At 60.0% G+C, this 230686-nt stretch carries 207 protein-coding genes, 3 tRNA genes, 4 rRNA genes and 3 pseudogenes (2 of these 217 running past the window's edge); 118 read left to right on the forward strand and 99 right to left on the reverse strand.

Annotation, left to right across the window (positions count from 1 at the left end; all coding sequences use genetic code 11):
* A protein-coding gene (locus tag AB3G88_RS00275) for a SulP family inorganic anion transporter (RefSeq protein WP_099586184.1) crosses the window boundary here: on the forward strand, positions 1-1414 show its 3' portion. Its footprint begins 134 nt before the window's first position; 1414 of the gene's 1548 nt are visible here — the last part of the coding sequence; its start codon lies off the left edge, out of view; the stop codon is at positions 1412-1414.
* Between the two features lie 69 nt (positions 1415-1483).
* Here AB3G88_RS00275 and AB3G88_RS00280 read toward each other — a convergent pair whose 3' ends face one another.
* A complete protein-coding gene (locus AB3G88_RS00280) occupies positions 1484-2131 on the reverse strand; it encodes a hypothetical protein (protein WP_112192852.1) in 648 nt (215 codons plus the stop codon).
* A gap of 368 nt (positions 2132-2499) precedes the next feature.
* On the opposite strand from AB3G88_RS00280, the gene coxB reads away from it, so the two are divergent.
* The 4 genes from coxB to AB3G88_RS00300 all read left to right on the forward strand — a co-directional run bounded on the left by coxB (position 2500) and on the right by AB3G88_RS00300 (position 6912).
* Entirely contained in the window at positions 2500-3627 is a 1128-nt protein-coding gene (gene coxB / locus AB3G88_RS00285) for a cytochrome c oxidase subunit II (RefSeq protein ID WP_099586186.1), read from the forward strand.
* A 58-nt stretch (positions 3628-3685) separates the two neighbouring features.
* Complete coding sequence (gene ctaD / locus AB3G88_RS00290) at positions 3686-5275, forward strand: cytochrome c oxidase subunit I (protein ID WP_099586187.1); 1590 nt, start codon at positions 3686-3688, stop codon at positions 5273-5275.
* A gap of 162 nt (positions 5276-5437) precedes the next feature.
* Positions 5438-5989, forward strand: coding sequence for a cytochrome c oxidase assembly protein (locus AB3G88_RS00295; protein ID WP_099586188.1), 552 nt, complete (start codon positions 5438-5440; stop codon positions 5987-5989).
* 35 nt (positions 5990-6024) lie between these two features.
* Entirely contained in the window at positions 6025-6912 is an 888-nt protein-coding gene (locus tag AB3G88_RS00300) for a cytochrome c oxidase subunit 3 (RefSeq protein WP_480452706.1), read from the forward strand.
* A gap of 6 nt (positions 6913-6918) precedes the next feature.
* Here AB3G88_RS00300 and AB3G88_RS00305 read toward each other — a convergent pair whose 3' ends face one another.
* Positions 6919-7122, reverse strand: a complete 204-nt coding sequence (locus AB3G88_RS00305; protein WP_480452708.1) for a twin transmembrane helix small protein — start codon at positions 7120-7122, stop codon at positions 6919-6921.
* A gap of 37 nt (positions 7123-7159) precedes the next feature.
* Between AB3G88_RS00305 and AB3G88_RS00310 the strand changes: the two genes are divergently transcribed.
* The 5 genes from AB3G88_RS00310 to AB3G88_RS00330 are packed head-to-tail and all read left to right on the forward strand — an operon-like array spanning position 7160 to position 11083.
* Positions 7160-7924, forward strand: coding sequence for an SURF1 family protein (locus AB3G88_RS00310; protein WP_480452710.1), 765 nt, complete (start codon positions 7160-7162; stop codon positions 7922-7924).
* Positions 7890-8474: a PA_0111/PP_0108 family redox-active disulfide protein gene (locus AB3G88_RS00315; protein ID WP_158879302.1), complete on the forward strand. Its 585-nt coding sequence runs from the start codon at positions 7890-7892 to the stop codon at positions 8472-8474. Before AB3G88_RS00310 ends, AB3G88_RS00315 begins: the two co-directional genes overlap by 35 nt.
* 10 nt (positions 8475-8484) lie before the next feature.
* Positions 8485-9564: a COX15/CtaA family protein gene (locus AB3G88_RS00320; RefSeq protein ID WP_099586192.1), complete on the forward strand. Its 1080-nt coding sequence runs from the start codon at positions 8485-8487 to the stop codon at positions 9562-9564.
* Positions 9552-10451, forward strand: a complete 900-nt coding sequence (gene cyoE, locus AB3G88_RS00325; RefSeq protein WP_099586193.1) for a heme o synthase — start codon at positions 9552-9554, stop codon at positions 10449-10451. Before AB3G88_RS00320 ends, cyoE begins: the two co-directional genes overlap by 13 nt.
* Positions 10448-11083: an SCO family protein gene (locus AB3G88_RS00330; RefSeq protein WP_112192858.1), complete on the forward strand. Its 636-nt coding sequence runs from the start codon at positions 10448-10450 to the stop codon at positions 11081-11083. Before cyoE ends, AB3G88_RS00330 begins: the two co-directional genes overlap by 4 nt.
* 144 nt (positions 11084-11227) lie before the next feature.
* Here AB3G88_RS00330 and AB3G88_RS00335 read toward each other — a convergent pair whose 3' ends face one another.
* The 3 genes from AB3G88_RS00335 to AB3G88_RS00345 are packed head-to-tail and all read right to left on the reverse strand — an operon-like array spanning position 11228 to position 13731.
* Positions 11228-11998: a MetQ/NlpA family ABC transporter substrate-binding protein gene (locus AB3G88_RS00335; RefSeq protein ID WP_480452714.1), complete on the reverse strand. Its 771-nt coding sequence runs from the start codon at positions 11996-11998 to the stop codon at positions 11228-11230.
* A 51-nt stretch (positions 11999-12049) separates the two neighbouring features.
* Positions 12050-12724 (reverse strand): methionine ABC transporter permease, encoded by a 675-nt coding sequence (locus AB3G88_RS00340; protein ID WP_099586196.1) that lies wholly within the window; start codon positions 12722-12724, stop codon positions 12050-12052.
* Positions 12724-13731 carry a methionine ABC transporter ATP-binding protein gene (locus AB3G88_RS00345; protein ID WP_099586197.1) on the reverse strand — a complete coding sequence of 336 codons (1008 nt, stop codon included), beginning with the start codon at positions 13729-13731 and terminating at the stop codon, positions 12724-12726. The genes AB3G88_RS00340 and AB3G88_RS00345 overlap by 1 nt, the downstream gene beginning before the upstream one ends.
* A gap of 265 nt (positions 13732-13996) precedes the next feature.
* Between AB3G88_RS00345 and katE the strand changes: the two genes are divergently transcribed.
* On the forward strand, positions 13997-16138 hold the full coding sequence (gene katE / locus AB3G88_RS00350; RefSeq protein ID WP_158879304.1) for a catalase HPII: 2142 nt from the start codon (positions 13997-13999) through the stop codon (positions 16136-16138).
* Positions 16139-16203: 65 nt separating this feature from the next.
* Here katE and AB3G88_RS00355 read toward each other — a convergent pair whose 3' ends face one another.
* Genes AB3G88_RS00355 through zur form a run of 4 tightly spaced genes read right to left on the reverse strand, consistent with a single transcriptional unit; the run spans position 16204 to position 19009 of the window.
* Positions 16204-16923, reverse strand: coding sequence for a PA5502 family lipoprotein (locus AB3G88_RS00355; RefSeq protein WP_158879305.1), 720 nt, complete (start codon positions 16921-16923; stop codon positions 16204-16206).
* A gap of 37 nt (positions 16924-16960) precedes the next feature.
* On the reverse strand, positions 16961-17749 hold the full coding sequence (gene znuB / locus AB3G88_RS00360) for a zinc ABC transporter permease subunit ZnuB (protein WP_099586200.1): 789 nt from the start codon (positions 17747-17749) through the stop codon (positions 16961-16963).
* Entirely contained in the window at positions 17742-18527 is a 786-nt protein-coding gene (gene znuC, locus AB3G88_RS00365; protein WP_099586201.1) for a zinc ABC transporter ATP-binding protein ZnuC, read from the reverse strand. The genes znuB and znuC overlap by 8 nt, the downstream gene beginning before the upstream one ends.
* Positions 18527-19009 carry a zinc uptake transcriptional repressor Zur gene (gene zur / locus AB3G88_RS00370; protein ID WP_017528744.1) on the reverse strand — a complete coding sequence of 161 codons (483 nt, stop codon included), beginning with the start codon at positions 19007-19009 and terminating at the stop codon, positions 18527-18529. The genes znuC and zur overlap by 1 nt, the downstream gene beginning before the upstream one ends.
* 58 nt (positions 19010-19067) lie before the next feature.
* Between zur and AB3G88_RS00375 the strand changes: the two genes are divergently transcribed.
* Positions 19068-19997, forward strand: a complete 930-nt coding sequence (locus AB3G88_RS00375; RefSeq protein ID WP_191946623.1) for a metal ABC transporter solute-binding protein, Zn/Mn family — start codon at positions 19068-19070, stop codon at positions 19995-19997.
* Between the two features lie 48 nt (positions 19998-20045).
* Here AB3G88_RS00375 and AB3G88_RS00380 read toward each other — a convergent pair whose 3' ends face one another.
* Positions 20046-20999 (reverse strand): homoserine kinase, encoded by a 954-nt coding sequence (locus AB3G88_RS00380; protein ID WP_480452718.1) that lies wholly within the window; start codon positions 20997-20999, stop codon positions 20046-20048.
* Between the two features lie 56 nt (positions 21000-21055).
* Complete coding sequence (locus AB3G88_RS00385) at positions 21056-21346, reverse strand: DUF2782 domain-containing protein (protein WP_017528747.1); 291 nt, start codon at positions 21344-21346, stop codon at positions 21056-21058.
* A gap of 74 nt (positions 21347-21420) precedes the next feature.
* Between AB3G88_RS00385 and polA the strand changes: the two genes are divergently transcribed.
* Entirely contained in the window at positions 21421-24198 is a 2778-nt protein-coding gene (gene polA / locus AB3G88_RS00390; protein ID WP_099586205.1) for a DNA polymerase I, read from the forward strand.
* 282 nt (positions 24199-24480) lie between these two features.
* Here polA and yihA read toward each other — a convergent pair whose 3' ends face one another.
* Positions 24481-25122, reverse strand: coding sequence for a ribosome biogenesis GTP-binding protein YihA/YsxC (gene yihA / locus AB3G88_RS00395; RefSeq protein WP_042943980.1), 642 nt, complete (start codon positions 25120-25122; stop codon positions 24481-24483).
* A gap of 225 nt (positions 25123-25347) precedes the next feature.
* On the opposite strand from yihA, the pseudogene AB3G88_RS00400 reads away from it, so the two are divergent.
* From AB3G88_RS00400 to AB3G88_RS00425, 6 genes and pseudogenes are all read left to right on the forward strand, one after another.
* A pseudogene (locus AB3G88_RS00400) lies at positions 25348-25536 on the forward strand (c-type cytochrome).
* A gap of 33 nt (positions 25537-25569) precedes the next feature.
* A complete protein-coding gene (locus AB3G88_RS00405) occupies positions 25570-26196 on the forward strand; it encodes a c-type cytochrome (RefSeq protein WP_099586206.1) in 627 nt (208 codons plus the stop codon).
* 168 nt (positions 26197-26364) lie between these two features.
* Positions 26365-27000, forward strand: coding sequence for a thiol:disulfide interchange protein DsbA (dsbA, locus tag AB3G88_RS00410; RefSeq protein ID WP_480452722.1), 636 nt, complete (start codon positions 26365-26367; stop codon positions 26998-27000).
* A gap of 10 nt (positions 27001-27010) precedes the next feature.
* On the forward strand, positions 27011-27892 hold the full coding sequence (locus tag AB3G88_RS00415) for an endonuclease/exonuclease/phosphatase family protein (protein ID WP_099586208.1): 882 nt from the start codon (positions 27011-27013) through the stop codon (positions 27890-27892).
* Positions 27889-29928, forward strand: coding sequence for a GGDEF domain-containing protein (locus AB3G88_RS00420; protein WP_480452724.1), 2040 nt, complete (start codon positions 27889-27891; stop codon positions 29926-29928). The genes AB3G88_RS00415 and AB3G88_RS00420 overlap by 4 nt, the downstream gene beginning before the upstream one ends.
* Positions 29929-30016: 88 nt before the next feature.
* The gene (locus tag AB3G88_RS00425; protein WP_099586210.1) at positions 30017-30793 is read left to right on the forward strand and encodes an N-acetylmuramoyl-L-alanine amidase; all 777 of its coding nucleotides are present in this window, start codon (positions 30017-30019) and stop codon (positions 30791-30793) included.
* A gap of 3 nt (positions 30794-30796) precedes the next feature.
* Here the strand turns inward: AB3G88_RS00425 and AB3G88_RS00430 are convergent, their stop codons facing one another.
* Together AB3G88_RS00430 and algB are read right to left on the reverse strand one after the other, a co-directional pair.
* On the reverse strand, positions 30797-32584 hold the full coding sequence (locus AB3G88_RS00430; RefSeq protein WP_191946619.1) for an ATP-binding protein: 1788 nt from the start codon (positions 32582-32584) through the stop codon (positions 30797-30799).
* Between the two features lie 10 nt (positions 32585-32594).
* Positions 32595-33941 (reverse strand): sigma-54-dependent response regulator transcription factor AlgB, encoded by a 1347-nt coding sequence (gene algB, locus AB3G88_RS00435; RefSeq protein ID WP_099586212.1) that lies wholly within the window; start codon positions 33939-33941, stop codon positions 32595-32597.
* 377 nt (positions 33942-34318) lie between these two features.
* On the opposite strand from algB, the gene AB3G88_RS00440 reads away from it, so the two are divergent.
* The 5 genes from AB3G88_RS00440 to AB3G88_RS00460 all read left to right on the forward strand — a co-directional run bounded on the left by AB3G88_RS00440 (position 34319) and on the right by AB3G88_RS00460 (position 38718).
* Positions 34319-34615: a hypothetical protein gene (locus AB3G88_RS00440; protein ID WP_112196890.1), complete on the forward strand. Its 297-nt coding sequence runs from the start codon at positions 34319-34321 to the stop codon at positions 34613-34615.
* An 80-nt stretch (positions 34616-34695) separates the two neighbouring features.
* Positions 34696-34860: a DUF1328 domain-containing protein gene (locus tag AB3G88_RS00445; protein ID WP_003170804.1), complete on the forward strand. Its 165-nt coding sequence runs from the start codon at positions 34696-34698 to the stop codon at positions 34858-34860.
* Between the two features lie 2 nt (positions 34861-34862).
* Complete coding sequence (locus AB3G88_RS00450; protein WP_480452727.1) at positions 34863-35330, forward strand: inhibitor of vertebrate lysozyme family protein; 468 nt, start codon at positions 34863-34865, stop codon at positions 35328-35330.
* Between the two features lie 729 nt (positions 35331-36059).
* A complete protein-coding gene (gene gltP / locus AB3G88_RS00455; protein ID WP_099586214.1) occupies positions 36060-37391 on the forward strand; it encodes a glutamate/aspartate:proton symporter GltP in 1332 nt (443 codons plus the stop codon).
* A gap of 97 nt (positions 37392-37488) precedes the next feature.
* The gene (locus AB3G88_RS00460) at positions 37489-38718 is read left to right on the forward strand and encodes a spore maturation protein (protein WP_099586215.1); all 1230 of its coding nucleotides are present in this window, start codon (positions 37489-37491) and stop codon (positions 38716-38718) included.
* A gap of 93 nt (positions 38719-38811) precedes the next feature.
* On the opposite strand, the gene AB3G88_RS00465 is transcribed toward AB3G88_RS00460, so the two are convergent.
* The 19 genes from AB3G88_RS00465 to AB3G88_RS00555 form a co-directional block, all read right to left on the reverse strand.
* Positions 38812-39423: an ABC-type transport auxiliary lipoprotein family protein gene (locus AB3G88_RS00465; RefSeq protein WP_250925085.1), complete on the reverse strand. Its 612-nt coding sequence runs from the start codon at positions 39421-39423 to the stop codon at positions 38812-38814.
* Complete coding sequence (locus tag AB3G88_RS00470; protein ID WP_099586217.1) at positions 39420-40358, reverse strand: MlaD family protein; 939 nt, start codon at positions 40356-40358, stop codon at positions 39420-39422. Before AB3G88_RS00470 ends, AB3G88_RS00465 begins: the two co-directional genes overlap by 4 nt.
* Before the next feature lies 1 nt (position 40359).
* The gene (locus AB3G88_RS00475) at positions 40360-41163 is read right to left on the reverse strand and encodes an ABC transporter ATP-binding protein (RefSeq protein WP_099586218.1); all 804 of its coding nucleotides are present in this window, start codon (positions 41161-41163) and stop codon (positions 40360-40362) included.
* Positions 41160-42308: an ABC transporter permease gene (locus tag AB3G88_RS00480; RefSeq protein WP_480452730.1), complete on the reverse strand. Its 1149-nt coding sequence runs from the start codon at positions 42306-42308 to the stop codon at positions 41160-41162. Before AB3G88_RS00480 ends, AB3G88_RS00475 begins: the two co-directional genes overlap by 4 nt.
* A 55-nt stretch (positions 42309-42363) precedes the next feature.
* Positions 42364-43395: a DUF5924 family protein gene (locus AB3G88_RS00485; protein ID WP_099586220.1), complete on the reverse strand. Its 1032-nt coding sequence runs from the start codon at positions 43393-43395 to the stop codon at positions 42364-42366.
* Positions 43396-43467: 72 nt separating this feature from the next.
* Positions 43468-44850, reverse strand: a complete 1383-nt coding sequence (locus AB3G88_RS00490) for a M16 family metallopeptidase (protein ID WP_480452732.1) — start codon at positions 44848-44850, stop codon at positions 43468-43470.
* Positions 44851-44907: 57 nt separating this feature from the next.
* A complete protein-coding gene (locus tag AB3G88_RS00495; RefSeq protein ID WP_099586222.1) occupies positions 44908-46566 on the reverse strand; it encodes a Na/Pi cotransporter family protein in 1659 nt (552 codons plus the stop codon).
* Between the two features lie 212 nt (positions 46567-46778).
* Positions 46779-47546 (reverse strand): TerC family protein, encoded by a 768-nt coding sequence (locus AB3G88_RS00500; protein ID WP_099586223.1) that lies wholly within the window; start codon positions 47544-47546, stop codon positions 46779-46781.
* Positions 47547-47610: 64 nt separating this feature from the next.
* Positions 47611-48918 (reverse strand): CitMHS family transporter, encoded by a 1308-nt coding sequence (locus AB3G88_RS00505; protein ID WP_099586224.1) that lies wholly within the window; start codon positions 48916-48918, stop codon positions 47611-47613.
* A 378-nt stretch (positions 48919-49296) separates the two neighbouring features.
* The gene (locus tag AB3G88_RS00510; protein ID WP_480452735.1) at positions 49297-51258 is read right to left on the reverse strand and encodes a DUF7844 domain-containing protein; all 1962 of its coding nucleotides are present in this window, start codon (positions 51256-51258) and stop codon (positions 49297-49299) included.
* Positions 51255-51575 (reverse strand): DUF2388 domain-containing protein, encoded by a 321-nt coding sequence (locus AB3G88_RS00515; RefSeq protein WP_099586226.1) that lies wholly within the window; start codon positions 51573-51575, stop codon positions 51255-51257. Before AB3G88_RS00515 ends, AB3G88_RS00510 begins: the two co-directional genes overlap by 4 nt.
* A gap of 39 nt (positions 51576-51614) precedes the next feature.
* Entirely contained in the window at positions 51615-51923 is a 309-nt protein-coding gene (locus AB3G88_RS00520; protein WP_099586227.1) for a DUF2388 domain-containing protein, read from the reverse strand.
* Positions 51924-52029: 106 nt separating this feature from the next.
* Positions 52030-52350, reverse strand: a complete 321-nt coding sequence (locus AB3G88_RS00525; RefSeq protein ID WP_099586228.1) for a DUF2388 domain-containing protein — start codon at positions 52348-52350, stop codon at positions 52030-52032.
* Between the two features lie 266 nt (positions 52351-52616).
* Entirely contained in the window at positions 52617-52832 is a 216-nt protein-coding gene (locus AB3G88_RS00530; protein WP_032885015.1) for a DUF1127 domain-containing protein, read from the reverse strand.
* A 318-nt stretch (positions 52833-53150) separates the two neighbouring features.
* The gene (locus AB3G88_RS00535; protein WP_480452738.1) at positions 53151-54644 is read right to left on the reverse strand and encodes a succinyl-CoA:acetate CoA-transferase ScpC; all 1494 of its coding nucleotides are present in this window, start codon (positions 54642-54644) and stop codon (positions 53151-53153) included.
* Between the two features lie 178 nt (positions 54645-54822).
* Positions 54823-56259 (reverse strand): NAD(P)(+) transhydrogenase (Re/Si-specific) subunit beta, encoded by a 1437-nt coding sequence (locus tag AB3G88_RS00540; RefSeq protein WP_158879317.1) that lies wholly within the window; start codon positions 56257-56259, stop codon positions 54823-54825.
* Positions 56259-56582 (reverse strand): NAD(P) transhydrogenase subunit alpha part 2, encoded by a 324-nt coding sequence (locus AB3G88_RS00545; protein WP_480452741.1) that lies wholly within the window; start codon positions 56580-56582, stop codon positions 56259-56261. Before AB3G88_RS00545 ends, AB3G88_RS00540 begins: the two co-directional genes overlap by 1 nt.
* A 15-nt stretch (positions 56583-56597) precedes the next feature.
* Positions 56598-57719 (reverse strand): Re/Si-specific NAD(P)(+) transhydrogenase subunit alpha, encoded by a 1122-nt coding sequence (locus AB3G88_RS00550; RefSeq protein WP_158879318.1) that lies wholly within the window; start codon positions 57717-57719, stop codon positions 56598-56600.
* Positions 57720-58171: 452 nt separating this feature from the next.
* Positions 58172-59071 carry a LysR family transcriptional regulator gene (locus tag AB3G88_RS00555; protein ID WP_112192874.1) on the reverse strand — a complete coding sequence of 300 codons (900 nt, stop codon included), beginning with the start codon at positions 59069-59071 and terminating at the stop codon, positions 58172-58174.
* Positions 59072-59228: 157 nt separating this feature from the next.
* Between AB3G88_RS00555 and AB3G88_RS00560 the strand changes: the two genes are divergently transcribed.
* From AB3G88_RS00560 to rrf (AB3G88_RS00595), 8 genes are all read left to right on the forward strand, one after another.
* On the forward strand, positions 59229-60410 hold the full coding sequence (locus tag AB3G88_RS00560; protein ID WP_099586233.1) for an acyl-CoA dehydrogenase: 1182 nt from the start codon (positions 59229-59231) through the stop codon (positions 60408-60410).
* A gap of 12 nt (positions 60411-60422) precedes the next feature.
* Positions 60423-61643: a CaiB/BaiF CoA transferase family protein gene (locus AB3G88_RS00565; protein WP_480452745.1), complete on the forward strand. Its 1221-nt coding sequence runs from the start codon at positions 60423-60425 to the stop codon at positions 61641-61643.
* Between the two features lie 564 nt (positions 61644-62207).
* Positions 62208-63744: ribosomal RNA gene (locus AB3G88_RS00570) — 16S ribosomal RNA — on the forward strand.
* Positions 63745-63827: 83 nt separating this feature from the next.
* Positions 63828-63904: transfer RNA gene (locus AB3G88_RS00575), tRNA-Ile, on the forward strand.
* Between the two features lie 30 nt (positions 63905-63934).
* A tRNA-Ala gene (locus tag AB3G88_RS00580) sits at positions 63935-64010 on the forward strand.
* Between the two features lie 247 nt (positions 64011-64257).
* Positions 64258-67149 (forward strand): 23S ribosomal RNA (locus tag AB3G88_RS00585).
* A gap of 151 nt (positions 67150-67300) precedes the next feature.
* A 5S ribosomal RNA gene (gene rrf, locus AB3G88_RS00590) occupies positions 67301-67416 on the forward strand.
* 108 nt (positions 67417-67524) lie between these two features.
* Positions 67525-67640: ribosomal RNA gene (rrf, locus tag AB3G88_RS00595) — 5S ribosomal RNA — on the forward strand.
* Together the 16S, 23S and 5S rRNA genes with 2 tRNA genes alongside form the textbook arrangement of a ribosomal RNA operon.
* An 83-nt stretch (positions 67641-67723) precedes the next feature.
* Here the strand turns inward: rrf (AB3G88_RS00595) and AB3G88_RS00600 are convergent.
* The 3 genes from AB3G88_RS00600 to AB3G88_RS00610 all read right to left on the reverse strand — a co-directional run bounded on the left by AB3G88_RS00600 (position 67724) and on the right by AB3G88_RS00610 (position 71803).
* Entirely contained in the window at positions 67724-70219 is a 2496-nt protein-coding gene (locus AB3G88_RS00600) for a TonB-dependent siderophore receptor (RefSeq protein ID WP_480452747.1), read from the reverse strand.
* Between the two features lie 92 nt (positions 70220-70311).
* On the reverse strand, positions 70312-71295 hold the full coding sequence (locus AB3G88_RS00605) for a FecR domain-containing protein (RefSeq protein ID WP_158878578.1): 984 nt from the start codon (positions 71293-71295) through the stop codon (positions 70312-70314).
* A complete protein-coding gene (locus AB3G88_RS00610; protein WP_099584296.1) occupies positions 71279-71803 on the reverse strand; it encodes a sigma-70 family RNA polymerase sigma factor in 525 nt (174 codons plus the stop codon). Before AB3G88_RS00610 ends, AB3G88_RS00605 begins: the two co-directional genes overlap by 17 nt.
* Before the next feature lie 280 nt (positions 71804-72083).
* Between AB3G88_RS00610 and AB3G88_RS00615 the strand changes: the two genes are divergently transcribed.
* Positions 72084-73964 carry a methyl-accepting chemotaxis protein gene (locus AB3G88_RS00615; RefSeq protein WP_099584297.1) on the forward strand — a complete coding sequence of 627 codons (1881 nt, stop codon included), beginning with the start codon at positions 72084-72086 and terminating at the stop codon, positions 73962-73964.
* A gap of 37 nt (positions 73965-74001) precedes the next feature.
* On the opposite strand, the gene AB3G88_RS00620 is transcribed toward AB3G88_RS00615, so the two are convergent.
* The 5 genes from AB3G88_RS00620 to AB3G88_RS00640 form a co-directional block, all read right to left on the reverse strand.
* Complete coding sequence (locus tag AB3G88_RS00620; RefSeq protein ID WP_480452751.1) at positions 74002-74466, reverse strand: SRPBCC family protein; 465 nt, start codon at positions 74464-74466, stop codon at positions 74002-74004.
* A 19-nt stretch (positions 74467-74485) separates the two neighbouring features.
* Complete coding sequence (locus AB3G88_RS00625) at positions 74486-77863, reverse strand: amino acid adenylation domain-containing protein (protein WP_480452753.1); 3378 nt, start codon at positions 77861-77863, stop codon at positions 74486-74488.
* Positions 77860-78807 carry a diiron oxygenase gene (locus tag AB3G88_RS00630; protein WP_099584300.1) on the reverse strand — a complete coding sequence of 316 codons (948 nt, stop codon included), beginning with the start codon at positions 78805-78807 and terminating at the stop codon, positions 77860-77862. The genes AB3G88_RS00625 and AB3G88_RS00630 overlap by 4 nt, the downstream gene beginning before the upstream one ends.
* A complete protein-coding gene (locus tag AB3G88_RS00635; RefSeq protein ID WP_480452755.1) occupies positions 78804-79562 on the reverse strand; it encodes a DUF3050 domain-containing protein in 759 nt (252 codons plus the stop codon). Before AB3G88_RS00635 ends, AB3G88_RS00630 begins: the two co-directional genes overlap by 4 nt.
* Before the next feature lie 337 nt (positions 79563-79899).
* Positions 79900-80598 (reverse strand): GntR family transcriptional regulator, encoded by a 699-nt coding sequence (locus tag AB3G88_RS00640; protein ID WP_099584302.1) that lies wholly within the window; start codon positions 80596-80598, stop codon positions 79900-79902.
* A gap of 266 nt (positions 80599-80864) precedes the next feature.
* On the opposite strand from AB3G88_RS00640, the gene AB3G88_RS00645 reads away from it, so the two are divergent.
* From AB3G88_RS00645 to AB3G88_RS00690, 10 genes are all read left to right on the forward strand, one after another.
* Positions 80865-81758, forward strand: coding sequence for a TauD/TfdA dioxygenase family protein (locus tag AB3G88_RS00645; protein ID WP_191947098.1), 894 nt, complete (start codon positions 80865-80867; stop codon positions 81756-81758).
* 14 nt (positions 81759-81772) lie between these two features.
* Entirely contained in the window at positions 81773-82798 is a 1026-nt protein-coding gene (locus AB3G88_RS00650) for an ABC transporter substrate-binding protein (RefSeq protein WP_112192882.1), read from the forward strand.
* A 1-nt stretch (position 82799) separates the two neighbouring features.
* Positions 82800-83651 (forward strand): ABC transporter ATP-binding protein, encoded by an 852-nt coding sequence (locus tag AB3G88_RS00655; protein ID WP_099584305.1) that lies wholly within the window; start codon positions 82800-82802, stop codon positions 83649-83651.
* 11 nt (positions 83652-83662) lie between these two features.
* On the forward strand, positions 83663-84511 hold the full coding sequence (locus AB3G88_RS00660) for an ABC transporter permease (RefSeq protein ID WP_480452758.1): 849 nt from the start codon (positions 83663-83665) through the stop codon (positions 84509-84511).
* Between the two features lie 60 nt (positions 84512-84571).
* On the forward strand, positions 84572-85492 hold the full coding sequence (locus AB3G88_RS00665; protein ID WP_099584307.1) for a LysR family transcriptional regulator: 921 nt from the start codon (positions 84572-84574) through the stop codon (positions 85490-85492).
* Positions 85493-85643: 151 nt separating this feature from the next.
* Positions 85644-87179 (forward strand): MFS transporter, encoded by a 1536-nt coding sequence (locus AB3G88_RS00670; RefSeq protein ID WP_099584444.1) that lies wholly within the window; start codon positions 85644-85646, stop codon positions 87177-87179.
* 15 nt (positions 87180-87194) lie between these two features.
* Entirely contained in the window at positions 87195-88253 is a 1059-nt protein-coding gene (locus tag AB3G88_RS00675; RefSeq protein ID WP_099584308.1) for an HlyD family secretion protein, read from the forward strand.
* Entirely contained in the window at positions 88250-89704 is a 1455-nt protein-coding gene (locus tag AB3G88_RS00680; RefSeq protein WP_480452761.1) for an efflux transporter outer membrane subunit, read from the forward strand. The genes AB3G88_RS00675 and AB3G88_RS00680 overlap by 4 nt, the downstream gene beginning before the upstream one ends.
* 460 nt (positions 89705-90164) lie before the next feature.
* Positions 90165-91328 (forward strand): N-acetylmuramidase family protein, encoded by a 1164-nt coding sequence (locus AB3G88_RS00685; protein WP_480452763.1) that lies wholly within the window; start codon positions 90165-90167, stop codon positions 91326-91328.
* A complete protein-coding gene (locus tag AB3G88_RS00690; RefSeq protein ID WP_400526079.1) occupies positions 91309-91830 on the forward strand; it encodes a hypothetical protein in 522 nt (173 codons plus the stop codon). The genes AB3G88_RS00685 and AB3G88_RS00690 overlap by 20 nt, the downstream gene beginning before the upstream one ends.
* 16 nt (positions 91831-91846) lie before the next feature.
* Here the strand turns inward: AB3G88_RS00690 and AB3G88_RS00695 are convergent, their stop codons facing one another.
* The 3 genes from AB3G88_RS00695 to AB3G88_RS00705 form a co-directional block, all read right to left on the reverse strand.
* Positions 91847-92059, reverse strand: coding sequence for a hypothetical protein (locus AB3G88_RS00695; protein ID WP_191947093.1), 213 nt, complete (start codon positions 92057-92059; stop codon positions 91847-91849).
* An 80-nt stretch (positions 92060-92139) separates the two neighbouring features.
* A complete protein-coding gene (locus tag AB3G88_RS00700; RefSeq protein ID WP_158878566.1) occupies positions 92140-92844 on the reverse strand; it encodes a DUF3142 domain-containing protein in 705 nt (234 codons plus the stop codon).
* Positions 92841-95000, reverse strand: coding sequence for a PA5441 family protein (locus AB3G88_RS00705; protein ID WP_480452767.1), 2160 nt, complete (start codon positions 94998-95000; stop codon positions 92841-92843). The genes AB3G88_RS00700 and AB3G88_RS00705 overlap by 4 nt, the downstream gene beginning before the upstream one ends.
* Positions 95001-95173: 173 nt before the next feature.
* Between AB3G88_RS00705 and AB3G88_RS00710 the strand changes: the two genes are divergently transcribed.
* The 17 genes and pseudogenes from AB3G88_RS00710 (at position 95174) to AB3G88_RS00790 (ending at position 114053) form a co-directional block, all read left to right on the forward strand.
* The gene (locus tag AB3G88_RS00710; RefSeq protein ID WP_480452769.1) at positions 95174-96769 is read left to right on the forward strand and encodes a glycosyltransferase family 39 protein; all 1596 of its coding nucleotides are present in this window, start codon (positions 95174-95176) and stop codon (positions 96767-96769) included.
* Between the two features lie 35 nt (positions 96770-96804).
* Positions 96805-97050 (forward strand): DUF2789 domain-containing protein, encoded by a 246-nt coding sequence (locus AB3G88_RS00715; RefSeq protein ID WP_191947089.1) that lies wholly within the window; start codon positions 96805-96807, stop codon positions 97048-97050.
* Positions 97051-97194: 144 nt separating this feature from the next.
* Positions 97195-97536, forward strand: a pseudogene (locus tag AB3G88_RS00720) (Fic family protein); the annotation flags it as partial.
* A gap of 74 nt (positions 97537-97610) precedes the next feature.
* On the forward strand, positions 97611-98264 hold the full coding sequence (locus AB3G88_RS00725; RefSeq protein WP_480452772.1) for a hypothetical protein: 654 nt from the start codon (positions 97611-97613) through the stop codon (positions 98262-98264).
* Positions 98261-98677 carry a hypothetical protein gene (locus AB3G88_RS00730; protein WP_480452774.1) on the forward strand — a complete coding sequence of 139 codons (417 nt, stop codon included), beginning with the start codon at positions 98261-98263 and terminating at the stop codon, positions 98675-98677. The genes AB3G88_RS00725 and AB3G88_RS00730 overlap by 4 nt, the downstream gene beginning before the upstream one ends.
* A gap of 351 nt (positions 98678-99028) precedes the next feature.
* Entirely contained in the window at positions 99029-99439 is a 411-nt protein-coding gene (locus tag AB3G88_RS00735) for a MarR family winged helix-turn-helix transcriptional regulator (protein WP_112192894.1), read from the forward strand.
* Positions 99436-101514, forward strand: a complete 2079-nt coding sequence (locus AB3G88_RS00740; protein WP_480452777.1) for an FUSC family protein — start codon at positions 99436-99438, stop codon at positions 101512-101514. Before AB3G88_RS00735 ends, AB3G88_RS00740 begins: the two co-directional genes overlap by 4 nt.
* Positions 101511-101720: a DUF1656 domain-containing protein gene (locus AB3G88_RS00745; protein WP_003187469.1), complete on the forward strand. Its 210-nt coding sequence runs from the start codon at positions 101511-101513 to the stop codon at positions 101718-101720. Before AB3G88_RS00740 ends, AB3G88_RS00745 begins: the two co-directional genes overlap by 4 nt.
* Positions 101717-102607 carry an efflux RND transporter periplasmic adaptor subunit gene (locus AB3G88_RS00750; RefSeq protein WP_099584332.1) on the forward strand — a complete coding sequence of 297 codons (891 nt, stop codon included), beginning with the start codon at positions 101717-101719 and terminating at the stop codon, positions 102605-102607. Before AB3G88_RS00745 ends, AB3G88_RS00750 begins: the two co-directional genes overlap by 4 nt.
* Positions 102604-104046 (forward strand): efflux transporter outer membrane subunit, encoded by a 1443-nt coding sequence (locus AB3G88_RS00755; RefSeq protein WP_480452779.1) that lies wholly within the window; start codon positions 102604-102606, stop codon positions 104044-104046. The genes AB3G88_RS00750 and AB3G88_RS00755 overlap by 4 nt, the downstream gene beginning before the upstream one ends.
* An 81-nt stretch (positions 104047-104127) precedes the next feature.
* Complete coding sequence (locus AB3G88_RS00760; protein WP_112192895.1) at positions 104128-104760, forward strand: NADH:ubiquinone oxidoreductase subunit N; 633 nt, start codon at positions 104128-104130, stop codon at positions 104758-104760.
* Between the two features lie 146 nt (positions 104761-104906).
* Complete coding sequence (locus AB3G88_RS00765; protein ID WP_099584335.1) at positions 104907-106403, forward strand: YdgA family protein; 1497 nt, start codon at positions 104907-104909, stop codon at positions 106401-106403.
* 298 nt (positions 106404-106701) lie between these two features.
* Entirely contained in the window at positions 106702-109182 is a 2481-nt protein-coding gene (gene pgaA / locus AB3G88_RS00770) for a poly-beta-1,6 N-acetyl-D-glucosamine export porin PgaA (protein ID WP_480452782.1), read from the forward strand.
* Between the two features lie 12 nt (positions 109183-109194).
* Positions 109195-111192 carry a poly-beta-1,6-N-acetyl-D-glucosamine N-deacetylase PgaB gene (gene pgaB / locus AB3G88_RS00775; RefSeq protein WP_400526097.1) on the forward strand — a complete coding sequence of 666 codons (1998 nt, stop codon included), beginning with the start codon at positions 109195-109197 and terminating at the stop codon, positions 111190-111192.
* Positions 111193-111194: 2 nt separating this feature from the next.
* Positions 111195-112535, forward strand: a complete 1341-nt coding sequence (pgaC, locus tag AB3G88_RS00780) for a poly-beta-1,6-N-acetyl-D-glucosamine synthase (RefSeq protein WP_099584338.1) — start codon at positions 111195-111197, stop codon at positions 112533-112535.
* Between the two features lie 2 nt (positions 112536-112537).
* On the forward strand, positions 112538-113020 hold the full coding sequence (gene pgaD / locus AB3G88_RS00785; protein WP_099584339.1) for a poly-beta-1,6-N-acetyl-D-glucosamine biosynthesis protein PgaD: 483 nt from the start codon (positions 112538-112540) through the stop codon (positions 113018-113020).
* Between the two features lie 412 nt (positions 113021-113432).
* Complete coding sequence (locus tag AB3G88_RS00790; protein ID WP_480452785.1) at positions 113433-114053, forward strand: hypothetical protein; 621 nt, start codon at positions 113433-113435, stop codon at positions 114051-114053.
* A gap of 90 nt (positions 114054-114143) precedes the next feature.
* Here the strand turns inward: AB3G88_RS00790 and AB3G88_RS00795 are convergent, their stop codons facing one another.
* Together AB3G88_RS00795 and AB3G88_RS00800 are read right to left on the reverse strand one after the other, a co-directional pair.
* Entirely contained in the window at positions 114144-114731 is a 588-nt protein-coding gene (locus AB3G88_RS00795) for a hypothetical protein (RefSeq protein ID WP_480452787.1), read from the reverse strand.
* A gap of 16 nt (positions 114732-114747) precedes the next feature.
* Entirely contained in the window at positions 114748-115359 is a 612-nt protein-coding gene (locus tag AB3G88_RS00800) for a hypothetical protein (RefSeq protein ID WP_191947083.1), read from the reverse strand.
* 173 nt (positions 115360-115532) lie between these two features.
* Between AB3G88_RS00800 and AB3G88_RS00805 the strand changes: the two genes are divergently transcribed.
* The 13 genes from AB3G88_RS00805 to AB3G88_RS00865 all read left to right on the forward strand — a co-directional run bounded on the left by AB3G88_RS00805 (position 115533) and on the right by AB3G88_RS00865 (position 129034).
* On the forward strand, positions 115533-116114 hold the full coding sequence (locus AB3G88_RS00805) for a hypothetical protein (protein ID WP_480452790.1): 582 nt from the start codon (positions 115533-115535) through the stop codon (positions 116112-116114).
* Positions 116114-116833 (forward strand): CsgG/HfaB family protein, encoded by a 720-nt coding sequence (locus tag AB3G88_RS00810; protein WP_244653407.1) that lies wholly within the window; start codon positions 116114-116116, stop codon positions 116831-116833. Before AB3G88_RS00805 ends, AB3G88_RS00810 begins: the two co-directional genes overlap by 1 nt.
* 29 nt (positions 116834-116862) lie before the next feature.
* Positions 116863-117225, forward strand: a complete 363-nt coding sequence (locus tag AB3G88_RS00815; RefSeq protein WP_032884856.1) for a DUF4810 domain-containing protein — start codon at positions 116863-116865, stop codon at positions 117223-117225.
* Positions 117222-117872, forward strand: coding sequence for a DUF799 domain-containing protein (locus tag AB3G88_RS00820; protein WP_099584345.1), 651 nt, complete (start codon positions 117222-117224; stop codon positions 117870-117872). The genes AB3G88_RS00815 and AB3G88_RS00820 overlap by 4 nt, the downstream gene beginning before the upstream one ends.
* Before the next feature lie 144 nt (positions 117873-118016).
* A complete protein-coding gene (locus AB3G88_RS00825; RefSeq protein ID WP_480452792.1) occupies positions 118017-119639 on the forward strand; it encodes a vWA domain-containing protein in 1623 nt (540 codons plus the stop codon).
* A gap of 150 nt (positions 119640-119789) precedes the next feature.
* Positions 119790-120092 carry a transposase gene (locus AB3G88_RS00830; RefSeq protein WP_014717988.1) on the forward strand — a complete coding sequence of 101 codons (303 nt, stop codon included), beginning with the start codon at positions 119790-119792 and terminating at the stop codon, positions 120090-120092.
* Positions 120089-120925, forward strand: a complete 837-nt coding sequence (locus AB3G88_RS00835) for an IS3 family transposase (RefSeq protein ID WP_400530991.1) — start codon at positions 120089-120091, stop codon at positions 120923-120925. Before AB3G88_RS00830 ends, AB3G88_RS00835 begins: the two co-directional genes overlap by 4 nt.
* 91 nt (positions 120926-121016) lie before the next feature.
* A complete protein-coding gene (locus AB3G88_RS00840; RefSeq protein ID WP_099584347.1) occupies positions 121017-121589 on the forward strand; it encodes an RNA polymerase sigma factor in 573 nt (190 codons plus the stop codon).
* A complete protein-coding gene (locus tag AB3G88_RS00845; protein ID WP_480452794.1) occupies positions 121586-122191 on the forward strand; it encodes a hypothetical protein in 606 nt (201 codons plus the stop codon). The genes AB3G88_RS00840 and AB3G88_RS00845 overlap by 4 nt, the downstream gene beginning before the upstream one ends.
* Before the next feature lie 157 nt (positions 122192-122348).
* Positions 122349-123803 carry a DUF3375 domain-containing protein gene (locus tag AB3G88_RS00850; protein ID WP_158876541.1) on the forward strand — a complete coding sequence of 485 codons (1455 nt, stop codon included), beginning with the start codon at positions 122349-122351 and terminating at the stop codon, positions 123801-123803.
* Positions 123800-124468, forward strand: coding sequence for a DUF4194 domain-containing protein (locus AB3G88_RS00855; protein WP_158876543.1), 669 nt, complete (start codon positions 123800-123802; stop codon positions 124466-124468). The genes AB3G88_RS00850 and AB3G88_RS00855 overlap by 4 nt, the downstream gene beginning before the upstream one ends.
* On the forward strand, positions 124461-127817 hold the full coding sequence (locus tag AB3G88_RS00860; RefSeq protein WP_480452797.1) for an ATP-binding protein: 3357 nt from the start codon (positions 124461-124463) through the stop codon (positions 127815-127817). Before AB3G88_RS00855 ends, AB3G88_RS00860 begins: the two co-directional genes overlap by 8 nt.
* Before the next feature lie 2 nt (positions 127818-127819).
* Entirely contained in the window at positions 127820-129034 is a 1215-nt protein-coding gene (locus AB3G88_RS00865; RefSeq protein ID WP_400526117.1) for a DUF3322 domain-containing protein, read from the forward strand.
* Between the two features lie 394 nt (positions 129035-129428).
* On the opposite strand, the gene AB3G88_RS00870 is transcribed toward AB3G88_RS00865, so the two are convergent.
* Together AB3G88_RS00870 and AB3G88_RS00875 are read right to left on the reverse strand one after the other, a co-directional pair.
* Entirely contained in the window at positions 129429-130469 is a 1041-nt protein-coding gene (locus AB3G88_RS00870) for a virulence RhuM family protein (RefSeq protein ID WP_480452800.1), read from the reverse strand.
* Between the two features lie 80 nt (positions 130470-130549).
* Positions 130550-130626: transfer RNA gene (locus AB3G88_RS00875), tRNA-Arg, on the reverse strand.
* Positions 130627-130995: 369 nt separating this feature from the next.
* Here AB3G88_RS00875 and gabD point away from each other — a divergent pair.
* Both gabD and gabT read left to right on the forward strand, forming a co-directional pair.
* Positions 130996-132438, forward strand: coding sequence for an NADP-dependent succinate-semialdehyde dehydrogenase (gene gabD, locus AB3G88_RS00880; protein WP_095186318.1), 1443 nt, complete (start codon positions 130996-130998; stop codon positions 132436-132438).
* A 183-nt stretch (positions 132439-132621) separates the two neighbouring features.
* Positions 132622-133899, forward strand: coding sequence for a 4-aminobutyrate--2-oxoglutarate transaminase (gene gabT / locus AB3G88_RS00885; RefSeq protein ID WP_032884867.1), 1278 nt, complete (start codon positions 132622-132624; stop codon positions 133897-133899).
* 82 nt (positions 133900-133981) lie between these two features.
* On the opposite strand, the gene AB3G88_RS00890 is transcribed toward gabT, so the two are convergent.
* Complete coding sequence (locus AB3G88_RS00890) at positions 133982-134983, reverse strand: sensor domain-containing diguanylate cyclase (protein ID WP_099584355.1); 1002 nt, start codon at positions 134981-134983, stop codon at positions 133982-133984.
* Between the two features lie 188 nt (positions 134984-135171).
* Positions 135172-136356 (reverse strand): delta-9 fatty acid desaturase DesA, encoded by a 1185-nt coding sequence (gene desA, locus AB3G88_RS00895; RefSeq protein WP_099584356.1) that lies wholly within the window; start codon positions 136354-136356, stop codon positions 135172-135174.
* Between the two features lie 166 nt (positions 136357-136522).
* Here desA and dibA point away from each other — a divergent pair, with 166 nt between their 5' ends.
* The 6 genes from dibA to AB3G88_RS00925 all read left to right on the forward strand — a co-directional run bounded on the left by dibA (position 136523) and on the right by AB3G88_RS00925 (position 142740).
* Entirely contained in the window at positions 136523-138436 is a 1914-nt protein-coding gene (gene dibA / locus AB3G88_RS00900) for a phosphodiesterase DibA (protein WP_480452802.1), read from the forward strand.
* Between the two features lie 279 nt (positions 138437-138715).
* On the forward strand, positions 138716-138898 hold the full coding sequence (gene oscA / locus AB3G88_RS00905; protein ID WP_003170956.1) for a sulfur starvation response protein OscA: 183 nt from the start codon (positions 138716-138718) through the stop codon (positions 138896-138898).
* Positions 138899-138964: 66 nt separating this feature from the next.
* The gene (locus AB3G88_RS00910) at positions 138965-139975 is read left to right on the forward strand and encodes a sulfate ABC transporter substrate-binding protein (protein ID WP_027607869.1); all 1011 of its coding nucleotides are present in this window, start codon (positions 138965-138967) and stop codon (positions 139973-139975) included.
* A gap of 76 nt (positions 139976-140051) precedes the next feature.
* Entirely contained in the window at positions 140052-140870 is an 819-nt protein-coding gene (gene cysT, locus AB3G88_RS00915) for a sulfate ABC transporter permease subunit CysT (RefSeq protein ID WP_064450147.1), read from the forward strand.
* Between the two features lie 13 nt (positions 140871-140883).
* On the forward strand, positions 140884-141756 hold the full coding sequence (gene cysW, locus AB3G88_RS00920; protein ID WP_099584358.1) for a sulfate ABC transporter permease subunit CysW: 873 nt from the start codon (positions 140884-140886) through the stop codon (positions 141754-141756).
* A 3-nt stretch (positions 141757-141759) separates the two neighbouring features.
* Positions 141760-142740, forward strand: coding sequence for a sulfate/molybdate ABC transporter ATP-binding protein (locus AB3G88_RS00925; protein ID WP_480452805.1), 981 nt, complete (start codon positions 141760-141762; stop codon positions 142738-142740).
* Between the two features lie 65 nt (positions 142741-142805).
* On the opposite strand, the gene AB3G88_RS00930 is transcribed toward AB3G88_RS00925, so the two are convergent.
* Positions 142806-143333: an Mpo1 family 2-hydroxy fatty acid dioxygenase gene (locus AB3G88_RS00930; protein WP_480452807.1), complete on the reverse strand. Its 528-nt coding sequence runs from the start codon at positions 143331-143333 to the stop codon at positions 142806-142808.
* An 83-nt stretch (positions 143334-143416) separates the two neighbouring features.
* On the opposite strand from AB3G88_RS00930, the gene AB3G88_RS00935 reads away from it, so the two are divergent.
* Positions 143417-144103, forward strand: a complete 687-nt coding sequence (locus AB3G88_RS00935) for a Crp/Fnr family transcriptional regulator (RefSeq protein WP_099584361.1) — start codon at positions 143417-143419, stop codon at positions 144101-144103.
* On the opposite strand, the gene uraH is transcribed toward AB3G88_RS00935, so the two are convergent.
* A complete protein-coding gene (uraH, locus tag AB3G88_RS00940) occupies positions 144098-144508 on the reverse strand; it encodes a hydroxyisourate hydrolase (protein WP_099584362.1) in 411 nt (136 codons plus the stop codon). The genes AB3G88_RS00935 and uraH overlap by 6 nt on opposite strands.
* Positions 144509-144530: 22 nt before the next feature.
* Positions 144531-145004, reverse strand: a complete 474-nt coding sequence (locus AB3G88_RS00945) for a GlcG/HbpS family heme-binding protein (protein ID WP_112192919.1) — start codon at positions 145002-145004, stop codon at positions 144531-144533.
* 100 nt (positions 145005-145104) lie between these two features.
* Here AB3G88_RS00945 and AB3G88_RS00950 point away from each other — a divergent pair, with 100 nt between their 5' ends.
* A complete protein-coding gene (locus tag AB3G88_RS00950) occupies positions 145105-145470 on the forward strand; it encodes a response regulator transcription factor (protein WP_099584364.1) in 366 nt (121 codons plus the stop codon).
* A 128-nt stretch (positions 145471-145598) separates the two neighbouring features.
* Here AB3G88_RS00950 and AB3G88_RS00955 read toward each other — a convergent pair whose 3' ends face one another.
* Positions 145599-146603: an AraC family transcriptional regulator gene (locus AB3G88_RS00955; protein ID WP_112192921.1), complete on the reverse strand. Its 1005-nt coding sequence runs from the start codon at positions 146601-146603 to the stop codon at positions 145599-145601.
* Positions 146604-146703: 100 nt separating this feature from the next.
* On the opposite strand from AB3G88_RS00955, the gene AB3G88_RS00960 reads away from it, so the two are divergent.
* A complete protein-coding gene (locus AB3G88_RS00960; protein WP_480452810.1) occupies positions 146704-147798 on the forward strand; it encodes a fatty acid desaturase in 1095 nt (364 codons plus the stop codon).
* Here AB3G88_RS00960 and AB3G88_RS00965 read toward each other — a convergent pair.
* A complete protein-coding gene (locus AB3G88_RS00965; protein WP_158876565.1) occupies positions 147689-148624 on the reverse strand; it encodes a LysR family transcriptional regulator in 936 nt (311 codons plus the stop codon). The genes AB3G88_RS00960 and AB3G88_RS00965 overlap by 110 nt on opposite strands.
* A gap of 97 nt (positions 148625-148721) precedes the next feature.
* The gene (locus tag AB3G88_RS00970) at positions 148722-149891 is read right to left on the reverse strand and encodes a CynX/NimT family MFS transporter (protein WP_480452812.1); all 1170 of its coding nucleotides are present in this window, start codon (positions 149889-149891) and stop codon (positions 148722-148724) included.
* A gap of 102 nt (positions 149892-149993) precedes the next feature.
* Here AB3G88_RS00970 and AB3G88_RS00975 point away from each other — a divergent pair, with 102 nt between their 5' ends.
* On the forward strand, positions 149994-150845 hold the full coding sequence (locus AB3G88_RS00975) for a LysR family transcriptional regulator (RefSeq protein WP_480452814.1): 852 nt from the start codon (positions 149994-149996) through the stop codon (positions 150843-150845).
* Here AB3G88_RS00975 and AB3G88_RS00980 read toward each other — a convergent pair.
* Positions 150842-151906 carry a hypothetical protein gene (locus AB3G88_RS00980; RefSeq protein WP_480452816.1) on the reverse strand — a complete coding sequence of 355 codons (1065 nt, stop codon included), beginning with the start codon at positions 151904-151906 and terminating at the stop codon, positions 150842-150844. The genes AB3G88_RS00975 and AB3G88_RS00980 overlap by 4 nt on opposite strands.
* A 455-nt stretch (positions 151907-152361) precedes the next feature.
* On the opposite strand from AB3G88_RS00980, the gene AB3G88_RS00985 reads away from it, so the two are divergent.
* From AB3G88_RS00985 to AB3G88_RS01000, 4 genes are all read left to right on the forward strand, one after another.
* The gene (locus tag AB3G88_RS00985) at positions 152362-152766 is read left to right on the forward strand and encodes a CesT family type III secretion system chaperone (protein ID WP_480452818.1); all 405 of its coding nucleotides are present in this window, start codon (positions 152362-152364) and stop codon (positions 152764-152766) included.
* A 240-nt stretch (positions 152767-153006) separates the two neighbouring features.
* A complete protein-coding gene (locus tag AB3G88_RS00990; RefSeq protein ID WP_112192924.1) occupies positions 153007-153816 on the forward strand; it encodes an energy transducer TonB in 810 nt (269 codons plus the stop codon).
* A gap of 54 nt (positions 153817-153870) precedes the next feature.
* Positions 153871-154590, forward strand: a complete 720-nt coding sequence (locus AB3G88_RS00995) for a MotA/TolQ/ExbB proton channel family protein (RefSeq protein ID WP_099584371.1) — start codon at positions 153871-153873, stop codon at positions 154588-154590.
* A 1-nt stretch (position 154591) separates the two neighbouring features.
* Positions 154592-154993, forward strand: coding sequence for an ExbD/TolR family protein (locus AB3G88_RS01000; RefSeq protein WP_010565408.1), 402 nt, complete (start codon positions 154592-154594; stop codon positions 154991-154993).
* 84 nt (positions 154994-155077) lie between these two features.
* Here AB3G88_RS01000 and AB3G88_RS01005 read toward each other — a convergent pair whose 3' ends face one another.
* A complete protein-coding gene (locus AB3G88_RS01005; protein ID WP_480452821.1) occupies positions 155078-156025 on the reverse strand; it encodes a LysR substrate-binding domain-containing protein in 948 nt (315 codons plus the stop codon).
* Positions 156025-156873 (reverse strand): EamA family transporter, encoded by an 849-nt coding sequence (locus AB3G88_RS01010; RefSeq protein WP_191960492.1) that lies wholly within the window; start codon positions 156871-156873, stop codon positions 156025-156027. Before AB3G88_RS01010 ends, AB3G88_RS01005 begins: the two co-directional genes overlap by 1 nt.
* 404 nt (positions 156874-157277) lie before the next feature.
* On the opposite strand from AB3G88_RS01010, the gene AB3G88_RS01015 reads away from it, so the two are divergent.
* The 11 genes from AB3G88_RS01015 to AB3G88_RS01065 all read left to right on the forward strand — a co-directional run bounded on the left by AB3G88_RS01015 (position 157278) and on the right by AB3G88_RS01065 (position 168965).
* Positions 157278-157526, forward strand: coding sequence for a hypothetical protein (locus AB3G88_RS01015; protein ID WP_191947065.1), 249 nt, complete (start codon positions 157278-157280; stop codon positions 157524-157526).
* A gap of 244 nt (positions 157527-157770) precedes the next feature.
* On the forward strand, positions 157771-158352 hold the full coding sequence (locus AB3G88_RS01020) for an alpha/beta hydrolase (RefSeq protein WP_099584373.1): 582 nt from the start codon (positions 157771-157773) through the stop codon (positions 158350-158352).
* A 48-nt stretch (positions 158353-158400) separates the two neighbouring features.
* On the forward strand, positions 158401-159324 hold the full coding sequence (locus tag AB3G88_RS01025) for a sigma 54-interacting transcriptional regulator (RefSeq protein ID WP_480452825.1): 924 nt from the start codon (positions 158401-158403) through the stop codon (positions 159322-159324).
* Between the two features lie 126 nt (positions 159325-159450).
* Entirely contained in the window at positions 159451-160233 is a 783-nt protein-coding gene (locus AB3G88_RS01030; RefSeq protein ID WP_099584375.1) for a MetQ/NlpA family ABC transporter substrate-binding protein, read from the forward strand.
* A gap of 356 nt (positions 160234-160589) precedes the next feature.
* On the forward strand, positions 160590-161255 hold the full coding sequence (locus AB3G88_RS01035; protein ID WP_003187615.1) for an amino acid ABC transporter permease: 666 nt from the start codon (positions 160590-160592) through the stop codon (positions 161253-161255).
* Positions 161236-161895 carry an amino acid ABC transporter permease gene (locus AB3G88_RS01040; RefSeq protein WP_112192932.1) on the forward strand — a complete coding sequence of 220 codons (660 nt, stop codon included), beginning with the start codon at positions 161236-161238 and terminating at the stop codon, positions 161893-161895. The genes AB3G88_RS01035 and AB3G88_RS01040 overlap by 20 nt, the downstream gene beginning before the upstream one ends.
* A complete protein-coding gene (locus AB3G88_RS01045) occupies positions 161892-162668 on the forward strand; it encodes an amino acid ABC transporter ATP-binding protein (protein ID WP_112192933.1) in 777 nt (258 codons plus the stop codon). The genes AB3G88_RS01040 and AB3G88_RS01045 overlap by 4 nt, the downstream gene beginning before the upstream one ends.
* Positions 162665-163513 carry a transporter substrate-binding domain-containing protein gene (locus AB3G88_RS01050; RefSeq protein WP_480452828.1) on the forward strand — a complete coding sequence of 283 codons (849 nt, stop codon included), beginning with the start codon at positions 162665-162667 and terminating at the stop codon, positions 163511-163513. The genes AB3G88_RS01045 and AB3G88_RS01050 overlap by 4 nt, the downstream gene beginning before the upstream one ends.
* A gap of 240 nt (positions 163514-163753) precedes the next feature.
* The gene (locus AB3G88_RS01055; RefSeq protein ID WP_480452830.1) at positions 163754-164836 is read left to right on the forward strand and encodes an efflux RND transporter periplasmic adaptor subunit; all 1083 of its coding nucleotides are present in this window, start codon (positions 163754-163756) and stop codon (positions 164834-164836) included.
* A complete protein-coding gene (locus AB3G88_RS01060) occupies positions 164833-165903 on the forward strand; it encodes an efflux RND transporter periplasmic adaptor subunit (RefSeq protein WP_480452832.1) in 1071 nt (356 codons plus the stop codon). Before AB3G88_RS01055 ends, AB3G88_RS01060 begins: the two co-directional genes overlap by 4 nt.
* A complete protein-coding gene (locus AB3G88_RS01065; protein WP_480452834.1) occupies positions 165900-168965 on the forward strand; it encodes an efflux RND transporter permease subunit in 3066 nt (1021 codons plus the stop codon). Before AB3G88_RS01060 ends, AB3G88_RS01065 begins: the two co-directional genes overlap by 4 nt.
* 110 nt (positions 168966-169075) lie before the next feature.
* Here the strand turns inward: AB3G88_RS01065 and AB3G88_RS01070 are convergent, their stop codons facing one another.
* The 12 genes from AB3G88_RS01070 to AB3G88_RS01125 all read right to left on the reverse strand — a co-directional run bounded on the left by AB3G88_RS01070 (position 169076) and on the right by AB3G88_RS01125 (position 180967).
* Positions 169076-169702 (reverse strand): class I SAM-dependent methyltransferase, encoded by a 627-nt coding sequence (locus AB3G88_RS01070; RefSeq protein ID WP_480452836.1) that lies wholly within the window; start codon positions 169700-169702, stop codon positions 169076-169078.
* A gap of 39 nt (positions 169703-169741) precedes the next feature.
* Positions 169742-170386 carry a methionine ABC transporter permease gene (locus tag AB3G88_RS01075; protein WP_056858169.1) on the reverse strand — a complete coding sequence of 215 codons (645 nt, stop codon included), beginning with the start codon at positions 170384-170386 and terminating at the stop codon, positions 169742-169744.
* Positions 170376-171491, reverse strand: coding sequence for a methionine ABC transporter ATP-binding protein (locus AB3G88_RS01080; protein ID WP_480452839.1), 1116 nt, complete (start codon positions 171489-171491; stop codon positions 170376-170378). Before AB3G88_RS01080 ends, AB3G88_RS01075 begins: the two co-directional genes overlap by 11 nt.
* Positions 171488-172303, reverse strand: coding sequence for a MetQ/NlpA family ABC transporter substrate-binding protein (locus tag AB3G88_RS01085; protein WP_480452841.1), 816 nt, complete (start codon positions 172301-172303; stop codon positions 171488-171490). The genes AB3G88_RS01080 and AB3G88_RS01085 overlap by 4 nt, the downstream gene beginning before the upstream one ends.
* 84 nt (positions 172304-172387) lie before the next feature.
* Positions 172388-173740, reverse strand: coding sequence for an LLM class flavin-dependent oxidoreductase (locus tag AB3G88_RS01090; RefSeq protein WP_480452843.1), 1353 nt, complete (start codon positions 173738-173740; stop codon positions 172388-172390).
* A complete protein-coding gene (locus AB3G88_RS01095) occupies positions 173740-174933 on the reverse strand; it encodes an SfnB family sulfur acquisition oxidoreductase (protein ID WP_480452845.1) in 1194 nt (397 codons plus the stop codon). The genes AB3G88_RS01090 and AB3G88_RS01095 overlap by 1 nt, the downstream gene beginning before the upstream one ends.
* Before the next feature lie 26 nt (positions 174934-174959).
* A complete protein-coding gene (locus tag AB3G88_RS01100) occupies positions 174960-176201 on the reverse strand; it encodes an SfnB family sulfur acquisition oxidoreductase (RefSeq protein WP_191947055.1) in 1242 nt (413 codons plus the stop codon).
* Positions 176202-176388: 187 nt separating this feature from the next.
* Entirely contained in the window at positions 176389-177165 is a 777-nt protein-coding gene (locus AB3G88_RS01105) for a hypothetical protein (protein WP_480452848.1), read from the reverse strand.
* Positions 177166-177482: 317 nt separating this feature from the next.
* Positions 177483-178229 (reverse strand): L-cystine ABC transporter ATP-binding protein TcyN, encoded by a 747-nt coding sequence (gene tcyN / locus AB3G88_RS01110; RefSeq protein ID WP_099584389.1) that lies wholly within the window; start codon positions 178227-178229, stop codon positions 177483-177485.
* A gap of 3 nt (positions 178230-178232) precedes the next feature.
* A complete protein-coding gene (gene tcyL, locus AB3G88_RS01115; protein ID WP_099584390.1) occupies positions 178233-178898 on the reverse strand; it encodes a cystine ABC transporter permease in 666 nt (221 codons plus the stop codon).
* On the reverse strand, positions 178898-179692 hold the full coding sequence (gene tcyJ, locus AB3G88_RS01120; protein WP_099584391.1) for a cystine ABC transporter substrate-binding protein: 795 nt from the start codon (positions 179690-179692) through the stop codon (positions 178898-178900). The genes tcyL and tcyJ overlap by 1 nt, the downstream gene beginning before the upstream one ends.
* Positions 179693-179971: 279 nt before the next feature.
* Positions 179972-180967 carry a D-cysteine desulfhydrase gene (locus AB3G88_RS01125; RefSeq protein ID WP_158876604.1) on the reverse strand — a complete coding sequence of 332 codons (996 nt, stop codon included), beginning with the start codon at positions 180965-180967 and terminating at the stop codon, positions 179972-179974.
* 166 nt (positions 180968-181133) lie between these two features.
* Between AB3G88_RS01125 and epsC the strand changes: the two genes are divergently transcribed.
* The 3 genes from epsC (at position 181134) to mgrA (ending at position 185517) form a co-directional block, all read left to right on the forward strand.
* On the forward strand, positions 181134-182060 hold the full coding sequence (epsC, locus tag AB3G88_RS01130) for a serine O-acetyltransferase EpsC (protein WP_099584393.1): 927 nt from the start codon (positions 181134-181136) through the stop codon (positions 182058-182060).
* 322 nt (positions 182061-182382) lie between these two features.
* Positions 182383-184344 (forward strand): choline transporter BetT, encoded by a 1962-nt coding sequence (betT, locus tag AB3G88_RS01135; RefSeq protein WP_177411588.1) that lies wholly within the window; start codon positions 182383-182385, stop codon positions 184342-184344.
* Between the two features lie 135 nt (positions 184345-184479).
* Positions 184480-185517 carry an L-glyceraldehyde 3-phosphate reductase gene (gene mgrA, locus AB3G88_RS01140; RefSeq protein WP_010214105.1) on the forward strand — a complete coding sequence of 346 codons (1038 nt, stop codon included), beginning with the start codon at positions 184480-184482 and terminating at the stop codon, positions 185515-185517.
* A gap of 65 nt (positions 185518-185582) precedes the next feature.
* On the opposite strand, the gene tauD is transcribed toward mgrA, so the two are convergent.
* The 7 genes from tauD to AB3G88_RS01175 form a co-directional block, all read right to left on the reverse strand.
* Entirely contained in the window at positions 185583-186419 is an 837-nt protein-coding gene (gene tauD / locus AB3G88_RS01145) for a taurine dioxygenase (protein ID WP_099584396.1), read from the reverse strand.
* A 14-nt stretch (positions 186420-186433) separates the two neighbouring features.
* The gene (gene tauC / locus AB3G88_RS01150; protein WP_158876620.1) at positions 186434-187261 is read right to left on the reverse strand and encodes a taurine ABC transporter permease TauC; all 828 of its coding nucleotides are present in this window, start codon (positions 187259-187261) and stop codon (positions 186434-186436) included.
* The gene (tauB, locus tag AB3G88_RS01155; RefSeq protein ID WP_480452852.1) at positions 187258-188037 is read right to left on the reverse strand and encodes a taurine ABC transporter ATP-binding subunit; all 780 of its coding nucleotides are present in this window, start codon (positions 188035-188037) and stop codon (positions 187258-187260) included. Before tauB ends, tauC begins: the two co-directional genes overlap by 4 nt.
* Positions 188038-188055: 18 nt before the next feature.
* Positions 188056-189033: a taurine ABC transporter substrate-binding protein gene (gene tauA, locus AB3G88_RS01160; protein WP_480452854.1), complete on the reverse strand. Its 978-nt coding sequence runs from the start codon at positions 189031-189033 to the stop codon at positions 188056-188058.
* A gap of 250 nt (positions 189034-189283) precedes the next feature.
* Positions 189284-190867, reverse strand: a complete 1584-nt coding sequence (gene gshA / locus AB3G88_RS01165) for a glutamate--cysteine ligase (RefSeq protein WP_480452857.1) — start codon at positions 190865-190867, stop codon at positions 189284-189286.
* 215 nt (positions 190868-191082) lie between these two features.
* Positions 191083-191466 (reverse strand): PaaI family thioesterase, encoded by a 384-nt coding sequence (locus tag AB3G88_RS01170; RefSeq protein ID WP_099584401.1) that lies wholly within the window; start codon positions 191464-191466, stop codon positions 191083-191085.
* A complete protein-coding gene (locus tag AB3G88_RS01175) occupies positions 191466-193802 on the reverse strand; it encodes a Tex family protein (RefSeq protein ID WP_480452859.1) in 2337 nt (778 codons plus the stop codon). The genes AB3G88_RS01170 and AB3G88_RS01175 overlap by 1 nt, the downstream gene beginning before the upstream one ends.
* Positions 193803-194159: 357 nt before the next feature.
* On the opposite strand from AB3G88_RS01175, the gene ompR reads away from it, so the two are divergent.
* Both ompR and AB3G88_RS01185 read left to right on the forward strand, forming a co-directional pair.
* The gene (gene ompR, locus AB3G88_RS01180) at positions 194160-194900 is read left to right on the forward strand and encodes an osmolarity response regulator transcription factor OmpR (RefSeq protein WP_099584403.1); all 741 of its coding nucleotides are present in this window, start codon (positions 194160-194162) and stop codon (positions 194898-194900) included.
* A gap of 116 nt (positions 194901-195016) precedes the next feature.
* Positions 195017-196330, forward strand: a complete 1314-nt coding sequence (locus AB3G88_RS01185; protein WP_099584404.1) for an ATP-binding protein — start codon at positions 195017-195019, stop codon at positions 196328-196330.
* 128 nt (positions 196331-196458) lie between these two features.
* Here the strand turns inward: AB3G88_RS01185 and rimK are convergent, their stop codons facing one another.
* The 3 genes from rimK to rimA are packed head-to-tail and all read right to left on the reverse strand — an operon-like array spanning position 196459 to position 198636.
* Complete coding sequence (gene rimK, locus AB3G88_RS01190; RefSeq protein ID WP_003171022.1) at positions 196459-197364, reverse strand: 30S ribosomal protein S6--L-glutamate ligase; 906 nt, start codon at positions 197362-197364, stop codon at positions 196459-196461.
* Positions 197361-197843 carry a retropepsin-like aspartic endopeptidase RimB gene (gene rimB / locus AB3G88_RS01195; RefSeq protein WP_099584405.1) on the reverse strand — a complete coding sequence of 161 codons (483 nt, stop codon included), beginning with the start codon at positions 197841-197843 and terminating at the stop codon, positions 197361-197363. The genes rimK and rimB overlap by 4 nt, the downstream gene beginning before the upstream one ends.
* 13 nt (positions 197844-197856) lie before the next feature.
* Positions 197857-198636 (reverse strand): S6 modification regulatory phosphodiesterase RimA, encoded by a 780-nt coding sequence (rimA, locus tag AB3G88_RS01200; protein WP_480452862.1) that lies wholly within the window; start codon positions 198634-198636, stop codon positions 197857-197859.
* A 116-nt stretch (positions 198637-198752) separates the two neighbouring features.
* Here rimA and AB3G88_RS01205 point away from each other — a divergent pair, with 116 nt between their 5' ends.
* Entirely contained in the window at positions 198753-199160 is a 408-nt protein-coding gene (locus AB3G88_RS01205) for an RNA-binding S4 domain-containing protein (RefSeq protein WP_003236026.1), read from the forward strand.
* 70 nt (positions 199161-199230) lie between these two features.
* Here the strand turns inward: AB3G88_RS01205 and AB3G88_RS01210 are convergent.
* Positions 199231-199368, reverse strand: a pseudogene (locus AB3G88_RS01210) (phosphatase PAP2 family protein); the annotation flags it as partial.
* Between the two features lie 167 nt (positions 199369-199535).
* Here AB3G88_RS01210 and hslO point away from each other — a divergent pair.
* Positions 199536-200438, forward strand: coding sequence for an Hsp33 family molecular chaperone HslO (hslO, locus tag AB3G88_RS01215; protein ID WP_480452864.1), 903 nt, complete (start codon positions 199536-199538; stop codon positions 200436-200438).
* Between the two features lie 179 nt (positions 200439-200617).
* Positions 200618-202159 carry a phosphoenolpyruvate carboxykinase gene (locus tag AB3G88_RS01220; protein ID WP_032884949.1) on the forward strand — a complete coding sequence of 514 codons (1542 nt, stop codon included), beginning with the start codon at positions 200618-200620 and terminating at the stop codon, positions 202157-202159.
* 110 nt (positions 202160-202269) lie between these two features.
* Here AB3G88_RS01220 and AB3G88_RS01225 read toward each other — a convergent pair whose 3' ends face one another.
* The 4 genes from AB3G88_RS01225 to AB3G88_RS01240 form a co-directional block, all read right to left on the reverse strand.
* Positions 202270-202626: a DUF1493 family protein gene (locus AB3G88_RS01225; protein ID WP_078731107.1), complete on the reverse strand. Its 357-nt coding sequence runs from the start codon at positions 202624-202626 to the stop codon at positions 202270-202272.
* 286 nt (positions 202627-202912) lie between these two features.
* Positions 202913-203395, reverse strand: coding sequence for a hypothetical protein (locus tag AB3G88_RS01230; RefSeq protein ID WP_112192950.1), 483 nt, complete (start codon positions 203393-203395; stop codon positions 202913-202915).
* Between the two features lie 175 nt (positions 203396-203570).
* Entirely contained in the window at positions 203571-204176 is a 606-nt protein-coding gene (locus tag AB3G88_RS01235) for a putative adenosine monophosphate-protein transferase Fic (RefSeq protein ID WP_112192951.1), read from the reverse strand.
* On the reverse strand, positions 204176-204346 hold the full coding sequence (locus AB3G88_RS01240) for a YhfG family protein (RefSeq protein ID WP_003171034.1): 171 nt from the start codon (positions 204344-204346) through the stop codon (positions 204176-204178). Before AB3G88_RS01240 ends, AB3G88_RS01235 begins: the two co-directional genes overlap by 1 nt.
* 175 nt (positions 204347-204521) lie before the next feature.
* On the opposite strand from AB3G88_RS01240, the gene AB3G88_RS01245 reads away from it, so the two are divergent.
* The 3 genes from AB3G88_RS01245 to AB3G88_RS01255 all read left to right on the forward strand — a co-directional run bounded on the left by AB3G88_RS01245 (position 204522) and on the right by AB3G88_RS01255 (position 208320).
* Positions 204522-205697, forward strand: a complete 1176-nt coding sequence (locus AB3G88_RS01245) for a tetratricopeptide repeat protein (RefSeq protein WP_480452868.1) — start codon at positions 204522-204524, stop codon at positions 205695-205697.
* 224 nt (positions 205698-205921) lie between these two features.
* Positions 205922-207859 carry a RecQ family ATP-dependent DNA helicase gene (locus AB3G88_RS01250; RefSeq protein ID WP_480452870.1) on the forward strand — a complete coding sequence of 646 codons (1938 nt, stop codon included), beginning with the start codon at positions 205922-205924 and terminating at the stop codon, positions 207857-207859.
* A 23-nt stretch (positions 207860-207882) separates the two neighbouring features.
* A complete protein-coding gene (locus AB3G88_RS01255; protein ID WP_099584414.1) occupies positions 207883-208320 on the forward strand; it encodes an acyl-CoA thioesterase in 438 nt (145 codons plus the stop codon).
* Positions 208321-208463: 143 nt separating this feature from the next.
* Here the strand turns inward: AB3G88_RS01255 and AB3G88_RS01260 are convergent, their stop codons facing one another.
* The 4 genes from AB3G88_RS01260 to AB3G88_RS01275 form a co-directional block, all read right to left on the reverse strand.
* On the reverse strand, positions 208464-208943 hold the full coding sequence (locus AB3G88_RS01260; protein ID WP_099584415.1) for a glycine zipper domain-containing protein: 480 nt from the start codon (positions 208941-208943) through the stop codon (positions 208464-208466).
* Positions 208944-209149: 206 nt separating this feature from the next.
* A complete protein-coding gene (locus AB3G88_RS01265; RefSeq protein WP_480452873.1) occupies positions 209150-211498 on the reverse strand; it encodes an FdhF/YdeP family oxidoreductase in 2349 nt (782 codons plus the stop codon).
* Positions 211495-212334: a formate dehydrogenase accessory sulfurtransferase FdhD gene (gene fdhD, locus AB3G88_RS01270; protein ID WP_191960142.1), complete on the reverse strand. Its 840-nt coding sequence runs from the start codon at positions 212332-212334 to the stop codon at positions 211495-211497. The genes AB3G88_RS01265 and fdhD overlap by 4 nt, the downstream gene beginning before the upstream one ends.
* Positions 212335-212431: 97 nt before the next feature.
* Positions 212432-213319 carry a LysR family transcriptional regulator gene (locus AB3G88_RS01275; protein ID WP_191947041.1) on the reverse strand — a complete coding sequence of 296 codons (888 nt, stop codon included), beginning with the start codon at positions 213317-213319 and terminating at the stop codon, positions 212432-212434.
* Positions 213320-213452: 133 nt separating this feature from the next.
* Between AB3G88_RS01275 and lysM the strand changes: the two genes are divergently transcribed.
* The gene (gene lysM, locus AB3G88_RS01280) at positions 213453-213893 is read left to right on the forward strand and encodes a peptidoglycan-binding protein LysM (RefSeq protein WP_099584419.1); all 441 of its coding nucleotides are present in this window, start codon (positions 213453-213455) and stop codon (positions 213891-213893) included.
* 36 nt (positions 213894-213929) lie between these two features.
* Here lysM and yrfG read toward each other — a convergent pair whose 3' ends face one another.
* Positions 213930-214592, reverse strand: a complete 663-nt coding sequence (gene yrfG / locus AB3G88_RS01285; protein WP_480452876.1) for a GMP/IMP nucleotidase — start codon at positions 214590-214592, stop codon at positions 213930-213932.
* Between the two features lie 87 nt (positions 214593-214679).
* Here yrfG and nudE point away from each other — a divergent pair, with 87 nt between their 5' ends.
* Positions 214680-215246 carry an ADP compounds hydrolase NudE gene (gene nudE / locus AB3G88_RS01290; RefSeq protein WP_099584421.1) on the forward strand — a complete coding sequence of 189 codons (567 nt, stop codon included), beginning with the start codon at positions 214680-214682 and terminating at the stop codon, positions 215244-215246.
* On the forward strand, positions 215243-216079 hold the full coding sequence (gene cysQ / locus AB3G88_RS01295; RefSeq protein WP_480452879.1) for a 3'(2'),5'-bisphosphate nucleotidase CysQ: 837 nt from the start codon (positions 215243-215245) through the stop codon (positions 216077-216079). The genes nudE and cysQ overlap by 4 nt, the downstream gene beginning before the upstream one ends.
* A 64-nt stretch (positions 216080-216143) precedes the next feature.
* On the opposite strand, the gene AB3G88_RS01300 is transcribed toward cysQ, so the two are convergent.
* Genes AB3G88_RS01300 through rfbB form a run of 7 tightly spaced genes read right to left on the reverse strand, consistent with a single transcriptional unit; the run spans position 216144 to position 223206 of the window.
* A complete protein-coding gene (locus AB3G88_RS01300; protein WP_480452881.1) occupies positions 216144-216599 on the reverse strand; it encodes a YiiD C-terminal domain-containing protein in 456 nt (151 codons plus the stop codon).
* Between the two features lie 26 nt (positions 216600-216625).
* A complete protein-coding gene (locus AB3G88_RS01305; RefSeq protein WP_099584424.1) occupies positions 216626-218002 on the reverse strand; it encodes a sigma-54-dependent transcriptional regulator in 1377 nt (458 codons plus the stop codon).
* Complete coding sequence (locus AB3G88_RS01310) at positions 217999-219807, reverse strand: sensor histidine kinase (protein ID WP_480452884.1); 1809 nt, start codon at positions 219805-219807, stop codon at positions 217999-218001. The genes AB3G88_RS01305 and AB3G88_RS01310 overlap by 4 nt, the downstream gene beginning before the upstream one ends.
* 36 nt (positions 219808-219843) lie before the next feature.
* Positions 219844-220713 (reverse strand): dTDP-4-dehydrorhamnose reductase, encoded by an 870-nt coding sequence (rfbD, locus tag AB3G88_RS01315; RefSeq protein ID WP_480452886.1) that lies wholly within the window; start codon positions 220711-220713, stop codon positions 219844-219846.
* Positions 220710-221255 (reverse strand): dTDP-4-dehydrorhamnose 3,5-epimerase, encoded by a 546-nt coding sequence (gene rfbC, locus AB3G88_RS01320; protein WP_480452888.1) that lies wholly within the window; start codon positions 221253-221255, stop codon positions 220710-220712. The genes rfbD and rfbC overlap by 4 nt, the downstream gene beginning before the upstream one ends.
* Positions 221252-222127, reverse strand: coding sequence for a glucose-1-phosphate thymidylyltransferase RfbA (rfbA, locus tag AB3G88_RS01325; protein ID WP_099584428.1), 876 nt, complete (start codon positions 222125-222127; stop codon positions 221252-221254). The genes rfbC and rfbA overlap by 4 nt, the downstream gene beginning before the upstream one ends.
* Positions 222124-223206, reverse strand: coding sequence for a dTDP-glucose 4,6-dehydratase (gene rfbB, locus AB3G88_RS01330; protein ID WP_158876650.1), 1083 nt, complete (start codon positions 223204-223206; stop codon positions 222124-222126). The genes rfbA and rfbB overlap by 4 nt, the downstream gene beginning before the upstream one ends.
* Positions 223207-223353: 147 nt before the next feature.
* Between rfbB and AB3G88_RS01335 the strand changes: the two genes are divergently transcribed.
* The 3 genes from AB3G88_RS01335 to AB3G88_RS01345 all read left to right on the forward strand — a co-directional run bounded on the left by AB3G88_RS01335 (position 223354) and on the right by AB3G88_RS01345 (position 227936).
* Positions 223354-226254, forward strand: coding sequence for an aminotransferase (locus AB3G88_RS01335; protein WP_480452890.1), 2901 nt, complete (start codon positions 223354-223356; stop codon positions 226252-226254).
* A 125-nt stretch (positions 226255-226379) separates the two neighbouring features.
* The gene (gene aguA / locus AB3G88_RS01340) at positions 226380-227486 is read left to right on the forward strand and encodes an agmatine deiminase (RefSeq protein ID WP_480452892.1); all 1107 of its coding nucleotides are present in this window, start codon (positions 226380-226382) and stop codon (positions 227484-227486) included.
* 234 nt (positions 227487-227720) lie between these two features.
* Positions 227721-227936: a hypothetical protein gene (locus AB3G88_RS01345; RefSeq protein WP_099584432.1), complete on the forward strand. Its 216-nt coding sequence runs from the start codon at positions 227721-227723 to the stop codon at positions 227934-227936.
* A gap of 65 nt (positions 227937-228001) precedes the next feature.
* On the opposite strand, the gene AB3G88_RS01350 is transcribed toward AB3G88_RS01345, so the two are convergent.
* Positions 228002-230071, reverse strand: coding sequence for a TonB-dependent receptor (locus tag AB3G88_RS01350; protein ID WP_480452895.1), 2070 nt, complete (start codon positions 230069-230071; stop codon positions 228002-228004).
* A gap of 411 nt (positions 230072-230482) precedes the next feature.
* Here AB3G88_RS01350 and AB3G88_RS01355 point away from each other — a divergent pair, with 411 nt between their 5' ends.
* Positions 230483-230686, forward strand: the start of a protein-coding gene (locus AB3G88_RS01355; protein ID WP_099584434.1) for an OprD family porin. 1089 nt of this gene lie beyond the right edge of the window; the window shows 204 of its 1293 coding nt (coding positions 1-204); its start codon is at positions 230483-230485; its stop codon lies off the right edge, out of view.

Below are 230686 nucleotides of genomic sequence, written 5' to 3' on the forward strand. Positions count from 1 at the left end.
CGGGATTATCGGTGGCCTGGTGGTGGGTTGGCTGGCGGGTTCGCCGCTGCAGGTCAGTGGCCCGGCGGCGGGTCTGGCGGTGCTGGTGTTCGAATTGGTGCGCCAGCACGGCATGTTGATGCTGGGGCCGATCCTGCTGCTGGCGGGCTTCCTGCAATTGGTGGCCGGACGCTTGCGCCTGGGCTGCTGGTTCCGCGTGACGGCGCCCGCAGTGGTGTACGGCATGCTGGCGGGGATTGGCGTGTTGATTGTGCTGTCGCAGATTCATGTGATGCTTGACGGCGCGCCCAAGCCTTCTGGGCTGGACAACCTGGCGGGCTTCCCGGCTGCACTGTCCGAAGCCATCCCGACCCTTGGTGGCGGGCTCGGCTGGCAAGCGGGTTTGCTGGGCCTGTCGACGATGCTGGTGATGTACCTGTGGGACAAATTCCGCCCGCAACCGCTGCGGTTCGTGCCGGGTGCGTTGCTCGGCGTCGGCCTGGCCACGGTCACCAGCCTGGTGCTGGCGTTGCAGGTCAAACGCGTGGAAGTCCCGGAAAACCTGGCTGACGCCATTGATTGGCTGCGCCCCAGCGACCTGCTGAACCTGGCTGATCCTCAACTGCTGATTGCAGCCTTTGCCGTGGCATTTATCGCCAGCGCCGAAACCCTGCTCTCGGCGGCGGCTGTCGACCGCATGCACAACGGCCAACGTTCCGACTTCGACAAAGAGCTGTCCGCCCAAGGCGTCGGCAACATGCTCTGCGGGCTGGTCGGTGCCTTGCCGATGACCGGCGTGATCGTGCGCAGTTCGGCCAACGTCCAGGCGGGTGCAACCACCCGTCTGTCGGCAATGTTCCACGGCGTATGGTTGCTGGGTTTCGTGTTGCTGCTGTCGAGCGTGCTGCAAAGTATCCCGGTGGCGAGCCTGGCCGGGGTGCTGGTGTACACGGGGATCAAGCTGGTCGACGTCAAGGCGTTCAAGGCTTTGGGGCGCTACGGGCGGATGCCGATGTTCACCTATGCGGCCACGGCGCTGGCGATCATCTTTACCGACCTTCTGACGGGGGTGCTGGTGGGCTTTGGTCTCACGTTGGTCAAGTTGGCGTTCAAGGCGTCGCGGCTGAAAGTCAGCCTGATCGACTTGCCCCAGGAGGGCGAGATGGAGCTGCGTTTGATTGGTGCGGCGACCTTTCTGAAAGTGCCGGCGTTGACCCAGGTGCTGTCGACGGTGCCTGCGGGGACCACGGTGCATGTCCCGCTCAACAACCTCAGCTATATCGACCATTCCTGCCTGGAATTGCTGGAGGAATGGGGTCGGGCCAACGCGGCGAAGGGTTCGAAGCTGGTGATTGAGGCGCGTGGGTTGAAGCGACGGTTGGAAGGCAGGATTCGCACGACGACGGGGATCGGCTCGGCGCCTTCAATCGGCTGACGGAACCGGATCAACATGTGGGAGGGGGGCAAGCCCTCTCCCACATTTGTACTGTGTCGAATTCAAGGTTTAAGCCGGCTGATCCAACGCCAACTCCACCCCCAACTGCCGCGACAGGCACGGCCAGCGCTTCCAGGCGGCCTCGGTGTTCGGGCTTTTCAGTTGCTCGCGATACGCTTCGACCGACTCCAGCGCGAAGCTCTCGTCGTTAAGCATCTCATCCACCGCCAGGTGCACGGCTTGATCCAACTGGTTGGCGAAATCTTCACCGATCAATTGATGGGCAATCACGTTAGCCACGGTGGTATCCGCCGGGATCAACGGCTGACCGAAGTGCTTGATATACACATCGTTTACTTCTTCCACCAGCCGGTGGGCCAGGTAGGCCTCGTCCAGCAGCCCGTCCAGGCCTTCGTGGCCTGCCAGAATTGCGGGCGGTTGCAGGAAAAAATGCTCGGCAATCTTCAGTACCGGCTTGATCTGGCTTTCGATTCCGGCTTCGCGAGCCACGTCATTGGCAGCATCGAGCAACTCCGGCACGAGGTCGATGTAGGCAGTGACAAAGCGGGTCATGACCACGTTGCGATCACCTTCAGCCAGGGAAATGGCTGCATGCAGGTGCGGCAATTGTTTTTCCAGCTGCTGGGCAAGCTGGCCCGTAGTGGCTTCGTGTTGATGGGCACGGGAAATCTGCTCGCGCAATGCGGCGGTGTTCATGAAGGCTCCAATGAATCAGGCGTAGGAAAAGGGAGAAGTTAAGGTAGCTCGTTTATACGAGCGCCTAAGACGCATTTGTCATAATTATTTCATGGTTATGCACAGGCGTTATATCGAATTGCCATCGTTCGTCGGAAAATCGATTCCGCACCCGGTTTTATTGGCTCCGGCCGTGCCTTTTTGCCTCATTTGTCCCTACACATTGCGGGGTTGCAGTCCCTGTCTATACTCGGATTTGTACGCGATTAGCTGATGACGCCAGACTGCATAAGCAGGCAAGGCTAAGCGGTTGTAAGCAGTATGGAAGCCGCTCCCTTCGACGCAGGTGCAAACCGGCGGGATAACAAGAACGATAAGGGGAACCCGCAATGATGCGACATCCACACGTTTGGATGGGCCTCCTGTTGTGGTCGGTATTCGGCCAGGCGCACGCCGCCTGGACAACGAATATGGCGCCAGGGGCAACAGAAGTCAGTCACGCAGTGTTCGACCTGCACATGACCATTTTCTGGATCTGTGTGGTGATCGGCATCATCGTGTTTGGCGCCATGTTCTGGTCGATGATGGTCCACCGGCGTTCTACCGGTCAGGTCGCGGCCAAGTTCCACGAGAGCACCACCGTGGAAATCCTCTGGACCGTCGTGCCCTTGCTGATCCTGATTGCGATGGCCATTCCGGCGACCAAGACCCTGATCAACATCTACGACAGCAGTGAGTCGGATATCGATATCCAGATCACCGGCTACCAGTGGAAGTGGCATTACAAATACCTGGGCCAGGATGTGGAGTTCTTCAGCAACCTGGCCACGCCCGCCGAGCAGATCCACAACCAGGCCACCAAGGGCGAACACTACCTGCTGGAAGTCGACCAGCCGCTGGTGCTGCCGGTGGGCGCCAAAGTGCGCTTCCTGGTCACAGCCGCCGACGTGATCCACTCCTGGTGGGTGCCGGCGTTTGCGGTCAAGCGCGACGCCATTCCGGGTTTCGTCAACGAGGCTTGGACCCGTGTCGAGAAGCCCGGTATCTACCGTGGCCAGTGCGCCGAGCTATGCGGCAAGGACCATGGATTCATGCCCATCGTGGTCGAGGTCAAGTCCAAGGCCGACTACGACACCTGGCTGGGTGAGCGTAAGGCCGAGGCCGCCAAGCTCAAGGAGCTGACCTCCAAAGAATGGACCCTTGAAGAACTGGTGGCCCGTGGCGACAAGGTTTATCACACCACCTGCGTGGCCTGTCACCAGGCCGAAGGCCAGGGCCTGCCGCCGATGTTCCCGGCGCTCAAAGGTTCGAAAATCGCCACCGGGCCTGCTGCCGATCACCTGAGCATCGTCTATCACGGCAAGCCCGGCACTGCCATGGCGGCCTTCGGCAAGCAACTGTCGGAAGTGGATATCGCGGCCGTGGTGACCTACGAGCGCAACGCCTGGGGCAACAACAAAGGCGACATGGTCACGCCGAAAGACGTGCTGGCCATCAAACAGGCGGAAAGCAAATGACAGCCCTCATTGCGTTTGCCCCGACCCGCCCCGCCCATTCGTTTGCAGGAGAACGGCCATGAGCGCTGTGATCGATGACCATGGCCACGCCGGTGACCATGCCCACGGCCCCGCCAAGGGCTTGATGCGTTGGGTGCTGACCACCAACCACAAAGACATCGGCACGATGTACCTGTGGTTTGCGTTTGCGATGTTCCTGCTCGGCGGTTCGTTCGCCATGGTGATCCGGGCCGAGCTGTTCCAGCCTGGCCTGCAGATCGTCGAACCGGCATTTTTCAACCAGATGACCACCATGCATGGCCTGATCATGGTGTTTGGCGCGGTGATGCCGGCGTTTGTCGGCCTGGCCAACTGGATGATCCCGCTGATGATCGGCGCGCCCGACATGGCCCTGCCGCGCATGAACAACTTCAGTTTCTGGCTGTTGCCGGCGGCGTTCCTGCTGCTGGTTTCGACGCTGTTCACCCCCGGCGGCGGGCCGAACTTCGGCTGGACCTTCTACGCCCCGCTCTCCACCACCTACGCGCCGGAAAGCGTGACGTTCTTTATCTTTGCCATCCACCTGATGGGCATCAGTTCGATCATGGGCGCGATCAATGTGGTTGCCACCATCCTCAATCTGCGTGCGCCCGGCATGACCCTGATGAAAATGCCGCTGTTCGTGTGGACCTGGCTGATCACCGCGTTCCTGCTGATCGCCGTGATGCCGGTGCTGGCGGGCTGCGTGACCATGATGCTGATGGACATCCACTTCGGCACCAGCTTCTTCAGTGCCGCCGGTGGCGGTGACCCGGTGTTGTTCCAGCATGTGTTCTGGTTCTTCGGCCACCCCGAGGTATACATCATGATCCTGCCGGCCTTCGGCGCCGTCAGCTCGATCATTCCGACCTTCTCGCGCAAGCCGCTGTTCGGCTACACCTCGATGGTCTATGCCACGGCGAGCATCGCGTTCCTGTCGTTTATCGTGTGGGCGCACCACATGTTCGTGGTCGGCATCCCGCTGGTGGGCGAGTTGTTCTTCATGTACGCCACGCTGCTGATCGCTGTGCCGACCGGTGTGAAGGTGTTCAACTGGGTCAGCACCATGTGGCAAGGCTCGTTGACGTTCGAGACGCCGATGCTGTTTGCGGTGGCCTTCGTGATCCTGTTCACCATCGGCGGCTTCTCCGGGTTGATGCTGGCGATTGCCCCGGCGGACTTCCAGTACCACGACACCTACTTTGTGGTGGCGCACTTCCATTACGTACTGGTGCCCGGCGCGATCTTTGGCATCTTCGCATCGGCCTACTACTGGCTGCCGAAATGGACCGGCCACATGTACGACGAAACCCTGGGCAAGCTGCACTTCTGGCTGTCTTTCGTGGGCATGAACATGGCGTTCTTCCCGATGCACTTTGTGGGGCTGGCGGGCATGCCGCGTCGGGTGCCGGACTACAACCTGCAGTTCGCCGATTTCAACATGGTCTCGTCGATTGGCGCGTTTATGTTTGGTGCCACGCAGATCTTCTTTTTGTTCATCGTGATCAAGTGCATCCGTGGCGGCCCACCGGCGCCGGCCAAGCCGTGGGATGGGGCTGAAGGCCTGGAGTGGAGCGTGCCTTCGCCGGCGCCGTACCACACCTTCACCACGCCGCCGGAGGTCAAATGAACACCGTTCTGTGTCGCGAACTCGGTCAATGTGGGAGGGGCGGTGCGACGATTCGACTTGCCCCCGATGGCGGTGTATCGGCCTACAACTTCATTGGCTGTGAAATCGCAATCGGGAGCAAGCCTTCTCCCACCTTGACCGAGTTCGGCCTAGGTGATCGCCATGGCTGACTCCGTGCCCCTCAAGCGCCTCGTCACTCGGCTGCTGATCCTGGTGGTGGCGATGTTCGCCTTCGGCTTTGCCCTGGTGCCGATCTACGACGTGATGTGTAAGGCGTTCGGCATCAACGGCAAGACCGCCGGGCAGTACGAGGGTTCGCAAGTGGTGGACCCGACACGTCAGGTGCGCGTGCAGTTCTTATCCACCAACGCTATCGACATGGTCTGGGACTTCTACGCCAAGGCCGACGAGGTGGTGGTCAACCCCGGCGCCGTGACCGAGATGCTGTTCGTGGCCCACAACCCCACCGACAAGCCGATGACTGCTCAGGCCGTACCGAGCATTTCCCCGGCCGAAGCGGCGATGTATTTCCACAAGACTGAATGTTTTTGCTTCACCCAGCAGGTGTTGCAACCAGGCGAGCGTATCGAGATGCCGGTGCGCTTTATTGTCGATCGCGACATGCCCAAGGATGTGAAGCATTTGACCCTGGCGTACACGCTGTTTGATATCACTGCGCGCCAACCGCCCGTGGCTGCCCACACCGGCGGCTAGCTACTGTTTGCCCCCTCAATCGGGAGAGTGAATACATGTCGAATCATGATACGTACTACGTACCGGCGCAGAGCAAATGGCCGATAATTGCCACGTTTGGACTGCTGATCACGGTGTATGGCCTGGGTGTGTGGTTCAACGATCTCAAGGCGGCGCGCCCGGAATCCCACGGCCCGTGGATCTTTTTCGTCGGCGAACTGCTACTCGCCTACATGTTGTTCGGCTGGTTTGGTGCGGTGATCAAGGAAAGCCGCGCAGGTTTGTACAGCCCGCAGATGGACCGCTCGTTTCGCTGGGGCATGAGCTGGTTCATCTTTTCCGAAGTGATGTTCTTTATCGCGTTCTTCGGTGCGCTGTTTTATGTGCGGCACATGTCCGCGCCCTGGCTGGCCGGTGAAGGCTCGAAGGGCGTCGCGCATATGCTGTGGCCAAATTTCGAATTTGCCTGGCCGTTGCTGAACAATCCTGACCCAAAACTCTACCCCGCCCCTGAGGGCACCATCAGCCCGTGGGGGTTGCCGCTGGTCAACACCATCCTGCTGGTGAGTTCCAGCGTGACCATTACCATCGCTCACCACGCACTGCGCAAAGGCCATCGCGGCGCGCTGAAGATCTGGTTGGCGCTCACCGTGCTGCTGGGCCTGGCATTTCTCGGGTTCCAGGCCGAGGAGTACATCCATGCCTATAAAGAGCTGGGCCTGACGCTGGGCTCCGGTGTATATGGCGCGACGTTCTTTATGCTCACCGGTTTCCACGGCGCCCACGTGACCATCGGCACGATCATTTTGTTTGTGATGCTGATGCGCGTCCTGCGTGGGCACTTCAACGCCGAGCATCAGTTTGGTTTCGAGGCGGCCAGTTGGTATTGGCACTTTGTGGATGTGGTGTGGATCGGGCTGTTTTTCTTCGTTTACGTGCTGTGAGGCTTCTTACCACGGCGCGTGGGAAACCAACTGGCCGCTGAAAAATCCCCAGGTGATCAGCGCCAGGGTGATCACGGCCAGTACGACACGCACGGTCAAGGCAGTGACGAGGCGATTGGAGTTGCCCTCGTCCCTCACCAGAAAGAACAAGCCACTGAACAGGCTCACGACAGTTGCGATCAGCATCAGGGCAATGGCTGCTTTGAGCATGGTCGGGCTCCTGGACATTGAAGAAGAGCTGCGGGCAATGAAAACAAGTATAGCCAGCGCCATAAAACAGTTTCGTCCCGGTATTGCGCCGACAGTGGTGGTGTTGCTGCTGCTGCCGTTGATGGTGGGCTTGGGGTTCTGGCAGCTGACACGCGGGCATGAAAAGCAACGCTTGCTCGACAGTTACGCCGAGCGCCGCGTGGCGGCGCCGATGAGCAGCGCTCAACTCAACGACTCCACAGATCCGGCATTTCGCCGTGTGCATCTGCGCGGTCAATTCGACGCCGATCACAGCGTATTGCTCGACAACCGCATGCGCGATGGCAAGGCCGGTGTCGAGTTGCTGCAACCCTTCCACGACCAGGCCAGCGGCCTGTGGTTGTTGCTCAATCGCGGCTGGCTGCCCTGGCCGGATCGGCGCATCCCGCCCGCCTTCACCACACCAGAACAACCGCTGAATCTCGATGCCTGGGTGTATGTCGCTCCCGGCGAAGCCTTCCAGTTGCAGGCCGACCCGGCGGGCGCGCCATGGCCGCGATTGCTCACCGCCCTGCATCCCACGGCACTGTGGGCGGAGTTGGGTCGCAACGGTTTTGCCTATGAGCTGCGCGCTGACGTCGGCCCTGGTACCTATGAAACGACTTGGCCGGTGGTCGCCATGGGCCCTGAGAAACACCTGGCTTATGCCGTGCAGTGGTTCGCCATGGCCCTGGCGCTGCTGGTTCTTTACCTCTACCTCGGATCGCACAACAAGAAGGAGAATCCCCATGGGAGCGGCCACGAATCGACTCAACATGTCTGACCTGCCCGATCGGCGCAAAGGCCGCTGGCAACTGCTGCTGATCCTGCTGATGGTGATCGGCCCGATGGTGCTGGCCACCTTTATGTACAAGCTGCAGTTCTGGGTGCCGGACAGCCGCAGTTATCACGGCGAGATGATCGGCAATGGCCAGACCCGAGCCGACATTGGCGTGCAAGCGGATGAACAGCGCTGGCAACTGCTGGTCACCGCGCCCACGGCGTGTGCAGCCGATTGCCAGCAACTGGTGTACCTCGCCCGGCAATTGCAGATCGGCCTGGGGCGCGATGCCTCGCGCGCCAGTCATGCGTTGGCGAGTGCGCAGCCGGTGGGCGCCGACTACGAAACCAGGTTGAAAGCCGAATACCCTCAATTGCAGCGTTACGCGCTGGATGTTTCGACCTTTACCAAAAACGCTGCCGCGCCGGGCGATGCGCAGCTGTGGATCGTCGACCCCCACGGCAACCTGGTGCTGCGCTACGACGCCAGGGTCAAGGGCAAGGACCTGCTCAACGACCTGCGCCACCTGCTGAAACTGTCGAATATCGGATAAGGGCATCGTCATGGCCAAACCTGGATTTCGCCTCGCGTTGTTTGCCACCTTGCTGGCGCTGATCGTCGTGCTGCTCGGCGCCTACACGCGCCTGACCCACGCCGGCCTCGGATGCCCGGACTGGCCCGGTTGCTACGGCTTTATCAGCGTGCCGCAAAGCGAGGCCCAGTTGGCCCATGCCGAGTTGCATTTTCCCGACACGCCGGTGGAGGCCGACAAAGGCTGGGCCGAGATGACCCATCGCTACTTTGCTGGCACTTTGGGTCTGTTGATTGTGTTATTGGCGGCGCGCTCGTGGAGTCACCGGCGTGATCCTGGCCAGCCAGTCAAATTGCCGCTGTTTCTGCTGGCCGTGGTATTTGCCCAGGCAGCATTTGGCATGTGGACGGTGACGCTCAAGCTGTGGCCGCAAGTGGTGACGGGCCATCTGCTGGGCGGCTTTGCCACATTGAGCCTGCTGTTTTTGCTGACCTTGCGCCTGTCCGGCGTGCTGCCCGCGTTGATCGTGCCCAGGCGCCTGCAATATTGGGCGACGGCCGGGTTGGTGTTGGTGATCGGGCAGATTGCGCTCGGCGGCTGGGTCAGCTCCAACTACGCGGCCGTCGCCTGTGTCGACTTGCCCACCTGCCATGGCGAATGGTGGCCGGCGGCCGACTTTGCCAATGGCTTTCACCTGACCCAGCACATCGGTCCGAATTACCTGGGCGGCCAACTCGACAGCGAGGCGCGCACGGCCATTCACCTGACCCATCGTCTCGGCGCGGTGCTGGTAACCCTGGTTCTGCTGGGCCTGGCCTGGCAACTGCGTGCGGTGGGCATGACGCGGCTGGCGGGCTTGTTGTTGATCGCCCTCGCTGCGCAAATCTGCCTGGGCGTGAGCAATGTAGCGTTCGGCCTGCCGCTGGCGGTCGCGGTCGGGCATAACGCGGGCGGTGCTGGCTTGCTGCTGACGCTGGTGCTGGTCAATTACCACGCGCGAACCAGCCTGGTCAGGGTGCGCAATCAATCGCCGTTCGGCTGGCGATTTATCCCGCGCAAACACGTATCGGGGCTCATCACCCTTAAAGGAGAGATGCCATGGCGACCGTGATCGGCGCGCGTCACGATCAGGCGATCTGGCGTGATTACCTGGAGCTGACCAAGCCGAAAGTGGTGGTGCTGATGCTCATCACCTCGCTGGTAGGCATGTTCCTCGCGACCCGTGCCGGCGTGCCATGGACGGTGCTGATTTTTGGCAACCTGGGCATTGCCCTGTGTGCCGGCGGCGCGGCGGCGGTCAACCATGTGGTGGATCGGCGGATCGATGCGGTGATGGCGCGCACTCACAAGCGGCCGCTGGCACAAGGGCGGGTGTCGCCGATGGCGGCGCTGGCCTTTGCATTGTTTCTGGCTGTTGCAGGCTTGGGCCTGTTGCTGGCGTTCACCAATGCCCTGGCGGCATGGCTGACCTTGGCCTCGCTGCTCGGTTACGCCGTGATCTACACCGGGTTCCTCAAGCGTGCGACGCCGCAGAATATCGTCATCGGCGGGCTGGCCGGCGCTGCGCCGCCGCTGTTGGGGTGGGTCGCCGTCACGGGGCACATCAGCGCCGAGCCGCTGCTGCTGGTGCTGATCATCTTCGCCTGGACCCCGCCGCACTTCTGGGCCCTGGCCATCCATCGCAAGGAGGAATACGCCAAGGCCGACATCCCGATGCTGCCGGTGACCCACGGCGAGCATTACACCAAGGTGCATATCCTGCTCTACACCTTTGCCCTGCTGGCCGTGAGCCTGATGCCCTACGTGATCCATATGAGCGGACCGTTGTACCTGGCGTGCGCGCTGGTGTTGGGTGCACGCTTTCTGCAATGGGCCTGGGTGTTGTACCGTGGTGGTCGGCCGCACGCGGCGATCAACACCTTCAAGTACTCTATCTGGTACTTGCTGCTGCTGTTTATCGCCCTGCTCGTAGACCACTACTTATTGTTGAACCTATGACTCGAACTCAAAAAACCGTCTTCATCCTGGTGGCCATCGTCGCGTTGATCATGGGCCTGACCGTCAACAAAGTACTCAGCGGCAAAGGCCAGGGCGACCCCACCGCGCTGATCGACGCGGGCATCATCCTGCTGCCGCAAAGCCGGCAGTTGCCGCCTGTGAGCATGACCAATCAGGACGGCCAGCCGGTGGTCATCAACGAGTTGAAGGGTAAGTGGAGCCTGTTGTTCTTCGGCTACACCTTCTGCCCGGATATCTGCCCGACCACCCTCGCCCAGTTGCGCCAGATCAAGAGCGAACTGCCGAAGGAGGCTGTGGATAAGTTGCAAGTGATCCTGGTCAGCGTTGACCCGCATCGCGACACGCCGACTCAGCTCAAGCAGTACCTGGGCTATTTCGATCCGCAATTTGTGGGCCTGACCGGCGCGAATGTGGAGGATGTGCAGAAGGTGTCGAATGCGGTGAGCATTCCGTTTATTCCGGCCGATACCAGCAAGCCGAACTACACCGTCGATCACAGCGGCAACCTGGCGTTGATCGGCCCGGACGGGACGCAGCGTGGGTTTATCCGTGCGCCGTTGAACAACCAGAAGCTGGTGGCGCAGTTGCCGGGGTTGTTGCAGCGCAAGTGAAGACAACACAAAGCAAATGTGGGAGGGGGCTTGCCCCCGATAGCAGTGGGTCAGTCACTAGATACAGTGGCTGACACTCAGCAATCGGGGGCAAGCCCCCTCCCACATTTTTGATCTCCAGTGTTTTGGAGATTGAGGGTTGGATCAGAACGCCGGCTTGATCGCGCCTTTGTACTTCTCTTCGATGAATTGCTTCACTTCAGGCGTGTGCAGGGCGGCTACCAGTTTCTTCACCGCATCCGAATCCTTGTTGTCTTCGCGGGTGACCAGGATGTTCACGTAAGGCGAGTCGCTGCCTTCGATGACCAGTGCGTCCTTGGACGGGTCCAGCTTGGCTTCCAGGGCGTAGTTGGTGTTGATCAGCGCCAGGTCGACCTGGGTCAGCACGCGTGGCAGGGTGGCGGCTTCCAGTTCGCGGAACTTCAGGTTTTTCGGGTTTTCGGTGATGTCCTTGATGGTCGACAGGATGTTGGTCAAGTCCTTCAAGGTGATCAGGCCGTTCTTGGCCAGCAGCAACAGCGCACGGCCGCCGTTGGTGGCGTCGTTGGGGATCACCACGTTGGCGCCGTCAGGCAGGTCGGCCAATTTTTTGTACTTGCTGGAGTAAGCGCCCAGAGGCTCCAGGTGCACCGCGCCGACGCTCACCAAGTGAGTGCCCTTGGCTTTGTTGAATTCATCCAGATACGGCTGGTGCTGGAAGAAGTTCGCGTCCAGGCGCTTTTCGGCCACTTGTACGTTGGGCTGCACGTAGTCGGTGAAGACCTTGACCTGCAGGTCCACGCCTTCCTTGGCCAGGGCAGGTTTCACGAATTCGAGGATTTCCGCGTGCGGCACCGGCGATGCGGCGACCGTAATGGTTTCGGCGTGGGCGGAAAACGCGGCAACGGCGGCGAAAGCAACCAGTAGTTTTTTCATCCAACAAGCTCCTTGTTCGGGCATGTGCCGGCTTTTTACCGGCAATGGCCGTTATTTTCGAGAAAAGTGCACCACCAGCCGGTCGCCGACGGTTTGCAGAATTTGCACCAGGATCAACAGCATCACCACGGTGACCACCATTACGTCGGTCTGAAAACGCTGATAACCGAAACGGATCGCCAGGTCACCCAGGCCGCCGGCACCGACCACACCGGCCATTGCCGTGTAGGACACCAGCGTAATCGCTGTCACCGTAATCGCCGCGAAGATGCCAGGGCGTGCTTCGGGCAACAGGGCGTTGGTGATGATCTGACGGGTGGTGGCGCCCATGGACTGGGTGGCTTCGATAATGCCGCGATCAACTTCACGCAAGGCGGTTTCCACCAGTCGCGCAAAGAACGGCGTAGCGCCTACGACCAACGGCGGGATCGCCCCGGCCACACCCAGCGAGGTGCCGGTGATCAGTACGGTGAACGGGATCATCACGATCAGCAGGATGATGAATGGCAGCGAACGCAGGATATTCACGATCAGCGACAGCAGCGCGTACAGGCCCTTTTGCTCGAACAGCTGGCGCGGGCTGGTCAGGAACAGCAGCACGCCCAGCGGCAGGCCCAGCAGCACGGTGAAAAACAGCGAGCCGAACAGCATGATCATGGTGTCGCCGGTGGCGAGCCAGATTTCGGACCAGTCGATATTGGCGAAGAAACTCAGGAACATTTCCATTAGCGCAGCACCTCCATGTGGACGTCTGCGGCGGTGAAGCGGGCAAAGGCCGCTTCCATGTCACCGCCGGTGACCGCGAGGGTCAGTTGCCCATAGGGGATGTCTTTGATTCGGTCGATACGGCCGGCGAGGATGCTGTAGTCCACCCCCGTTTCGCGGGCGACGGTGCCCAGCAGCGGCGCGTAGGTCGCGTCGCCCTGGAACGTCAGACGCACGATGCGGCCCGGTACGTGGGCGAAGTCGTCACGCTGCTCGCCTTCGTCGACCTGCTCGGCTTCTTGTACAAAGCGCTTGGTGGTCGGGTGCTTGGGGTGCAGGAATACGTCCGCCACCGAGCCTTGCTCGACGATCACGCCGGCGTCCATCACGGCCACCTGGTCGCACACCCGGCGGATCACGTCCATTTCATGGGTGATCAGCACGATGGTCAGTTTCAACTCGCGGTTGATCTCGGCCAGCAGTTGCAGGACCGACGCTGTGGTTTGCGGGTCGAGGGCGCTGGTGGCTTCGTCGCACAGCAGGATCTTTGGCTTGGTCGCCAGGGCACGTGCGATGCCGACGCGCTGCTTCTGGCCGCCGGACAACTGCGCCGGGTATTTCCTGGCATGGTCCGACAGGCCAACGCGGGCGAGCAGTTCAGCCACGCGCAGGTCGATGTCCTTGCGCGACAGTTCGCCGGCCAGGGTCAGCGGCAGTGCCACGTTATCAGCGACAGTCTTGGACGCCAGGAGGTTGAAGTGCTGGAAGATCATCCCGACCTGCTGACGGAAACGGCGCAGGCCGTTGGCGTCCAGTGCGGTGACTTCTTCGCCGTCCACCGTGATCTGGCCGCCACTGGGCTCTTCCAGGCGGTTGATCAGGCGCAGCAATGTACTTTTGCCCGCACCCGAGTGGCCGATCAGGCCAAACACCTGGCCGTTCTCGACGCGCAGGCTGGTGGGGTGCAATGCGGGAATATCCTTACCGGCGACGCGGTAGGTTTTATGGACGTTTTGAAACTCGATCACGTAGCGAACCTTGTGGGGCGCATTGAAAAGGGATCAGCGGTTAGCCGGGCGCGCATTTTAGCCTGTCCATCCAGTGTTTCTTAGCATTTATTTCGCATTCAACCTGTGATTTGGCAATAACGCGATCAAAGGTCATAAAAAAGGAACGGCCCAAAACCCCGTCAGTCACTACTAAAGCAACTCGATTTCCCAGGTGCCGTGCCTGGGGTTTTGCTCAAACGAGCCGGGGACCGCTCTGGCCACTTTGAATAAGGAGTTTTGACTGATGAGTACCAACAAGCCAGCCACCCCGCCGAAGAGTGAACTTGCGGGCACCGACACCCTGGACCGTGGCAACACCAACGCCAAATTGCAAAGCCTGGAACAGTTCCGCTCAGACGCCACTGGCCAAGCCTTGCGCACCAACCAGGGCGTGAAGATTTCCGACAACCAGAACAGCTTGAAGGTCGGCGCGCGCGGGCCTTCGCTGCTGGAAGACTTCATCATGCGTGAAAAAATCACGCACTTTGACCATGAGCGTATCCCCGAGCGCATCGTGCATGCTCGCGGCACAGGCGCCCATGGCTATTTCCAATCCTACGAGAACCATTCGGCGCTGACCAAAGCTGGTTTCCTACGCGACCCAGGGCATAAAACCCCGGTATTCGTGCGCTTTTCCACCGTGCAAGGGCCGCGAGGTTCCGGCGATACGGTGCGTGACGTGCGCGGTTTTGCGGTGAAGTTCTTTACTGATGAAGGCAACTTCGACCTGGTGGGCAACAACATGCCCGTGTTCTTCATTCAGGACGCGATCAAGTTTCCGGACTTCGTGCACGCGGTCAAACCTGAGCCGCACAACGAGATTCCTACCGGCGGCTCGGCCCACGATACCTTTTGGGATTTCGTCTCGCTGCAGCCGGAGTCGGCGCACATGGTGATCTGGGCCATGTCCGACCGTGCGATTCCAAAAAGCCTACGGAGTATGCAGGGCTTCGGCGTACACACCTTTCGCTTTATCAATGCGAAGGGTGAGTCCAATTTCGTCAAGTTCCACTGGCGCCCTACGGTCGGCACCTGCTCCCTGGTGTGGGATGAGGCGCAAAAGCTGGCGGGTAAAGACACCGACTATCACCGTCGCGACCTGTGGGAGTCCATTGAAGGCGGCGACTATCCCGAGTGGGAGCTGGGTGTTCAGGTGATTCCGGAAGACAAGGAGCATGCCTTCGACTTTGACATCCTCGACCCCACCAAGCTGATTCCCGAAGAGCTGGTGCCGATTACGCCACTGGGCAAGATGGTGCTCAACCGCAACCCGGATAACTTCTTTGCCGAGGTCGAGCAGGTTGCGTTCTGTCCAGGCCATATCGTGCCGGGGATCGACTTTTCCAACGATCCGTTGCTGCAAGGTCGTCTGTTTTCCTACACCGATACGCAGATCAGCCGACTCGGTGGCCCGAACTTTCACGAACTGCCCATTAACCGGCCGGTGGCGCCGTTTCACAATGGCCAGCGCGATGCCATGCACCGCATCACGGTTGATAAGGGCCGTGCTGCCTACGAGCCGAATTCGATTGATGGCGGTTGGCCGAAAGAAACCCCGCCTGCGGCGCAGGACGGCGGCTTTGAGTCGTATCACGAGCGCATCGATGCCCATAAAGTGCGTGAGCGCAGCGAGTCGTTCGGTGATCACTTCTCCCAGGCGCGTCTGTTTTTCCACAGCATGAGCAAGCACGAGCAGGAGCACATCATCGCGGCCTACAGCTTTGAGCTGGGCAAGGTAGAGCGTGAGTTCATTCGTGCGCGGCAGGTTAACGAGATTCTGGCCAATATTGACTTGGAACTGGCTAAGCGCGTGGCGCAGAACCTGGGTTTGCCGGCGCCGAAAAAAGGCACTGTGCCGCAGCGCGAGTCGTCGTTGGCGCGCTCTCCTGCGTTGAGTCAGGCCAACTTGCTGTCGGGTGATATCAAGACGCGCAAAGTGGCGATCCTGGCTGCCAACGGGGTTGATGGTGCGGCGATTGATGCGTTGAAAAAGGCGCTGGAAGCTGAAGGCGCGCAGGCCAAGGTGCTGGGGCCGACGTCGGCACCGGTGACCACGGCGGATGGCAAGCAACTGCCGGTGGATGCTTCCATGGAAGGGTTGCCGTCGGTGGCCTTTGACGCGGTGTTCGTGCCGGGTGGTAAAGACTCGGTCAAGGCGTTGAGCGGGGATGGCGTGGCGTTGCACTACCTGCTGGAGGCGTACAAGCATTTGAAGGCGATTGCTGTTGCCAGTGATGTGAAGCCGTTGTTGGACCAGCTCAAGCTCGAAGCGGATGCCGGGCTGATCGTTGGCTCGGATGCGAAAGCGTTCAAGGCGTTTTTTGCCGCGATTGCCCAGCATCGAGTTTGGGATCGTGAGGCTAAGGCCAAGGCAATTCCGGCTTAAGTTTTTGGTTGGTTGTTAGATTGCTATCGGGGGCGGTGCGACGATTCGACTTGCCCCCGATGGCTTCACTCCGCCTTGCGCGGAATCAAAACCACCTGCGCCGGAATGTTCTTCAGAATCTGCCGGTGAATCTTCAGTTCATACGCCGAATCAATGTGCTTCACCCGTTTGGTCAGCAACGTGGCCAACCACGGGTAATCTTCGGTGCGCGGCGCCTGGATGCTCACGTCACACTGGTAATTCACCACGTCGGTGGCGATTGCGTCCAACTGATGGCGCAGCTCTTCGATATTGGTGAGGTTCAAGGCCACCGTGGTGCTGGGCGCTGCCGGGTCGATGACCTTGGCGGCGGGTTTGGCTTCGGCGGCTTTGAGGGCCTCTTCGGCTTTATCCAGTTCGACCTTGCGGGCGTGGGTGATAGCGCTGTTGACGCCGCCGGTCAGGGCCGGTGCCTTGGGCATCAGCGCGCGGGCGCGGCTCAGGGCGGTGGCGGCGGCATTGACGTCACCTTTTTGCAGCACGATCTGGCTGCGCTGCAGGTAGGCTTCGGCCAATTGGCGCTGGTAAGGCTCCAGCGTCGGGTCGTTGGGCGACTGGGCCTGTAGCGTGGCCAGTTGGTCTTCGGCAGTGGCAAGCTCGCTGCTGGCGAGGTTTTGCTCCAGCTGCGCGATGGCGGCAGCACGCGGGTCCGTGGCCTCGGGGGCGGCGGGCGGTGTGCTTTGACAGGCGCCCAGCAGCAGGGAAAATGCGGCAAGGAGCAGATAACGGGAGGTGAACAGCTTCATTCCTGCGACTCTCTATTTGCGCAAAAAGCGAGCAAGTCTACACCCCTCGACGGGGCAGGACAAAACTCAGCAGAAACAGGGCGGCCGCCGCGACCACAATCGACGGCCCAGCCGGCGTGTCCTTGAACCAGGACAGCGCCAGGCCCCCGCACACTGCCAGCATCCCCAGCAGGCTGGCGCCAATTGCCATCTGCTCGGGTGAGCGGGCGTGGCGTTGGGCGGCGGCGGCGGGAATGATCAGCAGCGACGTGATCAACAATACGCCGACAATCTTCATCGCGACAGCGATCACCACGGCGATCAACAGCATCAGGGCCATGCGCAACCCCGACACGGGCAGGCCTTCGACCCTGGCCAATTCTTCGTGCACCGTGATTGCCAGCAGCGGGCGCCACAGGGCAACCAGCAGCACCAGCACGGCTGCACTGCCGCCGAGGATCCAGGCAAGATCGGTGGGGCTGATGGCCAACAGATCGCCGAACAGATAGGCCATCAAGTCGATGCGCACTTCATGCATGAAGCTCAGTACTACCAGGCCCAAGGACAGTGTGCTCGGCGCCAGGATGCCCAGCAGGGTGTCCGAGGCCAGTGGCTGGCGCTGTTGCAGGGTCACCAGCAGTACCGCCAGCAGCAGGCAGCCTACAGTCACGGCGATGGTCGGGCTCACATCCAGCAAGAAGCCCATGGCCACGCCCAGCAACGCGGCGTGGGACAAGGTGTCGCCAAAGTACGCCATGCGCCGCCAGACCACGAACGAGCCCAGTGGGCCTGCCACCAGCGCCAGAGCCAATCCTGCCAGCAGGGCGTAAAGCAGAAAATCAGCCATGCTTGCAGCCATCTCCATGAACGTGGGTGTGGGGCGTCGCGCTATCGTCCACGACTGCGCCATGCAGATCATGGGCGTGGTCGTGATGGTGGTGGTAGATCGCCAGGCTCTGGGCGTTCTTGCCGAACAACTCGACAAACGCCGGGTCGCCGCTGACCTGTTCCGGGTGGCCGGAACAGCACACGTGGCGGTTGAGGCATACCACCTGGTCGGTGGTGCTCATCACCAGGTGCAAATCATGGGAGACCATCAGCACGCCGCAGCCATGGCGGTCGCGCAGGCGAGTGATGAGGCTGTACAGCTCGGCCTGGCCTGCGACGTCGACGCCCTGTACGGGTTCATCGAGTACCAGCAGTTCTGGCTCGCGCAACAGGGCGCGGGCCAGCAGCACGCGCTGCATTTCGCCACCGGAGATGCTTTGCACGGGGCTGTCGATCACCTGTTCGGCACCGACTTCCTTGAGTGCAGCTTGTGCGCGGACACGATCTACGCCGGGCACCAGGCGCAGGAAGCGCAGCACGGAGAGCGGCAAGGTTGGATCGACGTGCAGTTTCTGCGGCATGTAGCCGACGCGCAGCTTGGGCTTGCGCCACACGCTGCCGGTGTCGGGCTTGAGCAGGCCAAGCACGGCACGCACCAAGGTGGTCTTGCCGGCGCCATTCGGGCCGATCAGGGTAACGATCTGCCCCGGCTCTACGCTCAGTGCGATGTTATCCAGCACATTTTGCCCGGCGAACGTGACCCCAACCTGCTCCAAGCGGATTAACGCGTTGCTCATCAAGCCCCCTGGCAGCCCGAGCACAGGCCGACCACTTCGACCGTTTGCCCCTCGACCTTGAACCCGACGTCGGCGGAGCTTTTGATAATCGCGTCACTGATGCTTTTTTGTTCAAGCTCGATGGCGGCGTGGCACTCGCGGCAGATCAGGAACTGGCCCTGGTGCGCGTGTTCCGGGTGGTTGCAGCCAACAAAGGCATTGAGCGAGGCGATGCGGTGCACCAGGCCGTTTTCCAGCAGGAAATCCAGCGCGCGGTACACGGTGGGCGGCGCGGCGCGGCGGCCGTCCTGCTCGCTGAGCACGCCCAGGATGTCGTAGGCGCCCAGCGGCTTATGGCTCTGCCACACCAGTTCCAGCACCCGGCGACGCAAGGCGGTAAGGCGCAGGCCCTTCTGCGCACAGAGAGTGTCGGCTTCCGACAGCGCAGTGTGCACGCAGTGAGAGTGGTCGTGGGGACGGCTGGCAAGCGGTGTTTTAGGCATGAGCGGCGACAGACATTTGATAGAGACGTTATTATGTTACCCGTTCCTACGCCATTGAGTGGTCATCGTGTCCCGACTTTTTCCCGTTTTTGTCGTTTTTATCACCAGTTTGTTTATCACAGGCCCAGTTCAGGCCGAGGTCCGGGTACTCACCAGCATCAAGCCACTGCAACTGATTGCCACGGCTGTGCAGGACGGTGTGGCTGTTCCGGAGGTGCTGTTGCCGCCCGGTGCATCGCCGCATAACTTCGCGTTGCGCCCATCCGACGTACGGCGTGTGCAGTCGGTGGATCTGCTGTATTGGATCGGGCCGGATATGGAGAGTTTTCTGCCTCGCGTGCTGAAAGGTCGCACGGCGACCACGGTAGCGGTGCAAGATCTTCCGGGAATGAAATTGCGTCGTTTCGGCGAAGATAGCCATTCCCACGCCGACGATGCCGACGAACATGACCACGATCACCGCCCAGGCAGCTTGGATGCGCATTTGTGGTTGTCCACGGTGAATGCGCGGGTGATCGCGGCGCGCATGGCCGCGGACCTGAGCGCAGCCGACCCGCAGAATGCGGAGCGTTATCAAAGTAACGCGCGAGCCTTCGAGGGTCGATTGGACGCGTTGGATGCCCGACTGAAGAAGCGTATGGCGGGCATCGCTGGCAAGCCTTACTTCGTGTTCCATGAAGCCTTTGATTACTTCGAAGAAGCTTACGGCTTGAAGCACGCGGGTGTATTCAGCGTCGCGGCCGAAGTGCAGCCAGGCGCCCAGCATGTGGCGGCAATGCGCACGCGATTGCAGGAAGTGGGCAAGACGTGTGTGTTCAGCGAGCCGCCGTTGCGCCCGCGTTTGGCCGAGACGCTGGTGGCTGGGCTGCCGGTGAAGCTGGCGGAATTGGATGCGTTGGGCGGGTACACCCCGGCGACAGCTCAGGGTTATGAGCAGGTGCTGGATAAGCTGGGGAATGATTTGGCTGGGTGCCTGGAATCGCTGTAACCCACAGCGCAGATCAAATGTGGGAGGGGGCAAGCCCCTCCCACATTTTTAGAGCGCGAACGGCAGTTGGACAGTGACCTGTTGGCGTTGCGCCAGCCGATGCTCAAACTCCGCAGGGTCATGAATCAACACATCCTGTCCGGCAAACGACTCTGCGGCAATCAGGCGTGACAGCCAGAACCGCACGCATGCCACGCGCAGCATCGTCGGCCACAACTCGGCTTCCTTCGCGGTAAACGGCCGCAGTCCAGCGTAAGCGCCCAACAATGCACGAGCGCGTTGCCCGTCGATGACGCCATCGGCATCCGAACACCAGTCATTCAGGGCGATGGCCACGTCGTAGAGCATCGGGCCCGAGCAGGCGTTGTAGAAGTCGATCAGGCCCGTCAGGTGAGTGCCTTCGAACATCGCGTTATCACGGAATAAGTCGGCGTGGACGTTGGCGCGTGGCAGGGTGAGGATGTGCGCTTTGTGCGCCGCAATCTCATCCAATGCATCTTGCAGCAGGCGCTGCTGTGCGTCATTCAGGTGCGAAATCAACTGCGCGCCTTCGCTGAGCATCCAGTCCAGGCCGCGATCGGTCTTGCGCTCCAGCACCTTTTCGCCTTGGGTCGCCAGGTGCAGGTGGCCAAGCAACTCCCCCACCTGGGCGCAATGTTGCGCGTTGGCTTCCTTGATGTGCTTGCCGGCCAGGCGCGGTTGCAGCAGCGCCGGTTTGCCTTTGAGTTCGCGCAATGCCAGACCGTCGATGGTGCGCAGGGCGTAAGGCACGGGCAGGTCGGCGTCGTGGAGCACGTCGAGCAGCTCGATGAAGAACGGCATCTCGGCGACAGGGCCACGCTCAACCAGGGTCAGCACGAACTCGCCCTGTTCCAGGCTGATAAAGAAATTGGTGTTTTCGCTACCGGCAGCAATCCCCTGGAAATCAAGCAGGCGGCCGAGCCCGTAAGGGGCGAGAAAGGTTTCCAGCTCGGGCCGAGCCAGGGGGGTGAACACAGACATGGTTAAAACTGCCAGTACGGGCGCCGCAGTGGGCGGCGCCAATTGAAATTAAGAAATCATTTCCATTCGAAGATCTTCCATGACGGGATCAGCATATCCGGCTGGTCAGAACGGATGAAGTTCGCGTCGGTTCCGTCCGCGCGTACCAGGAAATACGGTGGAGCGCCTTTTGGCGTGACCTTGATCGCGTACAAAAAGCCGTTTTGGCGGTATTCCTGGATGGTCTTGTCGCCTTCCGTGCGAATGGTCACTTCCGGATCGCCCGAAGGCGCATCGTCTGCCGCCATGGCAGCCATCGGAGCGAGTGCAATCAAGCCAGTCAACAGCAGGCGATTGAATGTACGCATGATAACCTTGTCCCTTTGTTTTCATTGGTCCGGCTATTCTAGCGCCTGACCCGCCGAAAAGGTTGATCCTGCTCATGAGCCAAGCGCCCCTCGTCCTGGTGGACGGTTCTTCTTACCTGTACCGCGCCTTCCACGCGCTGCCACCGCTGACCACCTCCAAAGGCCTGCCGACCGGTGCGGTCAAGGGCGTGTTGAACATGCTCAAAAGCCTGCGCAAACAGTACCCGGACAGCCCGTTCGCCGTGGTATTCGACGCCAAGGGTGGGACTTTTCGCGATGACATGTACGCCGAATACAAGGCCAACCGCCCAAGCATGCCCGATGACATGCGCGTGCAGATCGAGCCCCTGCACCAGAGTGTGATCGCCCTGGGCTTTCCGTTGCTGTGCGTCGAAGGCGTCGAGGCCGATGACGTGATCGGCACCCTGGCCCGCAGCAGCGCGGCCGCTGACCGTCCGGTGGTGATCTCCACCGGCGACAAGGACATGGCGCAACTGGTCGACGGGCACATTACCTTGGTCAACACCATGACCGGTAGCGCCATGGACGTGGACGGCGTAAAGGAGAAATTTGGCGTCGCTCCGGAGCAGATCATCGACTATCTGGCATTGATGGGCGATTCATCCGACAACATTCCAGGCGTTCCTGGCATCGGTCCCAAGACCGCTTCCGGCTTGCTGGTGGGTGTGAATGGCGGCCTCAAAGAGCTTTATGAACAGTTGGATATTGTGCCGACCCTGCCGATCCGCGGCGCCAAGACGCTGCCTGCCAAGCTTGAAGAGCACCGGGAGATGGCGTTCCTTTCGTACCAGTTGGCGACGATCAAGATCGATGTGCCATTGGACGTAGGCCTGAGCGATTTGCACCTGATTGAACCGGACCGCGAGAAGCTGCTGGAGCTGTACACGCTGCTGGAGTTCAAGAGCTGGATTGATGAGATCCAGCGCGATGCCAAGCGAGTTGAGCTGAAGGCGGCGCCCGTTGTTGAGGCAGCCGTTGAGCTCGCGGCGCCGGTAGAAACGTCCTACACCACGATTCTCGACCAAGCCACGTTCGATCTGTGGCTGAAGAAGCTCAACGACGCGAAGTTGTTCGCGTTCGACACCGAAACCACCGGAATCGACGCCCAGCAGGCGCAGTTGGTTGGCGTTTCCTTCGCCGTGCAGCCTCATGAGGCGGCCTATATTCCGCTGACCCACTCCTACATCGGCGCGCCGGAACAGCTTGATCGTGACGCCGTACTGCTGGCGTTGAAGCCGTTACTGGAAGATCCGGCCAAGCTGAAGGTCGGCCAGCACGCCAAGTTCGACATGAACATCCTGGCCAACTGCGCCATCGGCGGCGACCCGGCAAATGGCATCACTGTGCGCGGCATCGCCTTCGACACAATGCTTGAATCCTACGTGTTGAACTCCACTGCGACGCGCCATGATATGGACAGTCTGGCCAAGAAGTACCTGGACCACGACACCGTCAGCTTCCAGGACATCGCCGGCAAAGGCGCCAAGCAGCTGACGTTCGACCAGATCGCGCTTGAGCAGGCCGGCCCCTATGCGGCCGAGGATGCGGATGTGACCTTGCGGTTGCACCAGGCGCTGCACGCGCAGTTGGCTGCTATCCCGAGCCTGGCCAGTGTGCTGACGGACATCGAAATCCCTCTGGTGCCGGTGCTGGCGCGTATCGAACGCCAGGGCGCCTTGGTGGATGCCCAGTTGCTTGGCGTTCAGAGCATCGAGTTGGGCAACAAGATGGTAGAGCTGGAGCGCCAGGCATTCGAGATCGCCGGTGAGGAGTTCAACCTGGGCTCGCCCAAGCAACTCGGGGCGATTCTCTATGAAAAGCTGGGCCTGCCGGTACTGAAGAAGACGGGCAAGGGGCAGGCGTCTACTGCCGAAGAAGTGCTGGCCAAGCTGGCCGAAGATGATTACCCGCTGCCCAAGGTATTGATGCAGTACCGCAGCATGAGCAAGCTGAAAAGCACCTACACCGACCGCCTGCCCGAGCAGATCAACCCGCGCACCGGGCGGGTTCACACCTCTTATCACCAGGCCGTGGCGGCGACCGGGCGCTTGTCTTCCAGTGACCCGAACCTGCAGAACATCCCTGTGCGTACCGCCGAAGGGCGGCGGATTCGTCAGGCATTCGTGGCGCCAAAGGGCTACAAACTGCTGGCGGCGGACTATTCGCAGATCGAGCTGCGGATCATGGCGCACTTGTCCAAGGACGAGGGTTTGATGAATGCGTTCCGCAACGATCTGGACGTGCACACCGCCACGGCAGCCGAGGTGTTTAAGGTTGAATTGACTGAGGTCACGTCCAATCAGCGTCGCAGCGCCAAGGCGATCAACTTCGGCCTGATCTACGGCATGGGCGCGCAAAAACTCGGCAAGGACATCGGCGTCGATACCAAGACGGCCAAGGCCTATATCGACGTGTACTTTGCCCGCTACCCTGGCGTTCGCGAGTACATGGAGCGCACCCGCGCCCAGGCTGCCGACCAGGGTTATGTAGAAACCTTCTTCGGTCGCCGGCTGTATCTGCCGGATATCAATTCCAATAAGCCTCAGGAGCGCGCAGCCGCAGAACGCACGGCGATCAACGCGCCGATGCAGGGCACCGCGGCGGACATCATCAAGAAAGCCATGGTGCTGGTGGACAACTGGCTGACCGACTCGGGCCTGGATGCCAAGGTGATCCTGCAGGTACACGACGAATTGGTGCTGGAGGTGCGAGAGGATCTGGTCGCGCAAGTCAGCGAGAAGATTCGCGAACACATGAGCGCGGCAGCACAGTTGGATGTGCCTTTGGTTGTCGACGTGGGCGTGGGCGATAATTGGGACGAAGCCCACTGATATCGGGCATTTGCCACCGCCGACGGTGGTGGCAGAGTGCTTTAGTTCAGAAGTCGCCGTGGGTTATTTCCAATAGTTTTTTGATCCTGTCGGAACTTAACCCGTGAACTGCTACTCAGAGTTACTGAATGGGTGGTGAAGCCCTTCAATGCTCCTATGTTGTGTTAAGTGTTGGCAGATATCTGGACCCCGCCCTAGCGGTCCAGTACTTGAACCCCGAACTTCCCCTCCCCATACGAAGTCCGGGGTTTTTTTTGCCCCCAAGAAAGTGAATCGCGAAAGTTACTCCGCGATTTCCGCGCCCTTGTCGGCCAATTCCATCCAGCCGGCCAGCACGGTGTAGGCGTCTTCCAGGCCCATGCGCTTAGGCGCCGAGAACAGCTGGATGGTGATCGCATCGCCCCAACCCTTGCGGATTTCTGACTGCACTTTGAGCAGCGTGTTCTTGGCGGCGCCGTAGGTCAGCTTGTCGGCCTTGGTCAGCAGGATATGCATCGGCATGCCGCTGGCGACGGCCCAGTCGAGCATTAGCAGGTCGAAATCGGTCATTGGATGACGGATGTCCATCATCAGAATCAATCCCTTCAAACTCTCCCGGCCACCCAGGTAAGCCTCAAGGTGACGCTGCCAGTGCAGCTTCAGCGGGATAGGTACTTTTGCATAACCGTAGCCGGGCAGGTCGACCAGACGCCGATCATCGTCTAGCTTGAAGAAATTGAGCAGTTGCGTGCGACCCGGAGTTTTAGAGGTGCGCGCGAGGCTGGCGTGGGTCAGGGTGTTCAGCGCGCTGGACTTACCGGCGTTGGAACGGCCGGCAAAGGCGACTTCAAAGCCCTCGTCATCGGGGCATTGGTCCACTTTGGCGGCGCTGAGCATGAAGGTGGACTGTTGGCACAGGCCGAGGATGGGATTCTTGAGTTGCATGAGATTTCCGATGTGGGCGGTGCCGAGAAAGGGTGCGGCAAGCGGTGTCGTTTCCGTTTCAGTAGCGCCAGTATATAATGCCGCAGATTTTGTGTGTGCTTTGTCCCAGCGAAGGATGAGGTACACGGGAGCGAAAGACCTTTATTGCGCATTAGAACGCAAAACGCTCTCAAACCCTGAAAAGGTCGATGTATGACCTGATGGTTGCTCGCTTTTGGTGCCCTGATGCCGCTTTAAGGCGCTCAGGCTACACAGGAACCGGAAGCGCTGTACAACCGAGTTTGCGTGGCTACGCTGATGCAACACGTGACCCAGGGTTTCAAGGCAATGCCGCCGCGTGGTTTGTGCATGGACTGCAGTACTGAGGATTACCAGGCCGTCATTGAGTTGGCGGTGAGTAAACCCGGTAGATAACTCTTAAACCCTTAGCCGTAGTTGGATTAGCTGATGAACAAACTGATCGTGAGTCTGCTGTTGACCATGGGCATCACTGGCGCTGCCGTCGCTGCAGAGGGCCCCCTTAAAGGTGATGCCGCTGCCGGTCAGGCGAAAGCCGCCGTATGTGGTGCTTGCCACGGGCCGGATGGCAACAGCCCGGCGCCGAACTTCCCCAAACTGGCGGGCCAGGGTGAACGCTACCTGACCAAACAACTGCACGACATCAAGGACGGCAAGCGAACGGTGCTGGAAATGACCGGCCTGCTGGCGAACTCCAGCGATCAGGACCTGGCAGACATTGCGGCGTATTTTGCCAAGCAGAAAGGCAGTGTGGGAGCTGCCGATCCTAAGTTGGTTGCCCGCGGCGAGAAGCTGTTCCGCGGTGGCAATCTGGATAAAGGTCTTCCTGCCTGCACCGGCTGCCACTCACCGAATGGCGCTGGTCTTGAGGCTGCGGCCTTTCCACACTTGAGTGGCCAGCACGCTCAATACATTGCCAAGCAACTGACGGATTTCCGCAAGGAAGAAGGCGGCCGGGCAAACGATGGCGACGCAATGATTATGCGCACCATCGCCCGCAAGCTGAGCGACGAAGACATCGCAGCCCTGTCCAGTTACATCCAGGGCCTGCACTAAGCGCCTTCAACGTTAACGCTCGATTAATCGCGCGATGCAAGCATAAAAAGGGTGGCCCAGGCCGCCCTTTTTTGTGGCCGGTGCCGTTACACTAACGAACTCATGCCCGCGTAGACCTGTCACATCTAAAGGTCGCGTGAGGCGACTTTATTTGTCCAGGAGTAAAGCATGCGTAATCTGATCCTCAGCGCCGCTCTCGTCACTGCCAGCCTCTTCGGCATAACCGCGCAAGCTGCCGACGTGCCGCTTGAAGCCGGTAAAACCTACGTTGAATTGACCAACCCAGTGCCTGTCTCGGTGCCGGGCAAGATCGAAGTGGTAGAGCTGTTCTGGTACGGCTGCCCGCATTGCTACGCGTTTGAGCCAACCATCAACCCATGGGTTGAGAAGCTGCCGAAAGACGTGAACTTCAAGCGCATCCCGGCCATGTTCGGCGGCCCATGGGATGCCCACGGCCAACTGTTCCTGACCCTCGAAGCCATGGGTGTGGAGCACAAGGTCCACAACGCGGTATTCGACGCCATTCAAAAACAAGGCAAGCGCCTGACCAAGCCAGACGAAATGGCTGACTTCGTTGCGACCCAAGGTGTCGACAAGGACAAGTTCCTGGCCACCTTCAATTCGTTCGCCATCCAAGGCCAGATCAAGCAGGCCAAGGAGCTGGCGCAGAAGTACGGCGTGCAAGGCGTACCGACCATGATCGTCAACGGTAAATACCGTTTCGACCTGGGCACCACTGGCGGTCCTGAAAATACCCTCAACGTTGCCGACCAGCTGATCGCCAAAGAGCGCGCAGCCAAGTAAGGGGCTTCCCATGCGCCGCTGGGGTACCACCGAACGTGTCGTTGGCCTGCATGACCCGCAGGTCAATGAACATCATCTGGAATCGACAGGCTTGCCGGCAGACAATCGTCTGCGCCTGCTCAGTTTCAATATCCAGGTGGGTAACAGTACCGAGAAGTACCGGCACTACCTCACCCGTGGCTGGCAGCACTTGCTGCCCCACAACGGGCGGGCCGGTAACCTGCAGAAGATCGGCGACCTGCTGAATGATTTCGACCTGGTCGCCCTGCAGGAAGCCGACGGCGGCAGCATACGCTCGGGCTACATCAATCAGGTGGAGCATCTGGCCCACCTTGGGGCTTTCCCCTACTGGTATCAGCAACTCAATCGCAACTTGGGGCGCCTGGCGCAGCACAGCAATGGTGTGCTCAGCCGCTTGAAACCAACTGCGATCGAAGACCATCCGTTGCCGGGCCCCAAGGGGCGTGGCGCGATCCTCGTGCGTTTTGGCGAAGGGCCTGAAGCCTTGGTGGTGGTGATGATGCACCTGGCACTTGGCGGGCGTACGCGCAACCTGCAGTTGGCTTACGTGCGTGAGTTGATTGGCAAATACAAGCACCAGGTATTGATGGGGGATATGAACACCCACGCCAACGACCTGCTGCAGAATTCCCCGTTGCGCGACCTCGGGCTGCTGGCGCCGCAAGTCGAGGCCACGTTTCCCAGTTGGCGCCCGCAGCGCTGTCTTGACCATATTCTGCTCAGCCCGAGCCTCACACTGGAACGTGTGCAGGTGCTGGCGCAGCCGATTTCCGATCACCTGCCGGTCGCAGTAGAGATTCGTCTGCCGGGTTCGCTCACGGCTGATGCGTTACCCGCATTGAGCCCAGGCACCAGCGGACCCCTTGCATGAGCGACGACGCCCAGCGCTGGAAAGAAAAATACCTGTTAAGCATCGAGCAACAAGAAAAGCTCGAACGGCGTTGGGCTGCCCGTCTCGACCTGCTGCGCCGTGGGCTGGTGCGCAGCACGCTGGCGGCGGAGGGTACCGACCGCGCCGTTGACCAATGCATGAAGGAAATGCGCGATGTGGTGCGCACCGACGACATGGACGCCGCCCTCGCCGCCTTGCTGCCGCGCCTGGAAAAGGCCGTGCTGGACTCGGAGCAGCGCCGCGAAACCCGTGTCGATCAGATCAGCACCGCGCTGACGTCGCTGGTCACGCAATTGCAAAAGCTGCCGTTGCCCCGTGAGGTGGCACGTCCGCTGAAGACCTTTGCCAAGCAGTTGGATAGCCGCGTCAGCCAGGCCCGTGAGATTCCTCTGTTGCTCAGCGAGTTGAGCGGCTTGCAAGGGCAGGCGCTGAATAACCTGGAGCCGGACGGTGAGACCACGCGTCCTGGGCCAGGTTTGTTGCAGCGTTTGTTTGGGGCCAAGGAGGCCACGAGCGAAGCGGTAGCCGGCGAGCCCGTTGCCAGCCCATCGCCGCCGCCCGTTGTATCCAAGCCCTGCGCTGAGCCTCAGGAGCCCGAAGAATCCGAGGAACTGACGCAAGCCTTGCGGGCCTTTGCACCTCCGGCTCAGGAACCGCTGGCAGCTCAGCCCGAGCCTGCCAAGGCCACCAGTGAAACCTTCGTGTATGAGGCGCCTGCGCAGCGGGCCGAAGAGGCTGCGCCTGTGGCCCAAGCGTCGGCTCCAGATGAGCCTGTGCCACAGGATCAAGAGCCCGCTACCGAAAGTGCTCTCGCCGCCTTTATAGAGACACCACCGGTTGCGGTCGAGACGCCAGAGGAGACCGTCATCGGCAGCCTCTCGCTCCCGCCTGTGCTGGAGGCCGAAGAGCCGGACCCCGACGAGCTGCAGTCGGACGGTCCCTATTCTCTACCGGACTCACCCGAGCCGTCCTACAGCTCCGTGGCCAAGCATATTGAAGACACCCTGCTCGGCCTGCTGGAAGAGCTGTCCCTGCCCGAACGCCATCAGCCACAAGCCGAAGCCATGCGCGAGCGCCTGGCCCACGGGTTGAACTGGTACGAACTGCTGCCGATCCTTGATGACCTGGCGGTGCTGATGCTGGCGATCACCGACAGCGGCCAGCACGAGTTCGAGGCCTACCTGAAACAGCTCAACGAGCGTCTCGAAGCCTTCCAGGGCCATCTGCAGGTGGCCAGCGACGGCCATGCTGACAGCCACTCCGCCGCCAGGGAGCTGGACACGCAGATTCGCGAGCAGGTCGACGGCCTGCAAAGCAGCGTGCAGGAAGCTGCGGATCTGGACAGCCTCAAGCACGTGCTGGAAAGCCATCTTGAGGGTTTGCTCGGCACCATGGACGAGCACCAGCAGCAGCGTGACCAGCGTGAGCAGGAAGTCACGGCGCGCTTGAAAGGGCTGGCCGAGCGGGTTGCCAATATGGAGCAGGAAGCCCAGGGCTATCGTGAGCACCTGGAGGTGCAGCGCCAGAAAGCCCTGATCGATCCGCTCACCGGCTTGCCCAACCGCGCCGCCTGGAGCGAACGCCTTGATCAGGAGGTCAATGCCTGGCACCAGCACGGCAATAGCCTGTCGCTGGCGATGCTGGACCTTGACCACTTCAAGCGTATCAACGATGGCTACGGCCACCTGGCCGGCGACAAGGTGTTGAAGATCATCGCCAATGTGCTGCGCAAGCGCCTGCGGCCCAACGACTTTATCGCGCGGTTTGGCGGTGAAGAGTTCGTGTTGCTGATGCCTGATTCATCCCTGTCGGACGCCTTGGGCGTGGGTGAAGTGCTGCGTGCCGCCATTGAGGCATGCCCCTTCCACTTCAAAGGCGAGCCGGTGACCATCACGGTATCCATGGGGGTGGCGCAGTTCCAGCCGGGTGAGCGCAGTGACCTGGCGCTCAAGCGTGCGGATGAGGCGCTGTATCGGGCCAAGGCGGCGGGGCGTAATCAGGTGCAGGCGGCGTAAAAGATGTTCCATTTTGTAATTTGACCGTCTGACCACGGACGGTACGTTACACTGTTGCATTATCGTCTTCAGCGTACCGCCTACCGCCATGAAATCCCTGTACTTCGCCTTTGTGTTTCTCCTGCTCGCCGGCTGCGCCAGCGGTCCCCGCCTGGACACCAGCCACCCTTCGGCGAACCACGACAACCGTGTGCAGTTCGTGGTCGTCCACTACACCTCAACCAATCTTGAGCGATCCCTGGCCTTGCTGACCCATGGCGAGGTCAGCGCGCATTACCTGATCGGCGACGACGCCTCCGCTACCATCTACAAGCTGGTGGACGAAAGCCAGCGCGCCTGGCACGCGGGAGAAAGCGAGTGGATGGGGCGTACGTGGCTCAATTCCAGCTCCATCGGGATCGAAATTGTAAACCCTGGCTACAAGGACACGCCCACAGGCCGCCTGTGGTACCCGTACTCCGAGGCCCAGGTGAAATCGCTGGTTGTGCTGCTCAAGGACATCAGCAAGCGCAATGGCATCGATCCCAAGAACATCATCGGTCACAGCGATATAGCACCGCTGCGCAAACTGGATCCGGGGCCGTTGTTCCCCTGGAAGCGCCTGGCAGATGAGGGTCTGGGTGTATGGCCGGATGCCCAGGCCGTTGCGCGTTTCCAGGTGCAATATGCTGCGCAACTGCCGAGCATTGCCTGGTTTCAGGAAGAGCTGGCGCTGCTGGGTTATCCGACGCCCCAGACCGGCGAACTGGATGTCGCAACGCGCCACGTGATCGCGGCGTTCCAGATGCGTTTCCGGCCTTCCCTGTTCGTCGGTGAGCCGGATGCCGAAAGTGCCGCTATCCTGCGTGTCCTCAACCGGCGCTGAGTTTTAAAGCGGCAACGCCATGTAGAACTGTGTGCCCTGCCCCGGCCGCGAATACACGCCCATGCGGCCGCCGTGCAATTGCACGATCTCTTTGCACAGCGCGAGCCCCAGGCCGGCGCCGCCCTTCTTGCGGCCCACCTGGACGAAGGGTTCGAAAATGCGCCCTTGCTGGCCATACGCGATGCCTTCGCCGTTGTCTTCGACACTGATGATGACCCGCTCGCCATGGCGCCGCGCCTGCAGATGAATCTGCCCGCCGTCGGCGGTGTGGCGCAAGGCATTGCCCAGCAGGTTGTCGAGCACGCGCTCCAGTTGCGCCTGGTCGGCATACAGCCGCGGCAGGCCGGATTGGACTTCTACCAGTAACTCGATCCGCTGCGCGTTGGCGGGCTCCACAAAGCGTGCACGAGCATGTTCGAGCAGATCGGTCACGTCGCACGGCCCCAGGGTAAGTTTCTGCAGGCCGTTCTGGTAACGCGAAAAGTTGAGCAAGTCGTTGATCAACTGCATCAGGCGCTGCATTTCTTCATTGACCGTATCCAGCAGGTCCGCTTCGCGGGACTCCGCCGGAAACTTCGCACGTTCGCGGAACAGGCCGAATGCCATGTGCATGCCGGTCACCGGCGTGCGCAGTTCATGGGAGGCGCGCAGGACGAATTCGCTGCGTACACGTTCGAAGGCGCGCTGTTCGGTGACGTCGTGCAGCACCATCACGGCGCCGAGAATATGCCCTTCGGTATGGCTGACCGGTGTGAGGCTGTAGGTCAGCAGGCGCAGCTCGCCCTCGACTTCCACTTCCAGATCGTCCGGCGCCCGCTCCAGGTTGCCGCCGCGCAGCACCAGTTGTAGCTGCTCATCCAGCTCCGGGCGCATCAGCGCTTCGCCAAGGCCTTGGCCGAGGCGTTCCTCGTCCCAGCCCAACTGGCGCTGCGCGACGGGGTTGAGGTGTTCCAAGCGGCCTTGGCGGTCAATCATCAGCAGGCCATCGTCGATGCTGTCGAGCACGGCTTGCAGGCGCTGCTGGCCGGCCAGCAGTTCGTCAACATTGGTCGCCTGATGCTGGCGCACCGCTTCGGCCATGAGACCGAAGCGGCGGGTCAGCAAGTTCATTTCTGCCGCTGAAGAGATCGGCAGCGTGACTTCGAAATCGCCTTGGCCGATCTTGTCCGCCGCTTTGGCCAGCGCTTCAATCGGTCCGCCAAACCGCCGGGCGATACCGTGAGCCGTGACAAATCCGATGATCAGCACCGCAAGCCCCACCAACCCCAGCAAACCCGCGACCAACAAGGCGCGCTCGCGGGATTTGTGCTCGCTGGCGCTGATGTTTTCCAGCGCTTGTTTATGTTCTGCAATCAGCCCGTTGCGCAGCACATTGAAGGTTTCGGTGAGTTTTTGCTTGCTGTCTGGCGGCGGCGACGCTTGCTGGGATTGGTCGAACGCTTCAAGCAAGTCCTGGTACTGGCGGCGCGCCTGGCTGAAACCGGTGCCACGGCCATCGCGCTGCTCGTGGGCGATGCCTTCGTCCAGTAAGTCGAAGTAACGCTTTTTGGAGGTTTGCAGCGCCTCGGGGTCGGGGCGTTGTTCCAGCATCATGATCAACTGGTCGCCCAGGCTCTGGCGCAGTTTCAGGCCCAGATCCAGGGTGACGAAGTTGCTGCGAATCAGCGATTCCTGGGTCTTGGCCATCTGCATCACGCTGACGAGGCCCAGGATCAGGCCCAGCAAGGCGACGGTGATCAGCGCCGAGATGCTCAGGAACAGCCGAGTGCGCAGCTTCATCGCTAGCTTCATAGGGTGCAGCTCACAGGTTGTACTGTTTGCGTTTGCGGTACAGGGTCGACGCGTCGATGCCGAGGGTACGTGCCGCCTGGTCCAGGGTGTCGCTGGTGGCCAGGACTGCGCCGATATGGGCTTTTTCCAGCTCGTCCAGGCTCAATGCGGCACCAATGCGCGGGGCGTTGTTGGTCGGTTGCTCCGCCATGCCGAGGTGGACGACCTCGACCTTTTCCTGCGGGCAGATGATGCTCGCGCGTTCCACCACGTTGCGCAGCTCACGGATGTTGCCGGGCCAGCGATAGTTGAGCAGCGCTTCACGCGCTTGATCACTGAAACCCCGCGCCGGGCGGGCGTATTCCTTGACGAAGCGCGCCAGGAAGCGGTCGGCCAGCGTCAGAATGTCTTCACTGCGCTCACGCAGCGGTGGCAGATGCAGGGTGATGACGTTGAGGCGGTACAGCAAGTCTTCACGGAAACGCCCGTCGCGCACCATGTCTTCCAGGTTCAGGTTGGTGGCGGCGAGGATGCGCACGTCGGCGCGACGCGTCACCGGGTCGCCCACGCGCTCGTATTCCTTGTCCTGAATGAAACGGAGCAACTTGGGTTGCAACGTGAGGGGAAAGTCGCCGATCTCATCAAGAAACAGCGTGCCGCCGTCGGCCTGGTTGACTCGGCCCAAGGTGCTCTCACTGGCGCCGGTGAAGGCGCCACGGCTATGACCGAACAGCTCGCTTTCCATCAGTTCGGCCGTCAGCGACGGGCAGTTGATGGTCACGCAGGATTTCTTTGCGCGCTTGCTCCAGCCGTGAATGGCGCGGGCCAGTTCACCTTTACCGGTGCCGGACTCGCCGAGGATAAGGATGTTGGCGTCGGTCCCGGCCACTTGGCGCGCAGTTTCGAGCACGACCATCATCGATGGGCTATGGGAGTCGAGGCCGTCCTTGGGCTGGCGCACCGCGCCTTCCAATGCCTCCAGGCGTGCGGACAGCTGGCGCACTTCCAACTGCTTAGCCGTAGCGAGGCGCAGTTGATCGGGGCTGCAAGGCTTGACCAGGTAATCAGCGGCGCCGGCCTGGATCGCGTCCACGGCGGTGTCGACAGCGGAATGCGCGGTGACAATCACCACGCGCATCCACGGCGCCTGGATGCGCATTTGGGCCAGCACGTCCAAGCCGTTGTCTTCGCCAAGGCGCAGGTCCAGGAAGCACAGGTCGAACACCTGGCGTTGCATCAGGGCATCGGCCTGGGCGGCGCTGTTGGCGGTGGCGACGGTGTAGCCTTCATCTTCCAGGCAATAACGGAAAGTGCGGAGGATCGCGGACTCGTCATCCACTAAAAGAATGCGGCCTTGAAGTTCCTTGGCTGATTCCATCTGTCCCGCGCTCCTTAACTATGAGTGATGGTGCTTAGTCCCGGAATAATCGGGCAAGTTGCATGGTTTATTCTGATTGATAAAAGGCATTGCCGTGCAGGTATCTGCATCTCTTCCTACAAAGCCCCGCCTAGTGGCGTTTTCATGCCGTCTTGCCACTTCGGCAACCTCACCGTCGCTTTCGATCCTTTGATCCGACTGCTGGTCATCGTGCATTTCGCACGGCCCTTCGGAGGGCATCGTGCAGGATGCTGCATCCGAGTCAAACGCTTATTGCATAACTTGCTGATTTTATTGATTTTTATTTTGATAAAAAGCTGGCATGCGCTCTGCAATACCTCTCCCAACGAATAATCAGAATGCGGGAGAACATCAGCATGACTCGCCAAACCCTCAGCCAAATGCGTGTATCGCCGCTGCGCTTGCAGCAAGGCATGTTTGCCAGCTTGGCCGTGATGGTCACGCTGATTGCCGGCCAGCAGATGCAGCATTGGCAGCAGAGTCAGCAACAAGCCCCGCAGTTCGAACGTCCGGTAACGACCCAGACCCATTTCAGTTCCATTGGCAGCCGTACCGTCGGTAGTGCTGCTGATGTAACCGCACCCCAATTGAGAGTGGCTGACCAGGATTCGACCCTGGGCGAGCTGCCAACCCAAGAGCGCTGGGTGTTCTAGGCAACAAATGCGGTCGTTTGTGTTGAACGTCCGTACGGCATCACCGCTGTTACCTCTATCGAAGCGTAAGGAGAATCACCATGTTGAGTTGGGCAATCACATTTCTGATCATCGCCATTGTGGCTGCAGTTCTGGGCTTCGGTGGTATCGCGGGCACCGCCACGGGGATCGCCAAGATCCTGTTCGTAGTTTTCCTGGTGATGTTCATCGCTTCGTTCTTCTTTGGTCGTCGCGGCCGAGGCTGAATATGACCACTCTGTGCTTTAAAGCCATGGCTGCCGCCCTGATCTTGGGCGGCAGCGGCCTGGCGATGGCCGCCAATGACGGCCAATCCCGGGCCAGCCAATTGCTGACCGCGGACCCGCAGTACCGCGAGACTTGGCAAGACGTGGTGAAAAAAGAAGAGCGCCTGCCGGAATGGGTGATGAATCTGTCGGGCACGGCCGAGCAGATGAATGCCGTGGAAGAGGGGGGTGACCAGTATTTGGTCGGGCCACTTTGTGAAACCGCAGAGACCTGCAAGAGCAAGCGCTTGATCGTCGCCTTCAGCCTCGACAAGGAAGATGCCTACGCCATGTTGGTTGAAGTCCCCGCCGGTCTGCCGGCAGACAAATCGCCAACGCGTCACGCCGACTACCGCTTTATCGGTAAGCCGGATGAAGGCATGCAGAAGCTGCTGATGGAGCAGTTGAAGAAGGATCCGAATTGGTACTAGGTGCCGTCTGACGGCGTTAGTCGTCAACGGGGCCAGCATCCATAGGAAGAAGCAAGCACGCTTCTTTCTGTTTGTGCCGCTCCCCAAGGGCGGTGCATGACCAAGGGGCCGGGTTGCTCTGATCAAATGAGATCGGCGTGACCTACGGGTACAGGGAGTACCTGCGCAAGGGCCGGGTCAGGCGAAAAGCTGCGACGCAGGTTCACAAGCTGAAGGCTTGCTGAACTTGCGGCGGGCTTATGACGCTCATCCATGCCTTTTATGCCACCCATAGCCGCTAATTTTCTTTTTGCTCGTTTCCAACCATTACTTGGTATGTCGAGACGACCATCTATCGAGAAAGTTTTGTTGGGTCTATAGGACAATTCTTACGCGATCCCACCGAATTCCCCGGCATTCCTGCCAATGCACCAAACACGTGCAGTATCTCTGCGCGAGCCTGAATTGGCCGGTTCACGGCATATCCACCTGACAAAATGTCGCATTTGAACTGACCGTTCGGACAGTTATTATGAAAAAAAGTCATGCCGATTCGGCATAGGGTAGGCGTTTACGGCATTAGACGTCGCTCCCTTGCGTCGGAATAGTTGCGCCTTTTTTCGCCTGCCAGTAAGCCATTTCGGCCACGCTGCGGTGACCTTTCATGGAGGCAGATGCACACACTTTTTCGCTTTCGAGCGGTCCAGCTGGCGCATTTGCCTTAAGTTCACTTGAAGTAAGGGTAATGACATGAAGAAGGCAAAGCTAAGCCTCGCCTGGCAGATCCTCATCGGGTTGGTGCTGGGGATTGCAATCGGTGCAGTGCTCAACCATTTCAGTGCTGAAAAGGCCTGGTGGATCAGCAACGTATTGCAGCCGGCGGGCGATATCTTTATCCGCCTGATCAAGATGATCGTGATCCCGATTGTGATTTCCTCGCTGATCGTCGGCATTGCCGGTGTCGGTGACGCGAAAAAGCTCGGCCGCATCGGCGTCAAAACCATCCTTTACTTCGAAGTTGTCACCACCATCGCCATTGTGGTCGGCCTGTTGCTGGCCAACCTGTTTCACCCGGGCGCGGGCATCGACATGAGCACCCTGGGTACGGTGGATATCTCCAAGTACCAGGCGACCGCCGCCGAAGTGCAGCATGAGCATGCGTTCATCGAAACCATCCTCAACCTGATCCCGTCGAACATCTTCGCCGCCGTCGCCCGTGGCGAAATGCTGCCGATCATCTTCTTCTCGGTGCTGTTCGGCCTGGGCCTGTCGAGTCTCAAACCGGAGCTGCGCGAGCCGCTGGTGACCATGTTCCAGGGCGTGTCCGAGAGCATGTTCAAAGTCACCCACATGATCATGAAGTACGCGCCAATCGGCGTATTCGCACTGATCGCGGTGACGGTGGCCAACTTCGGCTTCGCCTCCTTGCTGCCGCTGGCCAAGCTGGTGATCCTGGTTTACGTCGCCATCCTGTTCTTCGCTTTTGCAGTATTGGGCCTGATCGCCCGTCTGTTCGGCTTCTCGATCCTCAAGCTGATGCGCATCTTCAAGGATGAGCTGGTACTGGCCTACTCCACCGCCAGCTCTGAAACCGTGCTGCCGCGTGTGATCGAGAAGATGGAAGCCTACGGCGCGCCGAAAGCGATCTGCAGCTTCGTGGTGCCGACCGGTTACTCGTTCAACCTCGACGGTTCGACCCTGTACCAGAGCATCGCGGCAATCTTTATCGCCCAGCTGTACGGCATCGACCTGTCGATCGGCCAGCAACTGATGCTGGTGCTGACCCTGATGGTCACCTCCAAAGGCATCGCCGGCGTGCCGGGCGTGTCCTTTGTGGTACTGCTGGCCACCTTGGGCAGCGTCGGTATTCCGCTGGAAGGCCTGGCGTTCATCGCCGGTGTGGACCGCATCATGGACATGGCGCGTACCGCCCTCAACGTGATCGGTAACGCGCTGGCGGTATTGGTCATCTCCCGTTGGGAAGGCATGTACGACGACGCCAAGGGCGAGCGCTACTGGAACTCGCTGCCACACTGGCGCACCAAGCAAGCCCTGCCGACGGCCCAAGCCACTCGCGGCTGATCGTAGGACAGCTTGAAGACAAGCCCCGGTAAATCCGGGGTTTGTCGTTTCTGCCAGCCCCGCTATCATTCGCCCCATCTTTCGGGGGATTCAACTGATGCTCAATGGCCTGTGGCTTGGCTTTTTTGTCGTGGCAATGGTGTCAGCACTGGCGCAATGGCTGGTGGGCGGTAACGCCGGGATTTTTGCAGCGATGGTCGAAAGCATTTTCGCCATGGCCAAGCTGTCGGTGGAAGTGATGGTGCTGCTGTTCGGCACCCTGACGCTGTGGCTGGGCTTCTTGCGCATTGCCGAGAAGGCCGGGATTGTCGATTGGCTGGCCAAGGCCCTTGGCCCGCTGTTCCGCCGCCTGATGCCGGAAGTGCCCGCCGGCCACCCGGCCATCGGTTTGATCACCCTCAACTTCGCCGCCAACGGCCTGGGCCTGGACAATGCCGCGACGCCTATCGGCCTGAAGGCCATGAAGGCGTTGCAGGAACTCAACCCCATCCCCAGCACGGCGAGTAACGCGCAGATCCTCTTCCTGGTGCTCAACGCCTCGTCGCTGACGCTGCTGCCGGTGACCATCTTTATGTACCGCGCCCAGCAAGGCGCTGCCGACCCGACGCTGGTGTTCCTGCCGATCCTGTTGGCCACCAGCGCGTCCACCCTGGTGGGCCTGCTTTCGGTGGCGGTGATGCAGCGCCTGCGGCTGTGGGACCCGGTGGTGCTGGCTTACCTGATTCCGGGTGCGCTGGTGCTGGGTGGCTTTATGGCGTTACTGGCAACCCTGTCCGCCACCGCGCTGGCCGGTTTGTCGTCGATCCTCGGCAATCTCACATTGTTTGGCCTGATCATGCTGTTCCTGGTGATCGGTGCGCTGCGCAAGGTGAAGGTGTACGAAGCGTTTGTCGAAGGCGCCAAAGAAGGCTTCGACGTGGCCAGGAACCTGCTGCCTTACTTGGTCGCGATGCTCTGTGCCGTCGGCGTGCTGCGTGCTTCGGGAGCCCTGGAGTTCGGCCTGGAAGGCATTCGCCACGTGGTGGCATGGACCGGCATGGACACGCGCTTCGTCGATGCGTTGCCGACCGCAATGGTCAAGCCGTTCTCCGGCAGCGCCGCGCGGGCAATGCTGATCGAGACCATGCAAACCCAGGGCGTGGACAGCTTCCCGGCACTGGTCGCGGCGACGATCCAGGGCAGTACGGAAACCACCTTTTATGTGTTGGCGGTGTACTTCGGTTCGGTGGGCATTCAGCGGGCGCGGCATGCGGTGGGGTGTGCGTTGCTGGCGGAGTTTGCCGGTGTCGTGGCGGCGATTGCCGTGTGCTACTGGTTCTTTGGTTAAGGTTTAGAGTGCTATCGGGGGCAAGCCCCCTCCCACATGTTGATCTGTGAACACATTCAAAATGTGGGAGGGGGCTTGCCCCCGATGAGGCCCTCAGCGTTTCGCAACACCGCTGCCCTGCTGCACCACCCAGTCCACCACCTGCTTATTCAGCTGATCCCCCGCCAACCCAAACCCTGCCACCACCGCCGGTACTTTGATGTCAGTCACCGGCTGGCGCACTTCAAAGCGCCGGCTGGCAATGATCCGCTGATCACTCCCCCGCACCAAGCGTGCGTCGAGGCGGATCACCACCTCCACCGCGCTGCCCCGGTACTCGCTCTGAAACGCCTGCAATTGCCCGCCCAGCTCATAGTCGGCCTGCAGATTGGTGTCGTCGGTGCTCAACAGCGTCACCCGGCCATCGCGCTGGAAGCCGTCCAGCAGGCGATTACGCAACAGCACCGGCGCGGGGTCGCTCCAGCGCGAGTTGGCGTAGCTGCTGATCAGGTCGCCATTGGGCACCACGGCGATGCGTGGGCTGTCGAGGAACTCGCTGGTTTGTGGTTTGCTCAGCCGTAGCGACCAGCTCACCGGCGTGCCTTGGGTCGTCGCCTGGGCCGAGGCCAGGCGGTACACGTCCGACGGGTCGGCCTTGGGCAGGATCGAGCAGGCGCTCACCAGTGCCAGCGCCATAGGCGCGATCATTTGATAAGCACGCTTCATGGCGTGAACTCCTTGTTCTTGTCACTGCCCAGCAGGTAACCGCTGGGATTGGCTTCCAGGCGGCGGGAGATGGCGCGCAGCGAACCGAGGGTTTCGCGCAGTTCGCGCACGGCCGGCGCCAGTTCGTTGAGGCCCTGCATGCCGCTGTTCACCGAGTCCTTGTTATTGGTCAGCAAGGTATTGATGGTGGCGGTGCTTTGCTCCAGGGATTTCATCGCCTGCTCGGCACTGCCGAAGGCTTGCTTGCCTTGATCATTGAGCAAGCCATTGGCATTGCGCATCAGCACGGTGGTCTGCTCCAGCGCCGCGCTGGCCTGTTTGCTCACCTGCATCAGTTGTTGCATCACCACTTTGATGTCGCCGCGCTGGTCGGCAATGGCGCCGGTGGTTTGCTGCAGGTTGTCCAGGGTTTTGCTCAAACGCTCGACGTTCTCCGAGGAGAACATGTTGTTGGCGTTGTGCAGCAGCACGTTGATACCGGTCATCAAGTCATTGCTGTTATTGAGCAACCGCGCAATGGGCGATGGCGAGGCGATAATCTGCGGCAGGTTGCCGTCCTTGCCCTTGAGCACCGCACTTTGGGGCGTGCCGCCGCTGAGCTGGATGATCGACGTACCGGTGATGCCGGTCAGCGCGAGTTTGGCCTGGGTGTCCTCCTTGATCGGCGTCTGCCCGGCCAAGCGGATACGTGCGAGTACGCGGCGCGGGTCGTTGGGGTCCAGGCTCAAGCTGATCACGTCGCCCACCTTGATCCCGCTGTATTGCACCGAGCTGCCCTGGGACAGGCCGCTGACCGCTTCGTTGAAGATCACTTCGTAATCCTGGAAGGCGCTGTCGACGCTGGATTTGGCCAGCCACAGGCCAAACAGCATCGCGCCGACCACTACGATCACGCTGAACAGTCCGATCATCACATGATGGGCTCGGGTTTCCATGTCATACCTCGTTGAGCGGTTGAGCGGCATCCAATGCCGCGCGGCCCCGGGGGCCGTGGAAGTATTCGTGAATCCAGGCGTCGTCCGTTTCCGAGACGATATCGATGGCGTCCGCCACCAGCACTTTCTTCTGCGCCAGCACCGCCACACGGTCGGTGATGGTGTACAGCGTGTCCAGGTCATGGGTGACCAGGAACACGCTCAGGCCAAGCGCATCACGCAAGGTCAGGATCAGTTGGTCGAATTGCGCTGCGCCAATCGGGTCGAGGCCGGCGGTGGGTTCGTCGAGGAACAGGATGTCCGGGTCCAGCGCCAGGGCGCGGGCCAGTGCGGCGCGCTTGATCATGCCGCCAGACAGCGACGCGGGGTATTTGTCGGCCGCCGACAGCGGCAGCCCGGCCAGGGCCAGTTTGACCGCCGCCAGGTGCTCGGCGTCGCGGCGGCTGAGGCCGGCGTGCTCGATCAGCGGCAGCGCGACGTTCTCGGTCACGGTCAGCGAGGAAAACAGCGCGCCCTTCTGGAACAGCACGCCAAAGCGCCGCTCTACCAGCGAACGCTCATGCTCCGACAGGCTCGGCAGGTTCTTGCCGAACACCCGCACTTGGCCTTCGCTGGGCCGGCGCAGGCCGACGATGCTGCGCAACAGCACCGACTTGCCGCTGCCGGAGCCGCCAACCACGGCGAGGATTTCGCCCTTGTACAAGTCCAGGTCGAGATTCTCGTGCACGCTCTGGCTGCCGAACCGATTGCACAGCCCACGCACCTCGATCACCGCCTCAGCGGGTGCACGGTGTAAGCGACTCACCAGCCCATCTCCATGAAAAACAGCGCGGCGACCGCATCCAGCACGATCACCACAAAGATCGATTGCACCACGCTGGAGGTGGTGTGGGCGCCGACCGATTCGGCACTGCCGCTGACCTTGAACCCTTCAAGGCAGCCAATGGCCGCGATCAGGAAGGCGAAGATCGGCGCTTTCGCCATGCCCACCAGAAAATGCTGCACGCCGATGTCCGACTGCAGCAGCGAGAGGAACATCGCCAGCGAAATATCCAGCGCCACGGCACACACCACGCCGCCACCGACGATCCCCGAGAGCATCGCCAAAAAGGTCAGCATTGGCAGCGCCACCAGCAGCGCGAGTACGCGGGGCAATACCAGCAGCTCCATCGGGTCCAGGCCGAGAGTTCGGATCGCGTCGATTTCTTCGTTGGCCTTCATCGAGCCGATCTGCGCGGTGAAGGCACTGGCGGTGCGGCCGGCGATCAGGATCGCGGTGAGCAACACGCCGAATTCGCGCAGGAAGGAAAACGCCACCAGGTCCACGGTAAAAATCGTCGCGCCGAAGCTTTTGAGTACCGTGGCGCCTAGAAACGCCACCACGGCACCGACCAGAAAGGTCAGCAACGCCACAATGGGTGCGGCATCGAGGCCGACCTGTTCGAGATGGGCAACCATCGGCGTCAGGCGCCAGCGCTTGGGGCGCAAAACGCCGCGGGCCAAGGTTTCGAGGATCAGGCCAACGAAGCCCAACAGTTGCTTGCTGTCCTGCCAGACGGTATCCACCGCCCGACCGATGCGGGCCAGCACTTGGATACCGGCAGCCTCTTCCGGCGCTTTTTCCGGTACGCAAAAGTCATTGAGGGAGCGGTAGACGGTCTTGAGCAAGGCACGGTCGGCAGCGGACAGGCTGCAATCGGTCTGCTCGGCGGATTGCTCGATGCGGGTTGGGCCCAGTAACTCCACCAGCAGCGAGGCGCCGGCGGTATCTAGGGCGCCGAGACCATTGAGGTCGATGCGGGCACCGGCGTCGTATTGGCCGTCGAGTTTGTCCGACAGCTTCTTCAGGTTGGCGTAGTGGGCCAGGGTCCAGTCCCCCGTAATCCGCAGTAACGGAGGGGTGGTGGAGGTGTCGAGGTGGGCGGCGCCGGCCGTGGGACTACTGGTCATAAGCTCCAAGCTTGTATTGGCTATCCACAATTCCTACGTAATAGCACGATACCGCTTACTTCGGGTTGTCCGTTTGTGCTGCGTCAGTCACTTTGAAACGCAGCACGCCGATCACCTGCCCATCTTCGGTCAGTACCCGAACCTGCCAGCGTCCTACCGCATCGGGCGGGAAGTTCTGCTTGTGGGTCCAGGCGCGATAGCCTTCCTTGCGCCCGCCGTGGATGTCCAGGGCGATGCGGTCGACCTCTTTGCCGTTGAATTTCCACACATGGTAGATCCGCTCATTCAGCCCGCGTGGCGCGTTGATCGCGGTGTAGGCGTAGAGCCCGCTACTGCGCAGTTGGGCGGCGGTGACTTCCTTGAGGTCATCGCCTGGCGTGCGGTCTTGTAACTGGGTGCTGATGGCCACTTCGGTCATCCACAGGGTGGCCGGTGGTACCCAACTGCGTAGGAACCAACCTGCGCAACCAATCGCGGCCGTTACGCCCAGCAGCATCGCCCAACCCTTGAGGCTGCGCAGCGGCATGCTCACCGCCAGGCTTGGAATCGACAACGCCATGGCCACGCCGAGGGCAAGTTTGTAACTCTCGGCGGTGGTCAGGTGCAGGATGATCGGCAGCGCGGTGAGCAGTGCGGCAAACAGCGTCAGGGTGTGCAGCGCCAGGAACAGCGAGCGTTTGGGCGCCAGCCATTTGTAGTACAGCGGGTCGATGATCGACACCAGTGCCGCCGCGCCGAGCAGGCCGGTAAACACCGACTGGCCGCTGTTCCACGCCGTGGTGACGAAAAAGAACGGCAGCACGAAGAACAGACTTTCCTGATGGATCATCTGGGTGGCGTAGCGCAGCAGCGGTTCGGGAATTTCCCGCTTGAACACCTTGGTAAACAGCTGGGTGAAGCTGTTCTCCAACATCAGCCACAGCCAGCTCACCAGCATGATGACCGCGATCCAACTGGCCATGCCCTGTTGGCGGTCCACCAAAATGAAGCTGCACACACCCGAAATGAAGCCGCCGAGTGCAATCACCCCTGGGTAGCGCTTCATCAGTTCGAGGATGCGGGTGATTAAACGGGTCACGTTTTGCATTCGGCGGTTCGCAGTCTTTGTAGGAAAAAATCTCAGACAGAATAACGTCTTAGCCTGGTGTCCGGTGCCCGATTACGTGATCCGTTTGCGATAAACCCGCACGCCGATCAACACAATGGCGATCAGGCCGACCACGCCGGCGCCAATCCAGTTGAGCATGTCGTAGCTCAGCAGCGGTTTTTCGACGCGCCAGTAGCCTGGCTGCTTGAGCACTTGGCGCAGGGCCTGGTTGGCCTGATCCAGGTTGACGGCCTTGATGCGTTTGGCCGGATCGCTGAAGCGGCCCTTGTCGTAGTCCGCCGCGGCTGCCCAATAGTAGTCGGCCAAGGCGCTGTTGCCCTGCACTGCCCAGGCTTGCCGGGCGATGGCGGCTTGTTGCAGGCGGGCGAAGGTGGCCGGATCCAGACCGTCCTTGAGCAATTGCGCGGTGAGGTCGTGCAGCACCTGTTCGGCTTCGGGGAGGTTTTCCCGCTCAAGGTCGGCATTCAGGCTGAGGAAACCGACGCCGCCGAGCACTTCACGTTCGCTCCAGGGGCCGTAGGACAAACCGTGCTTGAGGCGCAGTTGGCGATACAGCGCCCAGTCGAGGTAGTCCTTGAGCAGGTCGTAGGTTTCATCGTGCTGGTCGTCCAGCGTCGGTTCGGGGAACAGCCAGTGCAGTTTGGCGCCGTTACCCACCCAGCCGTGGATCAGGTCGCGGTGGCCGAGGGCGGCGTGCTGGATGTCCGGCAGGGGCCGGTGCTCGGTGGGGTCCACCGGATCGAGTTCGCCGTAGGTGCGTTCCAGGTAGGCCGGCAGCAGTTTGTCGAGTTCGCCGACGACGATCAACGTCATGTTGTTGGGGGCGTACCAGTTTTTGCGCAGTGTCTGCAGTTGGTCGCGGGTCAAGTGCTCGACTTCGGCGCGCTCGGCGCATTTGAGGCCCAGCTCCACGGCCAGTTGATTGCTGGCGGTGTGGCCGAGGTCTTGACGATCCAGCAGGCGTTGCAGGTGCGAGTAATGGCCACCGTCTTCGCGTTCGACGACTTTTTTGGCCGCATCGATATTGGCGTCGGTCAGTTCAGTGCGGGTGATGATCGCCAGCAACAGGTCGAGCACCTTGCGCTGGTTGTGCGCGGGGGCTTCGATCACGAAGGTGGTGTCGGCATTGCTGGTGTAGGCGTTCCACTCGCCGCCCAGGGCCTGCATGCGCTCTTCGAGGTCGCCTTCGCCGCCGCCGTCGATGCCACTGAACAGCAAGTGTTCGAGCAAGTGCGGCAGTTCCTTTTCCTCACAGGCGAAGTCATCCAGGCCTACACCGACTACCAGCCGGATCGCCACGTGCCCACGTTCGGTACCCGGTTTGAGCAGCAATTGCAGGCCATTGGGCAAGGTGTAGCCCTCGACTTGCAGGCGATCAAAGGCAAAGGCGTGGGCAGAACCCATGAGCAGGCAGGCAAATAACAGGCGACGCATAACTGGCTTCCTGGCGAGTGAGGTCAGCTTTAACTGACTTCACGGGCCATCGTACGTTCAGGGCGAATGCGTGATGTCGGCAATATCTTCGGCCGAGAGCGCGCCAGTGTCGGACGTTTCCAACACTACATACGCACTGCTGCAAAACAACGAGTTGAGGCGTTTCATGTCGGCAATCAGCTCCAAGTGCAGGGAACTGGTCTCCAGGCTTTGTACGATTTTGCGTTGCAGGCGACTCACGTGGGCGTGGGCCAGGCGGCGTTCCTGGGCGCGAAAGCGGCGTTTCTCACGCAGCAATTGACGCGCGCTTTCCGGGTCGGCGCTGAGGAACACCGAAAGGCCCAGTCGCAGGTTGGCGATCAATTGGCTGTGCAGTCCGGTGAGTTCTTCCAGGCCGACTTCAGAAAACTGGCGGCGCTGGGAGGTTTTCTGCTGCTGGACTTTGCGCAGCATGCGTTCGATCAGGTCGCCGGCGAGCTTCAGGTTGATCGACAGCTCAATGATCTCGGCCCAGCGGCGGCTGTCCTGTTCGCTGAGGTCTTCGCGGGGCATTTGTGCCAGGTAGAGTTTGATCGCGCTGTAGAGCGCTTCGACGTCATCACTGAGACTGCGCATCTCCTGGGTGATGGCGGTTTGCTTGCCACGCAGTACTTCCAGCATAGAGGTGAGCATGTTGTCGATCAGGTCGCCCAGGCGCAGGGTTTCGCGTGCGGCATTGGCCAGTGCCAGGCTGGGCGTGGTGAGGGCCGTGAGGTCCAGATGACGGGGTTTGGCCTTGCCGTTGGAGTCTTCTCGTTCGGGCAGCAGCCACGCGCACAGACGCGCCATTGGGCCGATGGTCGGTAGCAGGATCAGGCAGCGGCTGACGTTGTAGAGCAGGTGGAAGGTGATGACCATGCCTTGGGTGCTGTAGTCCAAATCATCCATCCAGCGCACGAGGGGGTCGAGCACCGGAATGATCAACAGCAGGCCGATCAGCTTGTACAACAGGCTGCCGAGGGCCACCTGGCGCCCGGCGGCGTTTTGCATGCTGGTGCTGAGGAAGGCCAGCACGCCGCTGCCGATGTTGGCACCGATCACCAGGCCGATGGCCACGTGCAGGCCGATCACACCGGCACCGGCCAGGGTGGCCGTCAGTAGGACAGCAGCCAAGCTTGAGTAGGAAATCATCGCGAACAAGGCGCCGACCAGGGCGTCGAGCAGGATGTCGCCAGTCAGCGAAGCGAAGATCACTTTGACGCCCTGGGCATGGGTAATCGGCCCAGCGGCTTCGACGATCAGTTGCAGCGCGAGGATGATCAGCCCGAGGCCAATCCCCACCCGCCCCAACTGCCCTGCCCGCGTCTGTTTGCGTGACAGAAAGAAAATAACGCCGAGGAAAATCAGCAGCGGTGACAGCCAGGACAAGTCCAAGGTCAGTACCCGCGCCATCAGCGCGGTACCGACGTCGGCGCCGAGCATGGTCGCCAGGGCGGGCATCAGCCCCATCAGGCCCTGGCCGACAAATGAGGTCACCAGCATAGCGGTGGCGTTGCTGCTCTGGACCATGGCTGTCACCAGGATACCGGCGACAAACGCAAGCCAGCGCTTGGACATGTTATGCCCGATGACCTGACGCAAATTGGAGCCGTAGACCCGCAGGATGCCGGTACGGACGATGTGCGTGCCCCAGATAAGCAGGGTCACGGCGGAAAGCAGATTGAGCAAGGTCAGCATGCTCGGCCCCCCGTGTAGGTGTGCTCCAACAGGAGCGAAGGAAAATTGCCGCGTGCCGCTCTACGTCTTGTACTTAAGCTGTAGTTGGCGAATGGGCTCTGCGCCAGCATCGCATAGCTAAAGTGGGGATTGAAACAAAACTGTCATGAAGTCAGCTTTGTGCGGATGAAAAAAACGGGACGCAAGCGCCCCGTTTTTTCGACTGGCTCGGGTTATTGACCCGGGATGTCCTTGCGCAGTTTCACGGGATCCTGCTGTTTCTTCTTTTTCGCGATGGCGGTGCGCATCTTGATGTTCACCGCTTCTACTGCCAGCGAGAACGCCATGGCGAAGTAGACGTAGCCTTTTGGCACGTGCACATCGAAGGACTCGGCGATCAGCACGGTACCCACCACCAGCAGGAACGACAGCGCCAGCATTTTCAGCGACGGGTGCTTGTCGATGAATTCGCTGATGGTGCCAGCAGCCAGCATCATCACCAGGACGGCAACCACGATGGCGGCAACCATGACCGGTACATGGGAGACCATGCCGACAGCGGTGATCACCGAGTCCAGGGAGAACACGATGTCGATGATCGCGATCTGGATGATCGTGTAGATGAACTTGCCACCGGCGCCTTTCGGCTCGTCGTGGGATTCGTCTTCACCTTCCAGGGCGTGGTACATCTCTTGGGAGCTTTTCCACAGCAGGAACAGACCACCGAAGAACAGGATCAGATCGCGACCGGAAATGCCTTGGCCAAACACTACGAACAGGTCGGCGGTGAGTTGCATGACCCAGGTGATCGACAGCAGCAGCAGGATACGCGTGACCATGGCCAGCGCCAGGCCGAAGATCCGGGTGCGGGCCTGCATATGCTTGGGCATGCGGCTGACCAGGATCGAAATCATGATGATGTTATCGATGCCCAGGACGATCTCCAGGGCCGTCAGGGTGAAGAAGGCAATCCAGATTTCCGGATTGGTCAGCCATTCCATGTGTATTCCTTTGAGCGTGTGTTAGACCGCACCGGCGTAGGGCCGGCGCAGTTGGGTTGTACGATTATAGAGTGCTGAACAGCGGAAAAATCCCCATCAGCAATGCAGCGAACATTATGCACAGGCACACCAGCACTGCCCACTTCAGGGTGAAGCGCTGGTGATCGCCAAATTCGATACCGGCCAGGGCCACCAGCAAGTAGGTCGACGGTACCAATGGGCTGAGCAAGTGCACCGGTTGGCCAACGATGGAGGCGCGGGCCATCTCCACGGCGGTGATGCCGTAGTGGCTGGCGGCTTCCGCCAGCACCGGCAGCACGCCATAGTAGAACGCATCGTTGGACATGAAGAAGGTAAACGGCATGCTCACCAGCGCCGTGATCACCGCCAGGTACGGGCCCAAGGCGTCAGGGATGACTGCCAGCAGGCTCTTGGACATGGCATCGACCATGCCGGTACCCGACAGGATGCCGGTGAAGATACCCGCAGCGAAGATCAACCCTACCACCGCGAGTACGCTGCCAGCATGGGCGGCGACGCGGTCTTTCTGCTGTTGCAGGCATGGGTAGTTGACGATCATCGCGATACTGAACGCCACCATGAACAGCACCGGCAGCGGCAGCAGGCCGGCGATCAGTGTGCACATCAGGGCCAGGGTCAGGGCGCCGTTGAACCAGATCAGCTTCGGACGGCGCGCGTCGGGGAATTGCGACACGCTGATTTCGCTGTGGTCGATCTCGTCGCCCTGCAGGTGGAGTTCACCCAGGCGCGCACGCTCGCGCTTGCCGTACATGTAGGCGATCACCAGGATCGCGACGACGCCGGCGGCCATGGCTGGGATCATCGGTACGAAAATATCCGAAGGGTCCACGTGCAGCGCACTGGCGGCGCGGGCGGTCGGGCCACCCCAAGGGGTCATATTCATCACGCCACCGGCGAGAATGATCAAGCCGGCCATGATCCGCGGGCTCATGCCAATGCGCTGGTACAGCGGTAGCATGGCGGCCACGCAGATCATGTAGGTGGTGGCGCCGTCACCGTCCAGGGACACGACCAAGGCCAATACGGCGGTGCCGACCGAAACCTTCAGCGGGTCGCCTTTGACCATCTTGAGGATCTTGCGCACGGCCGGGTCGAACAGGCCGGAGTCGATCATCAAGGCGAAGTAGAGAATGGCGAACATCAGCATCACGCCGGTCGGCGCAAGCTTGGTGATGCCCGCAAGCATCATCGGGCCGATCTCTGGTGCAAAGCCACCAAACAGGGCGAACAGGATCGGCACAATGATCAAGGCGATCAGCGCGGACAGGCGCTTGGTCATGATCAGGAACATGAACGTGATGACCATGGCAAAGCCAAGGAAAGTCAGCATAGGAATACTCCAGGCGTAGCGCGGCTAGGGAATGGCGAACCGGGGTGGATTCAGCGCAGAACGAAAGGCACGAAGCGTACGGGGGGAGTTGGGGCGAACAGGCGGGTACGGGCGGACATCGGGAATCACCATTGTTGTTGTAAACAGCCGGTCTTTTGCCGGCAGTGAAAGCGATCCTAGACGTGAAAGCTTTCAGCCAGCTTTCGTTGGCCAAACAGTTATGGCGGGCGGACGCGCGGTCTTCAGACGTGCATAGGTCAAATGTGGGAGGGGGCTTGCCCCCGATGGCAGTGTGTCAGCCACTAGTTTCATTGGCTGATCCACCGCTATCGGGGGCAAGCCCCCTCCCACATTTGCCCCATGTTTGTCTCGGCTACTTCAGGGCAGCTCAAGGCCGCCGGCTGCCTTGTGCAGTTTGCGCAGGTGCTCACCTACCTGCTTGAGGTTGGCCTCGCACGCGGCGATCTCGGCGGCGCGGGAAGGCTCCAGCAGCGCCCTCACCTCTTTATCCAGCTCGCCGGTCAGCGACTGCAGTTGTTTCTGGCGTTCGGCGCTTTCCGATTCCAGACGCTTGGCTTCCGACGGTTGTGGCAGGCCGTAACCGCCGCTACCCAGCAATTCGGCTGGTCGGCTGAGGAAGCCACTGTTGGCGAGGATCTGTTGCAGTGTGGCGTTGGCTTTTTCCATGCCGCCGTTTTTCAGCTCGCGGGCCCCGAGGTAGCGTTGTTTGACCTCATCCTGGGCCAGCATCAATTGCTTGCGAAAGCTGGCTTGTTCCAGCAGCAGCAACGCGGCGCTGGTGCGCAGATCGGCTTGCTCGAACCATGGGCGGCGTTCGGCGGCACTCAACGATAGCCAGTCTTCAACCTGGGTTTGTTTGATCGGCAGGTGTTTGCGCAGCACGTCGAACATCGCCTGGTAACGCTCGCGGAACGAGTCGAAGTGATAGCCCAGGCGCAGCGCTTCGCGTTTGTTGTCCAGCACGCTGGTATCGGCCAGGCCCCGGGCTTGCAGCACTTCCAGCAGGCCGTTGGGGGTGATGTTGTCAAGGCCGGTCAATTGCGGGTTGGCGCTGCCGCTGCGTAACAGCTTCAGGCTTTCGACCGCGCAGTTATTGGACAGGAAGAAGTAACTGCCGTCGTAGCTCCAGTGCATTTCTGCGGCGTGTTCGACGGTGTCGTTGATCTCTTGGCGTGAGAGCTTCAATGGCACGGAGGCCAGCCCGCGCAGTTCGGTCTTGGTGTATTCGTCGATGACTTGGGCCAAGGGCAGCACGAACAGCCGTGACGGGTACTTGCCCACCAGCCCATCCCAGCTCGACAGTTGTACGTCGCCGACAAATGCGCGGTAGGACAAGACCAGATGCTGGTCAAGATCCAGCCGGCAATCCGGGCCACGGGGGCGGCCCGGAGCGCAGATCACCAGGCGCAACATGCTGTGGCCCCAGCGGCTGACCAGGTTCTGGTTGGCTTCGGCGAGCAGGTAGTCGATCTCGTAGACGCGCTCCGGGTCCACATGGCCCAGCGGTGTCTTGGCGAAGTCGTTACCGGCATTGAGGAACGGGTAGGCCTTGGCGCAGGCGTCCTGTTCAGGCGGCGCCCAGCCGAAGTGTTGCTGGTAATAGCGGAACAGTGCCGGGCGTCGGCAGGCGTAGCTTGGGTCGAGGAGGAAATACTCCATGTTGACCGCGACGAATTCCAGCGGGCTGGTGGTTTCGTAGATGTCCGGGCTGCGTACGATTTGGCGGTTGTGCTGCTCGCGCTCACCACGCCGACCGACGTACTGCGGCCAGCCGGCGAGGTCCAGCAGGCGCGGGTCATCGCTGAGGGTGAAGCGGCGCTCATTCTGGCCACGGCATTGATCGGGCAGGCCGATCAGGCCGGTGATGTTGTTCTGGCGGCTGCAACGCTGGATCAGTGCGCGCTCGTCCTTGGACCACAGGCGTGCACGGTCATAGATATGGGTCAGTTCATGCAGCACGGTGGCAAGCATTTCCCGGCGCACGGTGCCATGAGGACGATTGGTTTTCTGGGTGGCGGCGCTGCCATCGGTCAGGCTGGCGAGCAGGTTGCGGTTGAGGTCCAGCTCGGACACCAGCGAGGCCTGGCCATAGGCATTCTCGGGCATCTTGTCGGTCCAGCCCACATCGACGCGCCGGTCCAACTGCTCGATAAATCGCGGCGGCAGTGAGCGCATCGCTTCATCGAGCAATGCCTGGCTGGCCTGCTGTTCGGCTGGGCTCAAGCCATCTGTCTTGAGCCGCAGTTGCAGGCTGGCCTGGGCTGCGCTGGCACACAGCAGCACAGTCCCGGCCAGGAGCCAGGCAGTGAGGCGCCTCACAGAGCGAGGATGGCTTCGGCGAGGGTCTGGTCGCTGGCGTCGCGGGCTTCCGGCAGGCGGGTGCGCAGGGTGTCGAAGGCGGCTTCCAACTGGGCGCCACGGATTTCGCCGTGGGTGGCGACGAAGCTGGCGGCGTCATCGTGGGCTTCGCGCACGACTTTGGAGTCACGGATAGAGGTGGTGGTGTCCGAAGTGAAATCAATGGTGCGGCCGGAGGCGCGAACAATGATGTTACTTGTGGCCACCAGGGTTTGTGCCTGTGCAACGTCGGCCAACAACAGCAAGCCTAGGGTGGCGGCGATCAGCGGGCTACGCATGGAAGAACTCCGAATACAAAGATGGAAATACAAAGATGATTATTGGACGAGAATTGCCTGCGCCAGTTCAAGGTCGCTCGCATGAAGTTTTGGTTGGGTCCGGCGCAGGTAATCCAATGCCGATTCCAGCCGTGCCCCCCGCCATTGGCCGTCAGTGGCGATGAACGCGGCAGCGTCATCCTGGGCGGCCACTACTACTTTGCGGTCGAACGGTGCGGAGGTCACCTTGCTGGTGGCATACGCGCTCGCGACGGTGCTCTGGATGGTCAGGTCAAAGGCCGAAGCCACTGGCGACCAACCGGCGAAAAACACGACAGGGACAATTAACAGGCGGTATGAAAAAGCCATGGGACTCGACAACTGAAAGCGAGCGCCAAGGCTAGCGCAATGCCCGGGCGAGAGCCAGCGCCGAGGCATTCGGGAGCGGCTGGCGCTCCCCTGATTTTCGTTGCGATTAAATAGCCAGGATGGCCTGGGCCAGCTGTGCGTCAGTCGCGGTGTTCAGTTGTGGGGCTTGTTGGCGGATCTGTGCCAGGGCGCTTTCCAGCTTCACACCACGGATGGCGCCTTCGCTGGCAACAAAGCTGGCGGCGTCGTCACGGGCGGCGCGCACAACCTTGTTATCGCGCAGGGACGAAGTGGCATCGGAGGTGGCGTCGGACGTGGCCTTCAGTGCGCCGACGATGGAGTCGGTGGTCACGATGAAGCTGGTGGCATTGGCGTTGGCGGCCAGGACCAACAGGGCGGCGGCACTAAGCAGGCGAAGACGGGGCATGGGGTGACTCCTGTAGATGAATGTAAAGGTGGCTTTAAACTGGATATTAGGCCGGGGCTTGTCAGTTCGGGTAGGTTTTGTGTGAGTTGACTGACTGTACCTATTATAGGTGTTGCTTTGAAAACTGTACTGGTTCGACTGAATCCATCGCTGTAAATCCATACGACGAATACAACAAAGCCCGCCTCCGGTCTCCCGGGGCGGGCTTTGTCTTAACAAATCAGTGCTGGCAGTGGACCCGGTGGGTCAGGGCCAGCGAGCGCAAATTAGCGCCAGAACGGCTTGCTGAGCTCTTCGTAGCGTTGAGCTTCGCTGATACCGGCGTCAGCCAGCAGACGCGAATCCAGACGAGCCAGTTGGTGGCGGCTGGAGATACGGCGCTGCCACAACATCAGGTTGGCAAGAACGCGCAGAGGCATGGAAGCCTGGGTGTTTACAGCTTTCTCTTCGAAGAACAGTTCGGAACTGAGTGTACGTTCCATGATGACATCCTTCCGCTTATGGCGGGATTAGGTAGTGGTTTAACTGATGCCAATGATCCTCTTCCGGCGCAAGACTCTCTAGATACAGTTCACCTGTATTGTGAGGGGCCAGTTAACTGTTTATGGGTGCTGTACTGTACGGAAATGGGGCAACTGTACCTGTCTGCACTTAAGTGGTGCGAAATAGCCATCTGCGAGGGTTGATGTGGAATTTATCTGTTGAAAAAGACCGGTACAGCAGTACAGTTTTTGCAGGAACCGGCGGGGATGCCGCCGAGCTGATGAAACTGTGTTTGCATCAGCTCGGATCTGTATCAATCAAGCCTTGAGCATATACCCGGTTTCTTCCAGGTTGATGTGCCAACTCAGTGCTTCGCGCAGGATGTGGGGCGTGTGCCCGCCGATGGCACAGGCTTCGGTGAAGTAACTGTTCAGCGCATCGCGGTACGCCGGGTGTACACAGTTGTCGATGATCACGCGGGCGCGCTCCCGTGGCGCCAGGCCACGCAAGTCAGCCAGGCCGATTTCGGTCACAAGGATGTCGACATCATGCTCGGTATGGTCCACATGGCTGACCATCGGCACCACGCTGGAAATTGCGCCGCCCTTTGCAATTGATTTGGTAACGAAGATCGCCAGATGCGCGTTACGTGCAAAATCGCCTGAGCCGCCGATGCCGTTCATCATGCGGGTGCCGCAGACGTGGGTGGAGTTGACGTTGCCGTAGATGTCGAACTCCAGCGCAGTGTTGATCCCGATAATGCCCAGTCGACGCACCACTTCGGGGTGGTTGGAGATTTCCTGTGGGCGCAGCACCAGCTTGTCCTTGTAGTGCTCCAGGTTGCCGAACACGTCGGCATTGCGCCGCTCCGACAGCGTGATCGAGCTGCCCGAGGCAAAGCTCAGCTTGCCGGCGTCGATCAGGTCGAAGGTCGAGTCCTGCAGCACTTCGGAATACATGGTCAGGTCTTCGAACGGTGAATCAATCAAGCCGCACATCACCGCGTTCGCGATGTTCCCGATACCGGCCTGCAGCGGGCCGAGCTTGTTGGTCATGCGTCCGGCCTCCACTTCCTGCTTGAGGAAGTGGATCAAGTGATTGGCGATCCCTTGAGTGTCGCTGTCGGGAGGCGTAACCGTAGAAGCCGAGTCCGCTTGGTTGGTGATGACAATGGCGACAATCTTTTCCGGCGGGATGGGAATCGCGGTGCTGCCGATGCGGTCATCGACCTTCACCAGGGGGATCGGCGTGCGAGTCGGCCGGTAGGTCGGGATATAGATGTCGTGCAACCCTTCCAGGTTCGGGTTGTGCGCCAGGTTGATCTCGATGATCACCTGCTTGGCGAAAATCGCGAAGCTGGCCGAATTACCTACGGAGGTAGTGGGCACAATATGCCCTTGCTCGGTGATCGCCACGGCCTCGATCACAGCAATGTCCGGCAGCTTGAGCTGGTTGTTGCGCAGCTGCTCGACGGTTTCCGACAGATGTTGGTCGATAAACATGACTTCGCCAGCATTGATTGCCTTGCGCAGGGTGCTGTCGACCTGGAACGGCATGCGTCGCGACAGTACACCTGCTTCAGTCAGTTGTTTGTCCAGGTCATTACCCAGGCTGGCGCCGGTCATCAGGGTGATTTTCAGCGGCGACGTCTTGGCGCGCTCGGCCAGGGCGTGTGGGACGGCCTTGGCTTCACCGGCTCGGGTGAAGCCGCTCATGCCGACGGTCATGCCGTCCTCGATCAATGCGGCGGCGTCAGCCGCGCTCATGACCTTGTTCAACAACGAAGGCAAGCGGATACGATCACGGTACATGAATTGTTATCTCAGGCTACGGAAGCAAGGTGGGCAGTGTAGTGATTTCAAAAAGTTTCGGCCCGCTACCATGGTCGAATGCCGAGTAGTGATTTAGAGCCTTTGGTCGGGTTTCATGAGTAATAAAAAACCCCAGCCTATCGCAGGCCGGGGTTTCGAGTATTGCGCTGAAGCGGTGTTACTCGACGGCCTTGACCATATCTTCGATGACCTTCTTGGCATCACCAAAGACCATCATGGTCTTGTCCAGGTAGAACAGCTCGTTATCCAAACCGGCATATCCGCTGGCCATTGAGCGCTTGTTGACGATGATGGTCTTGGCCTTGAACGCTTCGAGGATCGGCATGCCGGCAATTGGCGAGTTCGGATCGTTCTTCGCGGCCGGGTTGACCACGTCGTTCGCGCCGAGCACCAGTACCACGTCGGCCTGACCGAATTCCGAGTTGATGTCTTCCATTTCGAACACCTGGTCGTAAGGCACTTCTGCCTCGGCCAGTAGGACGTTCATATGCCCCGGCATGCGGCCGGCCACCGGGTGGATCGCATACTTCACGGTGACGCCGCGATGGGTCAGCTTTTCGGTCAGTTCCTTAAGCGCGTGTTGCGCGCGTGCCACGGCCAGGCCGTAGCCTGGAACGATGATCACGGTGTCGGCGTTGGTCAGCAGGAAGGTGGCGTCGTCGGCCGAGCCGGACTTCACCGGCCGTGCTTCTTTGGAACCTGCCGCAGCACCGGCATCCGGCGCATTGCCGAAACCGCCGAGCAACACATTAAAGAAGGAACGGTTCATCGCCTTGCACATGATGTACGACAGGATCGCGCCGCTGGAGCCCACCAGCGAGCCGGCGATGATCAGCATCGAGTTGTTCAGCGAGAAGCCGATACCCGCCGCTGCCCAGCCGGAGTAGCTGTTGAGCATCGACACCACCACCGGCATGTCGGCGCCGCCGATCGGGATGATGATCAGCACGCCCAGCACAAAGGCCAGGGCCAGCATCAGCGCGAAGGCGGTGAGGTTGCCGGTGAACATAAACGCCAGGCCCAGGCCCAGTGTGAGCAGGCCGAGCACCAGGTTGATCTTGTGCTGGCCGCCGAACTGTACAGGTGCGCCCTGAAATAGGCGGAACTTGTACTTGCCCGACAGTTTGCCGAACGCGATCACCGAGCCGGAGAAGGTGATTGCACCAATGGCCGCACCGAGGAACAGCTCCAGGCGGTTGCCGGCGGGGATTGCGTCGCCCAGGTGTTTGACGATGCCCAACGATTGCGGCTCAACCACGGCGGCGATGGCGATAAAGACGGCGGCGAGGCCGATCATGCTGTGCATGAAGGCGACCAGTTCCGGCATCTTGGTCATCTCGACGCGCTTGGCCATGATCGAACCGGCAGTGCCGCCGACCAGCAGGCCGACAATCACGTAGCCGATACCTGCAGTGGCAAGCTCAGCGCCGAGCTTATAGATGAGGCCCACGGTAGTCAGCACCGCCAGCCCCATGCCAAGCATGCCGAACAGGTTGCCGCGCCGCGAGGTGGTGGGGTGCGACAGGCCTTTGAGGGCCTGGATGAAACAGATCGACGCGATCAGGTAGAGCGTCGTTACCAGATTCATGCTCATTACTTCTGCACCTCTTCTTTCACAGCTTTGGGTGCTTTCTTCTTGAACATCTCAAGCATCCTACGAGTCACCAGGAAACCGCCGAACACGTTAACGGCTGCGAGGGCCACGGCGAGCGTGCCCATAGTCTTGCCCAATGGCGTCACAGTGAGGGCGGCAGCCAGCATGGCGCCGACAATCACGATTGCCGAGATTGCATTGGTCACCGCCATCAACGGCGTGTGCAGCGCGGGGGTAACGTTCCAGACCACGTGGTAACCGACATAAATCGCCAGCGCAAAGATGATCAGGTTGTAGATACCGGGGGAGATAAGCTCTTCCATCGTCTGAATCCCTGCTTAGGCGTTTTTGCGGATGACTTGGCCGTCGCGGCACATCAGGCACGCGGCGACGATGTCGTCTTCGAGGTTGAGTTCAAACTGCCCTTCCTTGTTGAAGACCAGCTTCAGGAAGTCCAGCAGGTTGCGCGCGTACAAGGCTGACGCGTCGGCGGCGACAGCGCCGGCGAGGTTGGTCGGGCCGCAGATGATCACGCCGTTTTCCACCACGGTTTCATCCGCCACGGTCAGCGGGCAGTTGCCACCTTGGGCTGCAGCGAGGTCGATCACCACCGAGCCGGGTTTCATCTGTGCGACGGTTTCGGCGCTCAGCAATGTCGGCGCTTTACGGCCGGGAATCAGTGCGGTCGTGATGACGATATCGGCTTGCTTGGCGCGCTCGTGCACGGCCAGGGCCTGGCGTTGCATCCAGCTGGTCGGCATCGGGCGTGCGTAACCCCCGACACCGACGGCGCATTCGCGCTCTTCATCGGTTTCGTAGGGGACGTCGACGAACTTGGCGCCCAGGGATTCGATCTGCTCTTTCACGGCCGGGCGTACGTCAGACGCTTCGATCACTGCACCCAGACGTTTCGCCGTAGCGATGGCCTGCAGGCCAGCAACACCGGCGCCGAGAATCAGCACGCGAGCGGCTTTGACGGTACCTGCGGCGGTCATCAGCATCGGCATGAATCGCGGGTAGTGATGAGCGGCGAGCAGCACGGCCTTGTAACCGGCGATGTTGGCTTGCGAGGACAACACGTCGAGGCTCTGCGCGCGCGAAGTGCGTGGCGCGGCCTCCAGGGCAAAGGCGGTGATGCCCTGCCCGGCCAGCTTGGCAATGGTTTCGTTGCTGAACGGATTGAGCATGCCCACCAACACGGTGCCGCTTTTGATCAGCGTGAGTTCGCTGTCACTGGGCGCCACCACCTTGAGGATCAGCTCGGCGCCGAACGCATCGTTGGCACTGCCAATGGTTGCGCCTGCTGTTTCATAGGCGCTGTCGACGATGCTGGCTTTAAGACCGGCCCCGCTTTGTACAGTGACCTTATGGCCCTGGCCGATCAGCTTCTTGATGGTTTCCGGGGTGGCAGCCACCCGCGTTTCACCGGTCTGGGTTTCGAGAGGAACACCAATGTGCACGTCAAATCTCCTGCATGATCTTTTTGCTTTTGATCTTTTTGTAAAAAGGCCAGTGCACCGCGAGTGGCGCAACTGGGGCGGCCGATCAGCACGATCCCACTGAAATGACAGCGGGGCGCGGCATTTTGCAGGCGAACTTTACGGCCTTCAAGGGATTATGACGGGTGACGAAAAATTAACTACAAGTCACCCTGTGACTGATTGTCGCAATGCGCTGAAATAACCTCTTTAAATACAAGTATTTAAAGGGCTACAGCTGAATGATGGGTATTTTGCCATGATTGGTGTGAATAGTCGGGCATTGGCCTGTTGGAGTCGCTGTAAGCCGCGAAAATCATGGCCTTAAGCCCTATTTTTGATAGATAGGTACAGTCTGCGAAAATGCGACATATACGTATATCTGTAGGATCTAAAATTAACTGACTACAAAATCAGCATTGACGCTTTGGCCTTTAATTACTGGGACTGTAGCGCTGAGATTGGTCAATAAGCCAATCCCGGAACGCGTGCAGCGAGGCTGATTCGACTTTTCTGTCAGGAATCATCAGATAATAAGCCTTTGAGCTCCTTAGCACCTCAGGGCTTGCGATCACCAATTGACGCTCGTCCAGCTCTCGCTGGATAAGGAACGGAGGGATCAGTGCAATACCCATGTCGTGCATGGCTGCCTGGGACAGCATCGAGAATAGCTCGTAACGCGGGCCTGTCATGTCGCGAGGGACGTTCAGTTGCTGGGCGTTGAACCATTGGCGCCAGGCATAGGGGCGTGTGGTCTGCTGCAGCAACGGCAGTTCCGCGATCTGCTGCGGGGTGAACCGCTTGCGTTCCCCCAAAAGGCGCGGGCTGCAGACAGGGGCGGGATTTTCTCCCATCAGTCGGTGGGATTCGGTACCGGACCAATCAGCGTCACCGAAGTAGATCGCCGCGTCGAACTCGGTGTCGGCGAACAGAAAGGGGCGCGTGCGGTTGGTCAGGTTCACCGTCACCTCGGGGTGCTTGCGTTGAAAGTCCTTGAGTCGAGGGATCAGCCATTGCGTGCCGAACGTAGGCACTACGGCCAGTTCTATAGTGTTTGCGCCTTGCTGGCCCATGACTGATAGGGTGTCGCGCTCGACGGCATCCAGCTGAGTTGCCACTCTGCGGCTGTAGGACAGCCCGGCCTCCGTCAGCTTTACCCCGCGTCGTGAGCGCCGAAACAGTTCGACACTCAAAAATTCCTCAAGGCTGGCGATCTGCCGACAAATCGCGCCTTGGGTAATGGAGAGCTCGTGCGCGGCCTTGGTAAAGCTCTCGTGGCGGGCTGCCGCTTCAAAGCTGACGAGGGCGGTTGTGCTGGGGATTTTTCTGCGCATGTACCTTGTGCTCACATCTAAAGCGCGCCTGCGCCACTACTGAGTATTACGAAGTGACAAATTAGCACAAGCCTATGCAGAAACCTCGTTTGCTCTCCCTGCAAGCGCGGCCTAGGCTCCATCCACGACTTCTGAATTTCTGTGCGAGGACTTATTCATGGCTGGCAAGGCAAGCTTTAACTGGATCGACCCGCTGCTGCTGGATCAACAGCTCACTGAAGAGGAGCGCATGGTGCGTGACAGTGCCGAGCGCTTCGCCCAGGACAAGCTGGCGCCTCGTGTGCTGGAAGCCTTCCGCCATGAAAAGACCGATCCGGCGATTTTCCGTGAAATGGGTGAAACCGGTTTGCTGGGGGCGATGATCCCTGAGCAGTACGGCGGCAGTGGCTTGAACTACGTCAGCTACGGGTTGATTGCGCGTGAAGTTGAGCGTGTTGACTCTGGTTACCGCTCGATGATGAGTGTGCAGTCGTCACTGGTGATGGTGCCTATCAATGAGTTCGGTACCGAAGCGCAAAAGCAGAAGTACTTGCCGAAACTGGCCTCGGGAGAATGGATTGGCTGTTTTGGTTTGACCGAGCCTGACCACGGCTCTGACCCTGGTGCGATGATCACACGTGCTCGCAAGGTGGATGGTGGCTACAGCCTTACAGGCGCCAAGATGTGGATCACCAACAGCCCGATTGCGGACGTATTTGTAGTGTGGGGCAAGGACGACGCAGGCGATATCCGAGGTTTTGTCTTGGAGAAAGGCTGGAAAGGCCTGAGTGCGCCGGCCATTCACGGCAAGGTCGGCCTGCGCGCCTCCATTACCGGTGAAATCGTGATGGATAACGTCTTTGTGCCGGAAGAGAACATTTTCCCGGATGTGCGTGGCTTGAAAGGCCCTTTCACCTGCCTCAACTCGGCGCGCTATGGCATCTCCTGGGGCGCGTTGGGTGCTGCCGAGTCTTGCTGGCATACCGCTCGCCAGTACACGCTGGATCGTCAGCAGTTCGGTCGTCCATTGGCCGCAACTCAATTGATCCAAAAAAAGCTGGCGGATATGCAGACCGAAATCACCCTGGCACTGCAAGGTTGCTTACGCCTGGGGCGAATGAAGGATGAGGGGACGGCAGCGGTTGAGATTACGTCGATCATGAAGCGCAACTCGTGCGGCAAGTCTTTGGATATCGCGCGTATGGCGCGGGACATGTTAGGTGGCAATGGTATTTCCGACGAGTTCGGGGTGGCGCGTCATCTGGTGAACCTTGAAGTGGTTAACACCTATGAAGGTACCCATGACGTGCACGCCCTGATTCTGGGGCGCGCGCAGACCGGTCTTCAGGCGTTCTATTAATAGGAGAGCGGTATGGGCGCGCTGTCGCATCTGCGGGTACTGGATTTGTCGCGAGTCTTGGCGGGCCCTTGGTCCGGACAGATCCTTGCGGACCTGGGGGCCGAGGTGATTAAGGTCGAGCGTCCCGGTAACGGTGACGATACGCGCGCCTGGGGGCCGCCCTTTCTTAAGGATTCTCATGGCGAGAACACCGGTGAGGCAGCGTACTACCTGTCAGCCAATCGGAATAAAGAGTCGGTGACTATCGATTTTACGCGGCCGGAGGGGCAGCAACTGGTGCGGGATCTGGCGGCTAAGTCCGACATCCTGATCGAGAACTTCAAGGTCGGTGGGCTGGCGGCGTATGGGCTGGACTATGAGTCGCTCAAGGCGCTCAACCCGGAGTTGATCTATTGCTCGATCACTGGGTTTGGCCAGACGGGGCCATATGCGGGGCGTGCGGGCTATGACTTCATGATTCAGGGGTTGGGCGGGCTGATGAGTCTTACCGGTCGGCCGGAGGGTGATGAAGGCGCTGGGCCGGTGAAGGTGGGAGTGGCGCTGACAGACATACTCACGGGGCTCTACTCCACGGTGGCAATCCTTGCTGCGCTGGCGCATCGAGATCACGACGGCGGAGGGCAGCACATTGATATGGCATTGCTCGATGTGCAGGTGGCTTGTCTGGCTAATCAGGCGATGAATTACCTGACCACGGGCGTGTCGCCAAAGCGCCTGGGCAACGCTCATCCTAATATCGTGCCTTATCAGGACTTCCCCACAGCCGATGGTGATTTCATTCTGACGGTTGGTAATGACGGGCAATTTCGCAAGTTCGCCGAAGCGGCTGGGCAGCCGCAGTGGGCAGATGATCCGCGGTTTTCTACTAATAAGGTGCGGGTGGCCAATCGTGCTGAGCTGATTCCGCTGATTCGCCAGGCTACGGTTTTCAAGACAACGGCTGAGTGGGTGTCACAGTTGGAGCGTGTGGGTGTGCCTTGCGGGCCGATCAATGATTTGGCGCAGGTGTTTGATGATCCCCAGGTAAAGGCGCGCGGGTTGGCGCTGCAAATGCCGCATGTATTAGCGGGGCTGGTGCCTCAGGTTGCCAGCCCAATTCGTTTATCCAAGACGCCTGTGGAGTATCGCAGTGCGCCTCCTCTATTGGGCGAGCATACCGCTCAGGTGCTGCAGGGTGTGTTGGGACTGAAGTCTGAGCATGTGGCTTCTTTAAGGGAGGCGGGTGTTATCTAGATGCCCTTCTTCTATATAGGAGGCATTGGATTGGTGGTTTTTTGATCAGGCCTAACTAATTGATAGGGATAAGAAATTAAAGGTTGACGCCAGATTCTGGGAGCCTATAATTCGCCCCACTTCCGGCGCAGTCGAAACGGAAAACTCCTTGGTAAACAATGAGTTACGCAGTTTTCGGCAGCAGGTTGCTTCAGTTCATCGAAGCCAAAAGGAAGTTGAAAAAGAGGTGTTGACAGCAGCGTGTAACGCTGTAGAATTCGCCTCCCGCTGATGAGAGATCTGAAGCGCAAGTGGTTGAAGTTGTTGAAGAAATCTTCGAAAGCTTCTGAAAATAATCACTTGACAGCAAATGAGGCTGCTGTAGAATGCGCGCCTCGGTTGAGACGAAAGATCTTAACCAACCGCTCTTTAACAACTGAATCAAGCAATTCGTGTGGGTGCTTGTGGAGTCAGACTGATAGTCAACAAGATTATCAGCATCACAAGTTACTCCGCGAGAAATCAAAGATGTAACCAACGATTGCTGAGCCAAGTTTAGGGTTTCTTAAAAACCCAAAGATGTTTGAACTGAAGAGTTTGATCATGGCTCAGATTGAACGCTGGCGGCAGGCCTAACACATGCAAGTCGAGCGGTAGAGAGAAGCTTGCTTCTCTTGAGAGCGGCGGACGGGTGAGTAATGCCTAGGAATCTGCCTGGTAGTGGGGGATAACGTTCGGAAACGGACGCTAATACCGCATACGTCCTACGGGAGAAAGCAGGGGACCTTCGGGCCTTGCGCTATCAGATGAGCCTAGGTCGGATTAGCTAGTTGGTGGGGTAATGGCTCACCAAGGCGACGATCCGTAACTGGTCTGAGAGGATGATCAGTCACACTGGAACTGAGACACGGTCCAGACTCCTACGGGAGGCAGCAGTGGGGAATATTGGACAATGGGCGAAAGCCTGATCCAGCCATGCCGCGTGTGTGAAGAAGGTCTTCGGATTGTAAAGCACTTTAAGTTGGGAGGAAGGGCAGTTACCTAATACGTGATTGTTTTGACGTTACCGACAGAATAAGCACCGGCTAACTCTGTGCCAGCAGCCGCGGTAATACAGAGGGTGCAAGCGTTAATCGGAATTACTGGGCGTAAAGCGCGCGTAGGTGGTTTGTTAAGTTGGATGTGAAATCCCCGGGCTCAACCTGGGAACTGCATTCAAAACTGACTGACTAGAGTATGGTAGAGGGTGGTGGAATTTCCTGTGTAGCGGTGAAATGCGTAGATATAGGAAGGAACACCAGTGGCGAAGGCGACCACCTGGACTGATACTGACACTGAGGTGCGAAAGCGTGGGGAGCAAACAGGATTAGATACCCTGGTAGTCCACGCCGTAAACGATGTCAACTAGCCGTTGGGAGCCTTGAGCTCTTAGTGGCGCAGCTAACGCATTAAGTTGACCGCCTGGGGAGTACGGCCGCAAGGTTAAAACTCAAATGAATTGACGGGGGCCCGCACAAGCGGTGGAGCATGTGGTTTAATTCGAAGCAACGCGAAGAACCTTACCAGGCCTTGACATCCAATGAACTTTCTAGAGATAGATTGGTGCCTTCGGGAACATTGAGACAGGTGCTGCATGGCTGTCGTCAGCTCGTGTCGTGAGATGTTGGGTTAAGTCCCGTAACGAGCGCAACCCTTGTCCTTAGTTACCAGCACGTAATGGTGGGCACTCTAAGGAGACTGCCGGTGACAAACCGGAGGAAGGTGGGGATGACGTCAAGTCATCATGGCCCTTACGGCCTGGGCTACACACGTGCTACAATGGTCGGTACAGAGGGTTGCCAAGCCGCGAGGTGGAGCTAATCCCATAAAACCGATCGTAGTCCGGATCGCAGTCTGCAACTCGACTGCGTGAAGTCGGAATCGCTAGTAATCGCGAATCAGAATGTCGCGGTGAATACGTTCCCGGGCCTTGTACACACCGCCCGTCACACCATGGGAGTGGGTTGCACCAGAAGTAGCTAGTCTAACCTTCGGGAGGACGGTTACCACGGTGTGATTCATGACTGGGGTGAAGTCGTAACAAGGTAGCCGTAGGGGAACCTGCGGCTGGATCACCTCCTTAATCGACGACATCAGCTGCTCCATAAGTTCCCACACGAATTGCTTGATTCATTGAAGAAGACGATAAAGAAGCAGCCCGAAATTGGGTCTGTAGCTCAGTTGGTTAGAGCGCACCCCTGATAAGGGTGAGGTCGGCAGTTCGAATCTGCCCAGACCCACCAATTTTGTGTGGGAAACGCCTGTAGAAATACGGGGCCATAGCTCAGCTGGGAGAGCGCCTGCCTTGCACGCAGGAGGTCAACGGTTCGATCCCGTTTGGCTCCACCACTACTGCTTCTGTTTGTTGAAAGCTTAGAAATGAGCATTCCATTGTGATGATGGTGAATGTTGATTTCTAGTCTTTGATTAGATCGTTCTTTAAAAATTTGGGTATGTGATAGAAAGATAGACTGAACGTTACTTTCACTGGTAACGGATCAGGCTAAGGTAAAATTTGTGAGTTCTCTTAATTGAGAAATTCGAATTTTCGGCGAATGTTGTCTTCACAGTATAACCAGATTGCTTGGGGTTATATGGTCAAGTGAAGAAGCGCATACGGTGGATGCCTTGGCAGTCAGAGGCGATGAAAGACGTGGTAGCCTGCGAAAAGCTTCGGGGAGTCGGCAAACAGACTTTGATCCGGAGATGTCTGAATGGGGGAACCCAGCCATCATAAGATGGTTATCTTACGCTGAATACATAGGCGTAAGAGGCGAACCAGGGGAACTGAAACATCTAAGTACCCTGAGGAAAAGAAATCAACCGAGATTCCCTTAGTAGTGGCGAGCGAACGGGGACTAGCCCTTAAGTGGCTTTGAGATTAGCGGAACGCTCTGGAAAGTGCGGCCATAGTGGGTGATAGCCCTGTACGCGAAAATCTCTTAGTCATGAAATCGAGTAGGACGGAGCACGAGAAACTTTGTCTGAATATGGGGGGACCATCCTCCAAGGCTAAATACTACTGACTGACCGATAGTGAACTAGTACCGTGAGGGAAAGGCGAAAAGAACCCCGGAGAGGGGAGTGAAATAGATCCTGAAACCGTATGCGTACAAGCAGTGGGAGCCCACTTTGTTGGGTGACTGCGTACCTTTTGTATAATGGGTCAGCGACTTATTTTCAGTGGCGAGCTTAACCGAATAGGGGAGGCGTAGCGAAAGCGAGTCTTAATAGGGCGTCTAGTCGCTGGGAATAGACCCGAAACCGGGCGATCTATCCATGGGCAGGTTGAAGGTTGGGTAACACTAACTGGAGGACCGAACCGACTACCGTTGAAAAGTTAGCGGATGACCTGTGGATCGGAGTGAAAGGCTAATCAAGCTCGGAGATAGCTGGTTCTCCTCGAAAGCTATTTAGGTAGCGCCTCATGTATCACTGTAGGGGGTAGAGCACTGTTTCGGCTAGGGGGTCATCCCGACTTACCAAACCGATGCAAACTCCGAATACCTACAAGTGCCGAGCATGGGAGACACACGGCGGGTGCTAACGTCCGTCGTGAAAAGGGAAACAACCCAGACCGTCAGCTAAGGTCCCAAAGTTATGGTTAAGTGGGAAACGATGTGGGAAGGCTTAGACAGCTAGGAGGTTGGCTTAGAAGCAGCCACCCTTTAAAGAAAGCGTAATAGCTCACTAGTCGAGTCGGCCTGCGCGGAAGATGTAACGGGGCTCAAACCATACACCGAAGCTACGGGTATCACGTAAGTGATGCGGTAGAGGAGCGTTCTGTAAGCCTGTGAAGGTGAGTTGAGAAGCTTGCTGGAGGTATCAGAAGTGCGAATGCTGACATGAGTAACGACAATGGGTGTGAAAAACACCCACGCCGAAAGACCAAGGTTTCCTGCGCAACGTTAATCGACGCAGGGTTAGTCGGTCCCTAAGGCGAGGCTGAAAAGCGTAGTCGATGGAAAACAGGTTAATATTCCTGTACTTCTGGTTATTGCGATGGAGGGACGGAGAAGGCTAGGCCAGCTTGGCGTTGGTTGTCCAAGTTTAAGGTGGTAGGCTGAGATCTTAGGTAAATCCGGGATCTTAAGGCCGAGAGCTGATGACGAGCTAACTTTTAGTTAGCGAAGTGGTTGATGCCATGCTTCCAAGAAAAGCTTCTAAGCTTCAGGTAACCAGGAACCGTACCCCAAACCGACACAGGTGGTTGGGTAGAGAATACCAAGGCGCTTGAGAGAACTCGGGTGAAGGAACTAGGCAAAATGGCACCGTAACTTCGGGAGAAGGTGCGCCGGTGAGGGTGAAGGACTTGCTCCGTAAGCCCATGCCGGTCGAAGATACCAGGCCGCTGCGACTGTTTATTAAAAACACAGCACTCTGCAAACACGAAAGTGGACGTATAGGGTGTGACGCCTGCCCGGTGCCGGAAGGTTAATTGATGGGGTTAGCTAACGCGAAGCTCTTGATCGAAGCCCCGGTAAACGGCGGCCGTAACTATAACGGTCCTAAGGTAGCGAAATTCCTTGTCGGGTAAGTTCCGACCTGCACGAATGGCGTAACGATGGCGGCGCTGTCTCCACCCGAGACTCAGTGAAATTGAAATCGCTGTGAAGATGCAGTGTATCCGCGGCTAGACGGAAAGACCCCGTGAACCTTTACTATAGCTTTGCACTGGACTTTGAATTTGCTTGTGTAGGATAGGTGGGAGGCTTTGAAGCGTGGACGCCAGTCTGCGTGGAGCCAACCTTGAAATACCACCCTGGCAACTTTGAGGTTCTAACTCAGGTCCGTTATCCGGATCGAGGACAGTGTATGGTGGGTAGTTTGACTGGGGCGGTCTCCTCCTAAAGAGTAACGGAGGAGTACGAAGGTGCGCTCAGACCGGTCGGAAATCGGTCGTAGAGTATAAAGGCAAAAGCGCGCTTGACTGCGAGACAGACACGTCGAGCAGGTACGAAAGTAGGTCTTAGTGATCCGGTGGTTCTGTATGGAAGGGCCATCGCTCAACGGATAAAAGGTACTCCGGGGATAACAGGCTGATACCGCCCAAGAGTTCATATCGACGGCGGTGTTTGGCACCTCGATGTCGGCTCATCACATCCTGGGGCTGAAGCCGGTCCCAAGGGTATGGCTGTTCGCCATTTAAAGTGGTACGCGAGCTGGGTTTAGAACGTCGTGAGACAGTTCGGTCCCTATCTGCCGTGGACGTTTGAGATTTGAGAGGGGCTGCTCCTAGTACGAGAGGACCGGAGTGGACGAACCTCTGGTGTTCCGGTTGTCACGCCAGTGGCATTGCCGGGTAGCTATGTTCGGAATAGATAACCGCTGAAAGCATCTAAGCGGGAAACTAGCCTCAAGATGAGATCTCACTGGAACCTTGAGTTCCCTGAAGGGCCGTCGAAGACTACGACGTTGATAGGTTGGGTGTGTAAGCGCTGTGAGGCGTTGAGCTAACCAATACTAATTGCCCGTGAGGCTTGACCATATAACACCCAAGCAATTTGCGTCGAAAGGCCAGATTGCGGTGTGTGAAGACGAGATGAACCGAAAGTTCGACGCTCACAAAACACCGAAAGCTATCACATACCCAATTTGCTGAAGCGAGGCCAACAGGTCACGAGTCAGTACCCGAATTTCTTGACGACCATAGAGCATTGGAACCACCTGATCCCATCCCGAACTCAGTAGTGAAACGATGCATCGCCGATGGTAGTGTGGGGTTTCCCCATGTGAGAGTAGGTCATCGTCAAGATTAAATTCCGAAACCCCATTTGCGAAAGCAGATGGGGTTTTGTTTTATGTAGAAACTCATGAATTTCATCGGAGCGATGCTAACGCAACGGTCCGATACACAGAATTTCTTGACGACCATAGAGCATTGGAACCACCTGATCCCATCCCGAACTCAGCAGTGAAACGATGCATCGCCGATGGTAGTGTGGGGTTTCCCCATGTGAGAGTAGGTCATCGTCAAGATTAAATTCCGAAACCCCTGTCTGTTAAACAGACAGGGGTTTTGTCGTTTAGAGCCGCTGGTGGGTGTGGTCCCCACTAACGGATCAGAACTGGTAACTGACGGTCGCGCTCAAGTTACGTTTCTCTCCTAGATAGCAGAAGTTCAGACTGGCACAGGACGCTACATAAGTTTCATTGGTCAAATTGTTCGCATTAAGCCGCACATCCACGCCCTTCAAACCGACCTTACCTAAGTCATATCCTACCGACGCGTCGTACAGCGTATAGGAAGGCACCTTCATCGTATTCTCCGCATCTGCCCAGCTATAACCTACATACCGCACGCCACCTCCAAGCCTCAACCCATCCAGTGCGCCAATCTCAAACTTATAGTCAGCCCAGATCGACGCCATATGACGAGGTGCCTGCGTCGGCGAGTTACCCTTGTTCTCAATCAGATTGTCAGCAGTGCTCAAGGTACTCACCATCGACTTGGAGTACTCGATATCGGTAAAGGTATAGCTGCCCAAGAGCTTGAGGTTATCGGTTAGCTGCATGTGCGCCTCCAATTCCAGCCCCTGCGAGCGCACAGCGCCGACACCACGATAGAAGTTTTCCTGCGGTAGCTTGGTTGCCAGATTTTCCTGATCGATGCGAAACCACGATGCCGTGAACAAGTTTTCGGTGCCTGGCGGCTGATACTTCAACCCCACTTCCCACTGTGTCCCATCGGTAGGTGCCAGCGGAGTGCCTGCACTGTCGGAATAGGAGTTGGGATTGAACGACTCGGAGTAGCTGACATAGGGTGCCAGGCCACTATCAAACAGGTACAACGCACCTGCGCGTCCAGTAAGTTTAGTGCGCTTATCACTAATCTCAGTACCCGCTGGCCGATTCGTCTCTGCAACGCGGTTTTCGTCAGAGGTCTGTACCCAGTCCTGACGCAACCCCAATGAAAACCGCCATTTATCCATTTCGATCAGGTCTTGCAGATAAACCCCAGTCTGCTCTAACCGTCGTAGATAGCTGGTAGGGCTGTAATAGCTGATAGCGGAGTTGCCGTAGGTGGGGTTAAACGCATTGATTGGTTCAAGCGACCCACTCGTCCAATCCACCACTGTTTTACGCCGTTGATAGTCCGCACCCAACAGCGTGGTGTGCTTGGTCGCCCCAGTAAAAAATTCAGCCTGCAACATGTTGTCGATGATGAATGCATGCAGCTTCTCATCACCGCCCGAGTAATAGCGATTCAGCTCATTACTGGTCGGAGTGGTCCAGCCATAGGCGTACACCTGATCCAATTGCACCTTGGAATCCAGGTAGCGAAAGTTCTGTCGTGCGGTTAACACATCATTGAAGCGATGCTCGAACTGATAGCCGAACGACTGCTGGTCTCGCTTGTAGCCGTCAACTCCGGGCTCACCTTCAAAGAAGTGGTTGGAGATTCGCTGCCCATTGCGCTGATGCAGTGTGCCTTCCGCTGGCATCCCGCTGTGATAGCCGCCATCAGGATCATGCTGAAGATAGGCCTGTAACGTCAGTGAAGTATCGTCGGTAAAGTCGATGCTCAGAGTTGGCGCCAATGCGTAGCGCTTCTCCTTGGCGTAGTCGAATTGGGTGTCGGATTTATCCGCCAGCCCTGTCAGTCGATAGGCGATGCGCTTGTCTTCATCCACTGGGCCGCTGAAGTCAAATCCCATCCCCCGTTGCCCGTTGCTTCCCACTGTCGCTTGAACCTGGTGATAAGGCTCGAACAGCGGCTTCTTGCTGGTCAGCGCCACTAGGCCGCCGGGCGAGCTGCGCCCATACAGTACCGAGGAAGGCCCCTTGAGAATGTCCACGCGCTCCAGGAAATACGGATCAACTTGCATCGTGCTATAGGTGCCGCTGTCCCCCATGGACTTCAAACCATCAAGGTAAATGTTATCCACCGAGCCATCATTGAAACCGCGCATCGCCACGTAGTCATACCGATGCGTTGCGCCATAAGGGTTGGTCAGCACGCCTGGTGTGTAACGCATGGCTTGGGAAACTGTCTGGGAGCCTTGGTCATCCATTTGCTCACGCGTCACTACCGAAACCGATTGCGAGGTCTCCAGTAGGGCGGTGCTAGTCTTGGTAGCGATCTGGCTGTGAGTCGCGTTGTAGCCTTCCATGCTCCCAAGGGCATTGCCCAAGGCGAAACCCTTGATGTCGGTGGTCGGTAGAGTCAGCGCGTTGCTTTCCGGCAGCACCTGCAAGACAAAGCTGACACCGTCTCCGGATACTGCCTGCAACCCTGTGCCTTCTAGCAGACGAGTAAAACCCTGCTCGGCAGAGTAGTCACCTTTTAGCCCCACCGACTGCCGGCCCTGAGTTTGTGCAGGCGTGCTGGACAGAGTAATGCCAGCCCGTCGAGAGAACTCATTGAGCACCTCGCTCAGCGGTCCTGCAGGTATCTCGTAGTGTTGATTAACCAGCTCTGCGCTGCCTTCTGCGGCCAAGACAGTGATCGGCACCGTACTGATACCCAGCGCCGTCGATAGCAATGCTGCGCGTATGGCTTGACCCAATAGGGGGTAGGAAGAGTCGCAAGTATTGCGGTGAAAACACACAGGCATGATCAAGATCCGTAGAGGCCGGTAAGGGCAGATTGATTGGCTTACTGACTAAGCCGGACTCTGGGAAAAAAGCCGCCAAAAAAAGTAAAAAATCAGACCCTCCGCTCCAGGCTCACCCACCAAGGCGTGCGATAGCGCACGTGTACCGGCAGTGTGCGCGCAAGTATCGCCAGCAACTTATCGGTGTCCTCCAGACGGAACACACCCGATAGCCGTAAATCTGCAATATCCATCGAGCAGCCCAAATGGCCAGGGCGATAACGCCCAACTTCTGAAAGGAAATCGGCGAGTCGCATATTTCGAGTCACAATCAGCCCATCCGCCCACGCAGCAACGTCCATATCCGGTGGAGGAACAAGCATGGCTTCGGTCTGACGCAGGAGGTAACTCTCTCCCGCGCGAACGCGCGTCGAAAGTCCATCAGGTCTGTGAGGTGAGTGAATCACTACATTACCGCTGACCACATTCAAGCGTGTGCAGTCGTTGTCCTGGCGAACGGTAAAGCGCCCTTCGATGCCTTCGAGCAAGCCATGGCGCGTTTGAACCAACAAGGGGGCAGACAAAGCAGCGCCGCAGGTCACCAGGATTTCCCCACGCACCAATGTGATCAGATGCTGCAGCGCTTTGAAATCCAGGTCTACCGCACTGTCTGTGTTGAGTTGCAGGCGAGTGCCCTCGGGCAGTTGCATGCTGCGGCGCTCGCCGGTGGCTGTTGCGAAGTCAGAAGTCCAGCGCTGCCAACCGCTCAGATCCCGGCTTACCCATACCGCCGAACCCACCAACAGTGCTCCGGACAATAGCTTCAGTGCCTGCCGCCGCCCAAGGCCCTGAGCACTGTTTTCCAGTGCCCTGTGCGTCTCGGGGATCGCGGTCAGCTGGCTATTCAGCTCCTGCTGCAGCGCCTGAACCCGTTGCCAAGCCAGTTCATGATCATGATGAGCTTCGCGCCAGTGCTCACATTGCACGAGCAACTGAGTGTTGGCGCTGTTGTTACGCAAGCGCAGCATCCAACTGATAGCCTGCTTGACCACCCTAGGATCTGGACCGCAGCGTGTGGAGTTATCCATGGGTGCCATAACGCAGGACGTAGCAGTGATAAAGCGCCTCGGCGACATAACGCTCAACTGACCTCAGTGAGATACCCATCTGCTGCGCGATCAGTTTGTACGTTAGCCCATCACACTGGGCCATCAGAAATGCCTTACGCACCTTGGGTTTCAAGCCTTCCAAAAGCCGGGCGATGTCCTCCAGCAACTCCAGCACCGATACTCGCGCCTCAGCACTCGGCGCCAACGCTTCGGGCAGATGGGCGATTGATTCGAGATAGGCCCGTTCGATCTCCTCGCGGCGCCAGTGATCAATGACCAAACCTCGGGCAATTGTGCGCAAAAATGCCCGTGGCGCCTTGAGTTCAAAACGCTCGGTTCTCTGCAATAGGCGTACGAAGGTGTCTTGAGCCAGGTCTGCAGCATCGGCTGCATTACCCAGGCGGCTGCGCAGCCAAGTGTTCAGCCAGTTGTGGTGGGTGCAGTAAAGCGCCTGCACAACGTTTTCTTCACACGAGATGTACTCAGAGGGCGGCATGTAAACGAGCTCGGCCAGACGTCACAAATGATAATTAGTCGCATTGTTTGATAGGCGGAAAAAATTTGCAACTCTGGTCCTTGTACGACAACCACTGGTCGGTTTCCTACTTAAAAAGAAGATCTTTCCCACAAACCCCTAAGTTTTGCTTCGACGTGGCCGAAAGCCTGATAAGCCATGTGTGCACCGAAATAGAGCGGCCTGAGAAGCTGCCGACACCGTTACATGGAATGCTCCATTCGGCCCGCTCACCCCCCTTTGGCAAAAAGAAGTCGATGAAATGAATCTCAAATTCAGTCATAAAATTTTGTTGGCCGCGTCAGGCGTTGTGGTTCTGGCCTTCGCGTTATTTACCCTTTACAACGACTATCTGCAGCGCAGCACCATCAAGCAGAACCTGGAGTCGTCTATTCAGCAGTCTGGTGAGCTCACCGCCAGCAGCGTGCAGAACTGGCTCAGCGGTCGAATATTGGTGCTCGAAAGCCTGACGCAAAACGTTGCCCACCAAGGCAGTGGGGCTGACCTCCCGGGGTTGGTCGATCAACCAGCGTTCACTTCGAACTTCCAGTTCACCTATGTTGGCCAAACTAACGGGGTGTTCACCCAGCGCCCGGACGCAAAGATGCCTGACGGTTACGACCCTCGTCAGCGTCCTTGGTACAAACAAGCTGTGGCTGCCGATAAACCCATGCTCACGCCGCCCTATATGGCCGCAGTGGGAGGGCAGATCGTAACGATCGCCATGCCGGTGAAAAAGAATGGCGAGTTGCTCGGCGTGGTCGGCGGAGACCTGAGCCTGCAAACCCTGGTGAAGATCATCAACTCGGTGGATTTCGGCGGTATCGGCCATGCGTTCCTGGTCAGCGGTGACGGCCAAGTCATCGTCAGCCCTGACGAAGACCAAGTGATGAAAAACCTCAAGGATATCTATCCTGGCATCAGCCTGCGCATCGAGAAACTTAACCAGGAGGTCGTCCTCAAAGGCCAGGATCGCATCCTGTCGTTCACGCCTATCAGTGGCTTGCCTGGTGCTGATTGGTATATCGGTCTGTCGATTGATAAAGACAAAGCCTACGCACCGCTGGGTAAATTCCGTACGTCCGCATTGATTGCCATGCTGATCGCCGTCGTCGCGATTGCCGTGCTCTTGAGCTTGCTGATCCAAGTGCTGCTGCGGCCCCTGACCACCATGGGTATTGCCATGCAGGACATTGCCCAAGGCGAGGGCGACCTGACCCGCCGCCTGGCGGTCACCAGCAAAGACGAGTTCGGAGAAGTGGGCAGTGCGTTCAACCGGTTCGTGGAGCGTATTCACGCCTCGATTTCCGAAGTGTCCTCAGCCACACGCCAGGTGCATGACTTGTCCCAGCGTGTGATGGCGTCGTCCAATGCCTCGATCATCGGCTCTGACGAGCAGAGCGCACGCACCAACAGCGTGGCCGCAGCCATTAACGAGCTGGGCGCCGCTACCCAGGAAATCGCACGTAACGCCGCCGACGCTTCACAGCACGCCAGTGGTGCCAGCGAGCAGGCCGACGATGGGCGCAAAGTAGTTGAGCAAACCATCCTGGCAATGTCGGAGCTGTCGCAAAAGATCAGCCTGTCCTGTACCCAGATCGAAACTCTGAACGCCAGCACTGACAACATCGGCCACATCCTTGATGTGATCAAAGGTATTTCCCAGCAAACCAACCTGCTGGCATTGAACGCGGCCATCGAAGCGGCTCGTGCCGGTGAAGCAGGACGCGGATTTGCCGTGGTCGCTGATGAGGTGCGTAACCTGGCTCACCGTACCCAGGAGTCGGCTGAAGAAATTCATAAAATGATCACTTCGCTGCAAGTGGGTTCGCGTGAGGCAGTGACCACCATGAATGCCAGTCAGACCTCCAGTGAAGAAAGCGTTCAAGTGGCCAACCAGGCGGGCGAGCGCCTGGTCAGCGTTACGCAGCGAATCGTCGAGATCGACGGCATGAACCAGTCCGTCGCTGCGGCCACCGAGGAACAGACTGCCGTGGTGGAAACCCTCAACGTCGACATCAACCAGATAAACCTGCTGAACCAACAGGGCGTGACCAATCTCAACGAAACCCTGAAGGACTGCGATGCGCTCTCGCAACAAGCCAATCGGTTGAAGCAGCTGGTCGATAGCTTCAAGATTTGATCTGCCGAGTGTGTGGTAGGAGCGAGCGATTTCGCTCCTATCGCTTTGCCAGCAAGCGGCGGACATTCTCCAGGGCGCTGTCGACGAACCCCTGCACAAACTGTTCAAATCCCTCCTGCCCCTTGTCTTCGGGCTCGGCAATAACGGTCCAGGTTACCTTGGAGCACTGTTCTCCAAGTGCTTCTACGTTGATTGCCGCCCACAACCTGGCCACGCCCAGGGTGTTGTAGATCGTGGTCCAGGTCATGCGCATCGCATGCTCATCCCGGCTATTGAGCTGTTCCACCACGAGGTTGCCATCGTGGAAAAACTTCGTGCGCAACGCGCCCAGACCGGCGCCGGTCATTTCGATATGCGTCAGGGCAGGAATGAATGCATCGAAGCCCCCGAACTGACCCACCGCGTTCCAGAGGTGGCTGGCAGGGCAATCGACCACGACGCAGGCGACGATCGGCACGCCGTTCGGGTTGCGGATTAACGTATCAGGTTGCAGCGGTTTCATGAGGTTGTCCTGAGGCGTTTCAAAGAAAGCCGATGGCCTTGAGGTAGTTACAGCCTTTGCTCAACAGCACCGAATCTTTTTCGGGGTAGGACTCCCCCATCTGCTGAACACCGTGCCGCGCGTTGTCGTGGCGAATCGTCGAAGTATCGCCGATGTCCTCATCCAGGCGATCAAGGTAGAACCCAAGTACGCCAAACAGTGCGTTGTCCGGTCCCACCGTTCGTAACGCCTGCTGCCATTGCGCAATGCTCACTCGTTCGAAGGGGTGGCCTGCCTGGCTGAATGCATCCAGGTAGCGCTCCCAACTCAAGGGTTGTGGGTTATGCAGGTTGAACACGTTTCTGTCGGCCTCAAAGCGGCCGCAGTGGAACGCCATGAAGCGCGCCAGAAAATCCACAGGCATCAAATCGAAGTTCAAATCCAAATGCGGCAGCAAGCCCAGTTGCAGAGACCCCTTGAGCATCAACATCAGGCGGTTTTTTTGCGGCTGGCAGACACCGTTGCGGCTGTTGAAACTGATATTCCCGGGACGATAGATATTCACCCAGGCACCTTGGGCGAGTGCGCCTCCCAGCTGTCGCTCGGCAACCCACTTGGACAGGTTGTAGCCGTTCTTGATGTACAGCGGCAATGTGGCCGCCGCAGGCGTTTCCAGCACATGTCCCCGCGAATTGATGCTGCTGGAGGCCGACAGTGTCGAGACAAAATTGAAGACTTTTTTGCTGCGTGTTTCACATAAACGCAGGCATTCGAATATGGGGTCGACGTTGTCCCTCGCCAGTGAGAGGTAGTCCAGTACGTGGTTGACCCGTGCCGCGTTGTGCACCAGTGCGCCGAAATCCTCTGCAAGGGCGTCGTACACCTCACGGCTCAAGCCCAATTGCGGCTGGCTGATATCGGCCGCGAAGACGTGCACCCGGCTCAGGTCCAGGTGTGCCAGGCGGTACTCGCGCAACGCCTCGGTAAACCGTGCCATCGCGGTATTCCCCGGCTCCTCGCGTACCAGGCAGGCAACCTGGGTTGCACCGCCGGCCAGTAAGGCTTCGACGATATGGCTGCCGACGAAACTGTTGGCCCCCGTCACGATCACTTTGCGGGGATCCCCCGCACGGTCTTGTGTCAGCGTGTTGATCACCCACTTCCGCTGGGCATCCCGAATCGCCTGAGCAAAGGGAGCATCGGGCCGTTCACCGTTCTCCAGCAGGGTTGCGAGGGTACGGATCGTCGGTACTTCCAGGAAGTGACCTAGCGTGAAACCACCGCCGAATTGCTCGCGAACACGCAGCATCAGCATCGACAGCAACATTGAATGACCGCCTAGATCGAAGAAGCTGTCATCCATGGACAGCCGATCAACGGGCAACGCCAGCAACTCGCCCCACAGGCTGCTTAACCGCGTTTGAAACGCGGTGCATGCAGTGCAAGGAGAAGGCCGCAAAGGGGGCTCAAACGGTAGCGCCAACAGGGTTTTACGGTCGACTTTTCCATTGCAGGTGTACGGCATACCCGCCAACTCGACCCAACCGTCGGGCTGCATGTAATCCGGCAGCCACAGCCGCACATATTGCTGCAGGCCTGCCACCGTAGCACCCGGTTCAGGCTGGGCGACAAAACATCGGATTCTGTTTTCACCATCGATAACTACCGCCACCTGGCGATACAACCGGCTGTTGCGCAGGCATTGCTCAATTTCCTGAGGCTCAATCCGAAAGCCACGGATCTTCACCTGATCGTCGCATCGCCCACCCAGCACAATGCCCTCGGTGGTCCACTTGGCCAGGTCGCCGCTGCGGTAGGCCTGCAGGTTCCGGCCACCGGGCACTGTCAGTTCGACGAAAGCGCTGGCCGCTTGTTGCGGTTCGTTCACATATCCCAGGCTTACCCCAGGGCCGATGATGTACACCTCGCCCATCACCTGTTCATCCACCGGTTGCAGGTCGGCATCAAGGATCAGCACCTGGCTATTGGCAATGGGCAGGCCAAGGCTGCGGTTGCTGTCGCCGACCTGCATCACCCGATGGGTGACCAATACCGTCGCCTCTGTAGGGCCGTAGAGGTTGTGAAACTGACATTGCCCCGCCAGTCGCTCGATCACATGAGGTTCGCAGGCATCGCCTCCCGTCAGCAGGTGCGTTAGTCCCAACCAGGCGTCGGGCGGCAGGATGTTGAGCAGGGCGGGCGGCAGAAAGGCGTGGGTGACACAGTGCTGGTGGAGCATTTCAAGCAGTTGGTGAGGATCGCGCCGTTGCTCTTCGCTTGGGACGACCAACTCGGCACCGGCTATCAAGGCAGGGAAAATATCGATCAGCGACGAATCGAAGCTCAACGGCGAGAACTGCAGGACGCGGCTCTGCGCGTCCAAACCCATGCAGCGCTTGAACCACGCCGTGAAGTGCGCCAGGTTGTATTGGCTGAGCAGCACGCCCTTGGGCTGGCCGGTGGTGCCCGATGTATAAAGCACGATGCAGGGGGCATCTGGGTGCGGGCGTTGGTGTATCAACGGGCGTGTGATGTCGGCGTCGAGGGGAGCGACACTGCGCACATCCACTGACACAAAACGCCCCCGCAATGGATGCTGACCGGCGTCCAGCAATACGCGAGCCCCCGCGCTTTCGAGCATGACGTGATGGCGTTGAGCGGGCTGCTCGGTGCCGAGCGGCATGTACACCGCGCCACAGCCCAGCACTGCGAGAATACTGGCGTATAACTCAGTGGATTTTTCCAGGTACACACCCACCACCGGCGGCGCGTCTGCGGTGTCCAGCAAGGGCAGCAATCGTTGCTGGATCGCCAGGGCGTGGCGATGCAATTGACGGTAGGTCACCTGGCTGCCGGCGATGTTCAGCGCCGGGCGTTCGGCGAAGGTGTGCAGGCTGGCCTGCAGTTGTTCGATTGGCGACACCCGCGCTTCCTGCATCAACGTGAGGTCTGCCGTACGGTTGAATCGATGAAGAAACGCCAGCGCCTCCAGGGCTCGCAAGTCCTGCTCGGGCCACTCATTGGCAACTGCGGTTGCAGAAAAGTACCCTGGATCGCGGGCGAAGCCACTGACGTGCAGCACGACCCATTCGACCAGCGCACTCATCGCCTGCTGGCGCAGCCGGTGACCGTTCCCACTGGGCTCGTCGGCGATGTGCAGTACGGCAACTGTCCGCCAGTCGTGCGCATAAGCGCGCACTTGCAGCTGGGGCAGCCCGCCGTCGACGACCGGACCAATGCCCACGCGCAGGCGTATCCGTGGGGTTTGGTCAGCGTGGATCGGCGGTGGTTGGCTGCCATCGTCAATCAACAGGTCGAGGGCGTCGTCGCTTGAGATATGCCCGTATTGCTCAAGCACTTGCCGGATATCGTTCAAAGCGCTGCTGGCGCCGCTCCAGCCAATGTTCAGTCGCCTCATGTGGGCCTCCCGGACGCTGGCAGGTAGTCGTTCAACGCCTGCGCAACACTGGGTGTCTGCAATAAACCGCTGTGCTGAAGGAAGGTCATGATATTGCCCATCAATGGGTGATGGCGGCTGATGGGGAACGCCAGTGCCATGACCTCATCGCGCAGTGCATTGCGTACTTTGTCATTGATGTCCAGATGATCAACCAGATGCAGGTCGAAGTTCTTCTGCAGGTCGTTGGTCAGGTAATGCGCCAGGAACGTCGGCAGCACTTGAGCGATGCTGTCGCGGTCATCGGCACTCGCGGCCTGCCAATAAATGCGCACCAGCCGCGTCCAGAATTGCGCGTGGCGACCTTCGTCAAACAAGTGGTCGGCCATCAAGCCGCGAACCGACGCTTTGACACTGTTGTCCTTGGAAAACGCTGCTACATCCTGGGTGACGGTGTTTTCGGCGATGGCCACGCCAATCAACTCCACCGCATCGCTCAGGTGAGCGGGTGCCAGGGCTTGTGCCGCCGGCAGCGCGCGGCTCAACTCGATTTGCCCGGGCAGGTCCAGCGGTTGTATGCCCGTCATGGCCACCGTCTGTTGCAGAAAATCCAGTGCAACCAGCGCGTGATAGTCCTCGTCCACCACAACGGTCATCGCGTCAACGCGGCAGGCGAGGGGGAAGGGCAGCGAGAAGCGATTCTTGGCTATGCTGCGGGCAGTTTTATCGACGATTTCAGTCTCGAAGATGACCACGTCATTGATGAATTTGTAAAAGCTTTGCACCAGCACGAAGTCGCGCCACTGCGGGCAATGTTGAACAAAGGCTGTGCTGAGTACCAATGGCTGGCGGCACAAGGGGTAGATCAACTTGTCATCGTTTTCCAGCAGGCGGCGAGGGCGTGTGCGAACGGTTGCGCGGCGCTCCCAATCTTCGGCAATGGCGGGGTAATTGGCAGTGTTCATGGGCGTACCCCTTGCAACGAGACCCGCAACTCGTCCCATAAGTCGATGCGACTTTGCATGGCGGCGAGGGCTGTATCCCCGGCTTGTTGGGCATACGCTGGATCTGCACTGAGGAGACGTGCGAGCAGTTGCTCCGCCGCCGGGCCATGATCCTGTGTATCCAGTTCGATGTGGCGCTTGAGATAGCCGCACAAGGTAGGCGCTTGATGCAGGATCGACGCATCCGCTTGCAGGATGCGCTCGAACATTGCGGGGATGACACGCTCGCGGCCGTACAGAAACGCAGCCGCCACACAGTGCGTGGGCGCGTTTACCGCGACGCATAACGTTGCCCTGACAAAACGGGCCACCCCGGCAGGCGGCGCAACCTCGTGCAAGGCCATATCTGCCGTCGCGCCTTGACGCAGGAACGCAACGAAACGGTTGATTGCAGAGGTGCTGGCGCCGACCTCGGCCATGGCTTCCAGGTACAGCTCGAAGTGGCTGCAATGGCCTCCACGGGGATGCGTGTCTGACTCTTCGCTCAGCACTATTTCATTGATCAGGCGTGCAGCTTGCGGGTCGCAGGGTGGCAGCCAGGGCAAGTGAGTGCCGGTCAGGTCCTGTTGCAGGCGTTTGGTGAGTGTCATGAAGTCCCAAACAGCGAAAACATGGCCTTCCATAAAGTGTCGTAACTTGCTAAGTGAAGTTATTTCCGCAAATAACGGATGGCTGTATAACTGCAGTTTTTTTTGTTCCAGTAACGGTTGATGCATGGTTGATGCCTATAAATTATTGCGTCTGCTGTAGAAACAGCGATGGGCTTTTGTGATTGGCAAAAAGATAAGTAGATGTAAACCAGGCATGGCTAGGAAGGCCGCCCGCGCGCGTGAGGCGCTGAGTGAGTGGCCTGGTTTAGTAATAAAAGATAATAGGCGGGTTAAACAATTTGGCGAGCATACAAATATGTTAGAAGTTTTTCTAAATAATATGTGCCGTCAGTTAGTTGCGTTATTGAAGTCGGAAGTTTCTTCAGTGCGGGCCTCTGTCCAATGGGCAGTGACCCGCAGCTCTTGATGGGCAAGGCGGGAGAGCGAGGTTCTGCTGAATGAATTACCTGGCGTCGGCCTCCAGGCCATTCAGGTAGGTGGTGATCACCTCCATCCCGCGCATCAAGTGATTGCGTAACGTCAGGATGCTTTCAGCGACGTGTTTGTGCGCCACGAGGTTCAGCAGTTCACGGTGATCTTCCTGGGATGTCTCCCCCAGCCCCATTGCTTCAAGGTTGAAACGCAGGAAGCGCTCTTCCTCATTCAGCCCGTGCTCTACCAATTTGAGTAGTCGCTGGTTGGGCGCCTTGCCATACAGCGTCATGTGAAACAGGCGATTAAGGCGACCAATCTCGGCGTAGTCTTTTTCCTGTTCCAGGGCACAGATGAAGGTGTCTGCCTCGGCGATATCAGCTTCGGTCAGCAAGGGAATCGACAGGCGCAGCGCCTCAGACTCCAGCAACATACGCAGCTCATAGGTCTCAGCTGAATTGTCTTCGATCAGCGGTGCAACCACGGCGCCTTTGTGGGTGACCACATGCAACAGTGACTGCGCCTCCAGCTGGCGCAAGGCTTCACGCACCGGCATGCGGCTGACCCCGAACAGGCTGGCCAGCTCTTGCTGGCGCATGGCGGTCCCGCAGGGCAATCGGCCGTCGAGGATGGCATTGCGCAGGGTTTCTTCAATCACGGAGCGAGCAAGATGGGCGGGAATAGGCCCGCTGATCTTGATGCTGTTCAAAGGGTTCGGCTTCTGCGTCACGGTTACGCTATCCTCCTTATTGGAAAAGTGGTGGCTAATTGGATCCAATGCACACTAGAGGCTGCCCATAGGCTTGTCAAACGGCCACGGTTTCGGCTTGTAAGCGTTTCAACATGCTGTTCAGACGGCCCACGTCTGGGTCTTGCGGGGTCTTACACGGCATTGGCATGCTGCGACATTCCCGCATATAGATATTCTCTAACGGTATTTAAATTGCCGTTCTTATATCTATAAAGTCACTCTCCTGTCTGACCGGGAGTGAACTCATGTCTGCCACCTCTACTGTTCCAACAGCGATCCCTACCGCCCAAACGTTCGAGATTCGCCCGCTGCCCGGCAGCGTCGGCGCCGAGGTTATTGGCCTGGACCTGTCCCGGCCAGTCAATGACCAGGATTTCGCCCGTATCCACCGTGCGCACCTGGATCACCATGTAGTGGTCTTTCGCGACCAACGTATCACCCCCGAACAACAGATTGCCTTCAGCCGTCGCTTTGGCGTGTTGCAGATCCACGTGCTCAAACAGTTCCTGCTGGCCAACCACCCGGAAATCCTGATCGTCTCCAACATCATCGAAAACGGCCAATCCATCGGCCTGGGCGACGCGGGAAAATTCTGGCATTCGGACCTGTCTTATAAAGAACTGCCGAGCCTTGGCTCGATGCTGCATGCCCAGGAGCTGCCCTGCGAAGGCGGCGACACCTTATTCGCCGACATGCACAAAGCCTGGGACCAACTGCCCGAGCATCTGCGCAAAGCGGTCGCTGGCCGCAGCGCCGCACATTCCTATACCGCGCGCTACAGCGAGACCAAATTCGAAGGCAACTGGCGCCCCACGCTCACCCCCGAGCAGTTGGCGCAGGTCGCAGAAGTGGTGCACCCGATTGTGCGCACTCACCCGGAAAACGGTCGCAAGGCGCTGTTCGTCAGTGAAGGCTTCACCACCCGCATCGTCGGCCTGCCCGAAGACGAAAGCCGCGACCTGCTCACCCAGCTCTACGCCCACAGCGTGCTGGCGCAGAACATCTATCGCCACCAATGGCAGCCCCACGACCTGGTGTTCTGGGACAACCGCTCGTTGATCCACCTCGCCGCCGGTTGCCCGAGCCATCTGCGCCGCAAGCTGTTTCGCACCACCATCCAGGGCGACGCGCCTTTCTGATTCGGAGCATGACCATGTCCAGGAATATTCCATTTGCACGATTGGCCGCCACCGTTGGGCTGGGTATCAGCCTGCTGGCCGGCAGCCTGGTAGCGCCGGCGGTTGCCCAGGCGGAAGGAGAGATCCGCATCGCCGAGCAATTCGGCATCGTTTACCTGCTGCTCAATGTAGTGCGCGACCAGAATCTCATCGAGAAATACGGCAAGCAGGAAGGTATCGACATCAAGGTCGACTGGACCCAACTCTCCGGTGGCGCGGCAGTCAACGATGCGCTGCTTTCCGGCTCCATCGACATCGCCGGTGCCGGCGTCGGCCCACTGCTGACCATCTGGGATCGCACCCACGGCAAGCAGAACGTCAAGGCCGTAGCGTCACTGGGCAACTTCCCGTACTACCTGGTCAGCAACAATCCCAAGGTCAAGACCATTGCCGACTTCACCGACCAGGACCGCATCGCCGTGCCTGCGGTGGGCGTTTCGGTGCAGTCGCGCTTCCTGCAATATGCCGCCGCCAAGCAGTGGGGCGATAAGGAATTCAATCGCCTCGACAAGTACACCGTCGCCGTCCCGCACCCTGACGCCACCGCCGCGTTGATCGCTGGCGGTACCGAGCTGACCGGGCACTTTTCCAACCCGCCATTCCAGGATCAGGCCCTGGCCAACCCCAATGTGCATGTGGTGTTGAACACCTATGACCTGCTCGGCCCCAACTCACCGACGGTGTTGTTCGCCACCGAAAAATTCCGCAATGACAACCCGAAAACCTACAAGGCGTTCGTCGAGGCATTGACCGAAGCCGCACAATTCGCCCAGAACGACAAAGGCGCCGCCGCCGACACCTACATCCGCGTGACCAAGGCTAAGATCGACCGCGCCGAGCTGCTCAAGATCATCGACAACCCGCAGTTCGAATTCAGCGTCACGCCGAAAAATACTTACCCGCTGGCGGAATTCCTCTACCGCGTCGGCGCCATTAAAAACAAGCCTGAATCGTGGAAGGACTACTTCTTCCAGGACGCCAAGCCCCTGCAAGGAAGCTGAGATGAACGCGCCCCTGCAAGGCCACACGGCCAGCAACCTGCACACCGCCGAGCCGTTGCTGGCGGTGGATAACGTCAGCCTCGAATACCGCACCCCCGAGCGCGTGGTGCGGGCCACCCATCAGGTCAGTTTCGAGATCGACCCGGCTGACCGCTACGTGCTGCTCGGCCCTTCGGGCTGCGGCAAATCCACCTTGCTCAAGTCCATCGCCGGGTTTATCAAACCTTGCGAGGGCGAGATTCGTTTGCTGGGGCAAAAGGTCGAGCAACCGGGCCCGGACCGCATCGTGGTGTTTCAGGAATTCGACCAACTGCCGCCGTGGAAAACCGTCAAGCAAAACGTAATGTTCCCGCTGCTGGCGTCCAAGACCCTCAAGCGCCGCGAAGCTGAAGAACGCGCCCTGCACTATCTCGACAAAGTCGGCCTGAGTGCCTTCGCCGACGCCTACCCCCACACGTTATCCGGCGGCATGAAGGCCCGCGTGGCCATCGCCCGTGCCCTGGCCATGCAGCCGAAAATCCTGTTGATGGACGAGCCCTTCGCCGCCCTCGATGCCCTCACCCGGCGCAAGATGCAGGAAGAATTGCTGCTGCTCTGGGCAGAGGTGCGCTTCACCCTGTTGTTCGTCACCCACTCCATCGAAGAAGCACTGGTGGTGGGTAATCGCATCCTGTTGCTGTCCCCCCATCCGGGGCGCGTACGCGCAGAAATCCACAGCCATCAATACGACCTGCACAGCCTGGGCGGTGTTGACTTCCAGGCGTCGGCGCGACGGATTCATCGCTTGCTGTTCGATGAAACCAGCGCCGCGGAACCCGAGTTGGGTTTTGCCGACATCCGCATCGCTTACTAAGAGGGCAACCCATGCGCCAGGAATATGAAGTCATCCTCGAACCGCTGCTCAGTGTCCCCGTGGAGCGCGAATTGCCCCTGCGCCAACGCCTGTGGCAACAAGGCTGGCTGCGCAAGGGCCTGATCCTGATTGTGCTCGCGATCCTCTGGGAAGCCGTGGCGCGCTACCAGAACAACGACCTGCTGCTGCCGAGCTTTCTGCAGACGTCCGCCGCGTTGTACGACGGCCTGCTCAGCGGCGAATTGCTGAGCAAGGTGAGCATCTCGCTGGTGGTGCTGATCAAGGGTTACCTGATCGGCATTGTGCTGGCGTTTGCCCTGACCACCTTGGCCGTGTCGACCCAATTGGGCCGCGACCTGTTGAGCACCCTGACCTCGATGTTCAACCCGCTGCCAGCCATTGCGTTATTGCCGCTGGCGCTGCTGTGGTTCGGCCTGGGCCAGAACAGCCTGATTTTCGTGCTGGTGCATTCGGTGTTGTGGGCGCTGGCGCTCAACACCTATTCAGGGTTTCTCGGCGTGTCCGAGACGCTGCGCATGGCCGGTCGCAACTATGGTCTGAAGGGCATGCGCTTTGTGCTGTTTATCCTGATCCCGGCCGCGCTGCCGTCGATCCTCGCCGGCCTGAAAATCGGCTGGGCATTTGCCTGGCGCACACTGATCGCCGCCGAGTTGGTGTTCGGCGCCACCAGCGGCAAGGGCGGGCTGGGTTGGTACATCTTCCAGAACCGCAACGAGCTGTACACCGACAAGGTGTTTGCCGGGTTAGCGGTGGTGATCCTGATCGGCCTGCTGGTGGAGAACCTGGTGTTTGACACCTTCGAGCGGCTCACCGTGAAGCGTTGGGGCATGCAGCGCTGATCCACCTATCCCTGCTACGATTGCGCCCAGTTCACTCCCCTCTGATCATGAGTGCTTGGCATGCAACTACCGGACATGAACCTGCTGGTCGCCCTCGACGCCTTGCTCGACGAGGGCAGTGTGGTCGGCGCCGCCCGGCGGATGAACCTCAGCCCGGCGGCCATGAGCCGCACCCTCACGCGCATTCGCGAAGCGGTGGGCGACCCGATCCTGGTGCGTGCCGGGCGCGGCCTGGTGCCAACGCCCAAGGCATTGCAGTTACAGGGCCAGGTGCGCAACGTGGTGGAGCAGGCCGCGCTGCTGTTTCGCTCGGCTGACCAGGTAGACCTGAGCACGCTGCGCCGCCGCTTCAGCGTGCGCGCCAATGACTTTTTCATCGGTGTGTATGGCGGTCGTCTGTTCGACACCATGGAGCGCGTGGCCCCATTGTGCGAGCTGTGTTTCGTGCCCGAAGGCGACACCGACGACGAAGCCCTGCGCGAAGGGCGCCTGGATTTGCGCGTGAGCAACACCCAGCCGGCAAGCCCTGAGGTCAAGGTGCAGAACCTGTTCTCCACCACCTTCGTCGGCCTGGCGCGGCAGGACCACCCGTTGTTCGACGAGGAGATCACCGCGGCACGTTTCGCCAGCTACTCCCATATCAGCATCTCGCGGCGCGGCATCGCCCGGGGGCCGATCGATACCGCGCTGAATGCCCAGGGCCTGGAGCGCCGCGTGGCGATGATCGCCCCAGGGTTTCACGGCGCGATGTTCATGCTGCCCGACTCCGACCTGATCCTGCCGGTGCCCAAGGAAGCGCTCTACAGCGCCAACCGCCTGAAGCTGCCCCTGCGCGCCTTCCCGCTGCCGATCTCCTTGCCGACTCTGGTGTTGGCCCAATCCTGGCACCCGCGTTTCGACAAGGACCCGGCGCACAAATGGCTGCGCGAAACCATGCGCGAGAGCTGCCACGCCACGTGGCTGGAAGCCCAGCCGACCTGAATCTCAAGCGTACACAGGGCAAATGTGGGAGGGGTCTGTAGTAAATCAAGGATTGCGCCTGACGCACTTATAAGCTGCCGATAAGTAACTTTTTGTCATGGTTTTGCCTGATTAAACTGCTCGGGTATTTACCATTCCGAGTTACCTGTTCATGACTTCCCTCGCTGCCCCCACCCTCGCGGCCGCAGCCAAACCCAGCGCCCTCACCCCGCCCGTGTTCGGCGCGCGCATCATCATCGGCCTGGTCGGGGTGTTGCTGGCGGTGCTGGTGTCCGGCCTTAACGAGATGGTCACCAAGGTGGCCCTCGCCGATATCCGTGGTGCGCTGTACATCGGGTTTGACGAAGGCACCTGGCTGGTCGCGGCCTACACCGCCACCTCGGTCGCGGCGATGGCCTTTGCGCCCTGGTGCGCGGTGACGTTTTCCCTGCGCCGTTTCACCCTGTGCGCCATTGGCCTGTTCACCGTGCTTGGCATCCTGTGCCCGTTCGCACCGAACTACGAAAGCCTATTGCTGCTGCGCACCGTGCAAGGCCTGGCCGGTGGCGCGTTGCCGCCGATGCTGATGACCGTGGCGCTGCGTTTCCTGCCGGCCAACGTCAAGCTGTATGGTTTGGCCGGCTATGCACTCACCGCCACCTTCGGCCCGAGCCTCGGCACACCACTGGCGGCGCTGTGGACCGAATACGTCGGCTGGCAGTGGGCGTTCTGGCAGATCGTCGCGCCGTGCCTGCTGGCGATGGCCGCCGTGGCCTACGGCTTGCCCCAGGACCCGCTGCGCCTGGAGCGCTTCAAGCAGTTCAACTGGCGCGGCCTGCTGCTGGGCTTCCCGGCGATCTGCATGCTGGTGATCGGCATCCTGCAAGGCAATCGCCTGGACTGGTTCGAGTCGGGCCTGATCACCTGTTTGCTGAGTGGCGGCAGCGTGTTGCTGGTGCTGTTCATGCTCAATGAGTGGTCGCACCCGATGCCGTTTTTCAAGTTGCAGATGCTCGGTCTGCGCAATTTGTCGTTTGCCCTGATCGTACTGGCGGGCGTGCTGATGGTGCTGACCTCGGTGATCATCATCCCGTCGAGTTTCCTCGCCCAGGTCCAAGGCTATCGACCGCTGCAAACCGCGCCGGTGATGCTGCTGATGGCACTGCCGCAGTTGATCGCGCTGCCGCTGGTGGCTGCACTGTGCAACCTGCGCTGGGTCGATTGCCGCTGGGTGCTGGGGATCGGCCTGAGCATGCTGGTGCTGTGCTGCATCGGCAGCGCACACCTCACCTCGCAATGGATTCGCGACGATTTCTACGGCCTGTACCTGCTGCAAATCTTCGGACAGCCCATGGCTGTGTTGCCGCTGCTGATGCTGTCCACCGGCAGTATTCAGCCACAGGACGGCCCGTTTGCCTCGGCCTGGTTCAACACCGTCAAAGGCCTTTCCGCCGTGGTTGCCACCGGCGTGTTGGACACGTTGACCACCCAGCGCCTGCACTTTCACTCGACCATGCTGGTGGATCGCCTGGGCAATTCGCCCCTGGCCGACGGCAACGCGCCGGGCCTCGCCCATCGGTTGCACGAGCAGGCCGTAGTGCTCACGTCTTCGGATCTTTATTACGTCATGGGCGGCGTCGCCGTGGCGTTGATCCTGCTGATTTTCTGGATGCCCACGCGGATCTTTCCGCCTCGCGCACCGACCTAGCCAAAAGGAATTTTCATGAAACGCAAAGACAAAGTGGCCGTCTCCGTCATCACCATATTTGCCGTCGGTGTGCTGGTGTACCTGGTCGCGCCTGGCTTGTTGGGCAGTAAGCACCAAAGCACCAACGACGCGTTCGTCGCCGCTGACTTCACCTTGGTCGCCCCGCGCGTGGCGGGTTTTATCAAGGAAGTGCTGGTGGAGGACAACCAGCGGGTCAAGGCCGGACAACTGCTGGCGCTGATCGACGACCGCGATTTTCGCGCCGCCGCCCAGGCCGCTGATGCCGACACCTTGGTCGCCCAGGCTCAACTGAAAAACGCCACCGCGACCCTGGAACGGCAAAGTTCGGTGATCGCCCAAGCCCAGGCCACCGTCGCCGCGGACCGCGCCGAAGTGGCCTTCGCCGAACACGAACTGAACCGCTACAACCACCTCGCCGGCGTGGGCGCCGGCACGGTGCAAAACGCCCAGCAAGCCAAGACCCGCATCGACCAGGCCACCGCACGCCTGGCCAATGCCACAGCAGTGCTGGCAGCCGAGCGCAAGCAGGTGGAGATTCTCACCGCCCAGCGCGATGCCGCCGAAGGCGGGCTCAAGCGCGCCCAGGCCGCGCTGGAAATGGCCAGCTATCAGCTGTCCTACACGCGCATCGTGGCGCCGGTCGATGGCATGGTCGGCGAGCGCGCCGTGCGCGTCGGCGCCTATGTGACGCCGGGCAGCAAGATCCTCGCCGTGGTGCCGTTGGCCGAGGCCTACGTGGTGGCCAACTTCCAGGAAACCCAGCTCTCTCACATGCATGCCGGCCAAGCCGTGCAGGTGCGGGTCGACAGCCTCGACGGCGAGTTGCTCAACGGTCATCTGGAGAGCCTCGCTCCGGCGACTGGGGTGACCTTCGCCTCGGTCAAACCGGACAACGCCACGGGCAACTTCACCAAGGTGGTGCAGCGCATTCCGGTCAAAATTGTGCTGGAACCCAACCAGCCGCTGACCGAGCGCCTGCGCGTCGGTATGTCCGTGGAGGCGAGCGTCGACACCCAACCTGTTGCCGTTCAACGTGAGGTGGCGCAGCAATGAAACGCCTTGCCTGGCTCACCCTGAGTCTCATCAGCCTGAGCGCCTGCACCGTCGGCCCGGATTTCCAGCGCCCGCAAAGCCCTCAAGTGGCGCAATGGAACGAGCCCCAAGGCCGCCAAGCCGACAGCCGCGCCATCAGCGACCCACTCCAGGAGCGCTGGTGGGACGTGTTCCACGACGCACAACTCTCGGCCCTCACGCGCCGCGCCCTCACCGATAACCTTGACCTGAAACTGGCCAGCAGCCGCCTGGAACAAAGCCGCGCCGTGCGCCAAGTGACGACCGCCGAGCGCTATCCCAATGTCGAAGCCTCAGGTGCTTACCAGCGCAAACGCAACAGCGGCAAAGGCTTGAGCGACCCATCCGGCGAAAACGGGCGTTCCGCCTTCAACCAGTGGGACGCGGGCTTCTCCGCGTCCTGGGAGCTGGACTTCTGGGGCCGCGTCAAACGCGAAACCGAAGCCGCCGACGCCACCCTGCAAGTCGCCGAAAACGACCGTCGCGCCGTGCTGTTGTCGGTGCTGGCCGAGACCGCCCAGGACTACATCCAACTGCGCGGCGTGCAAAACACCCGTGCCGTCACCGAGCAAAACCTCGACGTTGCGCGCCACAGCCTCAAGCTCTCGCAACTGCGCCTGGCCGACGGCGTAGCGACTGATCTGGACGTGGCCGAAGCCGCTGCCCAAGTCGCCGCCATCGAAGCGCGCTTGCCGGATTTGCAGCAACGCCAGGATCGGCTGATCAACGCCCTGAGCCTGCTGATGGGCGAGCCGCCACAAGCCCTGCACGCGCAGTTGTCCAAGGACGCCGCCGTACCGCAGACCCAGCGCCAAGTTGCCATCGGCCTGCCGTCGCAGCTTGCCGAACGCCGCCCGGATATCCGTCAGGCCGAAGCCCGTTTGCACGCGGCCACCGCCAACATCGGTGTGGCCAAAGGTGATTTCTACCCGCGTATCACCCTGTCCGGCAGCCTCGGCTCCCAGGCCATGCAGCTGTCGGATCTTGGCTCCTGGGGCTCACGAGCCTTCGCCTTCGGCCCTCAGTTCAGCCTGCCGCTGTTCAATGGCGGGCGCTTGCAAGGCATGCTGAATCTGCGCGAAGCCCAGCAACAGGAAGCGGCCCTGGCCTACCAGCAAACCGTGCTGCGCGCCTGGCATGAAATCGACGACCAACTGACCCGCTACAACGCCAGCCAACTGCGCCGCGACAGCCTCGCCGAAGCCGTGCGCCAGAACCAGATCGCCCTGACAACCGCGCAGCATCAGTACGTGGAAGGCGTAGCGGACTTCGTCAACGTGCTCACCGTGCAGAGCGCATTGCTGGCGACGCAGGAGCAGTGGGTGGAGAGTTCTACCGGCGTGTCGTTGGCCATGGTCGGGTTGTACAAGGCGTTGGGTGGGGGCTGGGAGTCGGTGTATCCGCTGCACACCGCCGAAAATAATTTGTTGTAGGAGCTTTTTGTGACTCCAACGAGAGTAAGCGTTTGCGTGTAGGAGGCTCCAATCAAGTACCGAATAATCCACGTTGAGTGCTGACATCCACAGCGCTCGACACTTAGGGAAGTGCCTGTCTTTATAAAGCGAACCTTCCGACATTCGCCACGGATAGCAACTCTTTACTCTCTGTGACTTCGCCAATCCAGGGACTTATGGATGTCTCTGGGTAGCCCTATTGCAGACATCGAGTGAAGCACCATGGCGAATTTGTTTCTCGTCTATTTGATCTCTTCAGCCCTGTTAGGGAAGAGCCGATTTACGTGTCGGCCCCTCCGGCGCGGCAGACGTCCCCGGCTCCGTCTCAACCGTTTGCGCAGTCCCGTGACGGCGCACTGACTCCACTGAAAAACTGGAGCCACCCCTTCAAGAGCAAGAGCAATCCATTACTACAAGTGACCCATTACTCGATGGTTGGGTGCGTGAAGAAGTGGGTGTCACGCCGTGGTTCAGTCCGTGGTCGTGGGAGGGTTACGACGTCGTCTTCAACTATGACTCGCCTCGGCAAACCCTGGCATCCTTTTTTCGAGCGGTGGGTCGTTTCAGTCAGCAGCAACTCGAACGCTACAGTAACTTGGCCGATAAGTCGGATAACGGGCGTATGAAGAATCGCCTTTACGACATCATCGATCGAGACCGTGATGGAGTGGTGACGGCTGAAGAGTTGCAGGCGGCGATTGCTCTACCGGCGCACGCGCAGTCGCTGTCGCAACTGATCATCCACTACGAAAGCGAGTGGCGCCACGAACCCCATAAGTGGGACGCACTGGACGATGTAGTGGGGCATAGCGGCTCGACTCCACTTTTAAACTGGGTGGCGGAGAAGGAGCGGGTCAGGGAGATCAGTTGGTGGAATGAGGTGGCGCAGGGCGTTGGATTACCGGTGGATGGGCAGGTTTATCACTTGCATCCGGTGGGGTTTACGAACCGATTTAGTAGAGCAAAGCAGCATCCAGAAATTTTTATAAGTGGAGTTAAAATAGAACTCGGTTTCTTGGATTTATATGATGACTCGGTAATTGAAGATGTTGATTATGTCACGGCAGCGGCCACGCTCGGGTGTGAGGTCGAAGCCGTCAAGGCGGTGGCACTTACAGAGACAGGTTCTTCAGGTAGTTACTTTGCGAGGGGTGGTGATGACAAGGTTACAACTATATTGTTTGAACGACACTACTTCCATCAATTGACAGGTGGGCGATTTGATGGATCAGATCCCGATATATCATCTCGCACAAGAGGCGGCTATGGAGCCTACTCGGTACAGTACGGGAAAATGGTCCGAGCCTACCGACTGAGTCCAAGCGCAGCACTAAAGTCAGCGTCATGGGGGCGATTTCAAATTATGGTGAAAAATTTTTCAAGCGCTGGCTACGCTTCAGTTGAGGATTTCGTGCGGGACCTCAATCGCTCTGAGAAAAATCATTTAAAAGCATTTGTGAGCTTTATAAAGTCCGATGCTGTTCTGTCTTCTGCGATTGTTCAAAAGGACTGGTTAAAATTTGCACTTAGATATAACGGCCCTGCCCAAGAGGGGTATGACGAAAAGATGAGGGAAAACTATAATGCACTCAAATCTATCTGATTTCGGGGTCAAGGGAGCAACCTTTTTTTCTGCAATGCTCTGGGCTGGCTTGATTTTGGCTGCGCAGGAAAATATTTGCGATAATGAAAAGGCGTTATTTCAGTGCCAAGTGCGCGGCGGAAAAAACTTAGCACTATGCCCGGAATACGTAGACGGGGAAATGACCGGAATTCAATATCGCTTTGGCCGAGAGGTACACAAAGAGCTTGTGTTTCCTAATTCCAGCTTTGACTTTAAATCATTCAAGTCGAATCACTTCACTCGCTATCAGATCGATTACAAAAGGATTAAGTTTTCTATTGGTCCTTATGTTTATAGCCTTTATAGTGATTATGATGGCGAGACCCCTGAAGGCGCTGCGAGGCGTGCTGGGGTAGTCGTTTCTAACTCTTCCGAAACAACAGACATACAAATACCCTGCACAGCTATATACATCGACAATTTTGGAGATGTATTCCCTCATCTGAAGTGCGACATTGTCGATGCCCTGGGCTGCTATTAGGGGGATAGATAAAAATCTAAGGGCGATCCAGTGGGCATTGTTTGTAAGCGCTATTTACAGTAGTGGCTTGTATGTCGTTTTCATTTTCAAAAAATTGCTTGATGGTCGAAATGACCGCCCCTTCCGAATCTTGCATCACGGAGAACTCGCGTTTTTTCACGCGCTCCCCCCTGGCCTGCAATTCCAGGCTTATGAGTTTGAACAAGATAAGTACGTCTTGACTTTTCATGGGGCTCCAAACTTAAGTGTCCTCTGTCCGCGGACAGAGGACACTTTCTTGCACGGCTTCAATACCGATGTCAAGGATGATCAGCGATTCTGCAAAAACACCACATACCCCCGAAACCATTCACTCCCCTGCAAATACCCCGGTTCCTCCCAGTCCCCACCCTGGATCAATCCGACCTTGAACGGCAGCCCCAGCCGATTCATACGTGGCAAATACGCCGCGTAATCCGGGATGCTGTGGCGGCCTTGATACGTTTGCACCACCACTTCATCCACCACGCCCTTGAGCTGGGCGATGGCGGCTGGGTCTGCGTTGCTGCTCCAGTCCATCAGGCCGGTGATGCTCAGGCGTAGGTCGGCGGGCAGGCGCTGGCGTAGGTCGCGCAGAAAGGCGGCGTATTCGTGCAGGTATTGGGTGCGGGCGTCGAAGTCGATCTGGATGCCGACCACCGGGTTGCCCGCGTCGCGCCAGCGTTGCACCTGGCCGAGCAGTTGGGTGTAGACGCGTTCCGGCCAGTGCAGGGTGTGGGCGCGGTAGACCACCCAGACTTCGCCTTGGGTGATGCGCGGCACGCTGATGCCCTGGGCGATAAATTGCACGCCGCGTTGGGGCGCGCGGCGGGTTGAGTTGATCTGGCCCTGGAGGATGTACAGGGTCTTGGCCTGTTTGAGTACCGGCTGGGGCGTGACGCCGCTCCACAGCCAGAAGGCGTCATAGTCGCGAGCGTCGACGGCCGCGAAGGCCGGGCTTGCCAGCAGCAGCAAGCCTAGCCACAGGTATTTCACCAGTAGTACTGCAGGGATTTGCCCCACTGGGTGTCGCCAAAGCCGGACTTGAGTTGGCGGAACCAGGCTTTGCGCACCGCCGGTTCAACGTCCTGGCCGCCGCAGCTGTTATAGCCGGCCGGCGCGTAGCAGTTGATGGCGCGGAACAGCGCGTAGGCTTTGTCGTTCTTTGGCGCCTTGGCATCGGCGATCACCTGCTTGTAACCGTCGAGGCGCGAGAAGGTTTCGCCCTTGAAGTCCGACGCGGTGCTGCCCAGGCTGCCGGCGGCGCGGGCCTGTTCCAACGGCATGCCGTCCAGGCCGTTACGCAGGATGAATTCGCCGAAGCAGTTCAGCGCTTGTGGGTTTTTCGCATCGGTCTGCAAGGTCGCAGCGGTCTGCGCGATGCTCGGGCAGGCATAGCCGGATTCGGCCTTGTCGCCGTTCCACTGGAACAGCTTCAAGCTCTGGCCGCCGCTATAGACGTAGCCAAGGCTGGTGCCCAATTTGTCTTCCGGGGGCGAAGCCGGCAGTTGCTTGAGGTCCTCGGCGAACGTGGCGTACTGGCTGCGCAGCAGGTCTTTATAAAGCAGCACGAACTGCGCGGTCTGGCGCTCCAGCGGGTCGCTGGCCTGGGCGATCTGTTGGCGCAGCAACTCAGGCCCGGCGACGTTGCGCAGCAGGATGTAACGCACCGGCTTGGCGTTGATCGGCGAGTCGCTGGCGAACACCTTGGCCAGTTGGCCGCTGCGCTCGTAGTTCATCGCCAGGGCCAGTTCCAGTTGGTCGCGTTGCAGCGGCAATTTGGCCTGATCGAGCAGTTTCAGCCACAGGGCTTCGGCGCCTTTCCAGTCCTGTTTGTCTTCCAGCGCCAAGCCGCGCAGGGTCTGCTGGCTGAAGGCGAAGTAATTCAGGTTCGACGGAATGTCCTGAGGCAAGTGCTTCAAGGCGGTGTCCGGTTGATGCTCGATGTACAGGGCACTCACGGCCAGCAAGTAGTCGTACAGCTCGGGGGCGCTGGCAAAAGCGACTTTCTGTTTCTCCAGGTCTGTTCGGGAGAGCGCCGGCTGATCGCCGCCGCGCATCACCATCAGGTCGCTGACCAACTGGATCATCGGCGTCGCGACCGTCTCGCTGTTGACCATCAACAGCTTGAGGTCGGCCTCTTCGATCAGTTCATCCACCGATACATTGCGCTGTGCATCCGACGCCTGTGTCATCGCCCAGGCATACGCGTCGGCGAGCTGGATGTTGTCGTCCGCCAGCCAGTACACGCGGCGCAGCAGGCCTCGGGCGGAGGCAACGTAACGACCCTGTGGATAAGTCTCCAGATAGCCAACAAAGCCATCTTTGGCCTGGCCCAGTGCAGACTTGTCCACACGCGCAAGCTGCGGCATCCCGTATTCGTCGAATGCTTCGGCCTGCGCCTGGTTCAGCAAGGTGCGGGCGCTCATGTACTGCGCGGTTTCCTTCAACCAGGGCAGTTCGCTGCCGCTGGCGGCGGCAAAACCGCGCTTGGCCTCGCTGAAACGTCCGCTGTAAAAGTCGGCGGCCGCTTGCAGATACGTGCGCAGCATGCGGCCATTGGACGACTCGATCGGTTCGGCGATCACCGGGCCGTCCCAGGTGCAGGTGATGAGCAGTTCCAACCGGGCCTTCGCCAGCAGCTGGCGTTCTGCGGTTGGCATGTCGGCTTGCACCACCTGGCTGATAAACGCAGTGGCGCTGTCATCGTCGTTGCTGCGACAGCGGCTGCCCTCGCCTTCGAGGTAGGCCTCGCCGGCAGTCGTGTACTCGTTTCGCTTAATGCCCAGAGAGGTCAGCAGGGTGTCGAGCTCGGCGGTGGGCGAGTCGTCCGAATCGGCTTCAGTTTCTGCGCTGGAAGCGGCAGCGAGGCGATACACCGGAAACGGCACCGGGCCGAAACCCTGGCTCAGATCGTCTTCGGTCAAAGCCTTCGGCGTCAGCGGCTCGGCTTTTTTGTCAGCCAGCAACAGGCGCAGGTTGACCCGACTGTCGTTGCCTGGGTTGAGAAAGGGAAGGTTGCTGCAGGCGTCGAGGCGGTCACGCGACACCCGCCAATCCGGGTAGCACGAGTCATCGGAACTGGCCTGGGCCGGTAGGGAAATACCGGCCAGCAGGGCCAGTGCCAGGGGTGACAGAAAACCGATGCGCATGACGTGTCCTTGATCCTGAGTCCTTGGAGGAGGGCAATGATAGCTTGATCCGACCAGTGCTTCGGTGAAGCCCTACACAAATTGCTGATTTGTCCGATTCCAGAAGCGAACGAGGGGCTTTTGACCTAGAGTGGCGGTGTTTGCGCTTAGGCAAGCAGGGCAGGGGAATCAGGGTGCGTCGGTCTGTGGTAGAGCAAAACGAGAAAGTTGGGGCGCTGCCCTCATTCACCCGTCTCACCTGGGACAACGCCGGTAAGATCAGTCGCCTATGGTGGGTGCCGATCCTGGCCTTGGCCATGGCCCTGCGTTTCTACCACCTCACCTCGGCGGCGATCTGGGGGGACGAAGGTTCGAGCCTCCTGCTCAGTGAATATGCCGTGGGCGACCTGTGGTTCCACGCGGCCCATGACGTGCACCCGCCGCTGTATTTTTTCCTGCTGCGCGGCTGGATCGAGCTGTTTGGCGACAGCATCTGGTCGATTCGTGGCATGAGCGCCATCCCCGGTGTCATCGTCGTGGGCCTGGGCATCTGGCTGACGCGGCAACTGTCCACCCGCCGTGCTGCTGTGCTGGCGGGCGTGCTGCTGGCGCTGCTGCCCACGGCGGTGCGCTACAGCCAGGAAGTGCGTATGTACTCCTTGCTCGGCGTGTGGTTGCTGGGCGCGACGCTGGCGCTGGTGTACTGGGTGCGCCAGCCCGAGCGCGCGCGCTACCTGGTGGTGTATGGGTTGCTGATGAGCGCGGGTTTCTACACCCATTACTTCACGGCGCTGTGTGTGCTGGTGCACTGGGCGTATCTGGGGCTGTTGAGCCGCTCCGGTGAGCGGCTGATCACGCGCCCGGCTTGGTGGGCGGTCAACGTTGCGATTGTGCTGATGTATCTGCCCTGGTTGCCGAACCTGCTGGAGCTGGTGCAGCACGTTGATCAGCTTAAGGTGGGCGGCGATATTGGGTGGGAGGACCCGGTCAGCCTGCTGTCCGTGCCGTCGATGGTGTGGCAATTTGTGATGCAGGACGAGGGCCTGGATTTCTGGCCGTTGGTGTTCTGGGTTTTTCCGTTGCTGCTGATTGCGGTGGTCGTAATAACCGCCTGGCGTGATCAAGAGCGTTATCAGCCGGCGAGCCTGCTGACGCTGTTCTTCCTGTTGCCGCTGCTGTTGGTCTACGCGGTCTCGTTTATCTCGCCGGTGTTTATCGAGCGCTATCTCACGGTATATGCCCTGGCTTTGCCGATCCTCCTCGCCCTGGCTATTGAGCGCCTGCCAGCACGCCTGTCATGGCTGGGGGCGGCTTTTTTTGTGCTGTTTGTCTGTGTGGAGCTGGTGGGCCTCAAAAACAATTTCATCGTGAATGAGCACGACCAATTCAACGTGCCGGTGGAGTTCGTCAATCGCAATTACCAGGAAGATGACCGCATCGTCCTCAGCGACATGCTGTGGTATCTCAGCTACGTCTACTACGACCAGACCGACGCCCAACTGCAGCTCTACACCCCGCCCAAGCCCGATGGCACGTCAACCCGGCCGAATGCCTACGGCTTCGGCACCCTGGTGGACCAGGACGGCGGGCGCATCTACCTCGACCGCCTGTCGGCACTGCCAGCCGACACCCGCCGTGTGTGGCTGATCAGCAGCAACGAAGCGCCGGACGATTTCGCGCCATTGCCCGAGGGCTGGCGCGAGCTCAGTCGCCAGGACGGCGGTGGGGCCAGGGCGCGGTTGTTCGTGCTGTGCAATGTGCCGTCGGCGCTTCCCGAAGGCTGCCGCTAGACTCACCCGAACCTTTCTCTATTCAGGAGCCCACCATGGAATCGCCTGTGCATAACTTGCCTGCCTTGTTCAAACAACTCGGCCTGCCGGATGACGCGGTCAGCATTGACAAGTTCGTGGCTGTTCACTCGCCGCTCAAGCCGGACCTGAAGCTGGCGGATGCATTTTTTTGGACGGACAGCCAGAAGGCGTTTCTGCGCGAGGAGATTCTGGAGGACGCGGATTGGGCGGAGGTGGTGGATGAGTTGAATCTGATGTTGCGGGGTGGGCGAGGGGTGTAAAAAAACTTTGTGGAAACACGATAATGTAAAAAATGGTGAGAGGCAAAAAAGCTGGGATATGCCCATCTCTGCGAATCGCTGGATTTAAAAGTCATTGCGCTCCACCGCGTCGCGATGATTAAACCCGTGACCAGAATCACGCCCTTCGACTTCATCGGCCACCCCTCGATCTACCGCTACTGGGACGCCACCTGCTGCGTCGAATTCACCCTGCAAATGGCCCGCCGCGCCCTGGAAGTGGAACTGCGCGAGGAAACCGAATTTCTCGACCGTTATGACCGGGTGATCAAGGCCGTGAATCAACGCTTTGACGTGCGCGGCAGTGATTTGTCGAGGTTGGTGATGATGTGCCTGGATAACGACGGCAAGGTTTCCAAGCACCGGCGCAAGCCGTTTCAGTACAGCGTGTCGGAGGAGGTGTTTGAGTTTATTGAGGAGGAGGTGGGGAGTGCTCTACGTGAAATTGGGAAACTTCCTATCGACTAAAGGGAAGTGGACGATAGTGGCCGGTGTGTGGGAGTCGTTATTAACAGGCGCTAACTCCCTGCTCTGGACGCAACATGAAACGCCTGGTCCCACGCGAAGAAATTGAAAGTTATGAACTCACAAAGATCGAGAGCCCCTATTTTTCGGGAATAAAAGTGCGAGAGTTTTTTCGCGCCCCGTATGCGCTGCCCGGGTTGAGTAAATTGCTCAATGAGTGCGGTCTTTCTTCCGCTTGCTGCTCCGCTGAAAAAGACCAGCGGCGGGTTTTGGATAAACTAGGAGCCGGTGAGTGGTTGTTTGTGATGGACTATCCCTTTCTCCCCTTAAGTCGCGAATGTCGCGTCAAGTATGGACACCTAATGGGGCGCCGACTGTATGTTGGGCCTGGTAAATGGGAGAAAGTAAGCATCGATTACGATGGAATTCAAAATGCCGTGATCCTCGCCGCTAATCGGTTGGTTTCAGCAGGGGATGAGGGGAGGGTATTTCTCTCGGATGGAAAAGATCTCGCGAACACTACGAGAGTTATGACTCAACGGTGGGTAAGGCTTGATTGTCGAGATGATCAACTTACTCACCGATCAGTTGAGCGTCGATATGGAGAGCTGCGGCATATAAAACAACGTTATATGGAGGGCGATGACAACTGGCAGGTGGGTGGTAAGTCGTGGCATTGGCAGCCTGTAACACCGGACGTGTTCTACGAATACAAGGAGGCAGGAGAATGACGCGCAAGCATGTTTTTTGGTTTTGGGGAGCCATGGATGCCCTATATCTGATTCGTTATGCGGTGGCCAGCGCAATACAGGCAAGGATTCCTTATTTAAGCGATGTTGAAAGTGCTTTATGGGTACTGCGTGATCATAGCGTTGTGCAGTTATACATGTTCGGCTTTGCCATGCTGCTGCAAGTTTCCATTGTGATCTCGTGCCTACTGTTCTTTCTTGGATGTAAACAGGTGAGGTGGGTTACTTACCTTCAAACACCCTTGCGATTGGCTTTTATTGTGCCTTCTGTTTCGCCTTTGCTGGTAGGGGCTCAGCTTGTCCCTAACTACAATTTGGTGTTAATGGCTGTGTTAGTGATTATTTCGGAGGCAATCAAAGTCTGGAGCGTATGGCGATGGTGCAAAAAACCCTGACCGGCCAAGAGACCTGAGAACCCATCAAGTCTGTGGCACAACCTCATCTGACATCCAAAACCGCCGCACTGGTCTCCCTGCCCTATGGCCTCGACATAATGGAAAATCCAGCAAGCCGACACCGATCCAAATGTGGGAGGGGGCTTGCCAGCGCATGCATCAATGACTGGCCCACCGCAATCGGGGGCAAGCCCCCTCTCACATGGGTTTTGCGCTGCTGCCACTGAAACGCTCCACCCATCGCTAAATTGTTTCAAAACTTGACGGAACAACCACCCTCCATCATATTGATAGTTAGCAAACTAACTGTATGCGAACTATCCAGTGCCTCAATCCCTCGAACAACTCCAGATGAACCTCAGCAGCAGCATGGTGGTGGGCGCCCGTAACTGGCGCAAAATCTGCCAGACCACGCTGGTGAGCTATGGCATCTCCGAAGCCTGCGCCGTGCCGCTCTTGATGATCGGTCGTTTGGGCGACGGTGTGCACCAGGTCAAAGTGGCCCAGGCGTCCGGGATGGAAAGCCCGTCCCTGGTGCGCCTGCTGGATCGCCTGTGCAGTGATGGCTACGTGTGCCGTACCGAAGACGTCCACGACCGCCGCGCCAAGGCCTTGAGCCTCACCGAGCGTGGCCGTGAGTTGGTGCAAGCGGTTGAAGTGCAGCTGGTGCGCCTGCGCCGCGAAGTGCTGGCGCAGATCGCACCCGCCGATATGGAAGCCGCGCTGCGTGTGCTGCGCGCCTTTGAGGCGGCGACGCTTTGAACGGGTTCTTTACCGGTTTTCCGCCCGCCCGCGACTGGTTCTACGGCGTGCGTACCTTCGCCGCGTCGATGATCGCGCTGTACATCGCCATGCTCATGCAAATGCCGCGTCCGTATTGGGCGATGGCCACGGTGTATATCGTCTCCAGCCCGTTTGTCGGCCCCACCAGCTCCAAGGCCCTGTACCGCGCCATTGGCACCTTGATGGGCGCGGCGGCGGCGGTGTTTTTTGTGCCGATGTTCGTGCAGTCACCCTACATTTTGGTAGTGGTGATCGCGCTGTGGACGGGCACTTTGCTGTTCCTCTCCATGCACCTGCGCACCGCCAACAACTATGCGCTGATGCTGGCCGGCTACACGCTGCCGCTGATCGCCCTGCCCGTGGTGGATAACCCGCTGGCGGTGTGGGATGTCGCCGAGGCGCGGACCGAAGAAATCTTCCTCGGCATTGCAGTCGCTGCCGTAGTGGGCGCGATGTTCTGGCCGCGCCGCCTGATGCCGGTATTCGATGGCTCGGTGGCCAAGTGGTTTGCCGATGCCCAGGTCTACAGCCAGCGCTTTCTGACGCGCAACGTGGCGCCGGAAGAGGTCAGCACCTTGCGCGGCGGCATGGTTGCCACCTTCAACACCCTTGAATTGATGATCGGCCAGTTGCCCCACGAAGGCGCGCGGCCGCAGACAGTGCGCAACACCAAGGAACTGCGTGGGCGCATGATCCATCTGCTGCCGGTGGTGGATGCCCTGGATGATGCCCTGTACGCCATCGAACACCGTGCGCCGGAATTTCTAGACCGCATCAAGCCGATCCTGGAAGCCACCAGCCAATGGCTGGAAGGCACCCAAGAAAGCGCACCCATGGAAAGCTGGCGCGCCCTGCGTGATCGGGTTGATGCACTGCAACCCCAAGGCGAAGCGCTGGATGATCGCCACACCTTGTTGTATTCCAACGCGCTGTACCGCCTGGGCGAATGGATCGACCTGTGGCAAGACTGCCGCAGCCTGCAGGCCGCGATCCAGTGCGAAAGCCAAGACACCTGGCGCGCCGTGTACCGTCACTGGCGCCTGGGCCGGCTTACGCCATTCCTCGACCGTGGCCTGATGTTCTACTCGGCGTTTTCCACCGTCACCGCGATCATCGTCGCCTCGGTGCTGTGGATTCTGCTGGGCTGGACCGACGGCGGCAGCGCCGTGATCCTGGCCGCCGTGGCGTGCAGCTTCTTCGCCTCGATGGACGACCCGGCGCCGCAGATCTATCGATTCTTTTTCTGGACCGCCATGTCGGTGCTGTTCGCCAGCCTGTACCTGTTTCTGGTGCTGCCCAACCTGCACGATTTTCCGATGCTGGTGCTGGCGTTCGCCGTGCCGTTTATCTGCATCGGCACCCTCACCGTGCAGCCGCGATTCTACTTGGGCATGTTGTTGACGCTGGTGAACACCTCGTCGTTTATCAGTATCCAGGGCGCCTACGACGCGGACTTCCTTAACTTCGCCAACGTCAATCTGGCCGGGCCTGTGGGCCTGCTGTTTGCCTTTGTGTGGACGTTGGTCGCACGGCCTTTTGGCGCCGAATTCGCGGCCAAGCGCCTGACCCGTTTCAGCTGGCGTGACATCGTCGGCCTCACCGAACCCGCCACCCTGGCTGAACACCGGCACCTGGCCGTGCAAATGCTCGATCGCCTGATGCAGCACCTGCCGCGCCTGGCCCTTACCGGCCAGGACACCGGCATCGCCCTGCGCGATTTGCGCGTGGCGCTGAACCTGCTCGACCTGCTGGCCTATTCGCCGCGCATCCTCGGCGTGCCACGGGTGTTGCTCAACCAAGTGGTGGAAGGCGTCGGCGCTTACTTCAAAGCCTGCCTCAAGGCGGGTGAACGCTTGCCCGCGCCCAGCGGTCTGCTGATGACCCTGGACCGCACGCGCCGCGCCCTCAACGGGCAAGGCCTGCAGGACGAAGACGATACCCGCCTGCACCTGTTGCACGCCTTGGCCGGCCTGCGCCTGGCGCTGTTGCCCGGCGTCGAATTTATTGGTGGCACGGAGCTGGAAGCGCCGCTGCCGGATGGAGCGCCTTTATGATCGGTGATCTGGATATCAGCGGGGTGTTCCTGCCCACGCTGCTGGTGCTGATGGGCATTACGTACGTGTTGTTCCTGGTGGTGCACGGGCTGTTGACGCGCATGCACTTCTATCGCCTGGTCTGGCACCGGGCATTGTTCAATGTGGGGCTCTACGCGCTGTTGCTGGGCGCGGTGGACTCACTCAGTCGATACCTGATGACATGAAAAAACCTTTTTTGACCATCGGCCGTGTAGTCCTGACGCTGTTGATCGTGAGCTTCGCGGTCGTCGTTGTGTGGCGCATGGTCATGTACTACATGTTTGCGCCCTGGACCCGCGACGGCCACATTCGTGCCGACATCGTGCAGATCGCCCCGGACGTGTCCGGGCTGATCCAGCGCGTGGACGTGCGCGACAACCAGTTGGTGACCAAGGGTCAGGTACTGTTTGCCGTCGACCAGGACCGCTTCAAGCTGGCCCTGCGCCAGGCCCAGGCCGCCGTGGCCGACCGCCAGGAAACCCTGGCCCAGGCCAGCCGCGAGTACAAGCGTAACCGTGGCCTCGGCAACCTGGTGCCCAGCGAGCAACTGGAAGAAAGCCAGTCCCGCGTGGCCCGTGCCCAGTCGGCCCTGGCCGAAGCGCAAGTGACGGTGGATTCGGCCCAACTCAACCTGGATCGCTCGGTGATCCGCAGCCCGGTGGACGGCTACGTCAACGACCGCGCGCCGCGTACCCAGGAATTCGTCACCGCTGGCCACCCAGTGCTGTCGGTGGTGGACAGCAATTCCTTCCATATCGACGGCTATTTCGAAGAGACCAAGCTCGACGGCATCCACGTCGGCATGGCCGTGGACATCCGTGTGATCGGCGACAACGCCCGCCTGCGCGGCCATGTGCAGAGCATCGTCGCCGGTATCGAAGACCGTGACCGCAGCAGCGGCTCCAACCTGTTGCCCAACGTCAACCCGGCGTTCAGTTGGGTACGCCTGGCCCAGCGGATTCCGGTGCGCATCGCCTTTGACGACGTGCCTGCGGACTTCCGTATGATCGCCGGGCGCACGGCCACGGTGTCGATCATTGGCGACAAGCCCAATGACGGAGCCACGCCATGAAGCAGCTGTTGGCAACCGCCGCGCTGGGTTTGTTGCTGTCGGCCTGCCAAGTGGTAGGCCCGGACTACACGCTGCCGGACAAGGCCGCCGTCAACCGTGGCGACCTGCAAGGGCCAATCGCGGGCGAGGGCGCCAACGTGGTGTCGGCGCCGGTGCCGAGCGACTGGTGGAAGCTGTACAAAGACCCGCGCCTGGACGAACTGGTGCGCCAAGCGATGGCCTCCAACACCGACCTGCGCATGGCCGCTGCCAACTTGCAGCGTGCGCGTTTCCAGACCCAACAGGCTGAATCTGCCGGCGGCTGGAGCCTCGGCGCCAAGGCCGAGGCGCAGCGCCTGCAGGAGTCCGGCGAAGCATTTTTGCTGGCCGACAAAGTGCCGGTGGGTAACATCGGCAGCGTCGGCATCACTACCTCGTATCAATTCGACCTGTTCGGCACCTTGCAACGCGGCATCGAAAGCGCCCAGGCCAGCGCCGATGCGGCCCAGGCCGCTGCCGATATCGCACGTATCACCCTGGTGGCCGATGTGGTGCGTTCCTACACCCAAGTGTGCGCGGCCAACGAAGAACTGGCGATTGCCAACGAGTCCCTGGACCTGCAAGCCCAAAGCACCAAACTGACCCAGCGCCTGCGCGACGCCGGCCGTGGCGATGAAACCCAGGTCACCCGTTCGCAAACCCAGTACAAATCCCTGCGCGCCGACATGCCGCGCTACGAAGCGGCGCGCCAGGCTGGGTTGTTCCGCCTGTCGATGCTGCTGGCCAAGCCGCTGGACCAACTGCCAGCGGGCACCGGCAACTGCGCCGAGCTACCGCACATCGCCCAACTGCTGCCCGTGGGTGACGGCGCGGCGCTGCTCAAGCGCCGCCCCGACGTGCGCCAGGCGGAACGCCAACTGGCCGCCGCCACCGCTCGGATCGGCGTGGCCACTGGCGCCCTGTACCCGGACATCGCCATCGGCGCCACGGTAGGCACCGTCGGCCTGCTCGAAAACCTTGGCACGCCTGCGACCAACCGCTGGGGTTTTGGCCCGATGATCAGTTGGACCGTGCCGACCAACGGCGCCCGCGCCCGTGTCCACGAAGCCGAGGCCGCAACCCAGGGCGCCCTGGCGCATTTCGACGGAGTGGTACTCAACGCCATCCGCGAAACCCAGACCGGCCTGGCGCAATACACCGCGCAGTTGCAACGGCGCGACGCACTGGCCGAAGCGGGTGAGTCGGCCAAGGAAGCGGCGGGGCAGACCCACCGCTTCTTCCAGGCCGGCCGTGCGTCGTTCCTGGCGGACCTGCAAGCCACCCGCACCTACACCGACGTGCGGGCGCAGCTGGCGGCGGCCAACACCCAGGTTGCGATGAGTCAGATCGACCTGTTCCTGGCCTTGGGCGGCGGCTGGGAAAGCGGACGAACGCAACCTGCGCAAGCCAGCAAACCCTGAGCAGATAGCTATGCTTTGTCAGGTGGGGCGCCGTGATGCCCTGCCTGACACTGCTCGCGTTTGCTCATGGGGATTCCAATAATGAAAAACCCTTATGCTCCCGCTTTCTGGTGCGTGCTCTTCGCACTGGTGCTGTTATCGGCCGCGTATTTCTACGGCGTCATGCTCGCTCACCAGCTCGACAAGGCCATGGTCTTTCTCGACAGCGCCTGCCTGGTGATCGGTACCTTGTCCATCGGCGTGGTGGCCTGGGCTTCTTACCAGAATCAACGCATCAAGAAAAAACTCCTCGAACAAGGCAAGACCCGCGTGGCGATCTGGGACACCAAGGTTGCGCTGCGCCGGGTGGAAACGGTGTTCGACCGTTATTTCTGGGGCAGCTATTGGCAGCCGGGGCGCACGTTCCAGGAAGTCATGGGCGACCTCACCGGCACGCCGTTGGAAAAAAGCCTCGAAGTCCTGAAAAAACAGTGCGTGGCCCTCGATCAGCAGGTCGCCGAAGGTAGGCATTGGCTCAATAATGCGCGGGAATTGTCTGATGTTGCGACACAGATGGCCCGCGAACGCTACCAACTGGACTTCTGCGACCCCAAGGCCGACACCCCCGGCAATGCGGTGATACACCGCGAGTTTGAGGTGCTGGTGTACACCTGGACGGCGCGCTTGAAGAGTTTCGATCACCAGTTGGATGAAATCGAGCTGGAGTATTCCTGAACTACTACTGAACTGATCCCTCTGAAAGGCTGGGCCGTTTACGGCCGCCAGTGCTAATCTTCCCCCGCTTTCGGCGGGCTTGAGCCAACCCTTACAGGGTTCAAGGAAGACAGCCCACTTCTCACAGGATTTGATCAGGTCACTTCATGAATAAGCCAGCAGTCGTTCTTTTGGGTTTTGTTGTCGCCGTTGGCGTCGTCAGTGCAGGCGGCGCCTGGTACACCGGTAAACAACTGGAGCCGGTGCTGCAAACCGCGATCCAGAACGCCAACAAGGAACTGCAGACCTCCATGGCCGGCGTCGATGGCACCGTGGCCCTGGAGCTGGTCTCCCTGGATCGTGGGGTGTTCAGCAGCACCGCCCATTACCGTTTGAAAGGCCAAGGCTCGGTCTTCGGCGAAGACAACCCGAACCCGGAACTGCTGTTTGTCGACCATATCGAACACGGCCCGCTGCCGTTCTCGCGCCTGGTGACGCTCAAGTGGCTGCCGGTCATGGCCACCAGTCACTACGCGCTGGAAAAGAACGCCACTACCGAGAAGTGGTTCGCCGCCGCCAAAGACGTGTCACCGCTCAAAGGCGTGGCCAATATCGGTTACACCCGCTCGGTCAACGGCAACATCGAATTGCTGCCGCTGGAGTTCAAGGACGACAAATCGTCGGTGAGCTTCTCCGGCGCCAACATGAACTTCGACGGCACCGCTGAGGGCCAGAAGGTCAAGGCCGATGGCTTTATGAACAGCCTCAAGGTCGCCGCCGTGGATGCCAATGGCGAAGCCTTCGAAGCCGAGCTGTCGGGCCTGACCATCGCCAGCAATCTGGAAAAATCCACCTTCGGTTTCTACACCGGGCAAAACACCGTTGAACTGACCGACAGCAAGTTCACCTTCGGCCCGCAGAAAGCCGTGCTGACCGTCAAAGGCTTCGAGCAGAAAGACTCCAGCGAAACCAAGGACAACAACCTGGCCGGCCGTGTCGACTACAAGATCGACGAGATCGGCTATCAAGGCAAACCCGTGGGTTCGGCGGCGCTGGCTGTGAGCATGAAGAATGTCGACATCCCGGCCATGCTGGTGCTGACCAAGCTTTACCAGGACAAGATGCAGCCGGTACAAGCCGCTGCCGCCGCCAACCAGCCGGCACCTGAGCTGCAACTGACCGAAGCCGAGCAGGCCCTGGCCGAAGCCAACGTCAACCAGGTCCTGGCCGCCAAGCCGCAAGTGGCGGTGGAAAACCTGTCGCTGAAAACCACCCACGGCGAAAGCAAGTTCAGCCTGCTGGTCGACCTGGCCAAGCCGGTGTCCATGGAGCTGCCACCGGTTGAACTGGGCAAGCAGATGATTGCGCTGCTGGACGCCAACCTGACCCTGTCCAAGCCGATGATCGCTGACGTTTCCGCGCTGCAGGCGCAACTCGGCGGCGTGACCGACCCGAAAGCCATCGAGCAACAATCCCAGATGGCCGCCGAGATGGTCAGCGGCATGGCGGTGGGCACGCAGTTGGCGACCCTGGTCGGCAGCGACGTGGTGTCCAAGTTGCACTACGCCAACAATGAAGTGACGTTCAACGGTCAGAAGATGACTGTCGAGCAATTCATTGGTTTTGTGATGGCCAAAGTTGGTGCGGTGAGCGGCGCGCAGTAAATAATCTGCCCTGGCTCGCAAATAAATAATGGGGCAGCGGGCCTGCCCGCAACAGAGGTCAAACGGCTGGCGTTCATGCGTACCGAGCCCTTCTGTTGCAGGCAAGTCTGCTCCCGCATTCACATTTCAGATTTGCCCGCAATTCTGAACAATTGTTCTGAATTGGCCTTCTGCCAACTTTCCTAAGAGATAGTTCACACAGGAAAGCTAGGCCGGGTCATTAGACGCCGGCACCCTGCAGCGAATCGCGCAGGACCACCTATCGTTACAGCTTTCCGTGTGTAAGGAAGCTCACGATATGTTGCGAAACCTACCACTCAGTGCATCAGGCCGGTTGCGACTGCTCGTCGGGGCAGCTTTATGCAGCCAGCTATTGATGCCCGCTTTCGCCATGGCCGATCCGGCCTATGACGCGCTGATCATCCAGGCGCGCAACGGCAACTTCACACCCGCCCTTACCCAATTGCGTCAGCTGTCGGCCGAGCGCCAGACGCCAGGCCAGGTCAGCGATCATGTGGTGATCGCCGGTTGGGCCGGCCAGGATGCTGAAGTACTTAAGGTGTACGAGGCCGAGGGTAAACATCGCAACCTCAGCACCCAGGCGCTCGCCACCGTGGCGCGCACCTATCGCAATCAAAAGCAGTGGGCCCAGGCAGAGGCGGTCTATCGCCAGGCGCTGCTGCGTGAGCCAAATAACATCGACCTGCAACTGGGCCTCGCCCTGACCCAGGCCGACGGTGGCAAGACCACCGAAGCCGTGCAACGCACCCGTGCGCTGGTGGCCGCCAAGCCCGATGACCCCAACCGGCGCATGGCCCTGGGGTACGCGCTGACCCGCGCCGGCTTGAACTACGACGCGTTGTTTGAATTCGACCAGGCGTTTATCCGCGCCGGCGCCAAGCCTGAAGTCGCCCGCGAATACATCGTTGCCCTGCAAAAGGCCCGCCTGCCGGAAGCCGCGTTGCGCCTGTCGACCCAACGTCCCGGCCTGCTGGACCCGGTCACTCAACGGCGCCTGGAAGGCGACCTCGCCGCCGAGCGCGTGCGCATGGCCGAGTTCGCCACGCGCAGCGAAAAAGATCGCTACGTGATTGCCGACCGCGCCCTGGCGGACTACGACAAACTGCTCGCCCGCTGGACCCCGGACGCCACCGCCCATGACGACGTGGTGCGCTGGCGCATCGACCGCCTCGGTGCGCTCAAGGCGCGGGCGCGTACCGCCGAAGTGATCCGTGAGTACGAAATTCTTAAAGGCGAAGGCGTGCAATTGCCGACCTACGCCGTGCGCTGGGTGGCCGCGTCCTACCTCGACCAACGCCAGCCGGAAAAGGCCGAGCCGCTGTATCGCCAGGTCCTGAGCGCCACCGACGCCGAACCCGATGACCGGGTCGAAGACACCACCGCGTTGTTCTACGCCTTGCAGGAAAGCGACAAAGGCGAGGACGCCAACGAGGTTGCCAAGGGGCTCGCCAACAGCCAGAAACCCCGTGTCGAACTCAAGGGTCTGCCCGTCGGCAACCCCAACGACGCGTGGATGGACGCCCAGCAACTGTCGGCCCAGGCTGGCGTGTACGGCGGCGACCTGCCGGGCAGCGAAGCCGGTTTGGAAGCGCTGGTCGCCAAGGCTCCGGGTAACGTCGGCCTGCGCCTGGCCCAGGCCGACATGTACCGCGCCCGCGATCTGCCCCGGCGCGCCGAAGGCATCCTCAAGGAAACCGAAGCCCAGGCCCCGCGCGACATCGGCCTGGAAGTGAGCCAGGCGTACACCGCGATGGACCTTCAGGAGTGGCGCCAGCTCGACGTGCTTACCGACGACGTGGTTGCGCGCAACCCGGACAACCGCCAAGTGCAGCGCCTCAGCCGCCTGCGCGATGTGCATGACATGGCTGAGCTGCGCGTCGAGGCCTACACCGGTAAAAGCTTCGGCGGCGGTAACGACAGCGAGGCAGGGGCGGTTTCGGGGAGTCGTGACTGGGGCATCGAAAGCCGTCTCTACACGCCGCCCATCGACGAAGACTGGCGCCTGTTCGCGGGTGCCGGCTACGCCCGTGCAGATTTCGAAGAGGGCACCGGCCAGCATCGCTGGCAGGTGGTCGGTGTAGAGCGGCGCACCCGCGACATGACCATCGAAGCCGAGGTCTCCAACCATTCCTACGGCGATGGCTCCAAACAAGGCGCCGCGATTTCGATTGCCCGCGACATCAACGACCACTGGCAATACGGCGGCAGCCTCGGCTACCTGCTGAGCACCACGCCGTTGCGCGCGCTGAATGACGGCATCACGGCCAACGGCGGCAGCGGGTTTGTCCGCTGGCGCGCCAACGAAAGCCGCGAGTGGAAACTGACCCTCAGCCCGTCCCATTTCAGCGACGGCAACGACCGCTTCGAAGCCTTGCTCAGCGGCCGCGAGGGCCTCTACAGCTCGCCGAGGGTGCAAGTCGACCTGGGCCTGGAAGTCGGCGCCAGCCGCAACAGCAAGGAAGACACGGTGTACTTCAATCCGAAGTCGGATTTCACCGTGCTGCCCGTCCTCACCATCAACCATGTGCTTTATCACCGCTACGAGACCCAGTGGAGTCAGCAGTTCCAGGTCGGTGCGGGTACGTATAGCCAGCGTGATTACTCCACCGGCGGCATGGCGTTGATCGGCTACGGCCAACGCTATCGCTGGAACGATGTACTGGACGTTGGCGCCAACCTGAGCCTGATCAGCCGACCTTACGACGGTGATCGCGAACGCGATCTGCGCCTGCTCGTCGACCTCACTTACCGTTTCTAAAAGAGCCTGACCATGACCTTCCTCAGCCGTTGCTTGTTGGTTCTGGGTGTATTGCTGGCCAGTGCCTGCGCCCAGCAACCCGCACCTTTCACTCCACCCGCCGAGCGGCCGACCCCGCTCAACGAACAGGCGTGGCCGAAAAACCATTTCCTGGGCATTGCCTACCACGACGTGTCGGATCGCGATCCCGACCAGGCCGTGGTGGCGGTGCGCACCGAGCGTTTGATCGAACAATTGGCCTGGCTGCGCGAGAACGGCTACCAGGCGGTCAGCGTTGACCAAATCCTGGCCGCCCGCCGTGGCGGCCCGGCATTGCCGCCCAAAGCCATCATGCTCAGCTTCGACGATGGCTATTCGAGCTTCTACACCCGCGTGCTGCCGATTTTGCGCGCCTACCACTGGCCGGCCCTGCTGGCGCCAGTGGGCAGTTGGATCGACACACCGCTCAACCAGCCGGTGGACTTTGCCGGCTCGCCCCGGCCGCGTGGCGAGTTCCTGACCTGGCAGCAGATTCGCGAAGTGTCCCAGTCCGGCCTGGTGGAAATCGCCGCACACACCGACGCCAATCACAAAGGCATCCTCGCCAACCCCCAGGGCAACCTGGAGCCGGCGGCGACCTCGTTGCGTTTTGACCCGGCTACCGGGCGTTATGAAAGCCAGGCGCAGTTCGATGCGCGGTTGCGTGCGGACGTGGTGGCGATCTCCAACAAAATCCAAACCGTCACCGGCAAGAAACCACGGGTCTGGGTGTGGCCATACGGCGCGGCCAAAGGCACCTCGCTGGCCATTGTCGGCGAGCAGGGCTACCAGATGGCCCTGACCCTGGAAGACGGCCTCGACAGCTCCGATAACCTGATGAACAGCCCGCGCTTCCTGGTGGCTTCCGACCCGGATGGCGAGCATTTCGCCAACAGCATCGTCGCGGTGCAAACCCCGGCACCGCTGCGGGTGCTGCATGTGGACCTGGATAACGTCTACGACCCGGATGCTGCCCAACAAGCGCGCAACCTCGACCAGTTGGTGCAACGCGTGGTGGACATGGGCGCCGGTACCGTATTCCTGCAAGCCTTCGCCGACCCCAAGGGTGACGGCCTGGTGCACTCGCTGTACTTCCCCAACCGCCACCTGCCGATGCGCGCCGACTTGTTCAACCGCGTCGCCTGGCAACTGCACACCCGTGCCCATGCCAGCGTGTATGCCTGGATGCCAGTGCTGAGTTTTGCCCTTGATCCCAAGCTGCCGCGTGTGACGCGCTGGGACCCGGAAACCGGCAAGGTGGGCATCGACCCGGATCAATACAAACGCCTGTCGCCGTTCGACCCGCAAGTGCGCAAAATCATTGGCGAGCTCTATGAAGACCTGGCGCGCAACAGTGCCATCGACGGGGTGCTGTACCACGACGACGCGGTGTTCTCGGACTTCGAAGATGCCAGCCCCGCCGCACTCAAGGCCTATGCCGCCAACGGCCTGCCGGGCAGCATCGAGGCCCTGCGCGCCGACCCTGCGGCGATGCAGCGCTGGACGCGCTTCAAGAGCCGCTACCTGATCGACTTCACCAATGAGCTGACCGCCAAGGTCCGCGCCATTGCCGGGCCGCAGGTGCTGACCGCGCGCAATATCTTCGCGCAGCCGATGCTCAACCCCGAAAGCGAAGCCTGGTTCGCGCAGAACCTTGATGACTTCCTACAGACCTACGACTGGACCGCGCCCATGGCCATGCCGCTGATGGAAGGCGAGACGCTGAAAAACTCCAACGCCTGGCTGGAAAAGCTGGTGGCGACGGTCAAGGCCCGCCCCGGTGCAATGCAGCGAACCGTATTCGAGCTGCAAGCCAAAGACTGGCGCACCCCGGATGCCCCTGACCTGTCCGCCGCGCAAATGGCTGAATGGATGGGTGTACTCAAGCGCCAGGGTGTCACGAGTTTTGGCTACTACCCGGACAACTTCCTGGAAAATTCCCCGGACCTGAAGACTGTGCGTCCGGCCCTTTCCAACCAATGGAACCCTTGACCATGTTCGACAGAATCCTGGCTTTATTCGTGCTGGCACTGGTCTTGGGCGTGCCCCTGGGCCTGATCTTCCTGGTCACCGGGCAGTTCCTGATGGACTTCGTGTTCTTCTACCCGCTGTTCATGTCGGCGTTGTGGATTGCCGGCGGCTTGTACTTCTGGCTGCACTGGGAGCGCCACTGGCCTTGGGAAGAAGACACCCCGGCGCCGACTCTGGCCGGCAACCCGCTGATATCGATCATCATCCCTTGCTACAACGAGGGGGATAACGCCGCCGACACCATCCATGCGGCGCTCGGTCAGCTGTACACGAACATCGAAGTGATCGCAGTCAACGACGGTTCCAAAGACAACACCGCCGCCGTGCTCGATGCCCTGGCGCTGGAACATCCCCGCCTGCGGGTGCTGCACCTGGCGCAGAACCAGGGCAAGGCCGTGGCCTTGCGCATGGGCGCCGTGGCGGCGCGCAGTGAGTACCTGGTGTGCATCGACGGCGATGCGCTGCTTGATAAAAACGCAGCGGCCTACATGGTCGCGCCGATGCTCGACAACCCGCGCCTGGGCGCCGTGACCGGCAACCCACGCATCCGCACACGCTCGACCTTGATCGGCCGCGTGCAGGTGGGCGAGTTCTCCTCGATCATCGGCTTGATCAAGCGCACCCAGCGCGTATTCGGGCGGATCTTCACCGTGTCGGGTGTGGTGGTGGCGTTCCGTAAAAAGGCGCTGGACCGTATCGACTACTGGTCCACCGACATGATCACCGAAGACATCGACGTCAGCTGGAAGCTGCAACTGGACCACTGGAGCATCTTCTACGAGCCGCGCGCACTGTGCTGGATCCTGATGCCCGAAACCGTCGGCGGCCTGTGGAAACAACGCCTGCGCTGGGCCCAGGGTGGTGCCGAAGTGTTGTTCAAAAACATTCGTGGCATCTGGCAATGGCGTCACCGCTACCTGTGGCCGCTGTTGTTCGAATACTGCCTGTCCACCGGCTGGGCCTTCACCTTCATGCTCTCGGTGATCTTTTGGGGCGTGGGTAAGTTCATCCCGCTGCCCCAGGCCATCGCCGTGGACTCACTGATGCCGCCGGCGTTTACCGGCCTGGTGTTGGCGATGGTGTGCCTGCTGCAATTCGCAGTCAGCATCCTGATCGACCGCCGCTACGAGAAAGACCTGTGGAAAACCCTGTTCTGGACCGTGTGGTACCCGATGGTGTTCTGGCTGGTCAGCCTGTTCACCACGTTGGTCAGTTTCCCCAAAGTGCTGTTCAACCAGCACCAGAAACGCGCGCGTTGGGTCAGCCCCGATCGCGGTATCAAACCTGTTGAAGAGGAGGCGTGATCATGAAACTGGTCAGAACTCGCCAAAGTACCGTGATGTGGATCATCGACGTGATCCTGACCCTGATGGCCTGGGCCGGACTGGTCTGGCTGCTGGCGCGTGGGATCACCTCGATGCTCGACACCCACGGCGGCCCGCGCATCGAGGCGCCGATCTTCGCCGCGCTCAACACCTTGCAGATCTACCTGTGGATCGCATTGTTCAACGCCGTGATCCTGGTCTCCTGGGCGCGCTACCAGCAACGCAAGGGGCGCAAATTCGCCCAGCGCCGCGCCGAGGCCAAGGCCCTCAGCGACAAGCGCCTGAGCGAAAGCTTCAGCCTGGCGGAGGGCGACCTGGAGCAACTGCGCCGGCCAGGCGTGTTGGTGATCCACAACGACGAAGAGGGCGGCGTATCGGAAGTCAAAGCCCATGTCTCCCGTGACGTGGAAAAGCCAGGGTTGACCCTCGTGCCTGGCGCAACCCAAAGCAAAGACGCCAGCTAAGGCTGTAAACCCGATCCAATGTGGGAGGGGGCTTGCCCTATTGCCAGTCAGTTAAGGACGAACGCCGTACCTGTGGCGAGGGAGCTTGCTCCCGCTGGGCTGCGATATAGGTGGTCCGTTCCTTGTTCACAAAGAATGGGACTGCTGCGCAGTCCAACGGGAGCAAGCTCTTATCAAACAAAATATAACCCATTGTTTTTGCTCTTAAAAAATCAATCTGCCTTGACCAGTTGCATCCCCAGCTTGCGCGCTTTTCGTTCTAAAGCGCGCAGTTGGCGGTCACGGCTCTTCTCCTCAAATGCTTCAAGTCCCTTTTCCACAATAAGCCGGAGTGGCATCTTATGGACGCAAATCCCCCGCTATGCGCCTGACCTTTCCGGCCCGCAATTATTTAGACCCAAGGAAGCTGTCAATGAAACTGTATTGTCTGTTTATCTCACTCACTGCACTGGCGACCTGCACCAGCAGCTTCGCTGCGGCGCCTGCCCTGCAAAATTTTCTCGCCTGCGACCAGAACTCCCTGGCGGTGGTAAGCCAGGCAGGGCTCAAGGAGCGTGTTGCCCATAAGCTGGCGAACGGCAAGATCACGCTCAGCGGCGGCACAAAGTCCGATATGGGCCAGCGCTGGATGTTCGACACGCCACTGACGCTTGACGGTATGACCTTGACCGGCTTTTTCGCCGAAGACCAGGACCTGATGGGCTCGCGCATCATCAACTGGGGTTTCTACACCGAGCAGGCGCCCGACGCGCTTTACGCGCAGCTGAGTAAAGTACCGGGTACGGCGTTGGAGAAAGCCAACGGTATCTACGCGCGTGCGCAGATCTGGTCGCACAAGCAATCAGCCTGGGTGCCGGAAGGCGGCGATGACAACGCGGGCAAGCTGGTCACCGATACGGCCGAACGCATCTTGATGGTCGAGCCCGCACCCGGTGACCTGGCCAAGACCAGCAATGGCATGATCACCTGCTCGGTTCAGGGCGCGGTGAGCGCAGCGATGCTCAAGACCACTCAACCTGACCTGATCAAGTGAGCGGAGGCCGGTAGCGATACCGCAGGCATGCTGAATGCCTGCGGTGTTCTCTGGTTTTTCGCGAGCAAGCTCGCTCCTACAGGGGCGGGGTTACAGCAACTTGCGCTGCACCGCCTCATCCAGCGTACTGCGCGTCAACGCCTCGACCACTTCCCGTGTGTCGCTCTGGAACGGGAGGCCCACGATCAGTACCAGATGCATCCAGGTGCGCACCGATTCGCTCTTTTTGACGCGGCCCAGTTCCTTGCCATCCTTGTCCTTGAACACTGTCTCCAGGGTGAAGATGTTTTTCGCCGTGGTCGGGATAACGAAGAACGTGAAACCGGTGATAAACGCCGACACCGGGCTGTATTCCTCATTGTTGTGCAGCGTGGCATCCACGTAGATGTCCGAGTCGACCTTGTCGGTGCTCACCCGCGAAAAGCGCTGGGAGTCACGATACGAATCGGCCACGGCCTTTTCCCACATCACCACCGGGGCGCCGACGGCTGCGTTGCCCGGGCCGCCGTTGACGTGGTTCTGCGCGGTGGTGTGCACATACGCCGTGGGCTTTTGCGCCGGTGCGTTGGCGGTCGGTGGCCAGGTCTGTACGGCTGGCAGTTCGTGCTGCGAGTAGGACACGCAACCGGTCAGCAAGACCGCTGCGAGTACCAGGCTGTGTTTGATCAATCCTTTCATGTTTCGCTTCCTTTAATTACGGTTTGGCCAGGTTGGCAGTGGCGGTGTCGAGCAATTGCCCGACCAGTTTGGTCAGCTGTTGGCCGCCCATTGAAGGCGCCCAATATTGGCCGCTGTAAAGCCCGACGTTGTGCTCGAACTTGATCGAGTCCTTGGCCTTGGCCAGCTCTTTACCAGTGCGGTCGACAATCACCAGGTCGCCGGCCACCTCGAAGCTGTCCACGTAAATCGGGCCGTTGACCCAGATCCAGATGGTCAGCGTCAGCAGCGCGCCGGGGACGTACGCCGGGTGCGGTGCGCGATGGCCTTTGAGGGCGGTCATGTTGAATTTGAGTGTCACATCCTGCTCGCCCAGGCGTACCGGGTACTCAGTAACTTGCTTGAAGTAACCCGCCGTGCGCACGTACTGGGTGATCTGGGCCGTCAGGGAGCTGCTGATGGCAGCCTTGTTGGCCTCATTGACGTCGGCGGCGCTCACCGCCACATCAGCAATTTGCGCGCTGCGCGGGCTGCTGACAGCTACGGGGTGGAGCGGGGCGGCGATAGGGCCGGTGACGGTGTAGGAAACGCAGCCGGTCATCGACAGCGCGGCGAGCAGGGCCGAAGCCCGGAGAAAAACTTTAAACACGCAATATCCCTATTAATAAACAGACCCAACACAGTGTCTCGACCGCATGGTACACAACTTGAGAAATGTGCGGCGGCGCACGCAGGCGACCGAAAGCACTTGAGAAGCCCTCTCAACCCCGTAAAATGCCGCGATTGTTTAAAGCACGATACTTTTCAGGGACGAATTCAGACATGCGCGCGTTTGCCGTATTCCTCGTTGCCTGCCTGATGGCGGGCTGCGCCTCCAAGCCGGAGTACTATATTTCTCCGGCGCCGGTGACTATTCCCAAGACGGCCACTTACTGGCTCGATACCTTTGATGTTGAAGTGGTGGGCAAGAACGAGCGTTTTTTGCCGGATGACAAGGTGCGCCAGCAACTGGGCGTCGATCTGGTCGACCGCCTGCTCAGCGCCAAGCGTTATGCGACCAGCAAGGAAAAGGCCGATTACCTGTTGGACGTGAGCATCGTCTATACGCGCCATATCCCTGACTCCAAAGGTGGCCTCGCGACGTTGATCGTGGATGACAACACCATTCTGGCCGCTGTCGATTTCAGCTATCAGGTCAAGGTCAAGAAGGGGGCTGGCGAGGTGCTGCATTTTGCCAAGACGCGTAACAACCTTGTGCCCGCCGGTGTGATGGGTGAAGCACAAAAGTGGAGGACCATGGGCGGTATCATCACCAACTCCGGTAACTCCAGCGTCGAGCGTTTTTATACCGGCGTTTTGAGTCGCGACATCGTCGATGACCTGCGCGCCATTCCCTCTCGTTAATGCTGTCTACTACCGATTTATCACCCCAGGAGCACTACGTGAAAGCACTCTCCAAAATCCTGCTGTCAGGCCTCACCGCCGCAGCGCTGCTGACCGTGGCCGGTTGCGCCACCGAAAGCAATCGCGCCATGCCGGTGGAGCAGGTTGCCAGCGCCCACGTTGCCTATTCTGGCGTGCGCGTGCCGATTGCCGTGGGTAAGTTCGACAACCGCTCCAGCTACATGCGCGGCATCTTCTCCGATGGCGTTGACCGTCTCGGCGGCCAGGCCAAGACCATCCTCATCACCCACCTGCAGCAAACCAACCGCTTCAGCGTGCTGGACCGCGACAACATGGGCGAAATCTCCCAGGAAGCCGCGATCAAAGGCACCGCGCAGAAGCTCAAGGGCGCTGACTACGTAGTGACCGGCGACGTGACCGAGTTCGGCCGCAAAGAAACCGGCGACCGCCAGCTGTTCGGCATCCTCGGCCGTGGCAAAACCCAAGTGGCCTACGCCAAAGTTGCGCTGAATATCGTCAACATCAGCACCTCCGAAGTGGTGTATTCCACCCAGGGCGCCGGTGAATACGCGCTGTCCAACCGTGAAGTGGTCGGCTTCGGCGGCACCGCCAGCTACGACTCCACCCTCAATGGCAAGGTCCTGGACCTGGCCATGCGCGAAGCGATCAACCGCCTGGTCGACGGCATCAACGCCGGCGCCTGGAACCCGCGCAACTGATCAGCAACACCTCAAGGAGCAGTACACGGATGAGCAAGGCAGTGAAGTTGGCGCTGATGCTGACAGCAATCGCGGCAGTCGCCGGGTGCCACACGGCGCCCCAACCCCTGTATCAATGGGAAAGCTACCAGCCGCAGGTTTATGAGTACTTCAAGGGCGAGCCCAAGGAAGCGCAGGTCGAGGCACTGGAACGCGATCTGCAAAAGATCAACGCCAGTGGCCGCAAGGCGCCGCCGGGTTACCACGCGCACCTGGGCATGCTGTATCTGAGCATGGGCAAGGATGATCAGATGGTGCAGGAGTTCCGCACCGAGAAAGCACTGTTCCCTGAGTCCGCCGCCTACATGGACTTTCTGCTGAAAAACGCCAAGACCGGAGTGGCCACCAAATGAGCCTGTTAAAACTCACTGGCGCCTTGCTGGCCCTGGCGTTGCTCGGCGGTTGTGCGACGCCCAAGACCGTGGATTACACGGCGTATAAACAGGCGCGGCCGAAGTCGATCCTGGTGCTGCCACCGATCAATGAATCCCCGGAAGTGCAGGCCTCGTACAGCCTGGTCTCGCAAGTGACCTACCCGCTGGCCGAAGCCGGTTACTACGTGTTGCCGATCGCTCTGGTGGACGAAACCTTCCGCCAGAACGGCCTGACCACCGCCAACGATATCCAGGGCCTGGCGCCGACCAAGCTGCATGACATCTTTGGTGCGGACGCGGCGCTGTACATCACCGTCAGCGAGTACGGCACCAAGTACATGCTGATCGCCAGCGACACCGCCGTGACCGCTTCGGCCAAACTGGTCGACCTGCGCACCGGCACCACCTTGTGGACCGGCACCGCACGCGCGTCCAGCGAGGAAGGCAACAACAACGGCGGTGGCCTGGTGGGCATGTTGATTACGGCGGCGGTCAAGCAGGTGATCAACAGCTCCACCGACGCAGCGCACCCGATTGCCGGTATCACCAGTGCACGCCTGCTGTCACCGGGCCAACGTGCCGGGATCCTATACGGCCCGCGCAACCCCAAGTACGGCACGGACTGAGTCAATAACCTCGGTTCAACTGTGGGAGGGGCTTGCCCCCTCCCACAATTGGTCTGCAGTGTTATCTGAAGCCGATTTAACCCGAACACCCCACCCCCCGCGTCTGACCTTGTGAACAGATCATTCACTCACGAGGCTCAGCCCATGTCCCATCCTCTGCTCTTCCTGCGTCCTGCCGCCCAAGGTTTTGCCGTTACCGTGCTGGTGGCGCTGGCTGGGTGTGAGTCGTCCTCTTCCCCCGATTTGGCCGAACCGGCCGCCCCCGTCGCCGAGCTGCAAAGCGCGCCGATGCAAGGCGCACTGGTCAAACGCATGGCTATGCCCGCACCGATGCGGATGCAGGAGTCGGTGGCGATGGACTACCGCAGCGAACCCCGTGAGCAATACGCCAACCTGCCGGACAACCCGGTGCACCGTGTGGCCGAAACACCGGTCTCCACCTTCAGCGTCGATGTCGACACCGGCAGCTACGCCAACGTACGACGTTTCCTCAACCAAGGCAGCCTGCCGCCCGAAGGCGCTGTGCGATTGGAGGAAATGGTCAACTACTTTCCCTACAGCTACGCACTGCCCAGCGACGGCTCACCGTTTGGCGTAACCACCGAACTCGCTGCCACACCGTGGAACCCGCACACCCAACTGCTACGCATCGGCATCAAGGCGTCCGACCGTGCCGTGGCGGAGCTGGCGCCGGCCAACCTGGTGTTCCTGGTGGACGTGTCCGGTTCCATGGACCGCCGCGAAGGCTTGCCGTTGGTGCAAGGTACGCTGAAATTGCTGGTGGATCAGTTGCGTGATCAGGACCGGGTTTCGCTGGTGGTGTATGCCGGTGAATCCCGCGTGGTGCTCAAGCCCACCTCGGGGCGCGACAAGGCCAAGATCCGCAATGCCATTGATCAACTCACTGCTGGCGGTTCCACGGCAGGCGCATCCGGCATCGAACTGGCCTATCAGATGGCCCGTGAAGGCTATATCGACAAGGGCATCAACCGCATCCTGCTGGCCACCGACGGTGACTTCAATGTGGGCATCAGCGACTTCGACAGCCTCAAGCAGATGGCTGCCGAGCAGCGTACAAGCGGCGTCTCGCTGACCACCCTCGGCTTCGGTGTGGATAACTACAACGAACACCTGATGGAACAACTGGCCGATGCGGGCGACGGCAACTACGCCTACATCGACACCCTGCGCGAAGCCCGCAAAGTGCTGGTGGACCAACTCAGTTCCACCCTGGCCGTGGTGGCGCGGGATGTGAAACTGCAGGTGGAATTCAACCCGGCCCAGGTCAGCGAATATCGCTTGCTGGGCTACGAAAACCGCGCCTTGAAGCGTGAGGATTTTAACAACGACAAGGTCGACGCCGGCGAAATTGGCGCAGGGCATACCGTGACCGCGCTGTACGAAATCGTACCGAAGGGCGAGAAGGGCTGGTTGGAGCCGTTGCGCTACGCCAGCGCGCCTGCGGTCGAGGCTAAGTCCGATGAACTGGCGATGCTGCGCGTGCGCTACAAGCCTGCTGCAGGCGGTGATAGCCGCTTGATCGAGCGGCCCATCAGCCAAGAAGCCGCCAAGGCCAGTGACGACCTGCGCTTCGCGGCGGCGGTAGCCGCCTTCGCCCAACAGCTCAAGGGCGATGGCCGTTACACTGGCAACATGAGCTTGAAGGACACCGCAGCACTGGCCCGCTCGGCGCGGGGCGATGACCCGTTCGGCCTGCGCAATGAATTCGTGCAATTGGTCGAACTGGCTCAAAGCCTGAAACCCTGAATGTGGGAGGGGGCTTGCCCCCGATGACACTAGAGCAGTCAATACATCGGTTACTGATAAACCGCCATCGGGAGCAAGCTGAACTGGCCTAATGATTTTGGACACTTCAATCGGGCGCTATGATAGCGCCCAAATTTGAGGTGTTTGGATATGCGTAAATCTTATTCGAGTGAGTTCAAGCTCAAGGCCGCCAGCATGGTGTTGGATGAAGGTCAGCCAGTTACCGAAGTCTGTGCCAGCCTGGATATCGGCCCCACAGCGCTGCGTCGCTGGGTCGATCAAGTGCAAAAAGAACGCTTGGGCTCGACTCCCGTAGGGGCCAAGGCGATTACCGCTGATCAACGAGAAATCCAGAGGCTCAAAGCTCTGCTCAGAGAGAAAGACCTGGATATCGAAATCCTAAAAAAGGCCAGTGCTCTCCTGCTTTTGGACGCCAAAGATCATTCACGTTGATCGATGAGCTGGACGAGCAGTACGGCGTTAAAAGGTGTTGCCGGGCGTTCGGGGTCAACCGCAGTAGTTTCTACGCTTGGCGCCAGCGCCAAGGCAGAGCAAATCCTGAACGGGACAAGCTCAAGGCCGCGCTGGTCAGGCACCACAAGGCGTCCAGAGAGTCGGCCGGCGCACGTACATTGTCCAAGGAGCTACAAGCCAAAGGGCATCGTATCGGACGTTATATGGCTCGCAGTTTGATGCGCGAAGCTGGCATCGCTAGTCGTCAGCGCAGGCGCCATAAGTACAAATCGCCGGGCGTGGAGGCCTTAGTGGCGCCACACGTGCTCAAGCGGAAATTTGATGTGACGGCGGTTAATCAGGTGTGGTGTGGCGACGTGACTTACATCAAGGTCGGCAAGCGGTGGATGTACTTCGCCGCCGTTCTGGATTTGTACGCTCGCAGGATCGTGGGCTGGTCGTTCTCGATGATTTCTGATGCCAACCTGACCTGCGAAGCGCTACGCATGGCGGTTGAGCTACGCAGCCATCCCCAGAATGTGTTGTTTCATTCTGACCAAGGTTGTCAGTACACCAGTCATAAGTTTCGAAACGAGCTGCTCAAACAGGGTTTTAGGCAAAGCATGAGCCGTAAAGGCGAGTGCTGGGATAACGCCCCGATGGAGCGTTTCTTTGGCAGTTTGAAATCAGAGTGGGTGCCTGAAACGGGCTACAAACTGGAACATGAGGCCCGAGCAGACGTGCAGCGCTATGTCTCTCGCTACAACATCAGCAGGCCTCACAGCTACAACGACTACCGGTCGCCGGTCATGAAGGAAAGGTTGGCGGCGTGAACCGTAATCGGTGTCCAAGATTACTTGACCAGTTCAAGCTCCCTCCCACCTTTGAGCAGCGCTAACTTTACAAAAGGAGTTCGCCCCTTACATGGCTGTTCCCGATGATCCACCCAGCGACGAATCCCTGCTGGCCCGCTACCGCACCGGCGACGCCGCCGCGTTCGAAGTCTTGTACGCGCGCCATCGCCAGGGCCTTTACCGTTTCCTCATATCCCTCTGCAACAAGGCCGAACTGGCCGAGGAGATCTACCAGGAAACCTGGCTCAGCCTGATTCGCAGCAGCACCCAGCCACAAGGCCGGGCGAGTTTTCGTACGTGGTTGTTCCAGATTGCCCGCAACCGCCTGATCGACCACTGGCGCAAGCACGGCATCCATAACCCACTGCACGACAGCTACGACGAGCAACTGCACGCCCAGGCCGACGACAGCGCCGGCCCCGAGCAACAGCTGAGCCTGAGCCGCGACCAGGCGCGCCTCGACACCGCCCTGCAAGCCTTGCCCGAAGACCAGCGCGAAGTCTTCCTGCTGCGCGTGCACGGCGATCTCGACGTGCCACAAATCGCCACGCTCACCAACGCCCCGCTGGAAACCGTAAAAAGCCGCTTGCGCTACGCCTTGCAGAAACTGCGTCGTCTGCTGGCCGAAGAGGTATCTGTATGACTGATTCCCGACACACCCCGGACAATGACGACGAGCTGCTCCAGCATTTTCGTCAACACAGCACGGTCGAGCCGCCCGCGTCCCTCGACGCCTTCATCCTCAACACCGCCCGCCGCGAAGCCCCGGCGCCGCAACCGAACCTGTGGCAACGCTGGCTGCAAGCCTGCCAACGCCCACGCTGGCAAATGGCATTCGCCACCGTGGCCGGCCTGGCGTTGATGATCGGCGTGGTCATGCGCGAGCCGGTGCCGCAACCGGAAATCTCCACGGCGACGTTCTCCGCTGTGCACGAAGAAGCTGCACGGCCGGCACCTCAGGCGTTATCCGCCCCAGCACCAATGGCCCGCATCGCCGCCGCTCCCAGGGCCGAAAGTGCGCCGGTTCAGGCTGAAATTGCCGGCGCGATGGCGGATCAGTCCATGGCAAAAATGAGCAAGCGCGCACCGGTTGCCCAGCCTTCGTTGGAGGAGGGGCTGCGGGAAATTATCCGGTTGCGTGAAGCGGGGCAAACCAAGGCGGCGGATGAACAGTTGCTGGTGTTGCATGAGCGTTTTCCCGAGGAGGATTTGCCGGCGAAGTTGGAGGCGCTTCACAAACAGTGATTAGGCTCGCGTGGCAGGTTGTGCAAATTCGGGCGCTCATTTGTATCTCCGGGTTGCCATACCTGTCCGTTCAGCTAGTAAGTACGATTTAGGGCTGGAAAATACTGAAGTCTGGCACCATTGTTCCGATTTGACCCCTACGGCAAATTGGTGAGTGATGGATTACGCCACCCTTGAAAGTTTGCGCAAACACCACCCCGCGTGGCGTTTGTTGTGCTCGGATCATGGTCCGTTGGTTGCGAGTTTTCTGCACCGTGTTTTTATCGCGCCCAACGTCCGGGTAATATGCGCCGCCGATCTGGCGGAGGCTCTGGAGGACGAGCTGTTTGCTCTACGCAGGCAGCTTGAAGACGAGGCTTTCCCGAAGCCGGCGCTGCAATATCTCAACGAATGGGCAAGCCCGGAAAAAGGCTGGCTGCGCAAATTTTATCGTCAGGACGACGATGAGCCTCAGTTCGATCTCACGCCTTCGACCGAGAAAGCCATCGCCTGGTTGGCTACCCTCGCTGAGCGGGGCTTCGTCGGAACCGAATCGAGGTTGCTGACGCTGTTTGAGCTGCTCAAACAAATGAGCGAAGGCACCGAAACCGATCCGGCAAAGCGTGTCGCCGAACTGCGCAAGCGCCGGGACGAACTGGACGCGGAGATCGCGCGGATCGCCGGCGGCGACGTGCCGCTACTGAACGACACTGCACTCAAGGATCGCTTCCAGCAGTTCACCCAATTGTCGCGGGAGCTGCTCGCCGACTTTCGTGAGGTGGAACATAATTTTCGTTTGCTGGACCGGCGTGTGCGCGAGCGGATCGCCCTGTGGGAAGGCGCGAAGGGTGCGTTGCTGGAGCAGATCATGGGCGAGCGCGATGCAATTTCCGACTCGGACCAGGGGCGCAGTTTCAGAGCGTTCTGGGGCTTTCTGATGTCAAGCCGACGGCAGGAAGAACTGACACAGATGCTCGATCATGTGCTGGCCCTGGCGCCGGTCATGGAACTCAACCCTGATATTCGTACGCGCCGTGTGCATTACGATTGGCTTGAGGCTGGCGAGCATACTCAGCGCATGGTGGCTCAGCTTTCCCAGCAATTGCGACGGTTTCTGGATGATCAGGTATGGCTGGAAAATCGGCGGATCATGGACATCTTGCGTGGCGTGGAGGCCAAGGCGCTGGGTGTGCGCGAGCAACCGCCTGCGGGTGAGTTCATGGACATGGACGACGTGGCGGCGCGTATCGAATTGCCCATGGAACGGCCCCTGCATACGTTGACCGTCAAGCCTGACTTCGCCGGCCTGGTTGTCCAGGCTGGCAACGACGATGTGGATTTCAGCGCCCTTTACAGCGAGCAGACCGTTGACCTGCCTCGCCTGGCAAATCATATCCGGCAGGTGTTTCAGACCCGCTCGCAAATCACCCTGCATGAATTGATCGAACTGCAACCCTTGCAGCAAGGGTTGGCTGAGCTGGTGGCTTATCTTCATCTGGGCAGCGAAACCTTTACCACGGTGATTGATGACAGCTGTAGCGAGCCGATCATCTGGAGCGCAACGCTGCGTGAAGGCGGTTATGTAAGACGGCAGGCGCGCCTGGCGAGGATTATTTTTGTGAGGGAAGCATGAACGAAGAGCAACCTGCGCCGGCGGCAACCATTGATGTCGCGGCGGCGGACTTGTCCACACTGCTGGTTTCGCTGCTTAAAGGGGTGATTTACCGCGAAGGCGATGAGCGCATGTGGGGCGCATTACTCAATTTGCAAATGCGTGTGCGTGACTACGTGGCGGTACTGGGCCTGGAATTGATATTGGATGAAGCCGAGGGCTACGCATTTCTGCGCAGTCGTCCAGAGCCGGAAGTCGACGAACCCACGGTTCATATCCCGCGTCTGGTCGCACGACGGCCCCTGTCGTTCCCGGTCAGTCTGTTGCTGGCCCTGTTGCGCAAAAAATTGGCGGAATTCGACGCCGGCGGTGCTGAAACTCGGTTGGTGTTGACGCGTGATGAAATCGTCGAGTTGGTTCGCGTATTTCTACCTGACAGCAGCAACGAAGTTAAGTTGATCGACCAGATTGATGCACAAATTACCAGGGTGGTCGACCTGGGTTTTCTGCGTCGACTCAAAAACAGTGGAGGCCCCATGAGTTACGAAGTACGGCGCATATTGAAGGCATTTGTGGATGCCCAATGGCTGTCGGATTTTGACAAGCGTTTGGCTGAGTACCGGGCGCGCCTGGCTGGCGATTACAGCGGTCCACCCGATATCGAGCAGGAGAAAAACCATGAATGATGCACTGCTTCCGAAACTGGATTTTATCGGCAACGACAGCCTGTCCGGTTTTCGTCTCAAGCGCCTGGAAATCTTCAACTGGGGCACCTTCGATCAAAAGGTGTGGTCGCTGTTACCGGACGGTAAAAACAGCCTGCTGACCGGCGATATTGGTTCTGGTAAGTCCACGTTGGTGGATGCGATCACGACGCTTCTGGTCCCCACCCAACGTATCGCCTATAACAAGGCTGCCGGGGCTGAGAATAAGGAGAGAGGCCTGCGTTCCTACGTATTGGGGCATTACAAATCCGAGCGCAGTGAGGTCACGGGCACGGCTAAACCCGTAGCCCTTCGCGACCACACCAGTTACTCGGTGATTTTGGGCGTATTCCATAATGCCGGATACGATCAGACTGTGACCCTGGCCCAAGTGTTCTGGATGAAGGATGTACACGGCCAGCCGGAGCGTTTTTATGTGGGGATCGAGCGCGACCTGAGCATTACCGCAGATTTCGCCGATTTCGGGTCGGACATCCCGCAGTTGCGTAAACGGTTGCGTACAGGGGGGGCGGATATCCAGGACAGTTTCCCCAAGTACAGTGCGTGGTTTCGGCGGCGCCTTGGTATCGATAACGAACAGGCGCTGGAACTGTTTCATCAAACGGTTTCGATGAAGTCGGTGGGCAACCTGACCGAGTTCGTCCGCAGCCACATGCTTGAACCGTTTGATGTCGCTGCTCGCATCGGCGCATTGATTGCACATTTTGATGATTTGAGTCGTGCCCATGAAGCAGTTCTGAAGGCCAAGCATCAGCAATTGTTGTTGCAACCGTTGGTGGCCGAATGCGAAAAACACCACGGGCTGAGTGTCGAGCAGGAGCGACTGCGCGACTGCCGTGAGGCCCTTAAAGCCTGGTTTTCGGAACTCAAACTCGGTTTTCTGGATCGTCGGCTTGAGCTGCTGGCCAATGAGCAGCAGCGACTGTCGTCGCAAAAGAAACGTCAGCTTGAACAACGCGACCGTCAGCGGCTGGATGTCGATGCACTCAAGCAAGCGGTGTCCGAGCAGGGCGGCGATCGTCTGGAGCAACTGGCTACCGAAATTCGTCAGCAGGACGATGAGCGCGAACGGCGTCAGCTGCGCGCGCGCAGACATGCGGAGCTTCTCAAGGCAGTCGGAGCCTCCCCGGTGTGCGACGAAAACGAATTTGTGCATTTGGGGCAGCAATTATCGGCCCGTCGGGAACAGTCGGAGGCCGATGAGGCCACGTTGCAAAACCAGGTTACCGAATGGTCTGTATCGCTGCGTCAGGGGCGGAGTGAGCATGAAGCGCTCGTTGGCGAGATAGCCAGTCTCAAGGCTCGCCGTAGCAATATTCCCCTCGCACAGATCAAGATGCGCACGTCCATGTGCCAGGCGCTTGAGCTTGCCGAAGACCTGATCCCATTCGTGGGTGAGTTGCTTCAGGTACGTGAAGAGCATCGACCCTGGGAGGGGGCGATAGAGCGTGTGTTGCATAATTTTGGCTTGGCGTTGCTGGTACCGGATGAGCATTACCCTGCAGTGGCTGCCTGGGTGGACCGAACCCACTTGGCCGGGCGTCTGGTGTATTTTCGGGTGCGCATTGGCCGCCAGGCCGAGGCTGCGGATTTACACCCGCAGTCGCTGGTGAAAAAAATCAGTGTCAAACCCGACTCACCGTTCTACCCCTGGTTGGTCCGAGAATTGGGTTATCGCTTCAACTATGCCTGTTGCGAGACATCGGAACAGTTCCGGCGTGAGCTACGTGCCCTTTCGCTGTCGGGCCAGGTCAAGGGGGCGGGGGAGCGCCATGAAAAGGATGACAGACATCGTCTGGATGACCGCAGCCGGTATGTCCTGGGCTGGAGCAACGCAGAAAAGATCACAACTCTTGAAGCGCTGAAGGATCGCCTGGAACAGCAACTGGCTGATATCGGTTCGAATATCTCCGACGCTGGCAGGCAGCGAGCCCATCTTCGTCAACAGATGGAGGCTCTCGCTGCGCTCCATGAATTTACCGAGTACCGCGAAATCGACTGGGCTGAATGTGCGACGTTGGTGGCGCGCTTGCAGGATGAAAAAGCGCAGTTGGAGGCTGCCAGTGATGCGTTGCTGGCACTGGCTGCGCAATTGAAATCCATGCAGGCGCTTTTAAAGGAGACGGAGGACGAGTTGTCTCGATTGGACAGGGAGCTGGGTAACGTCGAGTCAAAACAAGAAGCCGCCAGCACATTGCGGTTGGACACCCTCAATTTGCTTGTGGAGATTGAGGCGTCGGCTCGGCTGCGGCTCGAAACCCTGCGCGTTCAGGTTTTGGGTGAGCGCGTTCTGACTGTTGAATCCTGCGACAACGCCGAGCGCGAAATGCGTGAAGCCCTGCAAGCGCAAGTCGACGCTGAGGCCAAGGTGCTGGAGCGTTTGCGCGACAAGATTATCCGGGCCATGGGGTCCTTCAAGGACGCCTACAAATTGGAAACCAGCGAATTTGATGCCGACCTCAAGGCTGTCGATGAGTACCGCCATTTGCTTGAGCAACTCAATCGCGACGATTTACCGCGTTTTGAACAGCGCGTTAAGGAGCTGCTCAACGTCAACACGCTTAATGAGATCGCTAACTTCAATGGGCAACTGGCGCGGGAGCGCGAGACCATCAAGGAGCGGATTGGCCGGATAAATGAATCCCTTGGGCAGATCGACTATAACCCCGGGCGCTTCATTGTGCTGGAGTCGCAACTGAGCCCAGACATGGATATTCGCGACTTCCAGATGCAACTGCGGGCCTGTACCGAAGGTGCATTGACGGGCTCTGAGGATGTGCAGTATTCGGAAAACAAGTTCCTGCAGGTCAAGACGATCATTGATCGGTTTCGTGGTCGGGAAGGCTTGGCGGAGCAAGACCGTAAATGGACTGCCAAGGTCACCGATGTGCGCAACTGGTTTCTGTTTGCGGCCAGTGAGCGCTGGCGCGAGGATGGCCGAGAACATGAGCATTATCCGGACTCCGGAGGCAAGTCCGGTGGGCAGAAGGAAAAGCTGGCTTACACCATTCTGGCGGCCAGCCTGGCCTACCAGTTCGGTCTGGAGTGGGGGGCGGTGAGGTCGCGCTCGTTCCGTTTTGTGGTCATCGATGAGGCGTTCGGGCGTGGCTCGGATGAGTCCGCCGAGTATGGCTTGAGGCTGTTCGAGCAACTCAACCTGCAGTTATTGATCGTGACGCCTCTGCAGAAGATTCACATCATTGAGCCCTTTGTTTCCAGCGTCGGCTTTGTGCGCAACGAGGGAGGCAAGGCTTCACAATTGCGTAATTTGTCGATTGAAGAGTATCGGACGAACCGGAACGAGCTTTGAGCATGCAATGGACCACAGCGGCAGACTTGAATAAGCAGATGCAGCGACTCTGGCTGCGTGGTGACTTGCTGCGACCGCTGGTGACGGGGCAATCCTGGGAACCACGGCGGCTATCCCTGAAAGGGCCTGAGGCGGTTCAGCTCAGTGAACAGTTTGAAGAGGTCCGCAAGTGGGTTGCACATCTCAGTGCTATCGTCGGTATCCGCATTCAGTGGCGAGAGGTCAATCATCGTGTCGTAGGCTTGCAACGTTTGCCTGGCGCAGTGTGGGTCGATTCGTTGGAGGCAGCCGTCGCACTGGTAGGCAAGGGCAATGAGGTAAACGAGTTCAAGGTCCTGCTTGATTTAACGCTTCAATGTCAGCCGCTGCTCGTCGCCTGGCTGGAAGCCCGTCCATTACAGGCCATTACTCTTGCACACCAATGGCCCGCCTTGTTGGAGGTTGTAACCTGGATAACCGAGCATCCCAAACCCGGTATCTACCTGCGGCAGGTCGATATCCCAGGTATCCATAGCAAATTTATCGAAAGGCACAAGGGGGTCTTGGGTGAGCTTTTCGATCGAGTCCTGCCCGAGCAGGCCATTGCCTCGCACTATAAAAGCGGCGCTTCACAATTTTCTCTTCGCTACGGTTTTCTCGATAAACCTACGGGGATCCGCTTTCGCGTTCTGGATCAAAAAATGGCCACGCTTCCAGGCTTGACCTGTCCTGACATTACCCTGGACTCAGCCAGTTTTGCTCAACTGGATATCGCTGTCAGTCGGGTGTTCGTTACAGAGAACGAGACCAACTTCCTGGCATTTCCTTGCTTCTCGTCTGCCATTGTGATCTTTGGCAAAGGCTATGGCTGGGAGGCGTTGGGGCGGGCGAGCTGGTTGTCGCGGAGCACAATTTATTACTGGGGGGATATTGATACCCACGGGTTCGCCATTCTTGACCAATTGCGACGAAGGTTTTGGCAGGTGGAGTCGTTATTGATGGACCGCCAAACGCTCCTTGCCCATGAGGGCGTCTGGGGCCAAGAGGCCCGGCAAGCGTTACATGAATTGCCTCGCCTCAACTCGGATGAGCGTTTGCTGTTCGATGAGTTACGGGACAACCGACTAGGTGTAGGCGTTAGATTGGAGCAGGAGTATATAAAATTCAGCTGTCTGGAGCGTGCTTTGGCGTCGATCAGCCGGAGTAACGACAGCGATTCTGTAAATCCGGCCAGTTGAATAAGCGATGGTCTGCAAGTAGTCGGTTTATCCTCCTCGGAAGTAATCGACCAACTCGCGCGCACTGGGGTACTGCGGGTGTTGAGCTGCACGAACAATGCTGAAATCGAAGTGCTTGACCACTTTTTTGGCGAAGGCGGGTTTATCGTCAGGGCCTGGCCAGCGTAATCGACAAACAGCTTTTCGCCCGCACGGTGCTCCTGGCGCATGACCATGTCGATCTTGGCCGCCTAGATGCGGTAGTGTTCGCAGAACCAGCTGTACTGGAAGCCTTGCGCTGGCAGCAAAGCGATTGAGGTGCTCACCGACGTTGCTCAGCCTTTGGGCGTCGCCGCCGCCCCACAAACACCCTAGGTCTTTTGACCTGGGGTCTATGATTAGCTATAGAACGGCTTCACTGATTTGTCTTCTGTGAGATAGCCTGCAGCGCCTCAATGTTTAAGGATTCTCCCTTGGCTTCTTTCAATACCCTGCGTTGCTGATTGTAACGTTCGTACTCTGTTTTCGCTTTGTCGTCAGCCACGTGCTTGCTGACCTGTCCCGAATCCTGCAAAACCTCACGGTCATTGAAGGCTAGGAACTGATCCAGTTTTTCCTGCCAGTCCCGTAGGAAGATTTGTTTGCGCCTCAAAGCTTGGTCTTCTGCGAAGTCCAGCCACATGGTGACAATGCGATTCAATGTGGAAATTTCGTCTGCACGCAGATAGTTTTTGGCGATCGTGACATCGCTTTTGCGTATCTCATCACCTTTGAAGCTGGTGAGGCCCATATTTGGTTGCGTCGAGTCGACACGTTGGGCAATCAGTTCGGCAGCGGTAAGGCCGGTACTCGCGAAGTGCAGTTTGTTTTGAATGATTTGAAAGAAAGCGGTCGTTTCACTATTCGATGGCACGTAATCCGCTGCCATTGCGAAAATCTCCCGAACTCGCAGGTAAACCCGTCGCTCGCTGGCGCGGATATCGCGAATGCGTTCAAGCAATTCGTCAAAGTAGTCAGGAACCAATGAACGCCCCACGGGAGGGTTCTTCAGCCGTTCATCATCCATGGCGAAGCCTTTGACCAAGAACTCCTGCAAGATCTGCGTAGCCCATTGGCGGAACTGCGTACCTCGCTTGGAGCGTACTCGATAACCGACTGCCAGAATCAGCGGTAGGCTGAAGTATCTGACGTTGTAGGGCTTATCGTCGGCGGCAGTTGTTCGGTAAAGCCGAACAACTGAATTTTCAACCAATTCGCCCTCTGCAAAGATGTGGCTGATATGTTCGCTGATAGTCGCTTTGGCCTTGCCATATAACTCACAAATCATGGCCTGCGATAGCCACAGGGTGTCGCTGTCAAAGCGACACTCCAGGCGAACTGAACCATCACCGCTTTGGAACAGCAGTATTTCACCTAGTGGGGCTGGAGGGTGTTGGTTCTGGCTGCTGTCGCTCATGTGAGAACTCAGTGATCGGGCTGATCGACAGTCTACAAAAAAGCCCCAGGCCTTTCGACCTGGGGCTTTTTCATCGTATCTGGTGCACCCGGCGGGATTCGAACCCACGACCCCTGCCTTCGGAGGGCAGTACTCTATCCAGCTGAGCTACGGATGCTTGTGCGGGCGACATCATACCCATGTCGACCATGGGCGTCCATGCTGGTCTTTGGTCCTTAAACGGTAGGAATTTGCCTGACGAAGGCCCTGCGCCGCGTAACTCGGATCAATGCACGCCAATCTGCCTCGGCTACGCTGATCCGAAAGATTCGGCAAATGCGCCGTTTTCGTTCTTTTTTTCGAACAGACTATTGCCCTGTACCCCCATTGATCCTAGGATTCGTTTGAGATTTCAAACGCTCTGTCTCCCGTGCGCATTCAACTTTCTCGCGTGCTGGGGCTGATTTCCCTGACGGCAGCCCACAAGGCGCCTTTCAACAACTCTAATTCGCTCCGCGTGCGCGCGGTGCTGTTAAGGAAAGCCGACATGCAGCTCAAAGATACCCAGTTGTTCCGCCAGCAAGCCTTTATCGATGGCGCTTGGGTCGATGCGGACAATGGTCAAACCATCAAGGTCAACAACCCTGCCACGGGCGAGATTCTCGGCACCGTGCCAAAGATGGGCGCCGCGGAAACCCGCCGTGCCATCGAAGCCGCCGACAAGGCCCTGCCGGCCTGGCGTGCACTGACCGCCAAGGAGCGCGCCAACAAGCTGCGCCGTTGGTTCGAACTGCTGATCGAAAACCAGGACGACCTCGGTCGCCTGATGACCCTCGAACAAGGCAAGCCGCTGGCTGAGGCCAAGGGCGAAATCGTCTACGCCGCGTCCTTTATCGAGTGGTTCGCTGAAGAAGCCAAGCGCATCTACGGTGACGTGATCCCCGGCCACCAGCCCGACAAGCGCCTGATCGTGATCAAGCAGCCTATCGGCGTGACTGCTGCCATCACTCCGTGGAACTTCCCGGCTGCCATGATCACCCGTAAAGCCGGCCCGGCCCTGGCCGCTGGTTGCACCATGGTGATCAAGCCTGCGTCGCAAACTCCGTTCTCGGCCCTGGCCCTGGTTGAGCTGGCGCACCGTGCTGGCATCCCGAAAGGTGTGTTGAGCGTGGTTACCGGCAGCGCTGGCGACATCGGCGGCGAGCTGACCAGCAACCCGATCGTGCGTAAGTTGTCCTTCACCGGCTCGACCGAAATCGGTCGCCAACTGATGGCCGAATGCGCCAAGGACATCAAGAAAGTCTCCCTGGAACTGGGCGGCAACGCGCCGTTCATTGTGTTCGACGACGCGGACCTGGATAAGGCCGTGGAAGGCGCGATCATCTCCAAGTACCGCAACAACGGCCAGACCTGCGTCTGCGCCAACCGCCTGTATATCCAGGATTCGGTGTACGACGCGTTCGCCGAAAAACTCAAAGTGGCCGTGGCCAAGCTCAAGATCGGCAACGGTCTGGAAGACGGCACCACCACGGGCCCGCTGATCGACGAAAAAGCCGTGGCCAAGGTTCAGGAGCACATCGCTGATGCCCTGAGCAAAGGCGCCAAGCTGCTGGCCGGTGGCAAGGTGATGGAAGGCAACTTCTTCGAGCCGACCATCCTGGTCGACGTGCCGAAAAACGCCGCCGTCGCCAAGGAAGAAACCTTCGGCCCACTGGCGCCGCTGTTCCGTTTCAAAGACGAAGCCGAAGTGATCGCGATGTCCAACGACACCGAGTTCGGCCTGGCGTCCTACTTCTACGCCCGCGACCTGGGCCGCGTGTTCCGTGTGGCTGAAGCGCTGGAATACGGCATGGTCGGCGTCAACACCGGGTTGATCTCCAACGAAGTGGCGCCATTCGGCGGCATCAAGGCCTCGGGCCTGGGCCGTGAAGGCTCCAAGTACGGGATCGAGGATTACCTGGAAATCAAATACCTCTGCCTGGGCATCTAAGCCCCGGTTTGGCATGGCTGTAAACGCAAAGGGCACGAGAGCGCTGACCCTTTGCGTGTTTCACATGGTTATTCGTAGTGACCGGGAACGCTGTGGCAGTCGATCATCGCATGCTGCCGCAGTTGCCTCCCCGCCACGTATTCCTTGAACCGCGCCACCCGATGAGTGGCGAATGAGGACTTTATGAGCAAGACCAACGCATCCCTGATGAAACGCCGCGAAGCTGCTGTACCACGCGGTGTTGGCCAGATTCACCCGATTTTTGCCGAATCCGCAAAAAACGCCACCGTGACCGACGTTGAAGGTCGCGAGTTCATCGACTTCGCCGGCGGTATCGCCGTGCTGAACACCGGCCACGTGCACCCGAAAATCATCGCCGCCGTGACCGAGCAACTGAACAAGCTGACCCACACTTGCTTCCAGGTATTGGCCTACGAGCCGTACGTAGAAGTGTGCGAAAAGATCAACGCCAAGGTGCCAGGTGATTTCGTCAAGAAAACCCTGCTGGTCACCACCGGTTCCGAAGCTGTCGAAAACGCCGTGAAAATCGCCCGTGCCGCCACTGGCCGTGCTGGCGTGATCGCCTTCACCGGCGCTTACCACGGCCGCACCATGATGACCCTGGGTCTTACCGGTAAAGTCGTGCCTTACTCGGCCGGCATGGGCCTGATGCCTGGCGGCGTGTTCCGCGCGCTGTACCCGAACGAGCTGCACGGCGTGAGCGACGACGATTCCATCGCGAGCATCGAACGCATTTTCAAGAACGATGCCGAACCGCGTGATATCGCTGCCATCATCATCGAGCCGGTGCAGGGCGAAGGCGGTTTCTACGTCGCGCCTAAATCGTTCATGAAGCGCCTGCGCGAGTTGTGCGACAAGCACGGCATCCTGCTGATCGCCGACGAAGTGCAAACCGGTGCCGGCCGTACCGGTACCTTCTTTGCCATGGAACAGATGGGTGTTGCCGCCGACCTGACCACCTTCGCCAAATCCATCGCCGGTGGCTTCCCGCTGGCCGGTGTGTGCGGCAAGGCTGAATACATGGACGCCATCGCGCCAGGTGGCCTGGGCGGCACCTACGCCGGTAGCCCGATTGCCTGCGCCGCTGCGCTGGCGGTGATGGAAGTGTTCGAAGAAGAGCACCTGTTGGACCGCTGCAAGGCAGTGGGCGAGCGCCTGGTGACTGGCCTCAAGGCTATCCAGGCCAAGTACCCGGTGATCGGCGAAGTCCGTGCCCTGGGCGCGATGATCGCCGTCGAGCTGTTCGAAGACGGCGACAGCCACAAGCCGAACGCCGCTGCCGTTGCCTCCGTGGTGGCGAAGGCGCGTGACAAGGGCCTGATCCTGCTGTCCTGCGGCACCTACGGCAACGTGTTGCGCGTACTGGTCCCGCTGACCTCGCCGGACGAGCAACTGGACAAAGGCTTGGCGATCATCGAAGAGTGCTTCTCCGAGCTGTAAGCCCGGCGCCTACCTCGATGTAAAAAACCCGCCTCGGCGGGTTTTTTTATGAAGGCCACTTCTGAACCCCTGTGGGAGGCATTCAGCCAGCGATGACGCGGTTCTTGCCCTGGCGTTTTGCCTCGTACATGGCGGCATCGGCGCGGGCGAACAGGCTGTCCAGGGTCGAATCTTCCTCGGTCAGGCTGGCCAGGCCCTGGCTGATGGTGACGCTGAACGCCTGGCCTTCGAAGCTGAAACTCAGCGCCTGGATCTCTTTGCCCAGGCGCTCGGCCACTTGCAAGGCCATCTCAGGCGCGCAACCGGGCAGTACGGCGGCGAACTCTTCGCCACCAATGCGTCCGAACAGGTCGCCTCGGCGCAGTACCCCACGCCCGCTCTCGGCAATACGCCGCAGCACCTGGTCGCCCTCAAGGTGGCCATAGGTGTCGTTGACGTCCTTGAAATCATCAATGTCCAGTAACAGGAAGGCCAATTGCGCGCCTTGGGCACAGGCGGTGTCGAAGGCCTGGTTGGCGCATTCGAAGAAGTGCCGCCGGTTGCTGCTCTGGGTCAGCACGTCGGTGGTGGCGAGGCGGTGCAGTTCCAGTTCCAGCTGCTTCTTTTCGGTGATGTCTTCGGCCATGCCGACCACGATCACCGGCTCGCCGGGTTCGACCTGCTGGTTGATGTAGCACTTGTCACTCAGCCAACGGATCTGCCCGTCGGCGGTGATGATGCGGTACTCGCGGTCTTCTACGGCGCCTTGTTCCAGCACACGGGAAAGGCTGTGTTCGGCGTAGTCGAGGTCTTCTGGGTGAATGCTGTTGCGCCATTCCCGATGATCGGCGAGCAGCAAACCGGCGGAACGGCCGAATATTCGCTCGTAGGCCGGGCTCACATAGAGCACGCGCCGGGTCTCCCAATCGATGGCCCAAAGCACGGCATTCACGCTGACCAACAGCGAGCTGAGCAGTTGTTCGCGTTCGCTCAGCCGTTCGACTTCGCCCTGGGCATGCACCAGCGCCAGCAGGGTTGCAGCCGCAGCCGGACGTGGAGGGTCAGCGGTTGGGGTGTCGTTAACTAAGGGCTTTTCGAGAACCATCGGCACAACTCTCTCTGGGCGCGCCGCAGGATGGAGCAGCGGTCACAACAAGGGGCCACCATGATGGCGAAGTGTTCATTGAGAGAGGGTAAATGCGATGAAGTTCCATGAACGGTGCCGATTGGCGGTGCCCGGATAATGACGCCAAAAAGAGGGTGCGTGGGAGAGCAAGCCCTCCCACGGCACTGTCAGACCGCCGCAGGACGCAGCGAATAGGTCTTCAATTGGTGGGCAAAATCCCGCAGGGACTGGATGCCGCTCGCTTCGGCCTCGTGCACCCATTCCTTGATGGCCGCGAGCATATCGTGGCCGTTGGTGCTGGTCTTGAGCCAGATCTGCTGCAGCGCCAGGCGCTTTTCGTAGATCACTTTCAAGGCCTGGCTGTGCTCCAACATGCTTTGGATACGCAGGTGATGGCGGTCATCCAGCAGGCTGGTTTCCCGCGACAGCAGACGCTTGGCCCGGTGGAACTGGTGACGCACCGAATGATCGACCTTTTCCAGCTCCTGCTTGACCAGCGGGCCGATCACCAATTTGCGGTACTGGGCCATGATCTGGAAGCGGTTGTTGAGGATCGCCATGGCGGTGTCCATGTCCAGACTGCCTTTGCCCTCGACGCGATGGGCAATCGGCGCCACGCGCTGGACTTTGGCCAGGCGCAGGAAGCTGAACAGTTTGATCCACGCCCAACCCAGGTCGAACTCCCACTTCTTCACCGACAGCTTGGCCGAGTTGGGGTAGGTGTGGTGATTGTTATGCAGTTCTTCGCCACCGACGATGATGCCCCACGGCACCAGGTTGGTCGCCGCATCACGGCATTCGAAGTTGCGATAGCCCACCGCATGGCCCAAGCCGTTGATCACGCCGGCGGCCCAGAACGGAATCCACATCATCTGGATCGCCCAGATGGTGATGCCGATGGTGCCAAACAGCAGCAGGTCGATCACGCCCATGATCGCCACGCCCAGCAGCGGGTACGGGGTGTAGATCTTGCGTTCGATCCAGTCGTCCGGGCAGTTCTTGCCATAGATGCGCAGGGTCTCGGGGTTTTCGGCCTCGGTGCGGTACAGCTCGGCGCCTTTGCGCAGCACGGTGGACAGGCCTTTGATGACCGGGCTGTGCGGGTCATCGACGGTTTCGCACTTGGCGTGGTGCTTGCGGTGGATGGCGGTCCACTCGCGGGTGTTCTGCGCCGTGGTCAGCCACAGCCAGAAGCGGAAGAAGTGTTTCAGGCCGGCATTGAGCTCCAGGGAGCGATGGGCTGAATAGCGGTGCAGATAAACCGTGACCCCAACGATGGTCACGTGGGTCATCAACAGAGTGACTGCAACCAGTTGCCAGGCTGACAGGTCAAGAAAACCGTTGTACCACATAGGCTGTATGGCCCTCTGATAAAGAAAAAAACAGCACCCGCATTATCACTGGCTTTAAGGATAAAACCAGTCACCGTTTCAGATAAGACTTACAAGGTGTTTCCTATTCTATAATCCCGACGCGTTGTAGGGCGATTCTGGTTTTTTAGTAAGGACTACTGGCCATATGCTGTTTTCATACCGAGGGGCCCTGCGTGTGGGGCTGGTATACCTGCTGGTTTCCATCGCATGGCTCCAGTTCAGCCATTACGTATTGATCAACTTTCTCGATGAACCGTGGGAGTTGGGGCGTTGGCTGCAGGTGCGCGGTTATGTGTGGGTAGCCCTGAGCACCTTGGCCATTTACCTGTTGTGCGCACGCTTCGCCCGGACCCACCAGTTGCAGCAACCCCTCAAGGAAAACCGCGAGCGCCTGCGCCAGGCGGCGGCCGTCTTCGACTGCACCCGCGAAGGCGTACTGGTCAGCGACGCCAAGGGCCTGATTGTGCATGTGAACCGGGCATTCATCGAGATCACCGGCTACCAGCGTGAAGACGTCATGGGCCAGCAGCCCAGCCTGCTGAAGTCCGGTCGCCATTCGTCGAGTTTTTACCAGCAGATGTTCCAGACCCTGGAACACACCGGTGAATGGAGCGGAGAAATCTGGAACCGACGCAAAAGCGGCGAGATTTACCCACAGTGGCAAACCATCCGGGTGATTCACGATGACCAGGGCCACGTCAGCCATTACGTCGCGGTGTTTTCCGACATCAGCGCCATCAAGGATTCCGAGCACGAGTTGGCGCACCTGGCGCACCACGATCCGCTGACCGACCTGCCCAACCGTCTGCTGTTTACCGACCGCGCCGAGCAGGCGCTGGCCTCGGCACAGCTGCACAAACGCGGGTGCGCCCTGCTGTTGCTGGACCTGGATCACTTCAAGATCATCAATGACAGCCTTGGCCATAACGTTGGTGACCAGTTGCTCAAGCTGGTGGGCGAGCGACTCAAGACGCTGTTCGGCCCCGGCGTGACCCTGGCGCGCCTGGGCGGCGATGAGTTCGCGGTGCTCGCGGAAAGTTGTTCACAGGTGATGCAGGCAGCGGCGTTGGCGCAGCGCATGCTGGACGTGATGAAACAGCCGTTCACCTTTGACGGCAATCAACTGTTTATCAGCGCCAGCATCGGCATCAGCCTGTTTCCCAATGACGCCCTCAGCGCAGAGCAACTGCTGCGCAACGCCGACTCCGCGTTGTTCAAAGCCAAAAGCGCGGGCCGCGAAGGCTACGCCTTGTACACCGAAGAACTCACCGCCCACGCGCAGAACCGCGTGGAAATCGCCAGCGAACTGCGCCGCGCCCTCGACCAGCAGGAGTTGCGCGTCTACTACCAGCCTGTGCACGACCTGCATAGCAGCCGCCTGGTCGGCGTCGAAGCGCTGGTGCGCTGGCAGCATCCGGAACGCGGCCTGGTGCCGCCGGGCGAATTCATCCCCATCGCTGAACGCACCGGCTTGATTGCCGATATCGACGCCTGGGTAATGGAGCAGGCCTGTCGCCAGATGTGCCAATGGCTGGCCGACGGCGTGGCGCTGAGTTTTATCGCGATCAACGTGTCCAGCCGCCTGTTTGCCCGGCGTGAACTGTACGAGCAAGTCGCCCAGGTGCTGCACGATACCGGCCTTGATCCGGCTTTCCTGGAGCTGGAAGTCACCGAAAGTGCAGTGATGGATGACCCTGAGGTGGCCCTGGAACAACTGCACCGCCTGCGCGAACTGGGTCTGCGCCTGGCTATTGATGACTTCGGCACTGGCTATTCCTCCCTGCTGCGCCTCAAGCGCCTGCCGGTGCAGAAACTCAAGATCGACCAGGGTTTTGTCGCCGGGTTGCCATGGGATGAAGACGACGCCGCGATTGTGCGCGTGGTTATCGCGTTGGCGAAAAGCATGGGCATGCAGGTGCACGCCGAGGGCATCGAGCAGGTGGAGCAGGCGCAGTTTTTGTTGGAGCAGGGCTGTGACCTGGGGCAGGGCTATTGGTTTGGGCGGCCGATGCCGGCGAATAAAATTGACTGGGCGTGCGCCCCCACTATCCAGCCTTGAAATGCATTCAAAATGTGGGAGGGGGCTTGCCCCCGATAGCGGTGCCCCAGTCACAGAGTTGTTGGCTGAAAGATCGCCATCGGGGGCAAGCCCCCTCCCACATTTGGCTATGTGCACGGCTTAATCCCTTCGCAACCTCGTGCCCCTGCAGAAAATTCTTTCTGGTTATATAAACATTCTTAAATAGTATTTTTAAGAATATCCGCGCTTATCTACTATCGCCCTACGCCGCAAGCAGTGCCGCCACTGCGAGGCACTATTCATTTCAGGAGCGAGACCATGAGCGCATCTCTACGTAGCGTCGACGGCCAGGACGAAGCAGCCATTTTGCGTGAGATCCAGAGCGCCCTACGCGATCTGCGGTTTGGCGCGGTGGAAATCACTGTGCATAACGCCCAAGTGGTACAGATCGAACGCAAGGAAAAATTCCGTCTGCAGAATCCGGGTAACAAACCGAGCTGAGCAACCACGGCGATAGACCCCGTCACTATAAGAAAAAGCCAACACCCAAGAATTCTAGGAGCTTCTATGTCGTCGATTCGCCGTTACGCCCTGGCCGCCCTGGCCAGCGCCGTGTTTGCAGGTTCCGCTGTTGCCAAGGACTACGAGTTGCTCAACGTCTCGTACGACCCTACCCGTGAGCTGTACCAGGATTACAACGCTGAGTTCACCAACTTCTGGAAGCAGTCCCACCCAGGCGACACCGTCAAGATCCAGCAATCCCACGGTGGCTCGGGCAAGCAGGGCCGCGCTGTGATCGACGGCCTGCGCGCCGACGTAGTGACCCTGGCCCTGGCCGGCGACATCGACGAAATCGCGAAACTGGGCAAGACCCTGCCGGAAAACTGGCAGACCCGCCTGCCGGATGCGAGCACCCCGTATACCTCGACCATCGTGTTCCTGGTGCGCAAGGGCAACCCTAAAGGCATCAAGGACTGGGGCGACCTGATCAAGAAAGACGTTTCGGTGATCACGCCAAACCCGAAAACCTCCGGCGGTGCGCGCTGGAACTTCCTCGCCGCCTGGGCCTACGGCCTCAAATCCGGTGGCAGCGAAGCCAAGGCCCAGGAATACGTGAAAGAGTTGTTCAAACACGTGCCGATCCTCGACACCGGTGCACGCGGTTCGACCATCACCTTCGTCAACAACGGTCAGGGTGACGTGTTGCTGGCCTGGGAAAACGAAGCCTTCCTGGCGCTGAAAGAAGACGGCGGTGCCGACAAGTTCGACATCGTCGTACCGTCCCTGTCGATCCTCGCGGAGCCGCCAGTGGCCGTGGTCGACAAGAATGCCGAGAAAAAGGGCAACACCGAGATCGCTACCGAATACCTGAAACACCTGTACAGCCCGGCTGGCCAGGAGATTGCGGCCAAGAACTTCTACCGCCCACGCGATGCAAAAGTGGCCGCCAAATACGCCCAGCAGTTCCCGAAACTGGACTTGGTAACTATCGACAAAGACTTCGGTGGCTGGAAAACTGCCCAACCGAAATTCTTTAACGACGGTGGCGTGTTCGACCAGATCTACACGGCGCAGTAAGCCGAGAAATACACACCCACCGAGCCCGCATTCACCTGCGGGTTTTGTGTGTCAGTTCCGCTAACCAAGGACTCTTATGTCGCGTCGTATTTCCCCCGTCATACCCGGCTTCGGGCTGACGCTGGGCTACACCGTGGTGTACCTCAGCCTGATCGTACTGATCCCCCTCGCGGCGATGTTTGTCCACGCCGCTCAACTTACCTGGGATCAGTTCTGGGCCATCATCTCCGCACCGCGTGTGTTGGCGGCGTTGAAGTTGAGCTTCAGCACCGCGCTCTACGCCGCGCTGATCAACGGCGTCATCGGCACGCTGCTGGCCTGGGTGCTGGTGCGCTATACCTTCCCCGGCCGCAAGATCATCGATGCGATGATCGACCTGCCGTTCGCCCTGCCCACCGCCGTGGCCGGTATTGCGCTGACCGCGCTGTACACGCCGACCGGCCTGGTCGGCCAGTTCGCCGCTGACCTGGGCTTCAAGATCGCCTACTCGCCGCTGGGTATCACCCTGGCGCTGACCTTCGTGACCCTGCCGTTCGTGGTGCGCACGGTGCAGCCGGTACTCGCCGACATCCCCCGGGAAATCGAAGAAGCCGCCGCCTGCCTGGGCGCCAAGCCGTTGCAGGTGTTCCGTTACATCCTCGTCCCCGCGCTGCTGCCCGCCTGGCTCACCGGCTTTGCCCTGGCGTTTGCCCGTGGCGTCGGTGAGTACGGTTCGGTGATTTTCATCGCCGGCAACATGCCGATGAAAACCGAGATCCTGCCGCTGCTGATCATGGTCAAGCTTGACCAGTACGACTACCGCGGCGCCACGTCCATTGGCGTGTTGATGCTGGTGGTTTCCTTTGTCCTGCTGCTGCTGATCAACTTGTTGCAGCGGCGCATCGAACGTCCATAAGGAGGCGCGGAACATGTCCCAATCGTCTATTTCCGCCGCGTCCTCGGCCAACGCCGCCCGGCGTGGCAGTGCGGTGTCGCGACGCATCCTGATCGGCCTTGGCTGGCTGGTGTTTTTCCTGTTCCTGTTGCTGCCGCTGTTTATCGTGGTGTCCCAGGGCCTGAAGAACGGCCTGGGTACGTTCTTTAGCGCAATCCTGGAGCCCGACGCGCTGTCCGCGTTGAAACTCACGGTGATCGCCGTATTGATCTCGGTGCCGCTCAACCTGGTGTTCGGCGTCAGCGCCGCCTGGTGCGTGAGCAAGTACTCGTTCCGTGGCAAAAGCATCCTGGTGACGCTGATCGACTTGCCGTTCTCGGTTTCGCCGGTGATCGCGGGCCTGGTGTACGTGTTGATGTTCGGCGCCCAGGGCTTCTTCGGCCCATGGTTGCAGGAGCATGACATCCAGATCGTGTTCGCCCTGCCGGGCATCGTGCTGGCGACCATCTTCGTCACCGTGCCGTTCGTGGCCCGTGAGCTGATCCCGCTGATGCAGGAGCAGGGCACCCAGGAAGAAGAGGCCGCACGCCTGCTTGGGGCCAATGGCTGGCAGATGTTCTGGCATGTCACTGTGCCGAACATCAAATGGGGCCTGATCTACGGCGTGGTGCTGTGTACTGCACGGGCCATGGGTGAGTTCGGCGCGGTGTCGGTGGTGTCCGGCCACATTCGCGGCGTAACCAACACCCTGCCGCTGCATGTCGAGATCCTCTACAACGAATACAACCACGTTGCCGCGTTTGCGGTGGCCAGCCTGTTGCTGATCCTGGCGCTCTTCATCCTGCTGCTCAAGCAGTGGAGCGAGAACCGTATCAACCGCCTGCGCAAAAGCGCCGGTGAGGAATAAGTCATGTCGATCGAAGTCCGTAATGTCAGCAAGAACTTCAACGCCTTCAAGGCCCTGAACAGCATCAACCTGGACATCCAGAGTGGCGAGCTGGTGGCGTTGCTGGGCCCGTCCGGCTGCGGCAAGACCACCTTGCTGCGCATCATCGCCGGCCTGGAAACCCCGGATGACGGCAGCATCGTGTTCCACGGTGAAGACGTCTCCGGCCACGACGTGCGTGATCGCAACGTCGGGTTTGTGTTCCAGCACTACGCGTTGTTCCGCCACATGACCGTGTTCGACAACGTCGCGTTCGGCCTGCGCATGAAGCCCAAGAACCAGCGCCCGAACGAAACCCAGATCGCGGCCAAGGTTCACGAACTGCTGAACATGGTGCAGCTCGATTGGCTGTCTGATCGTTACCCGGAACAGCTCTCCGGTGGTCAGCGCCAACGTATCGCCCTGGCCCGCGCCCTGGCGGTCGAGCCCAAAGTGCTGCTGCTCGACGAACCCTTCGGCGCCCTCGACGCCAAGGTGCGTAAAGAACTGCGCCGCTGGCTGGCGCGCCTGCACGAAGACATCAACCTGACCTCGGTGTTCGTGACCCACGACCAGGAAGAGGCCATGGAAGTCGCCGACCGTATCGTGGTGATGAACAAGGGCGTGATCGAGCAGATCGGCTCACCGGGTGACGTCTACGAAAACCCGGCCAGCGATTTTGTGTACCACTTCCTGGGTGACTCCAACCGCCTGCACCTGGGGGAAGACAAGCACGTACTGTTCCGCCCTCACGAAGTGTCGCTGTCGCGCCATGAACTGGAAGATCACCATGCGGCCGAAGTGCGTGATATTCGCCCGCTGGGTGCGACCACGCGGGTGACGCTGAAGGTCGAAGGCCAGCCCGAGCTGATCGAGGCCGAAGTGGTCAAGGACCACGACAGCCTGACCGGTCTGGTGCGTGGCGACACCCTCTTTTTCAAACCCAAGGTCTGGCAAAAAGCCTGATAACCCCGCATACCCAATGTGAAAATGGGAGCCAATGTGGGAGGGGGCTTGCCCCCTCCCCACATTTAGACCTCGCTTGGCTTTAGATCGCGGCGCGCCACCGGGCCCGAGCGTTTCTCAATGTTCGCCTTCAGGTCCTGCCTCAACCCCAGCAAAAACGCCATCTCCGCCACCACAAACAACGGCCCCACGATCAACCCCGACACATCATCCACAAACGCCGGTTTCTTGCCTTCGTAGTAGTGCCCGACAAACTGAATCACCCAGCCCACCACAAACATGCCGATACCGCTGCTCAGCCACACCAGCGTGCTCTGCGCCGCCAACTCACGCCCGGCCCATACCGACAAACCCATCAACACCGTCATCAGCACGCCCAAGGCCAGTTCGAGGCGCAGGTAAAACCATGCCGAACACAACGCCACGATCACCGCCGGTGAAATCCACAGCCCCCCAATCGTCCATTCGGGACGCGACAGCAGCACGGCCACCGCCACCACAATCAGCGGGATACCAATGAAGTGGCTGGCGATATTGCGTGGGTCGCGGTGGTAGGCGGCGTATTGGCTGAGGTGGTCGACGAGGCTTTTCATTGTTGTTCCTCCTGTAGGATGTTTGATCATGCCCTGTCAGCCAGCGCCTGACTGTCAGCTGGGCGACAATCTTCGGAGTTCTCATGGACGCAGAGAAATGGCACGCCCGCCTGGCCAGCGGCCACTGGTTCAGCCAACTGCCGGTAGCGCTACAGCGTAGTCTGTTGGCAGCGGCGCGGCTGCGCATGCTTACGGCGGGACAGTGCCTGTTCAAGCGCGGCGACCCGCCTTGTGGCCTGTACGCGGTGCTCGAAGGCGCGGTGCGCATCAGCGCGGTGAATGCCCAAGGCAAGGAAGCGGTGTTGAGTCTGGTGGAAACGCCTTACTGGTTCGGCGAAATCTGTCTGTTCGATAACCTGCCGCGAACCCACGATGCCCTGGCAATGGGGCCATGCACATTGTTGCAGGTGCCGCAGGCGGCGATGCTCGGCATTCTCGAAGACCATCCGGCGTATTGGCGCGATGTGGCCCTGTTGATGAGCCACAAACTGCGCCTGTCGTTGATCAACATCGAACAGATGAGCCTGATGCCCGCGTCGGCGCGCCTGGCTCATCGGTTGCTGATGATCGCCGAGGGGTACGGCGAAATAGACCAGGCGCGCCGCACATTGCAGCTGCCCCAGGAGGACTTGGCGGCGATGCTGGGCCTGTCGCGCCAGACCACCAACAGTCTGCTCAAGGCGCTGGAGCAGCAGGGCATCATCGGCCTGGGTTATGGCGCGATTGAGATACTCGATCTCAAAGGCCTGCAGCAGGCTGCGGGCCTATGAACCGCGATACGTCGAGAAACCGTAAGGGCTCAGCAGCAGCGGGATGTGGTAATGCTGGTCGGCCTGTTTGACCTGGAAGATCACCGGCACTTCAGGGAAAAACGTCTCGCGGTTGGCCTTTTTGTAGTAGTCGCCGGTCTTGAACACCACGCGGTACTCGCCCGGCGTCATGCTGCGGTTGGCGGGGAACAGTTCGGCGATGCGCCCCTGCTGGTTGGTGACGCCTTCGGACAGTGACTGCCATTTATCGCCCACCTGCTGCTCCAGGGTGACGCTGACGCCGGCAGACGGCAGGCCGTTTTCCAGGTTGAGCACGTGCACGCTCAGGGGGTTGCCGTCGGCCAGGGCCAGGGTGCACAGGCTGCTGAGGCTGAGGGCGGCGAGGGTCATGCGGAGGGTTTTCATCAAGCGATCCTTTAGAGGGGAATCAGAGGGAAGTTTTCAGGCCCAGTTGCCCGGCGGCCTGTACGGCACAGGCTTCGTCCTGCGCGGCGCCGCCGGCACCGGCGATGCCCAGCGCGCCGACCAGTTCAGACTCGGCAAACAGCGGCACGCCGCCGCCGAGCAACAGCAACTCGGGCAAGCTGTTAAGGTTGGCGGCCTCGGGATTGTTGCGCGCACGCTCGGCAAACAGCCGCGTCGGGGTTTTGGTTGATAGCGCGGTGTACGCCTTGCGCTGGCTGGCGAGGCTGTTGTGCGGGCCGACGCCGTCGGCGCGCAGGCTCAGCAGCAGGTTGCCGCCACGGTCCAATACCGTCAGCGCGGCGCTGCAGTGGGCAAGGCTGGCGTCGGCCAGTTGGCGCGCAGTGTGCAAGTCGAGGTCGGCATGGCGTGGCAGCTGCGGCGCAGCCAGCGCGCCGGTACAGATGGCGAGGCTCAGGAACAAGGCATGGCGGGACATAAAGACGACTCCGGAAAACAGGCCGCCACCCTAGCCAGTCAACGGGGTCAGAAACCGCACAATTTGATGACAGGTTTGTAATCAAACCCAGAGGTAGGGCATGCAGGTGTTGTTAGTGGAAGACCAGCCGCAACTGGCGCAGCTCATGGCCCAAGGCCTGGACGAGGCCGGTTTCGCCGTGGAAGTCGCGGCCAATGGCATGGCGGCGCAGCGCTTTGTGGAAAGCACCGAGTACGATCTGGTGATTCTCGACGTGATGCTGCCAGGGCTGAATGCCTGGAAATTGCAGCAGGCGATTCGGCACAAGGGCGATACGCCGGTGTTGTTCCTGACCACGCCGGGCGGTATCGAAGATCGCCTGCGTGGGTTGGAATTGCATGAGGATGACTACCTGCTCAAACCGTTTGAAGCCAAGGCGTTGGTGGCGCGGGTGAGGAAGTTGTTGCGGCGCGATCGTGGGCGCTGACTGATCCGGAACTTGCAGTGCCTGGACCATTGCTATCGGGGGCAAGCCCCCTCCCACCTGTTGAAATGCGTTCCCCTGTGGGAGGGGGCTTGCCCCCGATGAGGCCATGACCCTCACCCCACATCTACCTACCGCAACCCATCGCGAAACTGCCCCGGCGTCACCCCCGTCCATCGTTTGAACGCCCGATTGAAACTGCTGGTATCGGCAAACCCCAGCAAATGGCTGATCTCGGCCAACGAGCACTGCGGGTCCCGCAAGTGCAGCAGCGCCAGGTTCTGCCGGCACTCATTGAGCAGCGCATCAAACCGACAGCCTTCATCCGCCAGGTGCCGCTGCAAGCTGCGCAAACTCAAGTGCAGCGCCTGGGCAATCCGCTCGGCGCTCGGCTCGCCGTCGGGCAGTTGCGCTTCTATCGCGGCGCGTACCTTGCGCTCCCAGGTCAGCGGTTGCAGCTGGGCGAGGGTGCGTTTGAGCACGGTTTCGTTGTGTTCGGCCAGCTCCGGGTTGGCGTCGTCGAGATGGCTGTCGAAGTCCTGCGCGGCGAACTCCAGGCAGTCATCGACGGCGCCAAAAAAGACCGGTGCGCGAAACACTGCGTGCCAGGGCTTGGGGTCAACCGGTTCCGGACGCCTTAGATAAACGGCCAAGGGCGCGTAATCCCGGCCCAGGCGATTGCGGCAAGTGCGCACATAGATCGCCGCAAATGCATCGATGGCTTCCAGTGCCGGCGCCGGGCTGCCTTGAGGTTGCAGCAGGCGAAAACGGTAGCGCTCGTCGTGCCGCGTCAGCTCCAGCGTCAGCGCATCGCTGACCACCTGGTGATAACGCACGATGCGCTCGAACACTTCGCGCAGGCTGCCGCTGGCCACCAGCGCGTAGCCCAACGCATGAAACGTGGTGGGGCTGACAAACCGCGACACCCGCAACCCAATCGCCGGATCCCCGCTGGCCTGCACCGCCAGTTCCCACAGGCGCGTGGTCGCCGACAGCGGGTAGCGCGCATTGGGGTCGTCCATCTGCTGCGGGTCGAGCCCGGCCTGGATGCACAACGCGGCGCTGTCGAGGCCCAGGGCGTCGAGCTGCTTGCGCAGGGCGCGGGTCCAGCTGGCGAGGGACGTGGGTTCGGTCATGGCGATTGGCGCTTGCGGTCAACAGGTTGGCGTGCGGGGCTGCTGCCCTGACGTACCGCGTGAGTCAGGATGCATCCATCAATAAACAGAGGATGGAAGCATGGACGGTACTTCTGCAAGTCCCCAGCAGATGAACGCGCAACAGCGTTCCGCGCAGATCCGTGAAGTGGTACTGGCCGAAGGCGTGCGCTTGCGCCGGCAGCACCCGTGGTTGCTGCATCAGGACGCCTTGGGCGCGGGCATCCTGGCCTTTGCGCTGCTGGGCATGATCGGCTCGGCGGCGCTCTACATTACCGGGCATATGGCCTGGTGGGTGTGCCTGCTGCTCAACGCCTTCCTCGCTTCGCTGACCCACGAGCTGGAACACGACCTGATCCACAGCATGTACTTTCGCAAACGGCGTGTGCCCCACAACCTGATGATGGGCCTGGTGTGGCTGGCGCGGCCCAGCACCATCAACCCGTGGATCCGCCGCCACCTGCACCTCAACCATCACAAAGTCTCCGGCACCGAGACCGATATGGAAGAGCGCGCCATCACCAACGGCGAGCCTTGGGGCTTGGCGCGTTTGCTGATGGTAGGCGATAACGTGATGTCGGCGTTTATCCGCATGCTGCGCGCCAAGACATGGGGCCACAAATTCAAGATCCTCAAACGCTCGCTGCTGGTCTACGCACCACTGGCGCTGCTGCATTGGGGCGCGTGGTACATCTTCCTCGGGTTTCATGCGGCCAACGGCGTCGCCAGCCTGTTGGGCGCGCCGGTCGAGTGGTCCGCCGGCACGTTGCAGATGATGCAGGTGATCGACATCGCCGCCGTGGTGATCATCGGCCCCAACGTGCTGCGCACCTTCTGCCTGCACTTTGTCAGCTCCAACATGCACTACTACGGCGATGTGGAGCTGGGCAATGTGATCCAGCAGACCCAAGTGTTGAACCCCTGGTGGATGTGGCCGTTGCAGGCGTTTTGCTTCAACTTCGGCAGCACCCACGGGATTCATCATTTTGTGGTGAAGGAGCCGTTCTACATCCGCCAGATGACCGCCAAAGTGGCGCATAAGGTGATGGCCGAGATGGGCGTGCGGTTCAATGACTTCGGGACGTTTGCGCGGGCCAATCGGCTTGGTTTTCCACCGCCAGCAGCGTTTCGATCAGCGCCTTCGCCGCAGGCGACAGGCGAGCCCCAGCGCGGGTGATCACCCCGCAGCGGCTGTTCAGGCTTTCCAAGGCATGAGGCACGTTGCGCCAGTGCAGCACGTTCAATTCGCCACTGGCCAAGGGGGCGGCGAAGGCTTCTTCGGCGCCCAGGCCGATGGTGTCTGACTGGCGCACGATGACAGCCAGCGCGGCAAACTGCTCCAGCTCGATAGCGGGGGCAAAGTCGATGCGCCCGCTGAGGTTGGCCAGCAGTTTTCGAATGCCTGGTGCGATCAACGGCGTGGCCAGTGGATAGTCGAACAGGTCATTGGTCGACAGGCTGTCCTTGGCCAGCAACGGGTGTCCGGCGCGGCAGAAGAACACGCTGCGCCGAGACGAGAGCGCTTGGGTCTGGAAGTTCGGGTCGGCTTCGAAGTGGCGCACATCGGCGATGAAAAATTCGATCTCTTCACGGCTCAGGCTGCGCCCGAGCCTTTCCCAGTTATCCACCTGCAACACGCTGCGTACCTTGGGGTGGGCGGTGATGAGCCGTGCCATCGCTTGGGGAACCAGGTTGACCGCTGCCACTGCATCGCTGCCGAAGCGCACCTCACCGGCATCCAGCTTGGTCATGCGTGTGACTTCATGGCTGAGCCGGGCGGCGCCTTGAACCAGGCTCAAGGCATGTTGCAACACCACCTGGCCTTCGGGGGTGGGGCGCAAGTCCTTGTGCGCGCGGTCTACCAGTATGCAGCCGAATTCCTGCTCAAGGCCCTGGATGCTGCGGCTGAAAGCCGGTTGGGTAATGCCCATGGCATCGGCGCCGCGCACAAAACTGCGGTACTCATTCAACGCGATGAAGTAGCGCAGTTGGCGAAGGTCCATTGTGTGCCCGACATCCTGTAGGAGAACCGGGATTTTAAGGGGATTGCTTATTCCGTCAACGAAGCTATAGCGATTTTGCTAGACCTTAAACGCATATCTATAGAGCAGGCGCCGTGCGGTAGGTGGCCGGGCTGAACACCCGCGTCACCACCAGCATCGTCACTGCGGTCAACGTCAGGACCACCCAGGCGCTGGCAAAACTGCCGGTGATTTCGCGCAGCCAGCCGGTCATCCATGGCGAAATCGCGTTGATCAAAAAACCCACGCCCTGCACGAAGGCCGCCAGTTGCCCGGCTTGGCGCGGGTCGCGATGGTGGTCGAGGGTCAGCAGCAGGCTCAGGGCGAAACACGCACCCAGGCCGAAGCCGCACAACGCTACCCACACATGGGGAAACTGCAGCGGCGCCAGCAGCAGCCCGAGGTAACCCACCGTTTGTGCCAACAGGCTGACCCAGAGCAAGGGGCGGCGGTCGATACCGCGTTGCGCCAGCATCGGCATCAGCAGTGCGGCGAGCACCTGGAAGATGGTCATGAACGCCAGCAACGAACCGCTGGGCAGCACGCCCCAGCCCAGTTGCTGATAGTAGGCCGGCAGCCACGCCACCAGGCTCATGTAGCCGCAATTCACCAGCCCGAAATACACCGCCAGCAGCCAGGCCCGACGATTGCGCAGGCCCTTGAACGCCGGCACCACCTGCGGGTTTTTCGCCGCACCCAAGGGCAGCCACACCCATAGCAGCAAGGCGCCCAGCGCCGGCAACAGCCACACGCCCAAACCTGCCTGCCATTGCTGGAAGTGTGTGGCCACCAATGGGCTGAGCAGCGCTGCCAGCCCACCACCGGCCATCAGCGAGGCCGAATACACGCCCATCGCCACCGGCACACGGTGACGAAATTCGCGTTTGATCATCGCCGGCACCAACGCCTGGATCAGCGCTACCCCGGCACCGCCGAGCAACGCGGTGACCAACAGCGCCGAGCCCTGGCCCATCAGCCAGCGCGCGAGGCACGCCAGCAGAATCATCATCAAGCCCAGGGCGATGCCGCGCCGTTCACCGAGCTGCGCTTCGACGCGCACGCCCACCAACGCCACCAGCCCCATGCACACCACCGGCAGGCTGGTGAGCAGGGCGCTGCTCTGGAAACTCAGGCCGGTGGCCAAGCGGATTTCACCGAGCAACGGGCTGATGGAACTGAGGATCGGCCGCAGGTTCAGGCCCAGCACCACCAGCAGGCCCCAGCCGGCGAGGGATTTGTTGAGGGTCATGCAGCGCTCTTGCGGTGAGTAAATGAGGCGTGAGTATGGCCAGCGCCACAGGTATTCTGAAATTAAATATAACCATGCCAACCAGTGGTAAAGGGAATGATCATGTTCGATCCCGTGTTGCTCAGAAGTTTTGTGGCCGTGGTGGACTGCGCCAACTTCACCCGTGCCGCCGAGCGCCTGCACCTGACCCAATCCACCGTCAGCCAGCAGATCCGCCGCCTGGAAGACGCGGTGGCGTGCCAGTTGCTGGATCGCGACCAACGCCGCGTCGTCGCCACGGCCGAAGGCGAGCGCTTGCTGGCCTATGCGCGGCGCATCCTCGCGCTGCATGAAGAGGCCGCCGATGTGTTGATCAACCAGCAGAGCGACAGCGTGCTGCGCCTCGGGGTGCCGGAAGACTTTGCCGCCGAGCGCCTGATGCCGTTGCTCTCGGCCTTCGTGCTGGCGTATCCACGGGTGCGCCTGGAGGTCACCAGCGGTCTGGGCCCGGAGTTGCAGCGCCAATTTCGCAGCGGCGAGTTCGATGTGCTGCTGGTCAAGCAGATGGGCGACAGCGACGACTGCCTGGCCTCGTGGCCCGAGCCGCTGTGTTGGGTCGACAGCCGCAGCACGCCGTCGTTGGGCCGCGATCCATTGCCGCTGGTGGCGTTCCCGGTGGGCGGGCTGTACCGCAATGAAATGCTGCACCACCTGGAAGTAGGCGGCTGGCGCTGGCGCATCGGCTATTCCAGCGCCAGCCTGGCCAGCGTGTGTTCGGCGGTGGCGGCGGGGTTGGGCGTGAGCTTGTTGCCGCGCCGGGTGGTGCAGCCGGGGCATGTGGAATTGGGACCGGACAGCGGTTTGCCAGCGGTACAAGGCGTGCGCCTGGCGCTGTATGGCCGTAACGGCCTGAGCGCGGCGGGGCACACCTTGCAACGCCAGTTGCTTACGTTATGCGAACGTAGTGCCGCTTAGCGCTTTCTGACGTTTTCTGCATCACTGGACCTTGCTGTGGGTGGGTGGTGAGGGGCTCTCGGCGAAGCGCCACTAGCCCGTTGTGTGGTGAGCAACTCGGTGATGAGTTCCGTCGCTGCACCCTGCCCGAAGAGGTGACCCGCATCCTGGCGGGGACCGACGACCGATTGCCCGTCTTGGCCAGTGTAAGCCAGCGTTCCACCCAATACTTCTACAGCGCTGTGATAGCCATTACTGATCAGAAACGCAGCCGTGCCGGCGGCACGTGCGTAGCGCGCATCTCGTTCACCTGATAGCAAGTCGGCCATAGGGTTGTTAGCGAGGTTTGGGCGCTCTTTGAGCCGGTCCATGACTTCGGTATAAGGTCGCTTTTCCCCGCGTAACATGTCCCAGACCGCAAGTGTTTCTGCCTGGGTGCCGGACATGTGAGCGATCAACGGTTCCTCGGTATTGGCCACGCGCTCCTTCTGGAGTTGCGCCACATCCCATCGACTGGGAAGTAGCCTGTTAGATTCTATGCCCAGCAGATCGTCCGCCTCTTTACCCAGGTTGTGAACGCCGGTGCGAAGCGGTTGCGCATTCGGCGGTTTGATCCGCTCCTGTTTTTTTGCTGGGCCAATGGTGGCCGAGCCTCCCAGGGCAATGGTTGGCGCGATGGAATCGGCTGCCGAGTTTGGCAGGTCCAGCAGGCCGGGAATGACTTGTCGCAGTTGCTCATCCTGTTCTGCAGTGCGTTCAACGCCTGTAGTTGAACTGCCCAGGATTGCGCCAACGTCACCCATGAGTGCGATCAATATTGAGCGGTCTTTTGCCGTCGCGCTGTTGCTGCCTGCAGGTACGTCATCTATGAGGCGTTTGAGCGTATTCAGCAAGGCTTGTGGGCTCTCACCAGGCATTAGCCCTTCTGGCCCGAAAAGATGGCCACCCAGCGGCTTTTGCAGGTCACCCAGTCGACTGATCATGTCGTGTGCTTTGCCAGCCGCCAACCCCAGTTCTGCGCGTAATACGTCGCCTGGATGATAGAGAAGATCCCTGGCGGCGATCGTCTGTTGAAGTGCCAATTGCCGCGTACGTCCTCCTGGCGTGGTACGACTTGCCGGGTCGACGAAATCCGCTGCCTGATCATGTTGAGCGGCCTGGGACCCAGTCAACGGCAGCATTTGAATGACTGGCGAAGGTTCTGCACCGTACCTTCCCTTATCAATCAACGACTGTGCGCTAGGCGCCAGAACGGGCGCAGTTGCTGGCATCTGGTGGAGTCGCGTGACATCTGCACCGCCTAGCACTGCTTGATGACTAAGAGGCGAAGCATTTGAGGGCATATTCAGATACATAAGTTCTCACCGTTAATGTGAAGGCGTCTTTCTGTGGCTGTCTGCGCACCGTTAGTTCAAATGCAGTGCTCGCGCGGTTTCCGGCGCTGCTCAATTCGCGGCATGGAACTCTTTTTTCCTATCGGCCACTCTCTGTGTCACCGATATTTCACTGGGGAAATTCGGGTTTGAGGAAGGTTCCTGTGGTCGATGCAGCGCTGTTGATGGAGGCATTGAGCAAACGATTTGGTGGGAAATTTACCTTGCGAGAGGGGGTGTGCTCGTTGGGCAACTCTCAGCATCAGGAGGTTGTTGTGATTGAAATGCCTGCGGGCGAGGGCAGCGTGCTGCTGCACTGCATGATGAGGGTTCCTGGCATAGGGCCGCAGGCTTGGCGTCAGATTCTTGAGATGAACTTCCCGAGTGCGATGAATCCAGGTGGTTGGCTGGCCTTGGATAACGTCGGTGAACTGAGGCTGTGCAGCCTGATGCCGAAGATGGTCTTGAGCGAGGTGGTTTTCTGCGACTGGGTAGCGGGGTTCATGAAGGCAGCGCTCGAAATGCGTGATCGACTGACCCTGTTCTTATCGCCCTGTCGCCTCACCTAAATGATGCCTTTGAGGAATATTTTTCATGCCTGAAAAGCATTGAAAAAATGCACCTTGGCGCCAGCCCTTGCAGGCCGTGGCCTGGGCATTTACGTCAGGTTTATTTATTCAATTTAGATCTATGTATAACTTTAAAGATTACTTTAAGAGATAAGCGTCTGGCCCCGATGATTCAGCCCTCGACGGCCTTCCACGCAGGCCTGTCGGTTTTTTGTTTCAAAAACCGTAGGGAGTGAATCAATGGGCAATGTCCAGACCGCCGCCAGTGCACACGAGGCGCCATGGCGCCAGGCACCGGGTGGTGAGTTGGTCGACCTTGGCCGGCCGCATCGCGCGCCATTGGGGCAACTGCGGACGCAGAAGACGCCGAAGCGTTTTTCCAGCCGCCGCGAAGGGATTCTGCTCGGGTTGCTGGTGCTGGCCCTGCACGGTGCGGTGATCTATTGGGTGAGCCAGAAGGCCACACCGGTGCTGCCGATTGTGCCGCCGGAAATCCCGCCGATGACCATCGAATTTTCCCAGCCGGCGCCACCCGTGGTGGAACCGCCACCGCCCGCGCCGCCACCACCGCCGCCGCCGGTGGTCGAGCCGCCGCCACCTGTGGTGGATGAATTGGCCGCCAAGCCGGCGCCGAAAAAGATTCCCAAACCCAAGCCAGTTCCCAAGCCGGTGCCCAAGCCTGTCGCGAAACCGGTTGAGCAACCGCCGGCGCCGCCTGTACCTGCGCCACCCGCGCCCGCACCGGTCGCGCCGCCAGCACCCGCCCCGGTCACCCCGGCTTCGGCCAACGCCGCGTACCTGAAGAATCCGGCGCCGGAGTATCCGTCACTGGCCCAGCGCCGGGGCTGGGAAGGCACGGTGCTGTTGCGGGTGCATGTATTGGCCAGCGGCAAACCGGGTGAGATCCAGATCCAGAAAAGCAGCGGTCGCCAGCAACTCGACGACGCCGCACTGACCGCCGTGAAGCGTTGGAGCTTCGTGCCGGCCAAGCAGGGCGAAGTGGCCCAGGACGGCTGGGTCAGCGTGCCGATCGACTTCAAGATTCACTAACTATTGCGCTGCGGGGTGCTGCACACGCCGCGACTTGTACAGAGGGAACACACCATGGCATTAGCATCTCCACTTGAATCCATTGAAAGCGCGGTCATCTGGCTGCTGGTGGTCTTTTCGGTCGCCACCTGGGGCCTGGCCCTGCTCAAGGGCGTGCAGTTCGGGCGTCTCAAGGCCCAGGATCGCAAGTTCCACAAACAGTTCTGGGCGGCGTCGAGTCTGGATTCGGCCGCTGAACTGGCTGAAACGCAACCGGGCGCTGCGGCCCGTGTGGCCCAGGCCGGTTACGCCGCGATCCAGGTCGGCGAAACACCCCACGCGGCGGACTTGAGCCAGGCGATCAACCACCAGGACCGCCTCGAACGCGCCCTGCGTCAACAGATCGTACGCGAGCGCCGCTCCCTGGAAACCGGCTTGGCCGTGGTCGCGAGTATCGGCAGCACCTCGCCGTTTATCGGCCTGTTCGGCACCGTGTGGGGGATCATGGAAGCGCTCAAGGGCATCAGCGCCGCCGGTTCTGCCAGCCTGGAAACCGTGGCCGGGCCGATTGGCGCAGCGTTGGTGGCGACTGGCGTCGGTATCGCCGTCGCGGTGCCTGCGGTGCTGGTCTACAACTACTTCCTGCGTCGCCTGAAGCTCACGGCGGCCGATCTTGATGACTTTGCCCACGACTTCTACAGCCTCGCGCAGAAAAACTCCTTCCGCGTACTGCTGCACCCGGCGCTGAACAAAGCCAATGCCGGCAACCCGCAAAAAGTGAAGGAGGCGTCCTGAGATGGCCTTCTCCACGCAAGACAGTGATGAGGTACTGAGCGAGATCAACGTTACGCCGCTGGTGGACGTGATGCTGGTGCTGCTGGTGGTGTTTATCGTCACCGCGCCGCTGCTGACCAACGCGATTCCGATCAACCTGCCCAAGACCGAGGCCGTGGCCCCGGTCGAGCAAAAAGACCCGTTGGTGGTCAGCATCGACGGTGCCGGCAAGCTGTTTATCAACAAGGACGAAATCCAGCCGGACCTGCTGGAATTCAACCTGCAGGCGGCCAAGGCCAAGGATCCCGATGTGCGGGTACAACTGCAGGCGGATGACGGAGTGAACTACGGCGAAGTGGCGCGAGCCATGGCGTCTATCGAACGCGCGGGGATAACCAAGCTGTCGGTGATTACCGCCCGTTGATTGCAAAAGCCTCGACAATTTTTTGGCCGTCTCCTTGGCAGGGTGCGGCCTTTTTTTTGCCTCGACTTCAGCAATACCACAGATTCAGAGTGAACCAACCCCAGCGATTTGCGGATACCGGATTTCAACTTCACGCTGAAACTTTCCAGCGCTTTCTTTAAGCCAGCCAATCAACCGAGCAATATCAGGTTCCGATTGCCGTCCGTTGCGACAAATAACGTAGTACGCCGCCGGCGACATCAGCACCGGCCCGCCGAGTGTGACCAACGCGCCCTCTTCCAACTGGTCATACACCAACGCTGTCCTGGCCAGTGCAATCCCGCCACCCTTAACCGCCAGGCTGATTGCCAGGCTGGAGTCCGGAAAGCGTGGCCCATGGTGATAAGGCGCAGCCGCCAGGCCCTGAAACGCAAACCAGCTTTCCCACCCCGGACACACCTGATCGTCCACGCGGTGAATGAGTGGATACTGCGCGATATCAGTCAGCGGAATATCGCCATTGGCACGTTGAAATTCTGGCGAGCACACCGGGAACACGGCATCTCGCATCAGCAGTTCGGCATGATGATCCGGATAGTCGCCGTACCCCATCACAATCGCGACATCGAACTGATTAGCGCCGAGATTGGCGCTGTTCATGTCCGCACTGGTTAATACCAGGTCGAGGTTGAATGAAGCATCGGTGTGGGAACCATGCATTCTGGGGATTAGCCAGGTGGAACACAGAGAAGACGTGCACGAGAGGTAAAGCGGCTGGGACTTGCTCGGATTAAGTGTGTGCAAAGCCGCCTCAAGGGCTTGGAAAAAACCATCTGCAACCGGCAACAAAACGTGCCCCGCTGCCGTGAGGTTCACGCCCCGAGAGTGGCGCTCAAACAACTGCACGCCCCACCACTCCTCAAGCCCCGCAATTTGATGGCTTATCGCACTGGCGGTCAGATTCAACTGCGAGGCGGCGCGCGCAAAACTTCCCGTCTGTGCAGCACTGACAAAGGCTTGCAGCATGGGAGTAGGTGGCGGACGTTGGCCCATCAGGTGCTCACTTTGATCAAGATGATCCCGCAAACAATGACGAACGCCGAAAGCATCCGCCGCCAGCCGAACTGCTCGTGAAAAAACAGCGCGGCAATGATGGCGCCGATAATAACACTGGTTTCCCGCAGCGCTGAGACCTTGGCCACCGCGTCCAGCGACAGCGCAAACAGCACCAGGCCGTAGGAAGTGAGGTACAAAACGCCGCCCATGACGCCGACCTTCCAATGGTTGCGAATGGCCTCTGCGAATGCCACACGCTTTTTGATAACCGCCAGCGCCGGAATCGGAATGCTCTGGAATACCGTCAGATAGAGAATGTATTGCAGTACCGTCTCACTGGCTCTTACACCCTTGGCATCCACCACTGTGTAGGACGCGATGAACGCACCCGCACACACCGCCATCACGATCGGTTTGAGCATACGCGCGGTCATCTTGCGCACGAATGTCAGGCTGATAATGCCGGCACAGATCAGGAACACGCCTGCCATTGCGTAGGGCGATAGCTGCTCATGGAGCAGAAAGTAGGAAAACAGGGCAACTAAAACCGGTGGCACCCCGCGCATGACCGGGTAGACCTGCCCGAAGTCGCCGGTCTCATACGCCTTGATCAGAAACAATCGATAGGCCGTGTTGAGCACCACGGAAACCAGCACATAGCCCCACACCTGCGGGCTTGGCGCATTCACCAGCGGCAGCGCCCCCAGGCAGATCAGCAGCGCCGTACCATCGACCATGGCCAAGGTCATGAAGCGACTGCTCCCCGCCCGGACGACCGCGTTCCAGGTGGCATGCATGAAAGCGGAGATCAAAACGAGGGTGATCGCGATGTCGGAGTTGTCCATGGGGCTCGGGCGGGCGGGGAAATGAAGGCGGCTATTTAACGCAGCCAAGTGTGATGGCCAGAAGCGAAAGCTCGTCAGTGCTGCCATTAAAATCCGTCATGGCTTGTAAAGGGCCAGCAAGTCATATCCCTTTAAATTGCAGGACGTTTCCGAGACAATCCCCGCCGCCTTGTGGCTGTTGGAATGGATGGCTAGTCTTCGGCCCGTCGCTGGTTTTCAGTGATCGGGTTTAGCAGCCTGAGTTCAATAGGCACACGGTTCACATCCGCGTTTATGGCGGCTGTGCGTGGGGCACCCTCGGGTGCGCTGGTGTTCCTATTGGCCAGTCTGCTAACCCGCGTACAGCTGCCACTTATCGTTTAGCAGCGTTAGTGGTCGCTCCCATGTTCAATAGGAGTTACACCATGACCAAAGCACTTCCCGATCCACCCCTCGATTGTCTCGTCGCCAACGAAAATCTCAGTTTCGAAGACGCCCAACTTTATATCGCTCACCTGATCCACAGCGCCTCGGCCACCGTATGGGACTGCTGTGAGCACCTGCAGCCGCACGACCGCGCGAAAATCCATGCGGTGTGGCATTTGCTGGAAATGGCCAAGACGGTGGTAGATCGCACCATCGACTGTATGCCTCGGACCCGTCACGCGAGCTGAAAACGAGTGCAATTCCAATGTGAAATCCGATCAATGTGGGAGGGGGCTTGCCCCCGATGGCGGTGTATCAGTCAGCTTATCTGTAGCTGACCCACTGCAATCGGGGGCAAGCCCCCCTCCCACATTTGGATCTGCAGGGATAATGGATTTTTGGTTATTAATAAATAGCTTCTTATTCCTTAACGAATATAAACCCCGTCCCTATACTGTCCTACAACGTTAAACGCTGCAGGAGGGCACACCCATGCACAGCGAGTCGATTCGTTATCTGATCGTGCCGGGCTGGCAAGGATCGCCAGAAGATCATTGGCAAACCCATTGGCAAAACAGCTTGCCCAACAGTGCGCGGGTGGAGCAGGCCGACTGGTTCACCCCGCGTCGCGAAGACTGGGTGGCTGCGCTCGCCGAGGCCATCGCCGCCGACAGTACGCCGGTGATTCTGATCGCCCATAGCCTGGGCTGCATCACCGTGGCCCATTGGGCTGCCGCCGCGCCGTTGCAGTACCTGCGGCAGGTGCGTGGTGCCTTGCTGGTGGCGCCCGCCGATGTCGAACGCCCGGCCTGCTCTGCGGCCCTGCGCAACTTCGCACCCATCCCGACCGATCTGCTGCCGTTTCCCAGCCAAGTGGTTGGCTCCGACAACGACAGTGCCGTCAGCGCCCCGCGTGCGCTGGAACTGGCGCGTAATTGGGGCGCCGAAGCCGGCATCCTCTCCGGCGCTGGCCACATCAATGTGAAGTCCGGTCACCAGCGCTGGGAGCAGGGTTTCGCCTACCTCTATCGCCTGCAAAACCGCCTTGAGCACCACGCCCGGCGTAGCGCATAAATTTTTTCAACGCCCCCGTCCCTGAGTGGATTGGGGCGGGAGCCTGCCATGAGTCATGAAACCTTCGGCCAGCCGTTGCTGACCTTCCCCGACGCCGAAAAGAGCCCGCTGAGCATTCGTGCCAAGGCGCTGGTGTTTGTCGACCCGCGTTCGCGGCAACTGCGCGAAGACCTGGAAAACCTCGCCCCCCGAGCCTTGCCGGTGTTGATCCGTGGCGAGACCGGCAGCGGTAAAGAGCTGCTGGCGCGGCATATCCACCGTGGCAGTGATCGCACCGGGCTGTTTGTCTCGGTCAACTGCGGCGCGATCAGCCCGACTTACGCCGATGCCGAGTTGTTCGGCTACGCCGCCGGCGCCCACAGTGGAGCCGCCAGCAGCCGGGCCGGTTGGTTTGGTTCGGCCAATGGCGGCACCTTGTACCTGGATGAGATCGGCGACTTGCCGCTGCCGATCCAGGTCAAATTGCTCGCTGCCCTGGAAAACCACGAAGTCACCCGCGTCGGCGCCCATCAGCCGAGCCCGGTGGACGTGCGCCTGGTGGCCGCCACCAGTATCGACCTGGCCCAGGCCGTGGCGGCGGGCAAGTTTCATGAGCGGCTGTTCCATTACTTGAGCGAAGGCCGACTCGACTTGCCGGCGCTGCGCGAGCGGGTCGGCGACATCCTTTCGCTGGCCGAGTACTTCCTCGGCATCTACAGCCAGCGCCTGGACCTGCCAGTGCCGCTGATCAGCGATGCGGCCCAGCGCGTCCTCGAACACCACAGCTGGCCGGGCAATACCCGGGAACTTGAGAACGTCATTCACTTTGCCCTGCTGGTCAGCAGCGGCGACGAGATTTTGCCCGAGCATTTGAACCTGCCGGCGGCGGGCTCACCGTTGGAGCAAGTGCAGCGGATTTTCAACAGTGCCAGTCTTGCCGAGCAGGAATCATTGCGAAAATTCCTACATGAGCAAAATGGAATATCAACGTGAATAAAAGATATTGTTCGGGAATAAAAAAACTAGGTATTGTCCGTTTCACGCCGCGATAGCACTTCGCTGGCACACCACATAACAACGGTCGTCACCGACGCCCCGGAATTCCGATAAGGACACTGCATGAAAAAGGTTCTGTTGTTTACCGCTCTGGCGGCTGCCCTGACTGCCGGTTTCGCCCAGGCCAACGAGAAACTGGTGGTGGCCGCCACCCCGATCCCGCACGCCGAGATCCTGGAGCTGATCAAGCCAACCCTGAAAAAGGAAGGCGTGGACCTGGAAATCAAAGTGTTCACCGACTACGTGCAGCCGAACGTGCAAGTCGCTGAGAAACGCCTGGATGCGAACTACTTCCAGACCCTGCCGTACCTGGAAAACTTCAACAAGGGCAAGGGCACCAACCTCGTGACCGTGGTCGGCGTGCACGTTGAACCTTTCGGTGGTTACTCGAAAAAGATCAAGAAAATTGAAGACCTGAAAGATGGCGCCACGGTTGCCATCCCGAACGAAGGCTCCAACAGCGGCCGCGCCCTGTTGCTGCTGCAAAAGAACGGCGTGATCACCCTGAAAGACCCGACCAACGCTCTGGCCACGCCCAAAGACATTGCCAGCAACCCGAAACACCTGAAATTCAAAGAATTGGAATCGGCCCTGCTGCCACGCGTACTGGACCAGGTTGACCTGGCCTTGATCAACACCAACTACGCCCTGGAAGCCAAGCTGAACCCGGCCAAGGACGCACTGATCCTGGAAAGCTCCGACTCGCCTTACGTGAACTACCTGGTGGCTCGCCCGGACAACAAGGACAGCGACGCGATCCAGAAACTGTCCAAGGCCCTGACCAGCCCGGAAGTCAAAGCCTTCATCGAGAAGAAGTACAGCGGCGCGGTCGTGCCGGCGTTCTGATGTAAGTAAAAACCCCCTTCAAGGTTTCAACGCCGATGGCTTGTAGAGCGTCGGCGTTTTTTTATGCCTGAAACCTGGAGTGCAATTCAAATGTGGGAGGGGGCTTGCCCCCGATTGCAGTGTGTCAGCCAGCATATTTATCCCTGACCCACCGCCATCGGGGGCAAGCCCCCTCCCACAGTTGACCCAATTGCCCAACCCGCGAATCCGGGGGTTAGGTTTTTGCGTGATATCAATATGCTATTTTGGTATTTAAACTTTGCTTTTTATACCTTTAAAGTTCGCGCTACCCGACGTTACCCACGTCGGAATGGACGGCGCTCGCGGCATTACCCATGCGGCGATATGGACTCACGATGACCTTCGATTTCGCATTTATCCTCAGCACCTTGCCGGCGTTTTTGAAAGCCGTGGGGGTGACGCTGCAAGTCGGCCTGATTGCCATTGCCACCTCGCTGCTGGTGGCACTGATCAACGCCGCGCTGCTGGTGTTTCGCACGCCCTACCTGTCGCGCCTGGTGGCGCTGTACGTGGAGCTGGCGCGTAACACGCCGCTGCTGATCCAACTGTTTTTTGTTTACTTCGCGCTGCCGGCCCTGGGCTTCAATATCTCCGGGTTCTGGGCGGCGATCATCACCATGACGTTCCTGGGCGGCGCCTACCTCACCGAGGTGCTGCGTGCCGGTGTGGAAGCGGTGCCGCTGGCGCAGATCGAGTCGGGCAAGTCCATCGGCCTGTCTGACTGGCAGTTGCTGCGCCATGTGATCCTGCCCCAGGCCGGCATCCTCAGCCTGCCGGCGCTGTTCGCCAATTTCATCTTCCTGCTCAAGGAGACCACCGTGGTCTCCGCCGTGGCGGTGCCGGAGATTCTCTACACCACCAAGAGCTACATCGCCCTTTACTACAAGACCTACGAAATGCTCGCCGTGCTGACGCTGATTTGCGTGCTGTTGTTTTTGCCGCTGTCGCTGTTGCTCAGCCGCCTGGAAAGGAGGCTCCAGCATGGCCAGTTCGGGTCTTGAGTTGTTGTGGGTGTCGTTGCCGCAATTGGGCAAGGGCGCTGCACAAACCCTGTCGATCTCGTTTTTGAGCATTGCCTTCAGCACCATCGGCGGCGTGTTGTATGGCGTGCTGCGCACGTTGAATAACAAGCTGATCAACGCAGTGCTGCGGGTGTACCTGGAGTTGTTCCGGGCGATCCCGGTGCTGGTATGGCTGTACTTGCTGTTTTTTGGCCTGCCGATTTTCTTCGGCTTGAGCATCCCGAGCTTCTGGTGCGCGGTGCTGGTGCTGTCGCTGTGGGGCGCCAGCGAGGTGGGCGAGGTGGTGCGCGGCGCCTTGCATTCGCTGCCCCGTGGCCAGCGAGAAGCGGGCTTGTCGATTGGCCTGTCGGACCCGCAGCTGTACGGCTACGTGCTGCTGCCCCAGGCCCTCAAGCGCATGACTCCGCCGACCATCAACGTCTACACGCGCATCATCAAGACCAGCTCCCTGGCGGTGCTGATCGGTGTGGTGGACGTGATCAAGGTCGGCCAGCAAATCATCGAACGCACCTACGAGTCGGTCCTGATCTACGGCGTGCTGTTCCTGTTTTTCTTCTTTATCTGCTACCCGTTGTCGGCCGCCTCCAAGGTGCTGGAACGGCGCTGGGCCCAAGCATGAGCGCATTGATCGAGTTTCAGGGTTTCAACAAATTTTTCGGCGAGACGCAGGTGCTCAAGGGCATCGACCTGAGTGTGCAAAGCGGCGAAGTGGTGGTGATCCTCGGCCCCAGCGGCTGCGGCAAAAGCACCTTGCTGCGTTGCCTCAATGGGCTGGAAGTGGCCCACAGCGGCAGTCTGCGGTTTGCAGGTCGCGAGCTGCTGGGCAAAAACACCGACTGGCGCCAGGTGCGCCAGGACATCGGCATGGTGTTCCAGAGCTACCACTTGTTCCCGCACATGAGCGTGCTCGACAACATCCTGCTCGGCCCGCTCAAAGTGCAAAAACGCGACCCCCGCGAAGCCCGCGAGCAGGCCGAAAAGCTGTTGGAACGTGTCGGTCTGGCCGACAAGCGCGATGCCTTCCCGCGCCAGCTCTCCGGTGGCCAGCAGCAACGTATCGCCATCGTCCGTTCGCTGTGCATGAACCCGCAGGTCATGCTGTTTGACGAAGTCACCGCCGCCCTTGACCCGGAAATGGTCAAGGAAGTGCTGGAAGTGATCCAGGGGCTGGCCCGCGATGGCATGACCCTGCTGATCGTCACCCATGAAATGGCCTTCGCCCGCGCCGTCGCCGACCGCGTGGTGTTTATGGAGGCCGGTCGCATCCTCGAACACAACACCCCCGAGGCATTCTTTACGAACCCGCAAACCGCACGCGCGCAGCAGTTCCTGGAGAAGTTCTCCTTTGTTTCAACACTGCCCAAGAAAACCAAGGAACTGGAACTGATATGAAAAAACTACTGTTGCCACTGTTGGCCGTCGTCTTGCTGGCCGGCTGCGATAAAAAGGCCGAAGAGCCGGTAAAACCTGCGGCCGTCAGCTACATCGACAAAATCAAGGCGCGGGACAAGCTGATCGTTGGGGTCTTTACCGACAAACCACCGTTTGGCTTTGTGAACGAAGCGGGCCGTTACGTTGGCTTCGATACCGACATCGGCCGTCAATTCGCCAAGGACCTGCTGGGCGATGAGAACAAAGTCGAATTCGTCGCCGTGGAACCGGCCAGCCGCATTCCGTTCCTGCAAAGCGACAAGGTCGATTTGATCCTCGCCAACATGACCGTGACGCCGGAACGCAAGGAAGCAGTGGACTTCACCAACCCCAACCTGAAAGTCGCGGTACAGGCCCTGGTGCCTAACGACAGCGCGATCAAAAGCCTGGATGACCTGGCCACCCGCACCACCATCGTCACCACTGGCACCACCGCCGATATCTGGCTGACCAAAAACCACCCGGACTGGAAACTGCTCAAGTTCGAGAAAAACTCCGAGTCGCTGCAAGCACTGTCGGCTGGCCGTGGCGATGCCTACGCCCAAGACAACCTGGTGCTGTTCAGCTGGGCCAAGCAGAACCCTGGCTATCGTGTGCTGGAAGAGAAGTTAGGTGATGAAGCGCCGATTGCGCCGGCGGTGAAGAAGGGCAATGTCGAACTGCGCGACTGGGTGAACGCCGAGTTGGCCAAGCTGGGTGAAGAGAAGTTTTTGCTCAAGCTGTATGACCAATATGTGCGTAAAGAACTGAGCGATGAGACCAAGCCGGAGAGCGTGATTGTTGAAGGCGGGAAGTGGCAGGGCTGATTCTTCATTGATGCTACTGGCCGCATCGGGGGCAAGCCCCCTCCCACATTTGACTGTATTCACACATCAGAATCTGTGAACCCAACCCATTTTGGGAGGGGCGATGCGACGATTCGACTTGCCCCCGATGAGGCCAGTGAAATCACCTCAAAACGTGCTGGCCCATGCAGATAAGGAACCCTGAACTAAGCTCACAGTCGCATACACACTGGCACATCGCATCGCGCACAAGGAGTCTGCATGGGCGGTCGTATTTCCACTTGTATTGTCGGCCTGGGTTTAGTGGTGTTGCTGAGCGCTTGCGGCCAGGAAAAGGCCGAACCCAAGCAGCATTCCCGGGTTTTTGTGCAAACCGTGCAGTCGGCGGATTTTGCCGCGGCGGTCACACTGACCGGGGATATCCAGGCCCGTGTGCAAACCCACCTGTCCTTTCGCGTCGGCGGCAAGATCATCCAGCGCATGGTGGATGTGGGTGACCGCGTGACCGCCCGGCAAGTGCTGGCCAAGCTCGATCCCAAGGATTTGCAGACCAACGTCGATTCCGCCCAGGCCCAGGTCGTGGCGGAGCAGGCGCGGGTCAAGCAGACGGCGGCGGCCTTTGTGCGCCAGGAAAAACTGCTGCCCAAGGGCTACACCAGCCGCAGCGAATACGATGCCGCCCAGGCCGCGCTGCGCAGCAGCCAAAGCGCCCTGGCCGCTGCCCAGGCTCAACTGGCCAATGCCCGCGAGCAACTGGGCTACACCTCGCTGATCGCTGAAACGCCCGGTGTGATCACCGCTCGCCAAGCGGAAGTCGGCCAGGTGGTGCAGGCCACTGTGCCAATTTTCAGCCTGGCCAGCGACGGCGAGCGTGATGCGGTGTTCAACGTTTACGAATCCCTGCTGGTGGAACCGCCGCCCGATGCGCCGATCACCGTCAGCCTGTTGGATAACCCGAGTATCAAGGCCCAGGGCAAAGTCCGTGAAGTCACGCCTGCCGTGGCGGCCAACACCGGCACGGTGCAGGTGAAGATTGCGCTGCAATCGCTGCCCAAAGGCATGCAGCTCGGTTCGGTGGTCAGCGCCACCGCCAATGGGCAGGCCAAGCGGAGCGTAGAGCTGCCGTGGTCGGCGTTGACCAAAGACTTGAGTGAACCCGCGGTGTGGCTGATCGATGGCGACGGCAAGGCGCAACTGCACAAGGTCACGGTGGCCCGTTACCTCACCGGCAAGGTCATCATCGGCGATGGCCTTACAGGCGGTGAAAAAGTCGTGGTAGCCGGTGGGCAATTGCTGCACCCCGGCATGCTGGTCGAGATTGCCCAGCAGGGAGCCCAGCCATGAAGCGTCTGACGCTAGCCCTCGCCGCCAGCCTGCTGCTGGCGGCCTGCTCCAAGGAAGAGGCGCCGCCCGAGCCCGTGCGCCCGGTGCTGTCCATGGAAGTGAAGGCCGAAGACCAGGAAACCCTCGGTCGCTTCGCCGGCACCATCCAGGCGCGCTATGAAAGCAATCTGGGCTTTCGCGTGCCGGGACGTATTGCCCGCCGCGCCGTGGATGTGGGGGCTGAAGTGGAGAAGGGCGCCTTGCTCGCTGTGCTCGACCCCACGGATCAGCAAAACCAATTGCGCGCCGCCCAAGGCGACCTCGCTCGCGTCCAGGCGCAATTCATCAATGCCCAGGCCAACGCTCGTCGCCAGCAGGAATTGTTCAACCGTGGCGTCGGCGCCCAGGCGCAACTGGATATCGCCCAGACCGACCTGAAAACCACCCAGGCCTCACTCGACCAAGCCAAGGCTTCGGTCAACCAGGCCAAGGATCAGCTCAACTACGCCGAGTTGCGCACCGACCACGCGGGCATCGTCACCGCCTGGAACGCCGAGGCTGGCCAGGTGGTCAGCGCCGGCCAGCAAGTGGTGACCCTGGCGCGCCCGGACATCAAGGAAGCGGTCATCGACCTGCCCGCCGGCCTCGCCGAGCGCCTGCCACCTGACGTGGTGTTCCTGGTCGCCAGCCAGTTGGACCCCAGCGTCAACACCACCGCCATCGTGCGTGAGATCGAACCCCAGGCCCAAAGCGCCACCCGCACCCGTCGCGCCCGGCTGACCCTGAGCGATACGCCTGCCGCATTCCGCCTGGGCACCGCCATCAGCGTGACCTTGAGCACGGCCATCGCGCCGCGCCTGGAATTGCCCCTCAGCGCCCTGCAAGACGTCGACGGCAAGACCCGCCTCTGGATCCTCGACGCCCAAAGCCAGACCGTGCAACCGCGTGATGTCAGTGTCGTCAGCCGGGACAGCCACAGCGCGGTGCTCAACGGCGGCGTCAAACCCGGCGAACGTGTCGTCACCGCTGGCGTGAACAGCCTGAAGCCCGGGCAAAAAGTCAAAATCGACGAGGACAGCCCGCGATGAAAGGGAGCTTCAACTTATCCGACTGGGCCCTCAAGCATCAGTCCTTCGTGTGGTACCTGATGTTCGTCGCGCTGTTGATGGGCGTGTTCTCGTACATGAACCTGGGCCGCGAGGAAGACCCTTCGTTCACCATCAAGACCATGGTGATCCAGACCCGCTGGCCAGGCGCGACCCAGGAAGAAACCCTCAAGCAGGTCACCGACCGCATCGAGAAAAAACTCGAAGAACTCGACTCCCTCGACTACGTGAAAAGCTACACGCGGCCGGGCGAGTCCACAGTGTTTGTATTTCTCAAGGACACCACCAGCGCCAAGGCCATCCCGGAAATCTGGTACCAGGTGCGCAAGAAGATCGACGACATTCGCGGCGCCTTCCCCCAGGGTTTGCAGGGGCCGTCATTCAACGACGAGTTTGGCGATGTATTCGGCTCGGTCTATGCCTTTACCGGCGACGGCCTGTCCATGCGCCAGTTACGCGACTATGTGGAGCAGGTGCGCGCCGAGATCCGTTCAGTGCCGGGGCTGGGCAAGGTCGAGATGATCGGCCAGCAGGACGAAGTGATTTACCTGAATTTCTCCACGCGCAAACTGGCCGCCCTGGGCGTTGACCAGCGCCAGGTGGTGCAGAGCCTGCAATCGCAGAACGCCGTGACCCCGGCGGGCGTGATCGAGGCCGGGCCGGAGCGGATTTCGGTGCGCACGTCGGGGCAGTTCGCCTCGGAAAAGGACCTGGCCAACGTCAACCTGCGGCTCAATGACCGTTTCTATCGCCTGGCGGACATCGCCGAGATCAGCCGCGGCTACGTCGACCCGGCGCGGCCGATGTTCCGGTTCAACGGCAAACCGGCGATTGGCCTGGCCATCGCCATGCAGAAGGGCGGCAATATCCAGTCGTTCGGCAAGGCCCTGCACACCCGCATGGACGAACTGACCGCCGACCTGCCGGTGGGCGTCGGGGTGCACAAAGTCTCCGACCAGGCTGAAGTGGTGGAAGAGGCCGTCGGCGGCTTTACCAGCGCGTTGTTTGAAGCCGTGATTATTGTGCTGGTGGTGAGCTTTATCAGCCTCGGCATGCGCGCCGGGTTGGTGGTGGCGTGTTCGATTCCGCTGGTCTTGGCGCTGGTGTTCGTGTTCATGGAATACAGCGGCATCACCATGCAGCGGGTGTCGCTGGGCGCGTTGATCATCGCCCTCGGCCTGTTGGTGGACGATGCGATGATCACCGTGGAGATGATGATCACGCGCCTGGAAAAGGGCGAAACCAAGGAGCAGGCCGCGACCTACGCCTATACCTCGACGGCGTTCCCGATGCTCACCGGTACCTTGGTGACCGTCGCCGGTTTCGTGCCGATTGGCCTCAACGCCAGTTCGGCTGGCGAGTACACCTTCACCCTGTTTGCGGTGATTGCCGTGGCGATGCTGGTGTCGTGGGTGGTGGCGGTGCTGTTTGCGCCGGTGATCGGCGTGCATATCCTCAGCGCCAAGGTCAAACCCCACGACGCCGAGCCTGGGCGCATCGGGCGCGCCTTCAACGGCGGCATGCTCTGGGCCATGCGCAACCGCTGGTGGGCCATCGGCATTACCGTGGGCTTGTTCGTCGCTTCGGTGTTCTCGATGCAGTTCGTACAGAACCAGTTTTTCCCGTCGTCGGACCGTCCGGAAATCCTCGTCGACCTCAACCTGCCGCAAAACGCCTCGATCAACGAGACGCGCAAGGCCGTTGACCGCCTGGAAGCGATCATCAAGGACGACCCCGACATCGCACGCTGGAGCACCTATATCGGCCAGGGCGCGATTCGGTTCTATCTGCCCCTCGACCAGCAGTTGGAAAACCCGTACTACGCGCAGTTGGTGATCGTCAGCAAAGGCCTGGAAGAACGCGGCGAGCTGATTGCGCGCCTGCAAAAACGCCTGCGTGATGACTTTGTCGGCATCGGCAGCTTTGTGCAGCCCCTGGAAATGGGCCCGCCGGTGGGGCGTCCGATCCAGTATCGCGTATCCGGCAAAGACACCGACCAGGTGCGCAAGCACGCCATCGAACTGGCGACGCTGCTGGATAAAAACACCCATTTGGGCGAGATCATCTACGACTGGAATGAGCCCGGCAAAGTGCTGCGCATCGACATCGCCCAGGACAAGGCAAGGCAACTGGGGCTGTCGTCGGAAGACGTGGCCCAGCTGATGAACAGCGTGGTCAGCGGCGCGTCGGTGACCCAGGTGCACGACGATATCTACCTGATCAACGTGGTCGGCCGTGCTGAAGACGCCGAACGCGGCACCCCGGAAACCTTGCAGAACCTGCAGATCGTCACGCCCAACGGTACCTCGATCCCGCTGCTGGCGTTCGCCACCGTGCGTTACGAACTTGAGCAGCCGCTGGTGTGGCGTCGCGACCGCAAGCCGACCATCACCATCAAAGCCTCGGTGCGTGACGAGATGCAGCCGACGGATCTGGTCAAGCAGCTCAAGCCCGAGATCGATAAATTCAGCGCCGGTTTGCCGGTAGGTTACAAGGTCGCCACGGGCGGTACCGTGGAAGAAAGCGGCAAGGCCCAAGGCCCGATCGCCAGCGTGGTGCCGTTGATGCTGTTCCTGATGGCGACCTTCCTGATGATCCAGCTGCACAGCGTGCAGAAGATGTTCCTGGTGGCCAGCGTGGCGCCGTTGGGCCTGATCGGCGTGGTGCTGGCGTTGATCCCCACGGGTACGCCCATGGGCTTTGTGGCGATCCTGGGCATCTTGGCGCTGATCGGCATCATCATTCGCAACTCGGTGATCCTGGTGACGCAGATCCACGAATACGAAGTGGCCGGCTACACGCCGTGGGATGCGGTGGTGGAAGCCACCGAGCACCGGCGTCGCCCGATTTTGCTCACGGCCGCAGCGGCCAGCCTGGGCATGATCCCTATTGCGCGTGAGGTGTTCTGGGGGCCGATGGCGTACGCGATGATTGGCGGGATTATCATCGCCACCTTGCTGACGCTGCTGTTTTTACCGGCGCTGTATGTGGCCTGGTACAAGATCCGCGAGCCCAAGCAGGAGCAACAGGAAAACCGCAGTTAAAAATGTGGGAGGGGGCTTGCCCCCGATGGCGGTGGGTCAGTCAAAGTTGTTCTAACTGACCCACTGCCATCGGGGGCAAGCCCCCTCCCACATTTGGAAATGTGTTGCTTCTACGGTTTTTGCCATACGCTGGCCAGCCAAGGCTGCTGTTCGCGCGGTAATCCGGCGGGCCGATAGTAGTGCTCCAACTCCACAAACCCCGCCGTCGTCAGCAACTCTTGCCACGCCGCCAAGTCGTGATACGACCCATATCGCGGCCCATTCCAGCCTTCCTGGTTCTCACCCCGTGGATTGGAGCTGAACAGCACGCCCCCAGGCTTCAATGCGCCATGCAACTGCTTGAGCACACGCGGCAGTTCCTGCTTGGGGATATGAAACAGCACCGCATTGGCAAAGATCCCGTCGAAGCGCTCGGCGGGCAGGTCGAGGTTAAGGAAGTCTTGCTGCAACACCTCGCAGCCGCTGTCTTCACGCGCCATCTGCGCAAACCGCTCCGAGCCGTCCAGCCCGACGGCGATGTGGCCCATGCGGGTAAAGGTCTGCAAATCCCGCCCCGGCCCGCAGCCGAAATCCAGCACGGTGAACGGCGCCGTGCCTTGGATATGCCGCAGCAGCGCGTCGATGTTCTGGCTGACATCGTGGTCGCGGGTGCCTTCACGGAAATCCTCGGCCACTTTGTTGTAGTGGCCGAGGGTGGTGGACGTGATCTGGTTGAGGTCGTCGGGCTTGAGGGTCATGACGGGGAATACCGGGCGCTGAGATGGCCCGACTATACCTCACCTCTTGTTCAGCACCCGCGCCAGGCGATCGCCGCCCAGTTGAATCACCGCCACCAGCACCACCAGCAGCACAATCACGGTGAGCATGATCTGCGTGTCAAAACGCTGATAGCCGTAGCGGTAGGCAATGTCGCCCAAGCCGCCTGCACCAATCGCGCCGGCCATGGCGGACGAGTTGATCATGGTCACCAGCGTAATTGTAAAGCCGCCGACAATCCCCGGCAGCGCTTCCGGCAACAGCACGTGCCAGATGATGTGCCAGCGACGGCAGCCCATGGCTTGTGCGGCTTCGATCAGACCGTGGTCGACCTCGCGCAGGCTCACCTCGGCGATCCGCGCAAAGAACGGCGTGGCAGCGATGGTCAGCGGCACAACGGCGGCCCATACGCCGTAGGTGGTACCGACGATCAGCCGGGTGAACGGGATCAAGGCCACCATCAGAATCAAAAACGGAATCGAGCGGAACAGATTGACGAAGGCCCCGAGCACGCGGTTCAGCGCCGGCGCCTGGTAGATGCCGCCCTTGTCGCTGGTCACCAGAAACACCGCCAGTGGAATCCCCACCAGCAACGCGATCAGCGACGACACGCCGACCATCAACAAGGTGTCGATGGCGCCCTGCAATAAACGATCAAACCACATAGCCCAGCACCTCCGCCTGTTGTGCCCAATTCGCGGCGCGGTTGCGCAGTTCTTCGGCGCTGTGGGGGGCGCCATTCACCGCCAGCAGCAATTGCCCCAAGGCATGGCCCTGGATGCGTTCCACGCCGCCTTGCAACAAGCGCACGCGCCCGCCGAGGGCGCTGAACAGCGCCGCCAGGTCCGGTTCATCGCTGGCACTGCCGGTGAACTGCAAGCGCAGCACCACGGCGGCGTCCGTGGGCGAAGGCGTGCTCTGCAAACGGCTTTGCAGTTCTTCCGGCAGCCCGTGTTGCAACGGCGCCAGCAGGGTTTTGCTGACCTCATGCCGAGGGTTGCCAAACACTTCCCACACCGGGCCTTGCTCGACGATACACCCGTGTTCCAGCACCACCACGCGGTCGCAGATGTCGCGGATCACCGCCATTTCGTGGGTGATCAATACGATGGTCAGGCCCAGGCGCTGGTTGATTTCGCGCAGCAGGCCGAGGATCGATTGCGTGGTCTCCGGGTCCAGCGCCGAGGTGGCTTCGTCGCACAGCAAAATCTGTGGGTCGTGCACCAGTGAACGGGCGATGCCCACGCGCTGTTTCTGCCCGCCGGACAGCTGCGCCGGGTAGGCCTTGTGCTTGTCCTGCAAGCCCACCAGCTCCAGCAGTTCGCGCACCTTCTGCTCACGCTGGGGCTTGGGCACGCCGGCGACTTTGAGCGGCAGCTCGACGTTCTGCCACACGGTCTTGGCCGACATCAGGTTGAAGTGCTGGAAGATCATGCCGATACGCCGACGCAGCGCCACCAGGCGGTCTTCGTCGAAGTCGCCGATGTCCACCTGATCGATCAGTACGCGCCCGCTGCTCGGTTGTTCCAGGCGGTTGATGGTGCGGATCAACGAGGATTTACCGGCGCCGCTGCGGCCGATGATGCCGAACACTTCACCGCGCTGGATCGCCAGGTCGATGCCTTGCAAGGCATGCACCGTGCCGTCGTAGGTCTTGCCCAGGTTGATAAAACGCACGTGGGCGCGGTTCAGGTCCGGATGCAGTTCAGTCTGCTCGGCGTCCCTGAGCGGTGTGCCCAGGTCGCGCAGTTGGGTGTTGGCGGCGGTCATTTTTTAGCTTCCCAGCCCACTTGGTAGAGCTTGCCCAGGGATTTATCCAGGGCCGCGCGCACCACCGGCGAGTGCTGGTAGATGTCGACGAACTTGATCACGCGCGGGTCGGTTTTGCTCTTCGGTTGGATCACGAACTGGATCACGTATTCCGGGTGGTCGAGGCCGTCAAACAGCAGCGCCGATTCAGCATCGAAGGTCTTGGACAGGCGGATATAGGCCGGATAGCCCTGCACCAGGTCGGCGTCGTCATAGGCGCGCACCAGTTGCACGGCCTCGACTTGCAGGATTTTGATTTTCTTTGGATTGGCGACGATGTCTTCTTCGGTGGCCTTGTAGCCTACGCCCGGCTTGAGCGTGATCAGCCCGGCCTTGGCCAGCAGTTGCAGGCCGCGACCGCTGTTGATCGGGTCATTGGCGATGGCCACGCTGGCGCCTTCGGGCAGTTCGTTGAAGCTTTTGTACTTCTTCGAATACAGCCCGACGTTGTTGATGATGCCCGGCGCGTACGGCACCAGGTCAAACCCGGCGGCGGCCTTGGCGTTTTCCAGGAAGGGGATGTGCTGGAAGTAGTTCACGTCGATATCGCCGGCGGCCAGGCTGACGTTGGGCGCGATCCAGTCGGTGAATTCCACCAGCTCGACCTTGAGGCCCTGCTTGCCGGCTTCGGCGACGGCGGCTTCCAGGGGAATCGCGAAGGCGGCGGTGGTGCCGACTTTGAGCGGCGCATCGGCGGCGAACACCGCCGAGCTGAACAACCCGAGGGCCAGGGCCAGTGCTTTGACTGGGTGGGAGAGCAGTATTTTTTTCATGGTTTATTTCCAGTCATAAGTTATTAGTGCAAACAGTGCAGATCCAATGTGGGAGGCGGCTTGCCCTCTCTCACATTTTTTTGTTCAGTGGCGGTATGTGGAACCGGTGTGTTGTTCGGGTAGGCGAGCACTGGCGTGGAAGACTTTTTCTCGCAGCGTTCCGGTCTCATAAGCGGTCTTGTACGAGCCCCTTCGCTGCAACTCCGGCACCACCAGATCGATAAAGTCCACATAGCTCTCCGGCGTCACAATCCGCGTCAGGTTGAACCCATCCAACCCGGTTTCGCTGATCCAGGATTCCAGCTCATCCGCCACCTGCTCCGGCGAACCCACCAAGGTGATGTAGCGCCCGCCCAAGGCGTGCTGCTCCAGCAATTTGCGCCGGGTCCAGTCGTTGTTCTGCAGGTTTTTGGTGGCTGACTGGATGGCATTGCTCTTCACGTACTGGATCGGTTCGTCCAGTTCGTACTCGGCAAAATCAATCGCGGTGGACGCCGAGAAGTGCGCCACGCCGGCCTCTGCGCTGGCGTAGCCCAGGTATTCGGCGTGCTTGGCCCAGGCCTGCTCTTCGGTAGCGCCAACGATCACGTTGAGGCCCATGAACACCTTGATGTCATCCGGATTGCGTCCGGCCCCGACCGCGCTGGCGCGCACCTTGTCGACCTGGGCTTTGGTCGACGCTTTGTTCTGCCCGCTGATAAACACGCACTCGGCATGGCGACCGGCGAACAGCAAGCCACGGTCCGAACTGCCAGCCTGGAACAACACCGGCGTGCGCTGTGGCGACGGTTCGCACAGGTGATAACCCTCAACCTGATAGAACTCGCCGTGGTGTTCGACCTTGTGCACCTTGCCCGGCTGCGCGTAGATCCGTTGCGCCGGGTCGTTGATCACTGCGTCGTCTTCCCAGCTGCCTTCCCAAAGTTTGTACAGCACCTCTAGGTACTCATCGGCCTGGTCGTAGCGGCGGTCGTGCTCGACCTGCTCGGTAAGACCCATGGCCTTGGCGGCGCTGTCGAGGTAGCCGGTGACAATGTTCCAGCCCACCCGGCCACGGCTCAGGTGATCAAGCGTGGACATGCGTCGGGCAAACAGATACGGCGGCTCATACGTCAGGTTGGCGGTGAGGCCGAAGCCCAGGTTTCTGGTGACGGCCGCCATCGCCGAGACCAGCAGCAACGGGTCGTTGACCGGCAGTTGGATCGACTCCTTGAGCGGTACGTCGATGGAGTGTTGGTAGACGTCGTACACGCCGACGATATCGGCGATAAACAAACCGTCGAACAGCCCACGCTCCAGGGTTTGCGCCAACTCAGTCCAGTACTCGATGGTCTTGTACTGGGTGGACGTATCCCGTGGATGGGTCCACAGACCGTGGTTGATGTGCCCGATGCAGTTCATGTTGAAGGCATTGAGCAGGATTTTTTTCTTTGCCATCAAATGGTCCCCCGCAGTGGCGGGTTTTCATCGTTGAGGTAGTAATTGCCCACCGCGTGATACTTCCAGCGCACCGGGTCGTGCAGGGTGTGCACCCGTGCGTTGCGCCAGTGGCGGTCGAGGCCGTGTTCGGCCAGGGTCGCCTGGCTGCCGGCGAGTTCGAACAGTGTGCTGCCGGCGGCGAGGGAAATTTCGGTGCTCAAGACGCGCACTTCGGCCACCGTAATCGAGGCGGCGGCGACGGTATCGGCAGTGGTGTCGGCCTGGGCGCGGTCGAGGTATTCGCCCGAGCGTTCCAGCAGTGCTTCGGCGGCATGGAGGCGGACGCTCAAGTGGCCGAAGCTCTTGAGCGTCAACGGGTCTTCAGTCGCTTTGTCGTTGCCGGAATCGATCCACGGGCGGGTCTTGGTGCGCACAAAGTGCAGCGCATCCTCAAAGGCGGCGCGGGCGATGCCGGTGTCGATGGCGGCGTGAAGGATCTGCGCCAGCGGGCCGACCGTTGTCGGGCGTTCGAAGGCGCTCTGGAACGGGATTACGTCCTGGGCGGCGACCCACACGTTGTCGAACACCACCGAGCCGCTGCCGGTGGTGCGCTGGCCAAAGCCGCTCCAGTCGTCGATCACACTCAGGCCTTCGCTGTCGCGGGGTACAAACGCCAGTTGCTGCACGCCGTGCTCATCCACCACCGACGTCGGGATGCGTTGCGCGTAAATCGCACCGGTTGAGTAGAACTTACGGCCAGTGATGCGAAAACCGTCGCCGTCGCGGGTGATGCTTGTGACGCGGTCGTGAGCGGTCTTGGTGCCCAGTTCGGCCAGTGCGTTGCCGAAGCGCTGGCCGGCAAGGACTTCGGCGTACAGGCGTTGTTGCTGCGCCGGGCTGCCGTTCACACGCAGCACTTCCAGGGCGTAGAAGTGGTTCTGCGGGATCTGGCCCAGGGAGGCGTCGGCCTGGGCGATCAGCGCGATGACCTTGGCCAGGGTGACGTTGGATACACCGGCGCCGCCGTACGCCTTGGGCACGCTGATGCCCCACAGGCCGGAGCGCGAGAACACGTCCAGTTCGGGCAAGGGCAGGCGGCGTTCACGGTCGCGCAGGATGCTGTCACGGCGAAAGTCTTCGGCCAGGTCGCTGGCGACAATAAGGGCTTGTTCATCGCTGGTGATCACCGCGACATGATGAGAAAGGGTCATGCGTATTTCTCCAGAGGTCTGGTCGGTTAAATCCAGGAGTGACGAGCGGGTAACGTGCCGTTCAGGCGATAGGCGCCGATGGCGTGATACTTCCAGCGCACCGGGTCGTGCAGCGTGTGCACGCGCGCGTTGCGCCAATGCCGGTCGAGGTTGAACTCGGCGAGGGTGGCGCGGCTGCCGGCCAGTTCGAAGAGCTTTTCGCTGACCAGCAGCGACACTTCGGTGGTCAACACTTTGGCCTCGGCCACGGCGATTGAGGCGCGTGCGGCGGACTGCGCGGTGATCGGCGCGGCGCTGACCTGGTCCAGCACCTGGCCGGCCTTGCGCAGCAGCGCTTCGGCGGCGTGCAGTTCGATCTTCAGCCTGCCGATGTCGGCGATCACATACAGGTCATCGCTGGCGCGTTCGACCTTGGCGTCGATCCAGGGGCGCGAGCGTTCGCGAACGAAAGCGATGGTGTCATCAAGGGCGCCACGGGCGATGCCGGCGTCGATGGCCGCCTGGATCAATTGCGACACGGCGCCCTGGATGTTCGGGCTGTCGCCGATGCGCCAGTTGTCGACCACCAGCTCGGCGTCGACCGGCACCTGGTCCAGCAGCACGGTGCCGCTGGCGGTAGTGCGTTGGCCGAAGCCGGACCAATCATCGACGATGCGCAGCCCTTCGGTGCCCCGGCGCACGAATGCCATGACTTGCTTGCCGTCGTCATTCAGCGCCTTGATCGCTACCCAGTGGGCAAACAACGCACCGGTGGAGTAAAACTTCTGGCCGCTGATCACGTAACCGTCGCCCTTGGCGGTGATGCGTGCCTTGAGTTCCAGGGTGTTCCTGGTGCCCCGCTCCGGGCCGCCGTTACCGATGCGCCAGCCGTCGAGCACGCTCTGGAACAGCTGCTTTTTCTGGCGCTCGGTGGCAGCGCCCTGCAACAGGTGCAGGATGCCGAAATGGTTTTGCGGGATCTGTCCCAGGGCCGGGTCTGCCGCGCTGATGATCGCGAACACGTCGGCCAGGGTCACGAAGGACACTTGCGGGCCGCCGTACTCGCGGGGAATGGAAATACTGCCCAGCCCGCTGCGGGTGAACTGTTCGAGCTGCGCCCATGGCAGCTTGCGTTGCTGGTCGCGCGTGGCGGCTTGCAGGCGCGCGGCCTGGGCCAGCTCGTGGGCGGCGTTCAGCGCTTGGGCGTCGTTGCGCAGCACGGCGGCCGGCAACAGCAGCGGGGCCACGTCCAGATCGCGTTGGGGGGGTGTTAGAGCCAAGTTAGACATCAGCGCCGCTCCTTGGCTGCACGTAATGCCCTGGCGTTGCGCACCGGGGTAATTCTGACCATACCGACCTCGCATTCAATGAAATGAAAACAGAAAAATCAAAGAGGTCCGGTGGTCCGGTGCATATACCCTAAGCGTGTTAAATATTTAAATAAACTAACTTTTGGGAATATGCATAGAAGGGCAGTCACCCAGGTTCGCAGGGTGAGCCGAGCGGGCGGGGTTGATAGACCGGCGCGGCGCCGGCCGGGCGGGTTGGCGCGCGGGCGGCAATGCGTAACGTGCGGGCTGGCGCCCAGCGCGAATTATTGCCGACACGGTCCAGAATGCAGTAGGTCACTTCCAGGCGGCTGTCGTCACCGGCCTCGACAATCAACGTCGACGGCACCCACACCTGTACCGCGTGGCCGACGGCCTTGGGCTGGATCTTCGGCAGGTCCAGGCGCACGTCGCCCCAGCGCAGGGTGATGGCGTCGCCTGTGGTCATGTTCAGATAAGGCTCGATGGTCAGCGGGATCCCCCGCCGGACCTGGCTGGCGTTGACGCCATAGCGGCGAATGGTTTCTGGCAGGCCGACCGGGGCCAGGTTCTGGTTTTCATCGCTGTAGAGTGCGCAGGGCAGGCCTCCCGGAGGCGTAGTTTTCACGCGCAGGTGCGCCATGGCCGAGCGTGCCGGGGCGCGGCCGATCTGCATGACCTGGTAATGAACCTGGGCGACACCCTCCTGCACAAAACTTTCCGGAACCCGCAGGCGAGTGGGCATGCCGACCTTGCACGCGGTCACCCGCCGTGAGGCCGCAAAGCAGTTGTTCCAGAACAGTTCGATCAGGTCGCCTTCATCCATGCCGGGGTAGGGCGCGATATCCACCAGCAGCTGTGTGGCTGCCAAGGCATTGATGCCGTGTCGAAGGGCCTGGGGCAGCGTCGGGGCGATGAGCCGTGCCGGGGTTGCGATGCGCGTCATAAGTAATCTCCTTGATGCAGCCAGCAGCAATCGTTCCAGCCCTTTGGCGCGGGTGCGCAGGGGGGCTGAAAGGAACGATTCAGTGAGTAGCCGGGATAGGATCCAATCCTCTGGGCCTTAGATAAGAGGGTTGGCCAGGGAGCGTCAATGGCGGCAAAAGGCTAAACGGCGGGTTTGGGGATATTCAGATGGGTCTGACTGGGCGGGGGGTTTTAAGGGGCGGTAGCGGGGGTGTTTTACCGGTGTGCGCGCGGACTTCCTGTAGGAATACAAATGATGGAGAGGAAGCGATCTGCCTCTCCATATTCAGGCGCGCGTCAGTGAGCCAAAAACTTGCTCAGGAACTGTCGGGTGCGTTCTTCCCTGGGGTTGGCAAACAACGCCTTGGCTTCGCCTTGCTCCACGATCACGCCCTTGTCGAAAAAGATCACACGGTTGGCCACGTCTCGGGCAAAGCTCATTTCGTGGGTGACGATGACCATGGTGCGATTCTCTTCAGCCAGGCTGCGGATGGTCGCCAGCACTTCACCCACCAGCTCCGGGTCGAGGGCCGAGGTTGGCTCGTCGAACAGAATCACTTCCGGCTCCATGGCCAACGCACGGGCAATCGCCACGCGCTGTTGCTGGCCACCGGACAGGCGCCGTGGGTAGGCGTCTTCCTTGCCCGCCAAGCCAACCCTGGTCAGCAGCTTGCGCCCGAGGGCAACAGCATCTTCGCGCGGCATCTTCTTGACCACGCAGGGCCCTTCGATGACGTTTTCCAGCGCTGTGCGATGGGGGAACAGGTTGAAGTTCTGGAACACAAAACCCACGTGTTGACGCAGGCGCCGCACCAGGCCTTGCTGCTGGTTGAGCGGTTTGCTGCCGTCGATCTGGATGTCGCCCACCTTGATACGGCCGCTGGTGGGTTCCTCAAGGAAATTCAGGCAGCGCAGGAAGGTGGTCTTGCCGGAACCGCTGGGGCCGATGATGGCGACGACTTCGCCTTCCTTGACCTCAAGGTCGATACCGTTGAGCACCACCTGACCGTTGAATTGTTTGGTCAGTTTTTCAACCACGATCATGCTTCAAGACTCCAGGTCATGCCGGTTGACCCGGTCTTCCAGACGGTTTTGGAAATGCGCCAGGATGCTCGCCAGTACCCAGTAGATCAGGGCGGCGGACAGATACATGGTGAAAATTTCAAAGGTACGCGCCGACACCAGTTGCGCCTGGCGAAACAGCTCCGGCACCTGGATGGTGGCGGCCAGCGCCGTGTCCTTGACCAGCGAAATAAAACTGTTGCCCAGCGGCGGCAACGCAGTGCGCATCGCTTGCGGCAGGATGGCCCGGCGCAGGGTCTGCGCGCGGGTCATGCCGATACTGGCCGCGGCTTCCCACTGGCCACGCTCGATAGACGCGATGGCGGCCCGCAGGATTTCACAGGCGTAGGCGGCCATGTTCAGCGAAAAGCCGATCATGGCGGCCGGGATCGGATCCAGCTCGATACCCACTTGCGGCAAGCCGTAGTAGATCAAGAACAGCTGTACCAGCAAGGGCGTGCCGCGAAAGAACGACACGTAGACCCGGGCAGTCCAGCTCAGCAGCTTGAAGCGCGACAGGCGCATCAACGCCAGGCCGAAGCCCAGCAGCAAGCCGAAAAACATGCCGCCGAGGCTGAGGATCACCGTGTAATACGCGCCCTTGAGCAGAAAGGGCGCGGAGTCCAGCGCGAGTTGGAGACTTGCCTCCATTATTGAGTGACGTCAGCGTTGAAGTACTTCTCGGACAGCTTCTTCAAGGTGCCGTCGGCGCGCAGCTTGTCGAGGGCCTTGTTCACCGCTTCCAGCAATTCAGGCTCGCCTTTGCGCAGGGCGATACCGGATTCCTGGCGGGAGAAGGCATCGCCGGCAGCGGCGGTTTTCGGGGCTTTCTTGGCGTATTCCAGGGCGGCCAGGCGGTCGATCAGGATGGCGTCGATACGGCCGACGTTCAGGTCCTGGAATTTGGTTGGGTCATCGTTATAGGTCTTGATGATGGCTTTGGGTTGATTGTCCTTGAGCCATTGTTCGTAGTTGGTGCCCAGGCCGACACCGACTTTTTTGCCGGCCAGGTCGTCAGCGGTCTTGATGCTGTCGACGTTCTTCTTGAGCACCAGCGCCTGGATACCGGAGACGGTATAAGGCGTGGAGAAATCGTACTTCTTCTTGCGCTCTTCAGAGATGGTCACCTGGTTGACCACAGCGTCCAGGCGCTTGGATTCCAGGGCAGCGAGGATGCCGTCCCATGGCGTGGCCTGCAGCTTGACCTTGACGCCCAGCTCCTTGGCCAGGGCTTCGGACAGCTCGACTTCGAAACCGCTGAGCTTGCCGCTTTCATCGACGAAGCTGAACGGTGGGTAGGTGCCTTCCAGGCCGATCTTTATCTCGCCGGCCTTTTTGATGTTGCCCAGTTGCTCGCCGGCAACCGCTTGGCCCAGCAGCCCGGCGCCGAGCGCCAGACCCAAAGTGCCGACCAGCAAGGTGCGACGGAATACGGAAATAGTCATGAAGAGCCCCTGTGTTTTTTATGGTGAGCGAAGCAGATGACGCAGTAGTCGTATCCTGCCTTAAAGCGCGAAGCGCGTCTTCGCCTTCGGCGCGATGATAAAGGCAGGTTTTAAGACTTGAAAATAATATAAATCTTAATTCATATTCCATTTTTGAATATAAGTTGGATCCAGTGTGGGAGGGGGCTTGCCCCCGATGCCGTCGGGTCAGCCAGCATATTTGTTACTGATCGACCGCAATCGGGGGCAAGCCCCCTCCCACCTATAGCCCGCGTTTATTCAGTTGAAAACCGAGTCATAAGCAAACAACGCCGGCGCCCCACCGGTGTGCAGGAAAATGATTGGCCCATCTTCAAAGCGTTGACGCCCGATGCCGTCCAGCAGACCGGCCATGGCCTTGCCCGTATAGACCGGGTCCAACAGCAGGCCTTCCTGGCTGGCCAACAGTTTGATCGCGGCCAAGGTGCCGGCGTTCGGTTCGCCATAGCGCGGGCCGAAGTATTCGTCCCACAGGATTACCTTGAACGCTTCGGGGATATCCACACCCAGCAACTCGGCCGTGCGCTCGGCCAGCCCCTGCACTTTCGGGCGCTGGGCTTCGTCGGTGCGCGACACGGTGATGCCCACCACCGGCAGATTCGGCAGCGCTTCGCTCAACGCCAGGGCCAGGCCGCTGTGGGTACCGGCACTGCCGGAAGCCAACACCACGGCGGCGAATTCGATGCCGCTGTCTTCGATCTGCGCGGCCAGCTCCAGGCCCGCGCGCACGTATCCCAACGCACCGAGGGCATTGGAGCCGCCGATGGGCACCAGGTACGGCTTCTTGCCGCTGCTGCGCAGGCGATCGGCGAGGGCGTTGAGTTGGTCGTCGACGTTATCGAGGTTTTCCACCAACTCAACTTTAGCGTCGAACAGTTCCAGCAGCAGGCGGTTGCCGTTGCCGAGGTAGTTGGGGTCGTCGGTGCCAGTGGGGTTTTCCAGCAGCGCGACGCAGCCCAGGCCGAGTTTGGCGGCGAGGGCGGCGGTCTGGCGTACGTGGTTGGACTGGATAGCGCCAGCCGTCACCAGCGTGTCGGCGCCCTGGGCGATGGCATCGGCCGCGAGGTATTCGAGTTTGCGCAGCTTATTGCCGCCCATGGCCAGTGGCGTGGTGTCGTCGCGCTTGACGTAGATGTCACGTCCCAACCAGGTCGACAACCGTTCGAGTTTTTCCAGGGCGGTGGCGCCGCCGAGCAGGTCCAGGCGGTTAAAACGGTCGAGCTGTTGCTTGATCATGGCTACGCACGGTGGCTAAGGGATAAAGCGACTATAGGCAGGCACTTTTCATCGGGCAACCGTCAATCGCTTATGCCCGATGGTTCTTAGCATCACACCATTGGTTCTTAAGGCCGGCCGAGGTGCATACCGTAAAGTGATTGCCATTACGTCAGGAGTGAATACCGTGAGTGAGCGTTCCAGCCATTGGCAATTACAGACCATCGTCAGCCAGTTGCGCGGTGCCCGAGACGCGTGGCGAACGCGCAATGGTCGCTTGAGCGGCGAGCATGGCGGCCGCGAGTTGCCGTCCCGAGAAGCCGTTGCGCAGATCCTCGAAGCTTTGTGCGGCGCACTGTTCCCGATGCGCCTGGGGCCGGCGGATCTGCGTGAAGAAAGTGAAGACTTCTACGTCGGCCATACCCTCGACGTCGCGCTGAATGCGTTGCTTGCCCAGGCACGCCTGGAGCTGCGTTATGCCGCGCGGCAGGGCGGCCAGGACGACAGCCAGATTGATGCCCACGCCATCCGCCTGATCCAGGATTTCGCCCTGGCCTTGCCGTCCCTGCGCAGCCTGCTGGACACCGACGTACTCGCCGCCTACCACGGCGACCCGGCCGCGCGCAGTGTGGATGAGGTGTTGCTGTGCTACCCGGGGATTTTGGCGGTGATTCACCATCGCCTGGCCCACCACCTGTACCGCGCCGGTTTGCCGCTGCTGGCGCGGATCAGCGCGGAAATCGCTCACTCGGCCACCGGCATCGACATTCACCCCGGCGCACAGATCGGCCCGAGTTTCTTTATCGACCATGGGACGGGTGTGGTGATTGGCGAAACCGCGATCATCGGCGAGCGGGTGCGTATCTACCAGGCCGTGACGTTGGGCGCCAAGCGCTTCCCGGCGGATGAAGACGGGCAGTTGCAGAAGGGCCATCCGCGTCATCCGATCGTCGAGGACGATGTGGTGATCTACGCCGGGGCGACGATCCTGGGGCGAATCACCATTGGCAAGGGTTCGACCATTGGCGGCAATGTGTGGCTGACGCGCAGTGTGCCGGCTGAGGCGAACATCACCCAGGCGAATCTGCAGCATGATGATGGGGCGCAAAAGTAGAGAACCTGCACCGGTCACCTGTGGGAGGGAGCAAGCCCCCTCCCACATTTTGCCGGCATTCCACACGGAGGCCGTGTTTCAGTCAGCAGTCGCTGAACGATTTCCTTTGCTCACCCGTCATACCACTCAGCCCTGCGATTAGTCCCGGACCGCCTATTCATGTTTAACTTGAACGCTCGTTCAAGTTAAACCCGGTGGTTCGCTGCCCGCTCACAACAGGAGGCTTACCTTTGCTGAGTCCGTTATTTACAGCCACATCCTTCAACCTCGGGGTGCATCGTTCATGATTGCATCGTCCACCCCTGCCAGCGGCCAAGTGCGCATGAATGCGCCGGTTTTCTATTTCGCCGCGACCTTCATCCTGCTGTTCGGCATCACTGTCATCGCTATCCCGCAACAGGCCGGTGCCTGGCTGCTGGCGGCGCAAAACTGGGCGGCCAATACGGTCGGCTGGTACTACATGCTGGCGATGACCCTGTATCTGGTCTTCGTGGTGGTCACCGCGCTATCGGGCTACGGCAAGATAAAACTCGGTGCCGACCACGACGAGCCCGAATTCAGTTACCTGTCCTGGGCCGGCATGCTGTTCGCGGCCGGCATCAGCATCACGCTGTTTTTCTTCTGCGTATCCGAACCCCTGACGCACCTGGTGCAGCCGCCACAAGGCGCGCCGATGAACGCCGATGCGGCGCGTCAGGCCATGCAGATTCTGTTTCTGCACTGGGGCCTGCACGGCTGGGGCGTGTTCGCGTTTGTCGGCATGGCGCTGGCGTATTTCGCCTACCGGCATAACCTGCCGCTGGCGTTGCGCTCGGCGCTGTACCCGCTGATCGGCAAGCGCATCAACGGCCCCATCGGCTATGCGGTGGATGGCTTCGGCATCATCGCTACGGTGTTCGGTCTTGGCGCCGACATGGGCTTTGGTGTGTTGCACCTCAACTCTGGCCTCGATTATCTGTTCGGCATCGCCCACACCCAGTGGATTCAGGTTGGCCTGATCACGTTGATGATGGGCGCGGCGATTCTGGTCGCAGTAGCCGGCGTCGATAAAGGCGTGCGGGTGATGTCCGACATCAACATGCTGCTGGCCTGCGCGCTGCTGCTGTTCGTGTTGTTTGCCGGGCCGACCCAGCATTTGCTCAACACCCTGATCCAGAACATCGGCGATTACCTCGGCGCGCTGCCGACCAAGAGTTTCGACGTCTACGCCTACGACAAACCGAGCGACTGGCTGGGCGGTTGGACGGTGTTCTACTGGGCCTGGTGGATCGCATGGTCGCCGTTCGTGGGCCTGTTTATCGCACGGATTTCCCGTGGCCGTACCATTCGCGAATTCGTGTTCGGCGTGCTGCTGATCCCGCTGGGCTTCACCCTGGCATGGATGTCGATTTTCGGTAACAGCGCCATCGACCAAGTGCTCAACCACGGCATGGCCGCGCTCGGTCAGTCGGCCATCGATGACCCGTCGATGAGCCTCTACCTGCTGCTGGAAACCTATCCGTGGAGCAAAACCGTAATCGCGGTCACGGTGTTCATCAGTTTCGTATTCTTCGTCACCTCGGCCGATTCGGGCACGGTGGTCTTGTCGACCCTGTCGTCCAAGGGTGGCAATGCCGATGAAGACGGGCCCAAATGGCTGCGGGTGTTCTGGGGCGCGATGACGGCGCTGGTCACCAGTGCCTTGCTGTTCGCCGGCAGTATCGACTCGCTGAAATCAGCGGTGGTACTGACCTCACTGCCGTTCTCGCTGATCCTGCTGCTGATGATGTGGGGGCTGCACAAGGCGTTCTATCTGGAGTCGCAAAAGCAGATCGCACAGTTGCATTCGTTGGCGCCGATCTCGGCTTCACGCAAAGGCAAGGGCGGCTGGCGCCAGCGCTTGAGCCAGGCGGTGCATTTCCCATCGAGGGATGAGGTGTACCGCTTCCTTGAGTCGACGGTGCGCCCGGCGATTGAAGAAGTGACGGCAGTGTTTGTCGAGAAGGGCCTCTCGGTGGTGACCCAGCCGGATCCGTCCAACGACAGCGTCAGCCTGGAGATCGGCCATGGCGAGGAACATCCTTTCATCTACCAGGTGCAGATGCGCGGCTACTTCACGCCGTCGTTCGCCCGTGGCGGCATGGGCTCCAAAGAGATCAACAACCGCCGCTATTACCGGGCGGAAGTTCACTTGAGCGAGGGCAGCCAGGACTACGATCTGGTGGGCTATACCAAAGAGCAGATCATCAACGACATCCTCGACCAGTACGAGCGGCATTTGCAGTTCCTGCACCTGGTGCGTTGAGGTGATCTTGTCGTTCCATTCGGGCAGCCATTTGCTGTAAAACGAAAGGGCAGACTTAAGCGATTCAGCTGGTTAAAAGGCCTGGGAATAACCTTATTCCCAGGCCTTATTTGCCCTAAGCCCAGAGAGGATTCGATGACGTACATTGCTGCCGAAAACCGCTATGAATCTATCCCGTATCGCCGCGTAGGCCGCAGTGGACTGGTGCTGCCCGCACTGTCATTGGGGCTGTGGCACAACTTTGGCGACAGCACCCCGATCGACACCCAGCGCGCCCTGTTGCGCACCGCGTTTGACCTGGGGATAAACCACTTCGACCTGGCTAACAACTACGGCCCGCCCTATGGCAGCGCCGAGATCAATTTCGGCCGTTTGCTGCGCGAAGACTTCAAGCATTACCGCGACGAATTGATCATCTCCAGCAAGGCCGGTTGGGACATGTGGCCCGGCCCTTACGGCCAGGGCGGCGGCTCGCGCAAATACGTGCTGGCCAGCCTTGACCAGAGCCTGCAACGCCTGGGCGTCGACTACGTGGACATTTTCTACTCCCACCGTTTTGACGCCGACACCCCGCTGGAAGAAACCGCCAGCGCCCTCGCCACCGCCGTGCAACAAGGCAAGGCGTTGTACATCGGTATCTCGTCGTATTCCGGGGTGAAAACCCGCGAAATCGCGGCGCTGCTCAAGGAGTGGAAAGTACCGCTGCTGATCCACCAGCCGGCCTACAACCTGCTCAACCGCTGGGTAGAAAAAGACCTGCTGGATACCACCGAAGAACTCGGCGCCGGCGTGATCGCTTTCACGCCACTGGCCCAGGGTTTGTTGACCGACAAATACCTCAATGGCGTGCCAGCGGATGCACGGGTCAATCGTCCAGGCGGTGGTTCGTTGCAGGCCAAGCACTTGTCCGAAGCCAACATCGCCCACGTACGTGCGTTGAACGAAATCGCCCAGCGTCGTGGCCAGAGCCTGGCGCAACTCGCACTGGCCTGGACGCTGCGTGATCCACGGGTCACCAGCGCGCTGATCGGCGCGAGCCGGCCGGAGCAGATTATCGAGAACGTTGGTGCGCTGAAGAACTTGAGTTTCAGCGCGGAAGAACTGGCGGAGATCGATCGGTTTGCGCAGGAAGGTGGGATTAACTTGTGGGAAAAGCCATCGACGGCTGAATGACCTGACACAACTGGGTCAAAAGTGTGGGAGGGGGCAAGCCCTCCCACATCTGATTTGCAGTGTGGCTAAAACGGCACATCCCCCAGAATCGTCGCCCGGTGCATCACCCGCCGTTGTGGCCGGTAGTCATCCACCGCGTAATGCTGGGTCACGCGGTTGTCCCAGAACGCCACGTCATTCTCCTGCCAGCGCCAGCGAATGGTGAATTCCGGGCGCGTCGCGTGGGCGAACAGCAGCTTGAGAATCGCTTCACTCTCGGCCGGTTCCAGTTCGTTTATTTTGGTCGTGAAACCATCGCTGACAAACAGCGATTTGCGCCCGCTCACCGGATGCGTACGCACCACCGGGTGTGACAACGGCGGGTTCTTTTTGCGGGTTTCTTCCCAGCGCAACAGGTCTTCAGCAGTGTTGCCAAAGCGTTCCAGCGGGAAGGATTTGGTGAAGTCGTGAGTCGCGGTCAACCCATTGAGCAGCACCTTCAACGGCTCGGACAACGCCTCATACGCCGCAATCCCACTGGCCCACAACGTGTCGCCGCCAAACGCCGGCAACAGTTTGGCACTGAGCACCGCGCCGAGCGCCGGGGTGGGCAGGAAGGTCACGTCGGTGTGCCATACGGCGTTGTCGCGCACGTCGGTGACGGCGGTGTCGAGGATCAGCACTTCGGGCTGTTCCGGCACGTTGGGGTAGATCGGGTGAATGTGCAGGTCGCCGAAATTCGCCGCGAACCGCGCCTGTTGTTGCGGGGTGATGGCCTGGTCGCGGAAGAACAGCACCGAGTGAGTCAGCAGCGCCTGTTCGATGGCGTCGCGCTGTTCGAGGTTCAGAGGCAGGGTGATATCGACGCCACTGATCTGGGCGCCCAAGGCGGTGCTTAATGGCGTAACGGTCAGGCGGCTCATTTAATTCTCATCACTCAGTGTGCCTGGCCATGCCAAGGCACTAATTTACGCTGCAGGGCGCGCAGGCCCATTTCCATGGCGAAAGCGATCAGGGCGATGACCAGAATCCCCAGCACCACCACATCGGTGACCAGGAACTGCGCCGCCGACTGCACCATAAAACCCAGGCCGCTGGTGGCCGCGATCAGCTCGGCAGCGACCAAGGTGGACCAGCCCACACCCAGGCCGATGCGCACGCCGGTGAGGATATCGGGCAGGGCGCTGGGCAGGATCACATGGCGGATCAGTTGGGCGCGGGTAGCGCCCAGCGACTGCGCAGCGCGCAGCTTGGCCGGGTCGACGGTGCGCACCCCCGTCGCGGTGGCGATGGCAATCGGTGCAAAGATCGCCAGGTAAATCAGCAGCACTTTGGACAGCTCGCCGATGCCGCACCAGATCACGATCAGCGGCAGGTAGGCCAAAGGCGGAATCGGCCGGTAGAACTCGATCAGCGGGTCGAGAATCCCACGGGCGATGCGGTTGGAGCCGATGGCGATGCCCACCGGCACGGCGGTCAGCACCGCAAAGCCCAGGCCCAGGCCGATGCGGCTGAGGCTCGCGCCCAGGTGCTGCCACAAGGTGGAGTCCATGTAGCCCGTGGTGGCCAGCAACCAGCCCTTTTGCAACACGGCGGATGGCGGCGGCAGGAACAGTGGTTCGATCAAGCCGGTGGCGGTCACGGCCCACCAAATGGCCAGTAACGCGATTAGCGTCAGCAGGCTGATCCAGCGTGTACTCAGACTGCGGCGCACCGGAATCAGCACCGGCTTGATGGCGGTGGCGGGGAGTTCGTAGCTGCTCATGCGGACACCTGCCGTTGCGAGAACACTTTGCCCAGCACGTGTTCGCGGGTCTCGATAAAACGCGGGTCGGACTTGATCGCCCGCGCCGATTCGCCGGCCGCGTAGCGTTGGCCGAAGTCCAGGCGCAGGCGCTCGACGATCTGGCCGGGGTTGGGCGCCAGCAGGATCAGATCAGTGGCGAGGAACACGGCTTCTTCGATGTCATGGGTGATCAGGAACACCGGCTTGGCCGTGCGCCGCCAGACTTGCAGCAATAACTCCTGCATCTGTTCGCGGGTAAAGGCATCGAGGGCGCCGAAGGGTTCGTCCATCAACAACACCCGTGGGTCTGCCGCCAAGGCACGCGCCAGACCGACACGTTGCTTCTGGCCGCCGGAGAGCTGCCAGATACGGCGGCCGTCGAAACCCGCCAGATCCACCAGCGCGAGCATTTCCCGGGCACGTACTTCGCGTTGCGCCTTGGGTACCCCGGCCAGTTCGAGGCCAAAGCCGACATTGGCCAGCACATCCTGCCAGGGCAGCAATGCATCGTCCTGGAACACCACGCCGCGCTCGGCGCTGGGGCCTTTGACCGGCACGCCATCAAGGGTGATGCGCCCGGCAGAAGGCTCGACAAAACCGGCAATCAGGTTCAACAGCGAGGTCTTGCCACTGCCGGACGGGCCGAGGGCCACCAGCAATTGCTGGGGGCCCAGTTCGAGTGAAATATCCGCCAGTACCGGTTCCGGGGCACCTGGGTACTGTGCGCTGATGCGCTCCAGTTGTAGCAAGGCCATCGCGATGAACTCCTTGAATCAGTTAGTGATGAACTTGGCGCTGACGTAAGGGGCGTAGTCCGGCAGCACGGCGTCGACCTTGCCTTGTTCCTTGAGGAACGCAGCGGTATCGGTCACGGCCTTGGTGGTCGGTGCGCCGAGCAGGGTCACCTGGTCCGTGGCCAACGGGTAGACGTTGCCTTGCAGCAGCAGCGGAATATCGCTGGCTTTTGCGCCGGAAAGCTTCACCAGTTTGTCGACGTTGCCTTTGTCGGCGAGCCAGGCTTGTGGGTCTTTGCGGTATGCGGAGTAGGCATCCAGAGTGACTTTGGCGAAGGCCGTGACGATTTCCGGGTGCTTCTCGGCAAAATCCTTACGCACGATCCACGCATCGAAGGTTGGCGCACCGAACTTGGCCAATTCGCCGGAGGTGATCAGCACTTTGCCGTTTTCCTTGGCCACGCCCAACGCCGGGTCCCAGACGTAGGTGGCGTCGATGTCACCGCGCTTCCAGGCGGCGATGATCGCCGGTGGCGCGAGGTTGAGGATGGTCACTTTGGCTGGGTCGATGTTCCAGTGCTTCAGCGCGGCCAGCAGGCTGTAGTGGCCAGTGGAGACGAAAGGCACGGCGATTTTCTTGCCGATCAGGTCCTGGGGGCTGTTGATCCCCGAACCGTTGCGCGCCACCAAGGCTTCGGCGCCGCCGATCTGGGTGGCGACGAGGAAGGTTTGCACTGGAACTTTGCGTGTGATCGCTGCGGTCAGCGGGCTGGAACCGAGGTAGCCGATCTGCACGTCGCCGGAAGCGATGGCGGCAATGATATCGGCGCCGTTGTCGAATTTGCGCCAGTCGATCTTGGCGTTGGTGGCTTTTTCATACGCACCGTCGGCCTGGGCGACTTTGGCCGGGTCTACGGTGGTCTGATAAGCGATGGTCACATCCGCCGCCTGGGCAAACAGGCTGGCACCGGCCAGTGACAATGCGGCCAAGAGGCGCAGAGGGGTAAGCAGTTTCAAGGGGAAGCTCCTCAATCAGGCGGCCGAGGGTCGGCGTGTGAGGAGACTAAATGATCTAAGAATCCGAAAATAAATAACATTTTCGAATTAGCTTATGTGGAGAACAGCTGCAGTGGGTTTTCAGTCAAGTGAAGGCAAATGTGGGAGGGGGCTTGCCCCCGATAGCGGTGGAGCTGCCAGCTAATGTGTAGCTGACCCACTGCAATCGGGGGCAAGCCCCCTCCACATGTCGAGCCAGATTCGGCTTCAGTCAGTTGCTGATGGCCAGGATACTCGCCTGGTACGCCCCGACAAACACATCAAAATCGCCCACTTCGTTCTGCTCCAGCTCCGCCTGCTGTGCCAGCGATTTACGCGCCAGTTCTTCAAACCGCGTCTGTTCCTCGGCAGCCAGTGGCTCCTGGCGGAAATACTCGGCATGCAGCTGGCTCTGGTGCAGGGAGAACTGCGCAAAAGTCTCTTTGCGCTCAGCCATCGCTGCCAGTACCTGGGCCGACGGCGTCAACGACGGGTCGTTGATTTTCGCCAATTGGGCGTCCAGCGCCTGGCTGTGCTCGCTGATATCGTGGCTCTGATCGAGCAGGGCGGCCAGCGGTGCAATCTTCTCCAACAGTTCAGTGGCCCATTCCTTCATGTCCACCGGCGCGCCGTCGCGCTGCAATTGCAGGCCTGGACGGCGACCTTCCTTGACCACGCTGAGGAAGTTGGCGGTGGCATTGCCGCACGCAGTGTTGGCGAACAACGGGCTGTCGTTCAGCGCGCAGTACAGCAGGAATGCGTCGAGGAAGCGCGACTCCGGCAGATCGATGCCCATCGGCAGGAACGGGTTGATGTCCAGGCAGCGCACTTCGATGTACTGGATGCCACGGGCCACCAGCGCCTGGATCGGCCGTTCGCCGGTGTAGGTCACGCGCTTGGGGCGGATGTTGGAGTAGTACTCGTTTTCGATCTGCAGGATGTTGGTGTTGAGCTGCACCCACTCACCGTCCTTGTGCGTGCCGATTTCGACGTATGGCGCGTAGGGCGTTGCCACCGCTTCACGCAGGCTGTCGGTGTAGCTCGCCAAGTCGTTGTAGCACGGCGTAAGCCCGGCTTGGGCGTTGCTCTGGTAACCCAGGTCGCTCATGCGCAGGCTGGTGGCGTAGGGCAGGTACAGGGTGTCGGCGTCGAGCACTTCCAATTGGTGCGAGCGACCGCGCAGGAAACCTGCGTCCAGGGCCGGCGAGGCACCGAACAGGTACATCAGCAGCCAGCTGTAACGGCGGAAATTGCGGATCAGCGCGATATAGGCCGTGGACTGGTAGTCGCGGTCGGTGCCGACGAATCCTTCAGTCTCCTTGAGCAACGGCCACAACTGTTCCGGCAGGGAAAAGTTGTAGTGGATGCCGGCGATGCACTGCATGGTCTTGCCGTACCGCAGGGCCAGGCCCTTGCGGTACACATACTTGAGCTGTCCGATATTGGAGGTGCCGTAGTAGGCAATCGGAATATCTTCCTCGGCCGGCAACGGGCACGGCATCGAAGGGCTCCACAGGTATTCGCTGCCCAGCTTGGTGTAGGCAAATCGGTGGATCTTGTCCAGGCTGCTCAGGGTGTCGGCCGGGTTGGGCAGGGCTGGGGTGATGAACTCCAGCAGCGATTCCGAGTAGTCGGTGGTGATCAATTCATTGGTCAACGCGGCGCCCAGGGCTTCCGGGTGCGGCGTTTGCGCCAGGCGACCTTCACCGGTGACACGTAGGCATTCACGCTCGATGCCATGCAGGCACTGCTCTAGCAGGGAGAGGTGTTCGCGCTTGCCGAGCAGAGCCAGGCGGCGGTTGAGAAGTTCGCTCAAGTTGGATTCCTTCACGCGTCAGTCGCCCCAATATGGGGGTGGGCAGGACGGTCTACAAGGGTGAAGTTAAAACTGGCGTGATCGCCTGGTTTTGAGTCGATTTGACCCGCGGTAAATAAAGCCTACTTCACTCCATGAATTGGGCCATAGCGCAGCGGGAAAATTCCGACGCCGTTATCGCAGCGCCGAAATTAACTCAAATCGAGGGTGGGGAGCTATAGGACAGCGAAGGTGCCCTGTGCTTTTGCGACAAGTCTTTCGTCCTGATACACATCGGCTTCGACCACCAACGTGCGCCGGCCGGCGTGAATCACCCGGCCGGTGCACAGCACATCCCCGTCTTCCACGGCGCGGATGTAGTTGATCTTGCACTCGATGGTCGCGCTCTGCTGGTCAAAACCATGGCTGCTGGAACAGGCCAGGCCCATGGTGATGTCCACCAGGCTGAAAATCGCCCCGCCATGGAGCTTGCCCGCACGGTTGCGCAAGTGCGGCTCCAGGGTCAGGGCCACCTGTGCAACACCTTCTTCAAGGTGTTGCAGGCGGCAGCCGATCAGTTCGCTGAACGCGCTCTGAGTCAAACCGGCCGGGATTTCCATCAGCGTTTCTTCAACTGCTTGGCGTTGGCGAACAGCGAGGCCATGGCGTTGTTGCTTGGCGCTGCAGTTGCGGTTTCCTTGCGCGGTTGACTGCTTTCGGAGCGGTTCTGCGACTGGCGCGGTGCCGAGCCTGGGCGTGCGCCACGGGCGCCGTCGATTTTCTCGCCGGGGGTGTCGCTCATGCGCATCGACAGGCCGACGCGTTTGCGTGGAATGTCGACTTCCATGACTTTGACCTTGACCACATCACCGGCTTTCACCGCTTCGCGTGGGTCCTTGATGAATTTCTCCGAAAGCGCGGAGATATGCACCAAACCGTCCTGATGCACGCCGATATCCACAAAAGCGCCGAAGTTGGTCACGTTGGTGACGACACCTTCGAGGATCATGCCCAGTTGCAGGTCCTTGAGGTCTTCGACGCCGTCCTGGAACTCGGCGGTCTTGAACTCCGGGCGGGGGTCGCGGCCGGGTTTTTCCAGTTCTTGCAGGATGTCGGTGATGGTCGGTACGCCGAAGGTTTCGTCAGTGTACTTCTTGGGGTCCAGGCGCTTGAGGAACGCGGCGTCGCCAATCAGCGAGCGGATGTCGCGGTCGGTTTCGGCGGCAATGCGTTGGACCAGTGGATACGCTTCCGGGTGAACGGCCGACGAATCCAGCGGATTGTCACCGTTCATTACGCGTAGGAAACCAGCGGCTTGTTCGAAGGTTTTCTCACCCAGGCGTGCGACCTTTTTCAGCGCGGCGCGGGTTTTGAACGCTCCGTTCTCGTCACGGTGAGTGACGATATTCTGCGCCAGGGTGGTGTTCAGGCCGGAAATACGTGCCAACAGCGCGACCGAGGCAGTGTTTACATCCACGCCGACCTTGTTTACGCAGTCTTCCACCACCGCATCCAGGCCACGCGCCAGTTTCAGCTGTGACACATCGTGCTGGTACTGGCCGACACCGATGGATTTAGGGTCGATTTTCACCAGCTCGGCCAGTGGATCCTGCAGGCGGCGGGCAATGGACACGGCGCCACGGATCGACACGTCGAGGTCCGGGAATTCCTTGGACGCCAGCTCCGACGCCGAGTACACCGAAGCCCCTGCCTCCGAGACCATGACCTTGGTCATCTTCATGGCTGGGTATTTTTTGATCAGCTCGGCGGCCAGCTTGTCGGTTTCACGGCTGGCGGTGCCGTTGCCGATGGCGATCAGGTCCACCGCGTGCTTGGCGCACAGGGCGGCGAGGATCGCGAGCGTCTGGTCCCACTTGTTATGCGGCACGTGCGGGTAAACCGTGGCGTGATCCAGCAGCTTGCCGGTGGCGTCGACCACCGCGACCTTGCAGCCGGTGCGCAGGCCAGGGTCAAGGCCCAGGGTGGCGCGCGGGCCGGCCGGGGCGGCCAGCAGCAGGTCGTGCAGGTTGTGGGCGAAGACGTTGATGGCTTCGGTTTCGGCGCCATCACGCAATTCGCCCAGCAGGTCGGTTTCCAGGTGGGTGTAGAGCTTGACCTTCCAGGTCCAGCGCACCACTTCGCCGAGCCACTTATCCGCAGGACGATTCTGGTTCTGGATGCCGAATTGTTGACCGATCATGCCTTCGCACGGGTGCATGCTGCCCGGCAGCTCGTCGCCGACTTTGAGCGCGGAGCTGAGAATGCCCTCGTTGCGGCCACGGAAAATCGCCAGGGCGCGGTGGGACGGCATGCTCTTGAGCGGCTCATCGTGTTCGAAGTAATCGCGGAACTTGGCGCCTTCTTCCTCTTTGCCGGCGATGACGCGAGCACTGAGGCTGGCTTCCTGCTTGAGGTACGTACGCAGTTTTTCCAGGAGGCTGGCGTTTTCGGCGAAGCGCTCCATGAGGATGTACTTGGCGCCTTCGAGGGCGGCCTTGACGTCGGCGACGCCTTTTTCGGCATCGATAAAGCGAGCAGCTTCGGTGTCCGGGGTCAGCGACGGGTCGTTGAACAGGCCGTCGGCCAGCTCGCCCAGGCCGGCTTCGAGGGCGATCTGGCCCTTGGTACGACGCTTCTGTTTGTAGGGCAGGTAGAGGTCTTCAAGGCGGGTCTTGGTGTCGGCGAGCTTGATGTCGCGCTCAAGCTGTGGGGTCAGCTTGCCCTGTTCCTCGATGCTGGCGAGGATACTGATACGCCGTTCGTCGAGTTCCCGCAGGTAGCGCAGGCGCTCTTCCAGGTGACGCAGTTGGATGTCGTCGAGGCTGCCGGTCACTTCTTTTCGGTAACGGGCGATGAAGGGCACCGTGGAGCCTTCGTCCAGTAGAGCGACGGCCGCTTCGACCTGTTGGGGGCGTACACCGAGTTCTTCGGCGATGCGGCTGTTGATGCTGTCCATAAATCCACCTGAAATTCTTAGAAGCAGCTCGCAGGCCCGGAAAACAAGGCCTTGCGCGGCTGGTTGAGCGGCCTGACGGGCGCCGCTGCCTGGGTCAAGAGGCTGCCTATTGACCCTCGAAATCGAAAAAATCACCGCAAGCGGGTAAAAAAAGCCCCGGCAGTAAACGGTAACGATCTGACATTGCCCTGCACGGAGGCGCCGCATTATAACCAGCGTTCTGTCCTTGAGGGCTACTGCGCCAGTGGTTGTACGGCGCGGGTTTGCTGGCAGTCGAGGAAAAATCTGCTAACAATGCACACGGTGCGTATAACGGCAGCTAGGCCATAATGCGCGCCGAGATAAGAGGAGCATCCAATGAGCAGCACTGCACAAACTGCTGAAGGCGAAAAAATTCTCATCGTAGATGACGATCCGGGGCTGAGCAGCCTGCTGGAGCGATTCTTCAATTCCAAGGGCTACCGTGCCCGCGCGGTGCCAAACACCGAGCAGATGGATCGCCTGCTGGGGCGCGAAGTCTTCAATCTGGTCGTACTCGATCTGATGCTGCCTGGCGAAGACGGTCTGACCGCTTGCAAGCGCCTGCGCGGCGTGAACAATCAGATTCCAATCATCATGCTCACTGCCAAGGGCGATGAGCTGAGCCGCATCAAGGGCCTCGAACTGGGCGCCGATGACTACCTGGCCAAACCCTTCAACCCGGATGAGTTGATGGCGCGGGTCAAGGCCGTATTGCGCCGTCAGGCACTGCCAGTACCGGGCGCGCCGGGCAGCGAAGATGAAAGCGTTACCTTTGGCGACTACGAACTGTCGCTGGCCACCCGCGAGCTCAAGCGTGGCGACGAAGTGCACATGCTCACCACTGGCGAATTCGCAGTGCTCAAGGCCCTGGTGATGAACGCGCGTCAGCCGCTGACCCGCGACAAGCTGATGAACCTGGCCCGTGGTCGGGAGTGGGACGCCCTGGAGCGCTCCATCGACGTGCAGATTTCCCGTCTGCGCCGGATGATCGAGCCGGACCCGTCCAAACCACGGTACATCCAGACGGTTTGGGGTGTGGGCTATGTGTTCGTGCCGGATGGCACCGCCACCAAGTGATCGATGATTTGCACGGCGGGCATTCTGGCGTTTGACTCCGTGAGGGTCGACGGGATGCCCGGCGTCTGCAATTCTGCGAGCGCCGTTCGTTCCTGCAAGGTGTCCAGCTGTCATCTATGAAAACCCCGCTGTGGTTCCCACAAAGTTTCTTTTCCCGCACCCTTTGGCTGGTGCTGATCGTCGTTCTGTTTTCCAAGGCACTTACGCTGGTTTATCTGTTGATGAACGAAGATGTGCTGGTGGATCGACAGTACAGCCACGGTGTCGCCCTGACGCTGCGCGCCTACTGGGCCGCTGATCCCGAGAACCGCGAGAAGATCGCCAAGGCCGCCACCCTGGTGCGCGTGGCGGGCGCGGGTGTGCCCGAGGGCGAGCAGCATTGGCCCTATAGCGAGATTTACCAGCGCCAAATGCAGGCCGAACTGGGTGAAGACACCGAGGTCCGTCTGCGTATGCATGTGTCTCCGGCATTGTGGGTGCGTGCGCCGAGCCTGGGTGAGGACTGGCTGAAAGTGCCGCTATACCCCCATCCGTTGCGGGGGCAGAAGATCTGGAACGTGCTGGGCTGGTTCCTGGCGATCGGGTTGCTTTCAACGGCATCCGCGTGGATTTTCGTTCGCCAGCTCAACCAGCCCCTTAAACGGCTTGTGTTTGCCGCCCGGCAATTGGGCCAGGGGCGTAGCGTCCGTCTGCCGGTAAGTGATACGCCCAGTGAAATGACCGAAGTGTACGGCGCGTTCAACCAGATGGCGGAGGACGTCGAACAGGCCGGACGCGAACGTGAGTTGATGCTGGCCGGCGTGTCTCACGACCTGCGCACGCCGCTGACGCGATTGCGATTGTCCCTGGAATTGATGGGCAACCATACCGACCTGACCGACGACATGGTCCGTGACATCGAGGACATGGATGCGATTCTCGACCAGTTCCTTGCGTTTATCCGCGATGGCCGCGACGAGGTGGTTGAGGAAGTCGATTTGACGGACCTGGTGCGCGAAGTGGTCGCACCCTACAACCAGAACGGCGAACAGGTGCGCATGCGCCTTGAGCCGATCCAGCCGTTTGCGTTGCGACGTGTGTCGATGAAGCGTCTGCTGAACAACTTGATCGGCAACGCCTTGCATCACGCGGGTTCGGACGTGGAAGTGGCTGCGTACGTATCGGGCGACAGTGCCGCGCCCTATGTGGTGCTGAGTGTGATGGACCGCGGAACAGGGATCGATCCGGCGGAGCTGGAAGGTATTTTCAACCCGTTTACCCGTGGGGACCGCGCCCGTGGAGGCAAGGGCACTGGGTTGGGGCTGGCGATAGTGCGGCGGATTGCCTCGATGCATGGCGGCAATGTTGAGTTGCGTAACCGCGAAGGCGGCGGCCTTGAGGCGCGGGTGCGTTTGCCGCTTGGTTTGATGCTACCCAGAGACGCGGTTTAGCAAACAACGCAGATCAAAATGTGGGAGGGTGCTTGCCCTAATGCCAGTCCGCTAACACGGTGCCTGTGGCGGGGGAGCGAGCTTCCTCGCCACAGTTTTTTTACCCTTACGGCTTCAAGCCCCTAGCCCTAGCCCTTGCCCTTAGTCCTGGTCATATTCGGCCCACCATTTTTCTCCAGGTGTTGAATGATGATTCCCGCCACATCCTTGCCGGTGGTGGTCTCGATCCCTTCCAGCCCCGGCGACGAATTCACCTCCATCACCAGCGGCCCATGGTTTGACCGCAGGATATCCACACCCGCCACGGCCAAGCCCATCACCTTGGCCGCCCGCAATGCGGTCATGCGCTCTTCTGGGGTGATCTTGATCAGGCTGGCACTGCCGCCACGGTGCAGGTTGGAGCGAAACTCTCCAGGCTTGGCCTGGCGCTTCATCGCCGCAATGACCTTGTCGCCCACCACGAAGCAGCGGATATCCGCACCACCGGCTTCCTTGATGTATTCCTGAACCATGATGTTCTGCTTGAGGCCCATGAACGCCTCGATCACCGATTCGGCTGCCGTTGCGGTTTCACACAACACCACGCCGATGCCCTGGGTGCCTTCCAGTACCTTGATCACCAACGGCGCGCCGTTGACCATCTCGATCAGGTCCGGGATGTCATCGGGGGAGTGGGCAAACCCGGTGACTGGCAGGCCGATGCCTCGGCGGGACAGTAGTTGCAGCGAACGCAGTTTGTCTCGCGAGCGCGCAATGGCCACGGATTCGTTCAAGGGGAACACCCCCATCATCTCGAACTGGCGCAACACCGCGCAGCCATAGAACGTCACCGAAGCACCGATACGCGGGATGACGGCATCAAAGCCTTCCAGCGGTTTGCCGCGGTAATGGATCTGCGGCTTGTGGCTGGCGATGTTCATGTAGGCACGCAACGTGTCGATCACCACCATTTCGTGGCCACGTTCGGTGCCGGCCTCGACCAGGCGGCGGGTGGAATACAGACGCGGGTTTCGCGACAGCACAGCAATCTTCATGCAGCACCTGGGGCAGAAATAGTAGAGACCGGGAACACCGGCTTGTCTTGAACGTACTTGATGCCTGGGTTGACGACCAATTGGCCGTCAATCAGCGCCTTGGATCCCAGCAGCAAGCGGTAACGCATGGCCTTGCGGCAGGCCAGGGTGAATTCCACCCGCCATACCCGATCCCCCAACGCCAGGGTGGTGCTGATCACATAGCGCACCTGCGCGTGACCGTTGGAGCTCTTGATGGTTTTCATCGTCACCAGGGGCGCTTCACAGCGGCGGTGGCGCAGTTGCACAACAGTGCCCAGGTGCGCGGTAAAGCGCACCCACTGCTCACCGTCACGCTCAAAGGGCTCGATATCGGTGGCATGCAGGCTTGAGGTGCTGGCACCGGTGTCGATCTTTGCGCGCAGGCCTGCCACTCCCAAGTCGGGAAGTGCCACCCACTCACGCAGACCCACAACGGTCAAATGGTCAAATGTCTTCAAAATGAGTAACCGATCAATTCGCCCAGGCTTTCGGTGAAACCTCGGCCATTGCTTTGAATGCAGGCTTGGCGAACCAATAGCCTTGCATCAGAAATATTCCACAGTCAGACAGAAAGTCGCGTTCGCCGGCACTTTCGATGCCTTCGGCGATGACAGTAACGCTCAACTGCTCACAGATTGTGACAATCCCCTTGACGATCACCTGACGGACACGATCCTGGTCGACGTCGCGGATTAGCGCCATGTCGAGTTTGATAAAGTCAGGTTGGAAATCAGCCAGCAGATTCAGCCCCGAATAGCCCGCGCCGAAGTCGTCGATGGCGGTCTTGAAGCCGAACTCGCGGTATTCACGCAGAATATTCGTCAAATGGCGATAGTTATCTACATGCTCGCTTTCGAGCGTTTCGAAAATCAGTTGGTCCAGCGGGAAATTGTGCGCGCGAGCCGCCTCCAGGGTGCTGCGGATGCACAACTCCGGACGGTACACGGCGTTGGGCATGAAGTTGATGGATAGGTGGGTTTGCATCCCCAGGGCGGCAGCACCGGCAATCGCCTGGGTGCGGCAGCGCTGGTCGAAGCGGTAGCGGTTGCTTTCGTTGACTTGGTCCAGCACCGCCAACGCCCCTTCGCCTTGTGGACCGCGCACCAAGGCTTCGTGGGCAAAAATCGAATGGTCCCGAAGGTCTACGATTGGCTGGTAGGCGAAAGCAAAATCGAAACCCAAAGGTTCGTTTTGTTGGCAGCCTACACAACGCTGGTCAGGCGAGGTGAGTGAAGTGGGAAAGTCGGTCACGGCGTATCCTCGCGAAAACAGAATGCTATCTGGCGTATCTTAGGTGAGCCTTGGGGTTTATGCGTCGAAGGGTTTCAACGGTAAAGTTGCGACATTTTTCAGAGCGAGGAATTCAAGTGGCTCAAAAGCAGGAAGAGGAAGAAAAGGTCCGTCTGGACAAGTGGCTGTGGGCGGCGCGTTTCTATAAAACCCGTGCCCTGGCCAAGGCCGCCATCGAGAGCGGCAAGGTGCACCATCGCGGCGAGCGCTGCAAGCCGGGCAAGGAACCGCGTGTCGGCGATGAGTTCCAGATTCGTACCGGTTTTGATGAAAAAACCATCGTGGTCCAGGCACTTTCCATCGTGCGCCGTGGTGCGCCTGAGGCTCAGGCTCTTTACGCCGAGACTGAAGCCAGCATCGCCAAGCGCGAAAATGCTGCGGCGATGCGTAAGGCGGGGGCTTCAGGCCTGACCACCGATGGCAAGCCGAGCAAGAAGCAGCGTCGCGATCTGTTCAAGTTTCGCGGCAGTGGCAATGACGACTAACTGCGTCAATTACCAGTCAAAAGCAGATCCCGTGTGGGAGGTAGCGCGCTCCCAGATGTAGCCTGTGGTGCTAATGGGGTGCGCGCAGAAAACTCAAGCGCCCGATCAATGGCCATTTGGCCATCAGCCCAAACACCGGCGTCGTTGCCCGCCTCAGCATTCCCGACGCCACTGCCGCAAACGGCGTGTAATAACCCCAGCCCGTCGCCGGAGGTTCCACTTGGCTTGGAACAAACCCGGATTGTTCATAAACTGTCCCTCTTCGCCCTATTCACGCTCTCTGTTTTCAGGAGAAGGCCGCACCAAAACGGTGCTAAAGCGTTTAACGTTATAAACCTTGTAATCAATTCGTCATCAATTCAGATACCCAGACCTATGACTGATCTACCGGATACCGACTTCACCCAACGTTTCATCTTCGACGAGAGCGACGCCCGCGGCGAGATGGTTTCGTTGGAATTGAGCTATGCCGAAGTCCTCGCCAAGCACGCCTATCCGGAGCCAGTCGCGCAACTGCTCGGAGAGCTGATGGCCGCTGCGGCGTTGCTGGTGGGCACCATGAAGTTCGACGGTTTGCTGATCCTGCAAGCCCGCTCCGAAGGCCCTATTCCGCTGCTGATGATCGAGTGCTCCAGCGAGCGTGACATCCGTGGCCTGGCCCGTTACGAGGCCGACCAGATCGCTGCGGACGCGACCTTGGCTGACCTGATGCCGAACGGCGTTTTGGCGCTCACCATCGACCCGACTGTGGGCCAGCGCTACCAGGGCATCGTCGACCTCGACGGCAAAACTCTCTCGGAATGCTTCACCAACTATTTCGTGATGTCCCAGCAAGTCGGCACCAAGTTCTGGCTCAATGCCGACGGCAAGCGCGCCCGTGGCATGCTGCTGCAACAACTGCCGGCTGACCGCATCAAGGACGACGATGATCGCGTTGAAAGCTGGCGGCACACTATCGCCCTGGCCGACACCCTGAAAGCCGAAGAACTGCTGGGCCTGGACAACGAAACCATCCTGCACCGCCTGTACCACGAAGACCCTGTGCGCCTGTTTGATGCGCAAAACCTGCGCTTCCATTGCAGTTGCTCCCGCGAGCGTTCAGGTAACGCCTTGGTCAGCCTGGGCCTGGAAGATGCGCAAAACCTGGTGGTAGAACACGGCGGCAATATTGAGATTGACTGCCAGTTCTGCAACCAGCGCTATCTGTTTGATGCTGCCGATGTCGCCCAATTATTTGCCGGCGCAGGCATCGACACCCCATCCGACACCCGCCACTAAAACGTTTAAGCACAGGTAAATCACCTGAGAAATGCCGAGATAGCGCTGTTCTGACGGGAGGGCCCTACTCTTTTTGGGCTTTTCTGGCATAATCCGGCCCACTTTTTTCGCGGTAGTAGTGCGCAACTTTCTACTACAAAACGTTTGGAGCACTCGGCCATAGGCCGACGGGGAACCTCATGACGCAAGCCAATAACGCCGTATACACCGATCTGAGTGTTGACGATCTGGTCAAAGAAGCCCTGCAGCGCGGTGAAGGCGTGCTTGCCGATACTGGCGCACTGGTCGTAGAAACCGGTCACCGCACCGGTCGTTCGCCGGTTGACCGTTTCATCGTTGAAGAGCCTTCCACCCAGGACGCTATCGCCTGGGGCCCGATCAACCGCAAGTTCCCGGCCGACAAGTTCGATGCCCTGTGGGCTCGCGTCGAGGCTTTCAACAACGCGCAGGAGCACTTCGTTTCCCACGTTCACGTAGGGGCTGCCGAAGACCACTACCTGGCCGTGAAGATGACCACCCAGACTGCCTGGCAGAACCTGTTCGGTCGTTGCCTGTTCATCAACCCGGCCCAGTACAACCCGGCCGGCCGTGACGAATGGCAAGTGCTCAACGTGGCCAACTTCGAGTGCGTGCCAGAGCGTGACGGCACCAACTCCGACGGCTGCGTGATCCTCAACTTCGCACAGAAAAAAGTGCTGATCGCCGGCATGCGTTATGCCGGTGAAATGAAGAAAGCCATGTTCTCGGTGCAGAACTTCCTGCTGCCGGCTTCCGACGTACTGCCGATGCACTGCGCCGCCAACATTGGCGAAGCGGGCGACGTCACCCTGTTCTTCGGCCTGTCCGGCACCGGTAAAACCACCCTGTCGGCCGACGAAAGCCGTTACCTGATCGGTGACGACGAACACGGTTGGGGCGAAGGTGTGGTGTTCAACATCGAAGGCGGGTGCTATGCCAAGTGCATCGACCTGTCCGAGAAGAACGAGCCGGTCATCTGGAAAGCCATCAAGCACGGTGCAGTATTGGAAAACGTCGTGATCGACGACGCCAAGCACGCCGACTACGCCGACGTGAGCCTGACCCAGAACAGCCGCGCCGCGTATCCGCTGGAGCACGTTGCCAAGCGTTCCGAGAAGAACCTGGGCGGCGAGCCAAACGCAGTGATCTTCCTGACCTGCGACTTGACCGGCGTGCTGCCGCCCGTTTCGATCCTCAGCGAAGAGCAAGCGGCCTACCACTTCCTGTCCGGCTACACCGCATTGGTGGGCTCGACCGAAATGGGTTCGGGCAGCGGCATCAAGTCGACCTTCTCCACCTGCTTCGGTGCGCCATTCTTCCCGCGCCCGGCTGGTGAATACGCTGAGCTGTTGATCAAGCGCATCCGCGGCTTCGGCTCCAAGGTCTACCTGGTCAACACCGGCTGGACCGGCGGCGGCTACGGTGTCGGCAAACGCTTCAACATCCCGACCACGCGCGGCGTGATCGCAGCGATCCAGAGCGGCGCTCTGATCGGTGCCGAAACCGAGCACCTCGACACCATCAACCTCGACGTGCCATTGGCCGTACCGGGCGTTGAAACCGGCCTGTTGAACCCACGTAACACCTGGGCTGACAAGGCGGCTTACGATGAAGCGGCGAAGGCGTTGGCCGGTCTGTTCATCGAGAACTTCAAGAAGTTTGAAGTGAGCGATGCGATCAAGGCTGCAGGTCCCAAGTTGTAAGATTCGCATGTTGTGAAAAAGCCGCCTCTTGTGGGCGGCTTTTTTGTGCGCGAACGGTTATAGCGCAGATTCAATATGGGAGGGGCGGCGTGCCTGGAGTCGGTGTTCGTTCAGCTCAGGTTTTCCAGTGTCTGCGTGTCCCAGCTGTGGGTCTTGATCGCCAGGTAGAGCATGCCGATGGTCAGCGGCACTTTTTCGCCACGGCCCTTGGCGCGGTGTTTCATGAACACGTCGAACATCGGCGGGTTGAAGTAACGATAAGCGTCGTAATCGCCCAGGTCGACGCCAAAATCCTGTTCCAGTGCTTCCATGAGTTGTTTGGCCTCGCTGCCGTCGCAACCCAGGTCGAAGTTGATCGAGGTTTGCAGGCGGAGGGTCTTGTGTTTCGGCAGGCCGATTTCTTCGTGCAGCAGTTGCAACAACTGTTGCATCGCGGGGTCTTCGGGGAAGTTGGGGGCCAGGTTCATGGTTGGGGCACGCAGGAGTGGGTGAAGGGGATGGTTGTGTGATCTTTTGTGTTTGTTTTGGGTGAATAAGAGATCGACACCTGTGATGAAGGCAATGATCGGGAAACTGAAGAATGGTAACTGTGTTATCCAGGACGTGGCGCTGAATAAAAGTGTGGGTCCTGTAAGCATAAGGGCTAACCCAGTCCATTTTCTGATCACGGGGTGCTTCAGTTTCCTATCCAATACAGTGGCAAGTACTACAAGGATGATAAGAGTTATCCAGGGAGAGTATTCGGTCACCCTATTATCCTCCCTGGAACTTTCGGACCATGGCTGACAACGATCGTTGAGGACCGATGCCGCCGTTTACTTGTGCGTCTATGCCGATGATGACGTCTGCGGCGTGATAGCTGCGAATGACATCTTTCACTTTCAGGCCAACTGCTCCACCTGAGGCGGCTCCCAAAAAGGGTGATGCCAGGCTGATGGGCGCTGAAACAGCACTGGCGATCAACCCTGCCACGATGGTTCCACGTTCATTAAGCAAATCGGCCTGGCGCCGGGTCAGCGGTTTGGAGATTGCGACAGTCATCTTGCAAGGTAAATCACGGGCAAGCATTTTTTCGTAAAGGCGCATCAGGCGGTAGCGAACTTCGTTTGCTGAAGGGCCGGCCTCCAATAAACAAAGGTTTGCCAGTGCCTGTCGGTTGGCAGGTAAAACGGTAAGGCGAATCACAGTGAACGTGACGCCGTAATGGCCGATGTGTTGAGTCCGTTCGATGTTCACATTTTTTTGCCGAAAAAATTGAGAGAGCGCTAGTTTCGGTCAGAAATAGGGGGGCCTGTAGAGGGGCGGGCAGGTGTTTTTTGCAGTTTAGGAATAGGCTTGCACGGTGTTTGGTTGTTTCCTACAGCAACTTCTGGCATTTTCGGCTTGGCAGCGATTTGGCAGCTGAAACGGGTCAAATGTGGGCGCTGGCCGGCTTATTGATACACCGCTCAAAAATCGCCTCAAGCCCCCGATAATCACACGCCACCGCATCAATATTCGCCGGTATCCACGCCGCATGCTTCACCAGCCACCAGTTCACCGAAAAACCTGCATTCACGATGATCTGTTCGAACAAAATCCGCTGCGCCCGGCCGTTGCCTTCGCGGAAGGGGTGGATAACATTGAGGTCGCCGTATGCCTGGGCAATCTGCGTCACCAGTTCGGCCTGGCTCGCGCCGACGAACCAGTTCGCCTGTTCCATATGCCGAATGATCTTCGCCGCTTCCGGTGCGATGCGCTCCGGGGTGCAGAACAGTGTGTCGCCTTTCTGGATGTTGACGCTGCGCAGTTCACCGGCCCAGTCGTAGATGTCGCCGAACAGCGTACGGTGGATGTGTTGAAGGCGCTCAAGGTCGTAGGGCGGCGGAAAGAGCGGGAGGCTGCCTACGGCGATTTCGGATAATTCCCGCTCGGCCTGGTGCAGGCGGTGCTCGTCGAGCAAATCGAGGCGGTTGCGCAGGACGCTGCTACCGGGATAGCAGTACGGGTCCTGGCCCACCCCGTATTTGTCGAGCATCAGCGCGAGGTGTTGCGGTACTTGGCAAGCACGGCTTCGCGGGTCGGCAGGGGTTTGTCGACGTCGGCGGGTTGGGTCTCGAACCCTTCCAGGCGCAGGCTGGCCAGGTAATTGGAACGGCGGATCTTATGGTAGTGATCCTGTTTTTGCTCAAACGTCAGTTCGCTCATCGCAGCGTTCTCCTGGGTAGCAAGGCTTGATTGTAGCGCAATGCGTCAGCGGGCAGGCGGGATAAAAACCGCGTCACATTTTGTATAAAAAGTCCGCCAGCAAGCTGAATTCAGCGTATGTTTCACCGCAAAATCTTGTAGGGCGATTCCGCCCATTACTTAAAGGGAGTTAAGCATGAGTTTGCTTCGTGTCGCTTCGGCGATGTCTTTGTGTGCGGTGGCTTTTTCCGTTCAGGCCGAACAGTTGCCGATTGAGGTGCTCAGCGCGGTGGTCAAGGACCAGAAAATCGCCGACGCCGAAGTGCTGCTGCAACGCAACGGCGCGCAGAACGTGGTGGGTCGTACCAACGCCCAGGGCCAGGTGACCTTGACCAGCGAGGCGGCTGATGATGCCAGCAACCTGCTGATCATCAAGAAGCCTGGTTATTCCAACCTGGTGGTGAAGTGCCCGTGCAAGGGCATGACCTATGCCATCAGCCCGGTGATGGAAAACCTCGATGGCCTGCGTGTGGTGCTGACCTGGGGCCAGACGCCGGACGATCTCGACTCCCATATGATCTTCCCCGGCAACAATATCTACTTCGAGAACAAGACCGGCACCGACGCCGAGCTGGACGTGGATGACACCGACAGCTACGGCCCGGAAACCATCACCCTGCAGAAAAAACACTACGGCGAAAGCTACGTTTACGCCGTGCACGACTACAGCAACGGCGGCAATCCAAGCTCGCGCCAGTTGTCCAACAGCGAAGCCAAAGTGTTCGTGTACATGGGCCAATCGTTGGTTCGTACCTACTACGTGCCGAAAAACCGCAGCGGTAACCTGTGGACTGTGTTCCGCATGACCGGCAGCGGCGACTTCCAGGACATCAACACGTTCAGCGGTGTGAAGGTCGATGCCAAGAACGTACTGAACGAAGTAAAACCGTTGCTGGATGACAGCGTTGCAGTCACCGCAGTAGCTGTCAGCTCATCCGCACAAGCTGATGCGAAGCGTCTGAACGTACAGGGTGAAGCGGCCTACCAAGCGGGTAACCTGGACCAGGCGATTGATCTGTTCCGTCAGGCTATCGATCTGGACAATAGTTTTGGCAAGGCCTACGGCAACCTCGGTCTGGCGTATCAGAAGGCCGGTAACACCGCCGAGTCGATCTGGGCCAATCGCAAGGCCATCGCCCTGGCGACCGGTGCCAATGCGGCCACCGTACGTGCCGGCGCCTACTACAACATTGCGCGGATCTATGAAGCGGCGGGGCAGTTTGCGGATGCGTTGCGTCATTACCAATTAGCCAAGGAGCAGAAGGCCAATCCGGTGTATGACACGGCGATTGAGCGCGTGCGGAACCGCTGATTCAGTCATGGTGCAGTTCTGAAAATGTGGGAGGGGGCAATCCCCTCCCACATTTGGATCTGTGTCTTCCTGCTACCTGCTCAGATTATTCCCACTTCGGCCCTGGGCCATCCCCCACCCTGTGTATCATCCTGTCTCTTTTTTTCATGCGACCTTTCTCGATCCGCTGAGCTGACTGGGCTACGTTTTTAAGCCACGTTCAACGGTCAATGGAGTGACAGCCTATGCACGACACCCTCCAGCAGGTCTTCGGTTATCCACAGTTTCGTTTGGGCCAGGAAGAAACGGTCAGCGCCGTTCTGGCAGGTCGTTCGGCGGCCGCGATTTTTCCGACCGGGTCGGGCAAGTCCCTGTGTTATCAACTGTCTGCCGTACTGCTGCCACATCTGACGTTGGTGGTGTCGCCACTGTTGGCGTTGATGCAGGACCAGTTGGGCTTCTTGCAACGCCACGGTATCTCGGCGGGCAGCATCGATTCGGCGCAGAGTCGCGAGGCGGCCAATGACGTGATGGCTCGCGCCCGTTCCGGCGAGTTGAAAATCCTGATGATTTCCGTGGAGCGCCTGAAGAACGAGCGCTTTCGTAATTTCCTGCAAAGCGTGCAGATCTCGCTGCTGGTGGTGGACGAGGCGCACTGCATTTCCGAGTGGGGCCACAACTTCCGTCCGGACTACCTGAAGCTGCCGGACTACCAGCGCCAGTTCAAGATCCCACAAGCTCTGCTGTTGACGGCTACAGCCACGCCCAAGGTGATTGCCGATATGCAGGCGAAGTTCGCTATTGCGCCGGGTGATGTGGTGACCACGGGGTTCTACAGGCCGAACCTGAACCTGTTGGTCGAACCGGTCAGCGGTGCGGATAAGCGCCGTCGCCTGGTGCAGTGGATGAACGAGCGCGCGAACCAGCCGAGCATCGTCTACGTCACCCTGCAGAAAACCGCTGAACAGATCGCCGAGCATCTGAATCGCAATGGTATCCAGGCCGAGGCGTATCACGCCGGTTTGCCCCACGATAAACGTGAGGGCATCCAGCAGCGCTTCATGGGCGGGCGTTCCAATTGCATCGTTGCCACCATCGCGTTCGGCATGGGCATCGACAAGAGTGACATCCGCAATGTGGTGCACTTCGACCTGCCCAAATCCATCGAGAACTACAGCCAGGAAATCGGGCGTGCCGGGCGTGATGGGCAGCCCTCGGACTGTCTGGTGTTGGCCAACCGTGACAGCCTGAATGTGCTGGAAAACTTTGTGTACGGTGACACGCCTGAGCAGGAGGGTATCCGCCGGGTGCTGGAGGACTTGCAGGCGGCGCGCAGTGAAGGGCAGTGGGAGTTCTTGCTGAGGTCGCTGTCGGACCACAGCAATATCCGCGAGCTGCCACTCAAGACGCTGCTGGTGCAGTTGGAACTCAAGGGCGTGATCGCACCGCGCTACGCGTTTTATGCCGAGTACCGGTTCAAGTACCTGATCGAACCTGAAGCGTTGCTGGCGCGGTTTTCTGGTGAGCGGCAGCAGTTTGTCGCGGCGATTATCCAGGTGTGCAAGCGTGCGAAAACATGGGCGACGGTGGATTTCGATGCGCTGTATCAACAGCACAATGCCGAGCGCAATCGCGTGCTGAAGGCGCTGGATTACTTCCAGGAACAGGGCCTGATCGAGCTGGAAAGCAAGCAGATGACGGAGGTCTACAGCCTGCTGAACACCGACTTTGATCCACAGGTGCTGAGCGCCGAGTTATACACAGGCTTCAAGCAGCACGAGGTGACGGAAGTCGCGCGGATTCACGCGATGCTTGATCTGTTCGCCACCGAGCAGTGCCTGGGTCAGCGCCTGGCCCAGTATTTTGGTGATGAAAAAGCCCCTCAACGCTGCGGACATTGCTCGGTCTGCCACGGCCATGTGGCGCACTTGCCGTCACCGCCAGGTCTACCGCCGCTTGTGGATAAAAATTTCATGGGGCTGTGCGGTGATTTTATCCACAGGCATCATGAGCACACGGGCGAGCTGCCGGGTGCGGAGCGGCTGACGCGCTTTCTCGGTGGCATCAGCGTGCCGCTGTTTACCAAGCTGAAGGCGCGGGGCATTCCCGGTTTTGCAGCGCTGGAGGACTACCCCTATGCCGACGTCCGCAGTTGGTCCGAAGTCCATTTGAATGACCTGTAAACCCACATTCACCCGAGGTGCCCATGCCTGATTCAGTGCCACAGCGTGCCGATTACCCTCACTTCCAACCGATCATCACGCGTTGGCACGACAATGACGTGTATGGCCACGTGAATAACGTCACCTACTACAGCTTTTTCGATACGGCGGTGAACACCTACCTGATCGAGCAGGGTGGGTTGGATATTCATGGCGGCGACGTGGTGGGGTTTGTGGTGAGTTCGGCGTGCGATTACTTTGCGTCGATCGCCTTCCCCGAGCGTATCGACATCGGCCTGCGTGTGAGCAAGTTGGGCAATAGCTCAGTGCAGTATGAGTTGGCGGTGTTCAAGGCAGGCGAAGAAGAAGCCTGCGCGGCGGGGCGTTTTGTACATGTGTTTGTGGACCGGGGGTCGAACCAGCCGGTGACCATTGCGGGGCTGTTGCGCGAAGCGTTGCAGCGGTTGGTCATCCAACCTTGATTTTTCAAGCTGCACTGAAGCAAATGTGGGAGCGGGCTTGCTCGCGAAAGCGGTGAGTCAATCAGCACATCTCTAGCTGAAAGACCGCCTTCGCCAGCAAGCCCGCTCCCACATGGGTATGCAGTGTTCGCTAAACCGCGAGCTTACCGGTGACGGTAGTGATGCTTGTTCTTGCGATGCCCGTAGGCATGGCCGCGGCCTGGGTGATCATCACGGTCATAGCGACGGTAGTCACGGCCACGATCACGACGATCATCGTCATCGCTCTTGTTGCCCATGTAGTTGCCCAGTGCACCGCCCGCGCCACCGCCGGCGGCAGAGCCGATCAGTGCACCGGTGCTGCCGCCGACACTGCGGCCTACGACGTTGCCGCCGGCTGCGCCCAGCGCGCCGCCAATAGCGGCTTCGCCACGGCTGCGCTTGTCGGCGCCGACCGCACTACCACCTGCGCCGCCCAGGGCCGCGCCGATGGTCGAACCGGTATTGCCGCCCAATTGCTGGCCGACGACAGAACCTAGAACCCCGCCCAATGCGCCGCCTACACCGGCTTCGGTGGTGCCACCGGCCATGGCTGCGCCACTGACCAGGCCAAGGGACAACAAGAGAATCGAGGAGAACTTCATTCGGGAAACCTCAAGAGGATGACGGCGCGATCCTGAGGCTGTATTGACATGGTGACAATAGAAATCCGACCAGTAACACGAGTTGTACACAATTCGCTAAGTTACTGTTTTAGCTATGGAACTTAAGTGATTTTTGCGGGTCATTAGCTACTTCGGAACGGCCGCTTTTATGCAAAAGCGGCCTTTTTTGTGTCCGAAATGATCAGTCAGGCCGTACGCGCCATGATCAGCCCATTGTCACTTGCGGCCTCCAATCGGATCGCCACGAACTTTGATGTCGGCGTATGGCTGCCATCCCCGGTGCTTTCCAGCGGCACCAGCGGGTTCACTTCCGGGTAGTAAGCGGCAGCCTGGCCTGCCGGAATATCAAATGCCAGCAAGGTGAAGCCTTTCACACGACGCTCACGGCCATCTTCCCACAGCGACACGATGTCAGCCTTCTGCCCTGGTTTGAAGCCCAGGCGGATGATGTCTGCTTCGTTGACGAACAAGACGTCGCGCTGGCCCTTCACCCCGCGATAGCGGTCGTCGAGCCCATAAATGGTGGTGTTGTACTGATCGTGGGAGCGCATCGATTGCATGATCAGGTCTGGTACCCGGCCCGTGGCGTGGGTGCGTTCGTGGATCAAGTCTTTGGGCAGGATGTTCGGGCGGAAGTTGGCCCGGCCCGACGGGGTGTTCCAGCGGCGTGCGCCGGCAGAGTTACCCAAGTAGAAGCCACCTGGGTTTTTGATTTTCTCGTTGAAGTCCTTGAAGCCCGGGATGGTGTCGGCAATCAGGTCGCGGATGCGGCTGTAGTCGGCCACCAGCCAGTTCCAATCCACCGGCTTGCTGCCCAGCGTCGCGGCGGCAATGCCGGCGAGGATTGCCGGCTCGGATTTCATCAGCTTCGACAGCGGTTGCAGTTGGCCGTTGGAGCCGTGAACCATGCTGAACGAGTCTTCTACCGTGACCGCTTGCGGGCCATCGGCCTGGATGTCGATGTCGGTACGGCCCAGGCACGGCAGGATCAGCGCGTCCTTGCCATGCATCAGGTGGCTGCGGTTGAGCTTGGTGCTGATCTGCACGGTCAGGTCGCAATTGCGCAGCGCTTCGAAGGTGCGCGGACTGTCCGGGGTGGCTTGGGCGAAGTTGCCGCCCAGGCCGATAAACACTTTGGAGCGGCCTTCCAACATGGCGTGAATCGCTTCCACCACGTTGTGGCCATGGGTGCGCGGTATCTGGAACTTGAAGCGACGCTCCAGCGAGTCGAGGAACGCCACCGGTGGGCGCTCGTTGATGCCCATGGTGCGGTCGCCCTGCACGTTACTGTGGCCACGTACCGGGCACAGGCCGGCGCCTGGCCGGCCGATGTTGCCGCGCAGCAGCATCAGGTTGGCGATTTCCTGGATAGTCGGCACCGAGTGGCGATGCTGGGTGATGCCCATCGCCCAGCACATGATCACATTCTTGCCTTTGGCATACATGCGCGCCGCTTGCTCGATCTCCACCAACGGCAGCCCGGACTGCGCGACGATTTCATCCCAGGAGGTGTCGTCGATCTGGCCCAGGTAATCAAGCACGTTGGTGGTGTGCTCGTTGAGGAAGTCGTGGTCGAACACGGCTTCCTTGCCTTCGGCTTGCGCCTGGCGCTCCCACAGCAGCAGGAACTTGGCCATGCCGCGCAGGATGGCCATGTCGCCACCCAATGCGGGGCGGAAGTAGGCGGTGTTGGTCGGCTTGTCGCCGTTGGTGAGCATTTCCAGCGGGTGTTGCGGGTGCTGGAAGCGCTCCAGGCCGCGCTCTTTCAGCGGGTTGATACACACCACCTGGGCGCCGCGTTTGACCGCTTCACGCAACGGTTCGAGCATGCGCGGGTGGTTGGTACCAGGGTTCTGGCCCCAGACGAAAATCGCGTCGGCATGTTCGAAATCATCAAAGGTCACGGTGCCTTTGCCGACGCCCACGCTCTGCGCCAGGGCCACGCCGCTGGCCTCGTGGCACATGTTCGAGCAGTCCGGGAAGTTGTTGGTGCCGTAGGCGCGCACGAACAACTGATACAGGTATGCCGCTTCGTTACTGGCCCGGCCCGAGGTGTAGAACTCGGCCATGTCTGGGCTGGGCAGTGCATTGAGATGTTTGCCGATCAGGTCGAAGGCCGCTTCCCAGCTGACCGGTGTGTAGCGGTCGCTTTCGGCGTCGTAGCGCATCGGCTCGGTCAGGCGGCCCTGGTATTCAAGCCAGTAATCGCTCTGTTCCAGCAGTGCAGTGACGCTGTGTTTGGCAAAGAAGGCCGCATCCACACGACGTTTGGTGGCTTCCCAATTGACCGCCTTGGCGCCGTTTTCGCAGAACTTGACCATGCCGCTTTCCGGCGAGTCGCCCCAGGCACAGCCAGGGCAGTCGAAACCGCCGTTCTGGTTGGTCTTGAGCATCATGCGCAGGTTCTTCAGTGCGTTGTCACTGGTCAGCCAGGCCTGCGCCACGCTGATCAGCGCGCCCCAGCCACCCGCTGCGCCTTTATACGGCTTATAGCGCGGGGTTGGGGTTTGGTCGGCTTGATGATGATTGCTCACGGCTGGTTCTCCATCGCAGGGCTGTAGACCCGCGGCGCACTTTTCTGCGGCAGGTGGATGAGATTGAGGTTATGCCGGCGTGCCCATTGCAGGGCCAGGCCGGTAGGCGACGACAGGCTGACCAGGGTCTGGATGCCTGCGCGCAACACTTTCTGGATCAATTCGAGGCTGCAACGGCTGGTGACAATCGCCAGTCCGCCGTCGGTCGGGATCTTTTGGCGGATCAGCGCACCGATCAACTTATCGAGGGCGTTATGGCGGCCGATGTCTTCGCGGCCCAGTAACAATTCGCCCTGGCTGTTCATGAACACCGCCGCATGTACCGCGCCGCTGTATTGGCCCAAAGGTTGGAAGGCGCTGATGCGCTGGCGCAGGCCATCAAGCCATTCCGCTGGGGGCAGCGGTGCGCCGGGCAAGACTTCAAGGTCCGGCAAGGCTTGTTCCACCGCCTCTACACCGCATAAACCACAGCCGCTGGTACCCGCCAATTGACGACGTTGCTGCTTGAGGTTCCAGAACGCGCGGCTGGAAATCTGCACCTGGGCGTACTGTGTCGAGCCGGAGCCACTGAGTTTCAGATCATAAATGTCGCTAACGTCAGCGATAATGCCGCTGCCGATGCTGAAACCGACGATAAAGTCTTCCAGATCCGTCGGCGTGACCAGCATCACCGCCTGGCTGATGTCGTTATAGGCGATCGCCAACGCCACTTCTTCCGCCAACGCAGTGCTGGCGACCTCTGTGTGTTCGAGATTGCAGTATTGATAGCTCTGGCTGGCGGCGGGCGCGGGCGTTTCAGAGGCGGGCGCCGCGCAGACTGGGCGCTTGGCGTTCATGGGGCAGTACCACCGGCGGATTGATCAGTGTTTAGACTAGGCGCGACAAAGCGTCGCGTCTAATTGCCAGTACTGATCTACCGATAGATGGCGTCGATCAAGACTCGGTTTGCGATTTCTGAAACAGCGCGAAACACGCCTCGGCCAACGCAGAGCGCGGTGCACTGCGGCGCATGATCAGCCCAAGACGCGCGAGGGTGTGGGCATCCTCGATAGGTTGCAGGCGCAAGTGCTCGGTGAGCGCATCCAGGCCGCCGTCCAGCGGCATTACCGCGCAGCACAGTCCGCCGTGCACCGCTTGTAACAACTGATGGACGGCATCGGTCTGCAGCAGCGGTTGGGGGTTGAGCCCACGGCTGTGGAAGTTGTGGTCGATGGACTGGCGAAAGTGCATACCGCTGGTGAGCATGCCCAAAGGCAACTCGATCAGTGCTTCCCAGCTCAACGGCTTGTCACCAAAGCTGAAGAACCGCTGGTCGTAGAGCAAGCCCATGCGGGTTTCTCCCAGGGCCAGCGAGTCAAAGCGTTCATTATCCAAACGTTCCAGATAAGAGACGCCCAGGTCCAAGCGGTTGCTCGCCAATTGTTCAAGGATTTGTTCGGAGCTCAGGGCCGAGAGCTCAAAGCGCAGGCTCGGGTGCTCTTTATGCAGTTGCTGCATCAACGCCAACGGATCAAAGCTCGACAGTGGCACCACGCCCAAACGCAATGTGCCCACCAGGTTGCCGCGACAGGCAGCGGCTTCAGCCTGCAAACCGTCATACGCCGCCAGCACGGTGCGGGCCCACGCCAGCACCCGTTCGCCGGGCGCGGTGAAACCTTCGAAACGCTGGCCGCGATTGACCAACGGCAAGTCCAGCTCTTCTTCGAGGCTGCGCAGGCGCATCGACAGGGTGGGCTGGGTGATGTGGCAACGTGCCGCTGCCTGGCCGAAGTGACGGGTTTCGTCGAGGGCGATGAGGAATTTCAGCTGTTTGATGTCCATCTTCGCTCCAGGGCTTATTCCAATGGCGGGGGGATTCTAGCGCGTTTGGGTCTTTGGCCGGGCTGGAACCCAAATCTGTAGGACTGGTCTAGTCTTGGGCATCTGGAATACAACTACCAAGGAGAGCGCACTAATGAGTATTTTCAGCTTTATCAAAGAAGCCGGCGAAAAGCTTGTCGACCTGTTGACGCCGGGTAATGCGAACGCGAGTGAGCAGTTGAAAGACCACGTGTCGAAGGTGGGTCTGGGGAATCCGAATGTGCAGGCCACGGTGGATGGCGACAAGGTGACCGTGACGGGGGAGGTCGCTACCCAGGAAGAGAAAGAGAAAATCCTGCTGGCGCTGGGCAACATCGCCGGTGTTGCCAGTGTGGATGACCAGATCACTGTTTCCGGGCCGGCGGTTGCCGCTGCCCGTTTCGTCGTAGTGAAAAAGGGCGACACCCTGAGTGCGATCTCGCTGGCGGTGTACGGCAACGCCAATCAGTACAACAAGATTTTCGAGGCCAACAAGCCGTTGTTGTCGCACCCGGACAAGATCTACCCGGGTCAGACACTGCGTATCCCTGAGTAAAAGTGTGGGAGGGGCTTGCCCCCTCCCACATTGGGTTCAGAGTCCCGCAATGAGGTCGCGGTAGTCCTCTACTGCTGCAAACTCCGCCGTGTCCTTGGGGCCTTTTTTACTGTCCGGCTCTTTTACCGCCAGCAGATGCCCTACACCAAAATCCCTGGCGCTACGCAGGATCGGCAAGGTGTCGTCGATAAACAGGCTGCGCGAAGGATCAAACTGGATGTCAGCGTGCAGGGCATCCCAGAATTGCGGGGTTTCCTTGGCAAAACCGTAGTCATGAGAGCTGATCAATCGCTCGAAATACGGCGCCAGTTCAATGCGTTCCAGCTTCAATGACAGCGAATCACGATGGGCGTTGGTGATCAGGATCACACGCTTGCCGGCCTGTTTGATCGCGGCCAGAAAGGTGTCGGCATCCGCGCGCAAGGCGATCAAATGGGCGGTTTCCAGCTTGAGCTCGCGCACCGGGATCTTCAGTTCCGCGCTCCAGAAATCCAGGCAATACCATTGCAACTGTCCGGCGTTACGCTCGAACAGTGGCAGCAATTCCATCTCGGCCATGGCCCGGCTCACCCCATGCAACTCGGCGTAACGCTGGGGCAGGTGTTCCATCCAGAAGTGGTTGTCGTAATGCAGATCCAGCAAGGTGCCGTCCATGTCCAGCAGGACGGTGTCGATGGCGTGCCAGGGCAAAGAGGGCATGGGGCGTTCTCATGTAAGTAAAGATATCCGACACAGACAATCGGAAAAGCCACGGTATAGTAACCCGATCACGCCAAGGAGCCGCTTATGCGCCAGAAACCCACCGTCCTCGCCCGCGAAATAGTCGCCAGTAGCCGTTTGTTCCGCGTGGAGGAAGTGCAATTGCGCTTTTCCAATGGCGTTGAACGGACCTACGAGCGCCTGGTGGGGCGTGGTGCCGGCTACGGCGCGGTGATGATCGTGGCGATGATCGACGAAGATCATGCCTTGCTGGTGGAAGAGTACTGCGGCGGTACCGACGAATATGAGTTGTCCTTGCCCAAGGGCCTGATCGAACCGGGCGAGGACGTGCTGGCGGCGGCAGACCGTGAGCTCAAGGAAGAAGCCGGCTACGGCGCGCGACAGTTGGAACACATTACCGAGCTGTCGCTGTCGCCTGGTTATATGAGCCAGAAAATCCAGGTGGTGCTGGCCACCGATCTCTATGAAGAGCGCCTGGAAGGCGATGAGCCCGAGCCGATGCGCGTGGACCGGGTCAACCTGCGCGAGCTATCGCAGTTGGCGCAAAACGAGCAATTCAGTGAAGGTCGCGCCTTGGCGGCGTTGTACCTGGTACGAGACCTGTTGATCCAGCGTGGAGCGTTTAGCGCATGAGCGAACTGTTTTTAGGCCACTCGTTTATCGCCCCCGTGATCGAACTGGCTCGCCAGGCGGGAGAAGTCATCCTGCCGTACTGGCGCGCCGATGTGGCGGTGACCTCCAAGGCCGACGATTCGCCGGTGACGGCAGCAGATCTCGCCGCCCACCATCTGATTCTCGCTGGCCTTACCGCGCTGGACCCAAGTATTCCGGTGCTGTCCGAAGAGGACGCCGATATCGACCAGAGCGTGCGCGCCGGCTGGACGCGTTGGTGGCTGGTGGATCCGCTGGACGGCACCAAGGAATTTATCGCTGGCAGTGAAGAGTTCACCGTCAATATCGCCCTGATTGAACACGGGCGCGTGGTGTTCGGTGTGGTGTCGATGCCTACCAGTGGCCGTTGCTACTTTGGCGGTGCGGGGTTGGGCGCGTGGCGCTCCGATGTGAACGACGCACCCAAACAGATCCAGGTGCGCGCAGCGCCAGCGGTGGGTGAGGCGTTTACCGTGGTTGCCAGCCGTCGACATACCAGCCCCGAGCAGGAACGTTTGCTGGATGGGTTGAGCGCTGACCTGGGCGAGTTGAAGTTGGCGAATATCGGCAGCTCTTTGAAGTTCTGCCTGTTGGCCGAGGGCAGCGCCGACTGCTACCCGCGCCTGGCGCCGACTTCGCAGTGGGATACGGCGGCGGCTCAGGGCGTGCTGGAAGGCGCGGGAGGCGAGGTGCTGGAGTTGAGTGGTGAGCCGTTCAGCTACCCGGCGCGAGAATCGTTGCTGAACCCGTTTTTCCTGGCACTGCCGGCGAAGGCCGCGTGGCGTGAGCACTTGCTGACCTTGGCAAGATCTTAAAACCACCGCAGATCAAAATGTGGGAGGGGGCAAACCCCTCCCACATTTTTTTGTGTATTGGCTTCTAGCGGTGCAGGACGTATTGGCCGGTGAAGGCCACTGCGTGTTCCTCATCGCCCTCATTCACAATCCACGTCTCCAGCGCCAAGCGCGCCCGGCCGTAGCGCTTGTAGGTCGCCAAAAAGCGCCTCCACACTTTCTCCTCCGGCGCCGCGCACACGGCGGTCGCATCCCGCGTCACTGGCAGTGGATAACTGATCTGCCCTTCCTGAATCACGATATGCCCGTCTTCAACCCCTTCCTCGCGCAGTTGTAGGTGCAGCCAGCCCCAACCGGCCAGCACCGCGCCGCAGTAGAGGCTACCGCCGAACATGGTGCTCTTGTGGTTTATATTGGCTTGCAGGGGCAGGTGCAGCCGCAGTTGCCCGCCTTGCCAGTCGAGCACCTTGAGGCCCATTTCCCGGGTCAGGGGGATGTCGTGGTGCAGGACGGATTCCAGGTAACGGCTGTCGCGGCTCATGGGGGCCTCTTGGTGGGTGGGCAGGGTCATTCGTCGTCAGCGCTTTGGTTGGCGAAATTCAGGCCGTGCTTGCGCAGTTTGTCGTGCAAGGTCTTGCGCGGCACGCCGAGGGCTTCTGCGAGGCTGCGCATGGAGCTGTGGGGGCGGGTCAGTTCGGCGGCGATCAGGCTTTTCTCGAACTGCTCGACTTGCTCGCTCAAGCCGCCTGGCGTTGAAGTCAGCACGTTGCTGGCGGTATTGTCCGGCGTGCTGTCGAGTGCCAGTTCCAAGCCCAGCGCAAAGCGCTCGGCGGCGTTCTGCAATTCCCGCACATTGCCCGGCCAGTTGTGACGCAACAACAGTGCGCGTTGGCCCGGCTGCAGCTCGTGCAACGTCAGGCCGTGGCGGCTGCTGGCTTCGTCGGCGAAGTGCTGGAACAGCATCAACGCATCTTCACCGCGCTCGCGCAGCGGCGGAATGCGCAGCGGCGCGACGTTGAGACGGTAATACAAGTCGGCGCGGAAACGGCCCTGGTCGGCGGACTGGCGCAGGTCTTCCTTGGTGGCGGCGATGATACGGATATCCAGCGGGATCAGTTGATTGCCGCCCAGGCGTTCTACTACGCGCTCCTGCAACAGGCGCAGCAGTTTGACCTGTACATCCAGGCTCATGCTTTCAATTTCATCGAGGAACAAGGTCCCGCCGTTGGCAAATTCGAACTTGCCGATGCGGCGTTTCTGCGCCCCGGTAAAGGCGCCGGGTTCGTGGCCGAACAGTTCGCTTTCCACCACCGATTCCGCCAGGGCACCGGCGTTGATCGCCACAAACGGGCCGCTGCGGCGGCTCGACAGGTCGTGCAGTGCACGGGCCACAACTTCTTTGCCGGCGCCGGTTTCACCCAGGATCAGCACGTCGGCCTTGGTCGCCGCCAGTGCGCCGATCTGCTCGCGCAGCCGCAGCATCTGTGGCGAGTGGCCTACCAGGCGCGTGCTCAGTTGCTGGCGGTCGCTGAGGGCCAGACGCAGGCTGCGGTTGTCCAGTACCAGGCGGCGCAGGGCCAGAGCGCGACGTACGCTGTCGAGCAGCGAATCGCTGGCAAAGGGTTTTTCAAGGAAGTCATAGGCGCCGGCGCGCATGGCCTGTACCGCCAGCGGCACGTCGCCGTGGCCGGTGATCAGCAGCACCGGCAGGTCGGGGTCCTGGCCGTGGAGTTCAGCCAGCAGTTCCAGGCCGTCCATGCCGGGCATGCGGATGTCGCTGACCACGACGCCCGGCCAGTCCCGCGACAGGCGCGCGGTGAGGCCGGTGGCTTCGCCCAGGGTCAGGACTTTCAGCCCGGCCAGGTCCAGGGTCTGGCACAGGGCCTGACGCAGGTGCGGATCGTCGTCGATCAACACCACCTGAATCTGGTTATCGATACTCATACACTGCGGTCCTCGGACGGTTGCAGACTGACGCCCGGCGAGCCGGCACGCAATTTCAGGGTTAACAGCGCGCCACCTTCCTTGTGGTTGGCGAACGACAGTTCGCCGCCAAAGGCACGCATCAGGGTCTCACAGATCGCCAGGCCCAACCCCAGGCCCTGGGTGCGGGTCTTGGTGGTGTAAAACGGCTCGCTGGCGCGGCCCAGCGCTTCCATGCAAAACCCTGGGCCATTGTCGCGAATGTACAGATTGACGCCCTGTGCGGTGGTTTCGGCACTCAGCCAGAGTTTGCGCGGTGGGCCTTTTTCGGTGAGGGCGTCGAGGGCGTTGGCCAGCAGGTTGCCCAGCACTTGGCGCAGACGGGTTTCGCCGGCCTGCACCCACAGCGTTGCTTCCGGCAGGTCACGGATCAGTTCCACTTCCATCGACCGCCGCCGCTTGGCCAACAGCGCGAGCGCGTCGTCCAGCGCCGGTTGCAGGGCCACGCTCTCCGGCGCATGCCGGTCGCGCCGGGCGAAGGCGCGCAGGTGGGCAATGATCGAGGCCATGCGCCCGGTCAGTTCGCTGATCAACTTGAGGTTGCCCCGCGCATCGGCGGTGCGTTCATGGTCCAGCAGGATCTCGGCGTTTTCCGCGTAGCTGCGAATCGCGGCCAGGGGCTGATTGAGTTCGTGGCTGATACTCGCCGACATGGTACCCAACGCCGACAGCTTGCCCGCCTGCACCAGATCATCCTGGGCGCGCACCAGTTCCTGCTGGGCGTGTTCGCGCTCCAGCACTTCTTGTTTGAGCCGCCGGTTCAGGCCTTCCAGATCGCTGGTCCGTTCGACCACTCGGGCTTCCAGCTCGCGACGCGCCTTGGCTTCAAACGCGATGCGATCCAGGTAATGGCGGCGTCGTTGCATCATCAAACCGAGCAGCAACATCAGCACCAGCAGCGTGGCGCCGCCCACCGCAACCACCGTGCGCACCGGGCGGCTGATCAAGGATTGCGGCGCGAGGATTTCCACATTCCAGCCGGTCTCGGCGATGGCCGTGGATTGGCGCAGCCACGCGGTGCTGCTCAGGCTCAGCGGCTGTGGGTCGCGGGTCGGGTAGGGCTGGATCGCAATGATCGCCTGGCGTTCTTCGTCAGTCAGTGGCCGAGTGGCACGGAACCGCCATTGCGGGCGCGAGGTGAGGATCACCACGCCGTTGTGGTCGGTGACCAGCAGTTGTTCAGGCGTGTTGCCCCACAGGCTTTCGGTGTGGTCCAGGTCGACCTTGACCACCAGCACGCCGATGATTTTGTCACCCTCGCGCACGGCGGCGGCGAAGAAGTAACCGCGTTTGGCCGACGTAGTCCCCAGGCCGAAAAACCGCCCCAGGCGCCCGGCCATGGCTTCGCTGAAGTAGGGGCGGAACGAGAAGTTGCGCCCGACAAAACTGTCCTGTTTATCCCAGTTCGAGGCGGCGAGGGTCTTGCCGGTGGTATCCATCAGGTACATCACTTCCACCCCGGCCTGGGCGGCGACGTCCTTGAGCAGCAGGTTGGCGTTGACCTGGTGGCTGCTGACGTTCGGCGCCTCCAGCACGGTGCGCAGGGCGGGCAAGTCGCCCAGGATCTGTGGCAGCACTTCATAGCGGTGCAGGGTGCCCAGCAGGTTGGCGACGTACAGGTCGAGGGTCTGGCGGTTCTGCCCGGCCAGTTCGCTGCGGTAGTAGCGCTCGGCCAAGTGCTCCAACGGCCACAGCAGCGGTGCCAGGCACAACGCCAGCAGGGCGAGGCTGCGCCAGCGGGGTCTTCGCGGAAGGGATGGAGTCATGGGAGTCGTGCGCCTGTGGGTACAGACGCATTATGCCTAGTGCTGCTGTGCAAGACACTCGCGCAATGCGTCTTGCCAGTGTGGCTGGCTGACGTGCCACTGTTGCTGCAGGCGGCGGCAATCGAGGCGCGAGTTCAGTGGGCGCCTGGCGGGCGTCGGATAGGCGCTGGAGGGGATCGCCTCAAGTTCAGCACACTGTTTCCCTTCGGCGCGCAGGTGTTCGCCAATCGCCTGGGCGAAGCCGAACCACGACGTCTCACCTTGGGCCGTCAGGTGATAGACGCCCCATTCGCCGGTCTTGCCGGCCTGCCAACGCTCGATCAATGCGCGGGTGCTGCCGGCAATGGTACCGGCCCATGTTGGCGCGCCAATCTGGTCAGCCACGATGCGCATCTGCGGTTTCTCTTGCAGCAGACGTTGCATGGTCAGCAGGAAATTCTTGCCCGTGTTGGAGTAGACCCAGCTGGTGCGCAGAATCAGGTATTCGCCGCCCACCGCTGCAATCGCCTGCTCGCCCGCCAGCTTGCTCTGGCCGTACACGCCCAATGGGTTCGGCGTGTCGACCTCGGTGTAGGGCGCAGCCTTGCTGCCGTCGAACACGTAGTCGGTGGAGTAGTGAATCAGCGGAATGCCCAGAGCCTTGGCTTCCTCGGCGAGGATGCCGGGGGCGATGGCGTTGATGGCGAAGGCGGCGTCCGGTTCGCTTTCGGCCTGATCGACCGCCGTGTGGGCGGCGGCGTTGATGATCAGGTCGGGGCGATGGGCGCGGGTTTGCTCGCGGATCTGCTGCGGTTTGGCCAGGTCGAGCTGCTCGCGGCCGAGCACAATCAGTTCGCCAAGCCCCTGAAGGCGCTGTTGCAGTGCCTGGGAGACTTGGCCACGTTGGCCGGTAATCAGAATCTTCATGGGAACAGATCGGCCTCCATCAGCAGTTTGCCCGCCTGGTCCTTGGCGGACAGTTGGGGCGGCTCGGTCAGCTCCCAGTCGATAGCCAGCGTCGGGTCATTCCACAGGATGCTGCGCTCGGCGCTCGGTTGGTAGTAGTCAGTAGTCTTGTACAGGAACTCGGCGTAGTCGCTCAGCACTACAAACCCATGGGCAAACCCTTCCGGCACCCACAACTGGCGGTGGTTTTGCGCCGACAGGCGTACGCCCACCCACTGGCCGAAGTTCGGCGAGCTGCGGCGAATGTCCACGGCGACGTCGAGCACTTCGCCCGCCGTGACCCGCACCAGTTTGCCTTGGGTGTGCTCCAGTTGGTAATGCAGGCCCCGCAGCACGTTTTTTTGCGAGCGCGAGTGGTTGTCTTGCACAAACTCGCGCTTGAGCCCGGTGGCCTCGGCAAAGGCCCGGGCGTTGAAGCTTTCGTAGAAAAAACCGCGTTCGTCACCGAACACTTTTGGTTCGAGGATCAAGACGCCGGGAAGCGATGTATCGACGACATTCACTGGTTGTCTCCCGCCAGGGAATACAGGTACTGGCCATAACCGGTCTTGCCGAAGTATTTGGCGCGTTCGAGCAGGTGTTCGCGGTCGATCCAGCCGTTGCCATAGGCGATTTCTTCAAGGCACGCCACTTTGAGGCCCTGGCGGCGCTCGATGGTCTGCACGTACTGCGAGGCGTCGAGCAAACTGTCGTGGGTGCCGGTATCCAGCCAGGCGAAACCCCGACCAAAGCGCTCCACCTGCAAGTCACCGCGCTTGAGGTAAGCGTTGTTGACGTCGGTGATTTCCAGTTCGCCTCGGGCGGAGGGTTTGACCGCCTTGGCGATGTTGATCACGTCATTGTCGTAGAAATACAGGCCGGTGACGGCATAGCTGGATTTCGGCACGGCGGGTTTTTCTTCGATGGACAGGGCGCGACCTTCGCTGTCGAAGTCGATCACGCCGAAGCGCTCCGGATCTCTGACCCAATAGCCAAACACCGTGGCGCCTTTGCCGCGATTCACCGCCGCATGCAACTGCTCGCTGAAGCGCTGGCCGTGAAAGATGTTGTCGCCCAGGATCAGGCATACGGGGTCGTTGCCGATGAACTGCTCGCCAATCAGGAAGGCTTGCGCCAGCCCGTCCGGCTTCGGTTGCTCGGCGTAGCTGAAGGTCACGCCAAACTGGCTGCCGTCACCCAGCAGGTTGCGGTATTGCGGTAAGTCCGCCGGGGTGGAAATCACCAGGATCTCCTTGATGCCGGCCAGCATCAGTACCGAGATCGGGTAGTAGATCATCGGCTTGTCGTAGACCGGCAGCAGTTGTTTGGAGACACCCAGCGTGATGGGGTGCAGGCGCGTGCCGGAGCCACCGGCCAATACGATTCCTTTCATCATGCGATCAGATCCCTCATGTCGGTGTTGCCCAATCGTTCACCCTGATAACTGCCATCCTGGACCCTGCGGCACCATTCCAGGTTATCGAGGTACCACTGCACGGTTTTGCGCAGCCCGGTTTCAAAGGTTTCTTCGGGTACCCAGCCCAGCTCGCGCTCGATTTTGCTGGCGTCGATCGCGTAGCGTTGGTCGTGGCCTGGACGGTCTTTCACGAACGTGATCAGGTCGGTGTAGTGCTCGACGCCCTGCGGGTGTCGGGGTGCCAATTCCTCCAGCAAGTGGCAGATGCTGCGCACGACGTCGATGTTCTTTTGCTCGTTGTGGCCGCCGATGTTGTACGTCTCGCCGACCGCGCCGTGCGTCACGACGGTGAGCAGCGCACGCGCATGGTCCTCTACAAACAACCAGTCGCGCACTTGCAAACCATCACCATAGACCGGCAACGGCTTGCCCGCGAGGGCGTTGAGGATCACCAGCGGGATCAGCTTTTCAGGAAAGTGGAAGGGGCCGTAGTTGTTCGAGCAGTTGGTCAGCAGCACGGGCAGACCATAGGTGCGCTGCCAGGCGCGGACCAGGTGGTCGGACGCGGCTTTGCTGGCCGAGTAGGGCGAGCTGGGCGCGTAGGGCGTGGTTTCGGTAAACAGATCGTCCACGCCGTGGAGGTCGCCGTAGACCTCATCGGTCGAAATATGGTGGAAGCGAAACGCGCTCTTGTCCGGTCCGGACAGTGTTTGCCAGTAGCCTCGTGCAGCTTCCAGCAGGCTGTAGGTGCCGACGATATTGGTCTGGATAAAATCCGACGGACCGTCAATCGAACGGTCGACGTGGGATTCAGCGGCCAGGTGCATGATCGCGTGGGGCTCGAAGCGCGCGAGCACGGCGCTGACGGTGGCCTGGTCGATGATGTCGGCCTGGACAAACTCATAGCGGCTATCGGACGCGATGCTGGTCAGCGATTCCAGATTGCCGGCGTAGGTGAGTTTGTCGAGGTTGAGCACTTCATGCTCGGTGTGCTGAATCAGGTGACGTATCAAAGCAGAACCGATAAAACCGGCGCCACCGGTAATGAGAATGCGCATGACGGGGGCCCTTTTTCCTTAGACGGACGTTCAGTGAGTGGAGCATAGCGGGTGTTATGGCGCTGGTCAGGGCGGTCTGTGTGTGGGGGTTGCGCAAGCCCCCCGAACAATGGCGATATACACGTCTAAAAAATTGAGGCCACCCCCATGCTGCTCGCCACGTTGATCCACCGTGCCAGTCTACCCTGCCCGCAAGTAGGCCCCGATCAGGCGGCTCAACTCCTTGCGCAGCATTACGGCCTTAGTGGCACGTTGCAGTCACTGGGCAGCCAGCAAGACCTCAATTACAAAGTCGACAGCTCCCGTGGCCGGTTTGTTCTCAAAATCTGCCGGGGCGACTACGCGGCGGTGGAGTTGCATGCCCAGCACGCGGCCCTCAACACATTGCAGGGCGTGCGCGTGCCCAAGGTCATCAAGGCACTGAGCGGTGAGGAGCTGCTGACCGTGACGCTCGACGGCCAAACCCTGCACCTGCGGTTGCTGGACTACATCGACGGTCAGCCGTTGACCCATCTGCCGCATTTGGGGCGCGATGTGATTGCAGGCTTCGGTGACCTGTGCGGTCGCATGAGCCTCGCGCTGGCTGGCTTCACCCACCCTGGCCTGGAGCGCACCCTGCAATGGGACCCGCGCCATGCCAGTGAACTGATCACCCACCTGTTGGCCACCTTGGAAAACCTGCCCCACCGGGCCGCGCTGGAACAGATCGCCGAACAGGTTGAAGCGCGCATCCGCCCCTTGGCCGAGCGCCTGCCGTGGCAGGCTGTGCACATGGACATCACTGACGACAACGTGGTGTGGCAACGCGATGCCCAGCGGCACTGGCAACTTCAGGGCGTTATCGATTTCGGCGACCTGGTGCACACCTGGCGCATTGCCGACCTGTCGGTGACCTGCGCCGCCCTGTTGCACCATGCCGATGGCGACCCGTTTGCCATCCTGCCGGCGGTCCAGGCGTGTCATGCGGTTACGCCGCTGCAACGTGAGGAATTGCAGGCGCTGTGGCCGCTGATCGTCGCCCGTGCGGCAGTGCTGGTGTTGAGCAGCGAACAGCAGCAGCGTCTGGATCCGGATAACGCCTACCTGTTGAAAAACGCCGAACACGAGTGGGAAATTTTCCATGTAGCGACGTCGGTGCCATTTGAACTGATGGCGGCTGCGATTCTCAGCAGTGTCGGCGAGACGCTGGCGTCGATTGCCTGCGAGGACTTCGCCCCGTTGCTCCCCGGTCTGGTGGGGCGGGAGTTTGCGCTGATCGACCTGGGCGTGCTCAGTCCGCATTTCGAGGCGGGCAATTGGGAAACGCCAGGGGTTGACCGTCGGTTATTGGGTGAAGCCGCAACCGTGCATGGGTTGGCGGCCAGTCGGTATGGGCAATATCGGCTGTCGCGTACCTGCCCGGACAGTGCCGCCGAGCCGGACACTTTCGCGCTCCATGTAGAGCTGCATTTGCCCCATGGCACGTTGATGGAAGTGCCTTTTGCCGGGACGCTGCATCAGGGCGGCGATGGCCTTGTGAGTGTGCGAGGCGTCGAGCTGAGCGTACGGCTATGGGGAGTGAACACCTCATTGAAGCCGGGCTCATTGCTGGTAAAAGGGCAAGTTCTGGGCGAGGTTCGTGCGCCGCTGACCGTGCAACTGTGCCGTGCCGAACTCGAACCGCCGCTGTTTTGCACGCCGTCTCGCGCCTTGGCCTGGCAAGCCTTGTGCCCATCGCCCGCCGCCTTGCTGGGGCTGGCATGCGATGCCGAACCGGAGCTGGACCCTCACGCGCTGCTGGCCCGCCGTGACGCCAGTTTTGCCCGGTCGCAAAAACACTATTACGTCGATCCGCCACGCATCGAACGCGGCTGGCGCAACCACCTGATCGACATGCAGGGCCGGTCCTACCTGGACATGCTCAATAACGTCGCGGTGCTGGGCCATGGCCACCCACGCATGGCGGCGGTGGCGGCGCGGCAATGGTCGCTGCTCAATACCAATTCGCGGTTTCACTATGCCGCAATTGCCGAGTTTTCCGAGCGCTTGCTGGCGTTGGCGCCGGCGGGCATGGACCGGGTGTTCCTGGTCAACAGCGGCACCGAGGCCAACGACCTGGCCATCCGCCTGGCCTGGGCCTACAGCGGCGGGCGCGACATGCTCAGTGTGTTGGAGGCTTATCACGGCTGGTCAGTGGCGGCGGATGCGGTGTCCACCTCGATCGCCGACAACCCCCAGGCGCTGAGCAGCCGCCCGGACTGGGTGCACCCGGTGACTGCGCCGAATACTTATCGCGGTGAATTCCGTGGGCAGGACAGCGCGCCGGACTACGTACGAAGCGTGGAACACAACCTGGCGAAAATCGCCGCAAGCAAACGTCAGTTGGCCGGGTTTATCTGTGAGCCGGTGTACGGCAATGCCGGTGGCATCTCTCTGCCGCCGGGTTATTTGCAGCAGGTGTACGGGTTGGTTCGCGCCCAGGGCGGCGTGTGCATCGCCGATGAGGTGCAGGTGGGTTACGGCCGCATGGGGCATTTCTTCTGGGGCTTTGAAGAGCAGGGCGTGGTGCCCGACATCATTACCATGGCCAAGGGCATGGGCAACGGCCAGCCACTCGGCGCCGTGATTACGCGTCGAGACATTGCCGAGGCGCTGGAGGCTGAAGGGTATTTCTTCTCGTCGTCAGGGGGCAGCCCGGTGAGTTGCCGCATCGGCATGGCGGTGCTGGACGTGATGGAGGAAGAAAAATTGTGGGAAAACGCCCAAGAGGTAGGCGGGCATTTCAAGGCGCGCTTGGAAGCACTCATTGATCGCCACCCCTTGGTGGGTGCGGTTCACGGTTCCGGTTTTTATCTGGGCCTGGAGTTGGTGCGCGATCGGCAAACCCTGGAGCCGGCGACTGAAGAGACCACGCTGCTGTGCGACCGTCTGCGCGAGTTGGGGATTTTCATGCAACCGACCGGTGACTACCTGAACATCCTCAAAATCAAGCCGCCGATGGTGACGTCTAAACGGAGCGTGGACTTTTTTGTCGACATGCTGTCGAAGGTGCTCGATGAGCACTTGTGATTAATCGATTGTTATCGGTTATTCCCTGTCATATTTATCGATCATGCTGTTTGATTGCTTTTAAAGCCGATTTTTATCCGTTATAAAGTCGGCCTCTACCCCCCCCATTCGGAGCCCTGATCGCCATGACCACCCTGCACAGCACACCCCGCGCCGATGGCTTCCACATGCCCGCCGAATGGGCGCCACAGACGCAAACGTGGATGGTCTGGCCCGAGCGCCCCGACAACTGGCGTCTGGGTGGTAAACCGGCGCAGGCGGCGCACGTGGCGGTGGCCAAGGCCATTGCACGGTTTGAACCGGTGACCGTGGCGGTTTCTGCCGGCCAGTACGAAAACGCCCGCGCCCGTTTGGACGTGCCGAATATTCGTGTGGTGGAAATGTCCAGCGACGACGCCTGGGTACGCGACACCGGCCCGACGTTCGTGATCAACAACAGCGGCGAAGTGCGCGGCGTGAACTGGGATTTCAACGCCTGGGGCGGTTTTGATGGCGGGCTGTACTCGCCGTGGAATCGCGACTCACAGGTGGGCGGCAAGATCCTTGAAATAGAACGTGCGCCGCGTTACCGCACCGAAGGTTTTGTGCTGGAAGGCGGTTCGATTCATGTCGACGGCGAAGGCACGCTGATCACCACCGAAGAATGCCTGCTCAACCGCAATCGCAACCCGCACCTCGACCGCGCCCAGATTGAAGCGGTGCTGAGTGCCAACCTGGCTGTGGATAAGATCATCTGGCTTCCGGATGGCCTGTTTAACGACGAAACCGACGGCCATGTGGATAACTTCTGCTGCTACGTGCGCCCTGGCGAAGTGTTGCTGGCCTGGACCGACGATGTGCAAGACCCGAACTACGCACGCTGCCACGCGGCCATGGACGTGCTGCAAAGCAACACCGACGCCCAGGGCCGCCCGTTTACAGTGCATAAAATGCCGATCCCGGGGCCGCTGTACGCCACGCAGGAAGAGTGTGCAGGTGTCGATCCGGTGGACGGCACCCAGGAACGCAACCCGACCGTGCGGTTGGCCGGTTCCTACGTCAACTTCCTGATCGTCAACGGCGGCGTCATCGCGCCAAGTTTCGACGACCCGCTGGACAGCGAAGCCAAGGCCATCCTGCAGAACCTGTTCCCGCAACACGAAGTGGTGATGGTGCCCGGCCGTGAACTGTTACTGGGCGGCGGCAATATCCACTGCCTGACCCAACAGCAACCGGCCCCGCACAAAAACTGAGTGCAGTTGTAACAGCGCCTTTCCAGAAGTGAGGCGCTACTCGGTATCAGCGCCCACAGCAAGCCCCCGGCCCCGTAAGGCCGGGGGCTTTTTTATGTCTATCTGCCTGTAGATACGCCACATTGGCATAGCTCTTGTATCGGTGTTGCCACAGCGGCCCAAGGTGATGACTGCGCGGTTCTGTCATAAACCTTGAGTAAGTTAGCCGCTCAAGCAGTAGGAGAGAGCGCTGAAATGAACGCCGATATCAACCCGATGTACACGCGCACCTTCCACCCTTCACGGGTTAACAACGACACGATCCATGCGCTGGGGCAGTGGTTGAAGGAGCACGGCACGCGGCAGGCCCGGCAGCAGCCGGATCTGCGCAGCGTGATGAGTGAACGCTACCCGGTGGGGCTGTTCAGCGAGGATGAAGTGCATGCGTTGTGTGAGTTGATGTGTAACTGAAGCGTAGATACATCCAGCACCACACAACCCCGTAGCAGCTGTCGAGCGCAAGGGTTGCGCGATTACTAGAAACTGTACGTGCCCGTTACCACCAGGTTACGCGGCTCGCCCGGCTGAATCTGCGCCACGCTGGTCGCCGATTCGTAGTAAGTCTTGTCGGCGATGTTGTTCAGCGCCGCCCGTACATCCCATTCCTTATGGCGGAACCCGACCAGTCCATCCCAAGTGCCATAACCGGGTAGGACCACGGTGTTGAGGTTGTCAGCGTAACGGTCGCCCACCAGCGTCAGGCCGGTTTCCGCGTACCAGCCCATTTCCGGTTTCCAGGTGATAAACAGGCTCGCATTGCGCTTGGCCACATCGCTGACGCGTTTGCCCTCAAAGCCGTTGTTGTCCTTCTCGACCTTGGCATCCTGCACGCCGATACCGCCGCGTACAGACCAGTTGCCGACGATCTTGCCGGTGGCGGTCAGCTCCACGCCACGCGAGCGTTGCAGGCCACTGAGCAGGGTGATGGTACGGTCCAGCGGGTCGCTGGTGCGGCGGTTGTAGAGTTCCAGTTCGTACACCGCCAGAGTGGTGCTCAAGCGGTCGTCGAGCCAGTCGCTTTTCACGCCGATTTCTTTCTGCTTGGTCATCTCGGGGCTCAGGTCGTTGACGCTGCCGGCGGCGTTGGGGGTGATGCCGATCAAACCGCCACCGGCCGGGGAGAACGTCTTGCTCCATGACGCATAAAACGAGTGGTGTTCCAGAGGCGTCCACACCAGGCCGAAACGTGGGCTGGCCTTGCGGCTGTCGACCTCCTGCTGAATATGGGTCAGCTTGTTTTTGGTGCTCACTTCAAACATGTCGTAACGCACGCCGGCCAGCACTTGCCATTGATCATTCAGGCGCAATTGGTCCTGGACGTAAATGGCGCGGCTTTCGACTTCGGTGTGGTTGTTGCTCGACACGTTCATGCGCCCGGTGTGGCTCAGATGACGATTCGGCTGGTTGAGGTCAAGCGCCGGTACGGTCGGGCCAGCACTGTACAGCTTCGGATCGCGACGTTGACTGCCCAGCTCAAGGCCGGTGAGCAGGCGGTGTTCCAGGCCGTAGGTGCTGAAGCTGCCTTCGAGCTCGACGTTGTTGAAAATGTTGAGGGTGGTCAGGTCCTGTTGCCAGCGTTGGCGCGTCACGCTGTTGTTCAAACGGTTGTAGGCGGTTTGGTAGGTGTTGTCGAAATCGCTGTCGAGCTTGAACACGCCGAGGGTCTGGCGCAGTTGCCAGTTATCGTTGAGCTCATAGGTCAGCTTGGAGCGCAGGGACTGAGTTTTGTCGTCGATGTAGTCGCGGCCGTCGCCGTAGGTGGTGCTGCGGCTCACATCCGCCGGGCGCCCGTTGACGCCGGGCACGCCGCGATCCGGCGTGCGGTTGTAGCGGCTGTATTCGTATTGCACCAGCCAGTTCAGGTCAGGCGTGAGCTGCCAGCTCATGGACGGCGCAAACAGTTGGCGACTACCGCTGATGTCATCGCGAAAGCTATTGTTGTCCTGGTTGCCCATGTTCAGGCGCAGGCTGATGTTATCGGTGGGGTCAGTGCTCAGGTCCGCATACAGACTGCGCATATCATTGCTGCCGCCCTGTGCCTCGATGCTCGACTTGTGCCCGGCCGTTGGGAGCTTGCTCACGCGGTTGACGATCCCTCCCTGACCGCCTCGCCCGTAAAGCACTGCCGCCGGCCCTTTGAGCACTTCGATACGCTCGATGTTATGCAGATCGCGCACGTATTGGCTGTCGTCGCGAATGCCGTCCAGGTAGAAGTCATTGCTCGCGTCAAAACCACGGATGCGCACACTGTCGAAGCGCGTATCTGCGCCGCTGCTCACGTTGGGGATACCGCTCAACGCCTGGCCCAGGTCGTTGGTGCCGTAGGAGCGCAGGCTTTCGGTCTTCACCGAATCAATGGCCTGGGGCACATAACGCACCGCAGTGGCGGTGCGTGTCGCAGTGCTGGTTTCCTTGACACGCGGGTCGTCCTCGTCAGCTTCGGCGCTGATCGAGGTTTCGGGCAAGGTGGTGGCCGCACAGGCAAAACCGGCAGACAACAGAACAGAGAGCCCAAGAGTGATGGGCGTCAGGCGAGGGGCAGGCATGGGGAAATGTATCCAAAGTGTTTGGGAGGAAAAGCGCGCTAATGGTAATGCTTTGCATTTGCGCGCGTTATCTATTACCAAACGTATCGGCTTTGAAATATGTTGCGAGATGTGTTCTTTGGCGATGCGCGACAGATTTTTTGTCGTTTTCAGAAAGGCCGTAGGCCGTTGCTTAGAATTATTTCGCCTAAATACAGACGATTCACGAAATTGACACATAGTTCAACGCGCGACTAGGATTGCGTCCAACGCCTGTGGCTAACCGCCATGACTCATCCAATAAGAAAAGGCCCGCGCCATGTTAAGTCGTCCGCGGGCCTTCTTTTTTTCGGAGAAAGTCGACACCAGAAAATGCGACATGGAGCCTGGTGTCACTGCGCGTACTCAACCAGAAATAAGGAATACAAGAAAATGTTGAAGCAACGGATGAGTCTGATCGCTCTGGGGATTTTGAGCGCATCGGCAGCAATGGCAAACGACCAGGAGCAATCCAAGGGTTTCGTTGAAGACAGCCACCTGAACATCGCAGCACGTAACGCTTACATCAGCCGTGACTACAAAAACGGCAAGCAAGACAAAGCCGAATGGGGCCAGGGCTTCATCGGCAAGTTCGAG

Source organism: Pseudomonas arvensis, from assembly GCF_056688935.1.

Bases quoted from the DNA above. Each gene is read 5' to 3' on its own strand.
- AB3G88_RS00280 (WP_112192852.1), bottom strand. From the start codon at position 2,131: ATGAACACCGCCGCATTGCGCGAGCAGATTTCCCGTGCCCATCAACAC.
- coxB (WP_099586186.1), top strand. From the start codon at position 2,500: ATGATGCGACATCCACACGTTTGGATGGGCCTCCTGTTGTGGTCGGTA.
- ctaD (WP_099586187.1), top strand. From the start codon at position 3,686: ATGAGCGCTGTGATCGATGACCATGGCCACGCCGGTGACCATGCCCAC.
- AB3G88_RS00295 (WP_099586188.1), top strand. From the start codon at position 5,438: ATGGCTGACTCCGTGCCCCTCAAGCGCCTCGTCACTCGGCTGCTGATC.
- AB3G88_RS00300 (WP_480452706.1), top strand. From the start codon at position 6,025: ATGTCGAATCATGATACGTACTACGTACCGGCGCAGAGCAAATGGCCG.
- AB3G88_RS00305 (WP_480452708.1), bottom strand. From the start codon at position 7,122: ATGCTCAAAGCAGCCATTGCCCTGATGCTGATCGCAACTGTCGTGAGC.
- AB3G88_RS00310 (WP_480452710.1), top strand. From the start codon at position 7,160: ATGAAAACAAGTATAGCCAGCGCCATAAAACAGTTTCGTCCCGGTATT.
- AB3G88_RS00315 (WP_158879302.1), top strand. From the start codon at position 7,890: ATGGGAGCGGCCACGAATCGACTCAACATGTCTGACCTGCCCGATCGG.
- AB3G88_RS00320 (WP_099586192.1), top strand. From the start codon at position 8,485: ATGGCCAAACCTGGATTTCGCCTCGCGTTGTTTGCCACCTTGCTGGCG.
- cyoE (WP_099586193.1), top strand. From the start codon at position 9,552: ATGGCGACCGTGATCGGCGCGCGTCACGATCAGGCGATCTGGCGTGAT.
- AB3G88_RS00330 (WP_112192858.1), top strand. From the start codon at position 10,448: ATGACTCGAACTCAAAAAACCGTCTTCATCCTGGTGGCCATCGTCGCG.
- AB3G88_RS00335 (WP_480452714.1), bottom strand. From the start codon at position 11,998: ATGAAAAAACTACTGGTTGCTTTCGCCGCCGTTGCCGCGTTTTCCGCC.
- AB3G88_RS00340 (WP_099586196.1), bottom strand. From the start codon at position 12,724: ATGGAAATGTTCCTGAGTTTCTTCGCCAATATCGACTGGTCCGAAATC.
- katE (WP_158879304.1), top strand. From the start codon at position 13,997: ATGAGTACCAACAAGCCAGCCACCCCGCCGAAGAGTGAACTTGCGGGC.
- AB3G88_RS00355 (WP_158879305.1), bottom strand. From the start codon at position 16,923: ATGAAGCTGTTCACCTCCCGTTATCTGCTCCTTGCCGCATTTTCCCTG.
- znuB (WP_099586200.1), bottom strand. From the start codon at position 17,749: ATGGCTGATTTTCTGCTTTACGCCCTGCTGGCAGGATTGGCTCTGGCG.
- znuC (WP_099586201.1), bottom strand. From the start codon at position 18,527: ATGAGCAACGCGTTAATCCGCTTGGAGCAGGTTGGGGTCACGTTCGCC.
- zur (WP_017528744.1), bottom strand. From the start codon at position 19,009: ATGCCTAAAACACCGCTTGCCAGCCGTCCCCACGACCACTCTCACTGC.
- AB3G88_RS00380 (WP_480452718.1), bottom strand. From the start codon at position 20,999: ATGTCTGTGTTCACCCCCCTGGCTCGGCCCGAGCTGGAAACCTTTCTC.
- AB3G88_RS00385 (WP_017528747.1), bottom strand. From the start codon at position 21,346: ATGCGTACATTCAATCGCCTGCTGTTGACTGGCTTGATTGCACTCGCT.
- polA (WP_099586205.1), top strand. From the start codon at position 21,421: ATGAGCCAAGCGCCCCTCGTCCTGGTGGACGGTTCTTCTTACCTGTAC.
- yihA (WP_042943980.1), bottom strand. From the start codon at position 25,122: ATGCAACTCAAGAATCCCATCCTCGGCCTGTGCCAACAGTCCACCTTC.
- AB3G88_RS00405 (WP_099586206.1), top strand. From the start codon at position 25,570: ATGAACAAACTGATCGTGAGTCTGCTGTTGACCATGGGCATCACTGGC.
- dsbA (WP_480452722.1), top strand. From the start codon at position 26,365: ATGCGTAATCTGATCCTCAGCGCCGCTCTCGTCACTGCCAGCCTCTTC.
- AB3G88_RS00415 (WP_099586208.1), top strand. From the start codon at position 27,011: ATGCGCCGCTGGGGTACCACCGAACGTGTCGTTGGCCTGCATGACCCG.
- AB3G88_RS00420 (WP_480452724.1), top strand. From the start codon at position 27,889: ATGAGCGACGACGCCCAGCGCTGGAAAGAAAAATACCTGTTAAGCATC.
- AB3G88_RS00425 (WP_099586210.1), top strand. From the start codon at position 30,017: ATGAAATCCCTGTACTTCGCCTTTGTGTTTCTCCTGCTCGCCGGCTGC.
- AB3G88_RS00430 (WP_191946619.1), bottom strand. From the start codon at position 32,584: ATGAAGCTAGCGATGAAGCTGCGCACTCGGCTGTTCCTGAGCATCTCG.
- algB (WP_099586212.1), bottom strand. From the start codon at position 33,941: ATGGAATCAGCCAAGGAACTTCAAGGCCGCATTCTTTTAGTGGATGAC.
- AB3G88_RS00440 (WP_112196890.1), top strand. From the start codon at position 34,319: ATGACTCGCCAAACCCTCAGCCAAATGCGTGTATCGCCGCTGCGCTTG.
- AB3G88_RS00445 (WP_003170804.1), top strand. From the start codon at position 34,696: ATGTTGAGTTGGGCAATCACATTTCTGATCATCGCCATTGTGGCTGCA.
- AB3G88_RS00450 (WP_480452727.1), top strand. From the start codon at position 34,863: ATGACCACTCTGTGCTTTAAAGCCATGGCTGCCGCCCTGATCTTGGGC.
- gltP (WP_099586214.1), top strand. From the start codon at position 36,060: ATGAAGAAGGCAAAGCTAAGCCTCGCCTGGCAGATCCTCATCGGGTTG.
- AB3G88_RS00460 (WP_099586215.1), top strand. From the start codon at position 37,489: ATGCTCAATGGCCTGTGGCTTGGCTTTTTTGTCGTGGCAATGGTGTCA.
- AB3G88_RS00465 (WP_250925085.1), bottom strand. From the start codon at position 39,423: ATGAAGCGTGCTTATCAAATGATCGCGCCTATGGCGCTGGCACTGGTG.
- AB3G88_RS00470 (WP_099586217.1), bottom strand. From the start codon at position 40,358: ATGGAAACCCGAGCCCATCATGTGATGATCGGACTGTTCAGCGTGATC.
- AB3G88_RS00480 (WP_480452730.1), bottom strand. From the start codon at position 42,308: ATGACCAGTAGTCCCACGGCCGGCGCCGCCCACCTCGACACCTCCACC.
- AB3G88_RS00485 (WP_099586220.1), bottom strand. From the start codon at position 43,395: ATGCAAAACGTGACCCGTTTAATCACCCGCATCCTCGAACTGATGAAG.
- AB3G88_RS00490 (WP_480452732.1), bottom strand. From the start codon at position 44,850: ATGCGTCGCCTGTTATTTGCCTGCCTGCTCATGGGTTCTGCCCACGCC.
- AB3G88_RS00495 (WP_099586222.1), bottom strand. From the start codon at position 46,566: ATGCTGACCTTGCTCAATCTGCTTTCCGCCGTGACCCTGCTTATCTGG.
- AB3G88_RS00500 (WP_099586223.1), bottom strand. From the start codon at position 47,546: ATGGAATGGCTGACCAATCCGGAAATCTGGATTGCCTTCTTCACCCTG.
- AB3G88_RS00505 (WP_099586224.1), bottom strand. From the start codon at position 48,918: ATGCTGACTTTCCTTGGCTTTGCCATGGTCATCACGTTCATGTTCCTG.
- AB3G88_RS00515 (WP_099586226.1), bottom strand. From the start codon at position 51,575: ATGCGTAGCCCGCTGATCGCCGCCACCCTAGGCTTGCTGTTGTTGGCC.
- AB3G88_RS00520 (WP_099586227.1), bottom strand. From the start codon at position 51,923: ATGGCTTTTTCATACCGCCTGTTAATTGTCCCTGTCGTGTTTTTCGCC.
- AB3G88_RS00525 (WP_099586228.1), bottom strand. From the start codon at position 52,350: ATGCCCCGTCTTCGCCTGCTTAGTGCCGCCGCCCTGTTGGTCCTGGCC.
- AB3G88_RS00530 (WP_032885015.1), bottom strand. From the start codon at position 52,832: ATGGAACGTACACTCAGTTCCGAACTGTTCTTCGAAGAGAAAGCTGTA.
- AB3G88_RS00535 (WP_480452738.1), bottom strand. From the start codon at position 54,644: ATGTACCGTGATCGTATCCGCTTGCCTTCGTTGTTGAACAAGGTCATG.
- AB3G88_RS00540 (WP_158879317.1), bottom strand. From the start codon at position 56,259: ATGAGCATGAATCTGGTAACGACGCTCTACCTGATCGCGTCGATCTGT.
- AB3G88_RS00545 (WP_480452741.1), bottom strand. From the start codon at position 56,582: ATGGAAGAGCTTATCTCCCCCGGTATCTACAACCTGATCATCTTTGCG.
- AB3G88_RS00555 (WP_112192874.1), bottom strand. From the start codon at position 59,071: ATGCGCAGAAAAATCCCCAGCACAACCGCCCTCGTCAGCTTTGAAGCG.
- AB3G88_RS00560 (WP_099586233.1), top strand. From the start codon at position 59,229: ATGGCTGGCAAGGCAAGCTTTAACTGGATCGACCCGCTGCTGCTGGAT.
- AB3G88_RS00565 (WP_480452745.1), top strand. From the start codon at position 60,423: ATGGGCGCGCTGTCGCATCTGCGGGTACTGGATTTGTCGCGAGTCTTG.
- AB3G88_RS00600 (WP_480452747.1), bottom strand. From the start codon at position 70,219: ATGCCTGTGTGTTTTCACCGCAATACTTGCGACTCTTCCTACCCCCTA.
- AB3G88_RS00605 (WP_158878578.1), bottom strand. From the start codon at position 71,295: ATGGCACCCATGGATAACTCCACACGCTGCGGTCCAGATCCTAGGGTG.
- AB3G88_RS00610 (WP_099584296.1), bottom strand. From the start codon at position 71,803: ATGCCGCCCTCTGAGTACATCTCGTGTGAAGAAAACGTTGTGCAGGCG.
- AB3G88_RS00615 (WP_099584297.1), top strand. From the start codon at position 72,084: ATGAATCTCAAATTCAGTCATAAAATTTTGTTGGCCGCGTCAGGCGTT.
- AB3G88_RS00620 (WP_480452751.1), bottom strand. From the start codon at position 74,466: ATGAAACCGCTGCAACCTGATACGTTAATCCGCAACCCGAACGGCGTG.
- AB3G88_RS00625 (WP_480452753.1), bottom strand. From the start codon at position 77,863: ATGAGGCGACTGAACATTGGCTGGAGCGGCGCCAGCAGCGCTTTGAAC.
- AB3G88_RS00630 (WP_099584300.1), bottom strand. From the start codon at position 78,807: ATGAACACTGCCAATTACCCCGCCATTGCCGAAGATTGGGAGCGCCGC.
- AB3G88_RS00635 (WP_480452755.1), bottom strand. From the start codon at position 79,562: ATGCATCAACCGTTACTGGAACAAAAAAAACTGCAGTTATACAGCCAT.
- AB3G88_RS00645 (WP_191947098.1), top strand. From the start codon at position 80,865: ATGTCTGCCACCTCTACTGTTCCAACAGCGATCCCTACCGCCCAAACG.
- AB3G88_RS00650 (WP_112192882.1), top strand. From the start codon at position 81,773: ATGTCCAGGAATATTCCATTTGCACGATTGGCCGCCACCGTTGGGCTG.
- AB3G88_RS00655 (WP_099584305.1), top strand. From the start codon at position 82,800: ATGAACGCGCCCCTGCAAGGCCACACGGCCAGCAACCTGCACACCGCC.
- AB3G88_RS00660 (WP_480452758.1), top strand. From the start codon at position 83,663: ATGCGCCAGGAATATGAAGTCATCCTCGAACCGCTGCTCAGTGTCCCC.
- AB3G88_RS00665 (WP_099584307.1), top strand. From the start codon at position 84,572: ATGCAACTACCGGACATGAACCTGCTGGTCGCCCTCGACGCCTTGCTC.
- AB3G88_RS00670 (WP_099584444.1), top strand. From the start codon at position 85,644: ATGACTTCCCTCGCTGCCCCCACCCTCGCGGCCGCAGCCAAACCCAGC.
- AB3G88_RS00675 (WP_099584308.1), top strand. From the start codon at position 87,195: ATGAAACGCAAAGACAAAGTGGCCGTCTCCGTCATCACCATATTTGCC.
- AB3G88_RS00680 (WP_480452761.1), top strand. From the start codon at position 88,250: ATGAAACGCCTTGCCTGGCTCACCCTGAGTCTCATCAGCCTGAGCGCC.
- AB3G88_RS00690 (WP_400526079.1), top strand. From the start codon at position 91,309: ATGCACTCAAATCTATCTGATTTCGGGGTCAAGGGAGCAACCTTTTTT.
- AB3G88_RS00695 (WP_191947093.1), bottom strand. From the start codon at position 92,059: ATGAAAAGTCAAGACGTACTTATCTTGTTCAAACTCATAAGCCTGGAA.
- AB3G88_RS00705 (WP_480452767.1), bottom strand. From the start codon at position 95,000: ATGCGCATCGGTTTTCTGTCACCCCTGGCACTGGCCCTGCTGGCCGGT.
- AB3G88_RS00715 (WP_191947089.1), top strand. From the start codon at position 96,805: ATGGAATCGCCTGTGCATAACTTGCCTGCCTTGTTCAAACAACTCGGC.
- AB3G88_RS00725 (WP_480452772.1), top strand. From the start codon at position 97,611: ATGAAACGCCTGGTCCCACGCGAAGAAATTGAAAGTTATGAACTCACA.
- AB3G88_RS00730 (WP_480452774.1), top strand. From the start codon at position 98,261: ATGACGCGCAAGCATGTTTTTTGGTTTTGGGGAGCCATGGATGCCCTA.
- AB3G88_RS00735 (WP_112192894.1), top strand. From the start codon at position 99,029: ATGAACCTCAGCAGCAGCATGGTGGTGGGCGCCCGTAACTGGCGCAAA.
- AB3G88_RS00745 (WP_003187469.1), top strand. From the start codon at position 101,511: ATGATCGGTGATCTGGATATCAGCGGGGTGTTCCTGCCCACGCTGCTG.
- AB3G88_RS00750 (WP_099584332.1), top strand. From the start codon at position 101,717: ATGAAAAAACCTTTTTTGACCATCGGCCGTGTAGTCCTGACGCTGTTG.
- AB3G88_RS00755 (WP_480452779.1), top strand. From the start codon at position 102,604: ATGAAGCAGCTGTTGGCAACCGCCGCGCTGGGTTTGTTGCTGTCGGCC.
- AB3G88_RS00760 (WP_112192895.1), top strand. From the start codon at position 104,128: ATGAAAAACCCTTATGCTCCCGCTTTCTGGTGCGTGCTCTTCGCACTG.
- AB3G88_RS00765 (WP_099584335.1), top strand. From the start codon at position 104,907: ATGAATAAGCCAGCAGTCGTTCTTTTGGGTTTTGTTGTCGCCGTTGGC.
- pgaA (WP_480452782.1), top strand. From the start codon at position 106,702: ATGTTGCGAAACCTACCACTCAGTGCATCAGGCCGGTTGCGACTGCTC.
- pgaB (WP_400526097.1), top strand. From the start codon at position 109,195: ATGACCTTCCTCAGCCGTTGCTTGTTGGTTCTGGGTGTATTGCTGGCC.
- pgaC (WP_099584338.1), top strand. From the start codon at position 111,195: ATGTTCGACAGAATCCTGGCTTTATTCGTGCTGGCACTGGTCTTGGGC.
- pgaD (WP_099584339.1), top strand. From the start codon at position 112,538: ATGAAACTGGTCAGAACTCGCCAAAGTACCGTGATGTGGATCATCGAC.
- AB3G88_RS00790 (WP_480452785.1), top strand. From the start codon at position 113,433: ATGAAACTGTATTGTCTGTTTATCTCACTCACTGCACTGGCGACCTGC.
- AB3G88_RS00795 (WP_480452787.1), bottom strand. From the start codon at position 114,731: ATGAAAGGATTGATCAAACACAGCCTGGTACTCGCAGCGGTCTTGCTG.
- AB3G88_RS00805 (WP_480452790.1), top strand. From the start codon at position 115,533: ATGCGCGCGTTTGCCGTATTCCTCGTTGCCTGCCTGATGGCGGGCTGC.
- AB3G88_RS00810 (WP_244653407.1), top strand. From the start codon at position 116,114: ATGCTGTCTACTACCGATTTATCACCCCAGGAGCACTACGTGAAAGCA.
- AB3G88_RS00815 (WP_032884856.1), top strand. From the start codon at position 116,863: ATGAGCAAGGCAGTGAAGTTGGCGCTGATGCTGACAGCAATCGCGGCA.
- AB3G88_RS00820 (WP_099584345.1), top strand. From the start codon at position 117,222: ATGAGCCTGTTAAAACTCACTGGCGCCTTGCTGGCCCTGGCGTTGCTC.
- AB3G88_RS00825 (WP_480452792.1), top strand. From the start codon at position 118,017: ATGTCCCATCCTCTGCTCTTCCTGCGTCCTGCCGCCCAAGGTTTTGCC.
- AB3G88_RS00830 (WP_014717988.1), top strand. From the start codon at position 119,790: ATGCGTAAATCTTATTCGAGTGAGTTCAAGCTCAAGGCCGCCAGCATG.
- AB3G88_RS00840 (WP_099584347.1), top strand. From the start codon at position 121,017: ATGGCTGTTCCCGATGATCCACCCAGCGACGAATCCCTGCTGGCCCGC.
- AB3G88_RS00845 (WP_480452794.1), top strand. From the start codon at position 121,586: ATGACTGATTCCCGACACACCCCGGACAATGACGACGAGCTGCTCCAG.
- AB3G88_RS00850 (WP_158876541.1), top strand. From the start codon at position 122,349: ATGGATTACGCCACCCTTGAAAGTTTGCGCAAACACCACCCCGCGTGG.
- AB3G88_RS00855 (WP_158876543.1), top strand. From the start codon at position 123,800: ATGAACGAAGAGCAACCTGCGCCGGCGGCAACCATTGATGTCGCGGCG.
- AB3G88_RS00860 (WP_480452797.1), top strand. From the start codon at position 124,461: ATGAATGATGCACTGCTTCCGAAACTGGATTTTATCGGCAACGACAGC.
- AB3G88_RS00865 (WP_400526117.1), top strand. From the start codon at position 127,820: ATGCAATGGACCACAGCGGCAGACTTGAATAAGCAGATGCAGCGACTC.
- AB3G88_RS00870 (WP_480452800.1), bottom strand. From the start codon at position 130,469: ATGAGCGACAGCAGCCAGAACCAACACCCTCCAGCCCCACTAGGTGAA.
- gabD (WP_095186318.1), top strand. From the start codon at position 130,996: ATGCAGCTCAAAGATACCCAGTTGTTCCGCCAGCAAGCCTTTATCGAT.
- gabT (WP_032884867.1), top strand. From the start codon at position 132,622: ATGAGCAAGACCAACGCATCCCTGATGAAACGCCGCGAAGCTGCTGTA.
- AB3G88_RS00890 (WP_099584355.1), bottom strand. From the start codon at position 134,983: ATGGTTCTCGAAAAGCCCTTAGTTAACGACACCCCAACCGCTGACCCT.
- desA (WP_099584356.1), bottom strand. From the start codon at position 136,356: ATGTGGTACAACGGTTTTCTTGACCTGTCAGCCTGGCAACTGGTTGCA.
- dibA (WP_480452802.1), top strand. From the start codon at position 136,523: ATGCTGTTTTCATACCGAGGGGCCCTGCGTGTGGGGCTGGTATACCTG.
- oscA (WP_003170956.1), top strand. From the start codon at position 138,716: ATGAGCGCATCTCTACGTAGCGTCGACGGCCAGGACGAAGCAGCCATT.
- AB3G88_RS00910 (WP_027607869.1), top strand. From the start codon at position 138,965: ATGTCGTCGATTCGCCGTTACGCCCTGGCCGCCCTGGCCAGCGCCGTG.
- cysT (WP_064450147.1), top strand. From the start codon at position 140,052: ATGTCGCGTCGTATTTCCCCCGTCATACCCGGCTTCGGGCTGACGCTG.
- cysW (WP_099584358.1), top strand. From the start codon at position 140,884: ATGTCCCAATCGTCTATTTCCGCCGCGTCCTCGGCCAACGCCGCCCGG.
- AB3G88_RS00925 (WP_480452805.1), top strand. From the start codon at position 141,760: ATGTCGATCGAAGTCCGTAATGTCAGCAAGAACTTCAACGCCTTCAAG.
- AB3G88_RS00930 (WP_480452807.1), bottom strand. From the start codon at position 143,333: ATGAAAAGCCTCGTCGACCACCTCAGCCAATACGCCGCCTACCACCGC.
- AB3G88_RS00935 (WP_099584361.1), top strand. From the start codon at position 143,417: ATGGACGCAGAGAAATGGCACGCCCGCCTGGCCAGCGGCCACTGGTTC.
- uraH (WP_099584362.1), bottom strand. From the start codon at position 144,508: ATGAAAACCCTCCGCATGACCCTCGCCGCCCTCAGCCTCAGCAGCCTG.
- AB3G88_RS00945 (WP_112192919.1), bottom strand. From the start codon at position 145,004: ATGTCCCGCCATGCCTTGTTCCTGAGCCTCGCCATCTGTACCGGCGCG.
- AB3G88_RS00950 (WP_099584364.1), top strand. From the start codon at position 145,105: ATGCAGGTGTTGTTAGTGGAAGACCAGCCGCAACTGGCGCAGCTCATG.
- AB3G88_RS00955 (WP_112192921.1), bottom strand. From the start codon at position 146,603: ATGACCGAACCCACGTCCCTCGCCAGCTGGACCCGCGCCCTGCGCAAG.
- AB3G88_RS00960 (WP_480452810.1), top strand. From the start codon at position 146,704: ATGGACGGTACTTCTGCAAGTCCCCAGCAGATGAACGCGCAACAGCGT.
- AB3G88_RS00965 (WP_158876565.1), bottom strand. From the start codon at position 148,624: ATGGACCTTCGCCAACTGCGCTACTTCATCGCGTTGAATGAGTACCGC.
- AB3G88_RS00970 (WP_480452812.1), bottom strand. From the start codon at position 149,891: ATGACCCTCAACAAATCCCTCGCCGGCTGGGGCCTGCTGGTGGTGCTG.
- AB3G88_RS00975 (WP_480452814.1), top strand. From the start codon at position 149,994: ATGTTCGATCCCGTGTTGCTCAGAAGTTTTGTGGCCGTGGTGGACTGC.
- AB3G88_RS00990 (WP_112192924.1), top strand. From the start codon at position 153,007: ATGGGCAATGTCCAGACCGCCGCCAGTGCACACGAGGCGCCATGGCGC.
- AB3G88_RS00995 (WP_099584371.1), top strand. From the start codon at position 153,871: ATGGCATTAGCATCTCCACTTGAATCCATTGAAAGCGCGGTCATCTGG.
- AB3G88_RS01000 (WP_010565408.1), top strand. From the start codon at position 154,592: ATGGCCTTCTCCACGCAAGACAGTGATGAGGTACTGAGCGAGATCAAC.
- AB3G88_RS01005 (WP_480452821.1), bottom strand. From the start codon at position 156,025: ATGGGCCAACGTCCGCCACCTACTCCCATGCTGCAAGCCTTTGTCAGT.
- AB3G88_RS01010 (WP_191960492.1), bottom strand. From the start codon at position 156,873: ATGGACAACTCCGACATCGCGATCACCCTCGTTTTGATCTCCGCTTTC.
- AB3G88_RS01015 (WP_191947065.1), top strand. From the start codon at position 157,278: ATGACCAAAGCACTTCCCGATCCACCCCTCGATTGTCTCGTCGCCAAC.
- AB3G88_RS01020 (WP_099584373.1), top strand. From the start codon at position 157,771: ATGCACAGCGAGTCGATTCGTTATCTGATCGTGCCGGGCTGGCAAGGA.
- AB3G88_RS01025 (WP_480452825.1), top strand. From the start codon at position 158,401: ATGAGTCATGAAACCTTCGGCCAGCCGTTGCTGACCTTCCCCGACGCC.
- AB3G88_RS01030 (WP_099584375.1), top strand. From the start codon at position 159,451: ATGAAAAAGGTTCTGTTGTTTACCGCTCTGGCGGCTGCCCTGACTGCC.
- AB3G88_RS01035 (WP_003187615.1), top strand. From the start codon at position 160,590: ATGACCTTCGATTTCGCATTTATCCTCAGCACCTTGCCGGCGTTTTTG.
- AB3G88_RS01040 (WP_112192932.1), top strand. From the start codon at position 161,236: ATGGCCAGTTCGGGTCTTGAGTTGTTGTGGGTGTCGTTGCCGCAATTG.
- AB3G88_RS01045 (WP_112192933.1), top strand. From the start codon at position 161,892: ATGAGCGCATTGATCGAGTTTCAGGGTTTCAACAAATTTTTCGGCGAG.
- AB3G88_RS01050 (WP_480452828.1), top strand. From the start codon at position 162,665: ATGAAAAAACTACTGTTGCCACTGTTGGCCGTCGTCTTGCTGGCCGGC.
- AB3G88_RS01055 (WP_480452830.1), top strand. From the start codon at position 163,754: ATGGGCGGTCGTATTTCCACTTGTATTGTCGGCCTGGGTTTAGTGGTG.
- AB3G88_RS01060 (WP_480452832.1), top strand. From the start codon at position 164,833: ATGAAGCGTCTGACGCTAGCCCTCGCCGCCAGCCTGCTGCTGGCGGCC.
- AB3G88_RS01065 (WP_480452834.1), top strand. From the start codon at position 165,900: ATGAAAGGGAGCTTCAACTTATCCGACTGGGCCCTCAAGCATCAGTCC.
- AB3G88_RS01070 (WP_480452836.1), bottom strand. From the start codon at position 169,702: ATGACCCTCAAGCCCGACGACCTCAACCAGATCACGTCCACCACCCTC.
- AB3G88_RS01075 (WP_056858169.1), bottom strand. From the start codon at position 170,386: ATGTGGTTTGATCGTTTATTGCAGGGCGCCATCGACACCTTGTTGATG.
- AB3G88_RS01080 (WP_480452839.1), bottom strand. From the start codon at position 171,491: ATGACCGCCGCCAACACCCAACTGCGCGACCTGGGCACACCGCTCAGG.
- AB3G88_RS01085 (WP_480452841.1), bottom strand. From the start codon at position 172,303: ATGAAAAAAATACTGCTCTCCCACCCAGTCAAAGCACTGGCCCTGGCC.
- AB3G88_RS01090 (WP_480452843.1), bottom strand. From the start codon at position 173,740: ATGGCAAAGAAAAAAATCCTGCTCAATGCCTTCAACATGAACTGCATC.
- AB3G88_RS01095 (WP_480452845.1), bottom strand. From the start codon at position 174,933: ATGACCCTTTCTCATCATGTCGCGGTGATCACCAGCGATGAACAAGCC.
- AB3G88_RS01100 (WP_191947055.1), bottom strand. From the start codon at position 176,201: ATGTCTAACTTGGCTCTAACACCCCCCCAACGCGATCTGGACGTGGCC.
- AB3G88_RS01105 (WP_480452848.1), bottom strand. From the start codon at position 177,165: ATGACGCGCATCGCAACCCCGGCACGGCTCATCGCCCCGACGCTGCCC.
- tcyN (WP_099584389.1), bottom strand. From the start codon at position 178,229: ATGATCGTGGTTGAAAAACTGACCAAACAATTCAACGGTCAGGTGGTG.
- tcyL (WP_099584390.1), bottom strand. From the start codon at position 178,898: ATGGAGGCAAGTCTCCAACTCGCGCTGGACTCCGCGCCCTTTCTGCTC.
- tcyJ (WP_099584391.1), bottom strand. From the start codon at position 179,692: ATGACTATTTCCGTATTCCGTCGCACCTTGCTGGTCGGCACTTTGGGT.
- AB3G88_RS01125 (WP_158876604.1), bottom strand. From the start codon at position 180,967: ATGATCAAGCAACAGCTCGACCGTTTTAACCGCCTGGACCTGCTCGGC.
- betT (WP_177411588.1), top strand. From the start codon at position 182,383: ATGAATGCGCCGGTTTTCTATTTCGCCGCGACCTTCATCCTGCTGTTC.
- mgrA (WP_010214105.1), top strand. From the start codon at position 184,480: ATGACGTACATTGCTGCCGAAAACCGCTATGAATCTATCCCGTATCGC.
- tauD (WP_099584396.1), bottom strand. From the start codon at position 186,419: ATGAGCCGCCTGACCGTTACGCCATTAAGCACCGCCTTGGGCGCCCAG.
- tauC (WP_158876620.1), bottom strand. From the start codon at position 187,261: ATGAGCAGCTACGAACTCCCCGCCACCGCCATCAAGCCGGTGCTGATT.
- tauB (WP_480452852.1), bottom strand. From the start codon at position 188,037: ATGGCCTTGCTACAACTGGAGCGCATCAGCGCACAGTACCCAGGTGCC.
- AB3G88_RS01170 (WP_099584401.1), bottom strand. From the start codon at position 191,466: ATGGAAATCCCGGCCGGTTTGACTCAGAGCGCGTTCAGCGAACTGATC.
- AB3G88_RS01175 (WP_480452859.1), bottom strand. From the start codon at position 193,802: ATGGACAGCATCAACAGCCGCATCGCCGAAGAACTCGGTGTACGCCCC.
- ompR (WP_099584403.1), top strand. From the start codon at position 194,160: ATGAGCAGCACTGCACAAACTGCTGAAGGCGAAAAAATTCTCATCGTA.
- AB3G88_RS01185 (WP_099584404.1), top strand. From the start codon at position 195,017: ATGAAAACCCCGCTGTGGTTCCCACAAAGTTTCTTTTCCCGCACCCTT.
- rimK (WP_003171022.1), bottom strand. From the start codon at position 197,364: ATGAAGATTGCTGTGCTGTCGCGAAACCCGCGTCTGTATTCCACCCGC.
- hslO (WP_480452864.1), top strand. From the start codon at position 199,536: ATGACTGATCTACCGGATACCGACTTCACCCAACGTTTCATCTTCGAC.
- AB3G88_RS01220 (WP_032884949.1), top strand. From the start codon at position 200,618: ATGACGCAAGCCAATAACGCCGTATACACCGATCTGAGTGTTGACGAT.
- AB3G88_RS01225 (WP_078731107.1), bottom strand. From the start codon at position 202,626: ATGAACCTGGCCCCCAACTTCCCCGAAGACCCCGCGATGCAACAGTTG.
- AB3G88_RS01235 (WP_112192951.1), bottom strand. From the start codon at position 204,176: ATGCTCGACAAATACGGGGTGGGCCAGGACCCGTACTGCTATCCCGGT.
- AB3G88_RS01240 (WP_003171034.1), bottom strand. From the start codon at position 204,346: ATGAGCGAACTGACGTTTGAGCAAAAACAGGATCACTACCATAAGATC.
- AB3G88_RS01245 (WP_480452868.1), top strand. From the start codon at position 204,522: ATGAGTTTGCTTCGTGTCGCTTCGGCGATGTCTTTGTGTGCGGTGGCT.
- AB3G88_RS01250 (WP_480452870.1), top strand. From the start codon at position 205,922: ATGCACGACACCCTCCAGCAGGTCTTCGGTTATCCACAGTTTCGTTTG.
- AB3G88_RS01255 (WP_099584414.1), top strand. From the start codon at position 207,883: ATGCCTGATTCAGTGCCACAGCGTGCCGATTACCCTCACTTCCAACCG.
- AB3G88_RS01260 (WP_099584415.1), bottom strand. From the start codon at position 208,943: ATGAAGTTCTCCTCGATTCTCTTGTTGTCCCTTGGCCTGGTCAGTGGC.
- fdhD (WP_191960142.1), bottom strand. From the start codon at position 212,334: ATGAACGCCAAGCGCCCAGTCTGCGCGGCGCCCGCCTCTGAAACGCCC.
- AB3G88_RS01275 (WP_191947041.1), bottom strand. From the start codon at position 213,319: ATGGACATCAAACAGCTGAAATTCCTCATCGCCCTCGACGAAACCCGT.
- lysM (WP_099584419.1), top strand. From the start codon at position 213,453: ATGAGTATTTTCAGCTTTATCAAAGAAGCCGGCGAAAAGCTTGTCGAC.
- yrfG (WP_480452876.1), bottom strand. From the start codon at position 214,592: ATGCCCTCTTTGCCCTGGCACGCCATCGACACCGTCCTGCTGGACATG.
- nudE (WP_099584421.1), top strand. From the start codon at position 214,680: ATGCGCCAGAAACCCACCGTCCTCGCCCGCGAAATAGTCGCCAGTAGC.
- cysQ (WP_480452879.1), top strand. From the start codon at position 215,243: ATGAGCGAACTGTTTTTAGGCCACTCGTTTATCGCCCCCGTGATCGAA.
- AB3G88_RS01300 (WP_480452881.1), bottom strand. From the start codon at position 216,599: ATGAGCCGCGACAGCCGTTACCTGGAATCCGTCCTGCACCACGACATC.
- AB3G88_RS01305 (WP_099584424.1), bottom strand. From the start codon at position 218,002: ATGAGTATCGATAACCAGATTCAGGTGGTGTTGATCGACGACGATCCG.
- AB3G88_RS01310 (WP_480452884.1), bottom strand. From the start codon at position 219,807: ATGACTCCATCCCTTCCGCGAAGACCCCGCTGGCGCAGCCTCGCCCTG.
- rfbD (WP_480452886.1), bottom strand. From the start codon at position 220,713: ATGAAGATTCTGATTACCGGCCAACGTGGCCAAGTCTCCCAGGCACTG.
- rfbA (WP_099584428.1), bottom strand. From the start codon at position 222,127: ATGATGAAAGGAATCGTATTGGCCGGTGGCTCCGGCACGCGCCTGCAC.
- rfbB (WP_158876650.1), bottom strand. From the start codon at position 223,206: ATGCGCATTCTCATTACCGGTGGCGCCGGTTTTATCGGTTCTGCTTTG.
- AB3G88_RS01335 (WP_480452890.1), top strand. From the start codon at position 223,354: ATGCTGCTCGCCACGTTGATCCACCGTGCCAGTCTACCCTGCCCGCAA.
- aguA (WP_480452892.1), top strand. From the start codon at position 226,380: ATGACCACCCTGCACAGCACACCCCGCGCCGATGGCTTCCACATGCCC.
- AB3G88_RS01345 (WP_099584432.1), top strand. From the start codon at position 227,721: ATGAACGCCGATATCAACCCGATGTACACGCGCACCTTCCACCCTTCA.
- AB3G88_RS01350 (WP_480452895.1), bottom strand. From the start codon at position 230,071: ATGCCTGCCCCTCGCCTGACGCCCATCACTCTTGGGCTCTCTGTTCTG.